This is a genomic window from Sphingomonas sp. 22176, from assembly GCF_052045505.1.
Lineage (GTDB): Bacteria > Pseudomonadota > Alphaproteobacteria > Sphingomonadales > Sphingomonadaceae > Sphingomonas.
Genome location: NZ_JBQEPL010000001.1, coordinates 168,332 through 395,017, shown reverse-complemented (window position 1 = coordinate 395,017; position 226,686 = coordinate 168,332). Strand labels below are relative to the sequence as shown.

General features: G+C 68.0%; 195 protein-coding genes and 1 tRNA gene (2 of these 196 only partly in view). 110 read left to right on the top strand and 86 right to left on the bottom strand.

Going from position 1 to position 226,686, the window contains the following annotated elements:
• The 4 genes in view from ACTJKY_RS01805 to ACTJKY_RS01790 are tightly spaced (at most 14 nt apart) and all read right to left on the bottom strand, a layout consistent with a single transcriptional unit that may run on beyond the window.
• A protein-coding gene (locus ACTJKY_RS01805) for a YciI-like protein (protein ID WP_440843789.1) crosses the window boundary here: on the bottom strand, positions 1–299 show its 5' portion. Its footprint begins 31 nt before the window's first position; the window shows 299 of its 330 coding nt (coding positions 1–299); its start codon is at positions 297–299; its stop codon lies off the left edge, out of view.
• Between the two features lie 2 nt (positions 300–301).
• Positions 302–1,627 (bottom strand): dihydrolipoamide acetyltransferase family protein, encoded by a 1,326-nt coding sequence (locus ACTJKY_RS01800; protein WP_440843788.1) that lies wholly within the window; start codon positions 1,625–1,627, stop codon positions 302–304.
• A gap of 5 nt (positions 1,628–1,632) precedes the next feature.
• A complete protein-coding gene (locus ACTJKY_RS01795; protein WP_440845202.1) occupies positions 1,633–2,637 on the bottom strand; it encodes an alpha-ketoacid dehydrogenase subunit beta in 1,005 nt (334 codons plus the stop codon).
• Positions 2,638–2,651: 14 nt separating this feature from the next.
• Positions 2,652–3,923: a 3-methyl-2-oxobutanoate dehydrogenase (2-methylpropanoyl-transferring) subunit alpha gene (locus ACTJKY_RS01790; protein WP_440843787.1), complete on the bottom strand. Its 1,272-nt coding sequence runs from the start codon at positions 3,921–3,923 to the stop codon at positions 2,652–2,654.
• A gap of 247 nt (positions 3,924–4,170) precedes the next feature.
• Here ACTJKY_RS01790 and ACTJKY_RS01785 point away from each other — a divergent pair, with 247 nt between their 5' ends.
• The 3 genes from ACTJKY_RS01785 (at position 4,171) to ACTJKY_RS01775 (ending at position 10,302) form a co-directional block, all read left to right on the top strand.
• The gene (locus ACTJKY_RS01785) at positions 4,171–4,884 is read left to right on the top strand and encodes an ImuA family protein (protein WP_440845201.1); all 714 of its coding nucleotides are present in this window, start codon (positions 4,171–4,173) and stop codon (positions 4,882–4,884) included.
• A gap of 211 nt (positions 4,885–5,095) precedes the next feature.
• Entirely contained in the window at positions 5,096–7,000 is a 1,905-nt protein-coding gene (locus tag ACTJKY_RS01780; protein ID WP_440843786.1) for a DUF6504 family protein, read from the top strand.
• A gap of 5 nt (positions 7,001–7,005) precedes the next feature.
• Complete coding sequence (locus ACTJKY_RS01775; RefSeq protein ID WP_440843785.1) at positions 7,006–10,302, top strand: error-prone DNA polymerase; 3,297 nt, start codon at positions 7,006–7,008, stop codon at positions 10,300–10,302.
• A gap of 42 nt (positions 10,303–10,344) precedes the next feature.
• Here ACTJKY_RS01775 and ACTJKY_RS01770 read toward each other — a convergent pair whose 3' ends face one another.
• Positions 10,345–11,352: a fumarylacetoacetate hydrolase family protein gene (locus tag ACTJKY_RS01770; protein WP_440843784.1), complete on the bottom strand. Its 1,008-nt coding sequence runs from the start codon at positions 11,350–11,352 to the stop codon at positions 10,345–10,347.
• A 106-nt stretch (positions 11,353–11,458) separates the two neighbouring features.
• Here ACTJKY_RS01770 and ACTJKY_RS01765 point away from each other — a divergent pair, with 106 nt between their 5' ends.
• Both ACTJKY_RS01765 and ACTJKY_RS01760 read left to right on the top strand, forming a co-directional pair.
• Complete coding sequence (locus ACTJKY_RS01765; protein ID WP_440843783.1) at positions 11,459–14,839, top strand: PAS domain-containing protein; 3,381 nt, start codon at positions 11,459–11,461, stop codon at positions 14,837–14,839.
• A gap of 142 nt (positions 14,840–14,981) precedes the next feature.
• Entirely contained in the window at positions 14,982–16,271 is a 1,290-nt protein-coding gene (locus ACTJKY_RS01760) for an adenylosuccinate synthase (RefSeq protein ID WP_440843782.1), read from the top strand.
• Between the two features lie 106 nt (positions 16,272–16,377).
• Here the strand turns inward: ACTJKY_RS01760 and ACTJKY_RS01755 are convergent, their stop codons facing one another.
• The 4 genes from ACTJKY_RS01755 to ACTJKY_RS01740 form a co-directional block, all read right to left on the bottom strand.
• Positions 16,378–16,704, bottom strand: coding sequence for a hypothetical protein (locus ACTJKY_RS01755; protein WP_440843781.1), 327 nt, complete (start codon positions 16,702–16,704; stop codon positions 16,378–16,380).
• A 124-nt stretch (positions 16,705–16,828) separates the two neighbouring features.
• Complete coding sequence (gene aroC / locus ACTJKY_RS01750) at positions 16,829–17,899, bottom strand: chorismate synthase (protein ID WP_440843779.1); 1,071 nt, start codon at positions 17,897–17,899, stop codon at positions 16,829–16,831.
• A gap of 70 nt (positions 17,900–17,969) precedes the next feature.
• The gene (locus tag ACTJKY_RS01745) at positions 17,970–19,163 is read right to left on the bottom strand and encodes an acetyl-CoA C-acyltransferase (RefSeq protein WP_440843778.1); all 1,194 of its coding nucleotides are present in this window, start codon (positions 19,161–19,163) and stop codon (positions 17,970–17,972) included.
• A gap of 65 nt (positions 19,164–19,228) precedes the next feature.
• Complete coding sequence (locus tag ACTJKY_RS01740) at positions 19,229–20,005, bottom strand: crotonase/enoyl-CoA hydratase family protein (RefSeq protein WP_440843777.1); 777 nt, start codon at positions 20,003–20,005, stop codon at positions 19,229–19,231.
• A gap of 81 nt (positions 20,006–20,086) precedes the next feature.
• Between ACTJKY_RS01740 and ACTJKY_RS01735 the strand changes: the two genes are divergently transcribed.
• Both ACTJKY_RS01735 and ACTJKY_RS01730 read left to right on the top strand, forming a co-directional pair.
• The gene (locus ACTJKY_RS01735) at positions 20,087–20,539 is read left to right on the top strand and encodes a PaaI family thioesterase (protein WP_294252915.1); all 453 of its coding nucleotides are present in this window, start codon (positions 20,087–20,089) and stop codon (positions 20,537–20,539) included.
• Entirely contained in the window at positions 20,536–20,913 is a 378-nt protein-coding gene (locus ACTJKY_RS01730) for a PaaI family thioesterase (RefSeq protein WP_440843776.1), read from the top strand. Before ACTJKY_RS01735 ends, ACTJKY_RS01730 begins: the two co-directional genes overlap by 4 nt.
• Positions 20,914–21,069: 156 nt before the next feature.
• Here the strand turns inward: ACTJKY_RS01730 and ACTJKY_RS01725 are convergent, their stop codons facing one another.
• Positions 21,070–22,350: a PQQ-dependent sugar dehydrogenase gene (locus tag ACTJKY_RS01725; protein WP_440843775.1), complete on the bottom strand. Its 1,281-nt coding sequence runs from the start codon at positions 22,348–22,350 to the stop codon at positions 21,070–21,072.
• Between the two features lie 219 nt (positions 22,351–22,569).
• Here ACTJKY_RS01725 and rimP point away from each other — a divergent pair, with 219 nt between their 5' ends.
• From rimP to rbfA, 6 genes are all read left to right on the top strand, one after another.
• A complete protein-coding gene (gene rimP / locus ACTJKY_RS01720; protein ID WP_141987940.1) occupies positions 22,570–23,124 on the top strand; it encodes a ribosome maturation protein RimP in 555 nt (184 codons plus the stop codon).
• A 6-nt stretch (positions 23,125–23,130) separates the two neighbouring features.
• Positions 23,131–24,750: a transcription termination factor NusA gene (gene nusA, locus ACTJKY_RS01715; protein ID WP_440843773.1), complete on the top strand. Its 1,620-nt coding sequence runs from the start codon at positions 23,131–23,133 to the stop codon at positions 24,748–24,750.
• Between the two features lie 57 nt (positions 24,751–24,807).
• Positions 24,808–25,512 carry a DUF448 domain-containing protein gene (locus tag ACTJKY_RS01710; RefSeq protein WP_440843772.1) on the top strand — a complete coding sequence of 235 codons (705 nt, stop codon included), beginning with the start codon at positions 24,808–24,810 and terminating at the stop codon, positions 25,510–25,512.
• A gap of 4 nt (positions 25,513–25,516) precedes the next feature.
• The gene (infB, locus tag ACTJKY_RS01705; RefSeq protein WP_440843771.1) at positions 25,517–28,423 is read left to right on the top strand and encodes a translation initiation factor IF-2; all 2,907 of its coding nucleotides are present in this window, start codon (positions 25,517–25,519) and stop codon (positions 28,421–28,423) included.
• Between the two features lie 27 nt (positions 28,424–28,450).
• A complete protein-coding gene (locus tag ACTJKY_RS01700) occupies positions 28,451–28,627 on the top strand; it encodes a hypothetical protein (protein WP_440843770.1) in 177 nt (58 codons plus the stop codon).
• Between the two features lie 145 nt (positions 28,628–28,772).
• Positions 28,773–29,168: a 30S ribosome-binding factor RbfA gene (gene rbfA / locus ACTJKY_RS01695; RefSeq protein WP_440843768.1), complete on the top strand. Its 396-nt coding sequence runs from the start codon at positions 28,773–28,775 to the stop codon at positions 29,166–29,168.
• Here the strand turns inward: rbfA and ACTJKY_RS01690 are convergent.
• Positions 29,165–29,620 carry a hypothetical protein gene (locus ACTJKY_RS01690; protein ID WP_440843766.1) on the bottom strand — a complete coding sequence of 152 codons (456 nt, stop codon included), beginning with the start codon at positions 29,618–29,620 and terminating at the stop codon, positions 29,165–29,167. The genes rbfA and ACTJKY_RS01690 overlap by 4 nt on opposite strands.
• A 105-nt stretch (positions 29,621–29,725) precedes the next feature.
• Here ACTJKY_RS01690 and ACTJKY_RS01685 point away from each other — a divergent pair, with 105 nt between their 5' ends.
• Positions 29,726–30,310, top strand: coding sequence for a thymidine kinase (locus ACTJKY_RS01685; protein WP_440843765.1), 585 nt, complete (start codon positions 29,726–29,728; stop codon positions 30,308–30,310).
• Positions 30,311–30,392: 82 nt separating this feature from the next.
• Here the strand turns inward: ACTJKY_RS01685 and ACTJKY_RS01680 are convergent, their stop codons facing one another.
• Positions 30,393–32,666 (bottom strand): TonB-dependent receptor, encoded by a 2,274-nt coding sequence (locus ACTJKY_RS01680; RefSeq protein ID WP_440843763.1) that lies wholly within the window; start codon positions 32,664–32,666, stop codon positions 30,393–30,395.
• Between the two features lie 210 nt (positions 32,667–32,876).
• On the opposite strand from ACTJKY_RS01680, the gene truB reads away from it, so the two are divergent.
• The 6 genes from truB to ACTJKY_RS01650 all read left to right on the top strand — a co-directional run bounded on the left by truB (position 32,877) and on the right by ACTJKY_RS01650 (position 37,823).
• Entirely contained in the window at positions 32,877–33,779 is a 903-nt protein-coding gene (gene truB / locus ACTJKY_RS01675; protein WP_440843762.1) for a tRNA pseudouridine(55) synthase TruB, read from the top strand.
• 22 nt (positions 33,780–33,801) lie between these two features.
• Positions 33,802–34,071, top strand: a complete 270-nt coding sequence (gene rpsO, locus ACTJKY_RS01670) for a 30S ribosomal protein S15 (protein ID WP_010544825.1) — start codon at positions 33,802–33,804, stop codon at positions 34,069–34,071.
• Between the two features lie 182 nt (positions 34,072–34,253).
• Positions 34,254–36,620, top strand: coding sequence for a polyribonucleotide nucleotidyltransferase (gene pnp / locus ACTJKY_RS01665; protein ID WP_440843761.1), 2,367 nt, complete (start codon positions 34,254–34,256; stop codon positions 36,618–36,620).
• 157 nt (positions 36,621–36,777) lie between these two features.
• Positions 36,778–37,215 carry a hemerythrin domain-containing protein gene (locus ACTJKY_RS01660; RefSeq protein ID WP_440843760.1) on the top strand — a complete coding sequence of 146 codons (438 nt, stop codon included), beginning with the start codon at positions 36,778–36,780 and terminating at the stop codon, positions 37,213–37,215.
• Positions 37,216–37,219: 4 nt separating this feature from the next.
• Complete coding sequence (locus ACTJKY_RS01655; RefSeq protein ID WP_440843759.1) at positions 37,220–37,510, top strand: hypothetical protein; 291 nt, start codon at positions 37,220–37,222, stop codon at positions 37,508–37,510.
• A gap of 43 nt (positions 37,511–37,553) precedes the next feature.
• The gene (locus tag ACTJKY_RS01650; protein ID WP_440843758.1) at positions 37,554–37,823 is read left to right on the top strand and encodes a hypothetical protein; all 270 of its coding nucleotides are present in this window, start codon (positions 37,554–37,556) and stop codon (positions 37,821–37,823) included.
• A gap of 79 nt (positions 37,824–37,902) precedes the next feature.
• On the opposite strand, the gene smc is transcribed toward ACTJKY_RS01650, so the two are convergent.
• Genes smc through ACTJKY_RS01630 form a run of 4 tightly spaced genes read right to left on the bottom strand, consistent with a single transcriptional unit; the run spans position 37,903 to position 43,346 of the window.
• Positions 37,903–41,310, bottom strand: a complete 3,408-nt coding sequence (smc, locus tag ACTJKY_RS01645; RefSeq protein ID WP_440843756.1) for a chromosome segregation protein SMC — start codon at positions 41,308–41,310, stop codon at positions 37,903–37,905.
• Positions 41,311–41,320: 10 nt separating this feature from the next.
• Positions 41,321–42,088 (bottom strand): thioredoxin domain-containing protein, encoded by a 768-nt coding sequence (locus ACTJKY_RS01640; protein ID WP_440843755.1) that lies wholly within the window; start codon positions 42,086–42,088, stop codon positions 41,321–41,323.
• 24 nt (positions 42,089–42,112) lie between these two features.
• Positions 42,113–42,808, bottom strand: a complete 696-nt coding sequence (locus tag ACTJKY_RS01635) for a DsbA family protein (RefSeq protein ID WP_440843754.1) — start codon at positions 42,806–42,808, stop codon at positions 42,113–42,115.
• A 1-nt stretch (position 42,809) separates the two neighbouring features.
• Positions 42,810–43,346 (bottom strand): DUF721 domain-containing protein, encoded by a 537-nt coding sequence (locus tag ACTJKY_RS01630; protein WP_440843752.1) that lies wholly within the window; start codon positions 43,344–43,346, stop codon positions 42,810–42,812.
• Between the two features lie 28 nt (positions 43,347–43,374).
• Here ACTJKY_RS01630 and ACTJKY_RS01625 point away from each other — a divergent pair, with 28 nt between their 5' ends.
• The 3 genes from ACTJKY_RS01625 to nudC are packed head-to-tail and all read left to right on the top strand — an operon-like array spanning position 43,375 to position 46,552.
• A complete protein-coding gene (locus ACTJKY_RS01625) occupies positions 43,375–44,418 on the top strand; it encodes an A/G-specific adenine glycosylase (RefSeq protein ID WP_440843750.1) in 1,044 nt (347 codons plus the stop codon).
• The gene (locus tag ACTJKY_RS01620; protein WP_440843749.1) at positions 44,415–45,686 is read left to right on the top strand and encodes a serine hydrolase domain-containing protein; all 1,272 of its coding nucleotides are present in this window, start codon (positions 44,415–44,417) and stop codon (positions 45,684–45,686) included. Before ACTJKY_RS01625 ends, ACTJKY_RS01620 begins: the two co-directional genes overlap by 4 nt.
• Positions 45,683–46,552, top strand: a complete 870-nt coding sequence (gene nudC / locus ACTJKY_RS01615; RefSeq protein ID WP_440843748.1) for an NAD(+) diphosphatase — start codon at positions 45,683–45,685, stop codon at positions 46,550–46,552. The genes ACTJKY_RS01620 and nudC overlap by 4 nt, the downstream gene beginning before the upstream one ends.
• Before the next feature lie 156 nt (positions 46,553–46,708).
• Here the strand turns inward: nudC and ACTJKY_RS01610 are convergent, their stop codons facing one another.
• A complete protein-coding gene (locus ACTJKY_RS01610) occupies positions 46,709–47,599 on the bottom strand; it encodes a prephenate dehydratase (protein WP_440843747.1) in 891 nt (296 codons plus the stop codon).
• A gap of 102 nt (positions 47,600–47,701) precedes the next feature.
• On the opposite strand from ACTJKY_RS01610, the gene ACTJKY_RS01605 reads away from it, so the two are divergent.
• Positions 47,702–48,379: a c-type cytochrome gene (locus tag ACTJKY_RS01605; protein WP_440843746.1), complete on the top strand. Its 678-nt coding sequence runs from the start codon at positions 47,702–47,704 to the stop codon at positions 48,377–48,379.
• A gap of 156 nt (positions 48,380–48,535) precedes the next feature.
• Here ACTJKY_RS01605 and prsR read toward each other — a convergent pair whose 3' ends face one another.
• Genes prsR through ACTJKY_RS01590 form a run of 3 tightly spaced genes read right to left on the bottom strand, consistent with a single transcriptional unit; the run spans position 48,536 to position 53,315 of the window.
• The gene (prsR, locus tag ACTJKY_RS01600; RefSeq protein ID WP_440843745.1) at positions 48,536–49,888 is read right to left on the bottom strand and encodes a PEP-CTERM-box response regulator transcription factor; all 1,353 of its coding nucleotides are present in this window, start codon (positions 49,886–49,888) and stop codon (positions 48,536–48,538) included.
• Positions 49,885–51,927 carry an XrtA/PEP-CTERM system histidine kinase PrsK gene (prsK, locus tag ACTJKY_RS01595; protein WP_440843744.1) on the bottom strand — a complete coding sequence of 681 codons (2,043 nt, stop codon included), beginning with the start codon at positions 51,925–51,927 and terminating at the stop codon, positions 49,885–49,887. The genes prsR and prsK overlap by 4 nt, the downstream gene beginning before the upstream one ends.
• A complete protein-coding gene (locus tag ACTJKY_RS01590) occupies positions 51,927–53,315 on the bottom strand; it encodes a TIGR03013 family XrtA/PEP-CTERM system glycosyltransferase (protein ID WP_440843743.1) in 1,389 nt (462 codons plus the stop codon). The genes prsK and ACTJKY_RS01590 overlap by 1 nt, the downstream gene beginning before the upstream one ends.
• A 158-nt stretch (positions 53,316–53,473) precedes the next feature.
• On the opposite strand from ACTJKY_RS01590, the gene ACTJKY_RS01585 reads away from it, so the two are divergent.
• Entirely contained in the window at positions 53,474–54,532 is a 1,059-nt protein-coding gene (locus ACTJKY_RS01585) for a mannose-1-phosphate guanylyltransferase/mannose-6-phosphate isomerase (protein ID WP_440843742.1), read from the top strand.
• A 53-nt stretch (positions 54,533–54,585) separates the two neighbouring features.
• Here ACTJKY_RS01585 and ACTJKY_RS01580 read toward each other — a convergent pair whose 3' ends face one another.
• Together ACTJKY_RS01580 and ACTJKY_RS01575 are read right to left on the bottom strand one after the other, a co-directional pair.
• Positions 54,586–55,080, bottom strand: a complete 495-nt coding sequence (locus tag ACTJKY_RS01580; protein ID WP_440843741.1) for a PEPxxWA-CTERM sorting domain-containing protein — start codon at positions 55,078–55,080, stop codon at positions 54,586–54,588.
• A 155-nt stretch (positions 55,081–55,235) separates the two neighbouring features.
• A complete protein-coding gene (locus tag ACTJKY_RS01575; RefSeq protein WP_440843740.1) occupies positions 55,236–55,871 on the bottom strand; it encodes a trimeric intracellular cation channel family protein in 636 nt (211 codons plus the stop codon).
• 81 nt (positions 55,872–55,952) lie between these two features.
• Here ACTJKY_RS01575 and ACTJKY_RS01570 point away from each other — a divergent pair, with 81 nt between their 5' ends.
• Positions 55,953–56,624, top strand: a complete 672-nt coding sequence (locus ACTJKY_RS01570) for a YoaK family protein (RefSeq protein WP_440843739.1) — start codon at positions 55,953–55,955, stop codon at positions 56,622–56,624.
• On the opposite strand, the gene ACTJKY_RS01565 is transcribed toward ACTJKY_RS01570, so the two are convergent.
• The 3 genes from ACTJKY_RS01565 to ACTJKY_RS01555 form a co-directional block, all read right to left on the bottom strand.
• On the bottom strand, positions 56,608–56,925 hold the full coding sequence (locus tag ACTJKY_RS01565; RefSeq protein ID WP_440843737.1) for a winged helix-turn-helix domain-containing protein: 318 nt from the start codon (positions 56,923–56,925) through the stop codon (positions 56,608–56,610). The two genes, ACTJKY_RS01570 and ACTJKY_RS01565, sit on opposite strands and share 17 nt — an antisense overlap.
• Complete coding sequence (locus ACTJKY_RS01560) at positions 56,922–57,365, bottom strand: hypothetical protein (RefSeq protein ID WP_440843736.1); 444 nt, start codon at positions 57,363–57,365, stop codon at positions 56,922–56,924. The genes ACTJKY_RS01565 and ACTJKY_RS01560 overlap by 4 nt, the downstream gene beginning before the upstream one ends.
• Positions 57,366–57,445: 80 nt before the next feature.
• Complete coding sequence (locus ACTJKY_RS01555; protein ID WP_440843735.1) at positions 57,446–58,291, bottom strand: oxygenase MpaB family protein; 846 nt, start codon at positions 58,289–58,291, stop codon at positions 57,446–57,448.
• A 72-nt stretch (positions 58,292–58,363) separates the two neighbouring features.
• On the opposite strand from ACTJKY_RS01555, the gene ppc reads away from it, so the two are divergent.
• The 4 genes from ppc (at position 58,364) to ACTJKY_RS01535 (ending at position 66,051) form a co-directional block, all read left to right on the top strand.
• Positions 58,364–61,030 (top strand): phosphoenolpyruvate carboxylase, encoded by a 2,667-nt coding sequence (gene ppc, locus ACTJKY_RS01550; protein ID WP_440843734.1) that lies wholly within the window; start codon positions 58,364–58,366, stop codon positions 61,028–61,030.
• A gap of 111 nt (positions 61,031–61,141) precedes the next feature.
• Positions 61,142–62,818 carry a hypothetical protein gene (locus ACTJKY_RS01545; protein WP_440843733.1) on the top strand — a complete coding sequence of 559 codons (1,677 nt, stop codon included), beginning with the start codon at positions 61,142–61,144 and terminating at the stop codon, positions 62,816–62,818.
• Positions 62,815–64,356: a hypothetical protein gene (locus ACTJKY_RS01540; protein WP_440843732.1), complete on the top strand. Its 1,542-nt coding sequence runs from the start codon at positions 62,815–62,817 to the stop codon at positions 64,354–64,356. The genes ACTJKY_RS01545 and ACTJKY_RS01540 overlap by 4 nt, the downstream gene beginning before the upstream one ends.
• 9 nt (positions 64,357–64,365) lie before the next feature.
• On the top strand, positions 64,366–66,051 hold the full coding sequence (locus ACTJKY_RS01535) for a hypothetical protein (RefSeq protein WP_440843731.1): 1,686 nt from the start codon (positions 64,366–64,368) through the stop codon (positions 66,049–66,051).
• Between the two features lie 5 nt (positions 66,052–66,056).
• Here ACTJKY_RS01535 and ACTJKY_RS01530 read toward each other — a convergent pair whose 3' ends face one another.
• The 3 genes from ACTJKY_RS01530 to ACTJKY_RS01520 form a co-directional block, all read right to left on the bottom strand.
• Positions 66,057–67,196, bottom strand: a complete 1,140-nt coding sequence (locus ACTJKY_RS01530; RefSeq protein WP_440843730.1) for a GNAT family N-acetyltransferase — start codon at positions 67,194–67,196, stop codon at positions 66,057–66,059.
• 209 nt (positions 67,197–67,405) lie between these two features.
• The gene (locus tag ACTJKY_RS01525; protein WP_440843729.1) at positions 67,406–67,861 is read right to left on the bottom strand and encodes a hypothetical protein; all 456 of its coding nucleotides are present in this window, start codon (positions 67,859–67,861) and stop codon (positions 67,406–67,408) included.
• Positions 67,858–68,505: a histidine phosphatase family protein gene (locus ACTJKY_RS01520; RefSeq protein WP_440843728.1), complete on the bottom strand. Its 648-nt coding sequence runs from the start codon at positions 68,503–68,505 to the stop codon at positions 67,858–67,860. The genes ACTJKY_RS01525 and ACTJKY_RS01520 overlap by 4 nt, the downstream gene beginning before the upstream one ends.
• Positions 68,506–68,764: 259 nt before the next feature.
• On the opposite strand from ACTJKY_RS01520, the gene ACTJKY_RS01515 reads away from it, so the two are divergent.
• The 3 genes from ACTJKY_RS01515 (at position 68,765) to ACTJKY_RS01505 (ending at position 71,672) form a co-directional block, all read left to right on the top strand.
• A complete protein-coding gene (locus tag ACTJKY_RS01515) occupies positions 68,765–69,379 on the top strand; it encodes an outer membrane protein (protein WP_440843727.1) in 615 nt (204 codons plus the stop codon).
• Between the two features lie 148 nt (positions 69,380–69,527).
• Positions 69,528–70,640, top strand: coding sequence for a DNA polymerase III subunit beta (gene dnaN / locus ACTJKY_RS01510; protein ID WP_440843726.1), 1,113 nt, complete (start codon positions 69,528–69,530; stop codon positions 70,638–70,640).
• A gap of 267 nt (positions 70,641–70,907) precedes the next feature.
• Positions 70,908–71,672, top strand: a complete 765-nt coding sequence (locus tag ACTJKY_RS01505) for a Coq4 family protein (protein WP_440843725.1) — start codon at positions 70,908–70,910, stop codon at positions 71,670–71,672.
• Here ACTJKY_RS01505 and ACTJKY_RS01500 read toward each other — a convergent pair.
• From ACTJKY_RS01500 to ACTJKY_RS01490, 3 genes are all read right to left on the bottom strand, one after another.
• Entirely contained in the window at positions 71,669–71,959 is a 291-nt protein-coding gene (locus tag ACTJKY_RS01500) for a hypothetical protein (protein WP_440843723.1), read from the bottom strand. The genes ACTJKY_RS01505 and ACTJKY_RS01500 overlap by 4 nt on opposite strands.
• A 92-nt stretch (positions 71,960–72,051) precedes the next feature.
• The gene (locus tag ACTJKY_RS01495; RefSeq protein WP_440843722.1) at positions 72,052–72,405 is read right to left on the bottom strand and encodes a hypothetical protein; all 354 of its coding nucleotides are present in this window, start codon (positions 72,403–72,405) and stop codon (positions 72,052–72,054) included.
• Entirely contained in the window at positions 72,405–73,211 is an 807-nt protein-coding gene (locus tag ACTJKY_RS01490; protein ID WP_440843721.1) for a hypothetical protein, read from the bottom strand. The genes ACTJKY_RS01495 and ACTJKY_RS01490 overlap by 1 nt, the downstream gene beginning before the upstream one ends.
• 75 nt (positions 73,212–73,286) lie before the next feature.
• Here ACTJKY_RS01490 and recF point away from each other — a divergent pair, with 75 nt between their 5' ends.
• Positions 73,287–74,354, top strand: coding sequence for a DNA replication/repair protein RecF (gene recF, locus ACTJKY_RS01485; RefSeq protein WP_440843720.1), 1,068 nt, complete (start codon positions 73,287–73,289; stop codon positions 74,352–74,354).
• A gap of 3 nt (positions 74,355–74,357) precedes the next feature.
• Here the strand turns inward: recF and ACTJKY_RS01480 are convergent, their stop codons facing one another.
• Positions 74,358–75,761 carry a M20/M25/M40 family metallo-hydrolase gene (locus ACTJKY_RS01480; protein ID WP_440843719.1) on the bottom strand — a complete coding sequence of 468 codons (1,404 nt, stop codon included), beginning with the start codon at positions 75,759–75,761 and terminating at the stop codon, positions 74,358–74,360.
• A 96-nt stretch (positions 75,762–75,857) separates the two neighbouring features.
• Here ACTJKY_RS01480 and ACTJKY_RS01475 point away from each other — a divergent pair, with 96 nt between their 5' ends.
• From ACTJKY_RS01475 to ACTJKY_RS01465, 3 genes are read left to right on the top strand one after another with little or no spacing between them, the layout of a single operon-like run.
• Positions 75,858–78,269, top strand: coding sequence for a ligase-associated DNA damage response DEXH box helicase (locus tag ACTJKY_RS01475; RefSeq protein ID WP_440843718.1), 2,412 nt, complete (start codon positions 75,858–75,860; stop codon positions 78,267–78,269).
• Positions 78,270–78,322: 53 nt separating this feature from the next.
• Positions 78,323–79,327 (top strand): retroviral-like aspartic protease family protein, encoded by a 1,005-nt coding sequence (locus ACTJKY_RS01470; RefSeq protein ID WP_440843717.1) that lies wholly within the window; start codon positions 78,323–78,325, stop codon positions 79,325–79,327.
• 32 nt (positions 79,328–79,359) lie between these two features.
• Positions 79,360–80,793, top strand: coding sequence for a mannitol dehydrogenase family protein (locus ACTJKY_RS01465; RefSeq protein ID WP_440843716.1), 1,434 nt, complete (start codon positions 79,360–79,362; stop codon positions 80,791–80,793).
• A gap of 184 nt (positions 80,794–80,977) precedes the next feature.
• Here the strand turns inward: ACTJKY_RS01465 and ACTJKY_RS01460 are convergent, their stop codons facing one another.
• The 6 genes from ACTJKY_RS01460 to hflK form a co-directional block, all read right to left on the bottom strand.
• Positions 80,978–82,924: an OPT family oligopeptide transporter gene (locus ACTJKY_RS01460; protein WP_440843715.1), complete on the bottom strand. Its 1,947-nt coding sequence runs from the start codon at positions 82,922–82,924 to the stop codon at positions 80,978–80,980.
• An 88-nt stretch (positions 82,925–83,012) separates the two neighbouring features.
• Positions 83,013–83,477 (bottom strand): phosphatase PAP2 family protein, encoded by a 465-nt coding sequence (locus ACTJKY_RS01455; RefSeq protein ID WP_440843713.1) that lies wholly within the window; start codon positions 83,475–83,477, stop codon positions 83,013–83,015.
• Between the two features lie 215 nt (positions 83,478–83,692).
• The gene (locus ACTJKY_RS01450) at positions 83,693–85,288 is read right to left on the bottom strand and encodes a helicase HerA-like domain-containing protein (protein ID WP_440843712.1); all 1,596 of its coding nucleotides are present in this window, start codon (positions 85,286–85,288) and stop codon (positions 83,693–83,695) included.
• Positions 85,289–85,357: 69 nt separating this feature from the next.
• Positions 85,358–86,875 carry a Do family serine endopeptidase gene (locus ACTJKY_RS01445; RefSeq protein WP_440843711.1) on the bottom strand — a complete coding sequence of 506 codons (1,518 nt, stop codon included), beginning with the start codon at positions 86,873–86,875 and terminating at the stop codon, positions 85,358–85,360.
• A gap of 96 nt (positions 86,876–86,971) precedes the next feature.
• Entirely contained in the window at positions 86,972–87,820 is an 849-nt protein-coding gene (hflC, locus tag ACTJKY_RS01440; protein WP_440843710.1) for a protease modulator HflC, read from the bottom strand.
• On the bottom strand, positions 87,820–88,902 hold the full coding sequence (gene hflK / locus ACTJKY_RS01435) for a protease modulator HflK (RefSeq protein ID WP_440843709.1): 1,083 nt from the start codon (positions 88,900–88,902) through the stop codon (positions 87,820–87,822). The genes hflC and hflK overlap by 1 nt, the downstream gene beginning before the upstream one ends.
• 70 nt (positions 88,903–88,972) lie before the next feature.
• On the opposite strand from hflK, the gene ACTJKY_RS01430 reads away from it, so the two are divergent.
• Both ACTJKY_RS01430 and ACTJKY_RS01425 read left to right on the top strand, forming a co-directional pair.
• Positions 88,973–89,929, top strand: coding sequence for a P-loop NTPase (locus ACTJKY_RS01430; RefSeq protein ID WP_440843708.1), 957 nt, complete (start codon positions 88,973–88,975; stop codon positions 89,927–89,929).
• 3 nt (positions 89,930–89,932) lie between these two features.
• A complete protein-coding gene (locus ACTJKY_RS01425; RefSeq protein WP_440843707.1) occupies positions 89,933–90,367 on the top strand; it encodes a CoA-binding protein in 435 nt (144 codons plus the stop codon).
• Here ACTJKY_RS01425 and ACTJKY_RS01420 read toward each other — a convergent pair whose 3' ends face one another.
• From ACTJKY_RS01420 to ACTJKY_RS01405, 4 genes are all read right to left on the bottom strand, one after another.
• Positions 90,368–91,492 carry an aminotransferase class V-fold PLP-dependent enzyme gene (locus ACTJKY_RS01420; RefSeq protein ID WP_440843705.1) on the bottom strand — a complete coding sequence of 375 codons (1,125 nt, stop codon included), beginning with the start codon at positions 91,490–91,492 and terminating at the stop codon, positions 90,368–90,370.
• Positions 91,489–92,253 carry a tryptophan 2,3-dioxygenase gene (locus ACTJKY_RS01415; protein WP_440843704.1) on the bottom strand — a complete coding sequence of 255 codons (765 nt, stop codon included), beginning with the start codon at positions 92,251–92,253 and terminating at the stop codon, positions 91,489–91,491. The genes ACTJKY_RS01420 and ACTJKY_RS01415 overlap by 4 nt, the downstream gene beginning before the upstream one ends.
• Positions 92,254–92,368: 115 nt before the next feature.
• Positions 92,369–92,983, bottom strand: a complete 615-nt coding sequence (locus tag ACTJKY_RS01410; RefSeq protein WP_440843703.1) for a hypothetical protein — start codon at positions 92,981–92,983, stop codon at positions 92,369–92,371.
• A 5-nt stretch (positions 92,984–92,988) separates the two neighbouring features.
• Positions 92,989–93,258 (bottom strand): MafI family immunity protein, encoded by a 270-nt coding sequence (locus ACTJKY_RS01405; protein ID WP_440843702.1) that lies wholly within the window; start codon positions 93,256–93,258, stop codon positions 92,989–92,991.
• 280 nt (positions 93,259–93,538) lie between these two features.
• Between ACTJKY_RS01405 and acnA the strand changes: the two genes are divergently transcribed.
• The 4 genes from acnA to ACTJKY_RS01385 all read left to right on the top strand — a co-directional run bounded on the left by acnA (position 93,539) and on the right by ACTJKY_RS01385 (position 100,640).
• Complete coding sequence (acnA, locus tag ACTJKY_RS01400; protein ID WP_440843701.1) at positions 93,539–96,211, top strand: aconitate hydratase AcnA; 2,673 nt, start codon at positions 93,539–93,541, stop codon at positions 96,209–96,211.
• A 239-nt stretch (positions 96,212–96,450) separates the two neighbouring features.
• Entirely contained in the window at positions 96,451–97,635 is a 1,185-nt protein-coding gene (locus tag ACTJKY_RS01395; RefSeq protein ID WP_440843700.1) for an NF038122 family metalloprotease, read from the top strand.
• A 441-nt stretch (positions 97,636–98,076) separates the two neighbouring features.
• A complete protein-coding gene (locus ACTJKY_RS01390; protein WP_440843699.1) occupies positions 98,077–99,210 on the top strand; it encodes an NF038122 family metalloprotease in 1,134 nt (377 codons plus the stop codon).
• Between the two features lie 176 nt (positions 99,211–99,386).
• Positions 99,387–100,640, top strand: coding sequence for an NF038122 family metalloprotease (locus ACTJKY_RS01385; protein WP_440843698.1), 1,254 nt, complete (start codon positions 99,387–99,389; stop codon positions 100,638–100,640).
• Between the two features lie 41 nt (positions 100,641–100,681).
• Here the strand turns inward: ACTJKY_RS01385 and ACTJKY_RS01380 are convergent, their stop codons facing one another.
• The 5 genes from ACTJKY_RS01380 to ACTJKY_RS01360 all read right to left on the bottom strand — a co-directional run bounded on the left by ACTJKY_RS01380 (position 100,682) and on the right by ACTJKY_RS01360 (position 105,961).
• Entirely contained in the window at positions 100,682–101,158 is a 477-nt protein-coding gene (locus ACTJKY_RS01380; protein WP_440843697.1) for an FKBP-type peptidyl-prolyl cis-trans isomerase, read from the bottom strand.
• On the bottom strand, positions 101,158–102,024 hold the full coding sequence (locus ACTJKY_RS01375) for an S-methyl-5'-thioadenosine phosphorylase (protein ID WP_440843696.1): 867 nt from the start codon (positions 102,022–102,024) through the stop codon (positions 101,158–101,160). The genes ACTJKY_RS01380 and ACTJKY_RS01375 overlap by 1 nt, the downstream gene beginning before the upstream one ends.
• Positions 102,021–103,439 (bottom strand): amino acid permease, encoded by a 1,419-nt coding sequence (locus ACTJKY_RS01370; protein ID WP_440843695.1) that lies wholly within the window; start codon positions 103,437–103,439, stop codon positions 102,021–102,023. The genes ACTJKY_RS01375 and ACTJKY_RS01370 overlap by 4 nt, the downstream gene beginning before the upstream one ends.
• Positions 103,440–103,509: 70 nt before the next feature.
• Complete coding sequence (locus tag ACTJKY_RS01365; protein ID WP_440843694.1) at positions 103,510–104,334, bottom strand: glutaminyl-peptide cyclotransferase; 825 nt, start codon at positions 104,332–104,334, stop codon at positions 103,510–103,512.
• Positions 104,335–104,395: 61 nt separating this feature from the next.
• Positions 104,396–105,961, bottom strand: a complete 1,566-nt coding sequence (locus ACTJKY_RS01360; RefSeq protein ID WP_440843693.1) for an ArnT family glycosyltransferase — start codon at positions 105,959–105,961, stop codon at positions 104,396–104,398.
• Between the two features lie 197 nt (positions 105,962–106,158).
• Between ACTJKY_RS01360 and ACTJKY_RS01355 the strand changes: the two genes are divergently transcribed.
• The 5 genes from ACTJKY_RS01355 to ACTJKY_RS01335 all read left to right on the top strand — a co-directional run bounded on the left by ACTJKY_RS01355 (position 106,159) and on the right by ACTJKY_RS01335 (position 111,659).
• Entirely contained in the window at positions 106,159–107,022 is an 864-nt protein-coding gene (locus ACTJKY_RS01355) for a glycosyltransferase family 2 protein (RefSeq protein WP_440843691.1), read from the top strand.
• A complete protein-coding gene (locus tag ACTJKY_RS01350; protein ID WP_440843689.1) occupies positions 106,997–107,800 on the top strand; it encodes a ChbG/HpnK family deacetylase in 804 nt (267 codons plus the stop codon). The genes ACTJKY_RS01355 and ACTJKY_RS01350 overlap by 26 nt, the downstream gene beginning before the upstream one ends.
• A 23-nt stretch (positions 107,801–107,823) precedes the next feature.
• Complete coding sequence (locus tag ACTJKY_RS01345) at positions 107,824–108,381, top strand: RNA polymerase sigma factor (protein WP_440843687.1); 558 nt, start codon at positions 107,824–107,826, stop codon at positions 108,379–108,381.
• Positions 108,371–109,318: a FecR family protein gene (locus ACTJKY_RS01340; protein ID WP_440843685.1), complete on the top strand. Its 948-nt coding sequence runs from the start codon at positions 108,371–108,373 to the stop codon at positions 109,316–109,318. Before ACTJKY_RS01345 ends, ACTJKY_RS01340 begins: the two co-directional genes overlap by 11 nt.
• A gap of 97 nt (positions 109,319–109,415) precedes the next feature.
• Positions 109,416–111,659, top strand: a complete 2,244-nt coding sequence (locus ACTJKY_RS01335) for a TonB-dependent receptor domain-containing protein (protein WP_440843684.1) — start codon at positions 109,416–109,418, stop codon at positions 111,657–111,659.
• Here the strand turns inward: ACTJKY_RS01335 and ACTJKY_RS01330 are convergent.
• Positions 111,643–113,013, bottom strand: a complete 1,371-nt coding sequence (locus ACTJKY_RS01330; protein WP_440843683.1) for a sensor histidine kinase — start codon at positions 113,011–113,013, stop codon at positions 111,643–111,645. The two genes, ACTJKY_RS01335 and ACTJKY_RS01330, sit on opposite strands and share 17 nt — an antisense overlap.
• Before the next feature lie 35 nt (positions 113,014–113,048).
• Positions 113,049–113,714 (bottom strand): response regulator transcription factor, encoded by a 666-nt coding sequence (locus ACTJKY_RS01325; protein WP_440843682.1) that lies wholly within the window; start codon positions 113,712–113,714, stop codon positions 113,049–113,051.
• A 136-nt stretch (positions 113,715–113,850) separates the two neighbouring features.
• Between ACTJKY_RS01325 and ACTJKY_RS01320 the strand changes: the two genes are divergently transcribed.
• Genes ACTJKY_RS01320 through ACTJKY_RS01310 form a run of 3 tightly spaced genes read left to right on the top strand, consistent with a single transcriptional unit; the run spans position 113,851 to position 119,671 of the window.
• Positions 113,851–115,071 carry an efflux RND transporter periplasmic adaptor subunit gene (locus ACTJKY_RS01320; RefSeq protein WP_440843681.1) on the top strand — a complete coding sequence of 407 codons (1,221 nt, stop codon included), beginning with the start codon at positions 113,851–113,853 and terminating at the stop codon, positions 115,069–115,071.
• Positions 115,068–118,238 (top strand): efflux RND transporter permease subunit, encoded by a 3,171-nt coding sequence (locus ACTJKY_RS01315; protein WP_440843680.1) that lies wholly within the window; start codon positions 115,068–115,070, stop codon positions 118,236–118,238. Before ACTJKY_RS01320 ends, ACTJKY_RS01315 begins: the two co-directional genes overlap by 4 nt.
• On the top strand, positions 118,238–119,671 hold the full coding sequence (locus ACTJKY_RS01310) for an efflux transporter outer membrane subunit (RefSeq protein ID WP_440843678.1): 1,434 nt from the start codon (positions 118,238–118,240) through the stop codon (positions 119,669–119,671). Before ACTJKY_RS01315 ends, ACTJKY_RS01310 begins: the two co-directional genes overlap by 1 nt.
• Position 119,672: 1 nt before the next feature.
• Here ACTJKY_RS01310 and ACTJKY_RS01305 read toward each other — a convergent pair whose 3' ends face one another.
• Positions 119,673–123,095 carry a glycosyl hydrolase 2 galactose-binding domain-containing protein gene (locus ACTJKY_RS01305; protein WP_440843677.1) on the bottom strand — a complete coding sequence of 1,141 codons (3,423 nt, stop codon included), beginning with the start codon at positions 123,093–123,095 and terminating at the stop codon, positions 119,673–119,675.
• A 179-nt stretch (positions 123,096–123,274) separates the two neighbouring features.
• Here ACTJKY_RS01305 and ACTJKY_RS01300 point away from each other — a divergent pair, with 179 nt between their 5' ends.
• The 5 genes from ACTJKY_RS01300 to ACTJKY_RS01280 all read left to right on the top strand — a co-directional run bounded on the left by ACTJKY_RS01300 (position 123,275) and on the right by ACTJKY_RS01280 (position 129,519).
• Entirely contained in the window at positions 123,275–124,447 is a 1,173-nt protein-coding gene (locus tag ACTJKY_RS01300) for an ROK family protein (RefSeq protein ID WP_440843676.1), read from the top strand.
• A gap of 183 nt (positions 124,448–124,630) precedes the next feature.
• Positions 124,631–125,524 (top strand): ROK family protein, encoded by an 894-nt coding sequence (locus tag ACTJKY_RS01295; RefSeq protein ID WP_440843675.1) that lies wholly within the window; start codon positions 124,631–124,633, stop codon positions 125,522–125,524.
• Between the two features lie 85 nt (positions 125,525–125,609).
• Positions 125,610–128,063 (top strand): glycoside hydrolase family 3 N-terminal domain-containing protein, encoded by a 2,454-nt coding sequence (locus tag ACTJKY_RS01290; protein WP_440843674.1) that lies wholly within the window; start codon positions 125,610–125,612, stop codon positions 128,061–128,063.
• Positions 128,060–129,097, top strand: coding sequence for an aldose epimerase family protein (locus tag ACTJKY_RS01285; RefSeq protein WP_440843673.1), 1,038 nt, complete (start codon positions 128,060–128,062; stop codon positions 129,095–129,097). Before ACTJKY_RS01290 ends, ACTJKY_RS01285 begins: the two co-directional genes overlap by 4 nt.
• A 68-nt stretch (positions 129,098–129,165) precedes the next feature.
• Entirely contained in the window at positions 129,166–129,519 is a 354-nt protein-coding gene (locus ACTJKY_RS01280; RefSeq protein WP_440843672.1) for a hypothetical protein, read from the top strand.
• Positions 129,520–129,529: 10 nt separating this feature from the next.
• On the opposite strand, the gene ACTJKY_RS01275 is transcribed toward ACTJKY_RS01280, so the two are convergent.
• The 4 genes from ACTJKY_RS01275 to ACTJKY_RS01260 all read right to left on the bottom strand — a co-directional run bounded on the left by ACTJKY_RS01275 (position 129,530) and on the right by ACTJKY_RS01260 (position 132,291).
• A complete protein-coding gene (locus ACTJKY_RS01275) occupies positions 129,530–129,682 on the bottom strand; it encodes a hypothetical protein (protein ID WP_440843671.1) in 153 nt (50 codons plus the stop codon).
• A 160-nt stretch (positions 129,683–129,842) separates the two neighbouring features.
• The gene (locus ACTJKY_RS01270; RefSeq protein ID WP_440843670.1) at positions 129,843–130,658 is read right to left on the bottom strand and encodes a hypothetical protein; all 816 of its coding nucleotides are present in this window, start codon (positions 130,656–130,658) and stop codon (positions 129,843–129,845) included.
• Between the two features lie 150 nt (positions 130,659–130,808).
• Complete coding sequence (gene dapD, locus ACTJKY_RS01265) at positions 130,809–131,627, bottom strand: 2,3,4,5-tetrahydropyridine-2,6-dicarboxylate N-succinyltransferase (protein ID WP_440843669.1); 819 nt, start codon at positions 131,625–131,627, stop codon at positions 130,809–130,811.
• Position 131,628: 1 nt separating this feature from the next.
• Positions 131,629–132,291: a pyrimidine 5'-nucleotidase gene (locus tag ACTJKY_RS01260; RefSeq protein WP_440843668.1), complete on the bottom strand. Its 663-nt coding sequence runs from the start codon at positions 132,289–132,291 to the stop codon at positions 131,629–131,631.
• Positions 132,292–132,462: 171 nt separating this feature from the next.
• Here ACTJKY_RS01260 and ACTJKY_RS01255 point away from each other — a divergent pair, with 171 nt between their 5' ends.
• The 3 genes from ACTJKY_RS01255 to ACTJKY_RS01245 all read left to right on the top strand — a co-directional run bounded on the left by ACTJKY_RS01255 (position 132,463) and on the right by ACTJKY_RS01245 (position 137,408).
• Positions 132,463–134,832 carry a S8 family peptidase gene (locus tag ACTJKY_RS01255; protein WP_440843667.1) on the top strand — a complete coding sequence of 790 codons (2,370 nt, stop codon included), beginning with the start codon at positions 132,463–132,465 and terminating at the stop codon, positions 134,830–134,832.
• A 57-nt stretch (positions 134,833–134,889) separates the two neighbouring features.
• Positions 134,890–135,753 carry an aldose 1-epimerase family protein gene (locus ACTJKY_RS01250; protein WP_440843666.1) on the top strand — a complete coding sequence of 288 codons (864 nt, stop codon included), beginning with the start codon at positions 134,890–134,892 and terminating at the stop codon, positions 135,751–135,753.
• Positions 135,754–135,839: 86 nt separating this feature from the next.
• Positions 135,840–137,408: a peptide chain release factor 3 gene (locus tag ACTJKY_RS01245; protein ID WP_440843664.1), complete on the top strand. Its 1,569-nt coding sequence runs from the start codon at positions 135,840–135,842 to the stop codon at positions 137,406–137,408.
• Here the strand turns inward: ACTJKY_RS01245 and ACTJKY_RS01240 are convergent, their stop codons facing one another.
• The 3 genes from ACTJKY_RS01240 to ACTJKY_RS01230 all read right to left on the bottom strand — a co-directional run bounded on the left by ACTJKY_RS01240 (position 137,409) and on the right by ACTJKY_RS01230 (position 141,476).
• Positions 137,409–137,648, bottom strand: a complete 240-nt coding sequence (locus ACTJKY_RS01240) for a hypothetical protein (RefSeq protein ID WP_440843663.1) — start codon at positions 137,646–137,648, stop codon at positions 137,409–137,411.
• 44 nt (positions 137,649–137,692) lie between these two features.
• Positions 137,693–138,946, bottom strand: a complete 1,254-nt coding sequence (locus tag ACTJKY_RS01235) for a spinster family MFS transporter (RefSeq protein ID WP_440843661.1) — start codon at positions 138,944–138,946, stop codon at positions 137,693–137,695.
• 196 nt (positions 138,947–139,142) lie between these two features.
• Positions 139,143–141,476, bottom strand: coding sequence for a TonB-dependent receptor (locus ACTJKY_RS01230; RefSeq protein ID WP_440843660.1), 2,334 nt, complete (start codon positions 141,474–141,476; stop codon positions 139,143–139,145).
• 113 nt (positions 141,477–141,589) lie between these two features.
• On the opposite strand from ACTJKY_RS01230, the gene ACTJKY_RS01225 reads away from it, so the two are divergent.
• Both ACTJKY_RS01225 and ACTJKY_RS01220 read left to right on the top strand, forming a co-directional pair.
• The gene (locus ACTJKY_RS01225) at positions 141,590–142,240 is read left to right on the top strand and encodes a TetR/AcrR family transcriptional regulator (RefSeq protein ID WP_440843659.1); all 651 of its coding nucleotides are present in this window, start codon (positions 141,590–141,592) and stop codon (positions 142,238–142,240) included.
• 39 nt (positions 142,241–142,279) lie between these two features.
• Positions 142,280–142,759, top strand: a complete 480-nt coding sequence (locus ACTJKY_RS01220) for a hypothetical protein (RefSeq protein ID WP_440843658.1) — start codon at positions 142,280–142,282, stop codon at positions 142,757–142,759.
• Here the strand turns inward: ACTJKY_RS01220 and ACTJKY_RS01215 are convergent.
• Together ACTJKY_RS01215 and ACTJKY_RS01210 are read right to left on the bottom strand one after the other, a co-directional pair.
• Positions 142,734–143,261, bottom strand: coding sequence for a YceD family protein (locus tag ACTJKY_RS01215; RefSeq protein ID WP_440843657.1), 528 nt, complete (start codon positions 143,259–143,261; stop codon positions 142,734–142,736). The genes ACTJKY_RS01220 and ACTJKY_RS01215 overlap by 26 nt on opposite strands.
• Positions 143,249–143,770 carry a ubiquinol-cytochrome C chaperone family protein gene (locus tag ACTJKY_RS01210; RefSeq protein ID WP_440843656.1) on the bottom strand — a complete coding sequence of 174 codons (522 nt, stop codon included), beginning with the start codon at positions 143,768–143,770 and terminating at the stop codon, positions 143,249–143,251. Before ACTJKY_RS01210 ends, ACTJKY_RS01215 begins: the two co-directional genes overlap by 13 nt.
• Positions 143,771–143,886: 116 nt before the next feature.
• Here ACTJKY_RS01210 and ACTJKY_RS01205 point away from each other — a divergent pair, with 116 nt between their 5' ends.
• The 7 genes from ACTJKY_RS01205 to ACTJKY_RS01175 all read left to right on the top strand — a co-directional run bounded on the left by ACTJKY_RS01205 (position 143,887) and on the right by ACTJKY_RS01175 (position 151,174).
• Positions 143,887–144,369 (top strand): outer membrane protein assembly factor BamE, encoded by a 483-nt coding sequence (locus tag ACTJKY_RS01205; RefSeq protein WP_440843655.1) that lies wholly within the window; start codon positions 143,887–143,889, stop codon positions 144,367–144,369.
• 111 nt (positions 144,370–144,480) lie between these two features.
• Positions 144,481–145,002, top strand: coding sequence for an RcnB family protein (locus ACTJKY_RS01200; protein ID WP_440843654.1), 522 nt, complete (start codon positions 144,481–144,483; stop codon positions 145,000–145,002).
• A 268-nt stretch (positions 145,003–145,270) separates the two neighbouring features.
• The gene (locus ACTJKY_RS01195) at positions 145,271–146,662 is read left to right on the top strand and encodes a glycosyl transferase family protein (RefSeq protein ID WP_440843653.1); all 1,392 of its coding nucleotides are present in this window, start codon (positions 145,271–145,273) and stop codon (positions 146,660–146,662) included.
• Positions 146,663–147,081: 419 nt separating this feature from the next.
• Positions 147,082–147,687 (top strand): hypothetical protein, encoded by a 606-nt coding sequence (locus tag ACTJKY_RS01190; protein WP_440843652.1) that lies wholly within the window; start codon positions 147,082–147,084, stop codon positions 147,685–147,687.
• Positions 147,688–147,757: 70 nt separating this feature from the next.
• Entirely contained in the window at positions 147,758–148,672 is a 915-nt protein-coding gene (locus ACTJKY_RS01185; RefSeq protein ID WP_440843651.1) for a sulfite exporter TauE/SafE family protein, read from the top strand.
• 38 nt (positions 148,673–148,710) lie between these two features.
• Positions 148,711–149,433 carry a TIGR02186 family protein gene (locus ACTJKY_RS01180; protein ID WP_440845199.1) on the top strand — a complete coding sequence of 241 codons (723 nt, stop codon included), beginning with the start codon at positions 148,711–148,713 and terminating at the stop codon, positions 149,431–149,433.
• A 64-nt stretch (positions 149,434–149,497) separates the two neighbouring features.
• Positions 149,498–151,174 (top strand): ATP-binding protein, encoded by a 1,677-nt coding sequence (locus ACTJKY_RS01175; protein WP_440843650.1) that lies wholly within the window; start codon positions 149,498–149,500, stop codon positions 151,172–151,174.
• Positions 151,175–151,177: 3 nt separating this feature from the next.
• Here the strand turns inward: ACTJKY_RS01175 and ACTJKY_RS01170 are convergent, their stop codons facing one another.
• A complete protein-coding gene (locus ACTJKY_RS01170) occupies positions 151,178–152,656 on the bottom strand; it encodes a M23 family metallopeptidase (protein ID WP_440843649.1) in 1,479 nt (492 codons plus the stop codon).
• A gap of 235 nt (positions 152,657–152,891) precedes the next feature.
• Between ACTJKY_RS01170 and ACTJKY_RS01165 the strand changes: the two genes are divergently transcribed.
• The 6 genes from ACTJKY_RS01165 (at position 152,892) to ACTJKY_RS01140 (ending at position 159,792) form a co-directional block, all read left to right on the top strand.
• Positions 152,892–155,369: a helicase-related protein gene (locus ACTJKY_RS01165; RefSeq protein WP_440843648.1), complete on the top strand. Its 2,478-nt coding sequence runs from the start codon at positions 152,892–152,894 to the stop codon at positions 155,367–155,369.
• On the top strand, positions 155,362–155,673 hold the full coding sequence (locus tag ACTJKY_RS01160) for an RNA-binding S4 domain-containing protein (protein WP_440843646.1): 312 nt from the start codon (positions 155,362–155,364) through the stop codon (positions 155,671–155,673). Before ACTJKY_RS01165 ends, ACTJKY_RS01160 begins: the two co-directional genes overlap by 8 nt.
• Positions 155,674–155,739: 66 nt before the next feature.
• Positions 155,740–156,078: a ferredoxin FdxA gene (gene fdxA / locus ACTJKY_RS01155; RefSeq protein WP_440843645.1), complete on the top strand. Its 339-nt coding sequence runs from the start codon at positions 155,740–155,742 to the stop codon at positions 156,076–156,078.
• A gap of 254 nt (positions 156,079–156,332) precedes the next feature.
• Positions 156,333–156,866 (top strand): CarD family transcriptional regulator, encoded by a 534-nt coding sequence (locus ACTJKY_RS01150; protein WP_066722729.1) that lies wholly within the window; start codon positions 156,333–156,335, stop codon positions 156,864–156,866.
• Between the two features lie 115 nt (positions 156,867–156,981).
• Positions 156,982–157,707, top strand: a complete 726-nt coding sequence (locus tag ACTJKY_RS01145; RefSeq protein ID WP_440843644.1) for a head GIN domain-containing protein — start codon at positions 156,982–156,984, stop codon at positions 157,705–157,707.
• Between the two features lie 237 nt (positions 157,708–157,944).
• Positions 157,945–159,792 carry a methyl-accepting chemotaxis protein gene (locus tag ACTJKY_RS01140; RefSeq protein ID WP_440843642.1) on the top strand — a complete coding sequence of 616 codons (1,848 nt, stop codon included), beginning with the start codon at positions 157,945–157,947 and terminating at the stop codon, positions 159,790–159,792.
• A gap of 24 nt (positions 159,793–159,816) precedes the next feature.
• Here ACTJKY_RS01140 and pdeM read toward each other — a convergent pair whose 3' ends face one another.
• Positions 159,817–160,479: a ligase-associated DNA damage response endonuclease PdeM gene (pdeM, locus tag ACTJKY_RS01135; RefSeq protein WP_440843641.1), complete on the bottom strand. Its 663-nt coding sequence runs from the start codon at positions 160,477–160,479 to the stop codon at positions 159,817–159,819.
• Between the two features lie 41 nt (positions 160,480–160,520).
• Positions 160,521–161,927, bottom strand: a complete 1,407-nt coding sequence (locus tag ACTJKY_RS01130) for a M20/M25/M40 family metallo-hydrolase (protein WP_440843640.1) — start codon at positions 161,925–161,927, stop codon at positions 160,521–160,523.
• Between the two features lie 129 nt (positions 161,928–162,056).
• Here ACTJKY_RS01130 and ACTJKY_RS01125 point away from each other — a divergent pair, with 129 nt between their 5' ends.
• From ACTJKY_RS01125 to ACTJKY_RS01115, 3 genes are read left to right on the top strand one after another with little or no spacing between them, the layout of a single operon-like run.
• Entirely contained in the window at positions 162,057–163,643 is a 1,587-nt protein-coding gene (locus ACTJKY_RS01125) for a toll/interleukin-1 receptor domain-containing protein (RefSeq protein WP_440843638.1), read from the top strand.
• The gene (locus ACTJKY_RS01120; RefSeq protein WP_440843636.1) at positions 163,640–164,257 is read left to right on the top strand and encodes a nucleotide synthetase; all 618 of its coding nucleotides are present in this window, start codon (positions 163,640–163,642) and stop codon (positions 164,255–164,257) included. Before ACTJKY_RS01125 ends, ACTJKY_RS01120 begins: the two co-directional genes overlap by 4 nt.
• Before the next feature lie 55 nt (positions 164,258–164,312).
• Positions 164,313–165,887 (top strand): tetratricopeptide repeat-containing protein, encoded by a 1,575-nt coding sequence (locus ACTJKY_RS01115; RefSeq protein ID WP_440843634.1) that lies wholly within the window; start codon positions 164,313–164,315, stop codon positions 165,885–165,887.
• Here ACTJKY_RS01115 and ACTJKY_RS01110 read toward each other — a convergent pair.
• Positions 165,877–166,578 carry a Crp/Fnr family transcriptional regulator gene (locus ACTJKY_RS01110; RefSeq protein ID WP_440843633.1) on the bottom strand — a complete coding sequence of 234 codons (702 nt, stop codon included), beginning with the start codon at positions 166,576–166,578 and terminating at the stop codon, positions 165,877–165,879. The two genes, ACTJKY_RS01115 and ACTJKY_RS01110, sit on opposite strands and share 11 nt — an antisense overlap.
• Before the next feature lie 84 nt (positions 166,579–166,662).
• Positions 166,663–169,281, bottom strand: a complete 2,619-nt coding sequence (locus tag ACTJKY_RS01105) for a DUF4118 domain-containing protein (protein ID WP_440843632.1) — start codon at positions 169,279–169,281, stop codon at positions 166,663–166,665.
• 253 nt (positions 169,282–169,534) lie between these two features.
• On the opposite strand from ACTJKY_RS01105, the gene kdpF reads away from it, so the two are divergent.
• The 12 genes from kdpF (at position 169,535) to ACTJKY_RS01045 (ending at position 189,415) form a co-directional block, all read left to right on the top strand.
• On the top strand, positions 169,535–169,624 hold the full coding sequence (gene kdpF / locus ACTJKY_RS01100) for a K(+)-transporting ATPase subunit F (RefSeq protein ID WP_093295902.1): 90 nt from the start codon (positions 169,535–169,537) through the stop codon (positions 169,622–169,624).
• A 10-nt stretch (positions 169,625–169,634) separates the two neighbouring features.
• The gene (kdpA, locus tag ACTJKY_RS01095; RefSeq protein ID WP_440843631.1) at positions 169,635–171,338 is read left to right on the top strand and encodes a potassium-transporting ATPase subunit KdpA; all 1,704 of its coding nucleotides are present in this window, start codon (positions 169,635–169,637) and stop codon (positions 171,336–171,338) included.
• Between the two features lie 12 nt (positions 171,339–171,350).
• Positions 171,351–173,369 carry a potassium-transporting ATPase subunit KdpB gene (gene kdpB, locus ACTJKY_RS01090; RefSeq protein ID WP_440843629.1) on the top strand — a complete coding sequence of 673 codons (2,019 nt, stop codon included), beginning with the start codon at positions 171,351–171,353 and terminating at the stop codon, positions 173,367–173,369.
• A 14-nt stretch (positions 173,370–173,383) separates the two neighbouring features.
• A complete protein-coding gene (locus ACTJKY_RS01085) occupies positions 173,384–174,211 on the top strand; it encodes a transporter (RefSeq protein ID WP_440843628.1) in 828 nt (275 codons plus the stop codon).
• Between the two features lie 13 nt (positions 174,212–174,224).
• On the top strand, positions 174,225–174,797 hold the full coding sequence (gene kdpC / locus ACTJKY_RS01080) for a potassium-transporting ATPase subunit KdpC (protein ID WP_440843626.1): 573 nt from the start codon (positions 174,225–174,227) through the stop codon (positions 174,795–174,797).
• An 8-nt stretch (positions 174,798–174,805) separates the two neighbouring features.
• Positions 174,806–175,492: a response regulator gene (locus tag ACTJKY_RS01075; protein ID WP_440843625.1), complete on the top strand. Its 687-nt coding sequence runs from the start codon at positions 174,806–174,808 to the stop codon at positions 175,490–175,492.
• Between the two features lie 282 nt (positions 175,493–175,774).
• Positions 175,775–178,774: a TonB-dependent receptor gene (locus tag ACTJKY_RS01070; protein WP_440843623.1), complete on the top strand. Its 3,000-nt coding sequence runs from the start codon at positions 175,775–175,777 to the stop codon at positions 178,772–178,774.
• An 86-nt stretch (positions 178,775–178,860) separates the two neighbouring features.
• Entirely contained in the window at positions 178,861–179,919 is a 1,059-nt protein-coding gene (locus ACTJKY_RS01065; protein WP_440843621.1) for a glycoside hydrolase family 43 protein, read from the top strand.
• Between the two features lie 26 nt (positions 179,920–179,945).
• Positions 179,946–182,282, top strand: coding sequence for a GH92 family glycosyl hydrolase (locus tag ACTJKY_RS01060; RefSeq protein ID WP_440843619.1), 2,337 nt, complete (start codon positions 179,946–179,948; stop codon positions 182,280–182,282).
• 17 nt (positions 182,283–182,299) lie between these two features.
• Entirely contained in the window at positions 182,300–183,736 is a 1,437-nt protein-coding gene (locus tag ACTJKY_RS01055) for a glycoside hydrolase family 125 protein (protein WP_440843617.1), read from the top strand.
• 28 nt (positions 183,737–183,764) lie between these two features.
• Positions 183,765–186,086 (top strand): GH92 family glycosyl hydrolase, encoded by a 2,322-nt coding sequence (locus ACTJKY_RS01050; RefSeq protein ID WP_440843616.1) that lies wholly within the window; start codon positions 183,765–183,767, stop codon positions 186,084–186,086.
• A 317-nt stretch (positions 186,087–186,403) separates the two neighbouring features.
• Positions 186,404–189,415, top strand: coding sequence for a TonB-dependent receptor plug domain-containing protein (locus ACTJKY_RS01045; protein ID WP_440843614.1), 3,012 nt, complete (start codon positions 186,404–186,406; stop codon positions 189,413–189,415).
• 155 nt (positions 189,416–189,570) lie between these two features.
• On the opposite strand, the gene ACTJKY_RS01040 is transcribed toward ACTJKY_RS01045, so the two are convergent.
• The 11 genes from ACTJKY_RS01040 to ACTJKY_RS00990 form a co-directional block, all read right to left on the bottom strand.
• The gene (locus tag ACTJKY_RS01040; RefSeq protein WP_440843613.1) at positions 189,571–190,161 is read right to left on the bottom strand and encodes a DUF6683 family protein; all 591 of its coding nucleotides are present in this window, start codon (positions 190,159–190,161) and stop codon (positions 189,571–189,573) included.
• A 70-nt stretch (positions 190,162–190,231) separates the two neighbouring features.
• On the bottom strand, positions 190,232–191,065 hold the full coding sequence (locus ACTJKY_RS01035) for a DUF6683 family protein (protein ID WP_440843611.1): 834 nt from the start codon (positions 191,063–191,065) through the stop codon (positions 190,232–190,234).
• An 18-nt stretch (positions 191,066–191,083) separates the two neighbouring features.
• A complete protein-coding gene (locus ACTJKY_RS01030) occupies positions 191,084–191,884 on the bottom strand; it encodes a DUF6683 family protein (RefSeq protein WP_440845198.1) in 801 nt (266 codons plus the stop codon).
• 146 nt (positions 191,885–192,030) lie between these two features.
• Positions 192,031–192,663, bottom strand: coding sequence for a hypothetical protein (locus ACTJKY_RS01025; protein ID WP_440843610.1), 633 nt, complete (start codon positions 192,661–192,663; stop codon positions 192,031–192,033).
• Positions 192,664–192,815: 152 nt separating this feature from the next.
• Positions 192,816–193,196, bottom strand: a complete 381-nt coding sequence (locus tag ACTJKY_RS01020) for a helix-turn-helix domain-containing protein (protein ID WP_440843609.1) — start codon at positions 193,194–193,196, stop codon at positions 192,816–192,818.
• The gene (gene sctT, locus ACTJKY_RS01015; protein WP_440843607.1) at positions 193,193–194,020 is read right to left on the bottom strand and encodes a type III secretion system export apparatus subunit SctT; all 828 of its coding nucleotides are present in this window, start codon (positions 194,018–194,020) and stop codon (positions 193,193–193,195) included. The genes ACTJKY_RS01020 and sctT overlap by 4 nt, the downstream gene beginning before the upstream one ends.
• Positions 194,017–194,283: a type III secretion system export apparatus subunit SctS gene (gene sctS, locus ACTJKY_RS01010; protein WP_019368943.1), complete on the bottom strand. Its 267-nt coding sequence runs from the start codon at positions 194,281–194,283 to the stop codon at positions 194,017–194,019. Before sctS ends, sctT begins: the two co-directional genes overlap by 4 nt.
• Positions 194,284–194,295: 12 nt before the next feature.
• The gene (gene sctR / locus ACTJKY_RS01005) at positions 194,296–194,994 is read right to left on the bottom strand and encodes a type III secretion system export apparatus subunit SctR (protein ID WP_121075921.1); all 699 of its coding nucleotides are present in this window, start codon (positions 194,992–194,994) and stop codon (positions 194,296–194,298) included.
• On the bottom strand, positions 194,991–195,908 hold the full coding sequence (locus ACTJKY_RS01000; RefSeq protein WP_440843605.1) for a FliM/FliN family flagellar motor C-terminal domain-containing protein: 918 nt from the start codon (positions 195,906–195,908) through the stop codon (positions 194,991–194,993). Before ACTJKY_RS01000 ends, sctR begins: the two co-directional genes overlap by 4 nt.
• Positions 195,908–196,228, bottom strand: a complete 321-nt coding sequence (gene fliO, locus ACTJKY_RS00995; protein WP_440843603.1) for a flagellar biosynthetic protein FliO — start codon at positions 196,226–196,228, stop codon at positions 195,908–195,910. The genes ACTJKY_RS01000 and fliO overlap by 1 nt, the downstream gene beginning before the upstream one ends.
• A 24-nt stretch (positions 196,229–196,252) precedes the next feature.
• Positions 196,253–197,410, bottom strand: a complete 1,158-nt coding sequence (locus ACTJKY_RS00990) for an EscU/YscU/HrcU family type III secretion system export apparatus switch protein (RefSeq protein WP_440843601.1) — start codon at positions 197,408–197,410, stop codon at positions 196,253–196,255.
• A gap of 525 nt (positions 197,411–197,935) precedes the next feature.
• Here ACTJKY_RS00990 and ACTJKY_RS00985 point away from each other — a divergent pair.
• From ACTJKY_RS00985 to ACTJKY_RS00930, 12 genes are all read left to right on the top strand, one after another.
• Complete coding sequence (locus ACTJKY_RS00985) at positions 197,936–198,727, top strand: lytic transglycosylase domain-containing protein (RefSeq protein WP_440843600.1); 792 nt, start codon at positions 197,936–197,938, stop codon at positions 198,725–198,727.
• 2 nt (positions 198,728–198,729) lie between these two features.
• Positions 198,730–200,691: an FHIPEP family type III secretion protein gene (locus tag ACTJKY_RS00980; protein ID WP_440843599.1), complete on the top strand. Its 1,962-nt coding sequence runs from the start codon at positions 198,730–198,732 to the stop codon at positions 200,689–200,691.
• Entirely contained in the window at positions 200,688–202,526 is a 1,839-nt protein-coding gene (sctC, locus tag ACTJKY_RS00975; protein ID WP_440843597.1) for a type III secretion system outer membrane ring subunit SctC, read from the top strand. The genes ACTJKY_RS00980 and sctC overlap by 4 nt, the downstream gene beginning before the upstream one ends.
• Entirely contained in the window at positions 202,523–203,743 is a 1,221-nt protein-coding gene (locus ACTJKY_RS00970; RefSeq protein WP_440843595.1) for a hypothetical protein, read from the top strand. Before sctC ends, ACTJKY_RS00970 begins: the two co-directional genes overlap by 4 nt.
• Entirely contained in the window at positions 203,740–204,048 is a 309-nt protein-coding gene (locus ACTJKY_RS00965; RefSeq protein ID WP_093295479.1) for a hypothetical protein, read from the top strand. The genes ACTJKY_RS00970 and ACTJKY_RS00965 overlap by 4 nt, the downstream gene beginning before the upstream one ends.
• Positions 204,049–204,050: 2 nt before the next feature.
• On the top strand, positions 204,051–204,473 hold the full coding sequence (locus ACTJKY_RS00960) for a hypothetical protein (protein WP_084581885.1): 423 nt from the start codon (positions 204,051–204,053) through the stop codon (positions 204,471–204,473).
• Positions 204,470–205,234 (top strand): type III secretion system inner membrane ring lipoprotein SctJ, encoded by a 765-nt coding sequence (gene sctJ / locus ACTJKY_RS00955; RefSeq protein WP_440843593.1) that lies wholly within the window; start codon positions 204,470–204,472, stop codon positions 205,232–205,234. Before ACTJKY_RS00960 ends, sctJ begins: the two co-directional genes overlap by 4 nt.
• 8 nt (positions 205,235–205,242) lie before the next feature.
• Complete coding sequence (locus tag ACTJKY_RS00950) at positions 205,243–205,707, top strand: hypothetical protein (RefSeq protein WP_440843591.1); 465 nt, start codon at positions 205,243–205,245, stop codon at positions 205,705–205,707.
• Positions 205,704–206,291 carry a FliH/SctL family protein gene (locus ACTJKY_RS00945; protein ID WP_440843589.1) on the top strand — a complete coding sequence of 196 codons (588 nt, stop codon included), beginning with the start codon at positions 205,704–205,706 and terminating at the stop codon, positions 206,289–206,291. The genes ACTJKY_RS00950 and ACTJKY_RS00945 overlap by 4 nt, the downstream gene beginning before the upstream one ends.
• Positions 206,288–207,607 carry a FliI/YscN family ATPase gene (locus ACTJKY_RS00940; RefSeq protein ID WP_440843588.1) on the top strand — a complete coding sequence of 440 codons (1,320 nt, stop codon included), beginning with the start codon at positions 206,288–206,290 and terminating at the stop codon, positions 207,605–207,607. Before ACTJKY_RS00945 ends, ACTJKY_RS00940 begins: the two co-directional genes overlap by 4 nt.
• Entirely contained in the window at positions 207,597–208,052 is a 456-nt protein-coding gene (locus ACTJKY_RS00935) for a hypothetical protein (RefSeq protein WP_440843586.1), read from the top strand. Before ACTJKY_RS00940 ends, ACTJKY_RS00935 begins: the two co-directional genes overlap by 11 nt.
• A 158-nt stretch (positions 208,053–208,210) precedes the next feature.
• Entirely contained in the window at positions 208,211–208,603 is a 393-nt protein-coding gene (locus ACTJKY_RS00930; protein WP_440843584.1) for a hypothetical protein, read from the top strand.
• Between the two features lie 11 nt (positions 208,604–208,614).
• Here the strand turns inward: ACTJKY_RS00930 and ACTJKY_RS00925 are convergent, their stop codons facing one another.
• Complete coding sequence (locus ACTJKY_RS00925) at positions 208,615–209,085, bottom strand: hypothetical protein (protein ID WP_440843582.1); 471 nt, start codon at positions 209,083–209,085, stop codon at positions 208,615–208,617.
• Between the two features lie 359 nt (positions 209,086–209,444).
• Here ACTJKY_RS00925 and ACTJKY_RS00920 point away from each other — a divergent pair, with 359 nt between their 5' ends.
• On the top strand, positions 209,445–210,161 hold the full coding sequence (locus tag ACTJKY_RS00920) for a GAF domain-containing protein (protein WP_440843581.1): 717 nt from the start codon (positions 209,445–209,447) through the stop codon (positions 210,159–210,161).
• Positions 210,162–210,208: 47 nt separating this feature from the next.
• Here the strand turns inward: ACTJKY_RS00920 and ACTJKY_RS00915 are convergent, their stop codons facing one another.
• Complete coding sequence (locus tag ACTJKY_RS00915; protein WP_440843579.1) at positions 210,209–211,129, bottom strand: ankyrin repeat domain-containing protein; 921 nt, start codon at positions 211,127–211,129, stop codon at positions 210,209–210,211.
• A 34-nt stretch (positions 211,130–211,163) separates the two neighbouring features.
• Positions 211,164–212,087, bottom strand: a complete 924-nt coding sequence (locus ACTJKY_RS00910; RefSeq protein ID WP_440843577.1) for an Mbeg1-like protein — start codon at positions 212,085–212,087, stop codon at positions 211,164–211,166.
• Positions 212,088–212,266: 179 nt separating this feature from the next.
• On the opposite strand from ACTJKY_RS00910, the gene ACTJKY_RS00905 reads away from it, so the two are divergent.
• Positions 212,267–213,118, top strand: coding sequence for a DUF1521 domain-containing protein (locus ACTJKY_RS00905; protein WP_440843576.1), 852 nt, complete (start codon positions 212,267–212,269; stop codon positions 213,116–213,118).
• A 155-nt stretch (positions 213,119–213,273) separates the two neighbouring features.
• Here ACTJKY_RS00905 and ACTJKY_RS00900 read toward each other — a convergent pair.
• From ACTJKY_RS00900 to ACTJKY_RS00885, 4 genes are all read right to left on the bottom strand, one after another.
• Positions 213,274–213,350 (bottom strand) — tRNA-Arg (locus tag ACTJKY_RS00900).
• Positions 213,351–213,420: 70 nt separating this feature from the next.
• Complete coding sequence (gene nth, locus ACTJKY_RS00895) at positions 213,421–214,086, bottom strand: endonuclease III (RefSeq protein ID WP_440843574.1); 666 nt, start codon at positions 214,084–214,086, stop codon at positions 213,421–213,423.
• Positions 214,083–214,811 carry a 4-hydroxy-tetrahydrodipicolinate reductase gene (dapB, locus tag ACTJKY_RS00890; RefSeq protein WP_440843572.1) on the bottom strand — a complete coding sequence of 243 codons (729 nt, stop codon included), beginning with the start codon at positions 214,809–214,811 and terminating at the stop codon, positions 214,083–214,085. Before dapB ends, nth begins: the two co-directional genes overlap by 4 nt.
• A 41-nt stretch (positions 214,812–214,852) precedes the next feature.
• A complete protein-coding gene (locus tag ACTJKY_RS00885) occupies positions 214,853–215,224 on the bottom strand; it encodes a hypothetical protein (protein WP_440843570.1) in 372 nt (123 codons plus the stop codon).
• Positions 215,225–215,300: 76 nt separating this feature from the next.
• On the opposite strand from ACTJKY_RS00885, the gene ACTJKY_RS00880 reads away from it, so the two are divergent.
• The 4 genes from ACTJKY_RS00880 (at position 215,301) to ACTJKY_RS00865 (ending at position 219,409) form a co-directional block, all read left to right on the top strand.
• Positions 215,301–216,005, top strand: coding sequence for an NAD-dependent deacylase (locus tag ACTJKY_RS00880; protein WP_440843568.1), 705 nt, complete (start codon positions 215,301–215,303; stop codon positions 216,003–216,005).
• A gap of 95 nt (positions 216,006–216,100) precedes the next feature.
• Positions 216,101–216,895 carry an SDR family oxidoreductase gene (locus tag ACTJKY_RS00875; RefSeq protein WP_440843567.1) on the top strand — a complete coding sequence of 265 codons (795 nt, stop codon included), beginning with the start codon at positions 216,101–216,103 and terminating at the stop codon, positions 216,893–216,895.
• 65 nt (positions 216,896–216,960) lie between these two features.
• The gene (locus ACTJKY_RS00870; RefSeq protein WP_440843565.1) at positions 216,961–217,434 is read left to right on the top strand and encodes a YbjN domain-containing protein; all 474 of its coding nucleotides are present in this window, start codon (positions 216,961–216,963) and stop codon (positions 217,432–217,434) included.
• 100 nt (positions 217,435–217,534) lie between these two features.
• Complete coding sequence (locus ACTJKY_RS00865; protein WP_440843564.1) at positions 217,535–219,409, top strand: ABC-F family ATP-binding cassette domain-containing protein; 1,875 nt, start codon at positions 217,535–217,537, stop codon at positions 219,407–219,409.
• A 51-nt stretch (positions 219,410–219,460) separates the two neighbouring features.
• Here ACTJKY_RS00865 and ACTJKY_RS00860 read toward each other — a convergent pair whose 3' ends face one another.
• Together ACTJKY_RS00860 and ACTJKY_RS00855 are read right to left on the bottom strand one after the other, a co-directional pair.
• On the bottom strand, positions 219,461–220,474 hold the full coding sequence (locus ACTJKY_RS00860; protein ID WP_440843562.1) for a YXWGXW repeat-containing protein: 1,014 nt from the start codon (positions 220,472–220,474) through the stop codon (positions 219,461–219,463).
• A 92-nt stretch (positions 220,475–220,566) separates the two neighbouring features.
• On the bottom strand, positions 220,567–221,892 hold the full coding sequence (locus ACTJKY_RS00855) for a glycoside hydrolase family 28 protein (protein ID WP_440843560.1): 1,326 nt from the start codon (positions 221,890–221,892) through the stop codon (positions 220,567–220,569).
• A 147-nt stretch (positions 221,893–222,039) separates the two neighbouring features.
• Between ACTJKY_RS00855 and ACTJKY_RS00850 the strand changes: the two genes are divergently transcribed.
• The 3 genes from ACTJKY_RS00850 to alr are packed head-to-tail and all read left to right on the top strand — an operon-like array spanning position 222,040 to position 225,301.
• On the top strand, positions 222,040–222,618 hold the full coding sequence (locus ACTJKY_RS00850; protein WP_440843558.1) for a 2OG-Fe(II) oxygenase: 579 nt from the start codon (positions 222,040–222,042) through the stop codon (positions 222,616–222,618).
• A 60-nt stretch (positions 222,619–222,678) separates the two neighbouring features.
• Positions 222,679–224,265: an MFS transporter gene (locus ACTJKY_RS00845; protein ID WP_440843557.1), complete on the top strand. Its 1,587-nt coding sequence runs from the start codon at positions 222,679–222,681 to the stop codon at positions 224,263–224,265.
• A 10-nt stretch (positions 224,266–224,275) separates the two neighbouring features.
• The gene (gene alr, locus ACTJKY_RS00840) at positions 224,276–225,301 is read left to right on the top strand and encodes an alanine racemase (protein WP_440843556.1); all 1,026 of its coding nucleotides are present in this window, start codon (positions 224,276–224,278) and stop codon (positions 225,299–225,301) included.
• Here the strand turns inward: alr and ACTJKY_RS00835 are convergent, their stop codons facing one another.
• Positions 225,302–226,285 (bottom strand): 2OG-Fe(II) oxygenase, encoded by a 984-nt coding sequence (locus tag ACTJKY_RS00835; protein WP_440843555.1) that lies wholly within the window; start codon positions 226,283–226,285, stop codon positions 225,302–225,304.
• Between the two features lie 82 nt (positions 226,286–226,367).
• On the bottom strand, positions 226,368–226,686 hold the 3' portion of the coding sequence (locus ACTJKY_RS00830) for a TonB-dependent receptor domain-containing protein (RefSeq protein ID WP_440843554.1). It continues 2,879 nt past the right edge of the window; the window shows 319 of its 3,198 coding nt (coding positions 2,880–3,198); the start codon falls outside the window, past its right edge; the stop codon is at positions 226,368–226,370.

The window sequence follows — 226,686 nt, the reverse complement described above, 5'->3', positions numbered from 1 at the left end:
CCGGCGGGGCGGATCGGCGTCGCCGCTTCCGCCCCCACCACCGTGGCCCAGGGGACCACGTCCCAGTACGTGACGAGACCGTTCGTCACATAAGGATCCCGCGCGGCAAAGCTGCGCGCGGCCTCCGCATCGGCGAACAGCAGCAGCGCGCTCTCCGGCGGATCGCCCACCGCCCCGCCGAGGATCAACGTGCCGGCATCCGCCGCCGCCCAGGCAAGCGCCAGATGCGTCTCCCGGAGCGCACCCCGGCGCGCCAGATAATCGGGCGCCAGGGTGTAGCGGAGCAGGACGTGCGCCATGCTCAGTCGGCGAACAGCAGGACCGGCGTCTCGAGCAGCTTCTTGACCGCCTGGATGAAGCTCGCCGCGTCCCAGCCGTCGACGACGCGGTGGTCGCAGCTGATCGACAGGTTCATCAGCTTGGCGCGGACGATCTCGTCGCCGTGGAAGACCGGGCGTTCGACGATCTTGTTCGGGCCGATGATCGCCACTTCGGGCCGGTTGATCACCGGCGTCGTCGCGATGCCGCCGAGCGGGCCGAGCGAGGTGACGGTGAGGGTGGAGCCGCTCAGCTCTTCCGACTTGGCCTTGCCGGTGCGCGCAGCGTCGGCGAGGCGGGTGATCTCGCTCGCCAGCTGCCAGACATTCTTGTCCTGCGCGTCGCGGATCACCGGTACCATTAGCCCGGCATCGGTCTGCGTCGCCATGCCGAGATGGACGCGGCCATGGCGCATGACCACCCCGGCTTCGTCGTCATAGCGGGCGTTGAGCATCGGGAAGTCGGGCAGGGTGCGGCAGAGTGCTACGATCAGCAACGGCAGCAGGGTCAGCTTGGGGCGCTGGCCGCGATTGTCGTTGAGGTCGGCGCGCATCGCTTCCAGCGCGGTGACGTCGATCTCGTCGACATAGGTGAAGTGCGGGATGGCGCGCTTCGACGCGGCCATGTTCTCGGCGATGCGGCGGCGCATGCCGATCACCTTCACCGGCTGGTCCTCGCGGGCGCGGCTGGCGTGCGGCGCGTGATAGCCCTGTGCGCTGCCATAGCGGAGGAACGCGTCGAGATCGGCGTGGCGGAGGCGGTCGCCCTCGGCCGGCTTCACCTGCGCGAGGTCGATGCCGAGGTCGGCGGCGCGGGCGCGCACGGCGGGGGAGGCGAGGACCTTGATTTCCTGCGCTCCCCCTCCCGCGTGCGGGAGGGGGCTGGGGGGTGGGCCCCCGGCATCCACAGGAGCATCGCTGGTGGAGAGCGAGGGCCCACCCCCGGCCCCTCCCGCAGGCGGGAGGGGAGCGCTGGCTTCAGCGCTCACAGCTTCCTCGACCCCAGGATTCTCGGCCTCGACCTGCTCCTCGACGGTGGTCTCCGCCTCGGCCGCAGCCTCACCCTCACCCTCAACCTCGATCACCATCAGCGCCGAGCCGATCGGCACCTGGTCGCCCACCTCACCGGCGAGCTCGACCACCACGCCGAAGACGGGCGATTCCATCTCCACCGTGGCCTTGTCGGTCATCATGTCGGCGACCTGCTGGTCTTCCTCGACGCGGTCGCCGATCTTCACATGCCAGGCGACGATCTCGGCCTCGGCAATGCCTTCGCCGATGTCCGGCAGACGAAAGGTAAAACGAGCCATGGGCGTCAGTCCTTGAGGAGTTTGTTGAGTGCCTCGCGGATCCGCACCGGACCCGGGAAATAGGCCCATTCGAGGCTGTGGGGATAAGGCGTGTCGAAGCCGGTCACGCGGGCGATCGGCGCTTCGAGATGGTAGAAGCAGCGCTCCTGCACCAGCGCCGACAATTCCGCACCAAAGCCGGAGGTGCGCGTCGCCTCATGAACGATCATGCAGCGGCCGGTCTTCTTGACCGAGGCCTCGATCGCTTCGATGTCGAGCGGCACCAGCGTGCGCAGGTCGATGATTTCGGCATCGACACCCAGTTCCTCGATCGTCGCGGCGACAACGTGGACCATCGTGCCGTAGCAGAGGATCGTCACCGCCTCGCCTTCGCGGACCGTGGCGGCCTTGCCGAGTTCGACGCGGTAATAGCCCTCGGGCACTTCGCTCGCGGGATGCGCGGTCCAGTTCTTGGCCGGGCGATCATAATGGCCGTCGAACGGGCCGTTATAGATGCGCTTGGGCTCGAGGAAGAGGACGGGGTCGTTGTCCTCGATCGCGGCGATCAGCAGGCCCTTGGCATCATAGGGGGTCGACGGGATCACCGTCTTGATGCCCGAGACATGGGTGAAGATGCCCTCGGGCGACTGGCTGTGCGTCTGGCCGCCGAAGATGCCGCCGCCATAGGGCGAGCGCACCGTGATCGGCGCGGTGAAGTCGCCGTTCGAGCGATAGCGCAGCCGCGCCGCCTCGGAGACCAGCTGGTCGAGCGCCGGGTAGATGTAATCGGCGAACTGGATCTCGGGCACGGGGCGCAGGCCATAGGCGCCCATGCCGATCGCCACGCCGATGATGCCAATCTCGGTGATCGGCGTGTCGAAGGCGCGGGTCTTGCCATATTTGGCCTGTAGCCCGGCGGTTGCGCGGAACACGCCGCCGAAATAGCCGACATCCTCGCCCATCACGACGACCTGGTCGTCGCGCTCCATCATCACGTCCATGGCGGAGTTGATCGCCTGGATCATGTTCATGCGGGGGGTGTCGCTCATATGCCTGCCGCCTTGCGCTCGGCGATCATCTGGTCGCTCTGTTCCTTCAGGTGCCAGGGGATGGTCTCGAACACGCCCTCGAACATCGTCTCGAACGGCTGGTGCATGCCATGGCCGAGGATGCCGTTCTTCTCGGCTTCCTTCTGCGCGCGCTTCACCGTCTCGGCGAGTTCGAGGTCCATCGCCGCATGGCGTTCCTCGTCCCATTCGCCGAGGCCGATCAGATGGTCCTTCAGCCGTCGGATCGGATCGCCGAGCGGCCAGGCATTGGGCTCGCCGGCCGAGCGGTAGGCGCTGGGATCGTCGGAGGTGGAGTGGCCCTCGGCGCGATAAGTGAAATGCTCGATCAGCGTCGGTCCCTGGTTGGTCCGCGCGCGCTCGGCCGCCCATTGGGTGGCGGCATAGATTGCCAGCGCATCATTGCCGTCGACCCGCAGTCCGGCGATGCCATAGCCGATCGCGCGCGCCGCGAAGGTGGTCGCCTCGGCACCGGCAAAGCCCGAAAAGCTCGAGATCGCCCATTGGTTGTTGACGACGTTGAAGATCACCGGCGCGCGGTAAACGGTCGCGAAGGTCAGCGCCGAGTGGAAGTCGCCTTCCGCGGTCGAGCCCTCGCCGCACCAGGTGGCGGCGATGCGGGTGTCGCCGCGCGCCGCGCTCGCCATCGCCCAGCCCACCGCCTGCGGATATTGGGTGGCGAGGTTGCCGGAGATCGAGAAGAAGCCGGTTTCCTTCGACGAATACATGATCGGCAGCTGCCGGCCCTGCAGCGGATCGCCTCGGTTCGAGTAGATCTGGTTCATCATCTCGACCAGCGGATAGCCGCGGGTGATGAGGATGCCCTGCTGGCGATAGCTGGGGAAGCACATGTCGTCGCCGGCCATCGCCAGCGCGGCCGAGACGGACACCGCCTCCTCGCCGGTCGACTTCATGTAGAAGCTGGTCTTGCCCTGGCGCTGGGCGCGGAACATGCGCTCGTCGAACGCGCGGGTGAGCGCCATGCTGCGCAGCATTTTGCGCTTGGCCTCCGCGTCGAGCCGAGGATCCCAGGGGCCGACGGCGTTGCCGGCGTCGTCGAGGACGCGGACCAGGCCATAGGCGAGTTCGTGGAATCGATCGGCCGGTTCGGCGGTGTCCGGGCGGCGCGCGGCGCCGGCGGGGGGCACGACAAGATCGCTGAAATCGGCCTCGTCGCCGGGGCGAAAGCGCGGCTCGGGCACATGCAGCGATAGCGGCGGCAGGTTGGCGCGCGGGGCGTCCACCGTCATGGTCTCTCCATCAGATACGGCCCGTGTCGTCACGGACAACGCACGAACTCGAATTGCGCAAGGCTGTTATAAAATTTCAACGCGTCTGTCGAGATGGGACAGCAGGGCTGGCCTAAAAATTTGGGACAGCGAGCCCGATTGACTCGCACGCCAATTAGAACAAAATAGGAACGAACGAGTCGGACCTTCATCAACCCCCGAGCGAGTCGCCGTGCCCGATCCTGCCACTCTCGACCAGTTGCGCGCAATGCTCAGCGCACTCGACGGCACCGGGTTCCGTCGGCGCCCGGTACTGCCGTTCGGGCTGGAGCGGCTCGATTCGAAGCTGGCCGACGGGGGTCTGCGGCTCGATGCGCTGCACGAGATTGCGGGCGCCACGCCGGACCTGACCGACGATTGCGCCGCCACCACCTTCATCGGTGGGATCGCCGCGCGCTGCTGGGGGCCGGTGCTGTGGGTGGTGCGGCGGCGCGACCTGTTCGCGCCTGGCCTCGCGCAGGTCGGGCTCGATCCCAAGCGCGTCATCTATGTCGAGGCGCGGGACGACGACGAACTGCTCGCGATCATGGAGGAAGGGCTGCGCCATCGCGGGCTCGGTGCGGTGATCGGCGAAGTGAAGCGGCTCGCCATGCCGGCGACGCGGCGGCTGCAGCTGGTGGCCGAGGGGGGGCGCACGATCGCCCTGCTGCTCAAGCGCCATGCCCGCGAGGGGAGCGATCCGCTGGGCGCACCGTCCGCCGCGGTGACGCGCTGGCGGATCGGCTGCGCGCCCTCGGCGCCGCTGCCGGTAGAGGGCGTCGGGCGGCCGCGCTGGGAGCTGTCGCTGGCGCGGCAACGTGGGGGGGAATCGTTCCAACTCTTGGTGGAGGCCTGCGATGCAACGGGTCGCTGCGCTCTTCCTGCCCCACTGGTCGCTCGACCGCGTGCGGCGGGCCGAGCGACACGCGCTGCCGCCGCCTGAGCGGGGCTGGGCGCACGCCAAGGACGAGGCTGCTCCTGTCTCCCTCCCGCCTACGGGATGTGCTGACGGTAAGATGGCGGATTCCGCTACCACCTGCGCTCCCCTTCCGCTTGCGGGGGGGGACGGGGGAGGGGCTGATCTCAGTATAGTACATCCTCTCCACGTCAGTCCCTCCCCCATCCCCTCCCGCGAGCGGGAGGGGAGCGAAGACTTGGAGGGGCTCGCCCAGGCACAAGCGCTCGCCGCCGCCGAGCAGGAAGCCGCCTGTTCCGTCCAGCGCGGCGGCGGCTGGCGGCCGGGCGCGCGCTGGGCGCGGGCCGCGCGCGACGCCGCCATCGCCGCACTTCCGCCGCACCAGCGGCCGCCGATGCGCGAGCTCGGCCGGCGCAGCGAGGCGGCGGACCATGCCTTCAAGCGGATGCGCCCCGACGAAGGCGGCGCGATGGCGGGCGGCGCGGTGCGGCTGCCGCTGGTGGCGCGTGCGGCTGCGCCGGCACCGCTTCCCCAGCCGTCATCCCGGCGAAAGCCGGGATCCATTCGGCTGGCGGATTCGGCTTCTTCTCCAGCGGAGAAGGCAATGGACCCCGGCTTTCGCCGGGATGAAGAGAGGCGGGCGGATACCCCTCGCGTCCTCTCCCGCCGCACCGGCAGCCGCAGCGAAGTCGCCGCCGCCTGTCCTGCAGCGTTCGCCGCGGGCATCCGCATCGGCATGGCGCTCACCCAGGCCCGCGCGCTGGTGCCCGAGCTGCGCGTCGACCCCGCCGACCCGGAAGGCGACCGCGCCGATCTCGAACGGCTGGCGCACAGCCTCGCCCGCCGCTGGTCGCCCAGCGTTACCCTTGCCGGCGACGACCTGCTGTTCCTCGACCTGACCGGCGTCGCGCATCTCCATGGCGGCGAGGTGCGGATGCTGCGCCGGTTGCACGCGCTGCTCGCCCGGCTGGGCTTTGCCGCGAAGATCGCCGTCGCCGACACTCCCGGTGCCGCCTGGGCGTTCGCACGCTTCCGCCCCGAGACGCTGCTCCTTTGCCCGCCCGGCGAGCATGCCGCCTGGCTCGCGCCCTTGCCCGTCGAGGCGCTGCGGCTGGAGAATGACGCGCTCGACCTGCTCCACCGGCTCGGCGTCGACAGCATCGGCCAGCTCGCGGCGCTCCCCCGCGCGCCGCTGGTCCGCCGTTTCGGTACCGTCATCGCCGCGCGGCTCGACCAGGCGCTGGGCCGTATTCCGGAACCGGTCACCCCGGTCACCCCGCCCGAGCCGATCGCTGTCACCCAGCGTTTCGCCGAGCCGATCGCCACCCCCGAGGCGATCGCCCACTGGCTGGGCGACCTTGTCCATCGCCTCGCCGAAGCACTGGCGGAAGCGGGGCAGGGCGCGCGCCGCATCGGGCTGGTCGCCGACCGGGTGGACGGCGTACCCCAGCGGATCGGCATCGGCCTTGCCCGCGCCAGCCGCGATCCGGCGCATCTGCTTCGCCTGCTCGCCAGCCGGATCGACCAGATCGAGCCCGGCTATGGCCTCGACGCGATGACGCTGCATTTGCTGCGCAGCGAACCCCTGGGCGCGCTGCCGGTCGACGAGCGGCTGGATGCCGAGACAGTGCCCGATCTCGCCCCGCTGATCGACACGCTGGCGACGCGGATCGGCATGGCGCGGCTGTGGCGGATGCGGGCCGTAGAAAGCGACGTGCCCGAACGCTCGGCCGCCGCACTCCCGCCGCTCGACCCGCCCGAGCGCGAGGCGCCGCCGATGAAGGCCGACGATGTCCGCCAACTGGATCGGGGCGCCCCGCTGCCGCCCTGGCATCCCGACTGGCCGCGCCCGATCCGCCTGCTCCGCCGGCCCGAGCGGCTCGACCATGTCGTCGCGGCCCTCCCCGACCAGCCGCCGCGTCGCTTCACCTGGCGGGGCGAGCGGCACGAAGTGGTCCGCGCCGACGGGCCCGAGCGCATCCATGGCGAATGGTGGAAGCGCGCCGCCGAGACGCACGCCACGCGCGACTATTTCCGCGTCGAGGATGAGCGCGGCCGCCGCTACTGGCTGTTCCGCCAGGGCGACGGCGAGCGCCAAGTGACCGGCGATCTCAGCTGGTACCTCCACGGCCTGTTCGGGTAACGCCCATGTACAGCGAACTCCAGGTCACCAGCCATTATTCCTTCCTGCGCGGCGCCTCTGCCCCCTCCGAGCTGTTCGAGGCCGCGGCGGCGTACGGCATGCCCGCGCTCGGCATCACCGATCACAACAGCGTCGGCGGAATCGTCCGCGGGCTGGTCGCGGCGGAAGAGACCGGCGTGCGGCTGGTCACCGGCTGCGGGCTGGACCTGACCGATGGCAGCGGCGTGCTGGTCTGGCCGGAGGATCTCGCCGCATGGTCGCGGCTCACCCGGCTGCTCAGCATCGGCAAGGCGCGGGCGGATGCGCAGCATGGCGAGAAGGGGCAGTGCTTCCTCCACTGGGAGGATGTCGCGGGCCATGCCGACGGCCTCGTCGCCGCGCTGGTGCCCGGCATGGCAGATAGTGGCGACCCGGCGGCACTGCGCTGGATGGCGGATGTGTTCGGGGATCGCGGCCATGTCGCGCTCACCCGCCATCGCCGCCCGCAGGAGGCGGTGCGGCTGCATGGGCTGGCAGAGGCTGCCGCCGCGCATGGCCTGACCCCGCTCGCTACCGGCGACGTGCTCTACCATCATCCCGACCGGCGGATGCTGCACGACGTGATGACCGCGATCCGCCACACCACCACGGTCGACGATCTCGGTTTCCGCCGCGCCCGCAGCGCCGACCGGCACCTCAAGCCGCCGCACGAAATGGCGCGCCGCTTTGCCGCCTGGCCCGAGGCGCTGCAGGCGGTGGAGGCCGTGGTCGAGCGCTGCGCCTTCAATCCGCGCGAACTCGGCACGCTCTATCGCTATCCGGACGAAGTGGTGATGTCGGACCGCAGCCCGCAGGAGGCGCTGGCCAAGCTCGCCCGCGACGTGCTCGCGGCCAAGTTCCCGGCAGGGCCGCCGTCCGCTTATGCCGAACTGCTGGAGAAGGAGCTGCGGCTGGTCGAGAAGTTCGGCTACGCGCCCTATTTCCTCACCGTCCATTCGATCGTCCGCTTCGCCCGCGCGCAGGAGATCCTGTGCCAGGGGCGGGGGAGCGCGGCCAATTCGCTGATCTGCTTCCTGCTCGGCGTCACCTCGATCGACCCGGTCTATCACAAGCTGCTGTTCGAACGCTTCCTCTCGGAGGATCGCAACGAGCCCCCCGATATCGATGTCGATTTCGAGCATGAGCGGCGCGAGGAAGTGATCCAGTGGATCTACGAGACCTATGGCGCGCGCCATGCAGCACTCACCGCGGTGGTCAGCCGCTATCGTACCAGGGGGGCGGTGCGCGAGGTGGGGAAGGCGCTGGGGCTGTCCGAGGACGTGACCGCCGGACTGGCGGGGCAGGTGTGGGGCTGGTCGAACGAGGGCGTGAGCGAGGCCGATGCCGCCGCGCTCAACCTCGATGCCAGCGAGCCGCGGCTGGCGCTGACGCTCGACCTCGCCCGCCAGCTGATCGGCACCCCGCGCCACCGCTCGCAGCATCCCGGCGGCTTCGTGCTGGCCCAGGCGAACCTGGACGAGATCGTGCCGATCGAGCCCGCGGCGATGGTCGACCGGCGCGTGATCGAATGGGAGAAGGACGATATCGAGACGCTCGGCCTGATGAAGGTCGACATTCTCGGGCTCGGCATGCTCGGCTGCATGCGGCGCGCGTTCGATCTGCTCGAGCAGCACAAGGGGGTGAAGCTTACCCTGGCGTCGGATGCGATGCAGGAGGATGATCCCGCCACCTTCGCGATGATCCAGAAGGCCGACACGCTCGGCACCTTCCAGATCGAGAGCCGGGCGCAGATGTCGATGCTGCCGCGGCTGAAGCCCAAGGTGTTCTACGATCTCGTCATCCAGGTCGCGATCGTGCGGCCGGGACCGATTCAGGGCGACATGGTCCACCCCTATCTGCGCCGGCGCGAGGGCAAGGAGAAGGTCGAATATCCGAGCGACGAGCTGAAGGACGTGCTCGACAAGACCTTCGGCGTGCCGCTGTTCCAGGAACAGGCGATGAAGGTGGCCATCGTCGGCGCGGGGTTCGAGCCCGCCGAGGCCGATGCGCTGCGCCGCGCGATGGCGACGTTCAAGTCGACCGGCGGCGTCACCCATTTCAAGGAGAAGATGATCAGCGGGATGCTCAAGAAGGGCTATACCCAGGACTTCGCCGAGCGCACCTTCAAGCAGATCGAGGGCTTCGGCAGCTACGGCTTTCCCGAGAGCCACGCGGCCAGCTTCGCCAAGATCGCCTATGCGTCGAGCTGGATGAAGTGCCACCACCCGGACATCTTCTGCGCGGCGCTGCTCAACGCCCAGCCGATGGGATTTTATGCCCCGGCGCAGATCGTCCGCGATGCCCGCGAGCACGGCGTCGAGGTGCGCGCGGTGTGCGTCAACGACAGCGACTGGGATACGCGGGTGCTGGCATCTTCCTCTTCCCACGCCGGGGAAAAATTATTGCCTCTACGTCTCGGCATGCGCGTCGTGCAGGGGCTGTCGGCGCGCGATGCGGACGCGATCCTCGCCGCGCGTGCCGAGCGGCGCTTCACCTCGATCGAGGACGTCTGGCGCCGTGCCCGTGTCTCTCCCGCCGCGCTGGAGAAGCTCGCGCGCGCCGATGGCTTCCGCGCCCTCGGGCAGGATCGCCGCCAGGCGCTCTGGGCGATCAAGGCGCTCGATCAGGCACCGCTGCCGCTGTTCGCCGGGATCGAGGGGCCGATCCAGGCCGCCGAGCCGGCGGTGACGCTCGCGCCCCTCACCGCGGGGCGTGAAGTGGTCGAGGACTACCGCGCCACCCAGCTGAGCCTGCGCGCGCACCCGCTCCATTTCCTCCGCGGCACGCTCGCCGCGCGCCGCATCCGGCCCTGCGGCGACCTCAAGACGCTCAAGGACGGCACGCGGGTGGAGGTGGCGGGCATCGTGCTCGTCCGCCAGAAGCCGGGCAGCGCCAAGAGCATCTTCCTGACGCTGGAGGACGAGACCGGCATCGCCAATGCGATCGTCTGGCCGGCGCGCTTCGCGCTCTATCGCCCGATCATCCTCGCCGCGCCGATGATCGCGGTGCGCGGCCGTCTCCAGCGCGAGGGCGAGGTGCTGCACCTGATCGCCGAGACGATTACCGACCTGACCGAACTGCTGCGCAGCGTCGGCGCAATCGACCTGCCGCGGATGACGATGCCGGGCGACGGCGCGACGCATGGCGGCACGATCGATTCGCGGGATAGCAAGGTCACCCGTGCCACCGACCCCGCCCACGCTTATCCGAAGCAGCGCACGCCCGAGAGCTGGCCGTCGCGGCGCGAGGACATCATCCCCATCAAGTCGCACGATTTCCACTGACGGCGGGCGCGGCGTCCTCGCTGAACGCCGCGCGCGCGCAGATCAGCCCACCACCACCGTCTGCTCGATCGTGCCGAAGATCGGATGGTGCTTGTCGTCCTCCGCCCAGATCCGGATCGTGTCGCCGGCCTTGAGGAACGGGGTCTCGGCGCTCCCACGCAGGATCGTCTCGACGGTGCGCACCTCGGCCAGGCAGCAATAGCCCTTGCCCCCTTCGCCGATCGGCTTGCCGGGGCCGCCATCGGCGTCGCGGTTGGACACGGTGCCCGATCCGACGATCGTGCCCGCACCCAGCGCGCGGGTCTTCGCCGCATGCGCGATCAGCGTGCCGAAGTCGAAGGTCATGTCCTCGCCCGCATCGACCCGGCCGAAGGGCTTGCCGTTGAGGTCGACCATCAGCGTGCGGTGGAGCTTGCCGACCTGCCACCAGTCGCCCAGTGCGTCCGGCGTCACGAACACCGGCGAGAAGGCGCTGGCCGGCTTGGACTGGAAGAAGCCGAAGCCCTTGGCGAGTTCGCCGGGGATCAGGTTGCGCAAGCTGACGTCGTTGGTGAGCCCCACCAGTCGTACCGCCGCCAGTGCTTCCTCGCGGCTCGCACCCAGCGGCACGTCGCCGGTGACCACCACCACTTCGGCCTCGAGGTCGCAGCCCCAGCTCTCGTCCTTGAGCGGAATCGAATCGCGCGGGCCCAGGAACCCGTCGGATCCCCCTTGGTACATCAACGGATCCTGCCAGAAGCTCTCGGGCAGCTCGGCACCGCGCGCCTGCCGCACCAGCGCGACATGGTTCACATAGGCCGAGCCGTCCGCCCATTGATACGCCCGGGGCAGCGGGGCCGATGCCTGGCGCTCGTGAAAGCGCATCATCGGGATGGTCTCATGCTCGAGGTCGGTGGCGAGGTTGCGCAGATCGCCTTCCACCCGCTCCCAATCGTCGAGCGCTGCCTGCAGCGTCGGGGCGATGTGGCTGGCATCCGCGCACCAGGCGAGATCGTTCGAAACGACGACGAGCGTGCCGTCGCGGCCCTGCTTGAGGCTGGCTAGTTTCATTTGACACCATCTCCTTCGGCGGTCGCTTTAGTGCAACCTCGCGGAACACGGAACCGTAACCCGTTGCTACGTATTTTGCCCAGTCGCATTGACTTCGGGCTGGGCCATGATCAACGAATTGCACATGGCCGCGCCGCTTCGCTTTCTGGACCATGGTGGCGACATGGCCGAACGAATCCGGTCGTTCGATTGGGCCGGTCACCCCTTTGGCCCGCCGGAGACCTGGTGCGAGCCGCTGCGCTTCACCGTCGACATGATGCTGGCCTCGCGCTTTCCCAAGGCGCTCTACTGGGGCCCTGACTTCCGGCTGCTCTACAACGATGCCTGGGCGCCGATCGCGGCCGATCGCCATCCCTGGGCGCTGGGGCGTGCCGGTGGCGAGGTATGGGCCGAAATCTGGGACGTGATCAGGCCGCAGATGGAAGAGGTGGTCGCCACCGGCCGCGGCTTCGCGGTCTACGACCAGCTGCTGCGTATGGCGCGGGACGGCGTGCCGCGCGACACCTGGTGGAACTACAGCTTCACGCCGATCCGCGATGCCGAAGGGCGCGTGCTTGGCATCCTCAACCAGGGCAACGAGACGACGCGGGTGGTGCTTGCCGAGCGCGCCAAGCAGGCCGAAATCGAGCGGCTGCGCGACTATTTCGAGCAGGCGCCCGGTGCGGTGGCGCTGCTGGACGGCCCGGAACATCGCTTCGTTCTTGCCAATCCGGCCTATCTCGAACTGGTCGGTCGTGAAGCAGTGGTGGGGCGCTCGGTCGCGGAGGCGCTGCCCGAGGTGATCGAGCAGGGCTATGTCGAGGTGCTCGACCAGGTGTATCGCAGCGGGGCGCCCTATCGGGCGCTCGGTCGCGACGTGCTGTTGCAGCGTCGATCGGATACTGCGCCCGAACGCCGCGTGCTCGATTTCGCGTTCCAGCCGATCAAGGACTCGCTCGGCGCCTGTACGGGCATCTTCATTTCCGCCGCCGACATCACCGAGCGGGCGGTGGCCGAAGAGGCGCTGCGGCGGAGCGAGGAGCGGCTGCAACTCGCGCTCAACGCCTCGACCGGGATCGGCACCTGGGACTGGACGGCGGAAAGCGGCCGGGTGACCGGCGACGAGCGCTTCGCCGCGCTCTTCGGCATCGATCCCGAGCGGGTCGCGAACGGCGGTGCGTTCGATACGGTGCTCAATCTCCTCCACCCGGATGATCGCCTCCGCATTGCGCTGGAAGTGCGCCAATCGATTGCTGATCGCGCGCCGCTGAAGCTCGAGTTCCGCGTGGTCCGCCCCGATGGAGAGGTGCGCTGGCTGCTCACCCAGGGACGCTGCACGTTCGATGCCGAGGGGCGGCCGGTGCGTTTCCCCGGCGTCAGCTTCGACATCACCGATCGCAAGCTGGCCGAGGAAGCCGCGCAGGAGGCGGCCGAGGAGCTGCGTTCCGCCACCGAGTCGCAATCCTTTCTGCACGGACTCGCCGAACGCCAGCGCGCGCTCGACACCCCCGATGCGATCATGGAACTGACCGCCGCCGAACTCGGCGCGAAGCTGGGGCTCGCCCGCGTCGGCTTCTACCGGGTCACCGGCGAGGTGATCCATCTGGGACCGTGCTGGACCGACGGCAGCCTGCCGAAGTTCGCCGGCCAATGGCGGCTGGATGCGGTCGCGCCGCTGGTCGAGCGCTACCGCCAGGGCCGCACCGTCACCTTCGACGACAGCCGCACGGAATTTCCTCATACCGAACTTAGCAAGCTGTCACCCTCGGCGATCGGCGTGCCGTTGCTGCGCGGCGGGCAGTGGGTGGCCACCTTCTATGCCAATGGCGCGGGGCCGCGGACATGGCTGCCCGAGGAGATCGCCTTCGTCGAGATGGTGGTCGAAACCACCTGGGATTCGGTCGAGCGCGCCGATGCGGTGCTGGCGCTGCGCGAAAGCGAGGCACAGTTCCGCGCGATCACCAATTCGATCGATCACATGGTCTGGTCCGCCGATGCCGAAGGGGGCGTCGATTTCTACAACGACCGCTGGTACGATTATACCGGCGTCGAGCGCGGGAGCACCGACGGCCACGCCTGGGGCCGGGTGCTCCACCCCGGCGACCAGCGGCGCGCGGCGGCGGTTTGGGAGCATAGCGTCCGCACCGGCGAGCTCTACCGGATCGAATATCGCATGCGGCATCATAGTGGCATCTATCGCTGGGCGCTCGGCCGCGCGCAGCCGCTGCTCGACGAGACCGGCCGCATCGTCCGCTGGTTTGGCACCAGCACCGACATCCAGGACATCGTCGATGCGCGCGAAGTGCTCGCCCGCTCGCGCGAGGAGCTGGAAGCCGCCGTGCGCGAGCGGACCGAGCGGCTGATGGCGGCCGAAGCGCAGCTCCGCCAGGCGCAGAAGATGGAGGCGGTGGGCCAGCTGACCGGCGGTATCGCGCATGACTTCAACAACATGCTCGCGGTGGTGATCGGCGCGCTCGATTTGATGGAGCGCCGCGTCGCCCAAGGGCGCACCGATATCGACCGCTATCTGATCGCCGCGCGCGACGGAGCGAGCCGCGCCGCCGCGCTCACCCAGCGGCTGCTCGCCTTTTCGCGCCGCCAGCCGCTCGCGCCGACCGCACTCGACGTGAACGACATGCTGGGCGGCATGATCGAGCTGCTGGTGCGCACGCTGGGCGAGAGCGTGGTGATCGAGACCCAGTTTGCCCGCCGGCTGGATCCGGTGGTGGCGGATCGCAACCAGCTCGAGAACGTCGTGCTCAACCTGGCCGTGAACGGCCGCGATGCGATGCCCGAGGGTGGCACGCTGACGATCGAGACCGAGCAGGTGGCAATCGACGCCGACGAGGCCGTCCGCTGCGAAATCGCTGCGGGCGATTTCGTCGAGATCCGTATCCGCGATTCGGGTGTGGGCATGCCGGCCGAGATCGCGGCGCGGGCCTTCGATCCGTTCTTCACCACCAAGGGTGTCGGCAAGGGTACCGGGCTGGGGCTCAGCCAGGTGTTCGGATTCGTCCGCCAGTCGGGCGGCCATGTCACGATCGAGAGCGAACCGGGGCAGGGCACCTGCGTGCGGGTGCTGCTGCCGGCGCAACCGGAGGCGGTGCCGACTCCTGCCGCGAGCAGCATCGAGCGCGAACTGCCCCGCGGCAACCTTAGCGAAGTGATCCTCGTCGTGGAGGACGAGGATCGGGTCCGCACCTATTCGGTCGAGGCGCTGCGCGAGCTCGGCTACGGCGTGGTCTTCGCCCGTGACGGGATCGAGGCGCTGCGGCTGCTCGAACGCGGGCAGAAGGTCTCGTTGCTGTTCAGCGACGTGGTGATGCCCGAGATGAGTGGCCGCGAGCTGGCGATCCGGGTACGCGAGCGGATGCCCGCGCTGAAGGTATTGCTCACCAGCGGCTATGCGCCGGATGCGCCGATGGCGAGCAGCGACGAAAACATCCTGCCCAAGCCGTTCGACATCGCCGCGCTGGCCACCGCGATCCGCGCCGCGCTGGACGGGTGACGGCAGGAAAGGCTTGACCTTACCGGCCGGGTTCGCCATTCGCGCCGCGGCTTCGGGCGACGCGTCCGGTTGACCAGTCCCTGCCGCCGAGTCCTGTCGAAGGGCGGCCAGGGTCCGCCCGGCAGGCGGAGGACGTGTATTCATGGCAAATGTGGCAGTGATCGGCGCTCAGTGGGGCGACGAAGGCAAGGGCAAGATCGTCGACTGGCTCGCCGAGCGCGCCGACGTGGTCGTCCGCTTCCAGGGCGGGCACAATGCCGGCCACACGCTGGTGATCGGCGAGAAGGTCTACAAGCTCTCGCTGCTGCCCTCGGGCATCGTCCGCGGCACGCCCAGCGTGATCGGCAATGGCGTGGTGCTCGATCCCTGGGCGCTCAAGGCCGAAGTCGAGAAGCTGCGCGACCAGGGCGTCGACGTGACTCCGGATACCCTCAAGATCGCCGATACCTGCCCGCTGATCCTGCCCTTCCACCGCGATCTCGACGCGCTGCGCGAAGACGCCAGCGGCGCCGGCAAGATCGGTACCACCCGCCGCGGCATCGGCCCGGCCTATGAGGACAAGGTCGGCCGCCGCGCCATCCGGGTGTGTGATCTCGCCAATCTCGATGCGATCGGGCCGCAGGTCGATCGCCTGGCGGCGCACCACGATGCGCTGCGCGCCGGCTTCGGCCAGCCGCCGATCGATCGGGAAGGCCTGCTCGAGGAACTGCGCGGCATCGCCGGCTTCGTGCTGCCCTTCGTCCAGCCGGTGTGGAAGATGCTCAACGAGGCGCGCTCGCGCGGCCGTCGCATCCTGTTCGAAGGCGCGCAAGGCGTGCTGCTCGACATCGACCATGGCACCTATCCGTTCGTCACCTCGTCCAACACCGTATCGGGCACCGCGGCGAGCGGCAGCGGCATGGGCCCGGGTGCCGTGGGCTTCGTGCTCGGCATCGCCAAGGCCTATACCACCCGCGTCGGATCGGGCCCGTTCCCGAGCGAGCTGGACAATGACGTGGGCGAGCGGCTCGGCACGCGCGGCCATGAGTTCGGCACCGTCACCGGCCGCAAGCGCCGCTGCGGCTGGCTCGATGCGGTGCTGCTGCGCCAGTCGGTTGCGGTCTCGGGCATCACCGGCATCGCGCTGACCAAGCTCGACGTACTGGACGGGTTCGACGAAATCCAGGTCTGCACCGGCTATCGCCTGAACGGCGAGGTGCTCGACTATTATCCCGCCAGCGCCCCCGACCAGGCGGCGGTGGAGCCGATCTACGAGACGATGGAAGGCTGGTCCGAATCCACCTTTGGCGCGCGCAGCTGGGCCGAACTGCCGGCGCAGGCCATCAAGTACATCCGCCGCGTGGAAGAGCTGATTCAGTGCCCGGTCGCGCTGGTCTCGACCAGCCCGGAGCGCGAGGACACGATCCTCGTTCGCGACCCCTTCGCCGACTGACGCGAAAGCGCCCGGTCCTCGGGGGGAGGGCCGGGCGCTTCGTTGCTCAAGGCGAGGGGCTGAAAGGGGGAAAGACCCCGCGCCGAGCTACGCTCGTCAGCGCAATTTAGCGCGGACGCTTGCGCTTCGGCTTGTCGCCGGTCTGGTCACCCGTGGTGGTGCCGGTCGTGCTTGCGCTCGGGTCCGTGGGCGAGGTCGTGGTGGTGGACGAATCCGGGCTGTTCGTCGTGCCGGCGCCCGTGGTGCCGCCCGGCGTCGTCGTGGTGGACGGGTTCATCGACGGATCGGTCGGCGAGGTCGTCGTCTGGCCCGGCGTGGTGCTCTGGTCCATGGTCGAACCACCCGGCGTCGTCTGGCCCGGCGTGGTCTGCTGGGCAAATGCGGCCGGGGCTGCGATCAGCGAAGCGGCGGCGAGAATGGTCTTGATGTACATTACACGGCATCCTTCTGTTGTTCATGCCAACGGAAGAATAACCATCCTGTACGCCGGAAGTCTCACCAGCTGATTTCAGTTAATCGATTAAAACCAACAGGACGGGGACGAGTCGAGCGGAAGGTCAGCCGACCTGTGCCCGATGCAGCAATTTCTGGTCTGCCAGCACCAGCGCTACCATTGCTTCGACGACGGGTACGCCGCGGATGCCGACGCAGGGATCGTGACGACCCTTGGTACGGATCTCGCTGGCTTCGCCCTCGCGGGTGACGGTCTCGACCGGGATCAGGATCGAGCTGGTCGGCTTGAACGCGACGCGCATCCGCACCGGCTGGCCCGTGGCGATGCCGCCCGCGATGCCGCCGGCATGGTTGGCGAGGAAGGCGACGCCGCCATCATTGCCGGGGCGCATCGCATCGGCATTCTCTTCGCCGCGCAGCGCTGCCGCGGCAAAGCCGTCGCCGATCTCGAAGCCCTTCACCGCGTTGATCGACATGCACGCCGCCGCCAGTTCGCTGTCGAGCTTGGCATAGAGCGGTGCGCCCCAGCCGGCGGGCACGCCGGTCGCCTCGCACGCCACGACGGCGCCGAGCGAGGAACCGTCCTTGCGCGCCGCGTCAACCAAGGCTTCCCAGCGCTGTGCGGCGTCTGGATCGGGGCAGAAGAACGGGTTGTTGCCGATCTCGGTTGCGTCGAACTTCGCATAGTCGATCGTGTCGCCGCCGATCGCCTCGACCCAGGCGGTGATCGTCACCTCCGGGATCACCAGCCGCGCGACCGCACCGGCTGCTACGCGGGCTGCCGTCTCGCGCGCCGAGGAACGGCCGCCGCCGCGATAGTCGCGGAAGCCGTATTTCTGGTCATAGGCATAGTCGGCATGCCCCGGGCGATAGGCCTTGGCGACCTCCGAATAGTCCTTGGAGCGCTGGTCGACATTGTCGATGTGGAGCGCGATCGGCGTGCCCGTCGTGCGGCCCTCGAACACGCCGGAAAGGATGCGGACCTGGTCCGGCTCCTGCCGCTGGGTGGTGAAGCGCGACTGGCCGGGGCGGCGGCGATCGAGGAAGGGCTGGAGGTCGCCCTCGCTGAGCGTCAGCCCCGGCGGGCAGCCATCCACCACGGCGCCGAGCGCGGGACCATGGCTCTCGCCCCAAGTGGTGAAGCGGAATACGCGACCGAAGCTGTTGAACGACATCGGCGCACGCCCTCCGTCTGGGTTGAAACCGCGGGCCGTTTCGCAGGTGTCGCGCGCGGCTGCAACCCGTTCAGACGATCTCGAACAACCCTGCCGCGCCCATGCCGCCCGCCGTGCACATCGAGACCACGACGTAGCGCACACCGCGCCGACGCCCCTCGATCAGCGCATGGCCGACCAGCCGGCTGCCCGTCATGCCGAAGGGATGGCCGATCGCGATCGCGCCGCCGCTGACGTTGAGCCTCTCCGGATCGATGCCCATCGTGTCGCGGCAATAGAGGCACTGGCTGGCGAACGCCTCGTTGATCTCCCAAAGACCGATATCCTCGACCTTCAAGCCGGCGCGGGCGAGCAGCTTGGGCACGGCGAAGACGGGGCCGATCCCCATTTCCTCGGGTTCGCAGCCCGCGACCTGGAAGCCGCGATAGATGCCGAGGATCGCGCAGCCTTCCGCTTCGGCGGTCTTGCGGTCCATCAGGATCTGCGCGGCGGCCCCGTCGGAGAGCTGGCTGGCATTGCCGGCGGTGACGTGGCGCCCCTCGGCCACGAACGCGCCGTCCTTCCATACCGGCTTGAGGCCGGCGAGCACCTCCGCGGTGGTGCCGGGGCGGATACCTTCGTCCTGGGTGACCGTGACGGTCTCGCTGCCGGTGCGATTGCCCGCCTTGTCGAGCACGGCCTTGGTGACGGTGATGGGGGCGATCTCGGCCTCGAAGGCGCCGCGGGTGAGCGCGTCGGCGGCGCGCTGCTGGCTGGTGGCGGCAAAGGCGTCCTGCGCTTCCCGCGAAATGCCATAGCGTTCGGCGACGATCTCCGCAGTCTCGATCATCGGGATATAGGCGGCGGGCACCCGATCCGTGACCGAGCGGTTCGCATAGCGCGGCGCGTTGGCCATGGTGAGGCTGACCGAATCCATGCCGCCGGCCAGCGCCACGTCGATCTCGTCGGTCATGATCGAGCGGGCGGCGAGTGCGATGGCGGTGAGGCCCGATCCGCATTTCCGGTCGAGGCTGAACGCCGGCACGCTGTGGGGGATGCCCGCGGCGAACAGCGCCATGCGCGCCATGTTGGCGCCTTGCGTGCCCCATGGGTTGCCCATGCCGTAGAACACATCGTCGATCCGCGCGGGATCGATGCCGGCGCGTTCCACCGCCGCGTTCATCACATGCGCGGCGAGCACCGGCGCTTCGGTATCGTTGAAATAGCCCCGGCCCGCCTTGCCGATGCCGGTGCGGGCGGTGGAGACGATCGCGGCTTCGCGCATGGCACCCTCTCGTTGTTTCGAGTTTCGGGTACGCTTCCGCCATCAAGCGGCGGATTGCAACCGCCTCAGTCGCGGAACTGAGGGCTGCGCTTCTGCATATTGGCCATCACCGCCTCGATCTGGTTGGGCGAGCGCAGCAGCGCCGCCTGCTCCACGCTCTCCGCCACCAGCACCGCGGCAGCATCGCCCTCCTGGTTGGCGAGCCGCTTGGCGGCGCGGATCGCGTCCGGACTGCGACCGGCAATGGTGCGGGCAAGCGCGAGCGCCTCGGCATGGGGGTCCTCGGCCAGCCGGGTGACGAAACCGAAGCTCTGCGCCTCGGCCGCGTCAAACTCGCGGGCGGTGTAGGTGAGTTCGCGCAGCACGTCGTCGCGGACTGTGTCGCGCCAGAGCACGAAGCCGGCCATGTCGGGCACGATGCCCCATTTGAGTTCCATCACCGACAGCCGCGCGTCGGGCGCGGCGATCCGGATGTCCGCGCCGCTCGCGATCTGCAGCCCGCCGCCGAACGCCACGCCGTGGACCGCCGCGATTACCGGCACCGGCAGCGTCCGCCAGCCCCAGGCGACCTGCTGGAAGCTGTTGGCCAGCCCATGGCTGCGCGCGGCGAGATCGGTGCCCGCGCCGGCGCTGGCCATGCTCGCCATGTCGAGCCCGGCGCAGAAGGCGCGCCCCTCGCCGGACAGCACCACGGCGCGCAGGCCGGGTGTTTTGCCGAGCGTGTCGATTGCGGTCAGGATGCCGTCGAACATGGCGGGATCGAGCGCGTTCATCTTGTCCGGTCGGGCGAGCCGCACATCGGCCACGCCCTGCTCGATCGTCCAGGTCACGCGCTCGCTCATTCCGTCATCCTCTCTCGTGCTGGTCGCGATAGTGGGGCGAAGCATTTGCGCGGGCAAGATGCGCTCGCTAGAAAAGCCGGTATGTCCCAGTCCAGCGATCCCGCGGCGCCGCCCCGGTTCGATCCGCGCGCCTTCTTCGCGCTCCGCTTTCCCAACCATGGCAGCCGCCTGGGCGTGGCGCATCGCGACCATGGCGAGGACTGGTCCGAGCTGGAACTGCCCTGGCGCGCCGATCTGGTGGGGCAGGAGGAAACCGGCGTGCTCGCCTCGGGGCCGATCCTCGCGCTGATGGACATGGCGAGCAGCGTCGCGGTGTGGCTCAAGGTGGGCAAGTTCCTGCCGCATGCGACGCTCGACCTGCGAATCGATTATCTGCGGCCTGCGCGCACGGGCCAGACGGTGATCGGGCGCTGCGAGTGCTACCGGCTCACCCGCTCGATCGCGTTCGTGCGCGGCCAGGCGCATGACGGTGATCCGGCCGATCCGCTGGCGCATGTCGCGGGGACCTTCATGGCAGCGGAGGGTTACTGGTGAAGCTACCTCCGTATGCCGAGTTGCTAGGGCTGACGGTCGAGCCGGGGGCGGACGCGCCGGTGCTGGTGATGCCCTTCTCGGGCGACGTGGTCGGGCGACCGGGCTTCCTGCACGGCGGCGCGATCGGCGGGCTGCTGGAGATGGCGGCAGTCAGTGCGCTGCTCCAGGCGCTGGCGGCGGAAGGCGGGGCTAAGGTGAAGCCGGTCAACGTCACCGTCGATTACATGCGCGGCGGTCGCGAGAAGGAGACGCGCGCCAAGGGCACGGTGACCCGGCTGGGCAACCGGGTGGCGAATGTCAGCGCGGTGGCGTGGCAGGACGAGGAAGACCGGCCGATCGCCGCCGCGCGGATGAACTTCCTGATCGTGCGGTAATGCAAATCCTCCCCTGCAAGGGGAGGGGGACCGCCGCCGAAGGCGGTGGTGGAGGGGTGTCCCCGCCGCAATGGAAGTCTGCCCTTCCAGCGTCGACACCCCTCCGTCAGGCCTGCGGCCTGCCACCTCCCCTTGCAGGGGAGGATCGGCGTGGCCTCACTTCTTCGGGCTGACCCGCATCAGCCAGCCGCCATCCCCCTTGGCGCCGTCCTGCAGCAGCCACAGCGAGCCGTCCGGCCCCTGGGCGACATCGCGGATGCGCATGCCCATGTCCCACTGGTCTGCCTTGCGGGCATTGGTGCCGTCGAGCGCGATGCGGATCAGTGCCTGGCCGGACATCGCCCCCATCAGCAGCGACCCCTTCCACTGCGGGAACTCGCTGCCGGTGTAATAGATCAGCCCCGACGGCGAGATCGAGGGCACCCAGTAGAGCTTGGGCAGCTCATAGCCGTCGCCCGCCTTGGGCTTGGGGATCGGCTTGTTGTTGTAATTCTCGCCGAACGAGACGTTGGGCCAGCCATAGTTGCGGCCCTTGACGATCAGGTTGAGTTCGTCGCCGCCCTGGGGACCCATCTCATGCTCCCAAAGATTGCCCGAGGCATCGAAGACGAGGCCGTACGGATTGCGGTGGCCGCTGCTCCAGATCGAAGCGGGGGCGGGGTTAGGGCCGTCGAAGGCGAAGGGATGGCCCTTGGCGGTCTTGGCGGCTTCGGTGTCCTCGGGCGGATCGATGACCTGCACGCTGGTCGCGCCGACCTTGCCGGCATCCGGATTGTCCGAGGCCGGCTTGCCGTCGAGCGTCAGGTGCAGGATCTTGCCGATCGCCTGGTTGGGGTCCTGCGCGGGCGTGAAGCGCTGGCGCTCGCCCGAGGACAGGAACAGCGACTTGCCGTCCGGCGCGAAGGCAATGACCGCGCCGAACTGGCCGCCGTCGCCATCCGCGCCGCTGCGGAACAGCACCTCCACATTGTCGAGTCGCGGCGCCATCGCCTTGCCGCGGGTGAGCTTGGCGCGAGCGAGCGCCAATGCGCTGCCGTTCGCGCGCGGTTCCGAATAGGTGAAGTAGATCGTGTTGCTGCTGGCGAAGTCCGGCGCGGGTGCCACGTCGAGCAGGCCGCCCTGGCCGCCGGCGGCGACCTTGGGCACGCCGCTCACCGCCTGCGCCTTCTGGTTGACCTCCCAATATTGCAGCTGCCCGGCCTTCTCGGTCACCAGCGCGGCGCCGTCGGGCAGGAAGGCAAGCGCAAAGGGCGAATCGAAATCGGCGACCCGCGTCGCGGCGAACGGCACGCCGGCGGGCAGCGGGGCGGGGGTGCCGCTCGGCACCGGCAACGGTGTCGGCGTGGCGGGGGTGCCGGTCGGCTGCTGGGCATTGGAGCCGGGCGACGAGCAGGCGGCGGCGAACAAGACGGGGATCAGCAGCAGCGATCGGGGCATGGGAAATCCTCTCCGGCGATGGTTCGGCCACGAACGCAGCCGGTTTTGCAACGTGTTGCAACGACTTTCGTCCGCGAAAAGATGCAAGGTGCGAGGCGCCCCCCTTGCTCCGTGCCATACGATTGCGTATATCGCGGATGCTTTCTCGGACATCGTCAAACATGATCGAGGTCGGCGCCACCAGGCACCGGCACCGAAGCTGCTTGATTTCAACCGGAGATGTGTGTGGCGAATCTCGCCGAACTGGCCAAGATGATCGAAACCGAAGCGCAGGCGCTGGGCTTTGCCCTGGTGCGCGTGAAGCTGTTCGGCGGCCAGAGCGATCCCACGCTGCAGATCATGGCCGAACGCCCGGATACGCGCCAGCTGACGATCGACGATTGCGCCGATCTGTCGCGACGCATCTCGGACCTGCTCGACCGGTTGGAAGCCGAGGGCCGCGATCCGATCGACCATGCCTATCGCCTGGAAGTCAGCTCGCCCGGCATCGACCGGCCGCTCACCCGGCTGCAGGATTTCGCCGACTGGCAGGGTCATGAGGCCCGCATCACGCTCGCCGAGAAGCTCGACGGGCGCAAGCAGTTCAAGGGCGATCTCGCCGGCATCGATGCGGACGCAGGCACCATCACGATCGTGACGCAGGACGAGACGCACCATGTGCTGCCGTTCGCCGCGATCGAGGATGCCAAGCTGACGATGACCGATCGCCTGATCGCCGCCACCGCGCCGCTCTCCGCCGAGGGCGCCGACAAGATTATCGAAGTAGAAGGATAAGCCCGGATGGCCACCGCCATTTCTGCCAACAAGGCCGAGCTGCTCGCGATCGCCGATTCGGTCGCGAAGGAAAAGCTGATCGACAAGGCCATCGTCATCGAGGCGATGGAAGACGCGATCCAGCGCGCCGCGAAGAACCGCTACGGCGTCGAGAACGACATTCGCGCGAAGCTCGATCCGGTCTCGGGCGATCTCCGCCTGTGGCGCGTCGTCGAAGTGGTCGAGCAGGTCGACGACTATTTCAAGCAGGTCGACCTGAAGGGCGCCGAGAAGCTCCAGAAGGGCGCGAAGGTCGGGGACTTCATCGTCGATCCGCTGCCCCCGATCGAGTTTGGCCGCATCCAGGCGCAGGCCTCGAAGCAGATCATCTTCCAGAAGGTCCGCGACGCCGAGCGCGAGCGCCAGTATGACGAGTTCAAGGACCGGGTGAACGAGATCATCACCGGGGTGGTGAAGCGGGTCGAGTTCGGCCATGTCGTCGTCGACCTGGGCCGCGCCGAAGGCGTGATCCGCCGCGACCAGCAGATCCCGCGCGAAGTGGTGCGGGTCGGTGATCGCGTCCGCTCGGTGGTGCTCAACGTCCGCCGCGAGAATCGCGGGCCGCAGATCTTCCTGAGCCGGGCGCACCCCGAGTTCATGAAGAAGCTGTTCGCGCAGGAAGTGCCCGAAATCTACGACGGCATCATCGAGATCAAGGCCGCCGCCCGCGACCCGGGCAGCCGCGCCAAGATCGGCGTGATCAGCCATGACGGCTCGATCGATCCGGTCGGCGCCTGCGTCGGCATGAAGGGCAGCCGCGTGCAGGCCGTCGTGCAGGAAATGCAGGGCGAGAAGATCGACATCATCCCCTGGTCGCCCGACACCGCCACCTTCGTCGTCAACGCGCTGCAGCCGGCCAATGTCAGCCGCGTCGTGATCGACGAGGAAGAGGATCGCATCGAAGTGGTCGTCCCCGACGATCAGCTGAGCCTCGCCATCGGCCGTCGCGGCCAGAATGTGCGCCTGGCCTCGCAGCTGACCGGCAAGGCGATCGACATCCTCACCGAGGCGGATGCGAGCGAGAAGCGCCAGAAGGAATTCGTCGAGCGTTCGGAGATGTTCCAGAACGAGCTCGACGTCGACGAGACGCTGGCCCAGCTGCTGGTCGCCGAAGGCTTCGGCGCGCTGGAAGAAGTCGCCTATGTCGAGATCGAGGAGCTGGCGACCATCGAGGGCTTCGACGAGGACCTCGCGCAGGAACTCCAGAACCGCGCCCAGGAAGCGCTGGAGCGCCGCGAGGAAGCCAATCGCGAGGCGCGTCGCGCGCTGGGTGTCGACGACGACCTCACCACTATGCCGTACCTCACCGAAGCGATGCTGGTCACGCTCGGCAAGGCGGGCATCAAGACGCTCGACGACCTCGCCGATCTGGCGACCGACGAGCTGGTCGAGAAGAAGCGGGCCGAACCGCGTCGCCGCGGCGACGACACCCCGCGCAAGGAGCCCAAGGGCGGCATCCTCGCGGAGTATGGCCTGAGCGACGAACAGGGCAACGAGATCATCATGGCGGCCCGCGCCCATTGGTTCGCCGATGAAGAACCTGCGCAGGCAGGCGAGGAGGACGCAATTGCGGACTCCGAACAATGATACGCGCCGACTGACATTGGCACTGGTCATCCCCCCTCTCGGCAACGGGAGGGGACGATGACCGACGCGGTCCGTACCTGCATCCTGTCGCGCGAGGAATCGCCGCGGGAAGGTCTGATCCGACTCGTGCTTTCGCCCGAGGGCGAAGTGCTGCCCGACATTCGTGCCAAGGCCCCCGGCCGCGGTGCCTGGATCTCCGTCGACAAGGCGGGGCTCACGGCGTCGCGCGAAAAGGGCAAGCTGAAGGGGGCGCTGTCGCGCAGCTTCCGCACCGGCGAGATTCGCATTCCCGACGATCTGGAAGACCGGATCACCGCCCAGCTGCAGCGTGCCGCGCTGGATCGGCTCGGGCTGGAGGCGAAGGCCGGCTATGTGGTGATCGGCGCCGAGCGCATCGAAAAGTCTGCGCGCAGCGGCCGACTCCACATGCTGCTGCACGCCGCCGACGCGCGCGACGATGGCAGCCGCAAGCTTGCGCAGGCGTGGCGCGTTGGCTCGGATCGGGAAGGTTCTTCCCTCAAGGGCTTAACATTGCCGGTGTCGCGCACCATATTGTCCTTGGCGTTAGGCCGCGAAAATGTGGTACACGCCGGACTCATCGACGCCCGGGCGGCGCAACGGACGAGCGAAGCGCTCGATCGCTGGCTGCACTTTATCGGACCCGAACCTGATCCCGTGTCTTGCGATTCCGAATCGCAAGGCGCATCGGCTTTGCCGTCCGCCGTGCCATTGACGACGAACACTATCGAGGAACTTGAGTAGCCGCATGAGCGACACCGAAAACGACAAGCCGAAACTGGGCATGCGCGCACCGCTGGGTCTGAAGCGCACGGTGGAAACCGGCAAGGTGAAGCAGAGCTTCAGCCATGGCCGTTCCAACACCGTGGTCGTGGAGGTCAAGCGTCGCCGTGTCCTCGGCCCGCAGGGTGCGCCGATCGACGAGTCGACGCCGGCCACTGCCGCCGCGCCCGAGGCTCCGGCTGCTCAGGCTCCGCGTGCCGCTGCCGCGCAGCAGGCGCCCCGCCCGGCTGCCCAGCCGCCGCGCAAGCCGATGGACAACCTGTCGCCGCAGGAGCGCCAGGCCAAGCTGCTGCGCGAGGCCGAGGAACAGCGCATGCAGGCGCTGGAAGAGGGACGTCGTCGCGACGATCGCCTCCGTGCCGAAGCGCAGGAAGAAGAGCGTCGCCGCATCGAAGAGCGTGCGCGTGCCCAGTCCGAGGCGGCTGCCGCCCCGGCCCCTGCGCCCGAGCCGACGCCGGCCCCTGCGCCCGCACCGGAACCGAAGCCGGAAGTCGTAGCGGAGGCTCCGGCCGCCGCGCCTGCTCCGACTCCGGAGCCGACGCCTGCACCGGCGCCCGCAGCTGCTCCGGCAGCGCCGCAGGCCGCTGCCCCGCAGCAGCCGGCGACGCCCAAGCCGGCCCAGCCGCAGGCCGCAGCGCCTAAGCCGGCCGCACCGGCACAGCCGCCGCGTCGTCCGGTCCCGCAGGGTCCGATAACGCTGCAGCTCGACGCGTCGCTGCCCGCGCCGCGCCGCTTCACGCCGGTCGTGCGTCCGGAAATTCCCAAGCCGCAGCCCAAGCCCGAGCCGCAGCAGGCAGCCCCTGCTGCGACCCAGCAGACTTCGCAGCAGCAGCCCGCGCAGAACCAGAACCAGCAGCGTCCCGCTGCCGGCGCCGGTGCCGCGCGTCCGGCCCCGTCGGGTCCCGGCGCCGCGCCGCGCCGTCCGGGTGCCGATCCGGCCAAGCCGTCGCGCGACCGCAAGGGCGACGATCGCCGCCAGTCGGGCAAGCTCACCGTCACGCGCGCCCTGGGCGGCGACGATGGTGCGCGTGCGCGCAGCCTCGCGGCGCTGAAGCGCGCCCGTGAGAAGGAGCATCGCCGCTCTTATGGCGGCCCGCGCGAGCCGCAGATCAAGCAGGTCCGCGACGTTGTGGTGCCGGACGCCATCACCGTGCAGGAACTCGCCAACCGCATGGCCGAAAAGGGTGCGGACCTGGTGAAGGCCCTGTTCAAGATGGGCATGATGGTCACGGTCAATCAGTCGATCGACCAGGATACCGCCGAACTGCTCGTCACCGATTTCGGGCACAACGTGCAGCGCGTCAGCGAAAGCGACGTCGACATCCAGGTCGATACCGAGCTGGATCCCGAGGACAAGCTGCAGCCGCGTCCGCCGGTCGTCACGATCATGGGTCACGTCGATCACGGCAAGACCTCGCTGCTCGACGCGCTGCGCGGCACCGATGTGGTGCGCGGCGAAGCCGGCGGCATCACCCAGCATATCGGCGCCTATCAGGTCACCCTGAAGGACAAGTCGAAGATCACCTTCCTCGACACGCCGGGCCACGAAGCCTTCACCGAAATGCGTGCACGCGGTGCCAATGTCACCGACATCGTGGTGCTGGTGGTGGCCGCGAACGACGGGCTGATGCCGCAGACGATCGAGGCGATCAACCATACCAAGGCGGCCGGCGTGCCGATGATCGTGGCGATCAACAAGGTCGACCTCGACAGCGCCAATCCGCAGAAGGTGCGCGAGCGTCTGCTCGAGCATGAAGTGATCGTCGAAGAGATGGGCGGCGACGTCCAGAACGTCGAAGTCTCGGCACTGAAGAAGATCGGCCTCGACGCGCTGATCGAGAAGATCCAGCTCCAGGCCGAACTGCTCGAACTGCGCGCCAACCCCGATCGCGAGGCCGAAGGCACCGTGATCGAGGCCAAGCTCGACAAGGGCCGCGGCCCGGTCGCGACGGTGCTCGTCAGCCGCGGTACGCTGCGCGTGGGCGACGTGTTCGTCGTCGGCGCGGAGAGCGGCAAGGTTCGTGCGATGATCGACGACAAGGGTCGCCAGATCAAGGAAGCCGGGCCGGCGATGCCGGTCGAGGTGCTCGGCCTGTCGGGCGTGCCGATGGCGGGTGATCCGCTGCAGGTCGTCGAAAACGAGGCGCGTGCCCGCGAAGTGGCCGAATATCGCCAGGGTGTGGCGCTGCAGAAGCGCACCACCAATGCCCCCGCCAGCCTGGAGAGCATGTTCTCCGCGCTGAAGGAGAAGCAGGCGATGGAATATCCGCTGGTCATCAAGGCGGATACCCAGGGCACGGTCGAGGCGATCGTCGCGGCGGTCAACAAGATCTCCACCGATCTCATCCGCGCACGCGTGCTGCACTCGGGCGTTGGCGGCATCACCGAAAGCGACGTTACGCTGGCGGGTGCCTCGGGCGCGCCGATCATCGGCTTCAACGTCCGTCCGAACGCCAAGGCGCGCGAGATCGCCGAGCGCAACAAGGTCGCGTTCAAATATTACGACGTGATTTACGACCTGACCGACGAGATCCGCGCCGGCATGGCCGGGCAGCTCGGGCCGGAAGCGTTCGAAACCGTGGTGGGCCGCGCCGAGATCAAGGAAGTGTTCTCGGCTGGCAAGCACGGCAAGGCCGCTGGTCTGCTGGTCGTCGATGGTGCCATCCGCAAGGCGCTCAAGGCACGCATCACGCGCAACGACGTCATCATCTACCAGGGCGAGATTGCCTCGCTGCGCCGGTTCAAGGATGACGTTCCGGAAGTGCGCGCGGGTCTGGAGTGCGGTGTGACGTTCACGCAGAACTTCGTGGACATCAAGGCCGGCGACTATCTCGAAACCTACGAAGTCGAGCTGCGCGAACGTACGCTGTAATGGGGTGGAGCTGCCGATGGGCGCCTTTTGTTCCTCGGCAGCCAAGCCTGTGATTACGCTTCCTTTTCGGCTGCCCCTGCGGCCGAAAAGGAGGTGATCTATTTGCAGGTAAACAATGTAGCGGTTCTGGTTTTGGGCTCCGCGACGTTCGTCGTCGCACTGCTCGGGCTGGTGGTGAAGCTGATTGAGCTAAGCCGCAAGTAATCCAGTGGGGGCTCCCGGTGCTGGAACGCCGGGGGCCCAAAATGTTTTGAGCCCGGGCGCTGGAACACCCGGGCTCAGGAAGTGACTTGTTGCAAGTCCACAAAGTAGCCTGTTCTACATAACGAAAACCGGTCAGAATCACAAGATGCGCCAGAACGACACCGATGAAACCCGCTCCGTCCGCGTACTGCGCGTGGGCGAACAGGTGCGCCATATTCTCAGCGAGATCCTCCAGCGCGGCGACGTGCATGACGAGGTGCTGGCGAAGCACCTGGTCTCGGTGACCGAGGTGCGTATGTCCCCGGATCTGCGGCATGCCACGGTCTTCGTGAAGCCGCTGCTCGGCAAGGACGAAGACGCGGTGCTCAAGGCGCTGCGCACCAACACCGCCTTCCTCCAGCGCGAGGTCGCGCGCCGGGTGAAGATGAAATACGCCGCAAAGCTCAAGTTCCTGGCGGACGAGAGCTTCGACGAGGGCAGCCATATCGACAAGCTGCTCCGCGACCCCAAGGTCGCGCAGGACCTGGGCGAAAGCTCCTAGGTCCGACCGCGCTTCGCCGAGGCTAGCGCACTGGCCCACAAGGTCGCGGCGGCCAGCAGACCGGTGGCCAGCGGGGCGGCATCGGGCGGCAGCAGCCAGCCCATGGCGCCCACCAGCACCAACGCCGCCCCCGACCAATAATAGATCCGCGCCGGTATCCCGCGCGCCAGCGGCAGAAAATGCAGCCCGACGATGATCGCCATCGTCGGCAGCAGCCGTTCGGCCATATGCAGATTGATCAGGACATTCGCGGCCAGGAAAATCGCCACGCCCTCGGCGCTGCTCCAGATCGCCACCAGCCGGCCGACACGCGATCGATCGGCGTCTTCGGTCGCATCCGACGCATGCCGCGTTCCCAGCAGGATCGCCGCGCTGATCGCAACCGCCGGCACGCCCCACCACAGCCGCAGGTGTGAGAAATACAGCGCCCCCACGCACCAGAGGACCGCCATGACATTCAGAATCCAAAGCCCCGTACGCATCGTCGCCCCCGCCTGCGGTTTCGACGATGCTAACCGATGGACCGGAGGGGGGATAGCCGACATAGGATAGCCGGCATGGCCAAGCTCTATTTCTACTATGCCTCGATGAACGCGGGCAAATCGACCACGCTGCTACAGGCCGATTTCAACTATCGCGAGCGCGGCATGCGCACCTTGCTGTTCACCGCCGGCGTGCATGATCGCGGCGGCCACGGGGTGATCGATTCGCGCCTCGGCATCCACGCCGATGCTATCCCGTTCGACGCCACCACGGACCTGCGCACGATCGTCCAGGATGCCCATTTCGCCGCGCCGCTGGCGTGCGTGCTGGTGGACGAGGCGCAGTTCCTCTCGGCCGCGCAGGTGCGCCAATTGGCGGCCGTGTGCGACGAGGATGAGGTGCCGGTGCTCTGCTACGGGCTGCGCACCGATTTCCGCGGCGTGCTGTTCGACGGTGCGGCAGCGCTGCTGGCGATCGCGGACTCGCTGGTCGAGATCAAGTCGGTCTGCGAATGCGGGCGCAAGGCGACGATGAACCTGCGCGTCGATGCCGAGGGCAAGGCCGTGCGCGAGGGCGCGCAGCGCGAGATCGGCGGCAATGACCGCTATGTCGCGCTCTGCCGCCGCCATTTCGTCGAGCGGCGCGGCGCCATCGGCTGAAACGGAAAAGGGCGCCGCGAGGATCTCCCCGCGACGCCCTTCCCGCTATGAAGCGCGCGGGGATCGCTCCCCGAGCCTCCGATCAGAAGTGGAACCGGATCTCGCCGCCGATGATGCGCGGCTCGTTGATCATGCCGGTCAGGTTGTTGAAGTCGATCGCGCTTTGCGCCCGGATCTGGTTGAGGATGTTGCGGGCGAACGCCGCCACCTCATAGCCTTCCGGCGCGCGATAGCCGATGCGCAGACCGCCTTCGAGCAGCGACCGCCCGCGGAACTCCTTCGCCTCGTAGAGGAAGTAGTTGATCTCGCTGCGATAGGCCCAGTCAGTATAGGCATAGACCTCGCCACCGTTCGCCAGCGGCACGCCGTAGCGCGCGGTGGCGTTCAGCACCCAGCGCGGGGCCTGGGGCAGCGGGTTGCCGTCGATCAGCGCGACCTTCTGGCCGCCGATCGTCGTCGTCGGATTGGTGACGGTGCACATGCCCGAACCGCACACGCCCACCGCGAGATTCGGATCGCGGATCTGGGTGAAGTTGTAGCTGCCGCTGGCGGTCAGATCGAGGCCGCGGACCGGGCGATAGCCGAGCTCGGCCTCGACGCCATAGCCGTTGACGTGATCGGCCGAGAGCAGCCGCGTCGAGTTGTTGGTGCCGCCCACGGCGGTCAGCTGCAGGTGGTCCGTGCGGAACCAGTAGCCGGTCAGCGCGAAGTTCACGCCCTGAGAAGGGAAGGAACCCTTGATGCCTGCTTCACCCGACTTGGTGAACTGCTTCCCCGCGGTGGTCGGCACAGACTCGAACGTCACGCGGTCCTGGATCGCCGGGCCGAGATAACCGGTGGCGAAGCGCGCATAGACATTGACGTCGGGCGTCAGCGCATAGGTGGCGCTGGCGTCCCAGGTCACCGCCTCGCCCTTCACCTTGGTCTGAACCGGCAGCGTCAGGCCGGCGGTCAGGTCGGGCGAAAAGCCGGTGATCACGTCGTTCTTGCGGTCATGCGAATAGCGCACGCCGGCGCGCAGGGTCAGCGCGTCGGTTGCCTTGTACTCGCCCGATGCGAACACGCCGAAATTCTCGTTGATGTTCACATGGCCGATATTCTGGGTTTGCGCACCGCCGCCCGGGGCATAGGCATATTCGCTGTAGTTCAGGTTCTGGTCGAAATAATAGAGACCCGCCTGGCCACGGAACGCACCGAACTGGTCGGTTGCGAAGCGCAGTTCCTGGCTGAACTCCTTGGGGCTGGTGATGCCGCCGGTGTTCGACGGGAACAGCGCGTTGTTCAGGCCCAGCGGCGGGAAGGTATAATTGTCGCCACCGTCGACGTCGCCGGTGCTCTGCACCTTGGCGCGCTCATAGGCGGTGATCGAGTAGAGCGTGCCCAGCCCCTCGAAATGATAGTCGAGCTGCAGGTTGCTGCCCCACTGCTCCAGCCACTGGCTGGTATAGCCGTCGAGCTTGACGTGCTTGGGGTCGAAGCCCGGCGAGAAATTGTTCGAGCCCTGCTGGAACAGGCCGGCGCGGAACACGCGCGGCGAGCCTTCGAGGTCGCGGCCATGAACGTTGATCAGCGCGTTGAAGTCGCCGCTGGTATAAGCGAGCTGCACGCGACCGGCGCGATCGGTATAGCCTTCCAGCTTGTGGTTGGCGACGCTGACCGCGCTGGTGGTATCGTTCACGACCCAGTTGTCGCGGTGCTGCACCAAGCCCGAGACGCGGAGCGCGAAGCCGTTGCCCAGCGGCGCGTTGAGCGCGAGATCGGCGTTGATCGTGTTGTAGGTCGCCCAGCTGACGCTGCCCTGCGCCTCATATTTGTCGGTCGGGCGCTGCGATTCGAGCTTTACCACGCCGGCCGGCGTGTTGCGGCCGAACAGCGTGCCCTGCGGACCGCGCAGCACTTCCACGCGGGCAAGGTCGAACACCGGGAACGACTTCAGCATCGGGTTCTCGAGCGCGACATTGTCGTACACCACGGAGACCGGCTGCGCCGCGTTGGGATCGAAATCGGTGTTGCCCAGGCCGCGGATGTAGAAGCGCGGGAAGGTGCGGCCGAACGAGCTTTCGATCTGCAGGCTGGGTGTGCGCGAGGCGAGGAAGCGGATGTCGAGACCCGAGGAGTTGAGCACATCGAGCTTCTCGCCGCTGATCGCGGTGACGGCGACGGGAACGTCCTTGGCGGCTTCGGTGCGGCGCTGCGCGGTTACGACAATGTCGCCGCTCTGCTGGGGGGCAGCGTCGTCGGGCTGGGCGCCCTGCACCGGTGCCGGCGTCTCGTGGGCGGTGGCCGCGAAGGCCGACGGCGTCGTAAGGGCGGCGCTGCCGAGCAGCAGAACGCGAAGAAGCGTGGCGTTGGTCATGGCGGAATCGAGTCCCCGTAAAAAGATGGCTCGTCCTCTCCAGTGCGGAGTCGCGATCATTTCTTGTCGATGTCGCTGATTTTTCGCGCGCCTGTAGCGGAACCGTCATCTCCAGCAAGCGTTTCGGGCCATGCCCGAGCGGTTTGCTTGCGGGTGTTGCAATAATGTCGTGATTTGCGTGGGACCGCGAGGCCACCTATGGCCGCGCCGATGCACGGCTGGATACTCCTCGACAAACCCCTAGGGCTAGGCTCGACGCAAGGCGTGAGCGCGGTGAAGCGCGCGCTGCGGGAGGGCGGCTATGCCAAGGTGAAGGTGGGCCATGGCGGCACGCTCGATCCGCTGGCCACCGGCGTGCTGCCGATCGCGCTGGGCGAGGCGACCAAGCTGGCGGGCCGCATGCTCGACAGCGACAAGGTGTACGACTTCACGATCCAGTTCGGGGTGGAGACGGATACGCTCGATGCCGAGGGGAAGGGCATCGCGGAATCGGAGATCCGCCCGACATTGGCGCAGCTGGAGGCGGTGCTGCCGCGCTTCACCGGGCCGATCGAGCAGGTGCCCCCGGCCTATTCGGCGCTCAAGGTGGACGGGGAACGCGCATACGACCTCGCCCGCGCCGGGGAAGAGGTGGTATTGAAGAGCCGCGCGGTGACGATCCACGCTCTATCGATTGTGGGCGCTCCTGCCCGGGCGGGGGAGGATACGCTCCGCGACATCACCCTCCGCGCCCATGTCTCCAAGGGCACGTACATCCGCAGCCTCGCCCGCGACATTGCGTGCGCCCTTGGAACGGTCGGTCACGTCACCTATCTCCGACGGATCAAGGCCGGTCCGTTCACGCTCGATCAGGCGATTTCGCTGGACTCTTTGGCCGCTGCCGCTAAGGAGCGTCGCCTTGAAGACATTTGCCTGCCGCTGAGGGCGGGGCTGGACGACATCCCGGCTCACTCCCTCACCCCCGATCAGGCAGGGCTGCTCCGCCAGGGGCGGGTCTTGGTCGGGATTGCCGTTCATGATGGCCTCCATTTCGCGCTGCTCGGGGATGTCCCTGTAGCGCTGGTGGAAGCCGAGGCCGGAAGCATCCGGGTCGTGCGCGGCTTCAACCTGTAGCTTAGATGTCGAAGGAAACGCCATGTCGATCACGCAGGAGCGCAAGGAAGCGCTCGTCAAGGAACACGCTCGCAACGAGGGTGACACCGGCAGCCCCGAAGTGCAGGTCGCGATTCTCTCGGAGCGCATCGCCAACCTCACCGAGCACTTCAAGACCCACGCGAAGGACAACCACTCGCGCCGCGGTCTGCTGATGCTGGTCAACAAGCGCCGCAGCCTGCTGGACTATCTGAAGAAGAAGGACCAGGCGCGCTACGCAGATCTCATCGCGAAGCTCGGTCTTCGCAAGTAACACGGAAAGGCGACCTTCGGGTCGCCTTTTTGTCATTCCGGTGCGATACTGCATCGGCGATCCCCGGCGAATGGCGCCAGGATCGAAACGGGGGATCCGGCAATACGGTCGGTCCCACGAGCCACATACGGCTCACGCATAGGCCCCCCGCGTGATTGGCACCGGGGAGTGAAGGAAACGACATGTTCGACAAGAAGACTGTATCGATCGAGTGGGGCGGCAAGACGCTGACTCTCGAAACGGGCAAGGTTGCCCGTCAGGCCGACGGCGCGGTGATCGCGACCCTCGGCGAGACCGTGGTGCTGTGCGCAGTCACCGCCGCGAAGAGCGTGAAGGAAGGCCAGGACTTCTTCCCGCTGACCGTCCACTACCAGGAAAAATTCTCGGCCGCCGGTCGCATCCCGGGTGGCTTCTTCAAGCGTGAGCGCGGCGCCACCGAAAAGGAGACGCTCGTCTCCCGCCTCATCGACCGCCCGATCCGCCCGCTGTTCCCGGAAGGGTTCTACAACGAGATCAACGCCATCGCTCAGGTGCTGAGCTATGACGGCGAGAACGAGCCCGACATCCTCTCGATCGTCGCCGCTTCGGCCGCGCTGACGCTCTCGGGCGTGCCCTTCATGGGCCCGATCGGCGCCGCGCGCGTCGGTTATGTCAACGGCGAGTACATCCTGAACCCGACCGACGCGCAGGTTGCCGAGGGCGAGCTCGATCTCGTCGTCGCCGCCACCTATGACGCGGTGATGATGGTCGAATCCGAAGCCAAGGAGCTTTCGGAAGAGATCATGCTCGGCGCCGTGCTGTTCGCGCACGACGCCTGCCGCGAAATCGTCAAGGCGATCGTGAAGCTCGCCGAGCAGGCCGCCAAGGAGCCTTGGGAAATGGCGTCGTCGAACGACAACGCCAAGATCAAGGACAAGCTGAAGAAGCTGATCGGCAAGGACATTGCCGCCGCCTACAAGCTGACCGACAAGTCGGCCCGTTCGAACGCCCTCAACGAGGCGCGTGCCAAGGCCAAGGCGCAGTTCACCGAGGACGGCCTGAGCCCGCAGGAAGTCATGGCCGGCATCAAGCTGACCAAGAAGCTGGAAGCCGAGATCGTCCGCACCGCCATCCTCAAGGAAGGCAAGCGCATCGACGGCCGCACCACCACGCAGATCCGCCCGATCGAGGCGGAGACGCACTTCCTGCCGCGTTCGCACGGCTCCGCGCTGTTCACTCGCGGCGAGACCCAGACCATCGCCACCTGCACCCTCGGCACCAAGGACGCCGAGCAGATGATCGATGGCCTGAACGGCCTCAGCTACCAGAACTTCATGCTGCACTATAACTTCCCGCCCTATTCGGTCGGCGAAGTCGGCCGCTTCGGTGCGCCGGGCCGTCGTGAGATCGGCCATGGCAAGCTGGCGTGGCGCGCACTGCACCCGGTGCTGCCGTCGAAGGAAGACTTCCCCTACACGATCCGCCTGACCAGCGACATCACCGAGTCGAACGGCTCGTCGTCGATGGCGTCGGTGTGCGGCGGCAGCCTCGCGATGATGGACGCCGGCGTGCCGATCAAGCGTCCGGTCTCGGGCATCGCCATGGGCCTGATCCTCGAGGGCAAGGACTATGCGATCCTGTCCGACATCCTGGGTGACGAAGATCACCTGGGCGACATGGACTTCAAGGTCGCCGGCACGTCCGAGGGCATCACCACGATGCAGATGGACATCAAGATCGCCGGCATCACCAAGGAGATCTTCGAGGCGGCGCTCAACCAGGCGAAGGCCGGTCGCGCGCACATCCTGGGCGAGATGAACAAGGCGCTGGGCGAAGTCCGCGCCGAGCTCTCCGCGCACGCACCGCGCATCGAGACCTTCACGATCGACAAGTCGAAGATCCGTGAAGTGATTGGCACCGGCGGCAAGGTGATCCGCGAGATCGTTGCCACCACCGGCGCCAAGGTCGACATCGACGACGAGGGCGTGATCAAGGTCAGCTCGTCGGATCCGGCGCAGATCGAAGCCGCGATCAAGTGGATCAAGGGCCTCGTCGAGGAAGCCGAAGTCGGCAAGATCTACAACGGCAAGGTCGTCAACCTCGTCGATTTCGGTGCGTTCGTGAACTTCATGGGCGGCAAGGACGGTCTCGTCCACGTCTCGGAGATCAAGAACGAGCGCGTCGAGAAGGTCTCGGACGTCCTGAGCGAAGGCCAGGAAGTCAAGGTCAAGGTCCTCGAGATCGATCCGCGCGGCAAGGTTCGCCTGTCGATGCGCGTCGTCGACCAGGAAACCGGCGCCGAGCTGGAAGACTCGCGCCCCGCACGCGAAGCCCGCGAACCGCGCGGCGACCGTGGGGATCGCGGTGACCGTGGCGGCGACCGTGGCGATCGTGGCGGCGACCGCCGTCGCGAGGGCGGCCGTGGCGGCGAGCGCGGTGGCGAGCGCGGCGAGCGTGGCCCCCGCCGCGACCGTGGCGACAAGCCGCGCGGCGAGCGCAGCGAAGGTGGCAAGGACGAAGGCGGCGAGAATATCGGCCTGCCCGCGTTCCTGACCGGCGATCGCGACTGATCGCACGCATTACGCGTAAGAAATGAGAGGGGTCTGGCGTTGCCGGGCCCCTTTTTTCATTAACCCATTCCTTCGTTCCACTTTGCGCGAAATCGCGCTATGCAAGCGGCGGGGGGATCGAACGGAGCAGACGACGTTTAAGGGTGAGGGCCGACCGATGATGGCAACGACGACGATCGCCGAATTGCGGCACGATCATGAGATGATCGACATTCTCGCACGGCGCCTGTCCGGCCTCCTCGAAAGCGACGCGACCCCGGTCGAGCTTTCCACCGCGCTCGATCACCTGCTCCACTGCGTCGCCGAGCATCTCGCCCGCGAAGACACCACCATCTACACGCTCACCCTCTCGGCCCAGCCGGGCATTTCGCGTACCAAGGTCGACCAGGTCCGCGAGGATTTCGAGCGCCTCAAGGCCAACTGGCAGGATTACCTGCTGTTCTGGACCCCCGAGCAGATCGCCGCCGACCGCCAGGGCTTCGCCGACGCCAGCCGCGCGATGCTGCCCCGCCTGCGCAACCGGGTAAAGCTGGAGGAAAGCCTGCTGGTCGCCGCGGCGCTGCAGGGGGAGCCGATGGTACCGACGAGGCGCTGACCCCATGAGCAGGCAGCCGGGCTACAATTCGCTGATGCACGAGGTTTGTGTGGAGGGAGGCTGGTGCGGTGCGATTGTTCAGGGTGAGCCTTCCCATGTCGATGATTTCATTCCTGCGGCGGGACCTGTGACCGCCGAACAGTTCGTCGAATGGCTGTTTCGGGCCGAGGGCGTCGATCCATCATCCGATCCTGCCAAGTGGGGGGAACACTGGGAGGGGCTGCGCGGGGCGTTCGTACGTCATCTAGGCGCGGATCTGGTCGAAGCCTCGGCGCTCAAATGTAATGTCGGCTGACGCCCCAATTGCGGACATTCGTTGGTCCTTCTAAACAGGCATCATGAACGCACCAGCAAGACTGCGGATGGTCCGAGTGGTCCTGCTCTGGGCATGGGATCCTATTGGCGTACGGGGCATCCCCAAAGCCGTGGGCGAGTATGACAACTACGCACCAGCGGTCCTCGAAATGCTGGAAACTGGCGCATCCGATCGACAAATTGCGGATTACCTGACCAGCGTTGTTCGCGATCGAATGGAGCTTCGGCCCAATCCGAAAGCTGATGAGGACATCGCAGCGATGTTGCGCGAGCTCTACGCCCTCGAGAGCTAAGGCCGTACGACCGCTTTCCACCAAATTCGGTCCTCCCGCGAGGCGCCTTATACAGGCGCATAACGGATGTCGCCTTCCCCTACTCCGCCGCCAGCAGGCTCGTCGCGCCGCCGAGATCCACCGAGACCAGCCGGCTGACCCCGCGTTCGACCATCGTCACGCCGAACAGCCGGTGCATCCGCGCCATGGTCGCGGCATTGTGGGTGACGATCAGGTAGCGCGTCGCGGTTTCGCGGGTCATCGCTTCCAGCAGGTCGCAGAAGCGATCCACATTGGCGTCGTCGAGCGGCGCGTCGACTTCGTCGAGCACGCAGATCGGCGAGGGCTTGGTGAGGAACAGCGCGAAGATCAGCGCGACCGCGGTCAGCGCCTGCTCGCCGCCCGAGAGCAAGGTGAGCGACTGCAGCTTCTTGCCTGGCGGCTGCGCCAGGATCTCCAGCCCAGCCTCCAGCGGATCGTCCGAATCGATCAGCGCGAGATGCGCCTGGCCGCCGTTGAACAGCGTGGTGAACAGCCGGCGGAAATGCTGGTCGACCGCCTCGAACGCGGCAAGCAGCCGCTGCCGCCCCTCGCGGTTGAGCGTGCCGATCGAGCCGCGCAGCCGGTTGACTGCCTGGAGCAACTCGTCGCGCTCCTTGGCGTTGGTGCCGAACGCGGCCTCGATCTCGGCCAGTTCGGTCTCGGCGACGAGGTTGACGGGACCGAGCCGCTCGCGATCGGTGCTGAGCTTCTCCATCGCGGCAGATTCGTCCTGGGGGCCGCGCACGCTGTCGGCCTCGAAGTGCAGCCGCGCCGGGAGCAACGGCGGCGGGCATTCGAAGCGCTCGCCGGAGAGGCGGCCCATCTCCACCCGGCGCACATCCTGGTTCTCGGCGCGCGCGGCGGCCCCGGCACGGCGCTCACGCGCTTCGGAAAGCAACTCGCTTGCTTCGCGCAGTGCCGCCTCGGCGCTGCGCAGCCTGCCGTCCGCCGCGCGCTCGGCAACCTGCGCGGCGGCGGATTCCTGCTGCATCCACGCATCGGCGGCCTCGGCTTCGGTGAGCTGCGCGGCGATCTGGGCGGGACGGCCGGCGATCGCCTCGCGCTCCTGCGCCAGCGTGGCGGCGCGCGCGTCCATTTCGGCGGAGCGGCGGGTGGCATCGGCAGCGCGCGCAGACCAGCTCTTGGTCTCGGCTGCTGCGGCGGCAAGCCGCTCGCGGGCCTGGGCGAGATCACGGTCGAGGCTGGCGCGTTCGGTGCGGGCGCTCGCCACTGCGGCGCGGGCATGGTCCGCCTTGCGGGACAGGGCTGCGACCTTCGCGCGGGTCTCCGTGCCGTCCGGCAGCGCAGCCTTGGTTGCCTCTGCGCGGGCGAACTCGCCGGTGGCTTCCTCCGCTTCGGCGGCGATGCGGGCGCGGCGGGTTTCGAGGTCGGCGCGCTGCGTCTCCAGCCGTTCGATCTGGTTGGCGGCGCGATCCTCGGCGCGCATCGCCTCGCGCGCGGCGAGATCGGCGTGGTCGAGCCGCTTGCGGTTCTCGGCGGCGCTGCGCCGGGCCTCGGCGATGCTCGCCTCGATCCGGCTGAGTTCGCCCGCCGCGGCTTCCAGCGCCGCCTGCGCCGCCGGCCGCGCCTGTTCCAGCGCGGCGAGCCGGTTGACTCGCTCCAGCCGCTCGGCCGCCGCCGCGCCGCCCGAGCGGGCGCGATAGCCGTCCCAGCGGCGCAGCACGCCCTGCAGCGTCACCAGCCTCTGGCCGACCGCGAGCGGCTGGCCGCCATCCGTCTCACACACCAGCACCTGCGCCAGCCGCCGGGCGAGTTCGGCCGGGGCGGTGACGTGCTCGGCCAGCGGAGTCGTGCCCGCTGGCGGGGTAGGATCGGTCGGCAGCGCGTCGGCGCCGCCCCAATGGCGCTCGGCGCCGGCATCGAGCCCGGCTTCAAGATCGTCCCCCAGCGCGGCCGCGAGCGCGCGCTCATAGCCGGCGGCGACGGTCACCCGGTCGAGCAGCCGGTCCTTGCCCGAAGGCTTGGTCGCCTTGGCAAGCGCCGTCGCCTCGCTGTCGATCTGGGCGAGCTCGGCATGCGCGGCCGCGCGCGCCGCCTGGGCGCCGTTGCGCGCTTCGATCGCGGCGCGCTCCTCGGCATCGGCGCGGGTTAGCGCGTCGCGGGCAGCCTCGGCCTGGCGCTGCGCTTCGGCGCGCGCCGCGCTCGCCCGCTGCCGCTCGGCGTGGAGCGGCGCGGCGTCGCCGAGAGCGCGCGCTTCGGCCTCGATCCGCGCCTGGTCACGCTGGCTGCGCTCCACCCGGACGCGCGCGGCGGAAAGTGCGGCATCGGCGACGCGCACTTCGGCGGCTTCGCTCGCCTGCTGCGCCAGCGCCTGCGACAGCGCGACTTCGGCATCACGGGCGGCGCGTTCGGTATCGGCAAGTGCTGCGTCGAGCAGGGGCACGCGCGCGGCGGTCTTGGCGATCCGCGCCTCCAGCGTCGCATGTTCGGTGGTCAGCCGTTCGATCGCCTCCGCGGCGTCGCGGGCGAGCGACGCTTCGCGCGCGCGATCGCTCTCGAGTCGCCGGCTCGCCTCGGCCAGTTCGGCGATCCGCCGCTCGACGCCGTGGCGGGCGCTCCGCAGCGTCTGGAGCCGGTGCTGGGCGTCGCTGGCGGCGTCGCGCAGCCGCAGCGACTCGGCGCGCAGCGTGCCGACCGCCTCCGCCGCGGCCATTTGCGCCGCCTCCGCCTCGGCCTGCGCCGCGGTGCGCTCGGCGACCAGCGACTCGGCCTCGGCGGCTTCCTTGCGTGCGACATCGGCGGCCATCGCCGCGTCGCGCCAGCGGGCGAAAATCATCCGCGCCTCGGCGACGCGGATGCGGTCGGAAAGTTCGCGATAGCGCTCGGCCTGGCGCGCCTGGCGCTTGAGCGCGGCGGCGCGCTGCTCCTGCTCGCCGATCAGCTCGTCGAGCCTTGTGAGATTGGTCTCGGTCGCGCGCAGCTTCTGCTCGGCGTCGCGGCGGCGGACATGGAGTCCGGCGATCCCGGCGGCTTCCTCCAGCATCGCGCGCCGTTCGCCCGGCTTGGCGGCGATGATCGCGCCGATCCGGCCCTGGCTGACCAAAGCGGGCGAATGCGCGCCCGTCGCGGCGTCTGCGAATGCGAGCGCCACGTCCTTGGCGCGGACGTCGCGGCCGTTGATGCGATAGGCGGATCCGGCGCCGCGCTCGATGCGGCGGATGATCTCCAGCTCGTCCTGCTGTTCGGGCAGGTCCGCGACCACCGCCACTTCGGCGAAGTCGCGCTGCGGCCGCGTGGCGGTGCCGGCGAAGATCACGTCTTCCATGCCGGCGCCGCGCATCGATTTGGCGCTGGTTTCGCCCATCACCCAGCGCAGCGCTTCGAGCAGGTTGGACTTGCCGCAGCCATTGGGGCCGACGATCCCCGTCAGCCCCGGTTCGATCCGCAGATCGGCCGGGTCGACGAAGCTCTTGAAGCCCGTCAGCCGCAGCCGTTTTATCTGCATGGCTGGTCGATCAGCGTGCGCCGGCCTTCTGGAGCAGCGGCTCCAGGCCGGCCCAGTCGTTCACGTCGGTCTTCTGGCCGTTGATGAAGAAGCTCGGGGTCGAGTTCACGCCGTACACATTGGCACCGTCGGCATTGACCTTGGCGATCGTCTCGATCTGCTTCTGGTCGGCGAGGCACGCCTTGGCCTGGGCCTCCGGCAGGCCGCGCTGCTTCATGAAGTCGACCATGCCCAGCGCCTGGGCGAAGCCGGCCGCGGCCTGGGGCGGCGGCATCTGCTGGATCTGGTCGAGCACCTGCGGGTTGGTCTGCTGGAGCGCCATGATCTTCTTCTCGAACTCTTCCTGGCCGGCATAGATCTGGTCCAGCGTCGAGAAGAAGGCGTCCGTCGGCACGCACTGGTTGAGCAGCGCGAGCGCGAGGTCGGGCGCGCCGTGGATCAGGAAGTCGCGATATTCATAGCTGACCTTGCCGGTCTTGATGTACTTTTCGCGCAAGGGGCCGACGCCGGTGGTGCCGAACTGGGCGCAGAACGGGCACATGCGCGAGCCATATTCGACCAGCTTGATCGGGGCGTTCGGGTTGCCCTGGCGGAAGCCGTTGTCCTTGGTCTTCTCGACCACGTCGGTCCACTGCTTGCCGGCGGGGGCAGCCGCGCCCGCGACGGGCGCCGAGGCCTGGACGGGCGCGCTGCTGTTGCCGCCGGTGCCGCCGGCCTTGTTGCCGCCGTTGCAGGCGGCGAGCGCCAGGATGGGTAGAAGCGCGAGGGCGAAACGCATGGAAGTCTCCGGGTTACGAAAGGGTCAGGCGCCGGCGGCGCGCAGTTCGGGCTCGAGATAGGGCCAGCTAAAGGCGCGGAGCTTGCGGCCGTTGATGAAGAAGCTGGGCGTGCCGTCCACCTTGTACAGGTTCGCGCCGTCCGCCTGGGTCTTGGCGATGCGCGCGATCGCCTTGGGATCGGCGAGGCACTGGCGCGCCCTGGCCTCGGGCAGGCCTTGGGTCTTGAGGAAGGCGATCATGCCCATGGCCTCGGCGAAGCGCGTTGCCATCTGCGGCGGCGGGAGCTTCTGCCAGGCCTCCAGCGTGGCGGGGGTCTTTTCCAGCGCGATCAGCTTGTCTTCGAACCTGGGCTGGTTGGCATAGATCGCGTCCAGCACCGGGAAGAAGCGCTGGGTGCCCACGCACTGGTTGAGCAGCGCCAGTGCCAGGTCCGGCGCGCCGTGGACCAGATAGTCGCGATACTCATAGCTGACCTTGCCGGTGGCGATGAACTGGTCGCGCAGCGGCTTCATGCCCTCGGTGGCGAAGCGGCCGCAGGTCGGGCAGGTGCGCGAGCCATATTCGACCAGCTTTACGGCGGCGTTGGGATTGCCCTGGCGATAGCCGCCCTCGGGTGTCGCCACCACGGTGGCGAGCCAGTTGGGCTGCGGGGCGGGCGCGGCGCCGAGTGCGAACAGCGGCACCAGGGCGAGCATCAGGGTGAGGAGTCGCTGCATCATCTCAATCGATCCGGCCGAACACCGGGGTTTCGTCCTGCGCCGCGACTCCTGCTGCGAGCGATTCGAGCACCGCACGCAGTTCCGGATCGGCGATGCCGCGCAGGCTGTCGCCCATCGCTTCCGACAGCGGCTTGAGGCTGGGCGGCGGCGCGGGCTTGGGCTTGGGCGCACGCAGGTCGCCGTGGCGGATCGTCAGCTTGGCGACGGCGGGATAGCCGAAGAAGCGATTGACCCGCTCGATGATCTCGGGCGCGATATGCTGCATCATCGGCGCGAAGGCACCGGAGACGGTGAGCGCCAGCACGCCCTCCTCGCGTTTGCCGCGCGGGAAGCGAATCGATTCGGGGGAGGAAACGCGGGCATAGCGCTCGCCGACGATCTCGCCCCAGCGGCTGACAACGGCGGACTGGACGAAGCCGAACTTGCGGAACGCGGCGCCGCCCACGTCCGGCAGCAGCTCGGACACCGCACGGACGCGGTTCGAGCGTTGCGGCACGGGGCGCGGCTGGCGGGTGGTGGCACGGGGGGGCTTCGTCATATCGGGTCCCCCATGCCATAGGCGGGGCGTGCCCGACAACGCTCCTGAATCGATCGCCCCCGCCCTGCTCGCCTGGTACGACGCCAATGCCCGCCGCCTGCCCTGGCGTGCGCCGCCCGGCACCGATGCGACCGCGCCCTACCGGGTATGGCTTTCCGAGGTGATGCTGCAGCAGACGCAGGTCGCCACGGTGATCCCCTATTTCGAGAAGTTCACCAGCCGCTGGCCGAGCTTCGACGCGATGGCGGCGGCGGAAGATGCCGACGTGATGGCCGCCTGGGCAGGGCTCGGCTATTACGCCCGGGCCCGCAACATGCTGGCTTGCGCCCGCGACGTCGCGCGGCTGGGGGCGCTACCCGACACCGAGGCGGGACTGCGCGCGCTGCCCGGCATCGGCGACTATACCGCGGCGGCCATTGCCGCGATCGCGTTCGGGCGGCGGGCGGTGGTGGTCGATGCCAATGTCGAGCGCGTGGTGACGCGGCTGTTTGCGCTCGCCGATCCGCTGCCAGGGTCGCGACCCGCCATCCGGCGGCTGACCGACACGATCACGCCCGATTCCCGCGCCGGCGATTTCGCCCAGGCGATGATGGATCTCGGCAGCGGCATCTGCACCGTCCGCGCACCGAAATGCCTGCTCTGCCCGATCGCGTTTGGCTGCACGGCGCGGGCGGAAGGGAACCCCGAAAGCTACCCGGTCAAGGCCAAGAAGGCGCCCAAGCCGCAACGCCACGGCACGATGTTCTGGCTGGAGCGCGACGATGCGGTGCTGCTCGTCCGGCGACCCGACAAGGGCCTGCTCGGCGGCATGCGCGCGCTGCCCACCGGGCCTTGGGGCGAGTCGCCGCCGGGCGTGGTCGAGGCGCCAGCTGCCACCCACTGGCGAATGTTGAACGAAACCGTCCGTCACGGTTTCACCCATTTCAACCTCGAGGTGGCGCTTGCGACTGCAACAATCCCTCGCCATGCAAGCGCACCCCCCGGCGAATGGTGGCCGATCGCCGACATCGAGTCGGCCGGTCTGCCCACCGTCTTCGCCAAGGCGGCCAAAGCGATACGGAGACTGCGATGACGGCCAAGCGCGTATTCGGACTTTTCGGGGCGGCACTATTGCTCCAGGCGCCTGTGGTGCAGGCCCAGACGGCCCCCAGCCAGGTCCAGAGCTTCGCGCGCCAGACCGTCGCCTCGGGCAAGGTGCCCGGCATCGTCATCACCTATGCCAAGGGCCAGGCGCCCGCGACGATCGTGGCGGAGGGCCGCATGTCCGACGAGCCGACCGCGCCCAAGGTCAATGGTGACACGCTGTGGCGGGTCTATTCGATGACCAAGCCGATCACCGGCATCGCCGCGATGATCCTGATCGAGGAAGGCAAGCTCAAGCTCGACCAGCCGATCAGCGACTTCATCCCCGCGTTCAAGGACATGAAGGTGCTGGTCGATCCCGCCAAGGACCTGACCAGCCGCCCGGCGACCAAGCCGATCACGGTGCGCAACCTGCTCACCCACACGGCGGGACTCGGCTACAACATCATCACCAAGGGGCCGCTGCTCAACGAGTATAACCGGCTCGGCATCAACCCGGCGCAGGTGAGCGACTCGTTCGAGGCGACCGCGCGGCCGGTGCGCCCGGCGACGCTGGAAGAATTCGCCAACCGCACCGCGACGCTGCCGCTGATCGCCGAGCCCGGCGCCAAGTTCAGCTATTCGATCGGGCTCGACGTGCTCGGCCGGGTGATTGAGGTGGCGAGCGGGATGCCGTTCGATACGTTCGTGAACACCCGCATCCTCGCCCCCCTCAAGATGACGTCGAGCTACTGGACGGTGCCGGCGGGCGAGGCGGGGCGTCTCGCCACCGAATATGCGATCGCGGGCGGCAACCGCCTGCCGATCGATCCGGGCGCGACCTCGGTCTATCTCAAGAAGCCGAGCTTCCCTTATGGCGGCGCAGGGCTGGCGATGTCGGCGCGCGACTATGATCGCTTCCTCCACATGCTGCAGAATGGCGGCACGCTCGACGGCGTGCGGATCCTCAAGCCCGAGACGGCGGCGCTCGCCATGTCCGATCTGCTGCCGGCGGGCGTCGACAAGACCAACCTGGCGGTGATGGCGCGCGATACCGGCGTGCCGATGGGCTTCGGCGCGGGCGGATCGGTGTTCCTCGCCGACCAGCCGGGTGGTGCGGGCAAGGGCACCTATGGCTGGTCGGGTGCCGCCGGCACCTTCGCCTGGGTGGACCCCAAGAACCAGGTCCGCGCGACGATGATGGTCAACATCCTGCTCGCCGAACTCGGCCTCAAGGTGCCGGTGCGCGCGGCCGTCTACGCCGATCTCAACAAGTGATCGCGCCCGGCTTTACCGGCGGCACGCTGGACCGCGACGACCGCGTCCGCCACGAGCCCGAACTGCTGGCAGCGGCGCTCGCCGATCCGCGCGCGCGGTTGCTGGTGATGGACGGGCTGGTGCCGACGCTGGACGGGGAAGGGCGGCTGGTCTGGACCGGGCTCGACGCCGCGACCCAGCCTTTGCTGTTCCTGGGCTTCCTCGACGGCGAGCCGCGCTTCGTGCAGACGCTGGCGCCCGGCACGCCGCTGCCGCCGGGCCGGCCGCCCGAGCTGTCGGCGATCCTCGACGCCTTCCGCCCCGAGGATGCGGCCAACTATGCCGCCGCGCGCAGCCTGATCGACTGGCACGCGCGTAACGGCTTCTGCTCGCGCTGCGGCACCCCGACCGACATCTTCCGCGCGGGCTGGGGCCGGCTTTGCTCCAATTGCGGGACCGAGCATTATCCGCGCGTCGATCCTGTGGTGATCATGCTCGCCGAGCATGGCGACCGGGTGCTGCTCGGCCGCCAGCCGAGCTGGCCACCGGGGCGCTATTCGGCGCTCGCCGGCTTCCTCGAGGTGGGCGAGAGCATCGAGGACGCGGTGCGGCGCGAGACGCTGGAGGAATCGGGCGTGCATGTCGGCAAGGTCCGCTATGTCGCCAGCCAGCCCTGGCCGTTTCCGTCGCAGCTGATGATCGCGTGCGTCGGCGAGGCGCTCGACGAGGAGATCGCGATCGACGCGCACGAGCTGGAACATGCCGGCTGGTTCGATCGTGCCCAGGTGCGGCAGGCGCTGGCGCGCGATCCGGAGGCGCCGTTCGTCGCGCCGCCGGGCTACGCGATTGCGTACACGCTGCTCAAGGCCTGGGCCGAGGGGGAGTAGGCGCATCCCAATCCTCCCCTGCAAGGGGAGGTGGCGCGCGGAGCGCGACGGAGGGGTGTAACCGCTGTGATGGCGGGACTCTGCTCCGGCCGGGACACCCCTCCACCACCGCCTTCGGCGGCGGTCCCCCTCCCCCTCCGGGGGAGGATCTTGATTTTACGGCCGTGCCCGCGCCTGCGGGTAGGTGCCGAGCAGCCGCACCCATTTGGTATGGAAGCCCAGTTCCTCCAGCGCGCGCAGCACCGCCGGGTCCTCGGGGCTGCCGACGATGTCGGCATAGAATTCCGTCGCCGAGAAGCTCGCCTCGCGCTGGTAGCTCTCCAGCTTGGTCATGTTCACCCCGTTGGTCGCGAAGCCGCCCAGCGCCTTGTAGAGCGCGGCGGGGATGTTCTTCACCTCGAAGATCAGCGAGGTCATGAACGGGCCTTCGCCGGTGACCCCCGGCGCGTCGCGCGACAGCACCACGAAGCGGGTCATGTTGTGCGCGGCGTCGGCGATGTCGCTGGCCAGCACGTTGAGCCCGTACAACTCGGCGGCGTGCGCAGGGGCGAGCGCCGCCACCTTGGGATCGGCGAGTTCCGCCACCATCGCCGCCGCGCCCGCGGTATCGGGATAGCCGACCTGCGCGATTCCGTGCGCCTTCAGCCAGTGGCGGCACTGGCCGAGCGCCTGCGGATGGCTCATCGCTTCGCGCACGCCGTCGATGGGGCCGGTGCCCATCAGCGTATGCCGGATCGCGAGGAAATGCTCGCCGATGATCGACAGCCCGGATTCGGGCAGCAGGAAGTGGATATCCGCCACGCGGCCGTGCAGCGAATTCTCGATTGGGATCATCGCGCGGTCGGCGCGGCCTTCTTTCACCGCATCGATCGCGTCGTCGAACGAGAAGCAGGGCAGCGGCAGTGCGTCGGGGAAGGCTTCGCGCACCGCGACGTGCGAATTGGCGCCCGGTGCGCCCTGGAACGCCACCGCGCGCGCCGGTGCCGCTTCGGCTTCGGCGAGCATGCGGGCGACGATCGGGCGGGCGGGGGCGGCGAAATTCTCCATGGAGCGCGGCGCTAGCCTCCGTAGAACTCCGCCGCAAGTGTGCTTGCCTTCGGCGCCGGGCGCGCTCTAAAGATGAACCAAAGCACAGGTGGGAGCGGATGAATGCAAGATCGCTTCAATACGATCGCAGGTTGGGCGCTGGCGGGTGGTATCGCCGCCCTGGGACTTTCGATCGTCAGCGCGAAGTATTTCCACTCCGAAAAGCCTGAACGCCCCGGCTATGTCGTCGAGGCGGTAGAAGATGCCGCCGGCGGCGCCGCGGCGGCCGAGCCGCTGCCGGTGCGCCTCGCCAAGGGCGACGCCGCCAAGGGCGAGAGCGGCTTCAAGCAGTGCGCTTCGTGCCACACCATTACCCAGGGCGGCGCCAACGGCATCGGCCCGAACCTCTATGCCACGCTGGGCGAGCCGATCGGCCAGGGCAAGGGCGGCTTCGCCTTCTCGGACGCGCTGAAGGGCGTCGGCGGGACCTGGGACCTCGACAAGATGGACGCCTGGCTCACCAACCCGCGCAAGTTCGCGCCTGGCACCAAGATGACCTTCGCCGGCATCTCGGACCCGCAGCTGCGCGCCGACGTGATTCTGTACCTCAACAAGCAGGGTTCGAACCTGCCGCTGCCGGCGGCCCCCGCCGCGGGCTCGGCGCCGGACAATGCCGGGGTGCAGAGCAACAGCGCGGCCGAAGGCGCCGACGTGTCGGTAAACGTCCAGCAGGCGACGCCGGCCGAAGGCGCACCGTCCAAGGACCCGCAGGCGGCGGTGCAGGCCGAGAAGAAGAAGTAAGGCTCTCAGCCTCCTACCGCTCTAAATCCCCCTCCCGCTTGCGGGAGGGGTTAGGGGAGGGGGAGTGAGGGTAGCGGGCTAAATCGTCTCAGAAAGGACCTCCACGTCGCATCCTCCCCCATCCCCTCCCGCAAGCGGGAGGGGTGAATAAGGGGATCACCCCTGCAGATCATACGCCTTCAGCAGGTCGTACAGCGTCGGCCGGCTGATCCCCAGCATCCGCGCGGCCGCCGAGACATTGCCGTCGCTCCGCGCCAGCGCATGCCGGATCGCCTGGCGGTCTGCCGCTTCGCGCACCGCGCGCAGGTTGATCGCCGCGGCGTCGCCCGGTGCTAGGTCCAGGTCCTCGGCATGCACCGCCTTTCCCTCGGCCATGATCACCGCGCGCTTGATGCGGTTCTCCAGCTCGCGGACATTGCCCGGCCAGCCCCAGGCGTCGATCGCGGCGAGCGCGTCGGGGGCGAAGCTCTTCTGCCCGGCCTTCATCTGTTCGGCATAGCGCGCGAGGAAGTGCCGCGCGAGCAGCCCGGCATCGCCCGGCCGCTCGGCCAATGACGGAATGCGCACCACAATCTCGGCGAGCCGGTAATAGAGATCTTCGCGGAACCGTCCCTCGGCCACCATCGCGTCCAGATCGCGGTGGGTCGCGCACACGATTCGGGTATCGACCGGGATCGGTTTCCGCCCGCCGATCCGCTCGATCACCCGCTCCTGCAGGAAGCGCAGCAGCTTGACCTGGAGCGGCAGCGGGATGTCGCCGACTTCGTCGAGGAACAAGGTGCCGCCCTGCGCCAGCTCGATCTTGCCCTCGGTGGTCTTCACGGCACCGGTGAAGGCGCCCTTTTCGTGCCCGAACAGCTCGGATTCGAGCAGCGTCTCGGGGATCGCCGCGCAGTTGATCGCGACGAAGCTGCCCCCAGAACGCGGGCTCGCCTCATGCAGGCCGCGCGCCAGCAACTCCTTGCCGGTGCCGCTGGCACCCAGCAGCATCACCGAGACATCGGCGCCTGCCACCCGCTCGATCGTTCGGGTGACCTTGAGCATCTCCGGCGCGGCGGTGAGCATGCCGCCCAGCACCGCCTTGGCCTCGGCCTTTTCGGCGAGACGGCGATTCTCCGTCTCCAGCGCATGGACGTGGAAGGCGCGCGTGACGATCAGCCCCAGCGCGTCGATGTCGATCGGCTTCTGGTAGAAGTCCCAGGCGCCGAGCTCGATCGCGCGGCGCATCGACTCGCGTTCGAAATGGCCCGACGCGACGATGACCTTGGTGGCGGGGGCGAGCTTGAGGATCGCCTCCAGAGTCGCGAAGCCCTCGCTGGTGCCGTCGGGATCGGGCGGCAGGCCCAGATCGAGCGTCACAACCGGCGGCTCCTCGGCGCGCAGCATGGTGATCGCCTCGTCGCGGGTGGTGGCGGCGAGGATCGTATAGCCCTCATAGGCCCAGCGCAGCTGGCGCTGGAGCCCGGCATCGTCTTCCACGATCAGCAGCTTGGGCAGAACCTCGCTCACGCTGCGACCTCCACCGCGGGCGCCGCGCGCAGCACCACGCGGAACCGCGTACCCTGGCCCTCGCGCGAACTGACCTGGATCCGCCCGCCCATGCCCTGTGTCAGTTGCTGCGCCTCGAAGGTGCCGAGGCCGAAGCCGCCGGGCTTGGAGGAGGTGAACGGCTTGAACAGGCGGTTGCGGACGAAGCCGGGCGACATGCCGCAGCCGCGATCGATCACGTCGATGATGGCGTTTTCCTCGTCGGTGGCGAGCGCGAGCGTCACCGGCGCATCGGCCGGGCTTGCCTCGATGGCGTTCTGGATCAGGTGGACGAGCAGCTGTTCGAGCGCGGCGGGCTCGGCGAGCGCCACGGCGGGCTCGGCGCCGGAGACCAGCCGCACCTGCCCGGGCTGCCGCGCGACGAGGAGTTCGAGCAGCGGCAGCAGCGGGGTGGGGCGCGGCGGCTCACTGCGGCCGCGATGGTGCTGGCCCAGCCGGGCGAGCAGCGCGTTCAGCCGGTCGGACGAGTCACGCAATGTCGCGATCATGTCGGCGCGGAAGGCGGGATTGTCGGCATGGCGCTCGGCGTTGCGCGCGGTCAGCGCCAGCTGGCTGACCAGGTTCTTGATGTCGTGGAGCAGGAAGGCGAAGCGGCGGTTGAACTCGTCGAATCGCTGCGCCTCGGCCAGCGCTTCCTGCGCCCGCGCCTCAGCGAGATAGCTCGCCACCTGGCGCCCGGCGGCCTTGAGCAGGTCGAAATCCTCCCAGTCGAGCCGCCGCGCCAGCGCAGGGCGGCCGAGCAGGATCGCGCCGACCAGCGCACCGCGGTGGAGCAGCGGCACCACCACCCAGGCAGCGTCGACGTCGCGCATCCAGCCCGGGGTCGCATCGGCATCGGCAGCATCGGCCAGGGCGAGGCGTACCGCATCGACTTCGATGATCCGTCCGGTGGTCTCCAGATGGGTCGCGAGCGCGGAATCGGCGGTCAGCGGCAGCGTCGCGCGGTCCCAGTGCCAGCCGGCCCCGGCCACCAGCCCGCCGTCCTCGGCGACCAGCAGCAGACCCGAGGGCGAGTCGGTCAGGTCAGCGAGCGCGCGCACGATGCGCTGGTCGAGCGGGGCGGCACCCGGTGCGCCCAGCGTTTCGGTAAAGCGCAGCCATTCGGCGCGATAATCATAGCGGTGGCGAAACAAATGCTTGGCCAGCTTCACCTTCACCCAGCCGCGCAGGCCGGAGTTGGAAACCAGCGCCAGGATCGCAGCGGTGGCGCCGAACACGAAGGCGGTCTGGAGCAGCCGTGCATGGGCGCCGCCCAGCGTCGCCAAGGCACTGGTCGCCAGCGCCAGCAGCACGAAATAGGCGCCGACCGCAACCAGGGTCAGCGACTGGTAGGCGACGGTGCGCGACATCCGTACCCGCCAGTCGCCGCGCCGCTGCAGCCCGAGCCCCATTGCGGCGGCGACGCAGACCAGGGCGGTGCCCTGCGCGACGAGCAGCAGCCCACGCAGCGGGGCGCCGAGATAGGCGAGCGTCAGCACCGCGAACTCGATCAGCCAGAAGCCGCCGAGCGCCGCCACCGTCCAGCGCAGGCCCCCGCCGGCGGTATGGGCGAGCGCCGCGTGGAGCGCCTGCACCATGACCAGCACGCCAACCGCGACGAGCAGGTGGAGCAGCAGCGCCACCGACGCGGCGTCTCCGGCGATCTGCGACGGGCCGGTGGCAACCAGGTCCAGCGCCATTGCCGCGATGGTCACCAGGGCGACCACGCCATAGACCGTGCCGAGTGCGAGCGGCGGCCGCGGCTCGCCGGCGCGGCGGTGCAGCAGCAGCAGGAAGCCAAGCCAGCCGAGCGTGCGCAGCGTCTCGGCAAAGCGTGTCGCGATCTCCTCCGCGCCGATGCCGGCGGTGGCGAGCGCGGCGAGCGCGGTCAGCCCGAGCGCCACCGCCAGCGCCCGGCGCGGCAGCGGGTCACCGCCGGTGCGGAGCGCCGCGAAGGGCAGCAGCGCGAACAACAGCGCCGCCAAGGCATGCAGCCACAGGCTCAGCGCGGCGGTGAGCATCAGCGTGCCCCGCTGGGGAACAGGATGACGCGCGCGGTCTGCAGCAGGATCAGCAGGTCGAGAAAGGGCGAATAGTTCTTGGCGTAGAAAAGGTCATATTCGAGCTTCTGGCGGGAATCGTCGATCGACGCGCCATAGGGATAGTTGATCTGCGCCCAGCCGGTGATGCCCGGCTTCACCATGTGCCGCTCGGCATAATAGGGTAGCGCCTGCTCGAGATCCTCCACGAATTTGGGCCGCTCGGGGCGCGGGCCGACGAAGCTCATCTCGCCCTTCAGCACGCTCCAGCATTGCGGCAGCTCGTCGATGCGGATCTTGCGGATGATCCGGCCGATGCGGGTGATGCGCGGATCATTCTCCTCCGCCCAGACCGCCTCGCCTGGCGCCTCTGCATCCTGGCGCATCGAGCGCAGCTTGAGCACGTCGAACGCCTGGCCGTAGAGGCCGACGCGCTGCTGGCGGTAGAGCGCCGGGCCGCGGCTCTCCAGCTTGATCGCCATGGCAGTGACGATCACCAGCGGGAAGGCAATGAGCAGCAGGATCAGGCTGGCGAGGATGTCGAACAGCCGCTTGAACAGGCCCGACATCCGTCGCCCGGAGGAAAAGCCGTCCGAGAAGATCAGCCAGCTCGGGTTGACGCTGTCGAGATCGACGCGGCCGGTGACGCGTTCGAGAAAGGTCGAGAACTCGCTGACATGGACGCCGGTGGTCTTGATCCGCAGCAGGTCCTTCAGTGGCAGCGCGTTGCGGCGCTCCTCCAGCGCGAGCACCACTTCGCTGGCGTTGAGCAGCACGACATGGTCGGCCAGGTTGTAGATCGCGTCGCGGGCGATCGCCTCGGGGATGACGCGGTTGGCGTCGCTCATCGCGACATAGCCGACGATGGCGAAGCTGGCGCCTGGCGCCCTGGACAGCTGTTTGAGCCGCGCCGCGCGGGGGCCGGCACCGAGCACGACGATGCGCCGCTTGAACGCGGCCCCGCCCAGCGTCTTGCCGAGCAGCACCCGCATCAGCAGCAGCAGCACGAAGGCGGTGACCGCCGCATAGAGCAGGTTGGAGCGCCAGAAGCCGATCGGCGGCACCAGGAAATAGAGAAAGCCGAGGCCCAGCACGCCGAGCGCGATCGAGACGAGCAGCCGTACCAGCGCATGGCGAAGCGACTGCAGCGCCTCCGCGCTGTACGCGCCGAGCGCCAGCAGCGCGGTTTCGAGCACCAGCGCGAAGCTTGCCAGCTGCGGCACCCGCTCGCCGATCGGCCCGACGTCGATGCCGGCCTGGTGCGCGCGCAGCTGCCAGCCCAGCTCGCCCGCCGTGACCAGCAGGATCACATCCAGCAGGCCGAGCAGCAGCACGGTGTTCGGGACATAATGCTTGAACAGGCGGATCATGGCGCCGCCCGGTGTAGCGCAGAAGGGTAAACGAACGGCCAAGCCCGCGCCGTCGCATCAAATTTGCGTCGTATCGCAACCGTTTCAGCGTACCCTTGTTTCACAGGCGCAGACCGCCCAGCTAATTCCACAGCACCGAGCCCAGGGAGCCCTTCCGCATGCCGGATACCAAGCCGATCACGCCTGTCATTCTTTCGGGCGGTTCGGGTACCCGCCTTTGGCCGATGTCGCGGCCCGAACGGCCGAAACAGCTGCTGTCGCTGACGGCCGAGGAGACAATGCTCCAATTGACCGTGGCCCGCGCCTCGGGTGAACGGTTCACCGATCCGATCATCGTTGCCAACACTTTCCATGTCGACCTGGTAGAAGAACAGCTTGCCAGCATCGGCACCGGGATCAAATCGCTGATCCTCGAGCCGATCGGCCGCAACACGGCACCGGCGATTGCACTTGCCGCCATGGCGGCGGGCAGCGGCAGTGAGCCGATCCTGGTCATGCCGTCGGACCATGTGATCTCCGATGTCGACGCCTTCCACGCCGCGATCGATGCGGCGCTGCCGCTGGTCAACGAAGGCTGGCTGGTCACCTTCGGCATTGCCCCCGATGCGCCTGAGACCGGCTATGGCTGGATCAAGATCGGCGAGGAAGAGCTTTCCCCCGGCGTGTTCCGCGTCGATCGCTTCGTCGAGAAGCCGCCGCGCGACCGCGCCGAGGCGATGCTGGAGTCGGGCGACCATGCGTGGAACGGCGGCATCTTCCTGTTCCGCGCCGACATGTATCTCGGCGCGCTCAGCGTGTTCGCCCCCGAAATGCTGGTCGCGGCCCAGCAGTCGATGGACAAGGCCCGGCGCGAGGGCGCGCGGATCTTCCCCGATGCCGAGAGCTTCGCTGCCTGTCCCTCGGACTCAATCGACTATGCAGTGATGGAAAAGGCCCCGCGCGTCGCGGTGGTGCCGGTGGCGATGGGCTGGAGCGACGTCGGCAGCTGGGATGCGCTGCACGCGATCAGCAATCCCGATGCCGGCGGCAACGTGGTGCGCGGCGACGTGGTGGCGATCGAGGCGACCAACTGCCTGGTGCAGAGCGAACCGGGCAAGCGCGTCGCGCTGGTCGGCGTGCAGGATCTGATCGTGGTGGTGTCGGGCGCCGACGTGCTGGTGCTGCCGCGCGGGCGCAGCCAAGAGGTGAAGAAGCTGATCGACGCGATGAAGGACTGACGCTGCGCCCGAACGCGCCGCCGATCGCACGGACCGGCGGCGTCGAACGCGGATCAGCCGCTGAAGCGTACCCGGACGGAGACGTTGCGGCGACGGCGGATCGCCATGCCGAGCCCGCCGAAGCCCGCCAGGAGCAACGCCCAGCTCGCCGGCTCGGGAACGGCGGAGATGGTCAGGCTATAGCCCGGGGCCAGCGCGAACGTCCCCAGCTTGAACGTCGGCGAAGACTCGGACCCGGTATACAGGGTGGCACCGGTCGAGAAGATGCTTGCGCCGATATTGTTGTTGAACAGGCCGAAATTGAAGAAATAGGTTGGGCTGCCAAAGCCCAGGTCGAAAGTCGCGGCCGCGCCGTTGATCGTGCCGGTTGTTCCATCCATGCGGAAAAAATGCCCGTCATCAATATTCGTAGGCGCCGGCGAAGACTGGAGGACGAACTTGATCGTCTGGCTGCCGGTAATCGAAAACCTGTACTGCGCCGCATTCGCCGGGGCGGCAATCACAAATGCTGCAGCACAGCAGGCGCCCAAGAAGAGCGTGCGTTTCATGCAATCCTCCACTAACTATATGTTTTAATGATGTCATACGCAGTACAAGCGTAACGCCCAGAACATATAGCAGATTTGATTGCGACTTGGCAATAATTGCTGCGATAGTTGCCGTCGTTTCGGAGCTACCATCTGTTCACACGATGAAGGTGGCGTCAGCCCTTGCCGCCGCGATAGGCGGGCAGTCCCCACTTCCAGACCATCGCGGCGCCGCGCAGCGCAAAGCCCGCAGTGGCGGACACCAGGCCCGCGGCATAGGGCGGCAGCCCGAGCAGACTGAGCAGCACATAGAGCGAGGCGGTGAGCGCCGCCGCCGTGACATAGAGTTCGGGGCGCATCAGGATCGACGGCTCGCCCGCCAGCACGTCGCGGATGATGCCGCCGACGCACGCCCCCACCACCCCCATCACCGCCGCCGGCACCGGCGGAATGCCATAGCCGAGCGACTTGGCCGCGCCGAACGCCGCATAGGCGGCCAGCCCCAGCGCATCGAGCCAGGCGAAGGTCCGGTCGCTCCACCAATGTTGCGGCGTGAGCCACACGATCGCCGACATGCCGAGGCACAGCGAGGCGACCGAGGCATCGTGCACCCAGAAGACCGGCGCGCCGATCAGCAGGTCGCGCACCGTACCGCCGCCGACGCCGGTGATCAGCGCGAAGAAGGTAGCGGTGACGATGGTCTGCTGGTGCCGGGTCGCGGCCAGCGCACCGGTGGCGGCGAACACCGCGATGCCGAACAGGTCGAGCCAGGGCAGGATGGGACCGATCTGGGCGGCGACCGAACTGTTCATGCCCTCGCTTTGCCGCGCGGGCATCCCCCAAGTCAAACACAGGTCTTGGCGTAGCGCGGCAGGTTGGGGCAGAGAGGACCCATGCAACGTACCGAGTCCCCGCTGATCGCCCTCGCGATCCTCCTGGCGGCGCTCGCCGGCTTCGTCGATGCGCTCGCCTTCACCAGCCTGGGCGGTTTCTTCGCCTCGTTCATGAGCGGCAATACGACGCGGCTCGGCGTGGGCCTGGGCAGCGGCTCTGCCTATGATGCGGCGATCGCCGCGTCGTTGGTGATGAGCTTCGTAGCAGGCGTGATCCTGTCGAGCGTGATCGGCCGCGCTCGTCCGCACCGCCACCAGCCGGTGGTGATGACGGCGGTGACGCTGCTGCTGACGCTCGCCGCCATCGTCGCGACGTTGATGCCCGGGCCGATCGTGCTGCTGCTGCTCGCCGCCGCGATGGGTACCGAGAACGGCGTGTTCCAGCGCGACGGCGAAGTGACGATCGGCCTCACCTACATGACTGGCTCGCTGGTCAAGCTGGGACAGAAGCTGGCGGGTGCGCTGATGGGCGATGCGGATCGCTTCGGCTGGCTGCGCTATCTGGCGCTGTGGCTCGGCTTCGTCAGCGGGGTGGTGATCGGCGCCGAGAGCCAGTTCCGCTGGGGCTGGAACGCGTTGTGGCTGGCGCCGATCTTCTCGGCCGTGCTGACGCTGCTGCTGGCGAGCATGACCCGTCCGCGCGCCCGGCCCGATCTCACGCTGGTGCGCTGACCGGCTCCGCGGGCACCAGCCCGGCCAGCGCCTGGAGCGCCGCGACGTGGCGCTCGAATGCAGCGCGGCCGACGCGGGTCACCGAAGCCCAGGTCCGCTGCCGGCCGTTGGCCGCGGCCTTGCGCAGCTTCACATAGCCGGGCTCGGCCAGCGCCGAGAGGTGCTTCGACAACACCGAGTCGCTGACCTTGGTGAGGTCGCGCAGCGTCGCGAACTCGGCTTCCTGCACGTTGGTCAACAACGCCATGATCTGCAGCCGGGTGGGCGGGTGAATGACCGCGTCGAAGTCGGGCGCACTCACAGACTGCGCTCGAGCTCGCTGCGGAAGACGCGCTGCCAGACGATGCTCATATAGGTCGCGACACCGAACATCACCGCGCCGAGCATCAGCGACGGCCAGATTTCCTGCCTAGCGAAGACAAAATAGACGCTGGCCCCGTAGAGCGCGAGCAGGATCGGCAGGAATGCCGCGATCACCAGGCGGGTGCGGCCGCGGCGATAGCCGTTGATGAACATGCCCAGCCGGCGACGATCCCAGCGCATGACCAGCACCATGCCCAACACGAGCGGGATCATCGCCAGCAACTGATAGGGCGCGGCGGCGGGGGAGACGACGATTCCGGCCTCCAGCGCGGCAAAGGCCAAGTGCCGCGCGGGCGGGCAGTGCGCGACGCGGACAAGCTGGGCGCGGCTGGCGTGGATCTGTGCCAGCGCTTGCTGGGCTTCGGCGACGCTCGACATGACGATTCTCCCTTTCCAATGTGGAAAGGAATACTGCAGGCTTTCCGGCCTGGAAAGCGAGAACTTTCCGGATCGGAAAGTCAGCGGAACGCCCAGCGCAGCGTTTCCGCGACGCCGCGGGTGCCCAGCCGCACGGCGGGTGCGGCAAGCGGCGGGGTGGAGAGGTGGTGCATCTGCCGCGCCCAGCCGGGCAGCAGGTCGATGGCGGCGGCGAAGGTCATCGCCTGGAAGGGCTTGGTCGCGAGGTTCGGCGCCGGCTGTTCGAGCAGCAGCCGCGCCACCTCGCGGGTCCGCGCGTCGTAATGCAGCTCGCCCCGCATCTCGGCGATCAGCGCCTGTGCCTCGGCGCGGCTGTGCGGCACCGGATCGGCACCCAGCGCCTCGGCCACCTGCGCGAACTCGGCGAAATAACGGTCCTGGTCCGCGCGCGACATGCCCGGCTCGGCATAGCGGATCCAGCCGTCGAGAAAGCTCACCGCTTCGGTCACATGCACCCAGGCGAGCAGCCGGGGATCATCGGCGCGATAGGGGGTGCCGTCGGGCAGGGTGCCGCGGATATGCTGGTGGATGGTGCGCACTCGGGCGATCGCTGCCTCAGCCTCGGCGCGCGAGGCGTAGCTGGTCTGGGCGATGAACCGCGCCGTGCCGCGGAGCCGACCGAGCATGTCGTGGCGGAACTTGGAATGGTCCCACACCCCCGCCAGCACGGCCGGATGGAGCATCTGGAGCAGCAGGGCGGCGACCCCGCCGACCATCATCGTGGTCACGTCGCCATGCACCCGCCACAGCACCGAATCGCGCGTGAACAGCGCATCGTCGCTCGGCTGCACCGGCGTTTCGCCGCGCGCGGCATCATTGAACACGGCGCGTACCTGGCCGACCATCGCCCGCCGTACGCTGTGGGTTGCAAATGCAACGAAATCCATCTTGCTAAGCTAGGTACTCTGGTAGCGCGAACAAGTTGACCGACCTCGCTTTGCAGTGCAGCAATCGCGCCCATGGCCACACTCGCGATCACCAACAACCCCGACATCCGCTTCCTCGGACGGCTGCTCGGCGACGTCATTCGTGCCTATGGCGGCGAGGAATTGTTCAAGCGGATCGAATATATCCGCGCGACGTCGGTCGATCGGCATCGCGGCGTGGCAGGGGCGGGGAAGATCGATTCCGGGCTCGACCGGTTGAGCCTGGACGAGACGCTCGATTTCGTCCGCGGCTTCATGCTGTTCTCGATGCTCGCCAACCTGGCCGAGGACCGCCAGGGCGTCGCGACCGAGAAGGACGCCGATGTCGCCGCCGCGCTGGAGCGGCTGGCCAAGGCCGGCATCGGCCGCGAGCCGGTGATGGCGCTGCTCGACCATGCCCTGGTCAGCCCGGTGCTCACCGCGCACCCCACCGAGGTGCGGCGCAAGTCGATGATCGACCACAAGAACCGCATTGCCGAGCTGATGGCGCTGCGCGACCAGGGCGTCGCCGAGACGCCCGACGGCGACCAGGTGGAAGAGGCCATCCTCCGTCAGATCGCGCTGCTCTGGCAGACCCGGGTGCTGCGCCGCGAGAAGCTGGGCGTGCCCGACGAGGTGGAGACCGCGCTCTCCTATTTTCGCGACGTGTTCCTGCCGGTGCTGCCCGCGCTCTACGCCCGCTGGGACCGCGCGCTGGGCGACCGCGCGCCGAGCTTCCTGCGCCCCGGCAGCTGGATCGGCGGCGACCGCGACGGCAACCCCTTCGTCACTGCCGAATCGATGCGCTTCGCCCTCGCCCGCGCGGCGGAGACGGTGCTCGAACATTATCTCGATTCGGTCCATGCGCTGGGCGCCGAACTGTCGATCTCGACCGAGCACACGGAGGTGCCCGAGGCGGTGCTCAAGCTCGCCGAGGCCAGCGGCGATACCGGCAAGAGCCGCAGCGACGAGCCCTATCGCCGCGCGCTGACCGGCATCTACGCCCGCCTCTCCGCGACGCACGAGCAGCTAGTCGGCAAGAAGCCGGGCCGCCCGTCCCCGATCGCCGCGGTGCCCTATGCCCATCCGAATGCCTTCCGCGAGGACCTCGTCGCTATCGCGCATGGCCTTGCCGACGGCGGACCGCTCGCCACCGGCGGCGCGCTCGGCCGACTGATCCGCGCGGTGGAGACCTTCGGCTTCCACCTCGCCACGCTCGACATGCGCCAGAACAGCGCGATCCACGAGCGCGTGGTCGCCGAGCTGCTCCAGTCGGCGGGCGTGTGCGACGACTATGCGGCGCTCGACGAACAGGCCCGCATCGACCTGCTCCGCCGCGAGCTCGCCAATGCCCGGCCGCTGACCAGCCCCTATGCCGTTTATTCGGAGGAGGCCGCCACCGAGCTGGCGATCGTCCGCGAAGCGGCGGCGGCACATGCCCGCTACGGCCGCGACTGCATCCGCCATTACATCGTCTCGATGGCGCAGTCGGTGTCCGATCTGCTCGAAGTCCATGTCCTGCTCAAGGAAGCCGGGCTCTATGTGCCGGGCGAGACGCCGCAGGCGCACATCATGGCGATCCCGCTGTTCGAGACGATCGCCGATCTCGAAGCCGCGCCGCCGATCATGGAAGCCTGGCTGGGCCTGCCCGAAGTCGCCGCCATCGCGGCGTCGCGCGGGCACCAGGAAGTGATGATCGGCTATTCCGATTCGAACAAGGACGGTGGCTATCTCACCTCGACCTGGCAGCTCAGCCGCGGCTCGACCGCGCTCAAGCCGGTATTCGAGGAAGCCGGCATCGCCATGCAGCTGTTCCACGGCCGCGGCGGCGCGGTCGGGCGCGGCGGCGGCTCCAGCTTCTCGGCGATCCTCGCCCAGCCGCCGGGCACCGTGCAGGGCCGCATCCGCATCACCGAACAGGGCGAGGTGATCGCCGCCAAGTACGGCAGCCCTGAAAGCGCGATGACTAACCTCGAGGCGATGACCTCGGCCACGCTGCTCGCCAGCCTGGAGCCCGAACGGCTGGCGCCCGCCGATGCCGATCGCTTCGCCGCGGCGATGGACCAGCTTTCGGACAGCGCCTTCCGCGCCTATCGCGGGCTGGTCTACGAGACGCCGGGCTTCACCACCTTCTTCCGCCAGATGACCCCGATCGCCGAGATCGCCGGTCTCAAGATCGGCTCGCGCCCGGCCAGCCGAAAGAAGAGCGACGCGATCGAGGATCTGCGCGCGATTCCCTGGGTGTTCAGCTGGGCGCAGGCCCGCGTGATGCTGCCCGGCTGGTACGGCGTCGGCGCGGCGCTCGATGCCTTCGAGGACAAGGGGCTGCTGCGCGAAATGGCCACCGCCTGGCCGCTGTTCCGCGCGACGCTCGACAATATGGAGCAGGTGCTCGCCAAGTCCGACATGGGTATCGCCAGCCATTATGCCGCGCTGGTGGAGGATGCCGAGCTGCGCGACGGCATCTTCGGGCGGATCAAGGGCGGCTGGCAGCAGACGCAGGACGGGCTGCTCCAGGTCACCCGCCAGACGCGGCTGCTGGAGAAGCACCCGCTGCTCGACACCTCGATCCGGCTGCGGCTGCCCTATATCGAGCCGCTCAACCTGCTCCAGATCGAGCTGATGAAGCGCCACCGTGCCGGCGAGGAGGATCCGCGGATCGGCGAGGGCATCCTGCTCTCGATCAACGCCATCGCCACCGCGCTGCGCAACAGCGGGTAACCGCCCGGAGCCGGGGCGAAACGCCTGGTTAACCATGGGGGCCTAGCGCTGATGGGCATGGGTCCAGGGCATCTCCGCAACATACGACGCGATTCGCTTCTCGCGATCGGCATGGCGTTGCTGATGGGGATCGCCTGGACGGTGCGCGATCGGGTCGCGCTCGGCGCGCTGCGGCTGCCCGATACCGATGACCTGATGCGCCTCCAGCAGATCCGCGACTGGCTGGGCGGGCAGGCGTTCACCGATCTTGCCCAGCACCGGCTGGGCCCGGCGCCGGGGCTGCAGATGCACTGGTCGCGGCTTGCCGACTTGGTGCCCGCGGCGCTGATCCTGACGCTCACCCCCTTGCTCGGCGTGCATGCGGCGACGGTCGCTGCCGTGGTGGTCTCGCCGCTGCTGCTGTTCGCGGCGATGCTGATTCTCGTTGCCGCGATCGCCCGGCGCCTCGGTCAGTCGGGAATCGTCGCCGTCGTGCTCGGCGCGCTGGCCTTTCCCGCCATTACCTTGTTTCCGCCCGGGCGGATCGATCACCATGCGCTGCAGATCGTGCTCGTGCTTGCGCTGCTCCATGCCTGTGTTGGGCGGGGCACGTTGCGGCAGGGGGCGGTCGCCGGGATGGCGACGGTGTTGTCGCTCGTCGTGGGCATGGAGACGGCGCCGCTGCTCGCCGCTGGCGGCGCCGCCATCGCGCTCCGCTGGCGACTCGACGGTGCCGCCGGTCAGGCGCGGATGGCCGGCTATGCCACCGCGCTGCTGCTGGGGCTGAGCGCCGCGGCAGTCCTCTTCCGGTCGAGCGGCTGGAACGTCGCCGCCTGCGACGGCTTTACCGCGATCCTGTGGCGTGCCGCGATGCTGGTCGCGCTGGCACCCGCGGCGATGGCCGTGGCGGGCTTCGCCACCGTGTCGGTCGCCGCGCGCACCGCGGTATTGATCGCCACTGGTGGGCTCGCGCTGGCAGGTGCGGCCCTCTCCGGGCCGTCATGCCTTCATCCCTATGGGCAGGTGGATCCGCTGCTCGCGCGGCTCTGGCTGGCGCATGTCCACGAAGCGCAGCCGCTCGCCGCGCTACCGCTCGGCAGGGCGGTTGCGGCCGGGGGGATGGCGCTGGTCGGCCTCGCGGCCGGTGTCTGGTTCGCCTGGCGGACGCGGACGGCTTCGGCGTGGGTCGTGCTGGGCTTCCAGGCGGTGGCGGTTGCAGTCACGCTGGTGCAGGTGCGCGGGGCGCCGCTGGCGGCGCTGACGGCAGTGCCCGCGCTCGCCGCGATGATTGGTGCCGCCCGGCCGCGCGGACCGCTCGCGCTGGTCGTGGCCTGGCTCGCGGCCAGCGGAATCGCCTATGCCTCGCTCGGCGATGCGCTGGCACCCGCCGCGTCGGCCGCTGCCGCCTCAAGCTGTACCCCTGCCGCCGCTGCTGCGCGGCTGGCGGCGCTGCCGCCCGGCCTCGTCGCCGCGCCGATCGATTTCGGACCGATGCTGCTCGCCACGACCCGGCACCGGGTGCTGGCCGGACCCTATCACCGCGATACGCAAGGAAATCGTGCCATGTACGACCTGTTCCTCAGCCCCTCCACCCAGGCGGAGTCGCTCGCGCGGCGATGGGGGGTGGACTATATCGCGCTCTGCAAGGACGGCTTTGCCGAAGTCGGCGAGCGTGCCCGCGATCGCCAGCTGCTGGTCGGCAGCCTGAAGGCGGGCCAGGTGCCGCCCTGGCTGCGGCAGATATCGCCTGCGGGATCGAGCACCCGCGTCTACACCCTCACCCAGCCCGCGCGACGCACCACCCAGTGAACGATCCGCGTGCGGGGGAGGTGCGCTGGTGGGAGCAGCGCTGGTTCGCGCTGGCGGCGATCCTGCTCAGCGCGGTGCCGCTGCTGTGGCCCGCGGTGCCGCCGCTCACCGATCTGCCGGGGCATATCGGTCGCTACCATGTCGCTGCCCATCTCGCGGACTCGACGCTGCTCCGGCAGCATTGGGCGTATCGCTGGCGGCTGATCGGCAATCTTGGTGTCGACCTTGCGGTGCTGCCGCTGGTTCCGCTGTTCGGCGCGGCGCTGGCGGCCAAGCTGGTGGTCCTGACCATCCCGCCGCTCACCGTTGCGGGCCTGATCCTAGTATCGCGCGCGGCCGGCGGGCGGCTCGCCCCTGCCGCGCCCTTTGCCTTTCCGCTCGCGTACAGCTTCCCCTTTCAGTTCGGCTTCGTCAATTTCGCGCTGTCGGCGGCGCTCGCGCTGCTGGCGCTGGCGCTGTGGATGCGGATGCGGCGCGTGGTTGCGGCGCGTGCGCTGCTGTTCGTGCCGATCGCCCTGCTGCTGTGGACGGCGCATTGCTTCGGCTGGGCAATGTTCTGCCTGTTGGCCTTCGGCACCGATCTCGCGGCGCTTCGCGAGGACGGCCGCGGCTGGGGCGAGACGATCCTGCGGGCCGGGCTGCGCTGCCTGTCGCTGGCCGGGCCGCTGGTGCCGATGCTCGCCGGCGACGCTTCGGGGGACGGCAGCCTGGGGGCAAGCTGGGAATGGCTGGCCAAGCTGCAATGGCTGGCGTCGCTGCTGCGCGAGCAATGGCAGGGCTATGATCTGGTCTGCGCGGTGCTGCTCCTCGCGCTTGTTTGGCTGGGCGCGCGCAGCACGGCGCTGCGGCTCGATCGGCCGCTCGCCTGGGCTGCGGCGATCGGCGCGATCGCGTGGCTGGCGCTGCCCTATCGCCTACTCGGCGGCGCCTATGTCGACATGCGGATGACGCCCTATGTCGTCGCGCTGCTGATCGTCGCGATCCGAACGCGCACCGCGCGGCTGGCCGGCCCGCTGGCGTTCGCCGGCACGCTGTTCTTCCTGCTGCGCCTCGCGACCACGACCTGGGTGTTCCTCGGCGCCGCGGCGGCGCAGGAGCAGGCGGCGGCGGTGGCGGCGCGGATTCCGCGCGGCGCCGCGGTCCTCGTGGCGGTGCGGGAGCCCTGCAAGACGTGGCGCGTCGCGCGGCTGTCGCACGTCGCGGGGCTGGCGATCGCCCGGCGCGATGTGTTCGAGAACGGCGAATGGACGCTGGCGGGCCAGCAGCTGCTGCGCGACCGCCATCCGCAGGCCGGGGCCTATCGAGCCGATCCCTCGCAGATGATCTACGATGCCGGGTGCAGCGTGGACGCGCCTGGCCTGCCGGCGATGCTGCAACGCTTCGATCGCGGCACCTTCGCCTATCTGTGGACGATCGATCTGCCCACGCCGCGCCTGCCCCCGGACGTGGTGCCGGTCGCCCGTTCCGGGCCCTCGATGCTGTACCGCGTCGCACCTAATCCCGACAAGCGCTTGCCGTACCCGCCGCTCGCGCACTAAAGCGGCGCGATGGATAAAGGGGTTCCGCTGCGCTGGTGGCAGACGCGCTGGTTCGTATTGCTCGCCACGCTGCTGGCGGCCGTGCCGCTGTTATGGCCGGATATCCCGCCGCTCGTCGACTTGCCCGGCCATATGGGCCGCTACCGCGTGCAGCTGGTGTACGATCAGGTGCCGTGGCTGCGGCAATGGTATGATTTCCGCTGGCAACTGATGGGCAATCTGGGCGTGGACCTGCTGGTTTTCCCCATGGCCAAGCTGTTCGGGCTCGAGCTGGGCGTGAAGCTGATCGTCATCGCGATCCCGACGATGACCGTCGCGGGCTTCCTGATGATCGCGCGCGAAGTGCATGGCCGGATCCCGGCGACGGCGCTGTTCGCCTTGCCCTTCGCCTATGCCTTCCCCTTCCACTTCGGCTTCGTCAATTTCGCCCTGTCGATGGCCATGGCGATGCTGGCCTTTGGCTGGTGGCTGCGGCTGGCGCGGCTGGGCAGATACCGGTTCCGCTCGGTGGTGTTCGTGCCGCTCTCGGTGATCATCTGGATCACCCACACCTTCGGCTGGGGCGTGCTGGGCGTGCTCGCCTTCTCGGCCGAGCTGATCCGCCAGCACGATCTGCGGCGCGACCCGGCACTGCCCTGGTACAAGGATCTGGCGGGGGGCTGGCTGGCGCCGGTGTTCTTCGCCGGGCTGCAATGCCTGGTGCTGGCGCTGCCGGCGGTGCTGATGGTGATCTGGCGCGGCGGCGAGCATGTCTCGGGCCAGACCTTCGACTGGTTCAACTGGCGCGCCAAGACCCTGTGGGTCACGCAGATGTTCCGCGATCGCTGGCAGCTGTTCGATATCGCCAGCGTCGGGGTGATCTTCCTGCTGCTGCTCAAGGCGGTGCGCGACCCCAACATCCAATATTCGCGCAACCTCGGCCTTTCCGCGCTACTGTTGCTGCTGGTCTACCTCCTCCTGCCGCGCGTGGTGTTCGGATCGGCCTATGCCGACATGCGGATGGTGCCGTTCATGTTCGCCATCGCAATCCTGGCGATCCGGCCCAAGCCCGGCCTGTCGATGCGCGGCGCGACCCTGGTGGCGGTGCTCGGCCTCGCCTTCTTCCTTGCCCGCATCGGCGCGACGACGGCGAGCTTCTACCTTTACGACAAGGCCTATGACCGCGAGCTCGTGGCGCTGGACCATGTGCCCATCGGCGCCCGGCTGGTGAGCTTCGTCGGCGAGACCTGCTACAACGAATGGGCGATGACCCGGCTGCAGCACGTCCCCGGCCTCGCGCTCGAGCGGCGGCTGGCGTACACCAACGATCAATGGTCGATGGCCGGCGGCCAGCTGATGACGGTGCGCTACCGCGCCGCCAAGCGGTTCGCCCATGATCCGTCGGAGCTGGTGACCAACGTCCAGTGCCCGCGCGAATGGTGGCGCCCGATCGCGCGCAGCCTGGCGCTCTTCCCGCGCGACGCGTTCGACTATGTCTGGCTGGTCCGCCCGCCGGCGTTCGACAAGCGCTACGAGCAGGGGCTGATCCCGGTGTGGCGCGACGGGCCGAGCGTGCTGTACCGGGTGGACCACAGCGTCCCTGGGCCCGGCCTCAATCCCGGCGACCTGCCGATCCCGCGCCCCGAAGCCGTGCTGATCCGCGAAGCCGAGGCGGCGGGCGAACTGCCGGGCAATGGGACCGCGCCGCCGTCGTAACGCCGCTACTCCGCCTTCTTGAACGGCGTAAGCTCTTCCAGATATTCCTGCTCGCGCTCGACCGCCTGCTGCTCGCGCACCAGGAAGTCGGCGACGGCGCGGCGAAAGCCGGGGTCGGGGAGGTAGTGCGCCGACCAGGTGGTCACCGGCACATAACCGCGCGCGAGCTTGTGTTCGCCCTGCGCGCCGGCCTCGACGCGGGGCAGGCCGCGCTGAATCGCCGCGTCGATCGCCTGATAGTAGCAGAGCTCGAAATGGAGGAACGGCACGTCCTCCACACAGCCCCAGTAGCGGCCGTAGAGCGCATCGCCGCCGATCAGGTTGAGCGCGCCGGCGATCGGCCGGCCCCCGCGCTCGGCAAGCATCAGCAGCACCTTGTCGCCCAGCGCCTCGCCCAGCATCGAGAAGAAGGGGCGGGTGAGATAGGGGCGGCCCCATTTGCGACTGCCGGTATCTTGGTAGAAGGCCCAGAAGGCGTCCCAATGCGCTTCGGTGATCTCCGCGCCGGTCAGGTGGCGGATCGTCAGCCCCTCGACCGCGGCGGCGCGTTCCTTGCGGATCGCCTTGCGCTTGCGGCTGGCGAGCGCGCCGAGAAAGTCGTCGAAGCGCGCATAGCCGTCATTCTGCCAGTGGAACTGGGTGCCGGTGCGGATCAGCCAGCCCACTGCCTCGAACAACGGCACCTGGGCTTCGTCGACGAAGGTGGCGTGGGCGGAGGAGAGGCCGTGCTGGTTCACCACCGCCTCGATCGCGGCGATCAGCGCGGGTGCCTGGGCGGGGTCGCGCAGCAACAGGCGGGGGCCGGGGACGGGGGTGAAGGGTACCGCGATCTGCAGCTTGGGGTAATAGCGACCGCCGGCATGCTCCCAGGCATCGGCCCAGCTGTGATCGAACACATATTCGCCCTGGCTGTGGCTCTTGGCATAGGCAGGCGCGATCGCGGCGGGGGTGCCGTCGGGTCCGTCGACGACGATCGGCAGCGGCTGCCAGCCGGTTTGCGCGGTGGCCGAGGCCGAGGCTTCGAGGATCGACAGGAAGGCGTGGCTGAGGAACGGGTTGTCGGGCCCCGCACAGGCATCCCACTGCGCCGCCGGGATCGAGGCGACGCCGTCGGCGAGGCGGGCGGTGACGGATGGGGATCGCACGGGGACAAGATAGTGCGTCGCGCGATGGGTGCTAGTGGTTTTGCGATCGGTTCCCTTGTTCCTCCGCTTCTCGTTCCCCTCCCGCTTGCGGGAGGGGCTAGGGGAGGGACTGAAGTGGAAGACGCGATGATCGGTATCAGCCCCTCCCCCGACCCCTCCCGCAAGCGGAAGGGGAGCGCAGACTTGGACGCGCTTCCCGCCTTATCGGGTCACAAACACGCCAGCGTCGCGGCGTCGATCGCGCTCGCGGCGCCCTGCAGCGCATAGCCGTCCACGAAGGGCGCTCCTCCGGTATCCACGCTCTCCACGCTCAGCGCCCGGCCGTCACGCATCGCGGCGACGATCGCCGAGTCGGTGCGTGCATCGGCGGCCCAGGCGTCGTGGCGGCTGGCGGTGAGCTCGAAGCGGCGCTCGCCCGCGACCAGCATCACCCGCGCATGGTCCGCCCGCGCCCGGCTGAGCCGGACATAGAGCTGGTGTCGCACCCCGCGTCCCGGCCAGCTCGCGATGCTGAGATAGGCCTCGCCCCGTCGGGCGAGGTCGGTCGGCCGCGCAACGGCGAAGCAGCGCGTCGGCGCGGTATCGCGGAACGCGCCCCAGCGTTCGAAAATGCCGATCGTCTCGCGCGGTCCCGCCAGTGCGAGCAGCGCGATGGCGAGCATCATGCCGGCGCCGCGCCGCGGCCGGTGCCGAGATGCACCACCGTCTCCACGCCGCCCTCGATCCGCACGATCGAGCCCTGCGGAAGGTCCGGCGCCACTGGGGCATCGAACTGCGGCAGCACGTCGCGGCCGGTCATCACCCCGCGCAGGATGCGGCTCGACATGCCGTGCATGATCACCAGCCGGTCACCGGGATCCTCGTCGGTATCGGCGAGCCAGCTCGAAACCCGGGCGGCGATCGCATCATACCATTCGCCGCCCTCGGGCGAGCGGGTGTAGAGCCCGTGCTCGGCATCGAGGAAGCTGCCCACCTCGCGCTCCAGATCGGCGTAGTAACGCCCGCTCCAGCTGCCCATGCCGATTTCGACCAGCCGGTCGTCGGTGCGCGTCTGGTGCCAGTCGAGCTCGAGATGCTCGGCGATGATCGCCAGCGTCTGCAGCGCGCGCCCGGCGCTCGACGCCCAGAGCGTCAGCTTGGGCTTGGGGCCCAGCAGCGTGCGCAGCGCCGCGCCCATCGCATCGGCCTGGGCGAAGCCCGCGCGCGTCAGCGGGGTATGGGGATGGTCGCCCTGCATCCGCCGGGCAATGTTGAACACGGTCTCGCCGTGCCGCGCGATGAAGTCGCGGCCTTTCCGGGTGGTGGCCATGTCAAGTCTCTCGGGCGAAACCCCGGGAAACGCAATGCCCCGTTTTGGCCCTGATTCGTTCATGTGCGCGACAGGGCGCGGGGTGCATCCGTCCCTTCGCTCGCGGAGCACGCCGGGAGCGAACGGGAGGAAGATCGAGTCGCGGCGCCCAGGTGGGCCGCCCCTTCCCCTCGATACCGAGCGTCCAGCCGAAGCCCTTGGGCTTGCGGCTGAAGTCAGGCCGTACCCTGTCGGTGCGGCTTCAGTGAGGAGTATCGTTATGCGTACCAAGCTTTCCATCGCCGCCCTGGTCGCCAGCTCGGCTTTCGCTGCACCGGCCTTCGCCCAAGCGCAGGACCAGGGCTTCGCCGGATCGCACGTCGAAGTGATCACCGGCTGGGATCATGTGAACGACAAGTCGTCCTATGACGCGTCGAAGGACGGCGTCACCTTTGGCGGGAACATCGGCTATGACGTCCAGCGCGGCAGCACTGTGTTCGGCGTCGAGGGCGAAGTGACCGGATCGAGCATCAGCGACCGCAGCAGCGACGTGCTGAACCCGGGTGACCGACTGCGCGTGAAGGCGGGCCGCGACCTCTATGTCGGTGGCCGCCTCGGCTTCCTGGCAGGTCCGCGCACGCTGATCTACGCCAAGGCCGGCTACACCAACGCGCAGTTCATCACCGATTACAGCTCGCCCAACACCACGCCGGCGCTCGATCTGCGCCAGCGGGACAATTATGACGGCTGGCGTCTCGGCGCGGGTGCCGAGTTCAAGCTGACGGACAAGGTCTTCGCCAAGGCGGAATATCGCTATTCCAACTATGGCTCGCAGGCCAACGGCGTCGATCCCGAGCGTCACCAGATCATCACGGGCGTGGGCGTCCGCTTCTGATTGGCGAAAAGGCAGTCTGACTGTGGAAAACGGGGTCGGAGCGGCTTGCTCCGGCCCTTTTTCGCGTTAAGGGTACAGCATGGCGCATTGCCACCGGCCGGGTCGCGCCGGGTAGAAAGCAGGGCGACGGCCCGGGGGTTTGAGGTACATGAAGGCGACGATCGAACGCGCAACTCTGTTGAGGGGCCTGAGCCACGTCCAGTCCGTGGTCGAGCGACGCAACACGATTCCGATCCTGTCCAACGTGCTGATCGATGCGCAGATGGGCGGCACGATGCGGCTGATGGCGACCGATCTCGATCTGCAGATCGACGAGACGATCCCCGCCGCGGTCGACCAGGTCGGCGCGACGACGGTGTCGGCGCACACGCTGTTCGACATCGTCCGCAAGCTGCCCGAGGGTTCGCAGGTCGTGCTCACCGCGGCCGAGGGCAAGCTGACGGTGGTGGCCGGCCGCGCCCGCTTCCAGCTCGGCACGCTGCCGCGCGACGATTTCCCGATGATCGCCGAGGGCGAGCTGCCGACCACGTTCGAGCTGCCCGCCGAGACGCTCAAGCAGATCATCGACAAGACCCGATTCGCGATCTCCACCGAGGAGACGCGCTATTATCTGAACGGCATCTTCTTCCACGTGACCGACGATGCCACCCGCATGCTGCGCGCCGCGGCGACCGACGGCCACCGGCTGGCGCGCGTCACCGTGCCCTGCCCGGACGGCGCCGATGCGATGCCGGGCGTGATCGTGCCGCGCAAGTGCGTGGCGGAGCTGCGCAAGCTGCTCGACGAGGTCGACGGCTCGGTGGGCGTGTCGCTCTCGCCGTCGAAGATCCGCTTCGATCTGGGCCAGGCGATCCTCACCTCGAAGCTGATCGACGGCACCTTCCCCGATTACAGCCGCGTGATCCCGACCGCGAACGACAAGCTGCTCAAGCTCGATCCGAAGAGCCTGATGCAGGGCGTCGACCGCGTCTCGACCATCGCGACCGAGAAGACCCGCGCGGTGAAGATGGCGCTGGAGCGCGACAAGGTCGTGCTCTCGGTGACCAGCCCCGAGAATGGGGTCGCCGCCGAGGAAGTTCCCGGCGAATATGCCGCGATGGGTTTCGAGATCGGCTTCAACAGCCGCTACCTGATGGACATTCTCGGCCAGATCGAAGGCGATCTCGTCGAAGTACATCTGGCAGATGCTGCTGCACCGACGCTGATCCGCGAGAATGATTCGTCGCCAGCGCTCTACGTATTGATGCCGATGCGGGTCTGATCCCGCACCGGTTTTTCTTTGCAGCTACGCGGCTTGCCCATGGTTGACGGCCGCTTTCCAGCGCACCCCGCGCTTTCCCCGGCTATGTCGGCGGTTTCTTTGCGACCATAAGCAGGGCCAAGCCCCGAGGGTCGCACTTACGGGACTTGGGTCGGGCGGCGGATCTCCCTGGATCCGTCGTCCGCCTCAGACCAATTGGCCGCGCGCGTTGAAAAAGCTCCGCGCGCCTGCTATTAACAGTCGTGTCAGTTAGAGGGATCGAACTGCATGGCGACCAAGGCTCCGCAACCGTTGCTCAACCCCGGCGTGCCGCTCAAGCGCGAATGGGGCACCGCCTTGTCGGCGCTGCGCAAGCTGCTCGCCAATGGCGACGATACCGAACAGGTCTTCAAGATTATGCGCGCGCTGAACGGCGACGTCAGCCAGCGCAACTATCGCAAGCTGCTCACGATCCCCGGCGGCGGCAAGCTTGCCTATCGCCGGCTGGAGCTGTCGCAGCGGCTCTCCGATCGCAGCTGGATCGACAGCTTCGCCCCCGGCACCTTCGGTGCGGCCTATCGCGACTTCCTCGATTCGACCGGCTATTCGGCCGACGGGCTGGTCCAGGTCAGCATGGTCGAGGGCGGCTTCCAGGGGATCGAGGTCGAACACCCCTATGCCTGGATGGGCCGGCGCGAGCGCGACATCCATGACCTCTGGCACGTGCTGACCGGCTACAAGGCCGACGAGCATCTCGGCGAATTGTGCCTGGTCGCCTTTTCCTATGCGCAGACCGGCGGCACCGGCTGGGGCTTCATCGCGATCGGCGGCGCGCTCAAGAGCATTCGCACCACCGGGCGGCTCGACTGCGTGAAGGCGATTTGGGAAGGCTATCGCCACGGCAAGCGCGCCGGCTGGCTCCACGCCGAGGATTACGAGACGCTGCTCGAGGAGCCGCTGGAGGCGGCGCGGGCGCGGCTGGGGATCGCCGAGCCGAAACAATATCGCATCGCCCAGGCGCGGCTGGCCGAGGCGGGGATCGGAGCGCTTTAGAGGCGGGCGCCCCGCAGCTTCTTTTCCTCGATCTGCTTCTCCTCGATCTCCCGCGCGATCGAGCGCAGCTCCTCGGCACTGGCGAGATCGTCCGGGATGGCGAAGCGGGTCGGGGCGATCGGGGCGAAGTCGATCGCGACGAGCTGAACGGTTTTCGCGTCGCCGATCATCAACGGCGCACCCTTTTCGGCGGCCGCCGCGAGCGCCGCCCGGAAGCGGCCACCCTTGTCCAGGGGAGCCATCAGGTCGAGGAAGCCGATGAACGCCGACTGGAGCGCGCGCTGCACCGACGCCAGCTTCGGCGCGGCGGTGTACGCGGCTTCGATGCTGTCGGATGGATCGCCCTTGCCACGCGGCCAGACGCGCCAGACCTGCCCTTTCAGTCCAAGGATCTCGACATCGCGGAGAGGTTCGAGGTGCGGCGTCGCGGTAACGGGTGCGGGTGGCGTCCGTGTGTTTGTATTGGCGTGGAACAACACGCGGGCGAATTGGAGCACGTCGTCGCGGCGGCCGAGATTTTCATGCCGCCGAACGTGCCGAACGTCACATAGTCCTCGCCCCCGTGGCGGACAAAAAGGACATCGGCCATCTGGACACGCGCATCGCCATTGTCAGCCACTTCCACGATCAGCCGGTCGACACCGGCCTTGTAGGTTGCGGTGACGTCCGCCAGCGCCGGCCATGGGGCCAGCGCCAGCAGGATCGGCAATGCGCGTGCCAGACGCTTGTGCATTACTTCGCGGCCGGAGTCGCTTCCGGTGCCGGAGCAGGTGCGGCAGGCGCAGCAGGCGCACCCTCGGCCGGTGCGGCACCGGCCTTGTCGCCGGCGGCCTTGGCGGCTTCGAGCGCCTTGTTGGCCTGGTCCTCGATCCGCTTGCGGAGCGCGGCGCGATCGAGCACGTTCGGCAGCGCGAACTCGCTGGCGGGGATCGCGCCCGGCTTGACGCTCTGCAGCGTCAGCGCGTCGCCCAGGCGGAGCACGGCGCCCTTGGCGATCACGTCTTCCAGCACCTTCTCGGCCTTGGGCACGGTGGTGAACACGGTGGCCATGCGCGCGCCGGTCAGCTTGGTCTGCATGCTAATCGCGGCCGCGATGTTCTTCAGGCGGCTGTCATCGCTGACGACGATGCGGATCGAATCGCCCTGCGGGTTGCCCTTGGGCTGCACGCTCCAGATCGTGCCCTTCTGGTCGCCGACCTTCTCCTCGCCGACCTGGACCGCTTCATAGTCCGGGTCCTGCGGCAGGGCCTGGGGCTTCATGCCCTTGGCCTTGGCGATGTCCTGCGTCGCGCCGACGAAATCGGCGAAGCTGGCGGCGAACTTGTCGTTGCCGTCGGTGATCACGACATAATCGGTGCCACCCTTGTGGATCAGCGTCTGCGGGCCGGCTTCCACCTTGGCGTCGCCATTGGCGGCGGCCTTGACGGTGATCGTGCCGCGGCCGCCGGCGGCGGCGTAGGTGGCGGTCACGTCCTCGGGTGCCTTGGTGCAGGCCGCAACCAGCGCGAGCGCGGCAATCGTAACAGTCTTGCGGATCATGTGTTTCTATCCCTTCGCCCTGATCTATCGGCCAAGCGGTGTTCGTGGGCAAGGTGCTGCGCTACAGCCGCGATTATGTCCGTCAAGCGTCTCCTGCTCACCGACTTCCGCAACCACGAAGATGCTCTGCTGACCCCGGGGGCGGACTTCGTCGTGCTGAGCGGCGAGAATGGCGCGGGCAAGACCAATATCCTGGAAGCAGTATCGCTGCTCGCCCCCGGCCGGGGCCTGCGCGGTGCGCCGCTCAGTGAGATGGCGCGGCAGGGCGGAGCGGGGGGCTTCGGCATCGCCGCGACACTCGACGAAGCCGAGATCGGCACCGGCACCCGCGCCGATGCGCCCGAGCGGCGGATCGTCCGCGTCAATGGGGCCACCGCCGCGGCGACCAGCCTCGCCCAGTGGCTGGTGGTGCTGTGGCTCACGCCCGCGATGGACCGGCTGTTCCTCGAAGCCCCCGGCGACCGCCGTCGTTTCCTCGACCGGCTGACGCTGGCGCTCAACCCCCGCCACGCCCATGAGGCGACCCGCTACGAGGCGGCGATGCGCGAGCGCAACCGGCTGCTCGCCGACGAACTGCCGCCCGATCCGGCCTGGCTCGATGCGCTGGAGGCACGGATGGCCGAGCATGGCGCGGCGATCGATGCTGCCCGCCGCGATGCCGTAGCCGCGCTGGGTGGCCGCCTCGCCGACCAGCCGGCGGGGCCGTTCGCGCGTGCGGGACTGGCGCTGGAGGGTTGGCAAGGCGACGCGCCTGCCCTCGCCGCCGCTCTGCGCGACGGCCGCCGCCGCGATGCTGCGGCCGGGCGTACGCTCAGCGGCCCGCACCGCGCCGATCTGCAGGTCACGCATCTCGACAAGGCCCAGCCCGCGCATCTCTGCTCGACCGGCGAGCAGAAGGCGCTGCTGCTCGGCATCGTGCTGGCCCATGCCGAACTGGTGGCGGACCGGGTCGGCACGCCGCCGATCCTGCTGCTCGACGAGGTCGCCGCGCATCTCGATCCCGGCCGGCGCGCGGCGCTGTTCGAGCGGCTGGCGGGCCGCGGGCAGGTGTGGATGACCGGCACCGAGCCCGCGCTGTTCGAAGCCGTCCCCGCCACCGCCACCCGCTACCGGGTGGCCGATGGCAGGATCGAGCCCGCCTGAGCCTCATTCCTGCTCGGCGTACGCCTTGACCAGATCGAACAGATAGTCGCGGCCGGTATAGAGCGAGTGGATCTCCACGCGTTCGTTGAGGCCGTGGACGCCGTTGCCGTCGGGATCGCCCCAGCCGCCGGGCACGCCATAGGTCGGGATGCCGACGGCGGCGAGGAAGATGGCGTCGGTCGCGCCCGTCGACATGGTCGGCACCATCGGCACGCCGGGGAAATATTTCGCGACCAGCTTCTCGGCGGGCCCGACCACCTTGGGGTCGAGCGCCGGCGGCTTGGCGATCGGCCGCACCGGCGGGACCATGGTGATCGTCACCTTGGCGTCGCCGATCGCCGCGGTCAGCGCCTTCTGGATCTCCTCGCTGCTGTGCCCGGGGAAGATTCGGCAGTTGATGTTCGCCGCCGCGCGCTGCGGCAGCGCGTTGTTGGCGTGGCCCCCCTCCAGCAGCGTCGCGACGCAGGTGGTGCGCAGCATCGAATGATAGATGCGATCGGTGTCGAGCAGCGTCTCGGCGCCCTTGTCGGCCGGGTTGGCGGCGATCGCCACCATCGCCTTGCCCATCGCGTCGTTCCGCGCTGCGCCCGCCTTGGCGAAATAGGCGCGGGTGGTGTCGGAGAGTTCGAGAGGGAAGTCATAGGCCCGGATCTTCACCAGCGCGTCGGCCAGTTCGTAGATCGCGTTTTCCGGCACCGGGATCGAGCTGTGGCCGCCGGGATTGGTGGTCTCCAGCCGGAAATTCTGCACCGCCTTCTCGCCGACCTGCATGCTCTGGACGAGCACCTTGCCATGCCCGTCCGACTTGCCGCCGCCGCCTTCGTTGAGCGCGAATTCGGCGTCGATCAGATCGCGCCTGTTCTTGGCGAGCCATTCGGCGCCGTTGAACGCCCAGGTCGTCTCCTCGCCGCAGGTGAGCGCCAGCTTCACGGTGCGCTTGGGCTTGTACCCCGCCTGCTGGAAGCGGATCAGCGCATCCGCCCAGATCGCGGCCATCGCCTTGTCGTCGACGCTGCCGCGGGCGTAGTAATAGCCATTCTCCTCGATCAGCTTGAACGGATCGCGCACCCAGTCCTCGCGCTTGGCGGCGACCACGTCGATATGCGCGAGCAGCAGGAGCGGCTTCGCCTTCTTCGACGTGCCCGGATAGACCGCGACCAGCCCGCCGTCCTTTGGATGCTCGGGCGTCGAGAACAGCGTGAGCTGATCGTCCTTGAACCCGGCCGCCTTCAGCCGCGCGGCGATCTGCTCGGCCGCCTGGGTGCAACTGCCGACATTCACCACGGTGTTGGTCTCGACCAGTTCCTTGTAGAGTTCGAAGAACTTGGCCTGATCGGGCCGCGTCTGCGCAGCGGCGGGTGCGGCGATTGCGGCTGCAAGCGCAGCGGTGGCGAGAAGCATCTTCATCCGGTTTTCCCCATTTGCCCTGCGCGCAATGGAGCATGGGAAGGGCGGGAAGGGAAGCGCCTCCACAGACGCTTCCACGCTCCCTACATAGGGTCCGTGCCCGCCGATCTCCCCGCACCTCTGGCCGACTGGTTCACCGCGCGCGGATGGGCGCCGCGGCGGCACCAAAGCGACATGCTCACGGCCGCACGGGCGGGGCGGCATGCGCTGCTCGTCGCGCCCACCGGGGCGGGCAAGACGCTATCGGGCTTCCTGCCGACGCTGGCCGAGCTGATCGAGGCGCCGGCCGAGGGGCTGCACACGCTCTACATCTCGCCGCTCAAGGCGCTGGCGGTGGACGTGCAGCGCAACCTGCTGACACCCATCGAACAGATGGGCCTGCCGATCCGGGTCGAGACGCGCACCGGCGACACGCCGCACGAGAAGAAGGTCCGCCAGCGCGCCCGCCCGCCCCAGGTGCTGATGACCACCCCGGAGTCGCTCAGCCTGCTGCTCTCCTATGAGGACAGCCTGACGATGTTCGCCGGGCTGAAGACGGTGGTGATCGACGAGATTCACGCCTTCGCCACCGGCAAGCGTGGCGACCTGCTCGCGCTGGCGCTCGCCCGGCTGGAGAGGCTGGCGCCGGGCTTCCGCCGCGTCGGGCTCTCCGCCACCGTTGCCGATCCCGACGGCTACCGCGCCTGGCTCGCGCCCTATGGCGACATCGATGCAGTCACGTTGGTGCAGGGCGAGAAGGGAGCGGATCCCGATATCGCCATCCTGCTGCCCGAAGGCCGCGTGCCCTGGGCGGGGCATTCGGGCATCTACGCCATCCCGCAGGTGATGGCGGAGATCGAGACGCACAAGACGACGATCGTCTTCTGCAATACCCGGGGGCTGGCCGAGCTGGTCTTCCAGCAGCTGTGGAAGGTCAACGAACTCAAGCTGCCGATCGGCGTGCATCACGGCAGCCTCAGCTTGGAGGCGCGGCAGAAGGCCGAACAGGCGATGGCCGATGGGCGGCTGCGCGCGCTGGTCGCCACCGCCAGCCTCGACCTCGGGGTGGACTGGGGCGATGTCGATTGCGTGATCCAGATGGGCGCACCCAAGGGTTCGTCGCGCCTGCTCCAGCGGATCGGCCGCGCCAACCACCGGCTCGACGAGGCGAGCGAGGCGGTGTTGATCCCCGGCAACCGCTTCGAATATCTGGAAGCGCGCGCGGCACTCGATGCGGTCGAGGCGGGCGAGCTCGATCCCGACATCTTCCGCCCCGGCGCGCTCGACGTGCTCGCCCAGCATGTCATGGGCTGCGCCTGCGCGGCGCCCTTCCAGGCGGCCGACATGCTGCAGGAGGTCCGTGCAGCATTGCCCTATTCGGCGCTGACCGAGGAGGTGTTCGATCGCGTCCTGAACTTCATTGCCGATGGCGGCTATTCGCTGCGGGCTTATGACAAGTTCAAGCGGCTGACCCAGGGCAAGGACGGGGTCTGGCGGGTCACCCAGCCCAATTTTATTGCGCAGCATCGGCTCAACGCGGGCATCATCGTCGAATCGCCGATGCTCGAAGTGCGGTTCAAGAACGGCAAGCGGCTGGGCAAGGTCGAGGAGGGGTTCGCCGCCTCGCTCTCGCCCGGCGACACCTTCTTCTTCGGCGGCCTGGCGCTGGAAGTGGAGCGGGTGGAGGCGACCGATCTGATCGTCCGCGCCACTGCCAAGCAGGCGCGGGTGCCGAGCTATATGGGCGCGCGGCTGGCAATCACCGCCAACCTCGCCGACCGGGTGCGGACCTTCCTGTTCGATCGCAGCCAGTGGGTGCGCTTCCCGGCCGACGTGCGCGAATGGCTGGAGACGCAGGACCGCCGCTCGACGCTCCCGGCGCCGGGCCAGCTGCTGGTCGAGACCTTCCCGCACGAAGGCCGCCACCACCTCGTCATCTACAGCTTCGAAGGTTGGAACGCGCACCAGTCGCTCGGCATGCTGGTCACGCGGCGCATGGAGGCGTTGGGACTCAAGCCGCTGGGCTTCGTCGCCAACGATTATGCGCTGGCGGTGTACGGGTTGGAGAAGATCCTCGATCCGCGCCCGCTCTTCTCGCCGGACATCCTGGAGCATGAGTTCGTCGACTGGGTGCAGGGCTCCGCCTTGCTCAAGCGCGCCTTCCGCGAAGTGGCGATCATCGGCGGGCTGGTCGAGCGCCAGCATCCCGGCAAGAAGAAGACCGGGCGGCAGGTCACCTTCTCCACCGACCTGATCTACGACGTGCTGCGCAAGTATGAGCCCGATCACCTGCTGCTCCGCGCCGCCTGGGAAGATGCGCGCGCCAAGATGACCGATGTCGGCCGCCTCGCCCGGCTGCTCGACGAAGCGGGCGAGCGGATGCTGCATGTCGATCTGGAGCGGGTCAGCCCGATGGCAGTCCCGGTGCTGATCATGATCGGCCGCGAATCAGTCGCGCAGGGCACCACCGAAGATGCGCTGCTCGAAGAGGCGGAAGCCATTGCTGCCGAGGCGATGCGGCTCGACTGACCCCGTTCTTTTGCGGGATTGCTGCGCAACATGAACAGGCGTATTTTCCCTATATGTTCGGAGTCTCGTCCTCGCTGGTCCTTTGGGCCCTGCCGCTCGGCTTGCTGGCAAGCGGGCCTGTCGCCGTCCGGACGGACCCGGAGACCGCCCCCGCCGCCGGCCAGCCCGACGCGATCCAGCTCGCGCTCGGCGAGACCAATGCGCGGCTTACCGTGCCGGTCGCGATCACCCAGCAGGGCCCGTACAACTTCATCATCGATACCGGCGCCGAGCGTACGGTGGTGTCGCATGAGCTGGCGACGCGACTGGGGCTCGCAGCGGGCGCGTCGGTGCACGTGACGTCGATGACCGGGCGCAGCCTGGCCACCACGGTCATCGTACCCGATCTCAAGATCGAATCGATCGGCACCGCGCACCATATCGTCGCGCCTGCGTTCGATGCCGCCAATATCGGTGCGGCGGGGCTGCTCGGCATCGACACGTTGCGCGATCATGAGGTGACGATCGACTTCGACACCGCGACCATGGCGGTGCGCCCCAGCGTCAAGCGCAAGCGGAACGAGAAGCATGATCCGGACGAGATCGTCGTCTCCGCCAAGGACCAGTTCGGCCAGCTGATCGTCACCGACGCCTATTATGGCAACGCCCGGGTGCAGGTGGTGCTCGATACCGGCTCGCAGGTGACGATGGGCAACGAGGCACTCCGCCGGAAGGTCGGCAAGAGCCTCGGCGTGCTGCAGACGATCGAGCTGACCAGCGTCGATGGCGGCAAGACGCTGGCGCAATATGGCCATGTGCCCGACATGCGGGTGAGCAACGTCGCGTTCGATGCGCTGCCGGTCGCCTTTGCCGAGGCCGAGCCGTTCAAGCGCTTCGGGCTTACCAAGCGGCCGGCTATCATGCTCGGCATGGATGCGATGCGCAGCTTCCGCCGGGTCGAGATCGACTTTCCGAACCGGCAGGTGCGCTTCTTCCTGCCGCGCGGGCTTCGCGACAAGCGCGCCAATTTCGAAGCGCCGCTGCTGCCGCCGGGCCTGCGCAATCCCGCACGCGATTGACTTTACCGGCCGGGTCTGATTGGCCTGACCATATGACCACGCTTTCGCGCGCGACGCTCGCCGGGCTTCCTGCCGGCACCCTCCGCCCCGGCCACGACCTGGCCGCGATCCGCACTGGCATCGTCCATTTCGGGCCCGGCGCCTTCCACCGTGCCCACCAGGCTGCGTTCATCGACAAGGTGCTCGATAGCGACCCGCGCTGGGGCATCGCCGCGGTATCGCTGCGCAGCAGGACGACGACGGATGCGCTCAAGGCGCAGGACGGGCTATATACGCTGGCGGTGATCGACCGCGAGCCCTCTACCCGCATCATCGCCGCCCATTCGGACGCGATCGGCCCGGGCGAAGGCGCCCGCCTCCGCGCGCTGCTCGCCAGCCCCGAGGTGCGGATCGCGACCAGCACGGTTACCGAAAAGGGCTATTGCCTGGGCGGCGACGGCACGCTCGACATGACTCATCCCGACATCGTCCATGATCGCGCGCGTCCGGAAGAACCGGCAAGCGTGATCGGCTGGATCGTCACGGGTCTCGCCGATCGCCGTGCGGCGGGCGTGGCCCCCTTCGCGATGCTCTGCTGCGACAACATGACCGGCAATGGCGGCAAGCTCCGGGCCGCCTGCGTGGCGCTGGCGCGCGAATGGGATGCGGACCTCGCCGACTGGATCGCCGCGGAGGTGGCGTTCCCGGATTCGATGGTTGACTCGATCACGCCGGCGAGCGACGCGGCCTTCCTCGCCACGGTGGCGGGCGATCTCGGCGTCGAGGACAAGGCGGCGGTGCAGCGTGAATCCTTCACCCAGTGGGTGTTGCAGCGCTTCGACATGGCCGACGGGCCCGACCTCGCCGCCGCGGGCGTGACGCTGACGAGCGACGTGCGCGGCTATGAGCAGGCCAAGCTGCGCATCCTGAACGGCAGCCATTCGAGCCTTGCCTATATCGGCCTGCTGCTCGGCCATGAGACGGTGTTCGAGGCGATGTCCGACGCGGCGCTGGGTGATTTCGTCACTCGGCTGGCGCATCAGAACATCGCGGCGTCGCTGGGGCCGGTCGATGGGCTGGACGTGCCCGGCTATGTCGATGCGGTGCTCGATCGCTTCCGCAACCCGGCGATCCGGCATCTACTCGCGCAGATCGCCTGGGATGGCTCGCAGAAGCTGCCGTACCGGTTGCTGGATACCACGGCGGCGGCGCTGGATGCGGGGCGTCCGGTCGAGCGGCTGGCGGTGCCGGTCGCGGCGTGGATCGCGTTCCTGGGTAACAAGGCCAAGGCGGGGGAGACGATCACCGACCCGCTGGCGGAGGTGCTTGCTGCGGCGGCGACCGATGCCGCACCGGTAGAGGCGGTGCTGGCATTGCGGCAGGTCTTCCCGGCTCGGCTGGCGGAGGATCCGCGCTATCGCGAGGCGCTGGGTGCGGCGTTCGAAGCGGTCCAGGCCGGCAAGCTGGGCGCGTTGCTGAAGGGCTGATCTCCCTTCTTCTTCTAAATCCCCCTCCCGCTTGCGGGAGGGGTTAGGGGAGGGTGTGTGAGGGAAGCAAGCGAGCGGCTGGGGCGCTTTCCCATCGCCGCTTCTTCACCGTCCGCCCTTGCCTGCCGCTCTCACCCTCCCCCTCCCCCTGCCCCTCCCGCAAGCGGGAGGGGGGAAGAAGGGGCTACCGCGCCTGCCTCCTCGTGTAGAGGTACAGCCCCGCGGTAATCGCCAAAAACAGCGCCGTGCCGCCCGCCAGCGCCACGCCCGCGAACCCAGGCCCGACCAGCGCCAGCGGAGACTCGCTGCCCGTTTCGTAGACGATGCCCGCGTAGAGCACCCCGAACAGGCTGTCGCCGACGATCATCCCGGTCGCCATCAGCACGCCCATTCGCTTGACGAACTCGGGATCGCGGGCGCGTTCGGCGGCGCGGTCGTAGAACCAGCCGATCACCGCGCCGACCACCACGGTCAGGGTCACGCCCATGGGCAGATAGATGCCGAGCCCCACCGCCAGCGGCGGCAGCCGCAGCTTGGTGGTGCGCGCCAGCACCTCGTCGACCAGGATCACGCCCGCACCGATCAGCGCGCCCACGCCGATCAGGTCCCAGCGCAGGTCGCCGCCCAGCACGCCCTTGGCGAGCGACGAGATCAGCGCGGCCTGCGGAGCGGGCAGCGCATCGGCGCTGGCACCCGCGACGCCGGCAAAGCCGAACGAGGCGTTGAGCACGCTCAGCACCGGCGGAATGACGAGGCTGCCGAAGATCACGCCGAAGATCAGCGCCACCTGCTGCTTCCACGGCGTCGCGCCGACCAGCTGGCCGGTCTTGAGGTCCTGGAGATTGTCGTTGGAGATGGTCGCGACGCCGAACACGATGCCGGTGACGATCAGCGCATAGGCGATCAGCGCCTGCGTCGTGCCGGGATCGAGATTGCGGCCATACAGCCCGACGAGCATCAGCGCGGCGGCGACGACGGAAAGGATGCCGATCCCCGATACCGGGCTGTTCGACGCGCCGATCAGGCCCGCCATATAGCCGCATACCGAGGCGATCACGAGTCCGACGACCAGCACGAACACCAGCGAGCCCCCCACCAGCAGCCCCGCCGAGGCGGAGAGCGGTCCGGCCGCCAGCACGCTCCACAGCAGCCAGCCGATCGGCAGCAGCATGCCGAGCGTCACCACCGCGACGATGGTGATCGGCAGGTCGCGCTCGCCGATCGGCACGTCTGCACCGCTCCGCGCGGCGGCCGAGGCGGCGAGCGAGGAACGGATGCCGCCGATCACCGGTCCGATGATCTTGAGCAGAGTCCAGATCGCCGCCATGCCGATCGTGCCGGCGCCGAGGAAGCGGACGTCGCTGCGGAACACCGCATTCGCCACCGCCTCCGCCGTGCCGGGCATGCCGGCGCTGAGGATCGGCAGCGCGATCCACCAACCGATCGCGACGCCGACCAGGATGGCGATGCCGACGGTGAGGCCGATCAGGTGCCCCGCGCCGATCAGCGCGAACTGGAGCCCGCCGATGATGCCGGTCGAGCCCGCGCCTGCCTTGAAGAACACCGCGCCTTCCTCGGCCGCCAGCTTCATCCTTGTGACGAGCGCGAAGCCCGCCGCGGCCACCGCGTTGACCACGATCACCCTCAGCCCGCGCGCGCTTTCCTCGGCGCCCTCGCGGCTGCCGGCGCCGACCTGCAGCACCTCGGCGGCGGCACGGCCTTCGGGATAGGGGAGGTCGGGGGAGTCGACGACCAGCGCACGGCGGAGCGGCACCGAGAACATCACGCCGAGGATACCGCCGAACATCGTGATCGCGGCGGTTTCGACATAGGGGAAGCCGTTCCACCAGCCGATCATCACCAGGCCCGGCAGCACGAAGATGATCGCGGCCAGCGTCCCCGCCGCGCTGGCGACGGTCTGGACGATGTTGTTCTCGAGGATCGTCGAGCCGGGGAAGAAGCGCAGGATCGCCATCGAGATCACCGCAGCGGGGATCGAGGTGGCGAAGGTGAGGCCGATCTTCAGGCCGAGATAGACGTTGGCGGCAGTGAACAACAACGTGATCGCGCCGCCGAGCAGCACGCCGCGCAGCGTGAGTTCAAGCGGCGCGCGGGCAGGGGGTATGGCCATGCGCTAGAGGCTCCAGAGTGGCAGCCCGGGCATGCCGGGCCAGCAAAAATCCCATCGTGCCATCCTGTGCCCGGTTTGGACAGGATGTTTAGGATGTAACGGGACCGCGGACCGCCGTGAACAGGGCCGCGCGAGTCCGGAATGGTCGCGCAGAGCAGTTGGTAAGCCGGAGCGCCGCGAGGGCAATGAGGCTACCGCCGAGCACATCCACCACATAATGGCCGCCAATGGGAATCGCGGCCGACCACATCAGGAGGTTCAGCGGTAGCGACACGATGCGCAGCAGGCGGAACGGCCAAAGCGCCCAGGCGAAGAGCACGGCCATGCTGGCGTGAAAGCTCGGGAAGCTGATGATACCACCGAGATCGGCGAGATCGATAGCGTGTATCTGGTGCGCGTGCAGGGCGCTGATCAACCTGCCGTAATGTCGCGCATTTTCCGGCACTGGTGCGTAGCCGTAGAAATCGAAAGCCGCCGCCGCCGGCATGAGGAAGAAGACCGGCAAGCAAAGCAGGATCGCCAGAAGGACGCGGTCGATCGAGCCCTCGGTCACCGAAAGTCCGGTCGCCCAAAAGGCTAGAACGCAGCACAGAAAGGATGCGGCGACGCTCCGCCACAATATTCTACGCATCCCGACGCTCCCCCCTTGCCCCAGCCCAAGGCGGCAACAGGAGCTTAACGCCGCGTCAAGGCCAGTGGATTTTCTGCAGCTATTCCATAATGCTGGAGCTGCCCGCTAAGACTGGCATAGGCATCGGCGGGCAGCGATCAGCCGCGGAACAGCCCGCCCAGCACGCCGCGCACCACCTGGCCGAGCACGCCGCCGCCCTTGGTGCCGAACACCGCCTTGCTGACTTCGTTGGCCACCGCGCGCCCTGCCGCCGACGAGGCGGAGCGGGTGGCGGAACGGATCGCGCGGTTGAGCGGGTTGTTCGCCGCCTCGCGCTCGGCCGCGATGCGGGCGCGTTCCTCTTCCTTGGCGCGGCGCGCGTCTTCCTTGGCCTGCGCCGCGGCGGTCTTTTCGTCAGCGTCTCGCGCCTGGGCTTCGGCTGCGGCGGCGCTGGCCTCGGCGCGTTTGGCGGCGAGCAGCTCCTCGGCGGATTCGCGGTCGATCGCAGTGTCGTACTTGGCGCCGACGGCGTCGGTTTCCACCAGGATCTTGCGCTCGTCCGCCGCCAGCGGCCCGACCCGCGAGGCCGGCGGGCGGACCAGCGTGCGTGCCACGGGGGCCGGCGATCCATCGGCTTGGAGCAGCGAGACCAGCGCCTCCCCCACCGCCAGCTCGGTGATCGCGGTTGCCACGTCGAGGCCCGGGCTCGCCCGGAAGGTCTCGGCGGCGGCGCGGATCGCCTTCTGGTCGCGCGGCGTGAAGGCACGCAGCGCGTGCTGGACGCGGTTGCCGAGCTGGGCGGCGACATCCTCGGGGATGTCGATCGGGTTCTGCGTGACGAAATAGACGCCGACGCCCTTCGATCGGATCAGCCGCACCACCTGCTCGATCTTCTCGAGCAGCGCCTTGGGCGCGTCGTCGAACAGCAGATGCGCCTCGTCGAAGAAAAAGACGAGCACCGGCTTGTCGGGGTCGCCGATCTCGGGAAGCGTCTCGAACAGCTCGGAGAGCATCCAGAGCAGGAAGCTGGCATAGAGGCGCGGGCTCGCCATCAGCTTGTCGGCGGCTAGGATGTTGATCACGCCGCGCCCGCTATCGTCGTGCGCCAGGAAATCCTGCATGCTGAGCGCCGGCTCGCCGAAGAAATGGCCGCCCCCCTGGGAGCGCAGCTGGAGCAGCTGGCGCTGGATCGCGCCGACGCTCTGCTTCGAGACATTGCCGTAGGTGGTCGAGAGTTCGTCGGCCCGCTCGGCGCAATGGGCGAGCATCGCCTGCAGGTCGTCGAGGTCGAGCAGCAGCAGGCCGTCGGCATCGGCGACGTGGAAGGCGATGGTCAGCACGCCTTCCTGCACTTCGTTGAGGTCCATCAGTCGCGCGAGCAGCAGCGGGCCCATTTCGGAAACGGTGGCGCGGATGGGATGGCCCTGCTCGCCGAACAGGTCCCACAGCTGCACCGGCATCGCCTGGTACTTCCAGCCGCTATCGCCGATTTGCTGCGCCCGCGCGGCAAAGGCGGCATGCGACTTGGCGAGCGGCGACCCGGCCATGCCGAGCCCGCCCAGATCGCCCTTCACGTCGGCCACGAACACCGGCACCCCGGCGGCGGAGAAGCCCTCCGCCAGGCCCTGCAACGTCACCGTCTTGCCGGTGCCGGTCGCACCCGCGATCAGCCCGTGGCGATTGGCCCGGCGCAGGTTCAGCTCGATCCGCGTATCCCCGGCTGCACCAACGAAAAGGCCCGTCTCTTCCGCCATTTTCTGCTCCTCTTGTGGGGAGCCGGCATAGGGAAGAAACGGGCCTTGGTCAGCCGTTTTTGCGGCGGATCAGTTTCCGGCGAGACCGACCGGGATGTAGTTGCCGATGTTCTTGCGCTGGACGTAGAGCACCACCTGCTTGCGGCCCGCAGCCTTGGCGGCGGCAGCGGCCTTGGTCAGGTCTGCGACGGATCGTACCGGCTGCTGGTTGATCGAGACGATCACGTCGCCGCGCTGCAGGCCCTTGCCGGCCGCATCGCTGCTCGGGCTCACACCCAGGATCACCACACCGCCGATCGAGGGATCGACGCCGATCGAGCGGGCGATCTGCGGGGTCAGCGGCGTCACGCCGATGCCGAGCAGGGCGGTGGGGGCGGTGGCGGCGCTGCTGCCGTCATCGCCATCGTCGCCGTCGGTGCCGTCCTGGTCGTTCGGATCGAACTGGGCGAGCTGCTCTTCGGGCGGGCGGGTGCCAACGGTCACGTTGACGGTCTGGCGCTTGCCGTCGCGGATCAGCTCGACCGGGATGCGCGTGCCGGGCGTAACGTTGCTGACGAGGTAGGACAGCGTCTGATCGGGGGTCACGTCCTTGCCGTTGACCTTGACGATCACGTCGCCCTGCTTGATCCCTGCCTTCTCTGCCGGCTGGCCCGGCTCGACGCGGGCGACCAGCGTGCCGCGGTCCGACGGCAGGCCGAAGCCGGCGGCCAGATCCTTGGTCAGGTCCTGCATCGCGATGCCGAGATAGCCGCGCGTGATCGTCTGGCCCTTTATCAGCTTGTCGATGATCGGCTTGGCTTCCTCCGCCGGAATCGCGAAGCCGATGCCGACATTGCCGCCGGTGGGCGACAGGATCTGCGAGTTGATGCCGATCACGTTGCCGTTGAGGTCGAACATCGGGCCGCCCGAATTGCCGCGATTGATCGACGCATCGGTCTGGATGAAGCGGTCATAGGCGCCGGTGCCGGTGACGCGGTGCGTCGCCGAGATGATGCCGGCGGTGACGGTGCCGCCCAGGCCGAACGGGTTGCCGATCGCCAGGATCCAGTCGCCGACACGGGCGCGCGCCGAATCGCCGAATTTGACGAAGGGCAGGTTCGCGCCGTCGATCTTGAGCACCGCGAGGTCCGACTGCGCGTCATGGCCGATCAGCTTGGCCTTGAAGTCGCGGCCGTCGGCCAGCGTGACGGTGATCGATTCGACCACGGCGCCCTGAGCACCGGCCGAGATCACATGGTTGTTGGTGACGACATAGCCGTCGGCGGAGATGACGAAGCCGGAGCCCAGCGACTGTGCCTCGCGGGTCACCGCCTGGCCCTGGCCTTGGCCGAACATCTCGAACGGCGTGCCGGCGAACGGATTGGCGTTCACCTTCACGCGCTGCGTGGTCGAAATGTTGACGACCGCCGGCTGGAGGCGGGCAACGAGGTCGGCGAAGCTCATCGGCGCGCCGGCCTTGGGGGCCATCGCCTGGATGGTGCCGGGCTCGTTCTGCGCGGTCTGCGCGCCGGCCGGCTGGTTGAGCGAGAGCGCGGTGGCAGCGCCACCCAGCAGGATCGCGGTAGTCAAGGCGTAGGCGTAACGCACGGGGTCATTTCCTCTCGAAAGGAATGGTATTCGTCTCAAATCGCGCTTCTAGCCAACAAGGCTGAACCTGATTTGAATATGAACGAGCGGACAGACTCATCGTTGCCCGGTAAACTCCCGGAGATACTCGTTGTTGGGCGACAGGATGATCTGGCTCTCGCCCTTGGCATCCGGGCTCAGGAAGGTGGTCCGGTACGACTGCATCGCGCGGTAGAAATCGTAAAATTTCGGATCCTTGTTGAACGCCGCCGCATAGATCTGCGCCGCCTGCGCCTGGGCGTTGGCGCGGATGATCTGCGCGTCCTTCAACCCTTGCGCCTTGATCGTCTCCGCCTCCTGGCGGCGCGCGGTCGCCATGCGGGTCAGCGCGCTGGTCAGCGGCGAGCCCGAGGGTAGCTCGGTCTGCTTGATCCGCACGTCGATGATCTGCACGCCGTACTGGCTGGCGAGTCGCTGGAGCGAGGTCTGGACATTGTCCATCACCTGGCCGCGCTCGGGGCTGAGCAGCGTGCTCGACCGGCGCTTGCCCAGCTCGTTGCGGAGCGACGAGCGCAGCAGCGGCTGGAGCTGCTCGCGGAGGCGGTCCTCGGTGCCCACCGTCACCACCATCCGCAGCGGATCGGTGACGCGGTAACGGGCATAGGCGTCGATCTCGAGCCGCAGCTGGTCGGTCGACAGCACGGGCTCGTCGGGCAGGTCGACGTCGAGGATCCGCTTGTCGACCCAGACGAGGCGGTCGACGAACGGGATGCGGAACACCGGGCCGGCATTGGTGCGGCCGAAGCCCTCACCATCCTTGTAGGCGTTGACCGTGCGGTACGGCTTCTCCAGCCGCAGCACGACGACCTGCTTGGTCTCCGGCACGATCGCCACGGTGCTCATCAGCACGATCAGCACCACGATCACCGCGACGACGAGCGCGATCGGATTGCGGGCCCAGGCCATCACTTGGCGGCTCCCTTGTCCTGCGCATCGGCGGGCGCATTGCCCCGGCGGAGTGCCGGCAGCGGCAGATAGCTGTTCACGCCCGGTGCCTCGACGATCGTCTTGTTGGTGTTGGCCAGCACGGCCTCCATGGTCTCGTAATAAAGCCGGCGCTTGGTCACTTCGGGGGCCAGCTTGTACTGTTCGTAGATCTTGTCGAACTCGGCCGCCTCGCCCTGCGACGCGGCGATCACGCGCTGGGCATAGGCATTGGCGTTGTTGCGGTTCGATTCGGCTTCCTGCTGCGCGGCGGTGACGGCCTTGAAGTCGTCGTCCACCTGCGCGGGGGCGGCGGCCTTCTGGATCGCGACGCCCTGGATGCGGATGCCCGCGCCATATTCGTCGAGGATCTTCTGCATCGCGACCTGGGCCTCGGCCTCGATCTTTGAGCGGCCCTCGCCGATCGCCTCGTTGAGCGTGGTGTTGGCGATCACCGCGCGCATCGCGCTCTCGGCGGTCGCGCGCACCGTCTCGCGCGGATCGGCGATCTGGAACACATAGGCCGAGGCGCTCCGCACGTCCCAGCGGACCGAATAGGCGAGATCGACGATGTTCTGGTCGCCCGTCAGCATCAGGTTTTCGCCGCTGTTGGGGAAATTCTCGGTGCGGATGTTGCCGACATCGACCACGTCGACCAGCTGGAAAGGGGCGGGCAAAGTGAACTGGATGCCGGGGTCGAGCGTGCCCGAATAGCGGCCGAGGAAGGTGACGACGCCCTTCTCGCGCGGCCCGATCGGGTGGATCGAGGTGTAGAGCACCCACACCGCCAACAGCCCGGCGAGGATCAGCAGCCAGAGCCGCGCACCGGTCGGCACGCCGGGAAGGCCACCGCCGCCGCCGCCGCTCCGCGCGCGCCGCCACAGCTCGTCGAGCGCGCTGGGCGAGCCGGTGCGCGAACGCCGGCCCTCGGGCGGGACGGACCACGGGTTGCGCGGCCCCCCGCCATTGCCGTCATCCTTGTCCGAGCCGCCGCCCCATGGGCTTTTCGGCGCCTCGTTGTGGAAGGTGCCGGACAGCGCGTCACGGCCAGAACTATTCACCATGCGACCTTTATAAGCAGGGCGACGCGGATTTACAGTGGCGTCGGACGATTGTGTACCTATGTGCCGCGGGATGACTGACCCGCAGGACCTTTCCGCCGCCCTTGCCCCTGTCTCCGCCGGCCGCGCCACGGTGCGCCTGGAAGGCGGCCGCGCCAATATCGTGCTCGACGTGACCGGCCTTTCGCCCGAGACCCGCGACGCGCTCGAAGCCGAAGTGCGCAGCGCCGCCGCGGCGCTGCCGGGCGTTGCCGAAGTGCGCATTCTCCTCACCAGCGAGCGCCGCACGCGCCGGATTCTCGCGGTCGCCAGCGGCAAGGGCGGGGTGGGCAAGTCGACCGTCGCCGCCAATCTCGCCATCGCGCTGGCGCGGCGCGGGCTCAAGGTCGGGCTGGTCGACGCCGACATTTACGGCCCCTCCCAGCCCAAGTTGCTGGGCGTCGAGGGCGTGAAGCCGCAGGCGCGTGACAAAGTATTGCTGCCGATCGAAACGCCGTTCGGGCTCAAGATGCTGTCGATGGGCGGGCTCGTCGCCGAGGGGCAGGCGATCGCCTGGCGCGGGCCGATGGCGGGCGGGGCGCTGGGCCAGATGGTCGACGCCGATTGGGGCGATACCGAGCTGCTCGTGCTCGACCTGCCGCCGGGCACCGGCGACGTGCAGCTGACGATGATCCAGAAGCACAAGCCGGCGGGGGCGGTGATCGTCTCCACCCCACAGGACCTGGCGCTGATCGACGCCACCCGCGCGATCGACCTGTTCAACAAGGCCGGGGTGCCGATCGTCGGCCTCGTGGAGAACATGGCCGGCTATTGCTGCCCGCATTGCGGCGGCGTCTCCGATCCGTTCGGCAGCGGCGGGGCGGAGAAGGCGGCGGGCGCGCTGGGTATCCCGTTCCTCGCCCGCATTCCGCTGGCGATGGAAATTCGCTCCGCTTCGGATGCAGGCACGCCCCCCGCCGCTGGGGATACGGAGTCTTCCGGATCCTTTGTAACGCTCGCCGATTCGGTCTATGAATGGCTAAAGAGGTGATGCATGCCGCTGACGCGTGACGAAGACATCCGCACCCTGCTCGAGGAAACGCGCACCATTGCGATGGTCGGCGCGTCCGATCGTCCGAATAGACCCAGCAATGGCGTGATGGTGCTGCTCCAGCGGCACGGTTATCGCGTGATCCCGGTCAATCCGCAGATTACCGGCGAGCATATCCATGGCGAGTTCGTCTTTCGCGAATTGAGCCAGATCGGCGTGCCGATCGACATGGTCGATATCTTCCGCAAGTCCGTACATGCGGGCGAGGTGGTGGACGCCGCGATCGCCGCGGGCGCCAAGTCGGTATGGATGCAGCTCGATGTGGTGGACGAAGCCGCAGCTGCGCGTGCCGAGGCGGCCGGGCTCAAGGTGGTGATGAACCGCTGCCCGGCCATCGAGATCCGCCGTCTCGGCCTGGCACCACTCGCCGCTGCCTGATCAGAGCACGGCGAGCGCCTCGCGCAGCCGTGCCACGTCGCGCGCATCCTGGTAGAGGCCCAGCCCGATCCGCAGCACGTCGCCGCGCACGTCGGTGACGATCTCGTCCGCCAGCAGGGCTTTCTGCCAGTCCGCCGCGTTCGGGCTGCGCAATGCGACGAAGCGGGCCTGGGGTGCATCCGGTGCGGCGGGGTTGATCCGCTCGGCGTCGAGGGGGAAGTCCGCCAGCAGCTGTGCCCGTAGCGGCGCGACATGGGCGTTGATCGCTGCCGTCGTCAGCCCCTCGCGCGCCAGCATCTCACGCACCGCGACGAAGCGGTAGAGCCCCGACGGATCGAAGGTCGCGCCGAGGAAGCGGCGGGCGTCCGGTGCATAGCCGATCTGGCCGGGCGGCAGGGCGAGGTCCTCGAACTCGGCATACCAGCCGGTGATCTCCGGCCGCGGCCCGAATCCCGGCGGCGCGTGGAGGAAGCCGACGCCTTCGCCCGCCATCGCGTACTTGTACCCGCCCGCGACGTAGAACACCCGGTCCGCCACCGCCGACAGGTCGGTCTCCACCGCCATGAAGCCGTGATAGCCGTCGATCAGCACCCACGGCCCTTCGGGCCGCGCCAGCGCCGCGAGATCGGCAATGCCATCGAAGATATGGCCGGTGCCGAACTGGACATGGCTCGCCACGATCAGGTCGAAGCCGCCCGCCTGCGCCGTCGCGACGATCTCGCCCATCGGTACCCGCGTAACCACTGCCGTGCCCGCCTCTTCCCAGCGCAGCGACTGGCGGCGGAAGCTGTGGAACTCGCCGTCGGTGGCGAGGATGCGCAGCGGCCGGCGCGGGGCCATCGCCGAGACGATCCGCAGCAGCAGCTCGTGGGTGTTCGACGCGAAGACGACAGTCGACGGATCGGGAAGCTGCAGCTCGGCGGCGACATGGGCCTGCGCGGCGGGCCAGATTGCGTCCATCACCCGGCCCCATTTGCGGTCGGCGAGCCGCGCGGCATCGTCCCACGCCGCCTGCTGGCCGAGCCACGAGGCATCGGGCCACAGGTGATGGCTGTGCGCGGCGAAGTGCAGCCGGTCGGGCGCGGCGGCCAGCGACCGCTGGAACAGGTGCTTGAAGCTGCTCACAGGTCGGTCCGCAGCGACCAGAGCTCGGGGAAGGCGCGCTTGGCGAGCGTCGACTCGAGATAGGACACGCCCGGCGTCCCGCCGGTGCCCATCTTGCCGCCGATTACCCGGCTGACGGTGAGCACGTGCTTGTGCCGCCAGGTGGCCAGCGCGTCGTCGATATCGACCAGCTTCTCGGCGAGCTGGTACAGATCCCAGTAGCGATTGGTGTCGCGATAGACCTGGCCCCAGGCGGCGCGGACGTCGTCGTTCGGCTGATAGGGCGTCGGCCAGTCGCGGTGCAGCACGGCATCGGGCAGCGCGAAGCCGGCGGCGGCGAGCGCGGCATTGGCATCGTCCCACAGGCTCGGCAGCGCGGCGGCCTCGGTGGTCAGCGGCCCCGGCACCCCGCCGCCGCGCAGCCCCAGCATCGTCTCGACCGCGCGGAACTGGTCCGACTGGAAGCCCGAGCTCCCGCCGAGCACCGAGCGGAAGCGGGTATAGTCGCTGGGCGTCATCGTCGCGAGCACGTCCCAGCTCATCGTCATCACCGCCTGGATCCGGCTCACCCGCGCCAAGCCCTTATACGCCTCGATCAGCTTGCCCTCGCGGACCAGCCCCTTGGCGAGGTGCAGCTCGGCGAGGATCTGCTTCAGCCACAGCTCCTTGGTCTGGTGGATGATGATGAACAGCAGCTCGTCATGCCGGTCCGAGAGCGGGTGCTGGGCGGCGAGCAACTGGTCGAGGGCGAGATAGCGCCCATAGGTCATGCCTTCGGTCATGCCCGCGACGCTAGCAGCGGGGCGGGAAACGGCAATGGGGGAGGGAGGCGACAACGTGCGGCTGCTTTGTCTTAGAGCCACGGAGCTAGTCATATTTTAGTCGACGCGGTCTGGCTTAGTCCGTGGTCGAGCCCGCTATGATCGTGAGTTGCCGTAGCGTGGGCACATATATGCTGAACAGGAAGACTCCCCACCATTCCATCCCATCGGTGAAATAATCTGAAACCTCCGGTAGGTGGGGGCTGCTCCAATCCATCATAACACTTTGCTCATCGATGGGAAGAATGAAGTCTCTGATCTCCTCGAACAACATCTGAATCTCGCCTGGCTTTCCATCGAGTCCCCACACAAAGCTATATGCGAACTGTCCTCCTGATCCCACCTCAGGGATTGGAGTGCTGCCGGAAACGATATTTAGATCGTCCAGACTAGTAAATGTTGGGTTATGTATCGTTGATCCGTCAGCAGTCCTGTGGGTCCCCGCTTTCAGCAACATCCCGCTTTCTGGATCGTACCATTCTCCAAAAAATCCTGTGCGTCCAACTGGCCTCCAACCCAAGGCTCGTAGCCTTGATTCGTCAAAAGTGCGGAAACGCCTTAGCGTCTGCGGAATTGCTGCTAGAGTGTCCTGCTCTGTGTCGTCCACATCCCCGAACACCGCGAAGTCTAGCACGCCACCCATCTTCTTGTAACGATCCAAAGCGGGGGGCATATTTCTAAGAAGCATCATGCGTTTCAACCCCGATCGCAAATCATGTCCGTCAGCGCGCTTTGCGTTATTGGACTCAATGGTGTGTTCAAAAGCTGAGAAATTTCGTTCAGCTCGCTATACTCGGTTGAGCTTATCTTTTCTGCGTACTCGTATATGTACGTATAAAGCGTCTCGAACGCGAGCGGCAGTTCGTTGAAGTCTATGTACTCCAATGCGAAATCAAGTCGCCAGGGTTCTATCCTGTCGCTGAAGCGCCGGCCAAGCGCTCGTACTCGGTGGGAGATATCATCCATCCCTGACATCATAGTGCATAACGGTCGCCGCGTGGGTCGCGGGAATACCAATCTTAGGTTCCAGCGCCTCGGCGGCTGGGAAGTCGTTGCCCGGCAAGGTTACCGCTACCACCACCCATCCCCCTACCAACGTCCCCTTTCCCTCCCCGCTGCACCGCGCTAAGGCCCCTCGCGAATCTTCGCATTCGCAGCACCCCCGACGGTGCGCCCGCGCAGCCTATAATGGGCTGCGTCCACCGAGCGCCCGGCGGACCTAATTAGGGAAAGGACCCCGCGCCTCATGACCGCCATCGGCAACGATACGCTCGGCACGCGTGACTCGCTCACCGTCTCCGGCAAGACCTACAGCTTCTACTCGCTCCCCAAGGCGGCGGCGAAGCTCGGCGACATCAGCCGCCTGCCCTTCTCGATGAAGGTGCTGCTGGAGAACATGCTCCGCTTCGACGACGGCGTGACCGTCACGCCGGAAGATGCCCAGGCGATCGTCGACTGGCAGCAGAACCCCAAGGCCCCCAGCCGTGAAATCCAGTATCGCCCCGCGCGCGTGCTGATGCAGGACTTCACCGGCGTGCCCTGTGTGGTCGACCTCGCCGCGATGCGCGACGCGATCACCAAGCTCGGCGGCGACGCGGCCAAGATCAACCCGCTGGTGCCGGTGCACCTCGTGATCGACCACTCGGTGATGGTCGACGAGTTCGGCACGCCCCAGGCATTCGACGATAACGTCAAGCTCGAATATGAGCGCAATGCCGAGCGCTACGAGTTCCTCAAGTGGGGCTCCAAGGCCCTCAACAACTTCTCGGTGGTCCCGCCGGGCACCGGCATCTGCCACCAGGTGAATCTGGAATATATCGCCCAGTCGATCTGGTCGTCGCAGGCGCCGGACGGCGAGACGATCGCCTATCCGGACACGCTGGTCGGTACCGACAGCCACACGACGATGGTCAACGGCCTCGGCGTGCTCGGCTGGGGCGTGGGCGGCATCGAGGCGGAAGCCGCGATGCTCGGCCAGCCGGTGTCGATGCTGATCCCCGAAGTCGTCGGCTTCAAGCTCACCGGCGCGCTGCCCGAGGGCATCACCGCGACCGACCTGGTGCTCACCGTCACCCAGATGCTGCGCGCCAAGGGCGTCGTCGGCCGCTTCGTCGAGTTCTATGGCCCCGGCCTGCATTCGATGACGCTCGCCGATCGTGCGACCATCGCCAACATGGCGCCGGAATATGGCGCGACCTGCGGCTTCTTCCCGATCGACGACAAGACGCTCGATTACATGCGCCTCACCGGCCGTCCGGACGAGACCGTCGCGCTGGTCGAGGCCTATGCCAAGGCGCAGGGCATGTGGCACGACGTCAGCGGCCCCGAGCCGATCTTCACCGACACGCTCGAGCTCGACATGTCGACGGTGCGCCCGTCGCTCGCCGGCCCGAAGCGCCCGCAGGACCGCGTCAGCCTCGACAGCGTCGACGAAGTGTTCAACGGCGACCTGACCAAGGTGTACAAGAAGGAGCAGCCCGCGCGCGTTGGCGTCGAGGGTCGCGACCATGACATCGGCGACGGCGACGTCGTGATCGCTGCGATCACCAGCTGCACCAACACCTCGAACCCGTCGGTGCTGATCGCCGCCGGCCTCGTCGCCCGCAAGGCGCGCGCGCTGGGCCTCACCCGCAAGCCGTGGGTGAAGACCTCGCTGGCCCCGGGCTCGCAGGTGGTCACCGATTACCTCAACAAGGCCGGCCTTACCGAGGATCTCGACGCGATCGGCTTCAACCTCGTCGGCTATGGCTGCACCACCTGCATCGGCAATTCGGGTCCGCTCGCGGAGCCGATTTCGGCCGCGATCAACGGCAACGACATCGTCGCCGCCTCGGTGCTGTCGGGCAACCGCAACTTCGAGGGCCGCGTCTCGCCGGACGTCCGCGCCAACTTCCTCGCCTCGCCGCCGCTGGTCGTCGCCTATGCGCTGAAGGGCACGGTGACCGAGGACATGTACGAGACGCCGATCGGCCAGGGCACCAACGGCCCGGTCTTCCTCAAGGACATCTGGCCCTCGAACGAGGAAATCCAAGGCCTGATCACGGCGAACATCGATGACGAGATGTTCCGCTCGCGCTATGGCAACGTCTATCTGGGCGACAGCCACTGGCAGGGCATCAGCGTCACCGTTTCGGATACCTATGCCTGGCCGACCGGCTCGACCTATATCCACAACCCGCCGTACTTCGAGGGCATGTCGATGACCCCGGCGCCGGTGCAGGACATCGTCGACGCCAAGCCGCTGGCGATCCTGGGTGATTCGATCACCACCGATCACATCTCGCCCGCCGGCAGCATCAAGGCAGATTCGCCCGCCGGTGCGTTCCTCCAGGAACACCAGGTGTCGAAGAAGGACTTCAACAGCTACGGCGCGCGCCGCGGCAACGATGAAGTCATGGTCCGCGGCACCTTCGCCAACATCCGCATCAAGAACGAGATGGTGCCGGGCGTCGAGGGCGGCATGACCAAGTATGCCGGCGAGGTGATGCCGATCTACGACGCCGCGATGCGCCACAAGGCGGACGGCACCGCGCTCGTCATCGTCGCGGGCAAGGAATATGGCACCGGCTCGTCGCGTGACTGGGCGGCGAAGGGCACCAACCTGCTCGGCGTGCGTGCGGTGATCACCGAGAGCTTCGAGCGTATCCATCGCTCGAACCTGGTCGGCATGGGCGTGCTGCCGCTGCAGTTCGCCGAAGGCGTGACCCGCGAGACGCTGAAGCTGGACGGCTCGGAAACCTTCTCCATCACCGGCGTCGCGGGTCTCCGCCCGCGCCAGGATGTGGAAGTGAAGCTGACGCGTGCGGACGGCTCGTCGGAAACCTTCCTCACCCGTTGCCGGATCGATACCGTCAACGAGCTGGAATATTTCCTCAACGGCGGAATCCTGCACTACGTGCTGCGCAAGCTCGCGGCCTGATCCGACGCTGCAAGCAAATAGCCGGCGTCCTCCGCAGGGAGGGCGCCGGTTTTTTGTGCCCGGCATAAGCATTCACATATGTGAAGATATCCGATGATCTAGCGTCACAAGATTTCAGCCGAACAATAAATTGTAACATTTCTTGCTTGACCGAGTGCCGCCGCCTCCATCACTTTGGTTAACGATCGGTAAACCGAGATTCGGTGCGATCGAAGTCATCGACCAAAATGGGGGTTCGGATGAAGACGACGAAGATGAAGGCGCTGCTGGCGACTGCCGCAGCTTTAGGCTTGGCGATTAGTGCGGCGGCACCTGCGGCGGCACAGACCAAGATCGTGCTCAACGACATTGGCGGCGTGAAGGGCTCGCCGGCAGAACTCGGCTTCAAGATCGCCGCGAGCTATTGGGAAAGCGTCCTCACCAGCAACGTGACGCTGCACTTCGACGTCGGCTTCGCGCATCTCGGCGAAAACATCCTGGGCGGCACCAACAGCAACCTGCTCACCAACGTCTCGACGAGCAGCTATTACGGCGCGCTCGCCGCCAACGCCTCGTCGCCGCTCGACGCGACCGCGCTTGCGCACCTCGCGCCGCTGAGCGGCACCGGCAGCGTCTCGGCAATCGTGCCCGCCTATGCCAAGCCCGCGACCCTCGACGGCGTCGCCACTAGCGGGACGCGCCTGACGCCGGACGGCAAGGCGATCAGCAACACCATGGCGCTCAGCACCGCCAATGCGCAGGCGCTCGGTGCCGCGGCCGCCAGCACGGACGCGGTCATCCGCTTCTCGAGCGACTTCGCCTTCGACTTCAACCCGACTGACGGCATCAAGGCCGGCGCCGCCGACTTCATCGGCGTCGCCATCCACGAAATGGGCCATGCGCTGGGCTTCCTCAGCGGCGCGGACGATTTCGACTATTCGGCCGGCACCGGCTTCAAGACCGACAATTACTGGTGGGCCTATGCGGCGGACTTCTTCCGCTACAGCGGCGACGGCAAGCTGAACTGGGCATTCGACCAGGATTCCTACTTCTCAATCGACGGCGGCAAGACCGTCTTCCAGGGCAAGGACTATTTCTCGACCGGCGAGAATAACGGCGATGGCTGGCAGGCCTCACACTGGAAGGCCAACAACACCTGCAGCAACTATGTCGGCGTGATGAACCCGTACACCTGCGGCGGCCAGATGGACGCGATCACCTCGGCCGATCTCGCGCTGATGGACGCGATCGGCTGGAACGTGAACGTCGATGTCTTGGCGAACGGCGGCTACAAGTTCACCACCAATGACGTGGCCAAGGCCTGGATCGCCGCTGGCGGTTCGGTGCCCGAACCGGAAAGCTGGACGATGCTGATCCTCGGCTTCGGCGCGATCGGCGGCGCGATGCGCTATCGCAATCGCTCGCGGCAGGTTCGCTTCGCCTGATCCCAGCCTAGAGCAGTCACCGCGGCCTCGCTTCCCAGGAAGCGGGGCCGTTTTGCGTCTCGTGGACATGCAGACGAGGGAATGATCGGATCGGTCGTTGCCGCGGCGTCGCGCATGCAGCGGCTGTGTGGTGCCACATTTCCCGGCGAAAAGAAAAGCGTGTGGGGAACTAACGATATCTCGAAAACGGCATGATTCTAAATAGTATCCAAATAATCTGAAGGTGCAGTGCGAAGCTGCGCCGGACCATGCTGTTGATGCGACAGGAGAACATTTCTGCATTTCCCTTGACCCGTGAATATGCCCCCACAACAAGGTTAACAATGGAAGCGCCGCGACTCGGCGCGATCCATTTTTTGCGACGAACGGGGGGTTCGGGAGATGATGACGAAGACAAAAACGCTGCTGGCGACAGCAGTGGCCGTCGGACTTGCATGCAGTATGGCGCAGCCCGCGGCGGCACGCGCAAAGATCGTGCTCAACGACATCGGCGGCGTGAAGGGCACGCCGGCGGAACTCGGCTTCAAGATCGCGGCGAGCTATTGGGAAAGCGTTCTCACCAACAATGTCACGCTGCATTTCAATGTCGGCTTCGATCATCTTGGGGCCAACATTCTCGGTGGGGCCACTAGCCAGCTGATCAGCACCTCGATCGGCGGCTATTATGACGCCCTGATCAAGAAGGCCGCCACGCCGCTCGACGCGAGCGTTCTCGCGCACCTCTCGCCGCTGAGCAGCCAGGGCAGCGTTTCGGCGCTGGTGCCCGGCTACGGCAATTCGACCAGCCTCACCGGTGTCGCTACTACGGGTACGCGAACCGCGCCGGACGGCAAGGCGATCAGCAGCAACCTGTTCCTCACCACGGCCAATGCGCAGGCGCTCGGCATGGGCGGTTCCTCGGTGGATGCGTCCATCCAGTTCTCGAGCGACTATGCGTTCGACTTCAACCCGATCAACGGCATCAAGGCGGGCGAGTCCGACTTCATCGGCATCGCCATCCACGAAATCGGCCATGCGCTGGGTTTCGAGAGCGGGGTGGACCGGCTGGATTATTTTGCCGGCTGGTCGCGGTTCCGGGTCGACGATTACACCTGGGCCTATGCCGCCGACCTGTTCCGGTACAGCGGTACCGATCAGCTGAACTGGGGCTTCAATCAGCCGTCCTATTTCTCGATAGACGGCGGTGCCACGTTCTTCCAGGGCAAGGATTATTTCTCGACGGGCGAGTATTATGGCGACGGCTGGCAGGCCTCGCATTGGAAGGCCGACAACATGTGCGGCACCTATGTCGGGGTGATGAACCCCTATACATGCCCTGGGCAGACGGACGTGGTCACCGCGGCGGACCTCGCGCTGATGGATGCCATCGGCTGGAACGTGAACGTCGATGTGCTGGCTAACGGTGGCTACAAGTTCAGCACGAAGGACGTCGCGCAGGCCTGGGTCGCCGCGGGAGGCGCGGTGCCGGATCCCGTTCCGGAGCCGGAAAGCTGGACGATGCTGATCCTCGGCTTCGGCGCGATCGGTAGCGCGATGCGCTATCGCACCCATAGGCGAGACGTTCGTTTCAGCTGAAACTATCGCGGTACCGCATTGAACGGCCCCGCTTTCCCGGAAGCGGGGCCGTTTGTAACGGCGCGGGACATGGGCCGATCCGTCCGTTTTGCACCTAGCTTCGCTTTCTCGTCCCCACCGCCCCGGGCAAGTTACGCGCCAGAAAAGCCGCGCTGGGACGGCGGGGAGAGGCTCCGATGCACGTGGGGAAGATACGGCTGCTCGCCGGCGGCGTGGCAGCGCTGCTGGCGTTCGCGGCGCCGGCCAGGGCACAGACCCATATCGTCCTGCACGATGTGGGCGGTGTCACGGGATCGCCGGCCGACACGGCATTCAGGATCGCGGCGAGCTATTGGGAATCGGTTCTTACCAACAACGCCACGATCAACATCAATGTCGGTTTCCAGGCGCTCGATCCGGACGATCTGGGGGGCACGAGCTTCCGCTATTTCGACGGCATCACCATCGCCAGCTACCAGCATGCGCTGGCGGTCACTGGCAACAGCGCGCTCGATGCGCAGGCCGTCAGTCACTTCCAGCCGCTGAGCAGTGCGGGCACGCCCTCGGTGCTGATCCCCGCCTATGACGATCCGGCCCATCATGACGGGATTGCCACGTCGGGCAGCCGGAATCCTCCCAATGGCAGCGCCATCGGCAGCACGGTCGCGCTCACCAGCGCCAATCTGAAGGCGATGGTGAACAATGTGAGCGGCACGGATGCGGAGATCATCTTCTCCAGCGCCCAGCCGTTCGACTTCGATCCCTCCGACGGGATCAGCGCGGGCAGCTACGACTTTATCGGCACCGCCATTCACGAGATCGGGCATGCGCTGGGCTTTACCAGTGGCGTCGACACCTTCGACACCGCGGCGGGCCCGACCTGGCATATCAACGATGCCACCGTCGCCTATGGCCTGGACCTGTTCCGCTATTCGGCGCCGGGCCAACTCAACTGGCAATTCAACGTGCCCGCCTATTTCTCGATCGATGGCGGCGCGACGGCGTTCGGTGGCAACGCCTATTTCTCGACGGGGGAGTATTATGGCGATGGCTGGCAGGCCTCGCACTGGAAGGTCGTGGGAGGTTGCACCGGCTTTATCGGGATGATGAATCCCTATTCGTGCGACGGCGTCAACGACGTGGTGACGGCTGCCGACTTGGCGGTATTCGACGCGATCGGCTGGAACCTGAACGTCAACGTGCTGACAAACCCCAACTATCAAATGTCGACAGCGCAGATCTATCAGGCGTACAATGCAGCACACCAGTTCGCCTCGTTTGCGCCCGTGCCGGAGCCGGAGGCATGGGCGATGCTCATCGCCGGCTTTGGCTTCGCGGGGATGGCACGACGGTTCTCTACTTCCAAACTCCGCAAGTGGCTTCTGGTTCCGGGTATCCCGCTCGCTTTTCTCGTACCGATCATCGCCGGGGTGCTGATGGGCGGCTTTTGAGCGGCAACCGGCGCAACGGGCCCTGCGGGGCCCGTCGTCGTTCAGCCGCCGATGCCGAGCAACTCGATCTTGAACAGCAGCGTGGCGCCGCCCGGGATCGGTCCCTTGCCCTGGAAGCCATAGCCGAGTTCGGCCGGCACCGCGATTTCGATGGTGTCGCCCACGCCCATCAGCGGCACCGCGATCTGCCACGCCCGGATCAGCCGATCGAGCGGGAAGCGCGCGGGCGGGCCGCCATAGGAGCTGTCGAACTCGGTGCCGTCGACGAAGGTGCCGGCATAATGCAGCGTCACCATGTCGCTGACCGACGGGTGCTGGCCCGAGCCGTCGCCCTTCACCCGCCGCCAGCGCAAGCCGCCTTCGAGCACGCGCCAGCCCTGCGCCGATCCGCGGCTGGCCAGTGCGAGCGACTGGGCGCTCTGCCAGCGAAGGTCCTGCGAGCGATCGGCGGGCGCTTCCTGCGCCATGGCGGGGACGGCGAACAGCAGCGCCGTGGCGGCGAGCAGTGCGCGCGCCATCAGCCGAACACCCGGCCGGCGACGGCGTCGAGCTTCGCCAGCAGCTGCGGATCGCGTGCCGAGGGGGCGGTGATCAGCGCCATGTCGAGGCAGGTATCGATCGGCGAGGGCGTGCGCTCCTCGGGCAGGTTGCGCAGCAGGTGCATCACCAGCTTGCGCGCCTTCTCGGCATTGTTCGAGAGCTGGGCGATCACCTGCGCCACGTCGACCGCTTCCTCGCCTTCGCGCCAGCAGTCATAGTCGGTAACCATGCCGACCAGCGCATAGGGAAGCTCCGCCTCGCGGGCGAGCTTGGCCTCGGGCATCGCGGTCATGCCGATGATGTCGCAGCCCCAGCTGCGATACAGGTTGCTCTCGGCGCGAGTCGAGAATTGCGGGCCTTCCATCGCCAGATAGGTGCCGCCGACATGGGTAGTCGCCCCCGCCGCCTGCGCCGCCTCGGCCGCCAGCGCGGAGAGACGCGGGCAGACCGGATCGGCCACCGACACATGCGCGACCATCCCTTCGCCGAAGAAGCTTGAGGGACGGCCCTTGGTGCGATCGATGAACTGGTCGGCGATGGTGAAGGTACCCGGTGCGCGCTCCTCCGCCAGCGAGCCGACCGAGGAGACGGCCAGCACGTCGGTGACGCCCAGCCGCTTCAGCACGTCGATATTGGCGCGGACGTTGAGGTCCGAGGGGCTGATGCGGTGGCCGCGGCCATGGCGGGGCAGGAACACCACTTTCACATGGCCGACATGGCCGACGAAACAGGCGTCCGAGGGTTTACCCCAGGGGCTCGCCACCTCCACCCATTCGCCGCTCTCGATGCCCTCGACATCGTAGAGGCCCGAACCGCCGATGATTCCGATCGTCCAACCGCTCATGCGCCACCCTTTGCTGCGTTGCGGCGGGCATAGGCGAAATAGACGACGAGACCCAAGAGGTTCCAGCAGCCGAACCAGAGTTGCGTCTTGGTCGGCAGGCTGAGGAACAGGTAGAAGCAGCCGAAGATCGCGCCGAGGCCGACGACCCAGGCTCCGGGGGTACGGAACGGGCGGACGAGATCGGGTGCGCGGCGGCGGAGCACCAGCAGGCACAGGCCGACCGCGGCAAAGGCGGTGAGCGTGCCGGCATTGGCGAGCGCCGCGATTTCGTCGATCGGCAGGAAGGCGGCGAAGATGCTGACGATGGCGGCGGTGAACAGCGTGATCCTCACCGGCGATCCGCGCCGCGAGACCTTGGCGAGGCTCTTGGGCAGCAGCCCGTCGCGCGCCATCACGAAGAAGATACGACTCTGGCCGAACAGGAAGCCGAGGATCACGGTGGGCAGCGCAACGATCGCGCTCAGCGCTAGGAACTTGGCGACGCCGGGCTGGCCAATCTCGCGCAGGATCAGCGCCAGCGGCTCGGGGCTGTCGGCGAAGCGGGTATAGTGGAGCGCCCCCACCGCGGTCAGTGCCACGATCATGTAGATGGCGACGCAGGCGATCATCGATCCGACGATGCCGATCGCAAGGTCGCGGCCGGGGTTCTTGGCTTCCTCGGCTGCGGTGGAGATCGCGTCGAAGCCGTAGAACGCGAAGAAGATTATCGCCGCGGCGGCCATCATGCCGCGCTCCACCCCGCCGCTGGCGTGCTTGGCATAGCCGAACGGCGCGAATGGATCGAAATTGGCGGAATCGAAATAGGGCAGTGCGACCGCGACGAACACGGCGAGCGCGATCAGCTTCACCACGACCAGAATCGCGTTGAGCGTCGCGCTTTCGCGAGTGCCGAGGATCAGCAGACCGGCGACCAGCCACACGACGAACAGCGCCGGCACGTTAACGCCCCAATGTGCCACCTGCCCGGCGACTATCTGCGGGCCATGGGTGAGCTCGGGCGGTACACCCAGGCCGAGCAGGAAGGGCGTCGCATAGCCTGACCAGCCGACCGCGACCGTGGCCACCACCAGCGTATATTCGGCGAGCAGGCTCCAGCCGACCACCCAGGCGACGATCTCGCCGAGGGCCACATAGCTGTAGGTATAGGCGCTGCCGGAGGTTGGAATACTCGTCGCCAGTTCGGCATAGGCGAGCGCGGCGCAGGCACAGATCGCCCCCGCCACGACGAAGGACAGGATCACGGCGGGCCCGGCCCGGTCTGCGCCGACGCCGATCAGGGTCAGAATCCCCGTGCCGACGATCGCGCCGACCCCCAGCGCCACCAGATGATACCAGCTCAGCGTGCGCGCGAGCTGATGTCCGTGCGGCTGGTCCTCCGCGGCGATGATGGGTTTCAGACGGAACAGACTGGCCATGGATCCTCCCCTTTGTTCTTGGCCCGCCGGTGATAGCGGGGCGGGGGTAGGGGGCAAGCCCGTGGCGCGCTTACTGCTGGCTGCAGCTCGTCAGTTTCGCCGCCTCGGACGACTTTGCGACCGCATCGCCTTCCTTCACCTGGTAGAGCTGCGGCCAGCGCTTGCCGGTGACGAACAGCCGCTTGGTGCTCGCATCATAGGCGATGCCGTTCGCGACATTGTCGGTGCCGCGGTCCTTGGGGCCGAGGTCGCTCACGTCGAGAAAACCGGTTACCTTGCCGCTGACGGGGTCGATCTTGGCGATCAGGTTGGTCTGCCAGATGTTCGTATAGATCTGCCCGTCGACCCATTCGAGCTCGTTGAGATTGGCGACCGGGCAGCCATTGGCGGTCACCCGCAGCGTCGAGGTGACCTGCATCGTGTTGGGATCGAGGAAGCGCAGCACCGGCGTGCCGTCGCTCATGATGATGCCCTTGTCGTTGCGGGTCAGGCTCCAGCCCTCGCCGGTATAGGAGAAGGTGCCGCGCGGCTCGAACTTGTCGAGGCCGTAGATGAAGCCGGTCTTGTCCTGCCAGGTGAGCTGGAACAGCTTGTCGCCCCAGGCGACGATGCCCTCGCCGAAATAGGGGGCGGGAAGCGAGGTTTCCTGCTCGACCTTGCCGGTGGCGGGATCAACCTTGCGGATCACCGATTCGCCGATCTGGCCGGTGCTTTCGTACATCGCGCCGTGATCGAAGAAGAGACCTTCGGTGAACGATCCGGTGTCGTGCGGCAGCGTCGCGACGGCGACGGCGCGGACCACGGGAATGCCGCTCGGCTTGATCCGGGTGAAGGCGAAGGCGGCGCCTCCGACCAGCACGATCGCGGCCAAGACCACCAACAGGATGCGCTTCATCGGAACCTCTTCGCTTCTACGTGCGCCCACCCAAGCCGAAGCCGGGGCGCCGTGTAAACCCCTAGCGCGCCAGATCGCGGCGGACATAGATGAGGAGATGGCTCTCTTCGCGCGGCGCGCTGCTTTCCAGGCGATAGTCGCGGGCGAGAAACGGGGCCATTACCGCCAGGCTCTGGGCGTTCCAGGGCGCGAGCGGCGGGTCCATCGTCACCACCACCGGCGGGCGCTGCGCCATGATGCGGCGGACCTCGGCAGCCTCGTCGATCCCGGTGGCACCTTGTTCTGCCGCGTAGGCGAGGGTCGAGGGAAAGGCTGTCGGCACGCAGGCATGGCCGAGCAGGTACAGCACCGAATCGCCGGCGAAGTCATAGGGGCAGCCCTGGCCGGCATGCGCGGCGATGATCGGTGCGGCGGCGCGGGCGGTGGCGCGGTCGTCGGGCTCGATCTGCCAATGGACCACGAACAGGATCGCTGCGGCCAGGGCGCCCGCTCCGAGCACGACGCGGGATCGCCCCAGCGCAGGCGCCGCGAGGATCGCCAAAGGCACCAGCAGCGGCAAGGCGTAATGATCGAAGAACGCCCCGATCGTCGCGAAGCCGACCAGCGCCGCCGCGAGCCAGCCGAACGCGACCCGCCACTCGGAACGATGCTCCGCCGGCTGCCATCGCCAGTTGAGTGCCGCGCAGACGAGGAACGGCGAAAGCTGCGCGATCGTGCCGGCCAGCCGCGCGACGATCTTGGCGGTGGGATAGCTGCGGCGCAGCGCCACCGACGCGAAATTGGAGAACCAGAAGCTTGAGAATGCCGCAGGCCCCTGGGCGTGATACCAGGCAATCGCACCCAGCGTCGGCGCGAGACCGAGCAGCGCCCATAGCGTGCCCGCGCCGAGCAGCAGCGGCAGCTTGCCCCCAGCGCGGTGCAGATACCAGAGATGCGCCAGCCCGAAGAGCGCGCCTTCCACGACGGGCGTATATTTGGTCTGGATCGCCAGCCCCGCGAGCGTGCAGGCGGCGGCGCCCTGCAGGATGATATCCCGGCGGCCGCGCGCATCGGCAAGGGCGGGCAGCCGCAGCGTCAGCCAGCCCGCCGCGGCCATGAACAGATTGTAGAAGACCGGCGACTGGCCGCCGCGCCCGCTGAGATAGCCAAGCCACAGCAGATAGGCGCAACCCGCTGCCGCGGCGCCGATGGCGCGCGCACCCAGCCGCCGCGCGGACAATGCGATGAATCCGGCGGTCAGTGCCGCGAAAACCGTGGCGGTCAGCTGGTAGGCGAGGATGCCGTCGCCCGGCAGCAGCCGGATGCCCGCGAACAGCAGGAACAGCCCTAGCGGCTTGCGGTCCCAGAAATCGACATAGGGCAGCGCGCCGTGCAGCATGCGGTCGCCGACCAACAGATAATATTGCTCGTCGACATGGATCACCGGGTTGCCGAAATCGTGCAGCCGCAGCGCGATTGCCACCACCGTAAACAGCAGCAATGTCGTGAGAATGTGATGCCCCGCGCGTGAGGGGCGGGCGATGCGAACGGGCGTCCAATGCTCCACGAGGGCGACCCGATACTCGGCGCGAAGGTCGCCGTCTTGCGCGAAATTTTCGCAGGTGCCGGTGCGGAAGCACCCGCGCATGTCGTCGCGTGGCACAGGGGTTAACGGCATCGAAATTTTTATGAGAAGCCAGTGTGGATCGGCCGTGAAGGCGTCGTCTTTCGATCGGGTGGGGAGGAACTGGCCACGCCGGGAACCAGCCGACAGCAAGCACTTGGCTGTCGTGCTTCCGGCGCCGGTGCTCTGCGCCCATTCGAATCGATGGGATGTTGGCCGCGATGTTTCTGGATCTTTCGAAAAACCCGTTCGACCACGCGCCGCAAGGCCCTGATCATCAATGGACGGTGCTGGTTCCGTTCTTCAACGAGCGCGATTATCTGCCGGCGACGATCGAAAGCCTTGCGCATCAGACGACCCGCTTCACGCTGGTTCTGGTCGACAATGGCTCGACCGATGGCTCCGCCGACGTGGCCGAGGCATTCTGCCGCGCCTACAAGCTCGATTATCTGCTGATCACCGAACGCGTGCCGGGCAAGGTTGCGGCGCTGCGCGCCGGGCTGGCCTGGGTGCGGACCCGCTGGATGGCGACGTGCGACGCCGATACGGTCTACCCGCCGCACTATCTGGAAGCGGCGGAGGCGATCCTGTCGCGCCCCGGCCATGTCGTCGCCGGCGCCTATTTCATCGCGCCCGAGATCAGCGACGCGGCGCGCGTCACCGAGGCGGTGCGGTTCCTCGCTGCCGCGCGGCTGCTGCCCGGGCAATGCCATGCCGGCGGTGCAGGCCAGGCATTTTGCACGCGCAGCCTGCGCGCGGCCGGTGGCTTCGATGCCGCGCGCTGGAACTTCGTGCTCGAAGACCATGAAGTAATCCACCGGGTGATGCGCCAGGGCCGCATGGGCTATTCGGCGGAGCTGTGGTGCACGCCCTCCCCGCGTGAGCGCGACCGCGATTCGATCCGGTGGACGCTGTTCGAGCGGCTGCTCTACTCGGCCGCGGCGCCGGTCGCGGGCGATTGGTTTTTCTACACGTTTCTCGCACGCCGGCTGCAGCGCCGGCGCCTGCTGAGCAATCGCATCCGCGAACGCCAGTATCAGCATCTTGAAGGACCGGTGCTTGTCGCGTCTCATTCTCTGCTCTGACGATTTCGCCTATTCCCCGGCGATCAGCGCCGCCATCGTCAACCTCGCCCAGGCCGGCAAGATCAACGCGATCAGCTGCATGGCGGTAATGTCCGGTTGGGCGGAGGATTCGCGCCTGCTGGCGGACGTGCCGGCGCATGTCGAGATCGGGCTGCACCTGACGCTGACGGGGGAGGTGCCGCGCACCGCGATGCCCCGTTTCGCGCAGGGCGGCCACATGCCGGCGATCGACCCGCTGAGCCGCATGGCGGGGCGTTGGAGGGTGCCGCTGGACGAAGTGGCGATGGAGATTTCCGCCCAGTTCGATGCGTTCTTTGCGGCGATGCGCCGCCCGCCCGATTTCGTCGACGGGCACCAGCACGCCCATGCCCTGCCGGGCATCCGCGATCTGGTGCTGGCGGAGACGGCGGCCCGCGCGCCCGGTGCCTGGGTGCGCGATTGTACCGACAACCCGCTGGCGATCCTGCACCGCCCTTTCTCGGGCAAGGCGATCGGCAGCGCCTGGCACAGCCGGGGCCTGCGCAAGGCGGCCGCGGCGCTGGGGCTGCGTACCAATCGCGGCTTTGCCGGCCATTATGATTTCCGCGGCGACTATGCCGCGCTGTTCCCGCGCTTCCTGCGCCGCCCCGGCGCGATGCACCTGGTGATGTGCCACCCCGGGGCCGGGGAGCGCGCTGGCGACAGTATTGCCGCAGCACGCATTGTCGAGGCCAAGGTCTTGCACCGGCTGCCAATCGCCGACATGGCTGGTGCCGAGGGGCTGGCCTTTCCTGCCTGACCCTCGCCGGGGATCGGACGGGCGTGGGTGACGAGGGGCTGAGGGCGGTGTTTCTGGTACAGCGGCCGGTGCTGCTGCGCCTGCTCACTGCGCGGCTGGGCAACCGCGACGATGCCGAAGACGCGCTGCAGGACATGTGGCTCCGGATCGATCAGCTGGCCGAGCAGCCGATCGCCCAGCCCGCGGCGTTCCTCTTCCGGGTCGCCGCCAATCTCGCTACCGATCGGCGCATTGCCGCAGGCCGTCGCGGCAGCCGCGATGCAGGGTGGATGGAGACCCAGCCCGATGCCGGCGAGATGCCCGATGCCGAGCGCACATTGGTTGCGCGCAGCGACTGGCAGGCGGTGGAGGAAACCATCGCCGAGATGCCGGAGCGGATGGCGACGGCGCTTCGGCTGTTCCGGCTGGAGCAGCGGCCGCAGCGTGCGATCGCCGAGCAGCTGGGCATCACGGTGAGTGGCGTCGAAAAACTCCTGCAGCGTGCCTACAAGAAAATTCAGGAGCGGCTGGATTTTGATGGTGCGGGTTCGGGCGGGGCGCATCGTCTCGATAGTGAAAGGGGTTCCGACCGTGCAGGTTGAGACGGCAGACGCGATCGAGACGGCGATTGCCTGGCAGCTGCGGCTGGCGGAAGCGGACGAGGCCGTCTGGACGGCGTTCGTCGGCTGGCTCGAGGAAAGTCCCGCGCATGCGGCGGCCTATGATCGGGTTGCCGCGGCCGACCGGCTGATCGCCGACGCCCGCTTCCCCGAACCCGCCCTCGTTGCGGAGAACGACAATCTGCCGGCCCGCCGGCGCTGGCTCTGGTGGACTGCCGGTGCCGCGGCCGCGGCGGCCGTCGCGCTTGCCGTGGTGCCGACGATCCAGCCGCGCGCCCAGACCTATCAGGTCGCCACCCGCGACGGTGAGCGGCAGACCGTGGCGCTCGGCGACGGCACCCGCATCGAGCTGAGCGGCGGCAGCCAGCTGACGCTCGATCGCGCCAATCCGCGCGTGGCGTCGCTCGATCGCGGCGAGGCCCTGTTCCATGTCCGCCACGATGCGGCGGCCGCGTTCACGCTCAAGGTGGGCGGTGTCGCGGTGCAGGACCTGGGAACGGTGTTCAATGTCCGCCATCTCGACGGCCGGATGGACGTCGCCGTTTCGGAAGGATCGGTCGCGTTTCGGCCCGGCAGCGCGGCGGTAACGCTGCGGGCGGGCGATGCGCTGTCCGCGCGCGACGACGGCGGCGACGTGGCACGCACCCGCATCGCCCCCGCGCTGGTCGGCGGCTGGCGTACCGGCCGCCTCAGCTTCGCCGGCGAGCCCTTGCACGAGGTTGCAGGGGCGCTGAAACGCCTTTACGGCACCGATATCGCCCTGCGGGGCACGCTGTCGGAAAGGCCGGTTACCGGTGTCGTTCATTTCTCGGGCGTCGCCGAACGCGATGTACCGCGCCTTGCCGAATTGATCGGGGCGACGTGGCGTCGTGACGGGGGGCAGTGGATTCTGGCGGCCAAGGGGCAAAGCGCCCCTTAGTCTCGCGCTCGCCCTTGCGCTGCCGGCCGCGCCGGCGCTCGCCCAACGCCGTACGATCACCGTTCCTGCCGCGACGCTGGATGTCGCCATCGGGCAATTGGCCCGCCAGACAGGCGAGGACATCGTCAGCACCGATCCCGGACTCCGTACCATCCGCACGCCAGCGGTGCATGGCGCACCGACGGTGGACGCGGCGCTGCGCCAGCTGTTGCAGGGCACCGGCTATCGGGCGCGGCGGCTCCCCGGCGGCGGGTATCGGATCGAGCGCATGGCCGCGCCGCCCGCGCGGAAGCCACTACCGCCACCGGCGCCTAGCGCGCCTCCTCCCGCGGTGCAGGATCCCGACATCGTCGTCACCGCCAGCAAGCAGCGGATCACGTTGCTGCGGTATCCGGGCAGTCTCACCCAGATCGCCGATCGCACCGCATTGCCGGGGACTGCCACCGGCACGCTGAGCGATGCCGCGCACCAGGTGCCTATCCTGCAGAGCACCCAATTGGGCGCGGGGCGCAACAAGGTGTTCATTCGCGGCATCGCCGACAGCAGCTTCAACGGCAGTACTCAGGCGCCCACCAGCGTCTATCTCGACGACGTCCAGCTCAACTATTCGGGGCCGGAGCCGGGGCTGCGGCTGTACGACATGGCGAGCGTGGAAGTGCTCGAAGGACCGCAGGGCACGCTCTATGGCTCGGGGGCGATCGGCGGCGTGATCCGGCTGAGCTCGAACCCCGTGAACTTGCACGATGTCGCCACCGCGGCCACCGTCGGTGTCACCGCCACCGGCGGCGCGGAGCCCGGCTTTGACCTGGCCGGCATGCTCAACCTGCCGTTGCTGCAGGACATGGCGGGGGTGCGGCTGGTGGGGTACCATATCCGCGACGGCGGCTATCTGCGCGACGTTGGTCGCCAGCTGGGGGACGTCAATCGCAGCGACACCAGCGGCTTGCGCGTCGCCGCCCGTGTCGCGCCCGGGGACGGGTGGCAGGTCGAGGCGAGCGGGGCAGGGCAGTGGATCGACGCCGCCGACGGCCAATATGCCGAGCGGATCGAAGGCGCGCTGGCACGGCGGACCCTGCTAGCCCAGCCCTTCGACAACCGGCTGCTGTTTGGGCGGCTGGTGGTCAGCAAGGATTGGGACAATGGCCTGCGCTTCGTATCGGCGAGCGGGATCACGGGCTATGACACGCGCGAGACCTTCGATGCGACGCCCCGAAGCGCGCAGGGCGCGGTGCTCGGGCCGGAGACGATCTACCGCGCCAATCACGACAAACAGCTGCTCAGCCAGGAGGCGCGGCTGTCCCGATCGATGGCGAACGGCAACAGCTGGGTCGCCGGTTTCACGGTCGTCAGCGACCGCGACGTGCTGACCCGTAGCGTCGCCCAGGCCGGGCGGGACATCAGCATCGTCGGCGTCACCAATGTCACCAACGCGGTGTCCGGGTTCGGCGAAGCGACGGTTGCGCTCACCCCCAGCCTGTCGGTGACCTTAGGGGGGCGCTATTCGAGTGCGCGGACCGACGGCAATCCATCGGCCCAGGCGCGGCCGTCCAGCTTCGTGAAGGGGCGGATGACGCGGCGTCTCGATCCAACCTTCGCCGCGTCGTGGCGCCTCGCGTCGGATCTGGCGCTGTTTGCGCGGTTCCAGACCGGCTACCGCACCGGCGGCCTCGCGGTGGCGCCCGGTATCGGGCGAGTCACCGATTACAAGTCCGATGCCATCACGGTGGTGGAGACGGGGGTGCGCAAGCTTCGGCGCGGGGCGACCGGCCTCGCCGCATCGGGCAGCATCTCCGCCGCGTGGTGGAAGAATGTGCAGGCGGACCTGATCACCCAGCGCGGCCAGCCCTACACCGCCAATATCGGCAACGCGAATATCGTCGCGGTGGAGGGCAATCTCGATTGGGTGCCGGTACGGGGGCTGCATGTGCTCGGCGCGTTCCTGTTCACCGACAATTATGTCCAGGGGCCGATCGCGAACCTGTCCAGGCGCAACAACCGGCGCCTGCCCGAAACGCCGCCCTTTGCTGCGCATGCCGGCCTATCCTACGCTTGGGAGAGCGCTCGCGCGCAGCCGCGGATCGGGGTCGCGGCCGATTACACCGGCCGTTCGCTGCTCGGCACCGGCGACTTTCTCGATGTGAGCCAGGGCCGGTACTGGACCGCCGACGCGTTCGCCGCGATGCGCATCGGCAAGGCCGAGCTGAGCGTCACGCTCAACAACCTCACCGATCGCCGCGCGAACCAGTTCGCCTTCGGCAACCCGTTCAGCCTCAGCCTGCGCGACCAGCTGACCCCGCTGCGGCCGCGCAACGTGCGGATCGGGATCACGACGGGCTGGTGATCGCCGTTTCCGCGGGGGCAAGCGGAAAGCGGAGCGATACCCGCGTCCCTTCGCCGGGTCGGCTCTGCACGGTCAGCCGGCCCTGATGGACTTCCATGATCCGGCGGACGATCGACAAGCCGAGCCCGGCCCCGTCGGAGCGCTGATGATCGGCCCGCCAATAGCGTTTGGTGGCGTCCTGTGGATCGGAAGCCGCGATGCCGGGCCCGTCGTCATGCACCATCAGCACACCGTCCGGGGCGACCAGCACCTCGATCATGGTGCCGGCGGGGGTGTGGCGGCTGGCGTTGGTGATCAGATTGGCAAGTGCCAGCCCCGCCAGCACCGGGTTGCCGCGCACGCGGACCGGCGCGAGCGGCGCATCGAGCGCGATCGTGTCCCCCGCCGCGAGGATCTGCGGCGCGTGCAGGCCAATGGTTTCCTGCGCCAGGACGCGCGCGTCGAACGTCTCGAACTTGTCGTCGGCCATCACTTCCAGCGTGGCGAGATCCTGCAGCTGGGCAACGACATGGCCAAGCCGATCGACCGAATCGCGCAGTCGCGCCCGCAGCAGGGGATCCTCGACGCTTTCCAGCTCGACGCGGTGCACGGTCAATGGCGTGCGCAGCTCATGGGCGACATTGGCGACGAACTCGGACTGGTTGCGAAAGCTGGCCTGCAGCCGCGTCAGCAGATCGTTGGTGGCATGGGCCAGCGGCGCCACCTCCAGCGGCAGCCCGGCTTCCTCGATGCGCACGTCGAGGTTGTGCGGGCCGATCGCCTCGGCCTGTTGCGAAGCGTCGCGCACCGCGAAGAACAGCCGGGCGATCAGGGCGCTGTTGATCAGCGGCAGCAGCAGCAGGATCGAGATGAGCACCGGATCGTAGCGGCGGATGAAACCATGGACCACGTCGTCGAGGATCGCGCCCGGGCCGGTGCGGTCCTGCGTCACGATCACCCAGATGCGGCGTGCCCCCACCCGCACCGGCTGGCTGACACCGACGAACGCGCCGGCGCGGAAGGCGGCCTGTTCGGCCGCGCGCGGCGCTTCGCGCCAGGGCACGAGATCGGCATAGGGGCTTTCGGCAAGCGTACGGCCCGCCCCGTCCGCCACGACGAAGGCGCGCCCGTCATAGGGCGAGGCGTAGAGATGGACCAGCACGGGATCCAGCCGGACCACCGGGCCCGCGGCGGCGCCGGTGATGCCGCGGGCGATCGCGCGGGCCTGCTCGGCGAGGATACGCTGTTCGTAGCGATGCGCCTCGGTGCGCAGGAACGAGGTGAGCAGCATCGGCAGCGCGACCGCTGCGATGGCGATGGCGCCCAATTCCAGCAACAGGATTCGGGCGATCAGCGAGCGCGGCCAGAACTTCATCGTGCGAGCCTACTGCAACCCCGCCGCGCCCGCCATCAGGCGGCGACGTCGCGCATCATGTAGCCGACGCCGCGGATCGTCTCGATGCGGAGTGTCGCGCCCGCGGCCTCCAGCTTGCGCCGCAAGCGATAGGCCTGCACCTCGAGCGCGTTGGAGCCCACCGGCTCGGTCAGACCATATAGCTGGTCCTCGGCGAACTGCTTGCTCACCACCTGGCCGAAGCGGCGGAGCAGCAGCGCGGCGAACTGGCGTTCGCGGGCAGTGAGGATGACGGGCGCCTCGTCCACCGTCAGGTCGCCGGACACGGTGTCGAAGCGGACATTGCCGAAGCGCAGTTCCGCCCCGGCCAGTGCGCCCTGGCGCCGCAGTACCGCGTGTAGGCGGGCGGTCAGCTCGTCGACGTCGAACGGCTTGACGACATAATCATCCGCCCCCGCATTCAGCCCGGCGATCCGCGCATCCAGCGCGCTGCGGGCAGACACGGCGATCACCGGGATCGGATCATTGTGCGCGCGCAGGCTGCGAACGAGCGCCAGGCCATCCCCGTCCGGCAGCCCCAGGTCGAGCAACAGCGCGGCATAGCGCGCCGCTTCCAGCATCTGCCGCCCGTCGGCGAGGTTCGATGCCACGTCACTCTGCACGCCCCGCCGCTTCAGCGCTTCGGTCAGCGCGGTCGCGAGCGGCTGGTCGTCTTCGATCATCAGCACGCGCACGATTTCACAGCCCCGTAAGTTTCCTGTCAGCCCACACCCCTAATGGCGCGCTGCAGCATCGACCGCAACGCATGTGTGTCTGCTATATTGCACCCGTAAGGGGATTTTCGTGACTGGACATAGTGTGGAAAGCAATACCCTTCCCGAAGCCCGTCGGCTGACGCGGCGGTCGCAAGGAGTGGTGGTCGCGGCGATCGTCCTTGTCGTCGTAGCGCTGCTTGTGCTGGCGACGCTGGTCGAGGCGATGCTCACGCCCAAGCCGGTACAGGAAGCGCCGCTGCCGCCGGGAGCTTTCCGTCCGACCCCGCAGCAGCTGGCGCAGATGCAGTTCGCCACCGTCCAGGGCGGCGCCAATGTCGAGCTGGTGCGCGCCAGCGGTTCGATCCAGGCGGACGGCGACCACAGCACGCCGATCGTGCTCCCCTTCTCGGGCCAGGTGCTCCAGGTGCTGGTCGAGCCCGGCCAGCGCGTGACGCGCGGCCAGCCGCTGCTCCGCATCGCCTCGCCCGAGCTGATCGATGCGCGCAACACCCTGCTCGCGGCAAGCGCCCAGCGCGCCAGCGCGGCCGAGGCGCTGCGCATCGCCCAGGGCAACGTCACCCGCCAGAAGGCGATCACCGAGACCGCCGGCGGCGCGATGAAGGATTATCTCCAGGCCCAGGCCGATTTCGTCGCCGCCCAGTCCGCCGCGCGCCAGGCCGAGTCGGCCCAGCGTGCCGCACAGGATCGGCTGGCGCTGTTCGGCAAGACCGAGGGTGTCGGCACCTCCGCCTATACCGTGTACCGCGCGCCGGTTTCCGGCATCATCGCCGATCGCAACGTCGCGCCGGGCCAGTTCCTGAGCAGCGGCAACGCGACGCCGGTGATGACGATCACCGATCCCGCCCGCGTCTGGCTGGTCGCCCAGCTCGCCGAGAGCGAGGCGGCGAGCATCCGCGTCGGCGACCAGGTGGTGGTCACCACCCCGGCACTGCCCGGCCGCGAATTCACCGCGACGGTCGACAATGTCGCCGCCGGCCTTGATCCGACGACGCACCGCCTGCCGGTGCGCGCGACGATCGCCAATCCCGGCGGCGAGCTGAAGCCCCAGATGTTCGCCGCGTTCACGATCCGCCGCCCGGTCGATACCGGCAAGGGCGTGCTGGTGCCCGCGGTGGCGGTGATCCATGAGGGCGACACCGCCCGCGTGTGGGTGAAGGCCAAGGACGGCCTGATCTATGGCCGGCCGGTGCAGATCGGCGAGAGCGACGGCGGGCTGACCCGCGTGCTGAGCGGCCTGAACCCGGGCGACCGCATCGTCGCCAAGGGCGCGCTGTTCGTCAACGAGGCGGGTCTCGGCGAATGAACCGCCTCGTCGAAATGGCGCTGCGCCAGCGGATGCTGGTGCTCACCCTGCTGATCGGCATGATCGCGGCGGGCGTGATCGGCTTCATGAACCTCAACATCGAGGCCTATCCCGATCCGGTGCCGCCGATGGTGGAACTGGTGACGCAGAGCGACGGCATCTCCGCCGAGGAGATGGAGCGCAACGTCACCACCCCGATCGAAGTGGCGATCGCAGGCCTGCCGCACCTCACCGCGGTGCGCTCGATCTCGCTGTTCGGCCTGTCCGACGTGCGGATCCAGTTCAGCTATGACGTGACGCACGAACAGGCCCAGCAGATGGTGCTCGGCCGCCTGTCGCAGCTGGGCAACCTGCCCAACAACGCGCAGCCTTTGATCTCCCCCACCAGCCCGATTGGCGAGATCTATCGCTACCGCCTCACCGGCCCGAGCGGCTATTCGGTGATGGACCTCAAGACCATCCAGGATTGGGTGCTTCAGCGCCGCTTCAAGCGCATCCCGGGCGTGATCGACGTGACCGGCTGGGGCGGCAAGCTGCGTTCCTACGAAGTCCAGCTCGATCGCGACAAGCTGACCGCGCACGGCATCACCGTGCCGCAGGTGCTGAGCGCGATCGGCAAGAGCGATTCGAACGTCGGCGGCCAGACGGTCAATTTCGGCGAGCAGGCGGCGATCGTTCGCGGCGTCGGCCTGATCCAGTCGGTCGATGCGATCAACAATGTCCTGGTCGGCACCGCCGGCACCACGCCGGTGCTGCTGCGCGACGTCGGCACCGTGAAGATCGGCAACCTGCCGCGCCTGGGCGTGGCCGGCGAGGGCGCGGACGACGATATCGTCATGGGCATCGTGCTGATGCAGCGCGGCGCCCAGTCGCTGCCGACGATCAACCGGGTCAAGGCGGAGATCGAGGACATCAATTCCAGCGGCGTGCTGCCGCCGGGGGTGAAGATCGAGCGCATCTATGATCGCTCGGACCTGATCGGCGTCACCACCAAGACGGTGATGCACAATCTGCTCGAAGGCGTGCTGCTGATCTTCATTCTGCAGTGGCTGTTCCTGGGCGACCTGCGCAGCGCGCTGATCGTCGCGATCACCATCCCCTTCGCGCTCTCGGTCGCGGTGCTGATCCTGGTGATCCAGGGCGAATCGGCCAACCTGCTGTCGCTCGGCGCACTCGACTTCGGCCTCGTCGTCGATGCGGCGGTGATCATGGTGGAGGCGATCTACCGAAGGCTGGCGGACCGATCCCAGGCGATCTCCGACGGGCGGATCCATGCGACCTCGGCCAACCGCTTCTCGGCGATTCTCCATGCTTCCAGCGATGTGAGCCGCGGCATCTTCTTCGCCGCCGCGATCATCATCGCCAGCTTCCTGCCGCTGTTCACGCTCACCGGCGTGGAAGGCCATATCTTCGGCCCGATGGCCAAGACCTATGCCTATGCCATCGCCGGCGGCTTGCTGGCGGCGTTCACCGTCTCGCCGGTGCTCTCCGCGCTGCTGCTGCCGGACAAGCTGAAGGAAGTGGATACCTGGGTGGTGCGGCAGATCCGCCGCGTCCTCGAGCCCGCCATTGCCTTCTCCATGGCCAATCGCGTGCTGACCTTCGGGCTGGCCGGGCTGCTGGTGCTCGGTTCCTTCGCGACGATCCGCGTGCTCGGCGTCGAGTTCCTGCCGCACCTCGAGGAAGGCAATCTCTACATCCGCGCCAGCCTGCCGGCGTCGATCTCGCTGGAAGCCGGCGAGGATGCGGTGAACGGCATCCGCAAGATCATCGCCAGCTATCCCGAGGTCGACCGTGTCGTCTCGACGCATGGCCGCCCGGACGACGGCACCGATCCCACCGGCTTCTTCAACGCGGAGTTCTACACGCCGCTCAAGCCCTTCGACAGCTGGCCGAGCGGGGTGACCAAGGAGAAGCTCACCGCCGAACTGCAGGCCAAGCTGCAGGCGAAATATCCGGGCGTCGAGTTCGAATTCTCGCAATACATCCAGGATAACGTCGAAGAGGCGTCGTCGGGGGTGAAGAGCTCCAACTCGCTCAAAATCTATGGCAGCGACCTCGAGACGCTCGAATCGATCGCCAACCAGATCAAGGCGCAGATGGCGCAGGTGAAGGGCGTCGCCGATCTCGGCATCTCCGATTCGCTCGGCCAGCCGACGGTGCGCATCGACGTCGATCGCGCCGCCGCCGCCCGCTACGGGCTGACGCCGGACGACATCAATTCCACCGTTGCCGCGGCAGTGGGTGGCCAGTCGAGCGGGGACCTGTACGAGAAGTCGACCGACCGGCACTTCCCGATCGTCGTCCGGCTTGATGCCGCGCAGCGCGACGATATCGAATCGATCCGCCGCATCCAGATCGGCGCGCCCTCGCCGACCGGCAACGGCATCATCCAGGTGCCGCTGTCCGAAGTGGCGAGCGTCAAGCTCACCTCGGGTGCGTCGTTCATCTATCGCGAGCACCAGGAACGCTATGTCCCGATCAAGTTCAGCGTGCGCGGGCGCGATCTGGGCAGCACGATCGGCGAGGCGCAGGCGCGGATCGCCAAGCATGTGCAGCTGCCGCCGGGCTATCATCTCGAATGGGCGGGCGAGCTCGGCAACCTGACCAACGCCGTCAACCGGCTGGAGGTGGTGGTGCCGATCAGCCTGGTGCTGATCCTGGTGCTGCTGTTCGCGAACTTCGGCTCGATCCGCGATACGCTGCTGGCGTTCAGCGTCATCCCGATGGCGATGGTGGGCGGCGTGCTCGCGCTGGCGCTGACGGGGACGGCGTTCAGCATTTCCGCCGCGATCGGCTTCGTTGCCTTGTTCGGCATCGCGGTGATGGATGGCATCCTCGTGGTCAGCACGTTCAACCAGAACGTCAACGAGGACATGGATCACACGGCCGCGATGGCGGCGACGGTGAAGCATTCGCTGCGCCCGGTGATCATGACCTGCCTCGCCGCCGCGATCGGCCTGCTGCCCGCCGCAATGTCCACGGGCATCGGCAGCCAGGTGCAGAAGCCGCTGGCGCTGGTGGTGGTGGGCGGCATGACGCTCGCGCCGCTGCTGATCCTGCTGGTGTTGCCGCCGCTGATCCTGAAGTTCTCGCGCCACCAGGGCGCGCATGGCCACACCGTCCGTCGCCACCATGTCGACGGCACCCCGGCGGAGGAGGCATGATGCGCCGCACTTCCATGATCGCGCTCGTCCTGCTCGCCGGCTGCACGGTGGGCCCGCACGACCTGAGCAACCCGGTGCCGACGCCGCCTGCCCAGGCGCCCGGCACGATCGCGCCGACGAGCGGCGCGGCGCAGCAGCTGGTTGCCGGCGCGGCGGTGGTGCCGAACTGGTGGCAGGGCTTCGGCAGCGCCCGGCTCGACGCGCTGGTCGCGCAGGCGCTGGCGCACAACAACGACCTCGCCGCGGCCGAGGCCAATCTGCGCCAGGCGCAGGAACTGACCAAGGCCGCGTCCGGCAGCACTGGGCCGCAGGTGGATGCGAGCTACCAGGCGCAGCGCACGCGGATCTCCAAGGCGCTGTCCGGCCCGCTCGCCGACCAGAACGACTATCTCTACACGCTGCACACCGCGCAGCTGAGCGTCGCCTATCCGCTCGACCTGTTCGGCGCCGGCCGCAACAAGGTGCGCTCGGCACGGGCGGCGGCCGAAGTCGCCGCGCACCGGCTGCACGCGGCGCAGGCCACCGCGGTCGCCAATCTGGTGCTGGCGGTGATCCAGCACGCCGCGTTGCAGGCGCAGATCGAGGCGACGCAATCGGCGATCCGCGACAATCGTGATCTGGTCGATTTGCTGGAAAAGCGCCGCAAGCTCGGCGATATCGGCGAGGCCGATGTCGGCGCGCAGCAGACCGCGCTCGCCACGATCGAGGCGACGCTGCCGCCGTTGCTCCGCCAGGCGCAGCACCAGGCCGGGCTGATCGCGACGCTGACCGGCCAGGCGCCGGGCACCGCGGGCGACCTGCCCACGCTGGCCGAGCTGCAGCTGCCCGCCAGCCTGCCGCTCGCGCTGCCGGCCGACATCGTCGCGAGCCGCCCGGACGTGCGCGCTGCGGATGCGCAGGTGCGCGGTGCCGCAGCGGACGTCGGATCGGCGATCGCGGCGCGGCTGCCCTCGATCACGCTCAGCGGCAATGCGGGCGGATCGGCGACCAAGTTCCTCGACATGTTCCAGGACGGCAATCCGTTCTTCTCGATCGTCGGCGGCATCACCCAGCCGATCTTCCATGCCGGCCAGCTGAAGCACCAGCAGCGTGCCGCCGAAGCGGCACTGGAGGAGGCGAAGGCACAGTATCGCGCGACGGCGCTGCAGGCGTTCCTCGACGTCGACGATGCGATCGCCGGGCTGCGCACCGACGCGGAGGCGCTGGATGCGGCCGCACGCGCCGATGCGGCGGCAAGCCGGACGCTGGCGATGACGCGGCGGCAGGTGGAGCTGGGTGCGCTCGGCACGCTGCAACTGCTCAACGCCGCGTCGGCCGCCTCGCAGGCGTCGGTGCAGCTGGTCCAGGCCAAGAGCGCGCGGCTGGCCGACAGCGTGGCGCTGTACCTGGCCTCGGGCAGCACGCCGGCGGATCTTCAGTCCGCCGGCCGCTGAGTTACTTCCCCGTCGCCGCGACGTTGGCCGCGTTGACGTTCCAGCCGCGCACCGAAAGGTGGGCGGGGGCGGCGACGCTCGCCGGATAGCGCACGCTGAGCACGCGGTGCTGGCCGGGGAGCAGCGAGACATAATTGTCGCTGTAGAAGGCCGGCAGGATACGCTTGCCCTCGGCATCGACCAGGGTGAGCTTGGCGTTCAGCACCGGCACCGTGCCCTTGTTCGCGACGGTGACGGCGATCACCTTGTCCTCGCCCTCCACCTTGGGCGTGCTTGCCTGTACGTCCAGCGGCACCGAGGCGAGGCTTTCCAGCGCGCGGTAGGCGGTGTCGTCGCGGCCGCGCCAGTAGAAATTGCGCGAGAGCTGGGTGCCCTTGGCATCGGTCAGCGTCAGCTCGACGAGCAGCATCGGACTGGCCGCATAGAGCCGGTCGAGCGGCACGTCGTCCAGCGTGGTGACGCGGTTGGCCTTGGCATCCACCTTGTCGGTGCGGGCGAAGAGCTGGACATTGTCGAGGCTGACCACCCGCGTCTTGGCGGTGAGCCCGCGCTGGTCGTCGCGCGTGGTGTTGAGCACCACCAGCTGATTGTCCGGCAGGTTGAGCTGGATGTGCACCGGCTCCGCCGCGCTCTTGGCGCCGTAATAGGAGGCCTGGGTGTCATAGTCCCAGCTGTAGATCTGCCAGGTGTTGGACGGCCAGGCGGGGTGCGTCATCCACAACAGGCGGCCGCTGTTCTTGGTCCAGAGATGGCCGAGGAACCCCTCGAACATCGCCTTGTGCGTTTCGAGGTTCATCATCTGCGCCTTGCGCTCGAAATCCTCGAAGCTCAGCGGCTCGCCGAACATCGCGGTCAGCGCGCCCATGAAGGTCTTGGTGTCGCCGTTCCCGCCGAAATGCCAGTCGTGATAGGCGAGCGTGTCCGACAGCGGCCAGCGATCCTTGGCGGGCATCGTCGCCGAAACCGATTCCAGCGTGGAGAGCGACGGCGTGCCGGTCTCGACCGAGAAGCCGGTGGCGAGATCGGTGAAATAGCCCTCCGGCTTGCGATAGTTGTACGGCCCCGAGCCCTGCAGATTCACCTCGTTCGAGCTGCCGGTGTACCAGCGGGTGCCGTCCAGCTCGCGGATCAGCGTGTCGAGCCCCTCGTTGAGCGTCGGATAGGGCACGCCCTCGTTGCGGCCGAACCACACGACGATCGAGGGGTGGTTGCGATAGCGCGCCACCACGTCGCGGGCATTGGCCAGGAACAGCGCCGCATCGTCCGGCTCGACCTGGAAATTCTGGGTCGACTGCCAGAAATCGTTGAGCACCATCATGCCGTTCTCGTCGGCGAGCTGGTAGAACTCTTCCTCGTCGTTGTTGCCCATCCAGTTGCGGATGATGTTCATGTGCGCTTCGCGCTGGAGGCGGAAATAGGGGGCGAGCCGCTCGCGACTGACCTGCTTCATCGCATCGTCCATGCCCCAGTTGCCGCCGCGCGCGGCGATCTTCACGCCGTTGACGCGGAGCGCGAGGTGCGGTTCGGGCAGCGTCTCGTCGGGAATGGCGGTGACCGCCTTGGAGGTTTCCCCCGCCAGCGTAAGCGATTCGGCCCAGCCGGTGGGGCTGCGCTTGAGCGCCTCGTGGCGGACGTCGATCAGCTGCTGGCCGGCAAGGCCGCCATCGGTGGTCTGCACGTTGACGCGGCGCAACTGGCCGAGATGGTCGAACAGCGAGAGGTCGTAGCTCACCTCGCGGATGCCGAAGCGCAGCGCCTTGCTGTCGCTCGGCTGGCCGCCGGCGGCGAGGTCGATCTTCAGATCGTGCAGCGCGGGATCGCCATAGCCGTTTGGCCACCACAGCTTGGGGTCGCGCACGGTCAGCTGGCGGAATTCCGCGGGCGTGAAGCGGATCTCGCCCCGGCCCGGCTGCGCGGTGACGGTCTTTTCCACCGTCACGTCGTCGAACGCGGCGCGGATCGTCACCGACTGGGCGGCGCTGCCACGATTTTCGAACGGCACGGTGATGTACACATCGGCGCTGTCGGTGCGCGGCAGCGGCAGGTCGGTCACGACATGGGGGTCGCCGATCTTGACGTCGCCGGTCGCGACCAGCTCGACCGGACGCCAGATGCCGGTGTTGCGATCGCGGATGCCGGGGATCCAGTCCCAGCCCTCGGTCGCGACGAAGGTCGGGCCGTCGATGGCGAGCTGGCCGCCATTCTCGCCGACGCCGGCCTTGATCGACTGTTCGTGCGGGATGCCGGGATGCGGCGGCGGCGACACGCGCACGGCGATCACATTCTCGCCGGCGGCCGGCACGATCTCGAACTGGCCGCGGATGAAGGCGCCGCGCGTCTCCCCCTGGCGCTGGCCGTTGACCCACACTTCGGAGGCATAGTTGATGCCGCCGAACACGAGCGTCAGCCGCTTGCCGGCCGCTTCCGCGGGCACGGTGAAGCTGGTGCGGTACCAATAGTCCTGCCGCGCCAGGCTCTCGGGGATCTTGAGGTTGTTCAGCCCGTAATAGGGATCGGGATAGACGCCGCGATCCACCAGCGTGGTCAGCACCGTGCCGGGGACGGTCGCGGCATACCAGGTGCCTTCGGGCTTGCCGGGCCTGGACAGCGTCCCACCATCGGCCGGCACGCCGGGCGCTGCCGCAAGCTGCCAGCCGTTGATCTGCCAGTGCAAGGGGCCGAGGGGGGCAAGGCTCGGCAGCGCCGGTACCGGCTTCGCCACCGCGGGCGTATAGGCGGTGTCGCTCTGCGGCAGCGTCCAGGGATCCTGCTGGCGCGTCATGCCGATATTGGCGGTCTTCTGCAGGTTCCATCCCACCCCGACCTGCCACATCTGGACCAGCTCGAAGGCGGGCGGGGCGGCGGCCTCGCCCTGCACCTCGGTGGCGCCAAGCGCGACGCCGCGTAGCTGCGCCTGCACCAGCGATCCGCCGAAATGCGGCTGGCCCGGGGTGACCGGCGCGAGCGCGATGTGCGAGGCGACCGCGGAACCGTTGAGCGCGCCTTCGCCGACCTGCTTGCCGTCGAGATAGAGCCGCACCCGGCCGCCCTCGATCACCGCGGCAACATAGGCCCAGCGGCCGGCGGCGAGTTTGGGGGTGCTGTTCACCGCGGTGCCGCTGCCGAAGAAGTGTAGCGCGCCATTGCGCAGGCCGAGGCAGCGGCAGTCGCCTGCCGGGTCGCCGAACGCGATCAGCGTCACCACACCCTGCGGCACGACATCGGGCTTCACCCAGGCCGAGAGCGTCACCGGCGCGCCCGAGCGGAGCAGCGCATCGGCACCGCTCAGCGGTCGGTCGATCCCGATGCCGCCGGCGAGGAAGCTGGCATTATAGGGCCCAGCATTGTCCGGCTCGGCCGCCTGAACGGCTGTCATCGCGACTAACGCGGTGCCGGCCAGCATCGCACGGGTGAAACTGCGCATCGGTTGTATTTCCCCAAAACTGGACCAGGCACGCCATGTCGGCGTCCCGGTTTTATTCACCAAATTTCGCAATTCAACCGGCGAGAATGGTTCGACGCTTGCACCCTGACCGTAAATCGACTGATATCGCAACCAAGATGAGTAACGGCCGCCCTCCAATCCGCCTTTCCGGAACCAATTTGGAACGCGCCGCGGACCATAACCAGCGGGTGACGCTCCATGCCATCCGCGCCAACGGGTCGCTGACCCGCGTCGATCTGGCGCGGATTACCGGGCTTACCGCAGCGGCGATCGCCAACATCACCAAGCGGCTGCTCGCCGACGGACTGATCCAGGAGGCCGGGCGGCGCTTCGGCGGCCGCGGCCAGCCCCCGACCAATCTGATCATCAATCCCCAGGCCTGTTATTCGCTGGGGCTCAACATCGATCGCGATCACGTCACGCTGGTACTGGTCGACTTTCTCGGCGAGACGGTCGCCCGCGCTGCGCGCGAGATCGACTTCGCGCTGCCCGAGCAGGTCGCCGAATTCTACCGCGCCGAGGTGGAGGTGCTGCTCGCCTCGGCCGGCGTCGATCCCGCGCGGATCGTCGGCCTGGGCGTGGCAACGCCGGACGATCTCGGGCTGATCGACCTGCCCGGCAAGCCCGACGCCTATCGCCAATGGGAGCATGCCGATCTGGCCGAGCTGCTCGCCTGGCCGCTCGATGTTCCCGTTTTCGTCGAGAACGATGCCGCTGCCGCCGCGATGGGCGAGCTCCAGCTGGGGCTCGGCCTGCAGCATTCGAGCTTCTTCTACATCCTGATCTCCTCGGCACTGGGCGGCGGCCTGGTGATCGACAGCAACTATTTCCGCGGCGCCACCGGCCGCAGCGGCGAGCTCGGCTTCCTCACGCACCGTGACCCGGACGGGGTGGTGCGGCAGATCCAGGCGCATGTCTCGCTTTCGGGCCTGGCCGCGCCGCTCGAGGCGGCAGGCTACTCGGTGCAGGACATGCTGACCTGCGACGGCGGGGACGCAACGCTCGAAGCGGTGGTCGATGCCTGGATCGAAGAGGCCGCGCGACTGCTGGTCGGCCCGCTGCTCGCAGTGAACTGCCTGATCAATCCGGAGACGGTGCTGATCGGTGGACGCCTGCCGCGTCGCCATGTCGACCGGCTGGCCGAGCGCGCCAATGCGCTGCTCGCCGAGCAGGGCGGCGATGCGCCTGCGCTGGCGCCGATCGCCCGCGCGCAGCTTTCCGCCGACGCACCGGCCGTGGGGGCGGCGATCCTGCCGTTCAGCTATTTCCTGCTGCCGAAGAGCAGCGCGCTTTGGAAAGACACCGCTGACAGCGTTGCTGCCACGGCCTAACCCTTCATTAAATCAACCGAATAACTTTAATCTTGTGCCCGGCGGCCGTGCGGGGCAGAGGAAAAGCCGCGCGCAGGGCGCGATGGTTCAGGAACAGACCGGCGTGCTGCCGGCCCGCTGGGGAGGAATGTCGGTGGCGATCGATCGCATGGGAAACCAGCCAGCTTGGGGCTTCCGCCGCTGATGTCGACCACGACCCTTCCCGTTGCCGGCATCGAGCTCGGCGGCACCAAGTGCATCCTCACCCTCGCGCATGGCCCCGATCACATCGTCGCGCAGGAAACCGTGCCGACCGAGGCGCCCGAGAAGACGCTTGCCGCGCTGGAGGCGGTGCTCGCCGGCTGGTGGGGGACGCGCGGCTTTGCCGCACTCGGCATCGCCAGCTTCGGGCCGGTGTGCCTCGATCCCGCCCACGCGCAGTTCGGCCATATCCTCACCACCTCCAAGCCGAACTGGAGCGGCACCGACGTGGCCCGCCGCCTCGCAGCACCCTTTGCGGTGCCGATGGCGTTCGACACCGACGTCAACGGTGCGGCGCTGGCCGAGATGCGCTGGGGCGCGGGGCAGGGGCTGACCGACTTCGCCTATGTCACCGTCGGCACCGGGGTCGGCGTCGGGTTGGTGATCAACGGCAAGCCGACCCGCGGCATCGGGCATTGCGAGATGGGCCATATCCGCGTGCCGCGCCTGCCTACCGACACCGCGCCGAGCGGCTGCCCCTTCCATGACGATTGCATCGAGGGCCTCGCCTCGGGCACCGGCATCCGCGCGGCGCTGGGCGATCAGCCGGTCGACAGCGTTGGCGAGGACCATCCGGTATGGGACCGCGTCGCCTCGGCGATCGCGTTGCTCTGCCACACCATGGTCGCGACCGCCGGGCCGCAGCGGATCGCGATCGGCGGGGGCGTGATGCAGCGCCAGCCGCATCTGCTCGCCCGGATCGACCCGCTGCTCCGCGAGAGCATCGCCGGTTATCTGACCGTGCCGCCGGCGCCCTATATCGTCTCCCCCGCGCTGGGCGACCAGGCCGGGCCGATGGGGCCGATCGCGATGGCGCTGCAGGCACAGGGCAACTAACCCTCGGCAAAGTTTGGCCGGCGCATGGACTTGGGCGCCGGTCCTGCGGTATCGCCTCCCCCAACAACCCAGGGGAGAGAGATCCATGCCCGCAGGCCTGAAGCTGCTATTGGCCACCACCATCCTCGCCGCCGCGCCCGCAATCGCGCAGCAGGCGCCGACAGCGTTGTCCGGTGTCGCCCATCCTGACAAATGGCCGGCGGCCAAGAGCCAGGGCCTGATCGATCCCGCCACCGAAAAGTTCGTCACCGATCTGCTGGCGAAGATGACGCTGGAGGAGAAGGTCGGCCAGATGATCCAGGCCGATATCGGCAGCATCAAGCCCGAGGATCTGGCGGTCTATCCGCTGGGCTCGATCCTCGCGGGCGGCAGCTCGCCGCCGATCGGCGCGCCCGACCGCAGCCCCCGCGGGCCGTGGCTGGCGACCGCGCAGGCGTTCCAGAAGGCCGCGCTCGCCCGCAAGGGCAGTCATGTCGCCATCCCGATCATGTTCGGCATCGACGCAGTCCACGGCAACAACAATGTCGTCGGCGCGACACTCTTCCCGCACAATGTCGGCCTGGGCGCGATGCGCGACCCGGCGCTGATGGAGAAGATCGGCCGCGCGACCGCCGAGGAAACGAGCTCGGTTGGCATCGACTGGGCGTTCGGGCCGACGCTCGCCGTACCGCAGGACGAGCGCTGGGGCCGCGCGTACGAGGGCTATTCGGAAGAACCCGAGGTCGTGCGCAGCTATGCCGGGGCGATGATCCGCGGCCTGCAGGGCGCGCCCGGCACCAAGGACCGGCTCCAGAAGGGCTATGTCGCGGCTTCGGCCAAGCATTTCCTCGGCGACGGCGGCACCTTTGGCGGGCAGGACCAGGGCGACACGCGTGTCTCCGAGGACGAGCTGATCCGCATCCACAATGCCGGCTATCCGGGCGCGATCGATGCCGGCACGATGACCGTGATGGCCTCGTTCAGCAGCTGGAACGGCGTGAAAATGCACGGCAACAAGTCGCTGCTCACCGATGTGCTGAAGGGCAAGATGGGCTTTGACGGTTTCGTCGTCGGCGATTGGAACGGCCATGCCCAGGTGCCGGGCTGCACCCCTACCGATTGCGCCGCGACGTTCAATGCCGGGCTCGACATGGCGATGGCGCCGGACAGCTGGAAGGGGCTGTACGAATCGACCATCGCGCATGTGAAGGACGGCACGATCCCGATGGCGCGGGTGGACGATGCGGTGCGCCGGATCCTGCGCGTGAAGGTGCAGATGGGCCTGTTCAACGCCGCCCGCCCCTATGAGAGCAAGCCCGAGCTGGTCGGCGCCGCCGAGCATCGCGCGATCGCGCGGCAGGCCGTCGCGGAGTCACTCGTGCTGCTGAAGAACAGCGGCGTGCTGCCGGTGAAGGCGAGCGCCAATGTGCTGGTCGCGGGGCCGGGTGCCGATTCGATGGCGCAGCAGTCGGGCGGCTGGACGCTCAGCTGGCAGGGCGACGGCAACCCGAACAGCATGTTCCCGAACGGGGAGACGATCTTCGCGGGCATCCAGGCGGCGGTGAAGGCCGGCGGCGGCACCGCGACGCTTTCGGCGGACGGCAGCTTCACGGCCAAGCCCGATGTCGCCATCGTGGTGTTCGGCGAGGAGCCCTATGCCGAGATGCGCGGCGACGTCCGCACGCTGGAATTCCAGCCGGGCGACAAGCAGGCGCTGGCGCTGCTCAAGAAGCTGAAGGCCGCGGGCGTGCCGGTCGTCTCGGTGTTCCTGTCGGGCCGCCCGCTCTGGGTGAACCCCGAGCTCAACGCCTCGGATGCGTTCGTCGCCGCCTGGCTGCCGGGCAGCGAAGGTGCGGGCGTGGCCGACGTGCTGATCGGCGACAAGGCAGGCAAGCCGCGCCGCGACTTCACCGGCAAACTCTCGTTCAGTTGGCCCAAGACCGCGGGGCAGTTCACGCTCAACCGCGGCGAGCCGGGCTATGACCCGCTCTTCGCGTTCGGCTATGGCCTGAGCTACGCCAAGCCCGGCAATGTCGGTGCGCTGAGCGAAGTCTCGGGCGTCGATGCGTCGCTGGCCAACACCAGCATTTTCTTCGCCAAGGGGGTCGCGCCGGCGCCCTTCTCCTTCGCGACCGACAGCAAGATCACCCGCAAGACCGTCGACGGCCCGGCGACCCAGGAAGGCGCGCAGCAGCTGACCTGGCCTGCGGGTCCGGCGACGCTGCGCATCGGCGGGAGCGATCTCGACCTTAGCCGCGAGACCAATGGCGACCTGTCGCTGCGGCTGGTCTACCGCGTCGATGCTGGCCCGACCGGTCCGGTGCGGCTGTCGATGGAAGGCGGCAAGAACACGGGAACGATCGACGCGACCAGCCTGTTCACCGGCAAGCGCGGCTGGCAGACGGTCAACGTGCTGCTGAAATGCTATCAGAAGAACGGAGTCGACGTGACCAAGGTGAACGCACCGATCGTGCTCCAGGCGAACGGGCCCTTCACGCTCTCGCTGGCCGAGGCGAAGATCGTGTCCGATCCCGCCAACTCGGTTTGCCCGGGCCAATGAGCGGGATCGAGGTCGTCACGATTGCGCGCGGGGCATTCCGCGCGCAGTTCCTCACTTTGGGTGCGACGCTCCACCGGCTGGAGGTGCCCGATCGGCAGGGCCGGTCGGACAATGTCGTGCTCGGCTATGCCGACCTCGAGGACTATCGCCGCCAGCCGCCGCGCTATTACGGCGCGGTGGCGGGGCGCTATGCCAACCGCATCGCCGGTGGCCGCTTTACGCTGGACGGCGAGACCTTCCAGCTGACCACCAACGAGAATGGCAACAGCCTCCATTCGGGGCCGGACGGGTTCGACCAGCAGCTCTGGACGGTCGAAGCGCGTAGCGACGATGCCGTCACCTTTCGCCTCGACACGCCGCATGGCTGGAACGGCTTCCCCGGCGATCTGGTTGCGCGGGTGGAATATGCGCTGGAGGAGGACGGGCTGGCGGTGCGCTTCACCGCCACGGCGGACCGGGCGACGATCGTCAACCTGACGCAGCACGCCTATTTCAATCTCGCTGGCGAAGGCAGCGGGGCGACCGTGCTCGATCATCTGCTGCAGATCCCGGCGGGCGCGATCACCCCGGTGAACGACGCGCTGATCCCGACGGGGGCGTTGGCGCCGGTGGAGGGCGGCCCCTTCGACTTCCGCAGCCCCAAGCCGATCGGTCGCGACATCGATGCGGCGGATGCGCAGCTCGCGCTGGGGCAGGGCTACGATCATAATTTCGTGCTGGATGGTCCGGCCGGGTTCGAGCGCCGGATCGCGACGCTGTTCGATCCGGGCTCCGGCCGCGTGCTGGAGGTGCATTCGACCGAGCCGGGCGTGCAGTTCTACTCGGGCAATTATCTTGCGGACGGCGCGCCGGGGACCGGCGGTGGTGTCTATCCGAAGCGCGGCGGGTTGTGCCTGGAGCCGCAGAAGTTTCCCGACAGCCCCAACCAGCCGGGGTTCCCCTCGGCGCGGATCGAGGCGGGGGAGACGTATCGCCACAGCATGGCGTTCCGGTTTCGCACGGCTGGGGATGTGGACGCGGCGTTCCAACTTTGAGCCCTTCCTACTGGGGGGCTTAAGGAAGTCAGGTTGTTCGCGCCGCCCGTCCCAGATACACGACCGCCATGGCAAAAGCAGAGCGCCTCGAACGGCTGGACCATCGTCGCATCGAACTCGAGGCCGAGTATCGCGCCGCGCTGATCGAGGCGCTGGAGCGCACCGCCGCGGGCAAATGGGGGCTGTTCGACCACCAGAAGGACCGGCATGCCCGCGCCGCAACCCGGCCGACGCTCGATCATCTGGCCGAACTGGGCGAGGAGATCGACGACGCGCGCGATCGGCTCGGCCTGCCGCCCTTCGCGCTTCAGCAGGAATTTCTTGCCGCGCGCGGCCCGGTCGGGCCCTCGGCGGTCGGCGAGCCCAAGCAGGCACAGGCCTGGCTGGCGCGTCTCGCGGCGGAGGACCCCGCGTCGAGCTGAAGCCAGCGCGTTACTCGGTTTCTTCGAGCGCGGCCTCGGCGGCGGCGCGCGCTTCCTCTTCCTTCTTCTTGCCCTGGTCGTAGTGCCACTTGATGGCGAAGAACATGCCCGTGCCGAACACGGCGAGCTTGAACGTGCCCAGCAGAATCGGAACCCAAATCATCGTAACCACCTGATCTGCGCCGTGCGGTCATCGGCCGCGACGGCTAGCGCGCCGACGCTCTCGCACAAATCAGCGCCAAACAAAACCCATACGAAGTGCCTTATGCATCCGTACAATCGCGGATCTAGGGTGCCCGGGTGCCTGCCGCAACGCCAGCGCCTCAGTCGGCGTCGCCCCCGTCGCCCCCGCCCGCACGCTGCGAATAGGTGATGCGGATCCGCACCCAGCTGCCGATCATGAGCCGGCTGTTGACTCGCGGTGCCTTCACCCGGAACTGGAACGCCGCCTGGCGTACCGCACCGGCATAGCCCGAGCCGCGCGGGAATTCGCCGAGTTCCTGGCAATCGGTCACCTGGTAGCGCTCGATCGTCCGGCAGGCGACTTCGCCCCAACCCTCCCGGCCCAGCGCGCGCTGCGGCAGATAGGGGGAGAGCTGGGCGTTGGTCGGACGCCGATACCAGTCGGCGGCGTAGAGCGTCTCGCCGTGCGGGCCGGTGCCGGCACGGGGGGTATCGTCGGCGCCGCTGCCGCCGCCGGCATCGGCGCTCTGGGTGTTGCCCTGGTCCCCCGCCTGCGCGGCGGGTGCCTTGGCGATATCGGTCGCGGCATAGTCGCGCCGGCTCATCACGATGAAGCTCGGTGGGCCGCTGGATACCGGCGGCACGACGGGCGGCGGGGGCAGGTCCGCGGTAGGGGGCGTCGGCTGCTCCGCCGCCGCCTTTTCACCCGCGCGCTTGTGGGCCTTTTCGGGTGCCTTGGCCGCGTCCTTCTCGGCCGGGGCCTGCTCGCCTTCCGAGGCCTCGATCCCGAACACGACCGTCTTGGGTTTTTGCTTCGGCTCGATGTGCGGCGCCATCCACAGCAGCAGGAGCGCGATCAGCAGCTCGATCGCCAGCGCCAGCAGAATGGCGACGGTGCGCCCGCGCAGCGAGACGCGCAACCGGCGCACGGACGAGGCGGAAGAGGTGGATAGCATGGCGCGCGGGACACTCAGGACAAGGCGACGCCGGGGATTCGAGCTCCACCCCGGCGGTCGCTATACGCCGTGGCGGACGCGGCGGGATTGGGGCGAAAGCGTGTCGGCATTCCGCATTCCCGCCGCGATGTGTAACGACCCTCGTAACAATCAGTCGCGCAGCAGCTCGTTGATACCCGTCTTGCTGCGGGTCTGTGCGTCGACGGTCTTGACGATCACCGCGCAGTAGAGGCCGGGCTTGCCGTTCTCGGCGGGCAGGGTGCCGGGCACCACCACCGCATAGGGCGGCACTTCGCCGCGATAGACCTGGCCGGTCGCGCGATCGACGACCTTCGTCGAGGCGCCGAGATAGACCCCCATCGACAGCACCGCGCCTTCGCCGACGCGCACGCCCTCGGCCACTTCCGAACGCGCGCCGATGAACGCGCCGTCACCGATGATCACCGGATCGGCCTGCAGCGGCTCGAGCACGCCGCCGATGCCGACGCCGCCCGAGAGATGGACGTTCTTGCCGATCTGCGCGCAGCTGCCCACCGTCGTCCAGGTATCGACCATGGTGCCTTCACCGACATAGGCGCCGATGTTGACGAAGCTCGGCATCAGCACCGCGCCCTTGGCGATGTGCGCGCCGTGGCGGACGATGCTGCCCGGCACCGCGCGGAAGCCGGCGTCGCGGAACGCGCCCTCGCCCCAGCCGGTGAACTTCGACGGCACCTTGTCGAACCAGGCGGTGCCTTCGGGGCCGGGGACGACGACATTGTCGTTGAGGCGGAAGCTGAGCAGCACGGCCTTCTTGAGCCACTGGTTGACCTGCCAGCCGCCGTCCACCCGCTCGGCGACGCGGGCTTCGCCGCGATCGAGCAGGTTCAGCGCTTCGGCGACGGCTTCCCGCACCGCGCCTTCGGTGGCGAAGCTCAGGTTCGCGCGGTCTTCCCAGGCGGCGTCGATCGTCGCGGCGAGATCGGTCATGTCAGCTCTCCAAGATGCTGTGGAGCCAGGCTCCGAGATCGGTGATGGTATAGTCGATGAAGCTGCGGTCGGCGTCCGGCGCCTGTTCCGAGCCATTGTCGATCCAGACGGTGGTCATGCCGATCGCCTTGGCGGGCCCCAGGTTGCGCGCCATGTCCTCGACGAACAGGCAGGCATGGGGGTCGAGGCCATAAGCGTCGCACAGGCCCCGATAGGCGGCGGGCTCCGGCTTGGGGCGGTAGCTGGTGGCGTGGATGTCGTGGATCGCCTCGAACGTTTCACCAAGGCCCAGCCGGTCGAGCACCTTCTGCGCATAGGGCGCATCGCCGTTGGTGAAGATCAGCTTGCGGCCGGGCAAGCGGGCCAGCGCCTCGACCAGCGCCTCGTTCGCCTCCAGCACGCTCATGTCGACATCGTGGACATAGTCCAGATAGTCGTGCGGATCGGTGCCGTGTTCCTGGATCAGGCCGTACAGCGTGGCGCCGTGCGCGTGGAAATAGGCTTTCTGCACCTTGTGCGCCTCTTCCGGCGAGCAATGGAGCAGGCGCTGAACATATTCGCCGATCCGCGCATCGATCATCGCGAACAGGTTGGCGCTCGCGGGATAGAGCGTGTTGTCCAGATCGAAGATCCAGGTGCGGACGTGCGAGAGCGAGGCGAGCATCGCCGGCGCGTGTAGGAGGTGCCCTCCGCCGCCGCAAGCGCCGAGCGCGCCGCGCCCCGCAGGGACTCCTATGGCGCCCAGGTAAACGCAAAAAAAACCAATCGGCGGGTAGGTGATGATCCTCCTGATACGAAGGTTTTCGGTATGCGAGTGGCGTTACGCGTAGGTTGGATGCACACGGCGGCGATCGGCGGCCTCGTGGCGCTCGGCGCGTGCAGCGGCGGCGGCGGTGTCGCAAGCGCGCCCGCGCCGACCCCCGCGCCGGCGCAGATCCCGGCACCCGCGCCTTCTCCCACGCCCAGCCCGACTCCGGTGCCCACCCCGACACCCACCCCGGTGCCGAGCCCGACGCCGACCCCTACCCCGACGCCGACCCCGACACCGGCCACCAACTACGACACCACCGAATATCGTGCGACGGTCGGCGCCGTTTCGATGAACGCGCTGGTCGCCTACAAGAGCGGCGCAATCGGCACCAGTATCAAGGTCGGCGTGATCGACTCGGGCATCGACGTGCAGAGCGCCGAATTCGGCGACTGTTCGGGCGGGTTGGGTACCGGCACCTGCCGCATTCTCGCCAGTTCCAGCGATCCTGGCGGTAACGGGACGGTGGACGATGTCGGCGGGCACGGCACCGCGGTTGCGTTCACCATCGCCGGGCGGCGCAACGATGCGGGCACGCAAGGCGTGGCGTTCAACGCACAGCTTGTCGTCGAGCGTGCTGACCAGCCGGGTAGCTGCAACGGCACCGATACTACCACCTGCAAATTCTCCGACACTGCGATCGCTCAGGGGCTGGACCGCGCCCGGCAGGCGGGCGCGCGCGTCGTCAACATCTCGCTCGGCGGCGATTCGGCTTCGTCGACGCTGGCCTCGGCGATCGACCGCGCGACCGCGGCCGGCGTAATCGTGGTCATCGCGGCGGGGAACGACGGCGCCGCGAATCCGGACGCCTTCACCAGCGCGGCGATGAACCAGGCGATCGCGCGTGGCCTGGTGATCATCGCCGGATCGGTGAATTCCAGCGACGTGATTTCCAGCTTCTCCAACCGCGCCGGAACCTCGGCCCCCGTCTATCTGGCCGCGGTCGGGGAGGGCGTCCGTGCGCCGGATGCGAAGAATACCGCTTATATCTGGTCCGGCACGTCCTTCTCGGCACCGCAGATCACCGGGGCGATCGCGCTGCTTGCCCAGGCTTTCCCCAATTTGACGGGCCAGCAGATCGTCGACCTGCTCTACGCGACGGCGCGCGACGTGGGCGATCCGGGCGTGGACGCGATCTATGGGCGCGGCGTGCTCGATCTCACCCGCGCCTTCCAGCCGGTCGGCGCCATGTCGGTGGCGGGCACCAGCGCAGTGATCTCGCCGACGGTCAATGGCACGCTGAGCGGGCCGATGGGCGATGCCAGCCAGGGCGCGCTCGGCATGGCGGCGCTCGATTCCTTCGGTCGCGCCTATGCGACGACGATCACCAACAGCTTCCAGCGGCAGAGCCTGTCGCGCAACCTGCCGGCGCTGATGGCGGCGCGGGATCGCAGCTTCTCGGTGGGCGACGACCAGATGCGCGTAGCGGTGTCGCTCGTGCCCGCGGGCGATTCGGTGCAGATCGAACGGCTCGGCATCACCAGCCGCGACGCGGGCGTGGCGCGGATGCTGGCGACGACGGTGAGCGGCCGGCTGGGCTCCAAGGTGCAGTTCGCCTTCGGCGCCTCGCAGACCGGCAACGTGCTGACCGCGCAGCTGGCGGGCCGCGCCGACCCCGCCTTCCTGATCGCGCGCGATCCGCTGAGCAATGCCGGCTTCGATACCGATGTCGGGGGATCGGCGGCGGTGCGCCAGGCGATCGGCCCCTGGGGGCTGACGGTCGCCAGCGAAGTCGGCAATGTGCTCAGCCAGCGGGCGGGCGATGCGGCGGCCTTGCAGGCACGCTGGCTGCGCTTCGGCTATGACCGCAGCACGGTCGCGCTGGATCGCCGCTTCGGCGGGCTCAACGCCAGTCTCGGCCTGACCCGCTTGTCGGAAAACAACACGGTGCTGGGCGCGCGATTCAGCGCGGGCCTGGGTGCGGCGCGGGCGAGCAGCTTGTTCGCCGATCTGGGCGTGCGCTGGGATCTCGGCCTGGGGCTGAGCCTCGGCGGATCGCTCCGCCAGGGCTGGACCAACGTGCACCTGCGCGAAGGCATCCAGGGTTCCGGCCTTATCCGCACCGATGCCTGGGCGGCGGACATCGGCAAGGATGGGCTGTTCGGCAGCGACTCGATCGGCTTGCGCGTCGCCCAGCCGTTGCGCGTGGCCCGCGGTGGCATCGGCCTCACCCTGCCGCAGGGCTGGGACTATGGTACGCTCAGCGTGACCAGCTGGAGCAGCGAGCGGATCAACCTCGCGCCGGTGGGCCGCGAAATCGACTATGAGCTTCGCTATCACTGGCGCTTCGCCGACGGCGATGTGAGCAGCAACCTGTTCCTACGCCGCCAGCCGGGCAACATCGCCGCGATGCCGAGCGACCTGGGTGGCGCGGTGCGGCTGAACTGGGGCTTCTGACGGCTTTCCCTGGCAGCGGCGCGCCTGTAGGGCGGGCAGGCTGCCAGGAGAGACGTGATGATCGAGATCACCAGCGCGCGGCTAACCGCCGCGATCAACCCGCACGGGGCCGAGCTCTCGTCGCTGCGCGACCCCGCCGGGCGCGAGCTGATGACGGATGGCGATCCCGCCTTCTGGTCCGGTCACGCGCCGCTGCTGTTCCCGATCGTCGGGCGGCTGGTCGGCGACCGCTATCGGCTGGACGGCAAGGACTATAGCCTGCCGCAGCATGGCTTCGCCCGGCGCCGCGACTTCGCGCTGGTGGAGCAGGGCGCCGATCGCGTGACGTTCCGGCTGGAAGACGATGCCGGGACCCGCGCGGTCTATCCCTTCGCCTTCACCCTCGATGCGACCTATCGCTTGGAAGACACCACGCTGTGGGTCGAGATCGCGGTGACCAACCGCGACACGCGCGACATGCCTGCCAGCTTCGGATTCCATCCGGCGTTCGCCTGGCCGCTGCCTTATGGGCATTCGCGGGCCGATCACCGCATCCTGTTCGACGAGCCGGAATTCTCGTCGCTCCGCTACATCGGCGAGGGCGGCATCGCGCCAGACCGCCGGACCAGCCCGGTGGAGGGCCAAAAGCTGCCGCTTTCCGACGCGCTGTTCACCGCCGACGCGCTGATCTGGGACCAGCTCGCCAGCCGGGGGCTGCTCTATGGTGCGGAAGAGGGCCCGCAGCTGCGCATCCGCTTCCCGGATACCGGCCTGCTCGGCATCTGGACCAAGCCGGGGGCGCGCTTCGTCTGCGTCGAGCCCTGGTGGGGCATCGCCGATCCGGCGGGCTTCGACGGCGAGATCTGGGACAAGCCCGGCATCCAGCGGCTCGCGCCCGGCGAGACGCGGCGCTTCGCCATGGATGTGACGCTGGTCGACTGAGGGACATCCACGCCCACTCGCTGCTGGATAAAAACCCCGCCACCGACTAAGGCGTCGCGATTCTCCCTCCCGTTCGAAGTACCCGCATGTCCCCCTCCGATCGTCGTACGTTCGCCATCATCTCGCACCCGGACGCGGGCAAGACCACGCTTACCGAAAAGCTGCTGCTGTTCGGCGGCGCGATCCATCTTGCCGGCGAAGTGAAGGCGCGGGGGCAGGCGCGGCGTGCGCGTTCGGACTGGATGAAGATCGAGCAGCAGCGCGGCATCTCGGTCACCAGCTCGGTGATGACCTTCGAGCGGCAGGGCGTGACCTTCAACCTGCTCGACACGCCGGGCCACGAGGACTTCTCGGAAGACACCTACCGCACACTGACCGCCGTCGACTCCGCGGTGATGGTGATCGACGTCGCCAAGGGCATCGAGAGCCAGACGCGCAAGCTGTTCGAGGTCTGCCGGCTGCGCAACGTGCCGATCATCACCTTCGTCAACAAGGTCGACCGCGAGGGACGCGAAGTGTTCGCGACGCTGGACGAAGTGGCGGAGTTGCTCCAGCTCGACGTGGTGCCGATGACCTGGCCGGTAGGCATGGGCGGCACCTTCGAGGGCATTTTCGACCTCGCCAACAACCGCCTGCTGCTCCCCGAAGGCGACAGCCGCGAATTCCAGGGCAAGGTGATCCAGACCAGCGGCGTGAACGATCCGCAGCTCGACGCGATCGTCTCGCCCGCCAATCTCGCCAAGCTGCGCGAGGATGTCGAGCTGGCGCAGGCCGGCTATGCGACGTTCGACGGCGAGGCCTTTCGCAACGGCGACATGACGCCCGTCTATTTCGGCTCGGCGCTGAAGGAGTTCGGCGTGGATTCGCTGATCGCCGCGATCGCCGAGTTCGCCCCGCCGCCGCACGCGCTGCCCGCCGAGCCCGAGCCGGTGGAGCCGACCCGCGACGAGGTGACCGGCTTCGTGTTCAAGGTCCAGGCCAATATGGACCCCAACCACCGCGACCGCATCGCGTTCATGCGGCTGGTCTCGGGCACCTTCAAGCGCGGCATGAAGCTGACGCCGACCGGGCACGGCAAGCCGATCGCGATCCACTCGCCGATCCTGTTCTTCGCCCGCGAGCGTGAACTCGCAGACGAGGCGTTTCCGGGCGACATCATCGGCATCCCCAACCACGGCACGCTGCGCGTGGGCGATACGCTGTCCGAGCGGGCGGGGGTGCGCTTCACCGGGCTTCCCAACTTCGCGCCGGAAATCCTGCGCCGCGTGCAGCTGAAGGACCCGACCAAGACCAAGCAGCTGCGCAAGGCGCTCGACGATCTGTCGGAAGAGGGCGTGATCCAGGTCTTCTATCCGGAGATCGGATCGAACTGGATCATCGGCGTGGTCGGCCAGCTGCAGCTCGACGTGCTGCTCAGCCGGCTGGATGCGGAATATAAGGTGGGCGCGGTGCTCGAGCCTTCGCCCTATGACACCGCGCGCTGGATCTCGTCGGACGATGCCGCCGCGCTCAAGGAATTCCTCGACCTCAACCGCGGCGCACTCGCCAAGGATCGCGACGGCAACCCTGTCTTCCTGGCCAAGTCGGCCTGGGAAGTCGGGTATATTGCCGAGCGCTACAGCAAGGTGAAGTTCGCGGCGACGCGCGAGCGGTAATCAGGCCGCTGCGCGCTGCGGCTCGCGGCTGCGTTCGCCCAGCCCGCTGGCGATCCAGTCGCGGATGCGCTCGGCGCGGCCGCGATCGGCTTCGAACTTGGCGAGCAGTTCCTGGGCGCCCTCGGTGGGGCTGCCGGCGGCGCGCATCATCGCGAGCACTTCCTGCTGGGCGGCAATGTGGCGCTCCGCGAGCACCACATTCTTCTCGGCTTTGGCGAGGTCGGTCGGGGTATAGCTCATATGGTTATTATAGAAGTAAGGATGCGGCAGCGGGAATCGCGCCGCTATTCGACCCAGTCCGCCGCCAGCCGGCGGCTCGCCAGCGCCATCAGAATGCCGGCGACGAGGTAGAGGCCAAGGCCCGCCGCGATCGCGTAGCGCAGGCCGTCTGCCGCCCCGTAGGCCGGCGTCAGCTGCTTGGAGAGCAGGCCGATCACCCAACTGCCCAGGCCAAGCCCGATCAGGTTGTTGATCAGCAGGAACGAGGCCGAGGCGGTGGCGCGCATCTGCGGCGGCACGAGGTGCTGGACGGCGGTGAGGACGGGCCCCAGCCAGACATAGACCAGCGCCTGCGGCACCAGGAACAGCAGGAACGCCGCCTGCCAGCTCTGCGCCAGCACGCCTGCGACGAACAACGGCAGGCCGAGGACGTAGCAGATCGCCGGAGCGAGCGCGTACCACTTGCGATCACGGCGCCCGAGTCGGTCGCCCAGCCAGCCGCCCAGCAGGATGCCCGCCACGCCGCCGGTGAGCGCGAGGCCGCCGAAGAACTGGCCGACCTGCGCGAGGTCGAGCTGGAAGCTGCGCAGGATCAGGCTCGGCAGCCAGAATGCCACGCCGTATCCGCACATCGACCCCGCCGCCGCGCCGAAGGCAAGCAGCCAGAAGCTCGGCTTGGTTGCGAGGATGCCGAAGACGCGGGAGAGCGGCACCTGGTCTTTGGCCGGGGTCACGCGCGGGGGATCACGAACGAGCAGCTTGAACGGTACCGCGATCGCCAGCCCGAGCAGCCCGACGACGAGGAAGGCGGTCCGCCACTCCACCGTCTGGGCGATATAGCCGCCGAGCAATGCGCCGCCCGCCGAGCCGAGCGGAATGCCGAGCGAATAGATCGACAGCGCGCGCGACCGGCGCTCGGCCGGATAGGCGTCTGCGATCAGCGCATAGCTCGGCGCGACCCCGCCCGCCTCGCCCACGCCGACGCCCAGGCGGAAGAGGAACATGCTCGTGAAATGCTGCGCCGTGCCGCACAGCGCGGTGAAGGCGCTCCACACGCCCAGCGAGACGGCGATCACCCAGCTGCGGCTGGTGCGGTCCGCCAGCATCGCCAGCGGGATGGCGAGGGTGGAATAGAGCAGCGCGAAGGCGAAACCGCCCAGCATGCCGAGCTGCCCATCGTCGAGCCCCAGGTCCGCCTTCACAGGCTGGGCAAGGATCGAGAGGATCTGCCGGTCTAGGAAGTTGAAGATATAGACCAGCAGCAGCATCGCGAGGACGAGGCCGCGTGGGGCGGCGGGGCGGGTTGGGTGTGGGGGCATGGTGGGTCCTTTGTGCGCGGCCGGTTCTGAAAGCGCCAGCGCGTTTGCTGCCGAGCACCCTCACCCTTCCGCGGCTTCGCCGCTCCTTCCCTCTCCCTTGGAAGGGAGAGGGGTTGTAGCGCCCTCTCCCTTCCAAGGGAGAGGGAGGGGACCCGCCGCCGTAGGCGGTGGGGAGGGTGAGGGTGATGGCGCGCCCCTAGAACTTCACCGTCCCCGTCACGAACACCTGGCGCGGATTGCCGTAATAGCCGGTCAGCACGCCCTCGGTCCCCAGCGTCGGCATATAGGCCCCGGCCGGCGTGCGCAGGAAGTCGCCCGTGTCCGGGTTCTGCGCGAGGAAGTTGTAGCCGGAGACGATGTAGCGCTTGTCGAACAGGTTGCGGCCATGCACCCCGATCGAGAACCTCTTGTCGATGTCCCAGTTCACATTCGCGTCGAACAGCGTGAAGCCGGGCTGGTCCAGCATCGGCGTGCGCAGCTCGAACTGCTGCGAGGCGCTGCGATAGGAGGCGGTGAAGCTCGCCGCCACCTGGCCGTCGTTGCCCACCGGCACCGAATAGCCGATCGTGCCGCTCGCGGTCCAATCGGGGGTGTTCTGGATGCGACGGCGATTGGCGACGTCGATCCCGCGCGAGTCGATGAAGCGGAGGTAGCGCGCATCGAGATAGCCGACCGACCAGTTGAGGTTGAGCGTGCCGCCGCGGGCACCGAGATCGCGCGCGGCGATCAAATTACCCTCGAACTCGACGCCCCGCATTCGCGCCTTGCCGGCATTCGTGGTGATGCCGATGAAGGTCTGCTGGCCGTTGATCGTGGTGCCGATCGAACCCGGCACCTGCACGTCGGTGTAATCGGCGTGGAACGCGGCGAGCGCAAAGGTCAGCCGCCGATCGAACAGCGCCGCCTTGTAGCCCAGCTCATAGCTGGTGACGTTCTCGGGGTCGAACGACATGAAGTCATAGATCTGGGCGGGTGTGCAGGCCGCGCCGCTCGGCGTCTTGCACGCGCTGGTCTGCCCGCGCGGATCGAAGCCGCCGCCCTTGAAGCCCTTCGACCAGCTTGCGTAGAGCGTATGGTCCCGGCTCGGCTTGAAGCTGATTGAGGCGCGGGGCGTGAACTTCTTGAAGTCGGCGCTGCCGCGGAAGTCCGAGGTAGTGAGGGCAAGGACGCCGGTGCCACCGAAATAGGGCGAGCCGCCGCCAAGATAGGTCTGGCGCAGCACGCGCGACTGGCGCTGGTCCCAGGTATAGCGCCCGCCGGCCGAGATGCTGAACATCGGGGTGAGATCGTAGGTGAAGTCGCCGAACACCGCAACGGTATCGGTGTTCACGTCGCCGAAGGTCAGCGCGGTCACGCCGCCGGGCAGGCGCACGTCGAACACGGTGCGCGCCTTGGCATCGAGATAATAGACGCCGAGCAGGCCCGAGAGGCCGCCGGTATCCACCAGCAGCTGTGCTTCCTGGCTGAACTGCTTGTTGTTGTAGAAGGCCGGTACGTCGACCTGCACCGCCGGCAGCGCGTCGAAGTCGATCGGCGTGGCGCTGTCGTCCTTGCGATACGCGGTGATCGAGCGGAAGGTCAGCCAGTCGGCCGGGCGGAGTTCGGCCAGCCCGGTGACACCCCAGGCCTTCACGTCCTGGCGCGGCGTGACCAGACCGCCCTGCGAATCGAACTTGTCGACCAGCACCGGCGTGCCGCTGACGATGCCGGGGATCAGCCGGTGGCCGCCGCGGCTGTTGCTCTTGTCATGGGTATAGTCGCCGGAGACGCGGAAGAAGGCGCTGGTGCTCGGTTCGTACTCGACCGTGCCGCGGGCGGCCCACAGGTCCTTGTTGTAATTGTCCTGGCCCGTGGTGAGGTTGGTGCCGAAGCCGCCGCGGCTCAGCCGCGCGCCGGCCGCGCCGATCTTGAGCCCGGTGTCGCCGATCGGTGCGCTGCCGCTCACCACCAGATCGGCCTGGTTGTACGAGCCATAGCTGCCGCGCAGCTGAAGAGTCGGGTCGGTGCCGATCCGCTTGGTGACGTATTTTACCGCGCCGCCGATCGTGTTGCGGCCATACAGCGTGCCCTGCGGCCCGCGCAGCACTTCGATCCGCTCGACGTCGTAGATGTCGAGCACCGCCGCCTGCGGGCGGTTCAGATACACGTCGTCGAGATAGAGCCCCACGCCCGCCTCGAACCCGGCGACCGGGTCCTGCTGGCCGACGCCGCGGATGAAGGCGGACAGCGTGTTGTTGGTGCCCCGCGATACCTCGAGCGAGACGTTCGGCGCCGACTGGGCGATGTCGGTAATGTCGAGCGCGCCCTGGGCATTGAGCTGCGCGCCGCTGATCGCGGTGACGGCGATCGGCACGTCGATCAGGCTTTCGGCGCGGCGGCGGGCAGTGACGATGATCTCGCCATCCTGCTGTTGCTGCGCGATTTCGGTGGTCTGGCCGGCGGCTTCGCTGTCCTGGGCGAAGGCGGGCGTTGCGGCGAGCAGTGCGGCGCTCGCGAGCAGGACGATACGAACGGAATCGTGCCGTGACATGGTAATCCTCCCCTGGTGCAACCCATCTTTGAACGCGGGTTGTAAGCCGTTGCCGGACGCTATACTGAAACCTGAACCGGGTTTCAACTTGGGATTGAAAGGGGAGGCGGAGCATGGCGGGCGATCGTGGCATTGCAGCCACTTCCGGAGTTGGAGCGGGCGAAGCGGCCAGCGACGCCAAGGTGCCGCGCACCGAACGCGGCCGCCGCACGCTGCGCGCGATCCTCGATGCGGCAGCGGCGGAGTTCGGCGAGAAGGGCTTTCACGACGGCTCGATCAGCGGGATCACCCGGCGGGCCGGTGTCGCGCTGGGTAGCTTCTACACCTATTTCGATTCGAAGGACGCGGTGTTCCGCGCGCTGGTCCGCGACATGAGCGATCAGGTGCGCGAGCATGTCGGCCCGGCGCTGCGCGGCGCGCGCGACCAGATCGATGCCGAGCGCGCCGCGCTGCTCGCCTTCATCCGCTTCGCGCGCACGCACAAGGAGATCTACCGGATCGTCGACGAGGCCGAGTTCGTCGATCCCGCCAGTTTCCGCCACCATTATGCGAGCACCGCCGATCGCATCGCCGCCCGCCTGCGCGCCGCCGCCGAGCGCGGCGAAGTGCGCGACGATGTCGGCGAGATCCACGCCTGGGCGATCATGGGGATGAACGTGTTCCTCGGCCTGCGCTACAGCGTGTGGGACGAGGGCACCCCGCCCGAGGCGATCGCCGACGTGGTGGCGCAGCTGCTGGCACGGGGGATCGGCACCGGCCGCTAGGGGCTTGCAACGCCAAGTCGCGCCGCTAGCGTGTCCTATATGAACAATACACAAGCTTCCGGGCGGTTTGCTTTCCGTCTGGCCGGCATCGGCCTGGCGTTCGGCGCAGCGACCCACCTCGCCGCCTATGCCGCCGGTCCGGTATGGATGGCCTGGCTTGGCGCGCCGCCGGTCGTGCTTGCCTCGCGCGCCGCGGGGACGTGGCTCGCGCCGGTGGGGACGATGCTGATCGCGGGGCTGCTGCTGGGGCTGGCCGCCCTGTGCCGAGTGCCGCCACGCGGGCGGCTGCACCGCGCGGCGCTGGCGGGGATTGCCGGCCTGTTCGTCCTTCGCGGGCTGCTGGTGCTGCCCTATTGGGCGGGGCTGCGCGACCTGCGCACGCCGATCGGCCGCTTCGTGATCCTTGGCGATTCGTTCGCCGCCGGCTCGCTCCTTGTGCTGGCGATCGGCCTGCTGCTGGCGGGCGGGCTGGCCGCCACCCGCCGACAGCCCCTTACTTCTTCGCGAGCAGATCCTTGAGCCCGGCCAGGGCCTTGGTCGGGCCGGCTTCCTCCTCGCTCTTCACCCCCGCCTCGCGCAGCACCTCGGCGGCGCGCGGGCTGCGCGGATAGGGATCGAGTTCGAGCGCCATCGTCTCGGCCGCGGCTTCGCCGAGGTCGATCGTGCCGCCCGAATAGAAAACGGTGTCGCACTCGTCCTCGCTCAGCTCCACCTCGTCCTCGCCGGTGGTGGTCGCTTCGGGGACGAAGCGGATCGCGAAATCCTGCTCGACCTTGGCGGGCAACGGGTCGCCGGTGACGACGCAGGCTTGCGTGAGCCGTGCGGAGAGGTGGCCGCGGGCGACCACGCCCTGCGCATCGCGGCGCAGATGGTAGACGGCCTCCAGCTTCTCGATGGTCTTGAGACCGAAGCGGGTGCTGAGCGCGGCGCGCTCGTCCTCGTTCGCGGTGATCTGGACGTCGCTTTCGCCGGCGCCGATCTGGTCGAGCCGGTGGGGGCGGGGAAATTCTACATCGGCCATTCGGGAAGCTCTCCTGCGATTACCCGCGCCAGCGGCAGTGCTGCCAGCGTATCGCGAAAGGCGCGCAGCTGCGCCTCGACATGGGTGAGGGCGGCGGGCGCGGGGGCCTCGCCGCGATAGAGGTTGCGGACCAGTGCCGGGCCGAGGTCGCCCTCGGCCAGCCCGCTGCGATAGGCGCCGAGCCGGCCGCCGAGCATGCCCATCATCCGGCCGACATGCTTGCCGACGATGATGTCGCCAATGCCGATCTCGCGCAGCTGGCCGTCCATATCGTCGATGAAGCATTCGGCGAGCGCGGTGCTGACGGGAATGCCGGCAGGCTCCGCCTCCAGCCGCAGCAGCACCATGCACAGCACCGCGGCGATCATGTCGAACCGGCCGTCGACCGTGTCCGGCACCGCGCCGTCGGTGTACCAGTGCGGCGCACGGCCGCGCGCGACGACCCCCGCATAGAGCTGCGGGGCGGTGCCGCGATCGGGCTTGCCGAAGAGCCGCTGGAGCATTCGCATCGCCGTTGTTCGTGCCTTCCTTGGGTGCGACCTTGTTTGGCCGCATTTTGCCGCATATTGAGGCCTTCGGCCCGCGATGCAATCCGGGGGCCGCTCGTGTTTGCCTGGAGATCCTGATGTCGCTTCCCGTTCGCACGCTCGGCACCGCCGCGTTGTTGGTCGTGCTCGGCACCACCGCCTGTACGCCGGTGCGGACGCATCAGGGCTATGTCGTCGATCACGATCTGGTCGCCTCGGTGCAGCCGGGCATAGATACCCGCGACTCGGTGATGCAGACGCTGGGTCATCCGAGCTTCACCAGCCAGTTCAACGAAGGCGAATGGTTCTACGTCTCGCGCGACAGCAGCAACTTCGCCTTCCGCAACCCGAAGGTGAAGAGCCAGACGACGCTGCGCATCCGCTTCGATCAGGCCGGTAACGTGAAGTCGATCGACCAGACCGGCGTCGAGCTCGACGCGTCGATCAGTCCGTACGGCAAGACCACGCCGACGCTGGGCCGTCATCGCAGCTTCTTCTCCGATCTGTTCGGCAATATCGGCACCGTCGGCGCGCCGGGTGCGGGTGGTGGTCCCGGCGGCGGTGGCAATACCGGCCCGTAATTGCTTGCTCCCGACTGACCGGATCGTTCTCGCAACGTTCAGCCGTGCTTCTACATAGATCGTCCCAAGCCGGCCTTCGGACCGGCGGGTATGATCAGGATGGAGAAGCATATGAAGAAGCTCGTTCCCATCGCCCTGCTGACGGCGATCGCGGCGCCCGCGCTGCTGGTGCCGGCGAGCGCAATGGCGCAGTCGCGCGCCGAGCTGCGTGACGACCGCCGCGACATTCGCGACGCCGAGCACGACCTGCGCCGCGCGCAATGGTCGGGCGATCCGCGCCGCATCCACGAGGAACGTCGCGACCTGCGCGACGCGCACCGAGAATATCGCGAGGATCTGCGCGACCGCGACCGCCGCTGGGCCGAGAATGACTGGCGCACCTGGCGCGACCGCAACCGCGGCCTCTATGCCCGTGGCGAATGGCGGGCGCCGTTCCGCTATTATCGCTTCCAGCCGGGCGCGCGGATCGGCACGGTCTATTACGGCCCGCGCTACGTGATCGGCGATCCCTGGCGGTATCACCTGCCCCGCCCTGCTTTCGGCCAGCAATGGGTGCGCCACTATAACGACGTGCTGCTCGTCGATACGCGGCGTGGCGCCGTGATCCGGGTGGTCCCCGGCTTCTACTGGTAACAAAAAAAGGGCCGCATCGATCCTGTCGATGCGGCCGTTTCAGGTTGCGGGTTATCCAAGGGATCTGTTGCGCCAGCATAACGGCGCACGGGCATTAGAGTTCCCAAGAAAAATATCGCCGGAATGGTGCAATCCTTCGGGCAAAATCGCCTGCGCCACGGCGGTATTACGACGTTCCCGTGCTGGTTCCTGAAACGTTCGGGTTGCCCTAACTGCATTTCCTCGCAAACATGCCGGTGTCCGATTCGGATGCATCGCCCGGGGGGGAATGCTGATGGCACTGAGTATCCTCGACGCTGTCACGCGCGAGCTCACCTTATTCGCAGCGATCTTTCTCGCGATCGGCGGAATAGATGATCTCGTCGTCGATCTGCTTTTTCTCTACAATTGTATCGGAAAACGCAGGGGGAGTGGGGCCTCTATTTTTGAAAGCCCCATGGTGGCGGCCGACCATCGTTTCGCTATCTTCGTACCCGCCTGGGACGAGTCGGCGGTCATCGCACCGATGCTGCGCTCGATGATCAACCGATGGAGGGACGGCCCTTACCGCATCTATGTCGGCACCTACCCCAACGATCCGCCCACCATCGCGGCGGTGCTCTCGCTGCGGGCGGACGATTCGCGCGTTCGGCTGGTGATCGGAGCACGTCCGGGCCCGACGACCAAGGCCGATTGCCTGAACACGCTCTGGGCAGCGCTGGAGCGGGACGAGGTCGCCGAGGGGGAAGCGTTCACCGCGGTGGTGCTGCATGACGCGGAAGACGTGGTGCACGCGCAGGAGCTCGCCGTCTATGCCGGTTGGATCGGCACCCATGGCGCCGTTCAGCTGCCGGTCGCGCCGCTCTGCCAGCCGGGATCGCGACTGGTCTCGGGCCATTATCTCGACGAATTCGCCCAATCGCATGGCGCGACGTTGCTGGTGCGGCAGATGCTGGGCGCGAGCTTGCCGCTTGCCGGGGTGGGGTGCGCGATTCGCTGCGACGTGTTGCGCCGGATTGCCGCGGTGCGCGGCATGCCGTTCGACGCGACGAGCCTGACCGAGGATTACGAGCTCGGCCTCAGCCTGCGTGCGCTCGGCACGCGCTGCGCCTTCGTGCGCGTCCCCGAACGTCCGGGTGGGACCCCGGTGGCCATCCGCGCCTATTTTCCGGCTACGGTGTCGGCGGCGGTGCGGCAAAAGGCACGGTGGATGGCCGGCATCGCACTGGCCGGCTGGGATCGGACGGGGTGGGGACGGCCATTGGACCTCGGGGACCATTGGATGCGGATGCGCGATCGCCGGGTGGCGCTGGCGATGCCGGTGCTCGCCATCGCCTATGCCGCGCTGGTCTGCTGGGGGCTGTCTTCGCTCTGCCACGCGTTGAGCGGTAGCCGGTCGCCCGCCCAGGACGGTCTGCTCGGGCAGCTGGTGGCGCTCAATCTGCTGCTGCTCGGCTGGCGCGTGGCGATGCGGACGGCGCTCGTCACGCGTCTCCACGGCTGGCGAGAGGCGCGCTGGGCCGTGCCGCGGATGGTGGTCGGCAACTATATCGGGCTGCTCGCGGCGCGGCGGGCGTTGTGGATCTATGTCGGCCTGCTCGCCGGTGCGCCGCTGCGCTGGGACAAAACCGCGCACCAGTTCCCCAGCGTTTCCTTCGATCCGCAATCGGCCGCTGCATGAACCGGGCGGGCCGCGGCAGACCGCTGCGGTTCGTCGGTCTGGTCGGGCTGGGCTGGATCGGGCTGCGATGCGTGCAATTATGGCCGCCAGCGGCGAACCCGGTTTCGATTCTTCCCCCGCGGCTGACGGGCAGCCCGGTGCTGGCGGCGCGCTTCGTGGCTCGGCCGATCCCGCACCAGCCCGATCCGGCCGTGCCGCACCGCGTGTCGAAGCCACGGGCGCCACCGCATCTCGCCGTCCGGCCCCTTGAGGGCGCGCGGCCCGGCTGGCCGATCCGCGCGCCCGACGCTGCCACACCGCCGCCGCCCGGAACCGAGGGGGCCGGCGCGGCATCGGCGCCGGGGGTGGTGGTCGCGCAAGCCTTTCCTGGACAGCGACTGGATCCTCCCGGGCCCCCGCCGCGACGGTGGAGCGGGAGCATGTGGCTGGCGCTACGACCCGGCCAGGGCATCGGCGCGGCGCCGGCGGCGGGGCAACTGGGCGGCAGCCAATATGGCGTGCGGGTGGTCCGCGCGCTGGATCGGCGGGGCAGGGTCGCGGCGGTTGGACGCCTTGCCGGACCCTTGCGCGGGCGGGGCGCGGAAGCCGCGTTCGGGTTCGAGTGGCGGCCGGCGCGCATGCCCTTGCGGATTGCCGTCGAAGAGCGCTTTGGCCTGGACGGCATCCATGGCGGGCCGGGTCTCGGTGCGGTGGCCGGCCTCACCCGCGAGCTCGCGGGCTTCCGGCTCGAAGCCTATGGCCAGGCCGGCGCGATCCTCCGCGCGCGGGTGGAGCCTTACGCAGACGGCGCGCTGCGGCTCGCGCGCACCGTTGCCGCTGGACGTAGGACGACGCTGGCGGCCGGCATCGGCAGCTGGGGTGCCGCGCAGCGCGGCGTGCAGCGGCTCGATATCGGACCGACATTGGTCACCAGCGTGCCGATCGGAGCGCTGCAGGCGCACATCGCGCTGGATTGGCGGCAGCGGATCGCCGGCAATGCCCGGCCAGGCTCCGGCATCGCACTCACCTTGGGCAGCGATTTCTAAGCCGAACGCCTCGCCGATCCCACCTTCTCCCTTTCGCAAGCCGGCACAAACCGGCTAGGCCTAGGGCCGCATGGATCTGTACCTTCCCATCGCCAATCTGTCGGTCAACGCGCTCGTGATCGTGGCGCTGGGGCTGGGCGTGGGGCTGCTCTCGGGCATGTTCGGCGTGGGCGGCGGATTTCTCACCACGCCGCTGCTGATCTTCTACGGCATCCCGCCCACCGTCGCGGCGGCCTCGGCGGCGAGCCAGGTGACCGGCGCCAGCGTCTCCGGCGTGTTCGCGCATTTCCGCCGCAACGGCGTCGACGTGCAGATGGGGGCGGTGCTCGTCGCCGGCGGCATCCTCGGCAGCCTGCTCGGCGGCTGGCTGTTCAAATTGCTGCAGGCGAGCGGCCAGATCGACGTGGTGATCGGCGTGCTCTACGTCCTCCTGCTCGGATCGATCGGCGGGCTGATGGCGAAGGAATCGGTCGGCGCGATCCGGGTATCGCGCGGCGCGCGGCCGCCCCGGGCGCGCAAGCGGCGACACCATCCGCTGGTTGCCTCGCTGCCCTTCCGCTGGCGCTTCTACGCCTCGGGCCTCTACATCTCGCCGCTGGCGCCGCTGCTGCTCGGCGTGTTCACCGGCGTGTTGACGATGCTGCTGGGGGTGGGCGGCGGCTTCATCCTGGTGCCGGCGATGCTCTACATCCTCGGCATGGGCACGCAGACGGTGGTCGGCACCTCGCTGTTCCAGACGCTGTTCACCACCGCGGTGGCGACGATGGTGCATGCGACGACGACCAAGGCGGTCGACATCGTGCTGGCGATCCTGCTGCTGCTCGGCTCGGTGGTCGGCGCGCAGCTCGGCGCGCGCTTCGCCGCCAAGGCCAAACCCGAATATCTCCGGCTGCTGCTCGCGGTGATCGTGCTGCTGGTTGCGGCGCGGATGCTGGCGGGTCTCGCCTGGCGCCCGGACGAGATCTATTCGGTGACGGCGGCGTGAGACGGGCGGGGGCGCTGGCGCTGCTCGCCCCCCTTCTGATGGGGCAGGCCAAGCCCGAGCTGGTGCCCGACGTATCCCAGCGCGACATCGAGATCGCCTACAGCTTCACCGGCGCCGAGCTGCTGCTGTTCGGCGCGATCCTCTATCCCGGCGGCCGTGCACCGGACGCGGGCGAGCGGCCCGCCGACATCGTCGTGGTGATCAAGGGGCCGACCGAATCGGTGGTGGTCCGCGAAAAGTCGAAGGTCGCGGGCATATGGGTCAATGCCGCGCAGATGCGCTATCGCTCGGCGCCGAGCTTCTACGCCATGGCCTCATCGGGGCCGATCCGCCAACTGGTCGACGAGCGGACGCGGGCGATCTACGAACTGGGGCTGGATAGCCTGCAGCTCTCCCCCGCCTCGGGCGCCACCCCGCAGATCCAGCAGCGCTTCGACAGCGGCTTCGTCGACCTCAAGCGGCGGACGGGGCTGTTCTACGAAGCGCCCGGTGCGGTGGAGATCACCGGCGGCGTGCTGTATCGGGCGCGGCTCACCATTCCTGCGCGGGTGCCGGTGGGGCGCTTCACCGCCGAAACCTTCTTGATCCGCGACGGCAGGGTGCTGGCGGCGGCGGTGCGGCCGATCGAGATCCGCAAATCGGGCTTCGAGCGCTTCGTCGCGACCAGCGCCGATCGCAACGCCATCGCCTATGGCCTCGTGGCGGTGGGCGTCGCGTTTCTGTTCGGCTGGGGGGCGGGGGCGCTCTGGCGCCGCTTCTGAGCGCACACACCCAAAATTTACCTCGTCCTGCGCATGCTGCCCCCGCCTTTTTGGGGGATGCACGATGGAAGGCCAGTTTCGCGTTGGTGGGTTCGAAGGAGAAGCGACGGGCGGCGGCGGCTTTTCCGCGGCGCGCATGCCTGGTGCCGCACGCGCGATCGGCGCGGTATTCGAGATCGCCGGCGCATCGAGCCAGGTGCTGCTCGATCTTGCCGAACTCGACGCGCTTGCCGGCAGCGGCGATGCCGCGCTCGCCAATGCCGGCCAGGTCGGCGCGCAGGTCAAGATCCGCGTCGGCAGTGCCTGGCTGATCGCCAGCATCCGCACCGCGCGGCTCGATCCCTCGGGTGCGCGCGTCGCGGCGGCGATCGATTTCCTCGGCGAGGGCGACGAGGAGAAGCTGACCGGCAAGCTCTACCGCTTCCGCCGCGGCGTCACCCGCTACCCGACGCCCGGTGCCGAGGTCTTCCCGGTCACCACCGCCGATCTCCGCCAGATCTACGCCGCCGACGAGCGCCCGCATATCGAGATCGGCACCGTTTACCCGACCAGGGACATCCGCGCCGCGCTCTATGTAGATGCGCTGCTCGGCAAGCATTTCGCGCTGCTCGGCTCGACCGGTACCGGCAAGTCGACGTCCGCAGCCCTTATTCTCCACCGCATCTGCGAGCTGGCGCCGCGGGGCCATGTCGTGATGATCGATCCGCACGGCGAATATGGCAGCGCCTTCCAGCACAACGGCGCGCTGTTCGACGTGTCGAACCTCCAGCTCCCCTATTGGCTGATGAACTTCGAGGAACATTGCGAGGTGTTCCTCACCAGCGAGGGCAGCGACCGGCAGGTGGATGCCGACATCCTCGCCAAGTGCCTGCTCGCCGCGCGCTCGAAGAATCGGATCGGGCAGGAGATCGGCAAGCTCACCGTCGATGCGCCGGTGCCCTATCTGCTCTCGGACCTGACCAACGCGCTCACGCTCGAAATGGGCAAGATGGACAAGGCGACCGACACGGCGCCCTATCTCCGCCTCAAGAGCAAGATCGACGAGGTGAAGGGCGACCCCCGCTACGCCTTCATGTTCTCCGGCATGCTGGTGGCGGACACGATGGCGGCGTTCCTGTCGCGCATCTTCCGCCTGCCCGGCGACGGCAAGCCGATCTCGATCATCGACGTGTCGGGCGTGCCCAACGAGATCACGAGCGTCGTCGTCGCGGTGCTCAGCCGGATGGTGTTCGATTATGCGATCTGGTCGCGTGGCGAAGCAAAGCGGCCGGTGCTGCTCGTCTGCGAGGAGGCGCACCGCTATGTGCCCAACGAACGCAATGCCGATGGCTCGTCGGTGGGGCGGATCCTCAGCCGCATCGCCAAGGAAGGGCGCAAATATGGCGTGTCGCTGGGGCTGATCACCCAACGCCCATCGGATTTGGCCGAGGGCGTGCTCTCGCAGTGCGGCACCATCCTCTCGATGCGGCTCAACAACGAGCGCGACCAGGCCTTCGTCCGCGCGGCGATGCCGGAAGGCGCGCGGGGGTTCCTCGACGCGATCCCGGCGCTGCGCAACCGCGAATGCATCGCGGTGGGTGAGGGCGTCGCGACCCCGGTGCGGCTGCTGTTCGACGATCTGGAGCCCGCCAAACGCCCGGCCTCGGACGATCCGCTCTTCTCCGAGCTGTGGCGCGAAGTCGGCGGCGAAGAGGCGATGCTGGAGCGGACGATCCGCCGCTGGCGCTCGCAGGGGCGGTAACGCCTACTCGGCTTCTTCCTTCTGCGCACCATGGCCGACCGGGACCGCCATCAGGCCGTGCAGCCTGGCGCGGAACGCACCGAGCGCACCGCCTGCAAGGCGCCGTACCGACGTGAAAGACACCGCGCGCGGATTGACCGCCACGCCGTTGCGGGTCGTCTCGAAATGGAGGTGCGGGCCGGTCGACAGGCCCGAATTGCCGCTGCGGCCGATCTGCTGGCCCTTGCGCACCGACTGGCCGGGGTGGACCATCACCTTGCTCAGATGCGCATAGCCGGTGGCGAAGCCGCCGCCATGATCGATGCGCACGAGGTTGCCATAGCCCGAGGCGCCGCCCGCCACGCGCACCACCCCGTCGACTGCGGCAAAGACCGGCGAGCCATAAGGCGCGGCGATGTCGATGCCCTTGTGCATCCGGGTGAAGCCGAGGATCGGATGCATCCGCATGCCGAAGGCCGAGGAGAAGCGGCCGTTGACCGGCATCGTCATCATGCCGGTCTTGCTGCCGGTGCCGCTGGCATCGAACCATTCGGTCTTGCCGTCGCTCTCCCAGGGGGCGAGCTGGACGCCGTTGGCGCAGCCGGTGACGCCGGCATACATCAGCTGGCCGTACTGGACCTCGCCGGTCGCGGCACGTGCCTGGCCGAGGATCAGGTCGAACTTGCAGGACGATCCCAGCTTGGACACCGAGACCCGGCTGGCGAGCGTGCGCAGGAAGGTCTCGACCGCCTTGGCCGGGGCGCCGGCAGCGCGGGCGGAGCGGTAGAGGCTCGACCCGATCAGCCCCTGCACGCGCAGCGGCGTATGGTCGATCGCAATCGGGATGGACTTGATGGCGAGCGCGGCCCCGGTGCGGACCACCTCGATCCGGCGATCGAACGCGGCGCGGAAGGCCAGCTTTTCGAGCGGGCGCGGCTGCGACGTGTCCGTGCGGCGGCCCAGCGTCATTTCCAGCACGGTGTTGCGCTGGATCTGGCCGAGCGGCATCGCGCCGGAAACGAGGCTGGCAACGATGCCCGCATCCGCCTCGCCCACGCCCGAGCGCTGCAGCACGCCGCGCAGCATCGTCCCGCTGGCGAGCCGCGCTTCATGCTCGATGACCGGGCGTTCGGGCGTGTCGGTGAGCGGCTTGACCAGGCTGGTCGCGGCGACATGGACGCCGGTGCGCGATCCCTTGGCAAGCGGCGCGATCGCTTGCGCCTGCTGCGCCTGCTCCGCCTCGCCGGTCAGCGGCGCGGGGAGGATGCCCGCGATCGGCCGGTCGAAGCCCGGCGACAGCATCCAGGTGGCGGCACACAGCGCAGCGCAGGTCGCGGCGCCGCGGAACCAGGTCGGAGAGCCGATGTCCGCCCCGAGGTCGGGCACCAGATCCAGCGTCGCCAGCCGCTTGCCGATCCGCGTGGGGACGACGGCCGGTATCGCGCGCGCCAGGCCACCGCCGCCGCCGGCAAGGCCCGAGCCATGATCGTCGCGAAAGAACAAGCCGTGCTGCCCCTAAGACCCGATTGCGCGCGGCAAGAAGCGGCGCGTCCATCAAATCACTCTGGAATCACGGTCTTAAAGTCAAATTAAGTTAGCCGCCCGGTGATGCCGCACGCGCTCACCCGTGCAGCGGCTGCGGCGAAACGGCCGGATCGGGCGCAACCGTCACGAAGTCGTGGAAAAGCGGCGGCAAGGAGTTGCCTAATGCCGCGCGGGCGCCGATCTTGGATTCGACATGAGCCAGTTCGCCCGTTCGCCCGTCACGGCAGTGCTGGGGCCCACCAACACCGGCAAGACCCACCTCGCCGTCGAGCGGATGTGCGGCCATGCCAGCGGCATGATCGGCTTCCCGCTACGGCTGCTGGCGCGCGAGGTGTATGATCGGGTCGTCCGGATGAAGGGCCCGACCGAAGTCGCGCTGATCACCGGCGAGGAAAAAATCCTGCCGCCGAAGGCGCGCTGGTTCTGCTGCACGGCCGAGAGCATGCCGCTGGAGCGCGAGACGGCGTTCGTGGCGCTCGACGAGGCGCAGCTCGGCGCCGATCCGGAGCGCGGCCACGTCTTCACCGATCGGCTGCTGCGCGCTCGCGGCCGCGAGGAGACGATGATCCTCGGCTCGGACAGCCTGCGGCCGATGCTCAAGGCGCTGGTGCCGGAGGCGGAGATCGTCGGCCGTCCGCGCTTCTCGACGCTCAGCTATGCCGGCGCCAAGAAGCTTTCCCGTCTGCCGCGCCGCTCGGCGATCGTCGCCTTCTCGGCTGAGGAAGTCTATGCCGTGGCCGAGGCGCTGCGGCGCTTACGCGGCGGTGCTGCGGTGGTGATGGGCGCGCTCAGCCCCCGTACTCGCAATGCGCAAGTCGCGATGTTCCAGGCCGGCGAGGTCGATTATCTCGTCGCCACCGACGCGATCGGTATGGGGCTCAACATGGACGTCCACCATGTCGCCTTCGCCTCGCTCCACAAGTTCGACGGGCGGCGCCAGCGCCGGCTGACCATCGCCGAGATGGCGCAGATCGCCGGCCGCGCCGGGCGTCACCAGAAGGACGGCACCTTCGGTGCGCTCCACGCGGAAGGGCCGAGCGCGTTCACGCCCGAGGAGGTGCTGGCGATCGAGGGGCACCAGGTGCCCAGGCTCGAGCATCTCTACTGGCGCGACGGCGAGCCCGATTTCGCCAGTATCGACGCGCTGATCGGCAGCCTGGAGCGCAAGCCCGACGCCGAGGTGTTGCGTGCTGCCCCCCAGGCGACCGATCTCGCCGTGCTCAAGCGGCTGGCCGAGGAAAGCTGGGTCCGCGACCGCGTCCGGCACCCGCGCATGGTCGCGCGGTTGTGGGCGGCGTGCGGGCTGCCCGATTTTCGCAAGCTCGGCGTCGATCCGCATGCGCGCTTCGTAGGGCGGCTTTTCGGACACCTCTCCGAGGGCCGCGGGCATGTGCCGCACCAATGGTTCGCCGACGAGATCCAGCGGCTCGACAATATGGGCGGCGATGTCGAGACGCTCGCCGGCCGCATCGCCGCGGCGCGCAGCTGGGCCTATATCGCGCATCGTGCCGATTGGCTGGAGCAACCCGCCCACTGGGCCGAGCGCACCCGCGCCATCGAGGAGAAGCTCTCCGATGCGCTCCACGCCAGCCTCACCCAGCGTTTCGTCGACAAACGCACGACGGTGCTGCTCCGCCAGATCGGCGCCGATGCCTCGAACCTGCCGGTGACGATCGGGGCCGAGGGCGAAGTGAGCGTGGAGGAGCATCCGCTCGGCACGCTGCAGGGCTTCCGCTTCACCGTCGCCGCCGAGGCGCGGGCGGGCGACAAACGCATGCTGCTCGCCGCTGCAGAGAAAAGACTGGCGGGCGAGTATCGTCGGCGCGGTTGGGCACTGGCAGAGGCGCCCGATGCGGAGCTTGCGCAGGTCGGTACCGCGCTCCACTGGCGCGGGCACGACGTCGCGCTGCTCAAGCCCGGCGCGAATCTGGTGCGGCCGCGCGTGCAGCTGGATCGCGCGCTCGATGTGCTCGATCCGCAGGCGAAGGCTGCCGTGCAGGCGCGGCTGGAGCGCTGGTTTGCCGAGCGGGTCGCGGCCGATCTGCCGGTGCTCGCCAAGCTGGATGCGATCACCCGCGAAGAAGCGGCTGGGGCACCGTTGCGTGCGCTGGCCAATGCGCTGTTGGAGCAGGGCGGGCTGCTGCCGCGCCGTGCAGCCGGGTCAATGCTCGAAGCACTGGACGGGCCTGCCCGACATCGGCTGCGCAAGATAGGCATGACGATCGGTACGCTCGATGTGTTCGCGCCCTCGCTGCTCAAGCCGCGTGCCGCGGCCCGGCGCCGCGCGCTGATGGGGCTGGAGCAGGGGCCGCCCGATGCCGCCGTGGTGCTGCCGCGCGACGCCAAGGGGGCCGATCTCGTCCACGGCTTCCGCCCGTTCGGTGCGCAGGCGGTGCGTGTCGACCTGGTCGAGCGCATTGCGCGTGCGGCGCACGAGGCGCGCCAGGGTCGCAAGCCCTTCGCCCCCGATCCGGCGCTCGCCACCTCGATCGGCCTCAAACCCGAGACGATCGCCCGGCTGATGGCGCAGATGGGTTTCCGTACCGCACGCGGCGATGCCGATGCACCGCAGCGCTGGATCTGGCAGGGCCTTACCCCGCTCGCCAAACCCAAGCCGGTGGCGGTGCCCGGCAATGCCTTCGCGGCGCTGGCGGCGCTCCGCAATGGCTGAGCCTTCGGGGCACGGACCCGCGATGCGGCTGGATCGCTTCCTCTGGTATGCGCGGATCGTGAAGACGCGCAGCGCGGCGCAGGCGTTGTGCGAAAAGGGGCTGCTGCGGATCGACGGCCGCCGGGTGGAGCGTTCCGCCGCTTCGGTGCGGGTGGGGTCGATTCTCGCCTTCCCGATCCAGGGCAGGGTGCGCGTGCTGCGCGTGGAGGCGCTGCCGATCCGGCGCGGGCCGCCGGGCGAGGCGCGGCTATGCTACGAGGATCTCGTCACCGATCGGGACGTTCAGCCCCTGTACCCTGATTGACGTGCGCGCCCTGCGCGCATAGCAGGGCCCCGCATTGATCGTTCGCAACCAAGGACCGTTTCCCAAATGACCTATGTCGTCACCGACGCATGCATCCGGTGCAAGTACATGGACTGTGTCGAGGTCTGTCCGGTCGACTGTTTCTACGAGGGCGAGAACATGCTCGTCATCAACCCCAGCGAATGCATCGATTGCGGCGTGTGCGAGCCGGAATGCCCGGCCGAGGCGATCCTGCCCGATACCGAGAACGGCCTGGAAAAGTGGCTGGAGCTCAACCGCACCTATTCCGAGCAGTGGCCGAACATCACCACCAAGGGTGAAGCGCCGGCCGATGCCGATGCGATGAAGGCCGAGACCGACAAGTTCGACAAATATTTCTCGGCAAATCCCGGCACCGGCGACTGACCCCCGGCGGGCAGTGCCCGCCGCGACGGCCCCGAAATGGAGCATGGCGCAGGGATTTATGCGCCGTGCGCGTGACCTTTCACTGGTAATTTTATTACGAGCGTGTTAAATAGCGCGGGACGAAGGCAGAAAGACTCGCTTTCGCCCGGAGACGCTAGCGTATGCCCCGTGTTCCCTCGTCCGCCGCGCCAAGCGCGCCTGGATGGGTTCCACAATCCAACCGGGGCCGGTAATTCACGAAAGGTTCCTCGCACATGGCTGCCAAGGCGCTGTCCTTCGATGTCGGCGATTATGTCGTTTACCCCAAGCACGGCGTGGGCCGTGTGATCGAGCTGCAAAAGCAGGAAATTGCTGGAATGCAGCTCGAGCTTTACGTCCTGCGTTTCGAAAAAGAGAAGATGACGCTCCGCGTGCCGACCAACAAGGCCGAGAGCGTGGGCATGCGCAAGCTTTCCAGCGACAAGACGCTTCGCGAAGCGCTCGATACGCTGAAGGGCAAGCCCAAGGTCAAGCGTACCATGTGGTCGCGCCGCGCCCAGGAATATGAAGCCAAGATCAACTCGGGCGACCTCGTGTCGATCGCCGAAGTGGTCCGCGACCTGTTCCGTGCCGACGATCAGCCCGAGCAGAGCTATTCCGAGCGCCAGATCTTCGAAGGCGCGGCCAGCCGCCTCGCCCGCGAACTGGCGGCGATGGAAGAGATCGACGAGCCGGCGGCGCTGGAGAAGATCCTGGATATCCTGCGCAAGGCCGCAGCGATCCACAACAAGGACAAGGTTCCCGCCTGACGGCGAGGACCCGAAGGGTCGGATCAAAAGGGGGCGGAGCCACGGGCTCGCGCCCCCTTTTCGTTACGCCCGGATCGTGTATTATGGCTACAACACACGATCCGGGAGGTTTTTCATGCGTCCGTTGCTCGCCCTCGTCCTGCTCCCGCTCGCCGCGGCGTGCCATACCAGCTGGAGCGACAACAAGGGTACGCCCGCCGAAGCCAGCGGCACCGGCACGACCCGCAGCTTCGCCGCACGGGATTTCACCGGCGTCGCGCTGAAGGGTTCGGACGATGTCGACGTGCGAACCGGCGCAGACTTTTCGGTCCAGGCGGAGGGCGACCCGGCGGTGCTCGATCAGCTCGACATCCGTCTCGACGGCAAGACGCTCAATATCGGCCGCAAGAATCGCGCCGGCATCCTATGGGACAAGGGCGGCGCGCCCAAGATCCACGTTGTCCTGCCACGACTGGCAAACGCCACCGTGGCCGGTTCGGGCACGATGCGGGTGACCCGGGCGGAGGGAGCGTTCGAGGCGGTAGTCGCAGGCTCGGGCGACCTCGACATCGCTGCGCTTGCGACGACCAAGGCCTCGCTCTCGGTCGCAGGGTCCGGCAACATGACGGTGGCCGGCCGTACGGATGATCTGGACGTATCCGTTGCCGGTTCGGGTGACCTGCGCGGGCAGCAGCTTACCGCCAAGCGCGCCGACGTGTCCGTCGCGGGTTCGGGCAATGTGCGAGCTAACGTCGCCGGACCTGCCTCGGTCTCGATGGTCGGCTCGGGCGATGTCGAACTGCGGGGCGGGGCGCAGTGCAAGGTGAGCAAGATCGGCTCGGGCGAGGCGAAGTGCTCGTAAACGGACCGGGTGGCAGGGCGGCCGGGTAGCGCGACCGCCCTCTCCACAACTGCGAGTCCCTTTGCTTTTCCACCGCACGTCTGGCCTGCAAGACACAGGTTGCGATGCGCCAAATCTGCATGATTCCAAGGGCAAATCCCGCGTCCTCGCCAAGTCGGCTCTATAAAGTTGGCTTGGGATAGATGGACATGAGCAGCTGCTCAGCGCTGGGGGTTCGCGGTGATTGCCTTTTCGAATTTGAAGATTCAGCTGAAGATTCTGCTGCTCTTGGCGGCGCTGGCGGTGGTGACCTTGGGTGTCGCCTGGATCGGCGGTCGGAACGTGATGACGGCCGACAGCAGCTATAGCAACATCGTCGACAACCAGCTGCCGGATACGGTCAAGCTCGTCCGCACCTCGCGGTTGGCGACGGCGATGATCTACGACGGCTACAAGACCATGTCCTATGACGGCGGGTCTGCTGCGGCACGTGCCGCCGCCGACGACGAGAAGGACGTCTACACCAAGGCGGCCGACATCCTCGACGCGGTGGTGAAAAAGGAACCCGATCAGGCCGCCGCGCTGACCCCGATCCGCGCACAGCTCGATGCGCTGCATGCAAAGCTGCAGAAAGCCATCGCGCTGGGTCTTCGGAACGACGACGCCGCCGCACAGCGCGAGCTTGCCAGCTCAGACGACGTGGCGACGCAGATCATCAGCACGCTCGTCAAGATCAACGATCGTCGGGTGGTGGATGCCCAGCACATTTCGAACGGGCTCAGCGCCGGCTCAGAGTCGCTGCAGACCATGCTGCTGCTGTCCGCCGTGGCCGCCATCGTTGTCGCCATGGGTATCGCCGCCTGGGTATCGAAGGCGCAGATCGTCAGCCCGCTGGCGCGGCTGCAGGATGCGATGCGGGCGCTGGCCGCCGGCAATCACGCAGCCGAGGTGCCGGGCATCGATCGTGGCGACGAGGTCGGCGCGATGGCCAAATCGGTGCTCGTGTTCAAGCAAGTGGCAGTCGAGCAGGCTGCGAGCGCCAAGGCCAAGGCGATCAGCGATGCCGCGCAGCAGCTGGTCGTCGAGACGCTCGAGGAGCGCCTCAAGCGTCTGGCGGATGGCGACCTCACCGCATCGATCGACACGCCGTTCGCGCCCGAATATGCCGTGGTCCGCGACAACTTCAACGCCGCCATCGCCGCGCTGCGCGAGCTGATCGCATCGGTGATCGAAAGCGCCGAGACGATTTCCACCGGTTCGGCCGAGATCGCCCAGGCCGGCGAGGATCTCGCGCGTCGCACCGAGGGGGCGGCGGCCAGCCTGGAAGAGACGTCGGCGGCCGTTACCGAGATGAACCAGCGCATCAAGAACACCGCGACCGCTGCCGTGCAGACGGTGGAGCGGGCGAATGGCGCCATCGGCGTGGTGGATTCGGGCCGCAGTGTTGCCGACGAGGCGATGCAGGCGATGACTCGGGTTTCCGAAAGCGCCAAGGGCATCGACAATGTGATCGAGGGCCTGGACAAGATCGCCTTCCAGACCCGCGTGCTTGCAATGAACGCGGCCGTCGAGGCGGGGCGGGCCGGCGAGGCCGGCCGCGGCTTCGCAGTGGTTGCGGATCTCGTCTCGGCGCTGGCGATGCGGGCGGAAGAGGAGGCCGGCCGCGCCCGCGATCAGCTTACCGCCACCCAGGCCGATGTTACCGAGGCGGCGGAAATGGTTCGTCGTGTCGACCAGGCGCTCGGCGCGATCGTCGGCGATGTGAACGAGGTGCACGGGCTGCTCGAGACGATGGCCACCGACAACCAGGCGCAGGCGTCGACCGTGAGTCAGGTGGCCACCGCCATCGGCAGCATCGATCAGATGACCCAGCAGAACGCCGCGATGGTGGAGCAGACCTCCGCCGCTGCCCGCAATCTCGCTTCGGAGGTCGGCTCGCTCAAGGCACAGGCGATGCGCTTCAACACCGGCGGCCGACGTCCGGCATCGCCCAGCCCGGCCGTGCGCCGCGAAAGCGCCGCGGCGGCGCCGCGTCCCCCGCGGGCCAAGTCTGTCGCCGAAGTGCGCAGCAGCACGGTCGACGCATCGGACTGGGCGAGCTTCTGACCGCCCGCTAGCAAGGGACGGAGCTCAGGCTGCCAGCGGGAACCGCAGCAGCTTGCGCTCCGTCGCCACCAGCGCCTCGGCGCCGGGGCCCACGGCGCGGACGATCTCCGGATGTCCCGCGTCTAGCCCGCCGGTAAGCGCACCAAAGGCGGGCAGGATCAGCTTGGTGCCGGTCGCCACGAAGCAACGCCGGGCGACATGGCGCCCGCGCACGGTGAGGCGCAGCTTGGGGTGGAAGTGGCCGGATAGTTCCGGCCGCGGCTCGCCGGCCTCGGCTTCGTGGCGCAGCACCAGGCCATCGACCTCGGCCTCCTCGTGCACCACCCCGCCGCAATGATCGACCAGCACCGAGTCATGGTTGCCGGTGATCCAGTGCCAGGCGAGGCCGCCGGTCAGCGCCGTCAGCATCGCGCGGGCCTGCGCGGGCAGCCGCTCGCAGCCTTCGACGTCGTGGAAACTGTCGCCCAGGCACCAGAGCTCGATCGGCGCCACCCGCTCGAGCAACGCGGTAAGCGCCGATAGCGTCGCCAGCGTGTCATAGGGCGGCAGCATCTGGCCGCCGAGCGCGAACCAGCTCGCCTTCTCGAAATGCAAGTCGGCGACGAGCAGCGCCCGCCGTGCCGGCCAGTAGAGCGCGCCTTCAGGCAGCGCGCGAAAGTCATGGCCGGCGAACGAAAGGGGAACCATGGGTCTGCTATCCCGCTTCCGTTCGCCGGCGTCAATGCTGATCAGGCGGCGACCGTCGCGCGCTCGACTGCGGCCGTCTCGCCGAGAGCCCCCAGGATGCGCACCCAGGAGCGGATGCCCTTGTGGAAGCTCTTCAGCTCGTACTTCTCGTTGGGCGAGTGGATATTGTCATCGGGCAGCGCGAAGCCGACCATCACGCTGTCCATACCCAGGATCGAGCGGATCGAGTTGACCACCGGGATCGAGCCGCCGCAGCCGAGCAGCGCGGACTTGCCCCATTCGGCATCGAGCGCACCCTGCGTCGCCGCGAGCGGACCGCTGTCGCTCGCCAGGCTGATCGCGAAGCTGCCGGGGCCGCGGGTGACGAACTCGGCCGAGCAATCCTCGGGCAGGCGGGTGCGGACATGGGTCTGGAAGGCCTCCCACACCTGGTCCGGATCCTGGGTGCCGACCAGCCGGAAGCTCACCTTGGCGTGCGCTTCGGCGGGGATCACCGTCTTGAAGCCCTCGCCGGTATAGCCGCCCCACATGCCGTTGATCTCGGCGGTCGGGCGCGACCAGACCTGCTCGAGCACGGTCCTGCCCGCCTCGCCCGCGGGCACGCGCAGGCCGATCTCGCCGAGGAATTCGCCCGCATCGAAGCCGAGCTTGTTCCAGCTCTCCAGCACGGTCGGATCGGTATCCGGCACGCCGTCATAGAAGCCGTCGAGCGTAACCCGGCCGTCTGCGTCCTTCATCTCGCCGAGGATGCCCGCGAGCAGCTGGAGCGGGTTGCGCGCCGCACCGCCGTACAGGCCCGAGTGGAGGTCGCGCGAGGGGCCGCGCACCGTCACCTGGCCCGCGGCCATGCCGCGCAGGCCGATGGTGATGCCGGGGGTGTCGCGGTCCCACATCAGCGTGTCGCAGATCAGCGCGAAGTCGGCCTTCAGCTCTTCGGCATGAGCGTGGAGGAAGGGCTCCAGGCTCGTCGAGCCCGATTCTTCCTCGCCCTCGAACAGGATGGTGACGCGGCAGGGCAGGCGGCCCTCCGCTTCCTTCCATGCACGACAAGCCTCGACGAAGGTGCGCAGCTGGCCCTTGTCGTCCGAGGCGCCGCGGCCGACGATGGTCTTGGAGCCGTCGGCGCGGGTGTCGATCCACGGATCGAACGGGTCGCGCGTCCAGAGTTCGATCGGATCCACCGGCTGGACGTCGTAATGGCCGTAGAACAGCACGTGCGGCCCGTCGCCGTCATGGTGCGCGACAACCATCGGATGCCCCGGCGTATCGGCGACGCGCGCCGCGAAGCCGAGGTCCGCCAGCTCGGCGGCGAGCTGTTCGGCGGCGCGGCGGCAGTCGGCGGCATAGGCCGGATCGGTGGAGATGGAGGGCACGCGCATCAGCGCGGCGAGGCGCTCGATGCTGGAATCGAGCTGCGCATCGGCGATCGCAAGGACGGAGTCGGTCATGGAGCTGCAGCTATGCCTCGCCGCGCCCGCCCGCAACCCCGGCAGAGGTACAGCCTGTCTCGGAAGCGTGCCGAAAGGGTTGCCGCTCCCCGGACGCTCTGAGATAAACGCGGCCGGGGAAGGGACCGCGTGACAACGACAGGGATCGAGGCGAACGCGCGCTACGGCGCCTTCATCAGCTACAATCACGCCGATCGGGCCCGCGCGCGCTGGCTGCACCGCGCGCTGGAGCGCTATCGCATTCCCGCCAAGCTGGTCGGGCGCGAGGCGGCGTTCGGGCCGGTGCCGCGGCGGCTGGGGCGCATCTTCCGCGATCTCGACGAACTTTCCGCCGCCAGCGACCTGAGCGCCGAGGTGCGCGCGGCGCTGGCCGACTCCGCCTGCCTGATCGTCGTCTGCACCCCAGCGGGGGCCGCCTCGCAATGGGTGGCGCGCGAGATCGCGCTGTTCCGCGAACTCCATCCCGATCGCCCGGTGCTTGCCGCGCTGTTCGCCGGTGAACCGGCCGAGGCGCTGCCGCTGCCGCTGCGACGCACCGCCGAGGGTGCGGAGACCGAGCCGCTCGCCGCCGATTTCCGCGCGGGCAAGGATGGCAAGCGGCTGGCGCTGCTCAAGCTGGTCGCCGGCGCGGTGGGGGTGCCGCTCGACGCGCTGGTGCAGCGCGATGCGCAGGCGCGGGTGCGGCGCGTGACGGCCGTCACGGCGCTCGCGATTCTTTTGCTGCTAGCCATGGCCGGATTGACGATCCTGGCCGTGCGGGCCCGCGGGGAGGCGGAGGCTCGACGTGCCCAGGCGGAGGGGCTGGTGGAATTCATGCTGACCGATTTGCGGGGCCGGCTGAAAGAGGTCGGCCGGCTCGACGTGCTTCGGGAAGCCAATGCGCGCGCGCTGCGCTATTATGGCGAGCAGGATCTGGGGACGCTGCCCCCCGACGTCCTCGCCCGCCGCGCCCGCGCGATCATGACGATGGGCGAGGATGCGATGGAGGCCAAGGAGACCGCCCGCGCCCGCGCCGCCTTCCTCCAGGCCAACCGCATCACCCACGCGCTGATCGATCGCGAGCCGGATCAGTACGATATCGTGTTCGCGCATGCGCAGAGCGAGTTTTACCTTGGCCTGCTGCACTTCAAGGCTGGAGAACTGGCGGCGACGGAGCCGCATTTTGAGGCGTATGCCGCGCTGGCCCATCGGCTAATAGCACTTAATCCCGCCGATCCGCGCAGTGGGGAAGAAGCCTCTTACGCGGCCGGGAATCTATGTTCGCTGCGGATGGAGCAACGGGTAGCGGATAGGGTGGTCGCGCTCTGCAGCGAGGCTCTTCGCGTAACGGAGGCCTTGGCCCGGCATGAGCCAAATTCGGAGCAGCGCTGGCGCGATGTCGCCAATCGGCAGGGGTGGCTGGCCGATGCGTATGTCGTTGTCGGCAATGTGGATGCAGTGCTTGAGCTTCGGCGCCAGCAGATCGCGCTGCTTAACCGTCTTTTGGAGCAGGACCCGCAGAATGCCCGCAACCGGCGTATGCTGGTTTGGGCGGAACGAGCGCTCGCCGGCGTGCAGTATCGTCGCGGCGACATCGAGACGGCTCGACGCGGTATGCGTAAAGCCGTCGCAGACCTCCGTACAATGACGGAATTGGATACCAAAAATCAAGAACTCGCAGCTAGGTTGAAGGAGATGCAGGACGAGCTCCGAAAAATGGAAGGGAAAAATAAATGAACGGTCAATTTCCTCTGTCGATGCTCCCGCCATCTTCCATAAAGCTGATCAAGCGGTACCAGATTTTTGCTAGCAGCGCGGGCGGAAATCCGCTGAGTAATTTGAATTTTCTTATCGAAGGATATGAGGATGTTGATGAATTTGGCAACGGAAAGGAAGTGACTGCTACGGACGATTTTACCAAAATCGTCCGCGACTTCGTCGTCGCCCCGCCGAACATCAAGCCTGTCCTCGCCGGCCCGACGACTCCCCCTCCAACGCCGCTCGACATTGTCGTCCGTGAGCCTTGCTGCGTCATTTTCAAGCTGATCGGCAATTTTTGGGAATATACGCCCAACAGCTTGTATGTAAGCACCAAGCATGAATATCCGGATGGCAAGTATCGCCGTGCCTTCCCGCTGCTCGATAACAACGGCAGGATCGCTGCCGTCGGGTTTTTCGTCGAGTATGTCACCGATCCGCAGCACCGTAAGACGTGCGAAGGACTCAATCTTTACGTAGACTTTTTGCAAGGAGGAATGCGCATGCCGACGATCATCGATCCGGACGTCGAGAACCAGGGCAATCATCCGCCGAAGGATCCGAAGCCGCAGGAGCCCGGCGACAACGATTGAACGAGGCTTCGCTGCAACGCTTTAGGGGAGTATGCCGGGTAGGATGACATCGAGTGTGCTAGCGATAACGGCCCAGGCGCGTGCCGGTGCGCTCGATCTCGCCTGGCGGATGTTTCGCGACGCGGGCTATGACCGCGTCGCGGACGATCCCGCCGTGCTCAGCCTGCGCGGCAGGCTCCTCAAGGACGAGGCGCTGCTGCTCGCCGGCGAGGCCCGGCGGCAGCACGCCCGCGAAGCCGCCGCCGCCTATAGCGCGGCGGCGCAGCTGGCGCCGGCCCCCTATCCGCTGATCAACGCGGCGACGCTCGCGCTGATCGCCGGCGACATGGCGGGCAGCCGGGCGCTCGCCGCCGATGTGCAGGAACTGCTCCAGGCCGGCGTTCCCGACGAAACCCCCTATTGGCTCGGCGCGACCGAGGCCGAGGCGCTGCTGCTTAGCGGCGACCGCGACGCCGCCGAGACCGCGCTCGCCCGCGCGATCGGCGCGGCGCCGCTCGCCTGGGAGGACCATGCCTCGACGCTGCGCCAGTTCGGCGTGATCCTTGCCGAGCAGGGCGTGTCGGCGGCATGGCTCGATGCCTATCGCCCGCCGCGCAGCCTCCATTTCGCCGGCCATATGCGGCTGCCCGAGGACGTGGCGGCGCTTTCCGATTCGATCGATGCGCTGCTGGCGCAGGAGCGGGTGGGCTTCGGCTATGGCGCGCTCGCCGCCGGCGCCGACCTGCTGATCGCCGAGCGGCTGATCGCGCGCGGCGCCGAGCTCCATGTGGTGCTGCCCGGCGACGTCGCGGCGTTCGTCGATCGCTCGGTGCGCCCGCATGGCGAAGGCTGGGTGACCCGCTTCGAGGCGGCGCTGGCCGAGGCCGCCAGCGTCCAGGAAATGGGCGAGGCGAGCCCGGGGGCGTTCATGCCTTCGGTCCGACTCGCCGATCTCGTCGCGATGGGCCGCGCGGCGATGCATGCCGGGTTGCTCCAGTCCGAAGCGGTGCAGCTGCTGCTCGGCCCCGCCTCGGTCGACGAGGTCGGGCAAAGCGCGCATGCCGGCGGGCTGTGGCGCAAGGCCGGGCGGCGCCAGCATCTGCTGCCGCTGCGCGCGCCCTCGGGTCCGCAGGGCGCCGATCGCACCGCGCCGCAGGTGATCTCGGTGCTTGCGGTCGACCTGCTCGGCGGCGAGGGCGAGGATTTCCTGGTGCTCGACCGCGACGTGGCGGGGCGCCTGCCGGCGCTGCGTCAGGCACTGTGCCACACACCGACGCTCGCCATCCGCTGGACCTCGCGGCGGCTGCTGATCGCGTTCGAGGGCACCAGCCAGGCCTATGCCGCCGCGGTGCGGCTGTCGGCGACGCTGGGCGCGAGCGGGCCGTTCCGCCAGGCGCTGCATATCGGGCTGGCCACCTCGATCGACGATCCGGTGACCGGCGCGCCGGTGCTGCTGGGCGGCGCCTTCGATCTTGCCGAACGCCTGCTGGGGGTGACCACCGCCGGCGCCACCTTCGCCAGCGAAGCCTTCGCCGCCAGCCTCGCCGCGTGCGAGGCGGATGCGGGGCGCGCCGAGCTGGTGGGCGAGATGGCGCTTGTCGGCCAGGCGCCGACGACGGTCTACGCGCTCAAGCCGCGGTTCAGACGATAAGCGCTTCGAGGCGGGCGGGGGCGACGATCTCCAGCCCGTCCTCGTGCCGCTGGACGATGCCGCGCCTCTCGAGCGCGGAGACGGCGCGGGAGACGGTCTCGCGCGCGGTCTGCACGCGCAACGCCAGGTCGGACAGCACCGGCAGCGGGCGGATCCAGCGCCCGTCCTGCTCGCGGGCTAGTCGCAGAAGCTCGGCATGGACGCGGCCGTTTGCGGAAAGCGTCAGCCGTGCGGAGACGAGCTGGCTGAGCGCGCCGAACTGGCGCACCATCGCGCGGGCCAGCACGATGCCGACACAGGCATGGCGCTCGGCGAACGCATAGAAGTCGGCGGTGGCGAAGCTGGCGATCTGGGTGGCCATGGTGGCGGTGCAGTCGCTCGCCTGCTCGCGGCCGGGATCGACGCCGCCGAAGATGTCTCCGGGGTGATGTTCGGCGATCTGGAGCACGCGGCCGTCCAGCGTCACCATCGCGGCGCGGACATGGCCTTCGAGCAGTACCAGCACGCGGCCCAGCATCTCGCCCTGATGGACGACGGTGGCACCTTGCGGGCAGCGACGGAGCATCGCCGCCCCGGCCAGTTCGGCCGCGACCGCTTCGCTGCACGCGAAGAGTTGGGCGAACCGCGTCGCCAGGTCGATCTCGCTTGCCCCCACGCCCTGCGTTTCGATGTAAAACTGTGTTGCCACCATGTTGGCTGCAGCGCGGCATGGCAAGTCCGATCCGGAGGCACGGCGTCGGATTTGGATGTTTTATCCCATAATCATGCCGCCGATTCACACCGGCTGGAGATCGACCGCGAACAGCGCCCCGCCGCCTTCGGCATCCATCGCCCGGATCGGCGCGGACATCGCTCCGGCAAAGCCCTTGGCGATGGCGAGCCCCAGCCCGCTGCCGCCCGCCCGATCGCTGCCGGTGCCGCGCGCGAAGGTCTCGAAGATCGTCGCTTCCTCGCCGGGGGGCAGGCCCGGGCCATGGTCGCGGACGCCCAACCGCACCGCATCGGGGCGACGCTCGCCGAGGATCTCGATCGGGCCGCCGCCGCCATGCACCGCGGCGTTGGAGAGCAGGTTGAGCAGGATGTGGTGGAGCAGCCGCGGATCGGCGCGGACCAGCGGCAGATCGGGCGGCACGCGCAGCACCAGTTCGCGCCCGGCGAGTACGTCGCGCAGGTCATAGACGGCGGCGGCGGCGGCGTCGGTGAGGTCGATCGGCTCGAGGCTCAGCGCGATGGCGCCGGCATCGATGCGCACCATGTCGATCAAATTGTCTAGGAAGCGCCGCAGCCGGGCGACTTCGGCGCGGGCGATGGCGGTGGCGGGCTCGTCGGGATGGGCATGGGCGAGCGCATCCACCGCGGCTGCGACCGAAGTGAGCGGGGTGCGCAGATCGTGGCCGATCGAGGAGAGCAGGGCGGCGCGCAGCCGATCGCGCTCGCGCAGCACCGAGACTTCGCGCACGTCCTGCTCCAGCCGCAGCCGCTCATGCGCCAAGGCCGCCTGGCCCAGCAACGTGGAGAGCAGCACCGCGCGGTCGGCGGTAATCGGCTCGCGGCCGTCGGGCGCGGCAAGGCCGATCACCGCGAGCACGCCCAGGCTGGTGCGCAAGGGGTGGAACTGCCAGTCGGCGGCGATCAGCGTGCCGGTACCGACCCCGCCCGCCTCGCCGCTGCTCCACGCCCATTCGGCGGCGGCATGATCGACCGCGCCCATCGGCGGCGCATCCTCCGGGCAGCTGGCGATCCGGGTCAGCGCGCCGTCGCGCCGGATCAGCAGCAGCACCGACACGTCGAGCAGGCGGGCGATCTCTTCGCAGACGACGCGGCTGGTGGACTCGGTATCCGAGGCGCGGGCGAGTGCCTGGCCGAAGGCGGCGACGGCGGCATTCTCCTGTGCGCTGCGCGTGCCCAGCGTCGCCCGCGTCCGCAGCCGTCCGGTGAGGTTGGCGGTGAACAGCGCGATGCCGGTCAGCACGAAGAAGGTGAGCACGCTTTGCGGCTCGCCGATGGTGAAGGTGTAGAGCGGCGGCAGGAAGAAGAAGTTGTAGGCGAGCCCGCCGATCATCGCGGTCGACACGCCCGGCCCGAAGCCCGAGCGGAAGGCGATCAGGATAACCGGCAGCAGGAAGAGAAGGTCGGTGCCGCCCGCGCCGATCAGCGGCAGGGTCAGCCGACCGAGGATCACCGTCAATGCCACGGCGAGGACGCCGAGCAGATGCTCCTGCCAGCGGCCGAGCGCGGGCAGGGCGGGGGCGCGGCGCTCGCGGACCCGCTCCTCGGTCGAGGGCAGGACATGCACGGCCACGCCCTGGCTGGCGCGCAGCATCGATTCCACCACCGAGCCGTGGCGCAGCTCGAACCACCAGCTCCGGCGCGAGCGGCCGATCACCAGTTGCGTCGCGCGCATACCGGAGAGGTGGGTCCGCAGCCCGTCGATCACGGTGGCGGCGGGCACGGTGGCGACGGTCGCGCCAAGGCTGCTCGCGAGCTGCAGCGTCTCGGCGACGCGGCGGCGCTGCTCGGGGCGGAAGCGTTCGGCGCGCGGGGTCTCGATGAACACGACCTGCCACGGCGCCTTCAATGCGTCGGAAAGCCGCTTGCCCGCGCGGACCAGCCCGTCGCCGCCGGGGAGTTCGCTCACCGCCACCAGCACGCGTTCTCCGGCGGCAAAGGTGCCGGGCATGGCCAGCGCATCGAGATGATCGAGCATCGCCCGGTCGACGCTGAGCGCCGCGCGGCGCAGCGCCATTTCGCGGAGGGCCGAGAGGTTCGCCTTGGAGAAGAAGTGCGCGAGCGCGCGGCTGGCCTCGGCGGGGACGTAGACCTTGCCCTCCTTCAGCCGGTCGATCAGCTCGTCCGGCGGCAGGTCGACCAGTTCGATCTCGGCATCGTCGAAGATCGCGTCGGGCACCGTCTCGCGCACGCGCACCCGGGTGACGCTCGCCACCACGTCGTTGAGGCTTTCGACATGCTGGACGTTGAGCGTGGTGTAGACATGGATGCCGGCGTCGCGCAGCTCTTCCACGTCCTGCCAGCGCTTGGGGTGGCGGCAGCCGGGGGCGTTGGTGTGGGCGAGCTCGTCGACCAGCACCAGCGTGGGGCGGCGGGCGAGGATCGCGTCGAGATCCATTTCCTCCAGCCGGTGGCTCTGATGCTCGACGGCCTTGCGAGGCAGCACCTCGAAGGGCCCGACCAGCGCCTCGGTTTCGGCGCGGCCATGCGTCTCGACCACGCCAATGACCACGTCCTTCCCGTCGCGCAGCCGCTCGGCGCCTTCGCGCAGCATCTCGAAGGTCTTGCCCACGCCCGGGGCGGCGCCGAGAAAGATCTTCAGCCGCCCGCGCGCCTCGCGCCGGGCTTCGCGCAGCAGCGCATCGGGATTGGGGCGGTCGTTCATCGCCGCCCTTGCTAGTGCGGCCGCCCGCGCTGCGCCACGCCCCAACGCCCAACTATATGGAATCTTAATGCCCGGCCCCGGCATTCGCCGTCGAAGCTTAACGGCCACCAGACCTAGATCGCGTGCCACACCGCCACCCGGCGGCATGAAGCAAGGGGCAACCCCATGTCCGACATTTTCTGGCTCGCCGCGCTCGGCGGGCTTTTCCTGCTGACGCTGGTCTTCGTCCAGCTGTGCGTGAAGGCCTGAGCGCATGGGCCTGCACCTGATGCTCGCCGGCGCGACCGCGCTCGCGCTTCTCCTCTATCTGGTCGCGGTGCTGCTGCGGCCCGAGCGTTTCTGAGGAGGGCCGCATGACACTCCAAGGCTGGGCGTTCATCGCCCTGTTCGTCGCCATCCTGGCGGCCGCCGCCAAGCCGATGGGCCTGTGGCTCTTCGCACTCTACGAAGGACGCCGCACGCCGTTGCACCGCGTGCTCGGCCCCGTCGAGCGCGGCATCTACCGCATCGGCGGCATCGATCCGAATGCCGAGCAGGGATGGCGTAGCTATGCGCTGCACCTGATCCTGTTCAACCTGGCGCTCGCGGTGCTGACCTATGCGGTGCTGCGGCTGCAGGCGGTGCTGCCGTGGAACCCGCGCGGGCTCGCCGGCATGGGTGCGGACGGCGCGTTCAACACCGCGATCAGCTTCGCCACCAATACCAACTGGCAGGGCTATGCGGGCGAATCGACGCTCTCCAACCTGTCGCAGGCGCTAGGGCTAACGCTGCACAACTTCACCTCCGCCGCGACCGGCATCGCCATCGCCTTCGCGCTGTTCCGCGGCTTCGCCCGCAAGGAAGCGCGCGGCATCGGCAATTTCTGGGCCGATTTTACCCGCATTGTCCTGTACCTGCTGCTGCCGATCTGCCTCGTTTACGCGCTGTTCCTGGTGGCGAGCGGCGTTCCGCAGACGCTGGCCAGCAGCGTCGACGCGACCACGCTGGAAGGCGCGCGCCAGACGATCGTGCTCGGCCCCGTCGCCAGCCAGGAAGCGATCAAGATGCTCGGCACCAATGGTGGCGGCTTCTTCAACGCCAACTCCGCGCATCCGTTCGAGAACCCGACCGCGATCACCAACCTGGTGCAGATGCTGTCGATCTTCCTGGTCGGCGTCGGCCTCACCTGGACCTTCGGCAAGGCGGTGGGTGACACCCGCCAGGGCTGGGCGATCCTCGCTGCGATGGCGGTGCTGTTCCTCGGCGGCGTAGCGGTGACCTATGCGGCGGAGTCTGCCGGCAACCCGGCACTGCACGCGATCCATGTCGCCGGCGCGAACATGGAGGGCAAGGAGACGCGCTTCGGCGTCGTCGCCAGTTCGCTGTTCGCGGTCGTCACCACGGCAGCCTCGTGCGGCGCGGTCAATGCGATGCATGACAGCTTCACCGCGCTGGGCGGGCTGATCCCGCTGTTCAACATCCAGCTCGGCGAGATCGTCGTCGGCGGCGTGGGTGCCGGTATCTACGGCTTCCTGCTGTTCGCCATCCTCTCGGTGTTCGTCGCCGGGCTGATGGTGGGGCGCACCCCCGAATATGTCGGCAAGAAGATCGAGGCGCGCGAAGTGAAGCTGGCGGTGCTCGCCGTCGCCGTGCTGCCGCTGTGCATCCTGGGCGGCGCGGCGCTCGCCTCGGTGCTGCCGGCGGGGCTGGCGGGGATCGCCAACAACGGCCCGCATGGCTTCTCGGAGATCCTCTACGCCTTCACCTCCGCGACCGGCAACAACGGCTCGGCCTTTGCCGGCCTCTCGGCGAACACGCCCTTCTACAACGCCATGCTGGGCATCGCGATGTGGCTCGGCCGCTTCTTCGTGATCGTGCCGGTGCTGGCGATCGCCGGCAGCCTTGCCGCCAAGAAGCAGGTGGCGGGTGGCGTCGGCGCCTTCCCGACCACCGGCGTGCTGTGGGTGGGGCTGCTCGTCGGCATCATCCTGATCCTGGGCGGGCTCACCTTCCTGCCGAGCCTGGCGCTGGGGCCGATCGCCGATCACGTCACCCTGCTCCGCGGCCAGCTCTTCTGAGGACGACAAGCAATGTCTGCACCCAAGTCCATCTTCGCGGCCGAGCTGATCGGCCCGGCCATCGGGGACGCGTTCCGCAAGCTTTCCCCGCGCGAGCTGATCCGCAACCCGATCCTGTTCACTACTGCGGTGGCCGCGCTGCTGCTCACCGTCCTGCTGGCGATCGGCGGCGAGCCGCTGCCGGTGGGGTTCCAGGTCCAGCTGATCGTCTGGCTGTGGCTCACCGTGCTGTTCGGCACCTTTGCCGAAGCCCTGGCCGAGGGCCGCGGCCGCGCCCAGGCCGCGTCGCTGCGCGCCACCAAGTCCGAGCTCGAGGCCAAGAAGCTCACCGGCGTCGGCGAGACCTGGCGCAAGGTCGAGGCGCACCTCCTCCAGCGCGATGACCTGGTCCTGGTCGAGACCGGTGACCTGATCCCGGCCGACGGTGAAGTCGTCGAGGGCGTCGCCTCGGTCAACGAGGCCGCGATCACCGGCGAAAGCGCGCCGGTGATCCGCGAGGCCGGCGGCGACCGCTCGGCCGTCACTGCCGGCACCCGCGTCATCTCCGACAAGATCATCCTTCGCGTGACCCAGGATCCCGGCAAGGGCTTCCTCGACCGGATGATCGCGCTGGTCGAAGGCGCCGAGCGGCAAAAGACCCCGAACGAGATCGCGCTGACCATCCTGCTCGTCGGCCTGACGATCATCTTCCTGATCGCGGTGGGCACGATCCCGGCCTTCGCAACCTATGCCGGCGGGGCGATCCCGGTGGCGGTGCTGGCGGCGCTGCTGATCACGCTGATCCCGACGACCATCGCCGCGCTCCTCTCCGCGATCGGCATCGCGGGCATGGACCGGCTGGTGCGCTTCAACGTGCTCGCCAAGTCCGGCCGCGCGGTGGAGGCTGCAGGCGACGTCGACGTGCTGCTGCTCGACAAGACCGGCACGATCACCATCGGCGACCGCCAGGCGAGCGCCTTCCATCCGCTGACCGGCGTTGAAGAACGTGCGCTGGCCGAAGCCGCGCTGACCGCCAGCCTTGCGGACGAGACGCCCGAGGGCCGCTCGATCGTCACGCTGGGCCGCGAGAAATTCGCGTTCGACGCGAAGCTCGATGCTGACGCCGAAGTGATCCCCTTCACCGCGCAGACGCGCAGTTCGGGCGTGCGCCAGGGCGACACGGTGATCCTGAAGGGCGCGGTGGATTCCATTCTCAAGATGGACCCGGACGCGGCGGGTGCTGCCGAACTCAAGCGCATCACCGACGGCATCGCGCGCGGCGGCATGACGCCGCTTGCGGTGGTCCGGAACGGACGTCTGCTCGGCGCGGTGGCGCTGAAGGACGTAGTCAAGGCGGGGGTGCGCGAGCGCTTTGCCGAGCTGCGCCGGATGGGCATCCGTACGGTGATGATCACCGGCGATAACCCGCTCACCGCCGCTGCCATTGCTGCCGAAGCCGGCGTGGACGACTTCCTTGCGGAGGCCACCCCCGAGGACAAGCTCGCGCTGATCCGCCAGGAACAGCAGGGCGGCAAGCTCGTCGCGATGTGCGGTGACGGCACCAACGACGCGCCCGCGCTCGCCCAGGCGGACGTCGGCGTGGCGATGAACACCGGCACCCAGGCGGCGCGCGAGGCGGGCAACATGGTCGATCTCGACAGCGATCCGACCAAGCTCATCGAGATCGTCGGCCTCGGCAAGCAGCTGCTGATGACCCGCGGCGCGCTCACCACCTTCTCGATCGCCAACGATGTCGCCAAATATTTCGCGATCATCCCGGCGATGTTCGTCGCGCTCTATCCCGGCCTTGGCGTGCTCAACGTGATGGGCCTGTCGAGCCCGACCAGCGCGATCCTCTCGGCGGTGATCTTCAACGCGATCATCATCCCGTTCCTGGTGCCGCTGGCGCTCAGGGGCGTGACCTACAAGCCGATGGGGGCCGGGCAACTGCTCGCCCGCAACCTCGCCATCTACGGCCTGGGCGGCCTCATCGCGCCATTCATCGGCATCAAGCTCATCGACCTGGCCGTCGCCGGCCTTCACCTCGCCTGAGGATATGCATCAACATGTTCCGTACGTTTCTTTCGTTCGCGTCGCTAACCGTCGTTGCTGCTCCGGCCTTCGCGCAGGACAGCGTGCCTGCCGCGCCGGCGGCGACGGCATCGGCAGCGCCGGCGCTGTGCACCGATCGCCCGACCAAGTCGAACTTCGCCTGCACCGTGCCGCAGGGGATGGTCCAGCTGGAGACCGATCTCGGCAACTGGACCCGCACCGATGCGGGTGACACCCGCGTCGACACGATCCTCTACACCAACCCGACGCTGAAAGTCGGCCTGACCGGCTCGACCGACATCGAGGCGAGCATCGCGCCCTATGCGACCGTCCGCACCCGCACCGCGGAGGGCACCCAGACGCTGCGCGGCGTCGGCGACCTCACGCTGCGGCTGAAGCAGCGGCTCACCGATCCGGCGGGGCAGGTGCAGATCGCGCTGCTGCCCTTCGTGAAGATCCCCACGGCGAAGACGGGCATCGGCAATGGCGAGACCGAGGGCGGCGTCGCGGTGCCGGTCAACATCGCGCTGCCCAAGGGCTTTACGCTGACCTTCGGCCCTGAAGGCGACGTGCTCGCCGACAGCGACGGGCATGGCCATCATGCCCAGCTGGTCGGCACCGCCAATCTCGGCAAGGCGGTTACGTCAAAGTTCACGCTGATCGGCGAGTTCTGGGTTGCCCGGAACTTCGATCCGGCGGCCTATGTCACCCAGACCTCGGCCGATGTCGCCGCCAGCTATCTGCTGCGGCCGACGCTGCAGCTCGATCTCGGCGCCAATTTCGGCCTGAACCAGGCCACCCCCGATGCCCAGGTCTATCTGGGCGTCTCCACCCGCTTCTGAGGAGGATATCGCCATGCGTTCCGATCTCGTTTCCGGCCTCCGCCCCACGCTCCTGTTCACCCTGATCTTCGCCGCGCTGCTGGGGATCGTCTATCCGCTGGTGGTGACCGGCGCCGGGCAGCTGCTCTTCCCGACCCAGGCCAATGGCTCGCTGGTGCGCGACGATGCGGGCAAGCTGCGCGGCTCGATGCTGCTGGGACAGAGCTTTGCCGGGCCCCGCTATTTCCAGGGTCGCCCGTCGGCCGCCGGCAATGGCTACGACCCACTCGCCTCGGGCGGTTCGAACCTCGGCCCGGCATCAAAGAAGCTGGTCGATCGGGTGACCGCCGACCAGAAGCGCCTCGGCGCCGATGCGCCCGCCGATCTGCTACTCGCCTCGGGCTCGGGCCTCGATCCGGAGATCAGCCCGGAGGCTGCCCGTTTCCAGGTCGCGCGCGTCGCCCAGGCCCGAGGGATCGGGCCGGATCGCGTCGCGCAGCTGGTCGACGCCAACGTGCAGGGCCCGCTGCTCGGAATCATCGGCGAGCCGCGCGTCAACGTGCTTGCGCTCAATCTCGCGCTCGACCGGCAGGGCGGCGCTCGCTAAGCGAAGCCATGGCGAGTGCAACCAAGGTCCTGATCGTCGAGGACGACAGCCATATCCGGCGGCTGCTGCGCGGGGCCCTTATCCGCGCAGAGCACCAGGTGATCGAGGCGGCGACGGCGCGCGAGGCGATCGCCGCCTTCGGCATCGACAAGCCCGATGCGGTGCTGCTCGATCTCGGCCTGCCCGATCGCGACGGCATCGAGCTGATCCAGCAGGCCAAGGCGGGCGGGGCGGCGGTGATCGTCGTCTCGGCGCGTACCGACACCAGCGAGAAGGTCGCCGCGCTCGATCTCGGCGCGGACGACTATTGCACCAAGCCGTTCGACACCGAGGAACTGCTCGCCCGCCTGCGTACCGCGCTCCGCCACCGGATCGCCGGATCGGCCGAGCGCGAGCATCTGGTGGTGGGCAGCGTGGAGATCGACTTGCTCCATCGCCGCGTGCGCAAGGATGGGGAGGCGGTGCATCTGGCGCCCAAGGAATATGGCGTGCTGGCACTGCTCGCGGCGCATCCCGATCGGGTGATCGCGCACGGCCAGCTGCTCCGCGACGTATGGGGGCCGGCGCATGTCCAGCAGCTCGACTATCTGCGCATCGTCGTGCGCAACCTGCGCCAGAAGCTGGAAGCCGACCCCAGCCGCCCGCAGTTGATCCTCAACGAACCCGGTGTCGGCTACCGGCTGGTGGCGGCGTAGCGCTCCTTGTCGTCCTCCCCGTCAGGCGGAGGATAAGTGCTCCCATCGGAATGTTCTTCCCGCGTCTTCCCCGCCTCATGCGCAAATGACAACGTTTGCGCAAAGAACGAAGTTTGTCGTGCCTATTGCTGAAAAGTCACAGCAACCGGACTGCATTTAATTGACAATTTGTTTTTCTATTGCGAAACCCTCCGCAAGAACCGCGAACTCAGCTTCTGACAGCGCGGTCACAAACAACCGATTGAGCCTTGGGGGCCGTCGGGTGGAAAAGGGAGAAGGATCGTGTCCTACGGGAATCTGTTTCGTGCGCCTGCGTCCGCACGCCAGCGGCTGCTGGCACAGCTGATGCTGGGCACCAGCCTGTGTGCCGCGCTGCCGGGGCTGGCATTCGCCCAGGCCGCGACGACGCAGCCGCAGGCCGGCAACACCTCCGCGCCGCAGAACGCTGCGCCCGGCGACAGCGAGGGCGACATCGTCGTCACCGGCTACCGCGCCTCGATCGAGACCAGCCTGGCGCAGAAGCGCGACGCCAATGCGTTCGTCGACGTGATCACTGCCGAGGATGTCGGCAAGTTTCCCGACAAGAACGTCGCCGACGCGCTGCAGCGCGTGCCCGGCGTGGTGATCGAGCGCGACGGCGGCGAAGGCAGCCGGGTGAGCATCCGCGGCCTCAGCTCCGACCTGACGCTGACCGAGCTCAACGGCAACTTCATCGCCTCCGCGGACTCCGGCGATCCCTCGCGCAGCTTCAACTATCTGCTGCTGCCGGCGAACCTGATCGGCAGCGTCGAGGTGTTCAAATCCTCCGAGGCCCGGCTCGACGAGGGCGGCGTCGGCGGCGTGATCATCAACCACACGCGGCGCCCGTTCGACCTCAAGCCTTGGTCGGGCAACGTCCAGGTCGAGGGCACCTATTCGGACGTCACCAAGAAGGTCGAGCCCAGCGTCTCGGGGCTGCTGTCCTGGCACAATGAAGCCAAGACCTTCGGCCTGTTGCTCGGTGCCACCTACCAGGAGCGCACCAACCGCACGCTGAGCGCCGCCACCGAGAGCTGGCACTGGTGGACGGACGCGAACAACACCAAGCAGGCGACCGACGTCAACGGCAAGACCTTCGCCAATGACGACGCCATCTCCTACTGGAACGACGGCGTGACCACCCAGGGTGGCACGCACTATAACGGCTATTGGGCGCCGCAGTCGGTCGACGAGACCGTGCTGATCGAGAAGCGCAAGCGGCTGGGCATCCAGGCGACCGCACAGTGGCAGCCGTTCGAGGGCTTCAACCTCACCGCCAATTATTTCCGCTTCCAGCTCAACGGCGACAACGTCTCCAACCTCATCAAGATTCCCGAATGGGGCTATGGTGACTTCTTCACTGGCGGCAAGTTCGACAAGAGCGGCACGATCCTCACCTCGGCGACCTTCCAGGTGCCGCCGGACGGTACCGCCTGCCGCACCGGGACCTCGGCCTGCACGATGGAAACCCCGGCGATGCAGAGCTATTATGCGCGCCAGAAGACCGTCTCGAATACCTACGACCTGCACGGCGACTATACCCATGATCGCCTGACGGTGTCGTTCGCCGGCGGCAAGACCCGCGCGACCGGCGGCCCCTCCTTCCAGTTCTACGCCCAGGCCAAGCCGCGGCTGGTGGTCGGCGACGGCCTCGCCAATCGCGTCAACGGCAACATGCTGAGCCAGTGGAGCTTCACCGACAAGTCGGTGGCGATGCAGTTCTCGCCCGAACTGCAGCAGAACCTGATGAAGGGCATCTCGCAGGTCGATCTCGGCTCGACCGGCTCTGGCTATACCAACAGCGCGATCGAGCAGAAATATGCTCAGATTGACCTGACCCGCCGCTTCGACAGCTTCATCGACTCGATCCAGGTCGGCGCCAAGTGGCGCGAGGGCAAGGTCGAGCGGCAGACCGGGCGCTTCGAATGGTATTCGGATGCAGCAAACACGCTGCGCTACCAGGATACCGCGGGCGCGGCGGTAACCCAGCCGGCCTTCTTCCAAAGCCAGCCGATCGGCAACATCGCCGGCGGCTTCTCGACGAGCGTCTTCCCGGCGTTCAACATGGACAATTATCTCGCCTATCTGAACAAGACCTATAACGGCCCGGTCCGCGTGCCCGAGCCCGAGAACCGCTACGACATCAAGGAGCGGATCTGGGCCGGCTATGCCCAGGCGAACTTCAAGATGAACAATGTGCGCGGCAATCTCGGCCTGCGCGTGGTGAGCACCAAGCAGTCGGGCGTCTCGACCGACGTGATCTATTACGAGAATGACTATTGCCAGAACACCAACGGCAACCCGTTCGTGCCGCCGCCGGTCGGCCCGGACGGCAACTGCCTGGTGCTGCCGCAGTCCCAGCGCGAAGTGAAGGTGTTCAGCCCGAACGACGAGTCCAAGCGTTACACGGACTTCCTGCCGAGCTTCAACATCTCGTGGGAGGTGACCCCCAACCTCCTGCTCCGCGGCGCGGCATCGAAGGTGATCGCGCGGCCCGGCTATGGCGACCTCGCCGGTGCGCGCTCGCTGACCTTCAATTCCGACGCGTTCGTCTACGACCGCAAGCAGTTCGGCGCGCTGCCCGGCTGGTTCGGCAGCGGCGGTAATTTCAACCTGAAGCCGTTCAAGGCCTGGCAGTATGACGTTGGCGTGGAATGGTATTTCCACCGCGGCTCGGTGCTGGGCGGCACGCTGTTCCGCAAGGATGTGTCGGACTTCATCGTGCCGCTGGTGCTCGACGTGCAGAGCACCGTCGCGGGCAACACCGTGACCGTGCAGCAATATTCGACCCAGGCGAACGGCTCCAACGCCGTGTCGCAGGGTGTCGAGCTCTATGCCCAGCACACCTTGCCCTTCGGTCTCGGCGCGCAGGTGAACTTCACCTATAACGACACCTCGGTCGCCGAGATCACGCTGGACGGCAAGAAGGTGGGCGATTCCCCGCTGGTCGGCAGCTCGAAGACGCAGATCAACGGCTCGATCTTCTACGAGAACAGCAAGCTGCTGCTGCGCGCCTCGTACAATCGTCGCGGTACGCGGGTCGGCGGCATCCAGTCGGGCCTGAACGTCTATTCGGACCCGTATGAGCAGGTCGACCTCAACGCCTCGTACAGCTTCTTCGAGAACCTGCAGCTGACCGCCTCGGTGATCAACCTCACCAAGTCGGAGGAGCGCGCGCACCTGGGCAACGACACCGACGCGCGGTTCATCAGCAACCAATATACCGGGCGCCGCGCCTATCTGGGCCTCGCTTACAAGTTCTGATCACCCCCCCTCTGGCGGGGCGGCCCTGTGTCGCCCCGCCACCTTTTTTCCGCTTTTCACGCTGCGGATCGGCCAAGGAGAGGCTCATGCGATCGAAGCTCCGCCGGGCGCTCGCCCTTCTTGCCCTGATGGCGCCGCTCGCCGCCTCCGCGTCCAACCCGATCGTGCGCGGCTGGTATGCCGATCCCGAGATCCGGGTGTTCGACGGGCAATATTGGATCTACCCCACCTATTCAGCCGATGACGGCGCGCCCGACCGAACGCGACATTTCACGCCCGCGCAAAAAGAGGCGCGAACGCGCAAAACCGTGCGGCCCTCCTACGCCTATCAGACCTTCTTCAACGCCTTCTCCTCGCCCGATCTCGTCCACTGGACCAAGCACAGCCACGTCCTCGACGTGACGCGGATTTCCTGGGCGGCCTATGCGATCTGGGCGCCCTCGGTGATCGAGGCGCAGGGGCGCTACTACATGTTCTTCTCCGCCAACGACATCCAGAGCGACAAGGAAGAAGGCGGCATCGGCCTCGCCGTCAGCGACAAGCCCGGCGGCCCCTTTCGCGACGCCCTCGGCAAGCCGCTGATCGGCGGATTCCATAACGGCGCGCAGCCGATCGACCCGTTCGTGTTCCGCGATACCGACGGGCAGGTCTATCTCTATTATGGCGGCTGGCGGCACTGCAACGTGGTGCGGCTGAGCAAGGACCTCCGCCGCGTGCTGCCCTATCCCGACGGTTCGACCTGGAAGGAGATCACGCCGCCGGGCTATGTCGAGGGCTCCTTCGTCATCCAGCGCAAGGGGGTCTATTATCTGATGTGGTCCGAAGGCGAATGGACGGGATCGGACTACCGCGTCGCCTATGCGACCGGGCCCAGCCCTGTCGGTCCGTTCACCCCGCGCGGCACGATCCTGCAGGAAGATCCCAGGATCGCGCGCGGGGCGGGGCACCATTCGGTGGTCAACGTGCCCGGCACCGATCGCTGGTACATCGCCTATCACCGCCGCCCGCTGGCGGATCAGCAGGGCGAGCACCGCGAACTCGCCATCGATCGCATGACCTTCAATCCGGACGGCTCGATCCAGCCGGTCACGCTGACCAACCTAGGCGTGGCGCCCGAGCCGCTTCGCCGTACCCGCCGCAAATGACGACGCGCCCAGCCAAAGGAACCCTCGTGCCCCTTTTCTCCGCCAAGCCGCTCCGCGCCGCCGCCTTCGCGCTCCTCGCCAGCGTCGCCACGCTGCCCGCCGCCGCGCAGCAATCCGATCGCAGCGAGGCGCTGGTCGATCTGGTCAACCCGCTGATGGGCACCGACTCCACCTATGAGCTGTCCTACGGCAACACCTATCCGGCGGTGGCCGTGCCCTGGGGCATGAACTTCTGGACCCCGGTTACCGGCAAGCCCGGCAGCGGCTGGGGCTATATGTACCATGACAACAAGATCAACGGCATCAAGCAGACCCACCAGCCCAGCCCGTGGATGAACGACTATGCCGCCTTCTCGCTGATGGCGGAGACCGGTCCGGTGCGGATTCGCGAGGCCGAGCGCGCCTCCTGGTACAGCCACAAGGCCGAGGAGAGCCACCCGTACAGCTACCGCGTCTACCTCGCCGATTATGACGTGACCGCGGAAGTGGCGCCCACCGCGCGCGCCGCGCAGTTCCGCTTCACCTTCCCCAAGGCCGACGACGCGCACATCGTGCTCGACGCGTTCGCCGGCGGATCGAGCGTCACCATCGATCGCGCGCGGCGGCGAATCAGCGGCTGGGTGCGCAACAACCATGGCGGCGTGCCGGGCAATTTCCGCAACTATTTCGTCGCCGAGTTCGATCATGACTTTGCCGTCAGCCGCAGCTGGGACGACAATTGGCAGCTGACCGCCGACGCGCAGCGCGAGGGCAACCATGTCGGCGCGGTGGTGAGCTTCGCCACCCGCGCGGGCGAGCAGGTGCACGTCAAGGTAGCCTCGTCGTTCATCAGCCCCGAACAGGCCGAGCGCAACCTCGCTAGCGAGATCGGCAGCGACGGTTTCGAGCAGACCAAGGCCAAGGCCAAGGCGGCATGGGAAAAGGAGCTCGGCCGCGTCCGCGTGACCGATCCCAATCTCGACAATCGCCGCACCTTCTATTCGGCGCTCTACCGCATGCTGCAATTCCCGCGCATGTTCTACGAGATCGATGCGCAGGGCCGGCAGGTGCACTACAGCCCCTATGACGGGCAGGTGCATCCGGGGCCGATGTATACCGACAACGGCTTCTGGGACACGTGGCGCGCGGTCTTCCCCTGGTTCGCGCTGATGTACCGCGAACGCGACGGCGAGATCATGCAGGGACTGGTCAACACCTACAAGGAAGGCGGCTGGCTGCCTGAATGGGCGAGCCCGGGCTATCGCGACGTGATGATCGGCTCCAACTCGGCGAACCTGATCGCAGATGCCTATCTCAACGGCGTGCGCGGTTTCGATATCGAGCCGCTCTACGAGGCGATGGTCAAGAACGCGACGACCAGCCAGGGCCGCCCCAAGGACAAGAACGGCAATGTCGTCGGCGCGGTCGGGCGCGAGGGCGTCGAATATTATAACCAGCTCGGCTATGTGCCCTATGACGTCGGCATCAACGAGAATGCCGCGCGCACGCTCGAATATGCCACTGCCGATTTCTCGCTGTCGCGCCTCGCCGCGGCGCTGGGCAAGAAGGACGATGCGCGCCTCTATGCCGAGCGCGCGCAGAACTTCCGCAAGCTCTACGATCCCGAGAGCGGCTGGATGCGCGGCCGCAACAAGGACGGCTCGTGGGAGACGCCCTTCAATCCGTACAAATGGGGCGACGCCTTCACCGAGGGCAATGCGCTGCATTACAGCTGGTCGGTGATGCAGGACGTCCAGGGCCTGATCGACCTGATGGGCGGCGACGCCAAGTTCGTCGACCGGCTGGACTCGGTGTTCGCCACCGCGCCGATCTTCGACGACAGCTATTATGGCCAGGTGATCCACGAGATCCGCGAGATGCAGATCGTCGACATGGGGCAGTATGCCCATGGCAACCAGCCGATCCAGCACATGATCTATCTGTACGACTGGGCCGGTGCGCCGTGGAAGACGCAGGCTCATGTCCGCGACGTGATGCGCAAGCTCTATGCCGCGACCCCGGACGGCTATCCGGGGGACGAGGATAACGGCCAGACGTCGGCCTGGTATGTCTTCTCCGCGCTCGGCTTCTATCCGGTGACGCCGACGGTCGGCCAATATGCGGTCGGCAGCCCGCTGTTCCGCAACGTCCGGCTCACCATGCCGGGCGGCAAGGTGCTGACGATCGAGACGACCAACAACAGCGCCGAGAATGTCTACATCCAGTCCGCCACGCTGAACGGCCGCGCCTACACCAAGCCGTGGCTGTCGCGCGAGGCGCTGCAGGCGGGGGGCACGCTGCGCTTCGTGATGGGGCCGACGCCGAACAAGGCCTGGGGCGCACGCAAGGCCGATGCGCCCTTCTCGATGAGCGCGCCCAAGTGAGCGCGGGGGAGACCAAGATGCAGTTCGATCGACGTTCGCTGATGGCCGGCGCGGCAGCGCTGGGTGCCGCCGCCGCGCTGCCGGGCGCCGCGCGCGCGGCTTCGGGCTTTGTCAGCAAGCGCCCGCCGCTGGCCAAGCGCCGCTTCGTCAGCAAGGCGGTGGAAGCGGAGATCGCGCGGGTGAAGGCGCGCATCGCTGATCCCGAACTCGCCTGGCTGTTCGAGAATTGCTACCCGAACACGCTCGACACCACGGTGGAGATCGGCACGCTCGATGGTCGGCCGGATACCTTCATCATCACCGGCGACATCAATGCGATGTGGCTGCGCGACAGCTCGGCGCAGGCGCAGACCTATGTCCATCTCGCCGGGCAGGATCCGGCGCTGCGCCAGCTGTTCGTCGGGCTGATCCAGCGCCAGGCGCGCTGCATCCTGGTCGATCCCTACGCCAATGCGTTCGAGAAGGACCCCAAGGCCAAGTCGAGCCTCGAATGGTCGCAGGTCGACGTCACCGACATGAAGCCGGGCGTTGCCGAGCGAAAATGGGAGGTCGATTCGCTCTGCTACACGATGCGGATCGCCCATACCTATTGGACGCACACCCGCGACAGGACGCCGTTCGACGATCTCTGGTCGCAGGGCGCCAAGCTGGCGGTCGCCACCTTCCGCGTGCAGCAGCGCAAGGACGGTCCGGGGCCGTACCACTTCCAGCGCCAGGCGGTGGCGCCGACCGACAGCGTGCCGATGGGCGGCTATGGCGCACCGACGCGCAAGATCGGGCTGATTCACTCGATGTTCCGCCCCTCGGACGATGCCTGCGTCTATCCGTTCCTGATCCCGTCGAACCTCTTCGCGGTCTCGGCGCTGCGCAAGGTCGCGCAGCTGCACCGCGAGACGCGCGGCGACGAGGTGGCGGCGAAGGATGCCGAGGCGCTCGCCGACGAGGTCGAGAAGGCACTGCACGAACACGCGCTGGTGCCGGACGGCAAGGGCGGCAAGGTCTGGGCCTATGAGATCGACGGTTTCGGCAACTGGATCTTCATGGACGACGCCAATGTCCCCAGCCTGTCCGGCCTCGCGCTGATCGGCGCCGCCCGCCGCGACGATCCCCTGTTCCGCCGCACCGCCGACCTCGCCTGGAGCGATCGCAACCCCTACTTCTTCGAGGGCAAGGCCGCGAAGGGGATCGGCGGGCCGCATATCGGGCTCGACATGATCTGGCCGATGTCGATCATCACCCACGCGCTGAACAGCGACGACGATGCCGTGATCGCCCAGTGCCTCACCTGGCTGAAGACCACGCATGGCGGCACCGGCTTCATGCACGAGAGCTTCAACAAGGACGATCCCGCCAAGTTCACCCGCGCCTGGTTCGCCTGGACCAACGGGCTGTTCGGCGACCTGATCCTCGATCTCGAGCGCCGCCGACCCGCGCTGCTCGCCCGCACCTACTGATCCCTTTGCTTCCATGGAGCCGATGCCGATGACCGTCGCCACACGCCGCCAACTCCTGCTGGGCAGCGGCACCGCCGCGATCGCCGCCGCGCTGCCGCGCACCGCCTGGTCCGCCGCCTTCGAGGCCGCGCGGCCCGATCTGTTCATCGGCACCGGTGGCCACGGCCACACCTTCCCTGGGCCGGCGCTGCCCTTCGGCATGGTCCAGCTGGGGCCCGATACCGACAACAGCCGCTGGGACGCCTGTTCGGGCTACCACAAGGACGATGCCACGCTCCTGGGCTTCTCTCATACGCATCTGTCGGGCACCGGCATCGGCGACATGCTCGACGTGCTGGTGGTGCCGAGCCGCGGGCCGCTCAAGCTGACGCCGGGCACCTTGGAAAAGCCCGAGGGCAGCTATCGCCAGCGCTATTCGGACGAGCATGCCGAGCCCGGTTACTACCGCGTCCGGCTGGAATCGGGCGTGCTCGCAGAACTGACCGTCACCGAGCGCACCGGCCAGCATCGCTACACCTTCCCCAAGGGCGAGGGGCATATCCTGATCGATTTCGCCCATGCGATCATCGACAGCTGGGACAAGGGCACGCTGGTTGAGGATGCCTCGCTGGCGCTCTCGCCGGACGGGCTGCTTACCGGCAGCCGCAAGGTCAATCGCTGGGCCAAGGGGCGGCACATCCACTTCGCACTGCACCTGTCGCGCAAGCCGAGCCGCGTGCAGTTCTTCGGCGATGACGATGCGCCCGCGCCCGCAGGTGCGACCGGCGTTACCGGCAAGCGGCTCAAGGTCGCCTTCTTCTTCGACGATGCGGGTGCCGCGCCGATCGAGATTAAGACCGGCATCTCGGCGGTCGACGTCGCCGGCGCCAAGGCGGCGCTCGCGGCCGAGGCGCCCGGCTGGGCGTTCGACGCCACCCGCGCGGCGGCGGCGCGGACCTGGACGCGCGAGTTGGACAGCATTCGCGTCGAGGGCGGCACGCCTGCGCACCGCACCATCATGGCAAGCGCGCTCTACCATGCCTCGCTCTCGCCGACGCTCTTCACCGATCGAGACGGCCGCTATGTCGGGCTCGACCGGCAGGTCCACCAGACGACCGGCGACGCGCCCGCCTACAGCACCTATTCGCTGTGGGACACCTATCGCGCGCTGCACCCGTTGCTCACGCTGATCCGACCGGACATGGCGGCGCGCTTCACCCAGGATCTCGTCCGCCAGACGCAGCAGAGCCCCTATGGCCCGCCGGTCTGGCCGCTCCAGGGCGTCGAGACCGCGTGCATGATCGGCTGGCACGCCGTGTCGGTGCTGGCGGAAGCCCGCAACAAGGGCATCCAGGCCGACTATGCCGCCGCCTGGCCGAAGATCCGCGCGCGCGCCTTCGATCGCAATTTCCCGGACATCGACAGCACGCTCGGCCGCGGCTTCTATTACGATCTCGGCTATGTGCCCGCCGACAAGATCTGGGAGTCGGTCAGCCGCACCCAGGAATATGCCTATGACGATTGGGCGATGGCGGTGCTCGCCGAAGCGGCCGGGGCGCATGACGACGCGGCGGCGCTGCGCAAGCGCGCGCAGAACTATCGCAACGTGATCAGCACCGAGATCGGCTTTGCGCGGCCCCGCTTCGCCGACGGCAGCTGGTGGAAGGACTATGATCCGATCCAACTCGGCCACAACCCCGACAAGCAGCGCGACTATACCGAGGCCAATGGCTGGCAGGCGACCTTCCTCAACCAGCACGACGTCTACGGCCTGATCGATCTGTTCGGCGGCGATGCCAAGTTCGTGGCCAAGCTCGACGCGCTGTTCACCGCGCCGTCGACGCTGCCCAAGAACGCGCCGCCGGACATCTCCGGCTTTGTCGGCCAATATGCGCATGGCAACGAGCCCAACCAGCACGTCGCCTATCTCTATGCCTATGCCGGCGCGCCGTGGAAGACGCAGGCGATGGTCCGGCGCCTGTGCAACGAGATGTACAAGGCCGATCCGGACGGCGTGATCGGCAACGATGACTGCGGCCAGACCAGCGCCTGGTTCATCCTCAGCGCGCTCGGCTTCTATCCGGTGGATCCGGTGAGCGGCGTCTATGTGTTCGGCGCGCCGCTGTTCGATCGTGCCGAGATGCAGCTGGGCGGCGGGCGAACGCTGCGCATCCGCGCGATCGGCAATGCGGCGGACCGGCCTTATGTCCAATCAGTAACCTGGAACGGCAAGCCCTGGTCCCGCAACTGGATCGGTCACGCCGATCTGGCACAAGGCGGCGAACTGGTCTTCACCATGGGTGCCAACCCGTCCCGCTTCGGCACCGCCAAGGCAGATCGACCACCCTCCTATGGCCGTCTGGCACGGTGACGATCGTACGGGGCGCTCATGAGGGCGCCCCGTAATCGTTTGCATGGAAACCAGATTGTAACCTTTCGGCAACGCTTTGCGAAATATCGCAATCAAATTGCTTTTTTAGGTAACCTGGTTGTTGCCCAGATGAAACCAGCATGACACCTTCTTGGAACCAAGCCCGGTAAGGCCGCTTGGGGCCCTAGACGCGAACACCGCGCAGCCGCGCTCCCCGGAGCATGGCGGTCCCCGTCGGCCGGATGTCTCCGGGGCCTTGGTCAGCAAGAGGGGACTTGTTCATGATGTTACGGGGAGTTTGGGCCAGCAGTTGTTGCGTGGCTGCGCTGATGGCGGTGCCTGCCGCCGCACAGACCAATGACAATCCGCCGGTCTCGATCGGCGATCCGGTCGCCTCGGCCAAGCTGGCCGACGCACCGGACCAGGATGCCGCCGGCGGCCCGATCGTCGTCACCGGCACGCGCATCGTCCGGCTCAACAACCGCTCGGCCGCGCCGATCGTCACCACCACCGCTGCCGAGATCGCCGCGCAGGGTGCGACCACGATCGAGGAAGTGACCAACCGCCTGCCGCAGGTGCAGGTCAACTCCGAGCAGAATTTCAGCGACTCCGAAGGCCGCCAGCGCATCAAGCTGCGCAGCCTGGGCTATGAGCGCACGCTGATGCTGATCGATGGCATGCGCATCGGCCTGCCCAACTCGGTCGACGTCGGCATCATCCCGAACGCGCTGGTCGATCGCATCGACGTGCTCACCGGCGGCGCCTCGTCGGTCTACGGCTCCGACGCGGTCGCGGGCGTGGTCAACTTCGTGATGAAGAAGAACTTCACCGGCATCCGCATCGACGGCAACTACAGCTTCTTCAACCACGACAACCGCAGCAGCCCCGTCACCGACGCGGCGGAGCGCGCCGGCTTCAGCGCGCCGCTGGGCATGAAGAACGACGGCGGCCGCGCCGATGTCAGCATCGCCGCCGGCACCAACCTGTTCGACGGCAAGGTCAACATCTCGGCCTTCGCCGACTATCGCCAGTCGAGCCTGGTCCGTCTGCGCGACCGCTCGAACGCGGTGTGCGAAGTGGTCACCAGCAGCCGTACCTCGCCGCTCGCCTGTTCGCGCGCCAGCTACACGCCCGCCGGCACGATCATCCCGCAGGCGGGGCCGAACGCTGGTACGCAGTACGTCAATAATCCGAACGGCAACGGCACCTTCATCCCGATCAACAGCGGGCCCGCCGGCAGCTCGGCCAACCCGTATGACGACTGGGCGTTCCAGCGGCCGTTCCACCGCGTCAACGCGGGCGGCTTCCTGACCGCGCAGCTGAGCGATCACATCGAACTGTACAGCAACGTGCTGTGGTATCGCGACAAGTCGTACAACACCCAGCTCAACCGCAACTATTCCTACACCGCGTTCGGCAGCACGCCGTACCAGGTGAATTGCGACAACCCGTTCCTCTCCGCTTCGCAGGGGCAGACGCTGTGCGGTGCGAATGCGGGTGTGGCCGGACAATATGCACCGCTCGACGTGCGCTATCGCTTCGATTCGCAGCCGCTCGTCCGCCAGGAGTTCATCAACGCCGGCTACCGCGTCACCGCAGGCGTCCGCGGTCGGGTGCTGGACAATGTCTGGTCCTATGACGTCGCCGGCATGCTGTCGCGCGCGCAGCTCGACACGATCGACCAGCCATTCGCGAGCTACGACAAGGTCAATCGCTCGCTCGACGTGACCAACGTCAACGGCCGCCCGACCTGCCGCTCGGTGGTCAATGGTACCGATCCGGCCTGCGTGCCGTTCAACGCCTTCGCACCGTTCAACAACGATGCAGCGCTCAATAACTATCTGTTCGGCGGCGCGACCGGCGGCATCGCCAAGCGCATTCCCCGCCTACTGCAATTTGTCGGCACGGTGAGCGGCGACCTGGGCAAGTATGGCATCACCTCGCCGCTCGCCGAACAGGGCGTGGCGATCGCGATCGGTGCCGAATATCGCGACGAGATGGATCGCACCGATTACAACGCGATCTTCATCGAGAACAACGGCGGCACCAACACCCGCGCCACCCAGAACATCCTGGAAGGTAATATCGAAATCCAGGCGCCGCTCGTCGAGCGCCAGTCCTGGACTCACCTGCTGCAGCTGAACGGCGGCTACCGCCTGTCCAAGTACAACCGCCTGGATGACAAGTTCGGCACGTGGAAGATCGAGGGCATCTGGGCGCCCGTCGAGGACATCACCTTCCGCGCCTCGATCAACAAGTCGCAGGCGGCGCCGGGCGTGGGCGCGGCGGCGAATGCGTCCAACATCTTCTGGAACACGGGCTTCTATTCCGATCCGTGCGCCCCGCAGATCAATGCGTCGAACCCGAACGGCCCGCGCGTCGCGCCGTCCTGGACGCCGCAGCAGTGCGCCCGTACCGGCCTGCCGACCAACCTCTACAACAGCGCGACGCTGATCTGCCCGAACGATGCTTGCACCGTTCGCGAAGGCGGCTTCTCGCTGCGGCCGGAAACGGCGTACAGCAAGACGTTCGGCGTGGTGCTCCGTCCGCGCTTCGTGCCGGGCCTCACCGTCTCGGTCGATCGCTGGCTGATCGACCTCCAGGACCAGCTCGAGTTCTTCAATCCGCTCGACTGGCTCAACGGCTGCCTCACCACCGGCAATGAATATTATTGCCGTGGCATCAAGCGCAACGCCGACGGCACGCTGTCGAGCGCGCCGGCGACCAGCCCGGCCACCGGCTGGGTCTCGCGTGGTTCGACCAACGGCTACAAGTCCAAGTCGCACGGCTGGGACTTCCAGGGCCAGTATAATGTCGGCCTCGGCAAGGTCGGCTCGCTCGACATGAGCTTCAACGGCACGCTGATGACCCTGGTCGGCAGCCAGGGCGCCCCGGACATCACGCCGCGTGACTGCACCGGCTATTTCGGCAGCGGTTGCGGCGAGAGCATGCCGACCTGGGCGCACCAGTTCCGCACCACCTGGACGGCGCCTGGTCGCGTCGCCAGCGTGTCGCTCAACTGGCGTCACCGCAGCGGCATGCCGATGACGGCCTATGCGCCTGCCAGCACCGGCATCCCGGCACTGCCGGAAGGCGACAAGCGCGACCAGTTCCCGGGCATCAAGGCCTATGACTGGTTCGACCTCGCGCTGACCTTCGACATCAACAAGCGCATGACCTTCCGCCTCGCGGCGAACAACATCTTCGATCGCGACCCGCCGATCGTGCCGGACAGCCGCAGCCGCATCGGCCTGCTGCGCGGCAACACGATCATGGGCTACGACCTGCTGGGCCGCCAGCTGGTCGCAGGCGTTTCGCTGCGCCTGTAACGCCGGCACTGCAATCCCCCGGAGCCCTCGGCTCCGGGGGATTGTAGCAGACACAAAGGCCGCAGCATGTTCCCGGAATGCGGGAGAGAATGCGCTTCGGCTACAGGGCGACCCGTTCGATCGGCGTGCGCTGCGCACCCCTCCGATCGAAGCGATCAGCTAGCCGGGACGAAGCCCTGCGACGTCAGGGCGATCGCCTCCAGATCGAGACCCATGCCCTTTGCACCTTTGCGCACCGCGTCGCCGATCTGGCGCAGCCGCGCGGGGTTGCCCTTGGATTGCTCCACCGCGCCGTCAATCAGCGCGCTCTGCACCCAAAGCGCTTCCGCGAGCTCCTGCTTCTGCGCGTCCGAAGCGCGCGCTATATCGCCTGTGGCGATGACGGCGTTCGCCGCCTGCTGGCGGACGGTGCCGAGGACGGCGCGGATTGGCGTATCGTTGTTGCCATGCGCGGCCTGCCAGGCCGTGACCCACCAGAGCGCATAGGCATCGGCGACATTGTCGATGTGCAGGCCCTGCGACGCGCCTTGGTCGCGATGTAGTGCAGCGACGCTGCGTCGGCGGGAACCGCGTTGCGAGTTTCTGGTAGATGCGGCGTACGCGGAAGCGCGCGGCGTTGACGCGCTTCGTCTTGCTTCCTGCGGTCGTTCAGAAACATGCCCAAGGGGTCTGTCCTGCCTACGGACGGGACCAGGACGCTCCAGCTCCAACCGTCGACGATCTGCGCGGCGGCGTTGTTCACCCATCCCGTCGCCAAGACCAGAAATCCCGCTCCTAGGATCTTCTTCATGCTGGGTTCCTGCTCCGCACGACGCATCAGCCGCGGCGTTGGCGCAGCATCAGGAACCCGCCGACGCCCATGCCGCCGGCGGCCAGCGCTAGGGCGCCATATGGAGCGGCGCTGCCTCGCTTGGGCATTGTAGAGGGGGCGTCGTTCTGACCGACGCCAACGGGTACGAAGCCCTGGGAAGTCAGGTCGATCGCATCCAGATTGAGGCCCATGCCCTTGGCACCCTGGCGTGCCGCATCGCCGATCGCCCGCAGGCGGGACGGATCGCGCCGAGCCTGTTCGACCGCGCCGTCGAGCAGAGCGCTCTGGATCCAAAGTGCTTCGGCAAGTTCCTGCTTCTGGGCGTCTGATGCGACTGCGATTTCATTCGTGGTGCTCACCGCGTCGGCGGCTTGCCGACGTACTGCCTCAAGCGTGGCGGGACTGGGTGTATCGTTGCTTCCACGCGACGCTTCCCAAGCGGTGACCCACCACATCGCATAGGCGTCCGCGAGGTTGTCGATTCGAAGCCCGTGAGGGGCGACGAGCTTGCCGATCTTCTCGATGAAATCACCCTGCGAGAACAGTTTCTGCAGGTCATCGGCGCCACGCGGATCAACCGCGCGGGTCTTGCTGACGAAGCGGGCGAGATTGGCGGCTCGGCGCGCGGCGGAGGGAGTATAATGCAGAGCGGCTTGCGGGATTGCGGCGCGCGTTCGGGGCTGCGCATCGCGTGCATCGGAGGAGAAGCGATTGGCATGGCTCTGGAGCGCGATCCGCGGCCCTTCGTACAGCATCGGGCTGACCATCTGGACCTGCGCGACGCTCGGCACCGCGATCATCACGAGGCAGAGGGCGATCGCTAATTGAACTGGGCGCATGCGAGCTTCCTTCGAGGTTCAGCCGCGGCGTTGACGGAGCAGGAGCAAGCCGCCGACGCCCATCCCGCCCGCCGCGAGTGCGACTGCGCCAAAGGCGGGGGACGAGCCGCCGTTGCCGGGTGTCTGGTGGAGCGTGTCGTTTCGGCCGACGCCGGCTGGCACGAAGCCGTGCGAGGTTAGGTCGATCGCGTCGAGATTGAGGCCCATGCCCTTGGCGCCCTTGCGCACCGCATCGCCGACCGCGCGAAGGCGGGACGGATCGCGCTTGGCCTGTTCGACCGCACCGTCGACCAGCGCGCTCTGCACCCACAGCGCTTCGGCCAGCTCCTGCTTCTGAGCGTCCGACGCATGCGCAATCTCGCCCGTGGCGGCGACCGCGTTCGCTGCCTGCTGTCGGACGGCGCCGAGGACCGCACGGCTGGGAGTGTCGTTGTTGCCGTGCGCGGCCTGCCACGCAGTGATCCACCAGAGCGCATAGGCATCTGCGACATTGTCGATGTGGAGGCCCTGCGGCGCGACAAGCGCGCCGATCTTCTCGATGAAGTCGCCCTCGGCAAACAGCTTCTGCAGATCGGTGGCGCCCTTCGGGTCTGTGGCACGGGTCTTCTGGACGAAGGCTGCCAGATTGGTGGCACGCCTCGCTTTTGACGGTGCGTATCGCAGTGCTGTCATATCGGACGGCGGCAAATCGCGTTGCATCCGGCGGCCGGTGATGTTCGGTTCGGTCGGGCGCCCGCGATCTGCCTGCGCGCGTGTTTGCTGGTTCAAGACCATGCTCAGGGGATCGGTATGCGTAGCGGTGGAAAGGATGGGAACCATTCCCATTTGCTGCGCCAGCGCCACCTGCGGCAGCGAAACACCGAAGGCGAGTGCGAACACCAATACTAACCGCAATTGCCGTCTCCTGAAATGCATCAAGAGAGCGGAGATTATACTCCGCTCTCTCGACGTCGTTGGGTGGAAAATTACTGCTTGCGAGCCATGCCGCTGAGACCTTCCCCAAGCGTTTTGATGACGGTGCTGGACACGTTCATCATGTACGAAAATTCCTGGGTGGCGACCTGCAGGTCGCTGGAGGACTTGATGGATTTGTTCTGGCCCTGCTTGTCCAGCGACTGTGCGAGGCGGTCCACCTCGTCAACCTTGTTGTCGATGACCTCCGCCATCGAATCGGCGATCACCTGCAGCCAGCTGCGGCCCTTGCCGTTGCTGCCCTGGCTTTCGGCCTTCTCCTTGCCGGACTGCGCTGCCTCGGACAGCATCTGATACATGTTCTGCACGTCCTGCTGGCCGGCGCGCTGCAGTTCGCCCTGCTGCGACGGCGACAGGTCGAAATTCTGGGCGAGGCTCGCCACCGCTTCGGCGATTGTGGCGGGGCCGCCTATAGAGCCGGTCGCCATCGAGAAGCCGTCCTGCACCAGGTTGATCGCGCTCTGCGGCAGGCCGAGCTGCTGGCCGAGCTGCTGCAGCACTTCCTTGCCGATCGCCGTGCCCAGCGTGCGCACTGCGAGCGATGCCCAGCCCGCCGGGCCCATCGCGAGGGAAGCCAGGCTGATCGGATTGACCAAAGACCGCGTAAGACCGCTCAGGAGACCCATGGATCGTTCCTTTCCATCCAGATATCGCGCTCCCCTTGGGAGCCAAGCCGCCGACACCGTGTCGCCGGTACGAGAACAAAGTGCCCCGAATCGGGTCCCAGCGCGCTCCACGATTCGTTTAGGCGCGCTCAACGAATCGTGGAGGGGCGCGGTCATTCGAGCGGCAGGAAGAGCAGTCCTGCCAGGCTGTTGAGCTCGCGAACGCCGTCGAGATCGAGCTTGCGGATCGCGTTGTTCATATGCGTGCGCACGGTGTTTTCGGTCATGTTGAGCAGCGTGCCGATATCGCCGTTCGCCCGGCCCCAGCCAAGGAAGCGGAGCACCGCCGCTTCGTTGCGGGTCAGCGTCTGCAGCCCCGCCAGATGGAGCAGCGGCACCCGCCAGCCGGGCACGGTGAACTCGCCGATCCGGATCTCGCGGGTGGTCGCGCCGCGGCGTTGCTCGGCGGCCCGCAACTCGGCGATGAGCTGGGCGAGCTGTTCGGCATCGCTCTGAGGAGGCGAGGGCGCGCGGAGGGCGGTGGCGCTGGTCATTGGGGCTTGGCCGTTCGCTGGAGGACGCCGCCCGCAATCTCCTCGCGCGTGCCGAGATCGGCGAGGATCGCCTGGGCGAGCAACGGGAGCGTTAGGATGACGACGAAGGTGGCGGCGGCGGCCTTGATCGGCATCGCCATCGAGAAGACGTTGAACGACTGGGCGAAGCGGTTGAGGAAGCCCATCGCCAGATCGATCACGTAGAGCACGGTCAGCACCGGCGCGGCGAACAGAAAGGCGAGCGCGAACAGCCGGCCGAATTCGCCCTCGAAGAACATCAGCGCGCGCGCATCGAGCTGCAGCCCGCCGGGGCCGAGCGGCCAGATCAGGTAGCTGCCCATCACCGTGCCGACGAGCAGCGTGAGGCCGCCCGCGGTGACGAACACCACCTCGGCGAAGCGGCTGAGCAGAATGCCGGTGAGCGAGCTGGTGTTGCCGCTCAGCGGATCGACCAGCTGGCCGATCGTTGCGCCCACCTTGGTGTCGATGATCTCGCCCGCCGCGCCCAGCGCCCAGAGCACGGTGCCGAAGAAGAAGCCGATCGCGCCGCCGGCGGCGGCTTCCTTGAGCAGCATCTTCAGCCAGCCCATCGCGGAGAGATCGTTCGGGCGGAAGTCCGGCTGCATCTGCAGCGCGACCAGCCCGAAGGTGACGATGATGCTGTTGCGCACCGTCCCCGGCATCACCTCGCGCGAGAAGACCGGCACGAACACGAAGGCGAAGGCGAAGCGCGCCGAGGCGACCGCGACGACCAGCAACTGGTCGAGCCAGGGCATCGCCGCGAACAGCGGCACGCCGACGCCGGGGGGCACCGCCTCGATCATCGCCCCACCGCCGCGAGGCCCGAGAAGATCGAATCGGCATAGCTGTACAGCGTGCCCGCCATCAGGCTGGCGGTGACGAAGATGCTGATCACGATCGCGAAGAACTTGAGCGTGTATTGTAGCGTCTGTTCCTGCAGCTGGGTCGCCGCCTGCACGATCGCGACGAGCAGCCCCACCACCGACGCCGCGATGATCGGTGGCGCCGAGAGCAGCAGCACCAGCCACAGCCCCTGCGTGGTGACGGCGACCAGGTCGTCGCTCATGGTCGGGCGCTCTTACGCATAGGACAGCACCAGCCCGTGGCTCAGCTTCACCCAGCCATCGACCAGCACGAACAGCAGGATCTTGAACGGCAGCGAGATGGTGACCGGGGACAGCATCATCATGCCCATCGCCAGCAGGATGTTGGCGATCACCATGTCGATGACGAGGAAGGGCAGGAAGATCAGGAAGCCGATCTGGAAGGCGAGCTTGAGCTCCTTCACCACGAACGCCGGGATGACGATCACGAAGTCGGTGTCGCGCAGGCTGCTCACCTTGCCGGGATCACCGATCCGCTGCTGGGTGCGCAGGAAGAAGGCGCGCTCGCGCGGGTCGCTGTGCTTGACGAGGAATTCGCGCAGCGGCTCCTTGGCGCGATCGGCGGTGGCGAAGATATCGCCGGTGCTCTCGATCGGGTTTTCCGCCTGCGCCGGGGGATCGCCGGGCATGGTGGGGGTGGCCGGTCCCTGGACCGCGGCGGCCGCCTGCATCTTCTCCAGCGTCGGGTACATCACGAACACGCTGAGGATCAGCGCCAGCCCGTTGAGCACGAGGTTGGGCGGCACCTGCTGCAGCCCCAGCGCATTGCGCACTAGGCTCAGCACGACGGCGATCTTGGTGAAGCTGGTCACCATGACGGCGAAGAACGGGGCGAGCGCGATCAGGACGACCGTGATCAGCGCCGAGCCGGGGGTGAACTGGGCGAGGTTCACGCGTCGACCTCCACCGGCTGCTGGACCGAATCTTCGACGAGATCGACGCGGGACTCGATCAGCACCGCGAAGCGATCGCCGAGCTGGACCAGCTCGCCGCGCGCAATCGGGCTGCCGGCGACCAGCAGCTCGACGGCCATCCCCTCGGAAATGGGGCCGAGCGGCAGCGCTACGCCCGGGCGCAGATCGGCAAGCGCCGCGGCGCTGACCCGCTGCTCGGGCAGGCGAAGGGTGAGGGGCACGGCGAAATCGCGGGGGGAGGGGGCAGCGTCGCTGGAATCCATGGGCGCTCCATCGGGATGCGGGGTGAAACTGCCGGCGGCGAGGTCGAGCTGACCCGCCCGGCCGAAATGTGGGGCTTCGAGCGTGGCGCGGGGGCGGGCGCCGACCAGCACCAGATCGCCGGGAGCGAGGTCGCCCGCTTCGGCGATGCCAAGCCGGGGTCCTTGGACCAGCAGGTGGGCGAGCACCGGCAGGCGCGCGGCGAGCGGCGTGAGGCCGTCCGCCTCGGCGCGCCAGTTCGCGGCGTGCGGATGGCCGCAGGGGAGGAGCAGCGCGGCGTCCAGCCCTTCGCGGCTGAGGACGAAATGGAGCGCGTCGTCGTCGGCAACACTGCCGAGATCATCTGGTTCGAGCTGCAGCCCCAGCGCTTGCTCCAGCGCGAGCAGCAGTGGCTCGGCATCGTCCAGCGCGGCGGCGGCCTCGGCGATCCGCTCCGGGTGCAGCACCGCACCGCCGGGGCGGAACAGGCTGCCGTCGGCGCAGCGAAACCAGCTTCCCCGCGGTGGCGCCGCGATGATCTCGACCGCAAACCCGGCATGCTCGAGAAGTCGCGCGACCGCGCCCGCGAGTGCATCGCGCGCCGGATCGACCCTCGGCAGGTCAAGCGCATCGAGGCGGAGCATGGTCGCCATCAGAAGCGCACCGTCGCAGGCGTCGGCTTGGCCGGTGCCTGACCTTCGGGCCAGCGCGCGAGCAGCGTCACCGATCCGGCGGTGACGCCGACCAGCATCGTCTCGCCGCGCGCCTCTAGCAGCACCACCCGCTCGCGCTGGCCGAGCGGCATCGAGCGAAGGAAGCGGATCGGCGTGTCGCTCTCGCCATTGGCGGCGACGCCCAGCTGGCGATCCTGCAGCTTCTTCAGCAGCCAGATCACCCCCCAGGCCATGCCCAGTACCAGGGCAAGCGCCACGACGATGGCGAGGATCGAGGATAGGACGGCTCCGATTCCCATGATGCGTTTCGTTCTCCAGTCGGTTCAGCGAGGGGGCGCGGCGAGGCGCGGGGTGGCGGTATCCATGTCGTGCTGCATCGGGCCGTCGCCGCTCTTCGCCTTGGCGGCCCAGAGGATCACCGCAGCGATCGCATCGAACATGTCCTCGGGCACGATTTCGCCGATTTCCCCGCGTGCCCACAGGCTGCGCGCGGCGGCGACGTTGCGGACGATCGGCACGCGGGCCTCCTCGGCCTCGGCGCGCATCGCGGCGGCGAGCTCACCCATGCCCTTGGCGGCGATCACCGGCACGGGGCAGTGCGTCTCGTCATAGTTGAGCGCGATGGCGATATGGGTGGGGTTCACCAGCAGCGCGGCTGCACCGCGCGTGGCGCCGAGATTGTTCTGGTTCGCCCATTCCTGGTGCATGTCGCGGCGGAGCGCGCGAACCTGCGGATCGCCTTCGCTTTCCTTGTGCTCCTGCTTGATGTCCCGGCGGCTCATCTTCATCTTCTTGATGAAGCTGTGCTTCGAATAGATCCGGTCGGCGACCGCGACGAACAGGAACACCGCGACGACCATCGCCAGCATCTGCAGCGTCAGCGAATAGGTGAGCCCGATCGTGCTCAGCGCGGCACCTTCGCGCGATTCGTCGATCGGTGAGGTGGCTGCGAGGCGAATCAGCTGGCCCGAACTGGACAGTGCGCTCTGATAGACCAAGTAGCCGATCGCGCAGATCAGCCCGGCCTTCACCAGCGTCTTGGCAAGTTCGAACAGGCCGTCCTTGCCGAACATCCGCTTCAGACCTTCGATCGGGTTCAGCTTCTCCAGCCCGAACTTCATCTTCTCGGTCGTCATCATCGGGCCGACCTGGAGGAACTCGGCGAAGGTGCCGATCAGCGCGGCGGGGACCAGCGTGGCGAAGGTGAGGCGCAGCAGCGTCCATGCCGCGTCCCAGCCGATCGCCGGAGCGGTCTGCTCGAACGAACCGGTCGCCGCCTGCGCCACCACGTCGGTGGCGAGGCGCGCGAGCTCGCTCGCGGCATAACCCGAGACCCCGACGAACAGCAGCAGCCAGGCGAGCGTAAGAAGTCCCGTGGCCAAATCCTTGGACTTGGCGACGTCACCCTTCTTGCGCGCATCTTGCAGCCGCTTCGGCGTCGGGAGCTCGCTCTTGTCGGCGCTGTCCTTGCCTTGGCTCATGAAGTTGAACTCTTGCCGCCGGACAGTGCGACCATAGTCGCGAGGCATCCGGACAGGTCGAGCAGGTCGACACATTGTCTGCCCGTGGGGCGGGGCAGCAACATCGTTAAAATCCTGTAACCGGTTCCCGGATGCAACAGGCAAAATCCGTGCCGGATGCCAAACAAATCAGCTAAGCCATTGATATTACACAATGTGCGACGAACTGATTCGCGGCGGGCGGTTGCTCAGCGTCGATTAGTCGTACTGACAGCTATGTAGGTAAATCGTAAAACCGAAAAGGTTCCGCAGCCCGTCGCTTGATACGCTCGTCTCGTCGTTCGTTACACTCTGAAATATTTCTGAATAGCGACTTGAAATTGTAAGAAAATCGCGACAGCCTATAGGTGTTCCTGGACGAGCAGGCCGGGAATTGTGGGGCATCGTGCTGAGACAACTGTTGGCCAGGAGCGCCATCGGCTGGGGAGCGATGCAATGTGTAGAGTAGTTCTTTGCGTGTCCTCGCTGGCCCTATGCGGCGCAGCGATGTTTATTCCGGAAGCGGCATGGTCGCGGGACAAGACCCCGCCGCCACTGCCCTGTGCGCTGACCGCAACGTTGCGGGTGGCGGATGCGGCGTCCTTGGCGGGGATCCAGTCCCTCCAGGGGTGCAGCAACATCGTCGTCGCGCCGGGCACTCCGGACGAAATGCCGAAGGACGTGCGCATCGCGCCGGAGGCCGAGGAAGGTTCCTCGGGCGATCGCGCCGCGTCGTTCCAGCTGGTTTCGGGCAAGAAGCACCGCGAGGCGGAGCCTGCGCCTGCTGCCACGCTGCGGGTCGCGGCGATCGCGCCGCTCCGCCAGGAGCCCGCTTCGCTGACCGCTGCCGCTGCCTCGGACGCGGCGATCCTGTCGATGCGGCCGGTCTCCTATGCCACCCGCTATGACGCGATGATCCAGCGGGTCGCTGCGCGCCGGCGGGTGGACCCGCTGCTGCTCCATGCCGTGATCGACCAGGAATCGCGCTATCGTGCGGATGCGCGCAGCCCGGTGGGTGCGCATGGCCTGATGCAGCTGATGCCGGGCACGGCGCGGATGCTCAACGTGTCGGCGTCCAATGCCGAGGCCAATGTCGATGGCGGCGCGCGGCTGCTGCGCCAGCTCCACGGCCGGTTCAACGATTTCAACCTGACGCTCGCCGCCTACAACGCAGGTGAGGGCGCGGTGCGGCGCTACGGCAACCGCATCCCGCCCTATCGCGAGACCCAGTCCTATGTGGCCGGCGTGATGGGCCGGTACAGCCGCTTGCTCGCCGAACAGGCCGCGCGGAGCCGTTGACCATGGCTCCAGCCCTGATCCTGCGCGGCCTGCGCCGCATGCCCCTGCGCGTGGCCGACATGCTGCTGGTCGGCAGCGTCGTCACCGTCGTGCTGCTGATGATCGTGCCGATGCCGCCGCTGGCGCTCGACGCGTTTATCGCCACCAACATGACGGTGGGCATCCTGCTGCTGCTCAGTTGCATGTACGTCACCAAGCCGCTGGATTTCTCGACCTTCCCCACGGTGCTCCTGCTCTCCACGCTGTTCCGGCTGGCGATCAGCATCTCGACGACGCGGATGATCCTCACGCATGTCGATGGCGGCGAGATCATCCAGCAGTTCGGCCAGATGGTCGCGGGCGGCAATCTCGTGGTCGGGCTGGTGGTGTTCCTGATCATCACCATCGTCCAGTTCATCGTCATTTCGAAGGGCGCGGAGCGCGTTGCAGAAGTCGCCGCGCGGTTCAGCCTAGACGCGATGCCGGGCAAGCAGCTCTCGATCGACAGCGACCTGCGCTCCGGCATCCTCTCCAAGGACGAGGCGCGCGAGAAGCGCCGCACGCTGGAGATGGAGAGCAAGCTCCACGGCAGCCTCGACGGCGCGATGAAGTTCGTGAAGGGCGATGCGATCGCCTCGGTGATCATCGTGCTGGTCAACCTGCTCGGCGGGCTGGCGGTGGGGATGCTCTACCACGGCATGTCGGCCGGCGAGGCGGCGATGACCTTCTCCATTCTGACGATCGGCGACGGGCTGGTCGCGCAGGTGCCGGCGCTGTTCTCGGCGATGGCGGCGGGCCTGCTGGTCACCCGCACCACGGACGAGGAGCGCGACAGCGACCTCGGCCCCGCGATCGCGCGGCAGATCACCGGCAAGCCGCATGTGCTGATGATCGCCGGTGGCCTCGCGATGCTGCTCGGGCTGGTGCCGGGCTTCCCGACGCTGATCTTCTTCACGCTGGCGAGCGCGCTGCTGCTGGGCGGGGCGTTCCTCCACCCGACCTCGGGTGCCTGGCTGCGGGTGCGGCTGGGGCTCGCCTCGGGCGAGACGGCGGTCGCGACCGGCGAGACGCTGATCGCCGCGCAGGCGCTGCCGGTGGTCGATCCGCTGCGCCTCGCCGTCGGCCTGCCGCCGCAGCACCCCGCCTTCGCGGCACTGGCCGACCGGCTGCGCGAAGCCGCAGCGGCGCTCCAGACGCGGACCGGCATCGCCATCCCGGACCTGCGGGTCGTTCCCGATGCCCGGCTGAACGAAGGCGAATGGCTGCTCAGCGCGCACGACGCTCCCCTTGGTGGCGGCGCCAGCGACGCGGGCGCGCTGCCGGATGTGGCGGCGGAGCGGGTGGCGCAGCTGCTCGAACGCAATCTCGGCCTGTTCCTCGGCCTGCAGGAAGTCACCGACCACCTCAACCGGCTCGGCGAGACGCATCCGGAAGTCGTCAAGGAAGCGGTGCGCGCCGTGCCCACCGGCCGGATAGGCGAAGTGCTGCGCCTGCTCGCCGAGGAGAGCGTGCCGCTGCGCAACTTCCGCGACGCGATCGAGGCGATCGGCGAAGTCGGCCAGTACGAACGCGAAGCCATTCCGATGGCGGAGCGGGTGCGCGTCGCGATGCGCCGCCACCTGATCGCGCCGCTGTGCGAGGCCGGGCGGCTGCGCGTGCTGATCGTCGGCGCCGATCTGGAGGAGACCATCCGGCAGACCGTCACCCCCGTCGACGGCCAGATGCGCCTTGCGATCAACCCGCACCAGATGCGCGCGCTGATCGCGCTGCTGTCCACCCAGGTCGCCAGCAGCGGGGCCCGGGCGATCCTCACCGCGCAGGATCTCCGCCGGCCGCTCCGCCTGCTGATCGCGGGCGACCTGTTCGAGGTGCCGGTGATCAGTTTCAACGAGCTCAACCCGGCCGTGCCGCTCGACATCGTCGGCGAGATCAACGCCGCCCCGGAGAGCCTGACCAACCAGATGTCGGACGAGGTTTCCCTATGATCCGCGCTTCGCGCTTTCTTGCCCTGCTTGCCTGCGCCGCGTTGCTCCCCGTCGCCGCGCCCGCCGAGACGCCGCCCATGGGGCAGAAGCGGATCACGCTCACCGCACGCAACCAGCGCGTCGATGTCGCCGTCGTCGATCTGTTCGGCCAGGCCGGCGTCAAGGCCAAGGTGAGCTCGGCGGTTACCGGCAAAATGAACGGCGTGTTCGTCGGCACGCCTCGCCAAGTGTGGACCCAGATCGCCAAGGCGTTCAACCTCGTCGCGTATTACGACGGCGCGGTGGTGCGGGTCTATTCGGCGGCCGAGGTTACCTCGCGCAGCTTCAACGCCGCCGACCCGGAGGCGGTGGTCCGCGATGCGCAGAAGCTGCGGATCCTCGACGATGCCAACCGTGTCTCGGCGGCGAGCAATTCGGTGAGCGCCACCGGCGTGCCGGCGTTCCTTGACCGGGTGGCGCAGCTGGCGGGGACGGCGGGCAATCCGGCGGTGATCCAGGCCTCTGCTACCTCCTCCAACGCACCCATCGTCTCGCCGCTGCTCGGCCCTGCGGCAATGCAGACGGTGACGAGTTCGCCGCTGCAATCCAAGGTGCTGAGCGGCGCGACGACGCGTTCGCCCTATGAGGTGCGGATCTTCTACCTCCGCTATGCGCGCGCCGACGACACGATCCAGAAGAGCTTCGATCGCACCATCACCATCCCCGGCGTCGGATCGATCCTGCGCGGGATGATGGGCGACGGGCGGCCTAGTTCGACCGTTTCGACTAGCGGCAATTTCGATGTCCAGCGCCAGTCGCTGCCCCGGCTCGGCGGGCGCGGCCTCAACGCCGTGCCGCCCGACGAGGCGCAACGCAGCTTCGACCAGCAGGGCACGCCGGGGCTCGACACGGTGGTGGTCCGCGAGGCGGCGGTCCGCGACATCAACGGGCCGCGCGTCGAGGTCGATCCGAGCAACAATGCCGTGCTGATCCGCGACCGGCCCGAATCGATGACGGTCTACGAAGACATCGTCCGCGCGCTCGACGTCGAGCCGCGCGGGGTGGAGATCGAAGCGACGATCCTCGAGCTCGACACCAGCAAGCTCAAGGAACTGGGGCTCGATTTCGGCTTCAAGACCGGCGGCCTCGGCGCGCTGTTCGGCGGCAATGCGACCAACCCCACCAACGACTTCTCCGCCGGCAATGTCGGCGCGGCATACCTCACCGGCGGCCTCGACCTGTTCGCCGCGCGCATCACCGCGCTGGAGAAGACCGGCGCGCTGCGGGTGATCTCGCGGCCGCGGCTGAGCACGCTCAACAACATTCCAGCCGTGTTCAACAACCAGGTGCAATATTACGTCCGCGTCGCCGGCGACCGGCAGGTGGACCTGTTCCCGGTGACCGCGGGCATGGTGATGCGGGTCAACCCGTCGATTCTCTATGACGGCGGCGAGCTGCGCACCCGCATGGCTATCGAGATCCTCGACGGCTCGCCCACCGGCCTGGTGGTCGACGGCATTCCGGCGGTGAAGCAGAGCAGCATCAACACCAGCGCGGTGGTGAAGCAGGGCGAGAGCCTGCTGATCGGCGGCATGACCGTCGAGACCTCGTATGACTATAAGTCGAAGGTGCCGGTGGCCGGTGATATCCCGGTGCTTGGTCAGGCCTTCCGCAAGCGCAAGCAGGGTGACCAGCATTTCGAGCGCATCTTCCTGATCACGCCGCGCGTGGTTTCACGTCGCGAACAGCAGGCGGCGGCGGTGCAGCCTGCGACGGCGACCAACCCGATCCCGATCGAGCAGATCCAGGCCGCCGCCGATCATCATCAGAAGCGCCGCCGGAGGACTCGCCGGTGAACGCGCCCTTCGCCCCGGTAAAGCCCGGCACGATGGTGCTGCGGGTGCTGAACGGCCGCCTGTCGGGCGCCGAGCACCGGCTGCACCGGGGCAAGTTCGTTCGCGTCGGGCATGGGTTCGAGCACGACATCGTGCTGCGCGATCCTTCCGCGCGCGGCGTGTCGCTCGAGCTGGACCTGGGCGAGGGCATGGCCTGCGTCCGCGTGGCGGCGGGGCAGGTAACCCTGCTTGGGCGACCGGTCGCGGCGGGCGAGCAGGCGTCGCTGCCGCCGTTCGTGCCGATGCTCGTTGGTTCGGTCGCCGTCGCGATCGGCGAGCCGGAAGACCCGCGCTGGGACGATGCCATTCGGCTGGCGCCGATGGTGGCGCCAGCCGCCAGCGATGCGCCCGTCCTATCGCCGCAGCGCGCCGCGATCCCCGAGCGGGTCGCGACCCGGCTTTACCCGATGCGCGGGGCGCTGGCGCTGGATCGCACCTGGCCCGCTTATGCGGCTGCCGTGGCGGCGTTGCTGCTGCTCCTGCTGTTTGCGCCGCCCGCTGTCCGTTGGGCGACGCGCCAGCTGCACGACACGGCGGGCGAACAGGCGATGCTCGCCGCCGCCGGCTTTCGGGACCTGAAGATCGAGGAGACGCGCAACGGCACGATCGTGCGCGGGATCGTCAAGGACGACGCCGCGCTCGCGCGGCTGCGGCAGGTTGTCGCCGAGCAGCTCGGCCCGGCGACGCTTGACGTCGAGACGATGGACGGCCTCGCCGCCGCCGCCACCGATCTGCTGCGCGCGCAAGGGGTGGATGCCGAGGCCATTCCCCGCCGCGGCAACGCGCTGATGGTGAAGGCCGAGTTCCTCCCCGCCGATCGCCAGGCCGATCTCGCCCGGCTGATCAAGGAGGACGTGCCCGGCATCACCCGCGTCGACTTCGCGACCGACGGCGCGCGCGGGGATCGCGACCTGCAATATTTCTTCTCGGGCTCGGAATACGGCCTCGCGACCTTCGTCGATGGTGACCCCGGCTACATCACCACCGCCGACGGCACCCGCTGGTTCGCCGGTGCCACGGTGCCGACCGGCCACCGCATTGTCGCCATCGGCAACGGCCGCGCCAGCTTCGAGCGCGACGGCCGGATCGAAGAACTCGTCCTGGGACCCAGCACGCCGCCGTCCCCGGCACCTTCCACCACCCCTGGCGGCGACACCAACGGAGTGACCACCCAATGACCAACCCGATCAACAGCGCCGTCCTCGGCACGATCGCCTCGCTCGGCAACATGGGCACCACCGAGAGCCGCACCGGCAAGGGCAACTGGTTCGAGGCGTTCGGCGAAGCCTGGGGCAAGGCGCTCGACACCCAGGCCGACACCATCACCGCCCAGTCCGACGTGGTGAGCCAGGGCGGCGACAAGCCCTCCGACATCACCCAGCTGACCACCGAATCGATGCGGATGAGCTTCATGGCGAACAGCTCGCACAGCTCAATCGACAGCGTCTCCAAGGCGCTCGAAACCATGGCGCGGAAGAACTGACGATGAGCATCGATGCGATCGGCGCGCTGGTCGCGCCGGCCGGGGGGCAGGGCACGAACGGCGTGTCCCGCGCCTTCGAGTTGCTCGCCCCCGGCGGCCATGGCGGCGGCGCCACCACCCCGCAGTTCGACGCGCGCTTCCAGGCGGCGCTGGAGAAGATGGGCGGGGTGCAGGGCACCGTCGCGGCGGGCCCCATTCCGCCCGCCATGAAGGGCATGTTCAACGCGCTCGATCAGGTCAACGTTCAGGCCCGCGCCGTCTCGCGCTATGCCGAGACGGCCGAGGCCAGCGGCGGTCAGCTGACGCCGGGCGAAATGGTCCAGCTCAACATGAAATGCTCCGAATTCATGTTCCAGGCGCAGCTTACCTCCAACATCGCCAACCGGAGCTCGGACGGCGTGCAGCAGCTGTTCAAGCAGCAATGAGCGGCGGCGCCCCCGCTCGCCGCTGGCAGGCGCGGATCGCCGCGCCGCTGCTGGTGATCGCCGCCTTCGGGCTTGCCGGCTGCAGCCGGCAGGAAGTCTATGGCAAGCTCACCGAACCGGCCGCCAACGAGATGATCGCCGTGCTCAACCAGGCCGGAATCACCGCGACCAAGGTGGCGGGGGAGAAGGACCAGTGGAGCATCGCCGTCGACCAGGCCGATTTCGCCCGCGCGGTGGAGACGCTGCGCGCGCACGGCCTGCCGCACGAGGACTATGACTCGCTCGGCTCGGTGTTCAAGAAGGAGGGCTTCACCTCCACCCCGTTGGAGGAACGGGCGCGGCTGATCTACGGCCTGTCGCAGGAGTTGAGCCGGACGATCAGCGGCATCGACGGCGTGGTGCAGGCGCGGGTGCACCTGACCATGCCCGAGGCCGATCCGCTGTCGCGCGAGGCCAAGCCGTCTGCGGCATCGGTGTTCGTGAAATATCGCACCGGCTTCGACCTGCGCAGCCAGACCGGCGCCATCAAGTCGCTGGTCACCAATTCGATCGAGGGACTTACCTATGACCGCGTCTCGGTGGTGATGGTGCCGGCTCAGACGGCGCCGGTGATGCCGGAGAGCGAGGGCATGGTCTCCATTTCCACGCTGATGCGCGGGGCGATCGGCGTGGTCGCGCTGATCGTGCTGGCGATTGCGGCACGCGGGCTGTGGCGGATGCGCAAGCCCCGGACCAGCCTGCCGGATACGGTGCAGCGGTGAACCGGGACATGCGGACCGCCAAGCTGGCGCTGCTCGCCCGCCATTGCGGGCAGGGGCGGGGGGCGCGCTTTGCGCGGCGGGCGAGCGGGCAGCCTGCGGTGCGCTTCGGCGATCTCGCCAAGCTGCCCGACTGGCTCGACGCGCCCGAAGAGCAGCGCGCGCGCATCGCCGCCGCGGCCGGGCTGCTGCGCCACCGCCGGGCGATCGATGCTGAGCTTTCGGGGCCCCGGCTGGCGGCACTCGCGGCGGCGGTGGGCGAGCCACTGTTCGACGCGGTCTGCGAGGTCGAGGTGCCGGAGATGGTCGGGGCGGAAAAGTTGCCCCCGCCCGAGCGGGTGCTCGCCGCCGGCACGCAGTTGCTGGAGGCCGCCCTGCCGCTCGCCTTGCAGAACCGGTTCCCCGGCGCGCGCGATGATGCCGCGGCGCGCGACCTGTTGGCGCGGGCCCATGCCATTGCGGAGAGCCTTGCATGACCTACCATCTCGTCCATGCCGACGACGCCGCGCTGCTGTTCAGCGAGCGGGGGGTGATCAAGCGCGACGAGCGCCAGTCCTTCAGCGATGCGGTGGCGCTGCTCGACGCAGTGCGGGAGGCGCAGGCGCGCGCGGTGAAGGCTGCGGACGCGGCGCGGGACGAGGCTTATACCAGCGCACTCGCAGGGGCCCGGGCGGAGATCGACGAGTTGCTCGCTCGCGAGATCGCGCAGTTCGCCGCCGCAATCGACGCGCACGAACAAGCACGGCGCAACGAAGTTGCCGAGGCGGCGCTGGCGGCGGTCCATGCCGTGCTGGGTGAGTTGGAAGACGCGACGTTGGTGCCCGCACTGGTCGCTCGGGCGCTCGACCGTCTCCAGCCGCAGGGCGGGGTGACCGTCGCCGTGGCGCCCGACCTGGCCGAGAAGGTTGCAGCACGGTTGGAAGCCCTCCCGGAAGTCAGCATCCTGCCCGACCCGGCACTCGCCGCGCACGACTGCGCGATTCGCACCGATCAGGGCCAGGTGATCGCCAGCCTGTCGGTGCAGCTTGAGACGCTCGCCAAGCGCTGGGGGGTGGCATGAGCGATCCGCTGGCGCTGCTTCGCGCGCTCGATGCGGCGCCGATGTTCGAGCAGCATGGCCGCATCGTCGGGGCGCTCGGCACCACGCTGCGCGTGACCGGAGTGCGCGCGCGGATCGGCGAGAATTGCGAGATCGTCGATGCCGAGACCGGCTTCTCACTCTGGGCCGAGGTGATCGGCCTTGCCGATGGCGGTGCGATCCTGACGCCACTCGGTGATCTGCGCGGCCTGTCGATGCACAGCGATGTGATTCTGCGTAGCGGAGAGGATCGGGTGCCGTACGGCGCCGACATGCTCGGTCGCGTGCTCGATGCGCGGCTGCAGCCCCTCGACGGCATGGGCAGCGTGCGGCGTGGCACCGACCGTCCCATTCATGGCGAAGCGCCCAACCCGATGCACCGCCGCCCGATCGACGCGGCGATGGAGACCGGCATCCGCGTGATCGACGGGCTGATGCCGATTGGGATAGGTCAGCGCGTCGGCATCTTCGCCAGCGCCGGCGTTGGCAAGTCGACCCTACTGGCGAACCTCGCCCGCAACGCCCAGTGCGACGCGATCGTCATCGCGCTGATCGGCGAGCGCGGCCGCGAGGTGCGCGAGTTCATCGAGGAGACGCTCGGCGCCGAGGGGCTCGCTCGCTCGGTGGTGATCGTTGCCACCTCGGATCGCCCGGCGATGGAGCGGGTCCGCGCCGCCCACGTCGCCACCGCTATCGCCGAGGGGCTGCGCGACGAGGGCCGGCATGTGCTGCTGCTGATGGACAGCGTCACCCGCTTCGCCCGCGCGCTGCGCGAGATCGGGCTGGCGGCGGGCGAGCCGGCGGTGCGGCGCGGCTTTCCGCCCTCCGTCTTCGCCGAGCTGCCGCGGCTGTTCGAGCGCAGCGGTACCGCCGCCGAGGGTGCGATCACCGCGCTCTACACCGTGCTGCTGGAGGATGAGGACGGCGATCCGATCGGCGAGGAAGTGCGTTCGCTGCTCGACGGCCATATCGTGCTGTCGCGCAAGCTGGCCTCGCGCGGCCATTATCCGGCGGTCGATGTGCTGGGCAGCCTGTCGCGCCTGTTCCCCCGCCTTGCCAGCGGGGCGCAGCAGCGCGCTGCGCACGGGCTGCGGGCGATGCTTGCCAAGCTCGACGAGATCGAGTTGCTTGTGCAGATCGGCGAATATCAGCCCGGTCGCGACCCGCTGGCCGATCGCGCGCTGGCCGAGCGCCAGGCGATCGCCGCCTATCTACGCCAGTCCGGCAATGAACGCACGTCGCTGGGCGAGAGCATCGCCCGGCTGCGCACCTTCGAGGAGATGAACCATGCCCGCTGACAACCGCGCGCCCGTGCTGGCGCGTATCGCCCAGATGCGCGAGCAGCGCCTGACCCGCGCGCTGATCGAGGCGCGCGAGGCCGCCGAGCAGGCGCAAGCAGCGGCCAGCGCTGCCGAGTCCTCCCGCATGGCAGCAGAACGCGAACGCTCCGATGCCCGCCTGCTGTTCCAGGCAAGCCCGGCCTGCCCGCAGACGCGGCTGTGGCTCGATCAGCGCGTGGCCGAGGAGATCGGCGCGGCGGCCCGCGCCAGCGATCAGCGCGCGCGGCACGAACTTGCGGTCGATGCGCAGGGGGCTGCCGGCCGCGCGCTCGACCAGCACCGCGTCCGCAGCGAAAGCGTCGCGACGCATCACCAGAACCTCCGCCGCGCCGAGCAGCGCCGTGCCGAGGAGCTCATCGACTCCGAGGCTGCAGCCTTTCTCCTGTCGCGAGGCTGGGCATGAACGGTGCCCCTACCAGCGGCTCGGTCCAGAGCAAACCGGTGCCCACCCCGCGGGACGCACCCGCTAAAGGTGAACCGGAAGCTGCGCCCAAGCAGCGCAAGGCGTTTGCCGATGCGCTCTTCCGCCACGCGGGCAAGCGGGCGGCAAAGGATCCCGGTATGGACAAAGCCGATGGGCTGGCGGCGATGATCGCGCCGCGTGACTTCGCCGCGATGGCAATCGCGGCCCGGCCCTCTGCGGCCGGTGCCGTCGATCCGGCGCAGCATGCCCAGCTGGACCGGATCGCCGCCGCCATCGCAGAGGTCAGCAAGACGGCGCAGCCCGAGGTACACCTGTCGCTTCCCCTCGGCAGCTACAAGGTGGAAGGCGCGGTGCTGGGGCATGATCTGGCGGGGCAGGTGAACGTGCTGTTGATCCCCTCGGCCGCGGTGCCCCCGGCCGTTGCGGCGCAGTGGAGCGAGCAGCTCCATGAGCGGCTGCTGCGCCGCGAGGTTCGCGTGGGCAAGGTGGGCGTGCAGGGCAGCGCGGTGCCGATGGCGGCGCGGCGCTGAGGCCGCGTCGCTCAGCGATCGACCCGCGTCGTATCCTCGCGCAGCTGGAAGATGGCGGAATCGATCGTCGCGATGACCTTGTCGCTATCGCTCATCCCCAGCCGGCCGTCGGGATCGAGCAGCGCATAGCCCAGGCCGGACAGCCGATCGAGCACATCGCTGGTCGGGCTCGCCGCGGCCAGTGCCGCGACTTCGCTGGTGAAGTCGTTCAGCGCCCGCGAAAGCCGCCCGGCATCGGCGGGGCTCGCGTTCAGCGTTGCGGCAAGATCGCGTGCGACGCCTTCGGTGTCATAGGCATCCCCGGCCCGCAGCGGCGATCGATCGCCCTGCACAAGGCCCAGCTCCCGCGTCACGATGCCAGCGACGCGGTTGCTGAGCACCGCCATTGCCTGGCCGGCGAGTGCCCTGGGCGTGTTGCCTGCGGCACCCACCGCGCCGATCGCGCTCGCGCGGGAGCCAGTGATTCCGATGGGCTGAGTCATCGCCGAATCTCGTCCGTGGAATGGAACATGGCTGCACGGATAGCCGCTTCGCAGGCCGCGTGCGCTCCACGAATCGCTTAGGCAGGGTTGCGGAGCATCACCGCGTTCGGAGCAGGTGGCGTAACGATGGCCCACCGGCACCCGCCTGAAAGCATCGACCGGGCGGGGGCACGGGCCTTAGTCGCGGTCCTCGGTGCATCTGCAGCTATCCTTGGCTGCGGAATGGTCATCGTCAGCGCATTCTTAACCTGTTCGTCGAAAAGGCTTGCGTCGAAACCGAAGGCGCGATCGAAAGCTGTTGCAGAATTGCGGATCTCGGCGATATCATCTTTGCTTCATAAAGGATGTGCCGCATGAGCTTGAACGGCTTCGACGAAGATGCTCGACGATTGGGCGAGTTGCGGCGTCAGGCACGCGTACTCACCAGTGGCGTGTTCGGCATGCGTGGCGATGCGGAACTCTCCCGGATCGTAGAGCATGCCGCGAAGGCGACGCGTTTTCCGTTCGCAGCCGTCTCCATCGTCGACCGGTCGCGGCTGTGGCTCGCCGTCGCCTATGGCTTCGATCCCCGGGAGTTCACCCGCCCGGACAGTTTTTGTGACGCTGCCATCCAAGTGCCCGGCTTCGCACCGCTCTGCGTCGCCGATGCGTGGCGCGAGCAGCGCTTCAAATTCGCCCCGGCCGTCATCGAGATGAACGTGCGCGCCTATTATGCGGCGCCCCTGCTAACAAGTGACGGCCTGGCGCTGGGCACACTCTGCCTGCTGGACCAGAAGCCACGCACCGTCGGCGCCGATGGACTGGACACGCTGCAGACGCTCGCGGGCGACGCCTCGGCGGTCATCAATCGTGAATCCAATGTAATGGCCTATGCGGAATATGCCATCGCCGAGCTTTCCTCTCGCCTCCGCTTCGCGATGGCAGAACGCGACGAGGAGACGGTGGCGGTGCTCGATGCCGAACTTCGCCGTCTGGAGGCGTCGATGGAGCCGCAGTGGCGCTCGAGCGAGACTGCCGAGGTGGCAGCCGCTGGCCATGCCCGGAGCAACGAAAGCACCAGCTTCACCAGCTATTGATGGCTAGCCATGACAGCTACCGGTGCTGCGGTGGCGCCTGAGAGGCGCTACGGCTTCGCCGCCCGCATCCCTTCCAGCACCGAAGGCGCGACGATCATCCCCGCCTTGGCCATCGCCGGGGTCGGCCAGACGCCGCTCGCCACCCGCCGCTTGACCGTCGCACGGTCCGGCGGGGGCCAGCCGAAATCTGCGTTGCGGGCGCGTTCGACCAGCCTCGCGCGCGCGGCGAGCATCTCGGGGCTGGTGAAGATCACCGGCTGCTCGAGCAGCGCGTGCACAGCCATGCTGCCGTCGTCGGCGACGCTCCACAGCGTGCCGCCCTTCTCGACCAGCAACTCGGCGATCTCGGCCTGTTCGGCGTCCATCGCCAGGCGAACCGGATCAATCCCGAAGCGATCGGCATGGCGCGGATCGGCGCCGTGGCGGAGCAGCGTCATCACCCCGCCGACGTGGCCGAAGGCGATGGCGCTCCGCATCGGGCTTTCGCCGCCCCTGGCCTGCGGATCGGGCGAGGCCCCGGCCGTGAGCAACTGCTCTGCCATCGCCGGGCTGTCCGCCAGGATCGCCAGCGACAGCGCCGCGCCGGGTTTCACGCCATCCTTGGGCATGCCGGCGGCGAACAGCATCGTCACCGCATCCGCATCGCAACGCGCGACGGCGAGGGTGAGCAGGTCGCCATATTGGCCGGCGGGGGGCTGGGGAACCTTGGGATCGTCGACCACCACGGTGCCGATCAGCCGCGGATCGCGCACCAGCATGGCATGCGCATCCTCGACGCGGCCGTCGAAGATCGCTTCGGCCAGCGCGCGGCCCGCCGCGCCGTTGTTCAGATGCGCGAGGACGCGGGTACGGTCGGGCAGCACCACCGAGGCGCGCTTGGTGTAGCAACTGGGCGCGGCGGCCATGCATCCTCCGATCGGGGAAGCCGCCAGCATCAGCGCGGCGAGGATGCGGACGCGGCGGTTCACAAGGGTCTGCTGTAGGGAGAGGGGCGGCCCCGGGTCAATGCGCCCCCAGGCTGCTTTGCACCCAGTCCATCTGGTGCCGGGCGACCGGCGTATCCTGATACCAATGCTGGCCGGCGGGCTGCTTGGCGTCGAGCGGGATCCGCGTGCCGTACGCCTCCGGGGCGTCGGCGAGGATCGCACCGGGGATGCCGCCGAGGATCGCGCCGGCCACCCGGTCGCCGCCGTCCTGGATCGCCGAGAGGATCTCGCCGCGCACGTAGAAGGCGGCGATCTTGGGGGCAGGCGCATCGCCGCGGATCGTGCCTGCCCGGCGGATCGTGGCATCGCTGAGCCCGGCGGCGTTGAAGGTCTGCGCGTCACGCCCGCTCGCCAGCGCTGCTGCCGAGGCGAGGCCACCGCCCAGCGAATGGCCGGTGATCGTCACCTGCTCCTCCAGATGGCGGCCGATCGCCTTCGCGATCAGCAGCGCGCGGGTATATTGGTCCGAGGGCAGGCCGACACCCTGCTGGGCATTGGCCTTCCAGTCGCTGCCGTCGGTGGTGCCGCGGAAGCTGACGACATAATTGGAGCCGCCATCGCCTTCCGTCACATAGACGCGGGCGCGGAAGCTGCTCTGCGGCGAGGTCAGGTCTTCGCCGCGCAGGCCGAGCTGGGCGAGATCGTCGCTGCTCGCGACGCGGTAGCCGGCGGGCGGGGCGGGGATGTCGTTGTAGACGTCCGCCGCCATCGCCGCGAGGTCGATGGTGGAAGGTCCGCCGGTCCGTTCGGCCGAAAGCTGTGGGGCTTCGCTGCGGACGAACTGGACCGGCGGCGCGGGCTGCTGCCAGGCAAGCAGCTCGCGCGGGGGCAGGTGACGGGCCTGGAAATCGTCGTTCGCGGCGCGGTGCCGCGACGTCGCGATCGCCGACGAAGACCCGATGCCGGTGGGTCGCGATAGCTGTTCGGCTGCCGACATCATGTTCCAGGTTCCTGCTCGAAGGCCGTCGATCCCGGATGCCATCGGCGGCAGCGTCCGTCGCTAGACGATTCGTTTAGGCGGCCTACGCGATCCGGCGATGCCGCAGGCGGTCGGGGCATGGGAAGCAGCACCATATACCAACTGGCTCGCACCCGACCGCCTTTCTCAGGAGCATGGACATGACGACGATTTCGACCGCTGCTTCGACTCCCTTCGCCGCGGCGCAGTTGGCGCTGGCCGGCGGCGTGCTCGCCCAGCAGTTCAACCCGCTCGGCGCCAGCGCCTATGCCAGTGCAATGCTGCCGTCGCTGCTCTCGATCCAGCTCGGCACGATGGCGGGCACGGGGCAGTTGCAGCCCGAGGCGGGCTTCACCGCCCAGACCACCGGCCAGGGCACTGCGCGCATCGATCTGGGCGACGGCTACCATCTCGCCATCGACGAGCGGAACAGCGAGATGACGATTGTGAACGACGCGACCGGCCAGAGCACCCGCGTATGGGGCGATCCGCATGTCGACGTGAACGGCAAGCACCAGTTCGACTTCTACGGCACGACCACGTTCGAGCTGGCGAACGGCACCAAAATCACGGTGAATACCGAGCAGGGGAAGAGCAATCCCAACGTCTATTTCGCGAGCCAGGTGGTGGTGACGCGTGGCGCCAATGCCGTGGTGATCGACGGGATCAGCCAGCAGCAGCTGGGCGATCTGTCGGTGAGCGTCTCGTCCAATGGCTATGCGCTCGACGCGGCCAATCGCGACGGCTTCACCGTGCAGGAATCCGCCGGCAGTTGGCAAACCGAGCTTGGCGAGACGGTGACGCAGGCCGATGCGGACCTGACCAGGCCCGGCCAGATCTATGGGCCCGACAGCACCATGCCGAGCCTTTCCGAACTGGGCAGTGCGATGGGCGGCTTCCTGCTGTTCGGCAGCGTGCTGGGGGCTGCCTTCGAGATGAGCGCGTCCTTCCGGTCCGCCAGCGCGAGCAACGATCGCGCACCGTTACTTGCCCATCGAATTCCGATTGCCTGACGCCGCGCGGGAAGCTGGCGGGAGCGTGCCGGGACCAAACCGGCACGCGAGGCGACCTGCGCGATCGGTGCGCCTGACGGCACGGCTCCCGCGCAACGTGATACCGGTAGCTATCGCGGCGGCGGCCATGCTTCTTTGCATGATGGAATAGAAACTGGCGCACCCGACAGGATTCGAACCTGTGGCCTCTGCCTTCGGAGGGCAGCGCTCTATCCAGCTGAGCTACGGGTGCCTAGAAAGCGGCGACTAGCAAAGCCTTTGGCCGAACGCCAGCCCGTTTCGGCACGTCGCCGCGCAAAAGCTCAGGCGGGCGCGGCGGCCTTCTTCGGCTTGGGGGCGGGCGTCTTCGGCTTGAACGCGCAGAGCTCCACCACCGGGCAGCGCCAGCATTCGGGCGTGCGGGCCTTGCAGATGTAGCGGCCGTGCAGGATCAACCAATGGTGCGCGTGCAGCCGGAACGGCTGGGGGACCACCTTCTCCAGCTTCAGCTCCACCGCCAGCGGGGTCTTGCCCGGCGCCAGGCCGGTGCGGTTGCAGACGCGGAACAGATGCGTGTCGACCGCGAAGGTCTCCTGCCCGAAGGCGACGTTCATCACCACATTGGCGGTCTTGCGGCCGACGCCGGGCAGCTGCTCCAGCGCGTCGCGATCGGCGGGGACCGCGCTGCCATGCTCGCGGATCAGCGCCTCCGACAGCGCGATGACGTTCTTGGCCTTGGTGTTGAACAGGCCGATCGTCTTGATGTGCTCTTTCAGCCCCGCCTCGCCGAGCGCCACCATCTTTTCGGGCGTGTCGACCTCAGCGAACAGTGCGCGCGTCGCCTTGTTCACCCCGGCATCGGTCGCCTGGGCGGAGAGCACCACCGCGACGAGCAGCGTATAGGTATTGACCGATTCCAGCTCGGTCTCGGGATGCGGATTGTCCGCCGCCAGCCGCGCGAAGAACTCGACGACCTGCGCCTTCTTCACACGCCGAGCACTTCCGCCATGGTGTAGCGGCCCGCGTCGCGGCCGGGGAGCCAGAGCGCGGCGCGGATCGCGCCCTTGGCGAAAATCGCGCGATCGTCCGCGCGGTGGGTGAGCTCGATCCGCTCGCCGTCGCTGGCGAAGACGACGGTATGGTCGCCGATCACCGAACCGCCGCGCAGGCTCGCCATGCCGATCGTGCCGGCGGCGCGCGGGCCGGTGAGGCCGGCGCGGTCGCTCACCCCGGCTTCGGCGAGGGTGGTGCCCATCGCGCTCGCGGCGGCGGTGCCCAGCATCTGCGCGGTGCCCGAAGGCGCATCGGCCTTGTTGCGATGGTGCATCTCGACGATCTCGATGTCCCAGTCCTGCCCGAGCCGCGCGGCCGCCTCATGGACCAGCCGGGAGAGTAGGCCGATGCCGAGCGAGGTGTTGCCGGTCTGCAGCACCGCGATCTCGGCGGCGGCGGCGTCGATCATCCGGTGGTGGCGCTCGGCAAGGCCGGTGGTGCCGATCACGATCGGGGTGCGCGCGGCGCGGGCGGCGGCGAGGTTCGCCTCGAGCGCGGCCGGCGCCGAGAAATCGACCAGCACATCGGCCTTGCGGGCGAGTTCGGCGGGATCATCGCCCACGTCCGCGCCGCCTGCGAGGCGGGCGCCGAAATCGGGAAGGGCGGCGGCGATCGCCTGGCCCATCCGCCCCATGCTGCCATAGATGCCGATGCTCGTCATGCTGCGGGCTGTTGCACGATCCTGCGCCGGAGTGACAGAGACTATTTTTGCGAGTCGTCCGGCTTTTTCTTCTTGCCCCCCAGCGGAATCCGCAGGCTCACAAAGGCTGCGGGCGCCGAGGTGATGCCGGCATCGTGCTGCTGCGCCTCGGCACGCACCTCGCCGCCGCCGGGCAGGCGGATGCTGGGGTCGAACGCGCGGCGCTGGGTCGGTGCCTCCAGCCTCGGGCCGATGCGGTAGCGGTCCGGCTCGTCGCGCTTGCAGACGACGATCTCGTTGGGATCGGTCGGCACCGGGCAGCGCTGCTGGGTCAGCGGGCGCGAGACGATGCCGGTGCCGTCATCGTCGCCGGCGGGGCCGCGCGCCTGTTGCGGCAGCAGGATCGCGAGGAGGGCAAAAGCGAGCAGGGCCACGGGTTTGTCTCCGATCCTTGAGCCGCCAGAGAAACCAGACTTTGCGGCGCTGGCAAGGCGGGCCTAGGGTCGCGGCATGGCCAGCCTCCGCAATCTCGTGATTCTCACCGGCGCCGGCGTTTCCGCCGAGAGCGGCATCGCCACCTTTCGCGGCCCGGGCGGGCTGTGGGAGGGGCACCGGGTTGAGGATGTCTGCACGCCCGAGGCGCTGGCGCGCGATCCCGAACTGGTCCACCGCTTCTACGATCTGCGGCGCGCCGCGCTGGAGACGGTGCAGCCCAATGCCGCGCACCATGCCTTGGCGCGTCTCGACGCGGCATGGCCGGGCGAACTGCTGATCGTGACGCAGAATGTCGACGACCTGCACGAGCGCGCGGGGGCGACGCGGCTGCTCCACATGCATGGCGAGCTGCGCTCGGCGCTGTGCGCGGCGTGCGGCGTGCGTGAGCGCTGGGAAGAAGCACTGCCGCCCGAAAGCGAATGCCCCAATTGCGGCATGCTCGCGCTGCGGCCCGACATCGTCTTCTTCGGCGAGATGCCCTACGAGATGGAGCGGATCGAGGCGGCGCTGGCGGATGCGGACCTGTTCGTCTCGATCGGCACCTCAGGCGCGGTCTATCCCGCCGCAGGGTTCGTCCAGACCGCGCGGCATTACGGCGCGGCGACGCTGGAGATTAACCTGGAGCCCTCCGGCGGCAGCCACTGGTTCGAGGAGAGCCGGATGGGCCCGGCGGGCACGCTGGTGCCGGCCTGGGTCGACGAATTGCTCGCCACCGCCTGAGCCTGCACAACATCGCGCTGGCATTGCGCTGCATCCTGCGGAAGGATGGGGCCAAGGCGTCGCGACAGGCGCCAGCGATATGGGAGAGGCGGGCAATGCCCCAGCAGGCGATCTTCATTACCGGCGGCGCGTCGGGAATCGGGCGGGCGGTGGCGCTACTGTTCGCGCAGCGCGGCTGGCGCGTGGGGCTGGCGGACGTCAACGCCGCGGGGCTGGCGGAGACGCTGGCGATGCTCCCGGCGGGAAGCGCCACGACGCACCCGCTCGACGTGCGCGATCGTGACCAATGGGTGGCGGCGCTCGCCGACTTCGCCCAGGCGAGCGGCGGGCGGCTGGACGTGCTGTTCAACAACGCCGGGATCGGCACCAGCGGCCCCTTCGCCACCACGGCCCCAGCCGAGCTGGAACGCTGCGTCGCGATCAACCTGGTGGGCGTGGTCCACGGTGCGCATGCCGGCTTCGAGCTGCTCGCCGCGACGCCGGAATCGGCGATGCTGATCACCAGCTCGGCCGCTGGGATCTACGGCACCTCGGGCGCGGCGATCTATTCGGCGACCAAGTTCGCGGTGCGCGGCCTGGCCGAATCGCTCGACGGCGAATGGGCCTCGGCGGGCGTGAAGGTCCGCACGCTGATGCCCTCGTTCATCGACACGCCGCTGCTCGACCAGCCAAGCGGTGGCTCCAACCAGCATATCCGCGAGAATGTGCGGCGCGCCGGGCTGGAGATCACGCCCGTCAGCGAAGTCGCGGAGGCAGCCTGGGCGGCGGTGCATGGGCAGGTGCTCCACACCCGCGTCGGCAAGACCGCGCGCAAGCTGTGGTTCGCCGCGCGCTGGATGCCGGGCGCGCTGCGCAAGCAGGCGCAGCGCAGCCGGCTCGGGCGCCGCTAGGCTTGGCAGGCAGGCCGGGTTCGCGATACGGGCCATCTTCGCGTAACCAATGTAAGGGGAAAACCATGAAGATGGGGGTGTTGATCGGGCTCGGTCTGCTGGCGGCGGTGCCGGCACAGGCGCAGGTGAAGTCGACCGATCCGCAGTCGGTCGTCAAGGCGCTGCAGGATGCGGGCTACAAGGCCGAACTATCCAAGGACAGCGATGGCGATCCGATCATCCGCAGCGGCGCGCAGGGCTATAAATACACACTCTTCTTCATGAGCTGCGACAAGGGCCGCAACTGCGGCGACCTGCAATTCTACGCCGGCTGGACCAACAAGCTTTCGCCCGAGCGCGCCAATGCCTGGACGCAGAAGCATCGCTTTGCCCGCGTCTATTCGGACGACAAGGGCGAGGCGGCGATCGAATATGACCTCAACTTCGAGGACCAGCCGATGACCACCGCGCTGTTCCGCAAGAATCTGGAGCTGTGGGATTCGCTGGTCGGCAGCTTCGTGGATTACATCAACGAACCCGACGCGCCGTCCAAGAAATAGGGCGCTGCGCCGGCAGCAGGGCTAGCGGCGAGGGGGCCGCTAGCCCGATGTCGCGTGCTGCTGGCTCTTTGGCCGCGCATCGGCTAGGCGCTGGCCGATCATGCTCAATCTGACCGACATCACGGTGCGCCTGGGTGGCCGCACGATTATCGACGGCGCCACCGCCAAGCTGCCGCCGCGCGGCCGTATCGGCCTGATCGGCCGCAACGGCGCCGGCAAATCGACGCTGGTGAAGGTGATCGCCAGCCAGCTCGAACCCGATGGCGGCAGCGTCGACATGCCGCGCGGCGCCAAGCTCGGCTATATCGCGCAGGAGGCTCCCGGCGGCACCGCGACGCCGTTCGAGACGGTGCTTGCCGCCGATATCGAGCGCGCCGCGCTGCTCGAGGAAAGCGAGACCAGCCACGATTCCGATCGCATCGGCGAGATCCATGAGCGGCTGATCGCGATCGACGCGCATGCCGCACCGTCGCGCGCCGCACGCATCCTCGTCGGCCTCGGCTTCGACGAGGAGATGCAGCACCGCGAGCTGGAGAGCTTCTCGGGCGGCTGGCGGATGCGCGTGGCGCTGGCCAGCCTGCTTTTCTCGCAGCCCGACCTGCTGCTGCTCGACGAGCCCTCGAACCACCTCGATCTCGAAGCGGTGCTGTGGCTGGAGGACTTCCTGAAGTCGTACCCCGCGACGATCCTGCTGGTCAGCCACGAGCGCGACTTCCTCAACAACGTCGTCGATCACATCCTGCACCTGGAGCGCGGCAAGCTGACGCTGTATCCAGGCGGCTATGATGCGTTCGAGCGCCAGCGCGCCGAGCGCCAGGCCCAGCTCGCCGCCGCGCGCGTCAAGCAGCAGGCCGAGCGCGAGAAGCTGCAGGACTATATCGCCCGCAACTCGGCCCGCGCTTCCACCGCCAAGCAGGCGCAGAGCCGGCAGAAGGCGCTGGCCCGGATGCAGCCGATCGCCGAGCTTGTCGACGATCCGTCGCTGAGCTTCGACTTCCCCAACCCGGACGAGCTGCGCCCACCGCTGATCACGCTCGACATGGCCAGCGTCGGCTATGGCGACACGCCCATCCTCCAGCGGCTCAACCTGCGCATCGATCCCGACGATCGCATCGCGCTGCTCGGCCGCAACGGCAACGGCAAGACCACGCTCGCCCGGCTGCTTGCCGCGCAGTTGACGCCGATGGACGGCGCGATCAACAGCAGCGGCAAGATGAAGGTGGGATACTTCACCCAGTATCAGGTGGAGGAACTCGACCGCGACGATACGCCGCTGCAGCACATGACGCGCAACATGGCCGGGGCGAGCCCCGGCGCGGTGCGCGCGCAGCTCGGCCGCTTCGGCTTTTCGGGCGACAAGGCGACGACCAAGGTCGGCAAGCTTTCGGGCGGCGAGCGCGCGCGGCTGGCACTTGCGCTGATCACCCGCGACGCGCCGCATTTGCTGATCCTCGACGAGCCGACCAACCACTTGGACGTCGACGCGCGCGAGGCGCTGATCCAGGCGCTCAACGGCTATTCGGGCACCGTCGTCGTGGTCAGCCACGATCGCCACATGCTGGAGATGACCGCCGACCGGCTGGTGCTGGTCGACCAGGGCACCGCGAAGGAATTCGACGGCAGCCTCGACGATTACATCGCGTTCGTGCTGTCGAAGGATTCGAGCGGCGGCAAGGGCGGCGCGTCGAAGGCCGATCGCAAGGAAGCCCGCCGCGCCGCCGCCGAGGCCCGCGAAAAGGGCACCGCGCTGCGCAAGGCGGCCAAGACGGCCGAAACCGAACTCGCCCGGCTCCAGGCCGAGCTTTCCGCGCTGGAAAAGGCGATGTTCGATCCGAGCAATGCCGACACCGCGCTGACCAAGCTCACCATGACCGACCTGATGAAGCGCCGCGCCGACGTGGCGGCGAAGATCGAGACGGCCGAAGTGACGTGGATGGAAGCGAGCGAAGCACTCGAGGGGCTGGGCGGCGCCTAAGCCGCGGCGGATCTGCCCCGGCGCACGCAGATCGCGCGCCGGGGTACAGGTTCAGCCATGGTGGTGCCGCGGATCCCCATGCGGGCGCGGCGCGGGCGGTGCCGAGCGATAGGCGACGCGGGGCGGCGCATAGTGCTGCTGCTGCGGCGGCGGCGGTGCCCAATTCCGCTGCTGCGGCGGCGCAAAGGCACGCTGCTGCGGGCCTGGCGCGGGCTGGCGCGCATAGGCAGCGGCGGCGGCCTGTTGCGGATTGCCGCGGAACGGGCGGTCGAAGCGGCTCGTCTGCGATGGCGCCGGATAGGGGCGTGCTCCGAACCCACCCGGTGCAGCGCCCGCCGGGCCGCGACCGGGCATCGGCCGTTCCGGGAAGCGCGACGCGTCCAGCGGCCGGGCGGTGGCCGTCATCGGCGGCCGTCCATGGTTGGCCGAGGCGAAGGCGCTGGGATTGTGCCAGGCCGCGACCAGGTGCGCCTGCTGGTTACCGGTGGGCGCGACGTGGAACTCGTGCGCGGCCGCCAGTTCCTGCCCGCTCGCCCGCGCCTGCAGCCCGCCCGGCCCGCCATTGTAGCTGACCCGGGTGTTCTGGTTCACCGTCACATTGCGCTGATAGATGTTGGTCACGTTGGTGACATGGGTGACGTTCGTCACCGTGCGATTGTAATAGACGTGGCCGCCGTTCCAATAGCCGCCCTGATAGCCGAAGCCGGTATAGCCGAAGCCGTAGGAAACGCCGCCATAGAAGCCGACATGCGGCCCCCAATAGCCCGAATGGAAGATATACAGGCCGTTCGACCAGCCCCACCAGGGCGGCGTCCACAACAGACCCGGCCGCGGTGCGAGCACCCAGGTGCCCGGCACCCAGAAATAGGATTCGGCATAGTCGTCCCAGGCCCAATAGCCGGGCGTCCAGAGATAGTCCGGGCCGGGTAGCGGTGGCTGCGCGTAGACTGGCAGCGGCGGCGGCGCCAGGTTCACGCTGATGCCGATCGCGACCTGCGCCGAGGCCGTGCCCGCACACGGAAAGGCCGAGACCAATAGGATCGCGGCGGACCAGAGTTTCTTCATGGTGGTTGCTCCTGCGTGTCCCCCAGGTTGCTGGCAGGCCTAGGCCGCGCAGAATGAACGCCGACTTGCTGGCTTTGCACCTGCGAAGATTTTCAGGGCTGTGCGACTGGAAAAGGCTGCCAACGGGACGCCGCACAGCCAGGCGTACGCACCGCAGCGGCATTCGCCACACTCTCGGGCACCGGGAACACGCCGTCCGGCCCCGCCGACAGCATTGCGAACGCGACCTGCCACCGGGCCGCGGCGGCGAACTGTACGCCGTCAAGTCGCACCTCGATCGGATGGCGTGCATCGTGCCCGCGCAGCACCAGCGTTCCGGTGTCGCCGCGCACCGCGTGCAGCACGATGTCGCGATAGACGGGGATCAACGGGCCGGTCGCGCCGGCGTCGTAGCGCGTGTCGAAGTCGATCGGTCGGGCGACGGCGCGCAGACACACATCGTCGTAGCGCACGCGCTGCACGAGCCCGCCGCGGCTGGCGTCGCTCTTGATGCGCAGCCCCGAGGTGGTGCCGTCGAAGGTGACGCCGCGGACCAGAATGTCCTGCACCCCGGCATTGGTCTCGCTACCGATCGACAGCCCGTGCCCGGCGTAGAAATGGCTGTCCAGGATCGACACATGGTGGGTAGGCCCCTTGCCGGCCTTGATCGCGATATTGTCGTCGCCGGTGCGGATATAGGTGCGGGCGATCGTCACGTCCTGCGAGGCGCCGGGATCGATGCCGTCGGTGTTGCGGGCATCGGCCGACGTGTCGATGCGGACGCCCCAGAAGGTCGCGCCGCGCACGTCGTTCATCGCGACGTGGAAGTTGGCGGCGTTGCGTAAGGTGATGCGGTAGAAGGTAATGTCGCGTGCGCCGTCGACCAGGATCAGGCGCGGATTGTTCTGCTTGCCGCCGTCGCGCTGGGCACGGCGGGCGAGCTGCCACCAGGTCTCGCCGTCGCGACCGGTCATGGCCGCGCCGCCGCGGCCGTCGATGATCCCGTCCCCGACGATGCCGCCGCCGCGCGTTCCGGCAAAGCGGAGAAAGGGCCGGCAGCCCTTGCCCCGGGCATCGATCCGCCCGCAGGCGCCGTCCTCGTCATAGGCGGCGGGATCGGGGCTGGCGGCGAGCACCGCACCGGCATCGACCCACAGGTACACGCCCGACTTCATCACCAAGGGCCCGCTTTCGAAGCGTGCGGTCGCGGCGCCGGGCACCAGCCGTACCGCTTGCCCTGCGGGGCATTGATCGATCGCAGCCTGCAGGCGCCGGGTGTCGCTGCCGGGCATTGCACCGGCGGCTGCGGTGAGCACCGCGCAGGTCTTGCCCGGCAGGGTCGGTTCGGTAACCGCCCGGCGGTCCTGCGCGTGCGCCGTTTGTGCGCTCGGCAGAAGTGCCACCCAGGCGGCGAGCAGCAGGCATTCGGAGCGGCGCATCCTGTTCGGCCAAGTCGTTTCGCTTGGTTCCCCATACACCCGATCCGGTGCAGGGCACCAGCGTCGCTGCGGTTTCGCCTAACCGTCGATTAACCCTTTTTCGCTAGGCCGTGCAGGCCCTGCCGGGCGTGGTGTAAGGACCGGCCGTTGAACGACATTCGCGTACTCGACAACTTTCTGGGCGACGCGCGGCGCCAGCGCATCTGGGATTATCTCGACCAGTCGGGCTGGGCGCATGGCGCCTATTCCTCGGGCGCGCCGGATGCGCCGCGCTATTTCTACAAGCATTTCGCCGGCTACCAGAAGAGCGCGCAGGAGGATCGCGACCCCAACGCGATCGGCAACGAGCTCCAGGCCGCAGCGCCGCTGATCGCCGAGGTGTGGGAGGATCTGCTGCGCAAGCCGCTCCGCGGCCAGCGGCTGTCGCGCTGCTACGCCAACCGGATGCCGGCGGGCGTCGGCGGCGGGGTCCATCTCGACTCGGACTGCAAAGACCACCTCACCGCGATCTACTATCCGCAGGCCGACTGGAACGCCGACCATGGCGGCGAGACGCTGTTCTTCAACCGCAGCGGCAGTGAAGTGGTGAAGGCCGTGATGCCCAAGCCCGATCGGCTGGTGATCTTCCCCGGCACCATCCCGCACGCCGCACGGCCGATCTACGCGGTCCCGCCCGAGGCCGCGCGGATCACGCTGATGTTCAAGACGCTGGGGCGCCGCGCCTGACACATTGCTCCCTCGTGCGACTCCTGTAGAAGCACAGCGAGACATCGGGGGACAGGGAAGATGGCCGACGAGGGTTGCGAGCCGAGCGCCAGCGAGATGCGGATGGTGATCGGCGCGTCGTCGCTGGGCACCGTGTTCGAATGGTATGATTTCTTCATCTGGGGTACGCTGACCGCCACCGGGGTCCTCGGCCGTACCTTCTTCCCCTCGGGCAACGAGAATCTCGGCACCCTGCTCTCCTGGGCGACCTTCGCGATCGGCTTCGGCTTCCGCCCGCTCGGCGCGGTGCTGTTCGGCTATCTCGGCGACCGGATGGGTCGCAAATATACCTTCCTCGTCACCATCACGGTGATGGGGCTGGCCACCGCGGGCATCGGCCTGATCCCGGGCTATGGCGCGATCGGGGCGACCGCGCCGATCGTCATCCTGGTGCTGCGCGTGGCACAGGGGCTGGCGCTGGGCGGCGAATATGGCGGTGCAGCGATCTTCGTCGCCGAGCATTCGCCGGAGGGGCGCGCCGGCCATTACACCAGCTTCATCCAGGCGAGCGTGGTCGGCGGCTTCATCCTCAGCCTCGCGGTAGTGCTGCTGTTCCGCTTCGCCGCCGCCGGCATCTGGGAAAGCTGGGGCTGGCGGCTGCCCTTCCTGTTCTCGCTGGTGCTGCTCGCCATCTCGTTGTGGATGCGCTTGCGGCTCTCCGAAAGCCCGGTATTCCGCGCGATGAAGGAAGCGGGCGAGACCGCGCGCAACCCCTTCGTCGAGAGCTTCACCTATCCGGGCAACAAGAAGCGCCTGCTCGTCGCCTTGTTCGGCATCGCCGGCGGGCTGACCGTGGTGTGGTACACCGCGATGTTCTCGGTGCTCGCCTTCCTCTCGGGCCCGATGCGGCTCGACCAGACTGCGGCGCAGTTGATTACCGGCGCGGGCGCGGTGATCGGCGTCGGCTTCTTCCTCTATTTCGGCAGGCTTTCGGACCGGGTCGGGCGCAAGCCGCCGATCGTGATCGGCTATGCGCTGACCCTGGTGCTGCTCTTCCCCTGTTTCTACGTGATCGGCAGCGCCGCCAATCCCGGCCTCGCCAAGGCATCACGGCGCGAGCCGGTGATCGTCGCCGGGCCGCACTGCACCTATGATCCCTTCGCCACCACCCAGGCCGACGAATGCTGGCGGATGCTCGACCATCTTTCGCGGCTGGGCGTCAGCTACAAGACCGCCAAGGCGCCTACCGTGGTCGTCACGATCGGCGGCCAGGTCGTCGAGAGCAACGACCCCAAGGCGGTGAAGGCCGCGCTGGAGGATGCCGGCTATCGCTTCGATCGCATTGTGCCGGAGCCGATCGACATCGCGATGATCCTGGTGGCGATGACCGTGCTGATGGCGCTGTGCGGCGCCACCTACGGCCCGGTCGCGGCGCTGCTTAGCGAGATGTTCCCCAGCCGCATCCGCTATTCGTCGATGTCGATCCCCTATCATATCGGCACCGGCTATTTCGGCGGCTTCCTGCCGTTCATCAGCCATTACATCGTCGCGCGCACCGGCAACCCCTATGCCGGGCTGTGGTACACCTTCGCGGTGGTGGTGGTGGCGCTGGTGGTGACCGCGTTCGGCCTGCGCGAGACGGTGGCGCTTCGCACGCCGCGGCGCTAACCGACGGGGGATGACCGACTCCCCCCTTCGCCTCCGCCTCAATGCTGCGGCCCTTACCGCCAACTGGACCCTGCTCGCGCGCCTGAGCGGTGCGGCGGCGTGCGGCGCGGCGGTGAAGGCGAACGGCTATGGGCTGGGCGCGCGCGGCGTGGTGGAGCGACTGGCGCAGGCGGGCTGCCGCGACTTCTTCGTCGCCGCCTGGGGCGAGGCGCGGGCCATTGCCGATCTCGGCGTGGCCGTCTCGGTGCTGCACGGCGTGCGCGCCGAGGATCTCGCCGATCGCCCCGCCAACGCCCGGCCGGTGCTCGCGAGCGCCGAGCAGGTTCGGCGCTGGCGCGAGGCCGGCGGGGGCGTGTGCGACGTGATGGTCGATACCGGCATGAACCGGCTGGGGGTTTCCCCGCAGCAGGTGGCGGACGGGCTGCTCGAAGGCCTCGCGATCGACACGCTGATGAGCCACCTCGTCTCCGCCGACGAGGACGTGTCGCTCAACGCCCGCCAGCGCGACAGCTTCGCCGCGCTTGCCGGGCGGACATCGGCGCGGCGGATGAGCCTGGCCAACAGCGCGGGCATCGCCCTGGGCGCCGACTATCACTTCGACCTCACCCGCCCGGGCATTGCCCTCTATGGCGGCCGCCAGCGCGAGGCCCATGGCGCCATCGCCCAGGTGATCACGCCCGAGGCCCAGATCCTCCAGCGCCGGCAGGTCCGTGCGGGCGAGACGATCGGCTACAACGCGACCTACACCGCGCCGCGTGACATGGAGGTGGCGATCCTCAACCTCGGCTATGCCGACGGCTATCTGCGCTGCTTCTCGAACAAGGGGCGCGCGCATGCGGGAGACGCGGTGTTGCCGGTGGTCGGCCGCGTATCGATGGACCTGACCGCGATCTGCGTCGATGCCGCGCCCGAGCTGGCGGATGGAGACTGGGTGGCGATGGACTATGCGCTACCCGAGACCGCCGCGCTGAGCGGGCTGTCGCAATATGAGCTGCTCACCGGGCTGGGTACGCGGTTCGATCGGGTGTGGGCCTAGTCAGCCCGCGGCGATCGTCCAGGGATCAACGGGCGCCTGCCGGATCCAGCGCGTCGCGATCCATTTCGCGCCGGCGCGAACCGGCTCCCCGGTGTGCACCAGCTGCGGATCGGGCGTCCCATCGGGTAGCAGGGTATCGAACAGGATCGCATCGCCCGCGCGCGGCTGTACGGTAACGCCGATCGCCGGGAAGCATGTCTCGCCGCCGGCAAATCCCTGGTTGAGATAGAGGATCAGCGTCGCCATCCGCTGGTTGGCGGCCCCGGCGATCGTATCGAGGTGGCGGCGATATTGTTGGCCGGGCGCATAGCGCAGCACCGTCAGCGGCTCGCCGTTCTGGACGTCGGTGCCCGTTGCCGCGGCGATCCGCAGGTTGACCGCCCGGACGACCAGATCCTCGCGCGTCGGCCCGATCGCGCCGCCGTCCGAGGTCCGGATCGGGTGCGGCATGGGCTGTCCGCTGCGCGGATCGAGCACGTAGGAAGGCTCGAGCAGCGGCTGCGCCGTCGTGGCGAGGTGGGCGCACTCCTCGGGGGTCAGCAGCTGCGGGAAGCGGCGCAGACGGGGGCTGTCGTGCAAGACCTCTCCGATAGGAGTCGTCTGCGGTGTGCCATCGTCCCGCAGCGCCATCCTGGCGAGCAGGGCACGCTGCGCCGCTGCGACCGGATCGCCTTGTGCGGCGATATCCAGCGCTTGCAGCGCGCGGGGCCAATCGGGCGCCGCTTGGCCGCCATTGCCGTTGGCGAGCAGCGCGATCTCCATCAGCGCCCCGTCGACATGGCCGATCGCCACCGCCTTGGCGAGGCAGGCGCGCGCCTGGTCGAGATCGCGCGCCACGGGGGCACCGATCAGATACCAAACGGCAAGCTGCATCCAGGCTTCGGCGCTGCCCTGCGCACCGGCATCGGCGAGGAGCGCACAGGCCTGCGCGGTCTTGCCGGCACGGGCGAAGGACAAAGCGAGGTCGACAGGGTTGCGGTGCATAGGTGCTTCTATCCCGGCCGAGAGGCCAAAAAAAAGGCCGGAAGGATTGCTCCTCCCGGCCCCGATTGATTGGTTTCCGCGATCAGAAGTTGGCGCGGAAGCCCATGTAGAAGAAACGGCCACGGTTATCGTAGACGCCCGAACCGGTGCCCACGCCGGTGAGGCCGTAGGGCGGGTTCTTGTTCGCAACGTTGTTGATGCCGCCGTAGAAGTTGAAGCTCTTGTTCACCTCCAGCGCAAAGCGGACGTCGTTGTAGACGACCGACGGATACATGCGGATGTCCGCATAGTCCGGGTTCTGCGGCGGTTCGCCATTGACGCTGTTATAGTCTTCCCAGGCGTTCAGGTACATGCCGCTGATGTAACGGAGCGTGTGGCCGATCGTGAACTTCCCGAACGTC

Excerpts from the sequence above, each read along its gene's own strand:
- ACTJKY_RS01800 (WP_440843788.1), bottom strand. The coding sequence starts at position 1,627 with ATGGCTCGTTTTACCTTTCGTCTGCCGGACATCGGCGAAGGCATTGCC.
- ACTJKY_RS01795 (WP_440845202.1), bottom strand. The coding sequence starts at position 2,637 with ATGAACATGATCCAGGCGATCAACTCCGCCATGGACGTGATGATGGAG.
- ACTJKY_RS01790 (WP_440843787.1), bottom strand. The coding sequence starts at position 3,923 with ATGACGGTGGACGCCCCGCGCGCCAACCTGCCGCCGCTATCGCTGCAT.
- ACTJKY_RS01785 (WP_440845201.1), top strand. The coding sequence starts at position 4,171 with ATGCTCAGCGCACTCGACGGCACCGGGTTCCGTCGGCGCCCGGTACTG.
- ACTJKY_RS01775 (WP_440843785.1), top strand. The coding sequence starts at position 7,006 with ATGTACAGCGAACTCCAGGTCACCAGCCATTATTCCTTCCTGCGCGGC.
- ACTJKY_RS01770 (WP_440843784.1), bottom strand. The coding sequence starts at position 11,352 with ATGAAACTAGCCAGCCTCAAGCAGGGCCGCGACGGCACGCTCGTCGTC.
- ACTJKY_RS01765 (WP_440843783.1), top strand. The coding sequence starts at position 11,459 with ATGATCAACGAATTGCACATGGCCGCGCCGCTTCGCTTTCTGGACCAT.
- ACTJKY_RS01760 (WP_440843782.1), top strand. The coding sequence starts at position 14,982 with ATGGCAAATGTGGCAGTGATCGGCGCTCAGTGGGGCGACGAAGGCAAG.
- ACTJKY_RS01755 (WP_440843781.1), bottom strand. The coding sequence starts at position 16,704 with ATGTACATCAAGACCATTCTCGCCGCCGCTTCGCTGATCGCAGCCCCG.
- aroC (WP_440843779.1), bottom strand. The coding sequence starts at position 17,899 with ATGTCGTTCAACAGCTTCGGTCGCGTATTCCGCTTCACCACTTGGGGC.
- ACTJKY_RS01745 (WP_440843778.1), bottom strand. The coding sequence starts at position 19,163 with ATGCGCGAAGCCGCGATCGTCTCCACCGCCCGCACCGGCATCGGCAAG.
- ACTJKY_RS01740 (WP_440843777.1), bottom strand. The coding sequence starts at position 20,005 with ATGAGCGAGCGCGTGACCTGGACGATCGAGCAGGGCGTGGCCGATGTG.
- ACTJKY_RS01735 (WP_294252915.1), top strand. The coding sequence starts at position 20,087 with ATGTCCCAGTCCAGCGATCCCGCGGCGCCGCCCCGGTTCGATCCGCGC.
- ACTJKY_RS01725 (WP_440843775.1), bottom strand. The coding sequence starts at position 22,350 with ATGCCCCGATCGCTGCTGCTGATCCCCGTCTTGTTCGCCGCCGCCTGC.
- rimP (WP_141987940.1), top strand. The coding sequence starts at position 22,570 with ATGTGTGTGGCGAATCTCGCCGAACTGGCCAAGATGATCGAAACCGAA.
- nusA (WP_440843773.1), top strand. The coding sequence starts at position 23,131 with ATGGCCACCGCCATTTCTGCCAACAAGGCCGAGCTGCTCGCGATCGCC.
- ACTJKY_RS01710 (WP_440843772.1), top strand. The coding sequence starts at position 24,808 with ATGACCGACGCGGTCCGTACCTGCATCCTGTCGCGCGAGGAATCGCCG.
- infB (WP_440843771.1), top strand. The coding sequence starts at position 25,517 with ATGAGCGACACCGAAAACGACAAGCCGAAACTGGGCATGCGCGCACCG.
- rbfA (WP_440843768.1), top strand. The coding sequence starts at position 28,773 with ATGCGCCAGAACGACACCGATGAAACCCGCTCCGTCCGCGTACTGCGC.
- ACTJKY_RS01690 (WP_440843766.1), bottom strand. The coding sequence starts at position 29,620 with ATGGCGGTCCTCTGGTGCGTGGGGGCGCTGTATTTCTCACACCTGCGG.
- ACTJKY_RS01685 (WP_440843765.1), top strand. The coding sequence starts at position 29,726 with ATGGCCAAGCTCTATTTCTACTATGCCTCGATGAACGCGGGCAAATCG.
- ACTJKY_RS01680 (WP_440843763.1), bottom strand. The coding sequence starts at position 32,666 with ATGACCAACGCCACGCTTCTTCGCGTTCTGCTGCTCGGCAGCGCCGCC.
- truB (WP_440843762.1), top strand. The coding sequence starts at position 32,877 with ATGCACGGCTGGATACTCCTCGACAAACCCCTAGGGCTAGGCTCGACG.
- rpsO (WP_010544825.1), top strand. The coding sequence starts at position 33,802 with ATGTCGATCACGCAGGAGCGCAAGGAAGCGCTCGTCAAGGAACACGCT.
- pnp (WP_440843761.1), top strand. The coding sequence starts at position 34,254 with ATGTTCGACAAGAAGACTGTATCGATCGAGTGGGGCGGCAAGACGCTG.
- ACTJKY_RS01660 (WP_440843760.1), top strand. The coding sequence starts at position 36,778 with ATGATGGCAACGACGACGATCGCCGAATTGCGGCACGATCATGAGATG.
- ACTJKY_RS01655 (WP_440843759.1), top strand. The coding sequence starts at position 37,220 with ATGAGCAGGCAGCCGGGCTACAATTCGCTGATGCACGAGGTTTGTGTG.
- ACTJKY_RS01650 (WP_440843758.1), top strand. The coding sequence starts at position 37,554 with ATGAACGCACCAGCAAGACTGCGGATGGTCCGAGTGGTCCTGCTCTGG.
- smc (WP_440843756.1), bottom strand. The coding sequence starts at position 41,310 with ATGCAGATAAAACGGCTGCGGCTGACGGGCTTCAAGAGCTTCGTCGAC.
- ACTJKY_RS01640 (WP_440843755.1), bottom strand. The coding sequence starts at position 42,088 with ATGCGTTTCGCCCTCGCGCTTCTACCCATCCTGGCGCTCGCCGCCTGC.
- ACTJKY_RS01635 (WP_440843754.1), bottom strand. The coding sequence starts at position 42,808 with ATGATGCAGCGACTCCTCACCCTGATGCTCGCCCTGGTGCCGCTGTTC.
- ACTJKY_RS01630 (WP_440843752.1), bottom strand. The coding sequence starts at position 43,346 with ATGACGAAGCCCCCCCGTGCCACCACCCGCCAGCCGCGCCCCGTGCCG.
- ACTJKY_RS01620 (WP_440843749.1), top strand. The coding sequence starts at position 44,415 with ATGACGGCCAAGCGCGTATTCGGACTTTTCGGGGCGGCACTATTGCTC.
- ACTJKY_RS01610 (WP_440843747.1), bottom strand. The coding sequence starts at position 47,599 with ATGGAGAATTTCGCCGCCCCCGCCCGCCCGATCGTCGCCCGCATGCTC.
- ACTJKY_RS01605 (WP_440843746.1), top strand. The coding sequence starts at position 47,702 with ATGCAAGATCGCTTCAATACGATCGCAGGTTGGGCGCTGGCGGGTGGT.
- prsK (WP_440843744.1), bottom strand. The coding sequence starts at position 51,927 with ATGCTCACCGCCGCGCTGAGCCTGTGGCTGCATGCCTTGGCGGCGCTG.
- ACTJKY_RS01590 (WP_440843743.1), bottom strand. The coding sequence starts at position 53,315 with ATGATCCGCCTGTTCAAGCATTATGTCCCGAACACCGTGCTGCTGCTC.
- ACTJKY_RS01585 (WP_440843742.1), top strand. The coding sequence starts at position 53,474 with ATGCCGGATACCAAGCCGATCACGCCTGTCATTCTTTCGGGCGGTTCG.
- ACTJKY_RS01580 (WP_440843741.1), bottom strand. The coding sequence starts at position 55,080 with ATGAAACGCACGCTCTTCTTGGGCGCCTGCTGTGCTGCAGCATTTGTG.
- ACTJKY_RS01575 (WP_440843740.1), bottom strand. The coding sequence starts at position 55,871 with ATGAACAGTTCGGTCGCCGCCCAGATCGGTCCCATCCTGCCCTGGCTC.
- ACTJKY_RS01570 (WP_440843739.1), top strand. The coding sequence starts at position 55,953 with ATGCAACGTACCGAGTCCCCGCTGATCGCCCTCGCGATCCTCCTGGCG.
- ACTJKY_RS01560 (WP_440843736.1), bottom strand. The coding sequence starts at position 57,365 with ATGTCGAGCGTCGCCGAAGCCCAGCAAGCGCTGGCACAGATCCACGCC.
- ACTJKY_RS01555 (WP_440843735.1), bottom strand. The coding sequence starts at position 58,291 with ATGGATTTCGTTGCATTTGCAACCCACAGCGTACGGCGGGCGATGGTC.
- ppc (WP_440843734.1), top strand. The coding sequence starts at position 58,364 with ATGGCCACACTCGCGATCACCAACAACCCCGACATCCGCTTCCTCGGA.
- ACTJKY_RS01545 (WP_440843733.1), top strand. The coding sequence starts at position 61,142 with ATGGCGTTGCTGATGGGGATCGCCTGGACGGTGCGCGATCGGGTCGCG.
- ACTJKY_RS01535 (WP_440843731.1), top strand. The coding sequence starts at position 64,366 with ATGGATAAAGGGGTTCCGCTGCGCTGGTGGCAGACGCGCTGGTTCGTA.
- ACTJKY_RS01525 (WP_440843729.1), bottom strand. The coding sequence starts at position 67,861 with ATGATGCTCGCCATCGCGCTGCTCGCACTGGCGGGACCGCGCGAGACG.
- ACTJKY_RS01520 (WP_440843728.1), bottom strand. The coding sequence starts at position 68,505 with ATGGCCACCACCCGGAAAGGCCGCGACTTCATCGCGCGGCACGGCGAG.
- ACTJKY_RS01515 (WP_440843727.1), top strand. The coding sequence starts at position 68,765 with ATGCGTACCAAGCTTTCCATCGCCGCCCTGGTCGCCAGCTCGGCTTTC.
- dnaN (WP_440843726.1), top strand. The coding sequence starts at position 69,528 with ATGAAGGCGACGATCGAACGCGCAACTCTGTTGAGGGGCCTGAGCCAC.
- ACTJKY_RS01505 (WP_440843725.1), top strand. The coding sequence starts at position 70,908 with ATGGCGACCAAGGCTCCGCAACCGTTGCTCAACCCCGGCGTGCCGCTC.
- ACTJKY_RS01495 (WP_440843722.1), bottom strand. The coding sequence starts at position 72,405 with ATGCACAAGCGTCTGGCACGCGCATTGCCGATCCTGCTGGCGCTGGCC.
- ACTJKY_RS01490 (WP_440843721.1), bottom strand. The coding sequence starts at position 73,211 with ATGATCCGCAAGACTGTTACGATTGCCGCGCTCGCGCTGGTTGCGGCC.
- recF (WP_440843720.1), top strand. The coding sequence starts at position 73,287 with ATGTCCGTCAAGCGTCTCCTGCTCACCGACTTCCGCAACCACGAAGAT.
- ACTJKY_RS01480 (WP_440843719.1), bottom strand. The coding sequence starts at position 75,761 with ATGAAGATGCTTCTCGCCACCGCTGCGCTTGCAGCCGCAATCGCCGCA.
- ACTJKY_RS01470 (WP_440843717.1), top strand. The coding sequence starts at position 78,323 with ATGTTCGGAGTCTCGTCCTCGCTGGTCCTTTGGGCCCTGCCGCTCGGC.
- ACTJKY_RS01465 (WP_440843716.1), top strand. The coding sequence starts at position 79,360 with ATGACCACGCTTTCGCGCGCGACGCTCGCCGGGCTTCCTGCCGGCACC.
- ACTJKY_RS01460 (WP_440843715.1), bottom strand. The coding sequence starts at position 82,924 with ATGGCCATACCCCCTGCCCGCGCGCCGCTTGAACTCACGCTGCGCGGC.
- ACTJKY_RS01450 (WP_440843712.1), bottom strand. The coding sequence starts at position 85,288 with ATGGCGGAAGAGACGGGCCTTTTCGTTGGTGCAGCCGGGGATACGCGG.
- hflC (WP_440843710.1), bottom strand. The coding sequence starts at position 87,820 with ATGGCCTGGGCCCGCAATCCGATCGCGCTCGTCGTCGCGGTGATCGTG.
- hflK (WP_440843709.1), bottom strand. The coding sequence starts at position 88,902 with ATGGTGAATAGTTCTGGCCGTGACGCGCTGTCCGGCACCTTCCACAAC.
- ACTJKY_RS01430 (WP_440843708.1), top strand. The coding sequence starts at position 88,973 with ATGACTGACCCGCAGGACCTTTCCGCCGCCCTTGCCCCTGTCTCCGCC.
- ACTJKY_RS01425 (WP_440843707.1), top strand. The coding sequence starts at position 89,933 with ATGCCGCTGACGCGTGACGAAGACATCCGCACCCTGCTCGAGGAAACG.
- ACTJKY_RS01415 (WP_440843704.1), bottom strand. The coding sequence starts at position 92,253 with ATGACCGAAGGCATGACCTATGGGCGCTATCTCGCCCTCGACCAGTTG.
- ACTJKY_RS01410 (WP_440843703.1), bottom strand. The coding sequence starts at position 92,983 with ATGATGCTTCTTAGAAATATGCCCCCCGCTTTGGATCGTTACAAGAAG.
- ACTJKY_RS01405 (WP_440843702.1), bottom strand. The coding sequence starts at position 93,258 with ATGGATGATATCTCCCACCGAGTACGAGCGCTTGGCCGGCGCTTCAGC.
- acnA (WP_440843701.1), top strand. The coding sequence starts at position 93,539 with ATGACCGCCATCGGCAACGATACGCTCGGCACGCGTGACTCGCTCACC.
- ACTJKY_RS01395 (WP_440843700.1), top strand. The coding sequence starts at position 96,451 with ATGAAGACGACGAAGATGAAGGCGCTGCTGGCGACTGCCGCAGCTTTA.
- ACTJKY_RS01390 (WP_440843699.1), top strand. The coding sequence starts at position 98,077 with ATGGCGCAGCCCGCGGCGGCACGCGCAAAGATCGTGCTCAACGACATC.
- ACTJKY_RS01385 (WP_440843698.1), top strand. The coding sequence starts at position 99,387 with ATGCACGTGGGGAAGATACGGCTGCTCGCCGGCGGCGTGGCAGCGCTG.
- ACTJKY_RS01380 (WP_440843697.1), bottom strand. The coding sequence starts at position 101,158 with ATGGCGCGCGCACTGCTCGCCGCCACGGCGCTGCTGTTCGCCGTCCCC.
- ACTJKY_RS01375 (WP_440843696.1), bottom strand. The coding sequence starts at position 102,024 with ATGAGCGGTTGGACGATCGGAATCATCGGCGGTTCGGGCCTCTACGAT.
- ACTJKY_RS01370 (WP_440843695.1), bottom strand. The coding sequence starts at position 103,439 with ATGGCCAGTCTGTTCCGTCTGAAACCCATCATCGCCGCGGAGGACCAG.
- ACTJKY_RS01365 (WP_440843694.1), bottom strand. The coding sequence starts at position 104,334 with ATGAAGCGCATCCTGTTGGTGGTCTTGGCCGCGATCGTGCTGGTCGGA.
- ACTJKY_RS01360 (WP_440843693.1), bottom strand. The coding sequence starts at position 105,961 with ATGCGCGGGTGCTTCCGCACCGGCACCTGCGAAAATTTCGCGCAAGAC.
- ACTJKY_RS01355 (WP_440843691.1), top strand. The coding sequence starts at position 106,159 with ATGTTTCTGGATCTTTCGAAAAACCCGTTCGACCACGCGCCGCAAGGC.
- ACTJKY_RS01330 (WP_440843683.1), bottom strand. The coding sequence starts at position 113,013 with ATGAAGTTCTGGCCGCGCTCGCTGATCGCCCGAATCCTGTTGCTGGAA.
- ACTJKY_RS01325 (WP_440843682.1), bottom strand. The coding sequence starts at position 113,714 with ATGATCGAAGACGACCAGCCGCTCGCGACCGCGCTGACCGAAGCGCTG.
- ACTJKY_RS01315 (WP_440843680.1), top strand. The coding sequence starts at position 115,068 with ATGAACCGCCTCGTCGAAATGGCGCTGCGCCAGCGGATGCTGGTGCTC.
- ACTJKY_RS01310 (WP_440843678.1), top strand. The coding sequence starts at position 118,238 with ATGCGCCGCACTTCCATGATCGCGCTCGTCCTGCTCGCCGGCTGCACG.
- ACTJKY_RS01305 (WP_440843677.1), bottom strand. The coding sequence starts at position 123,095 with ATGCGCAGTTTCACCCGTGCGATGCTGGCCGGCACCGCGTTAGTCGCG.
- ACTJKY_RS01295 (WP_440843675.1), top strand. The coding sequence starts at position 124,631 with ATGTCGACCACGACCCTTCCCGTTGCCGGCATCGAGCTCGGCGGCACC.
- ACTJKY_RS01290 (WP_440843674.1), top strand. The coding sequence starts at position 125,610 with ATGCCCGCAGGCCTGAAGCTGCTATTGGCCACCACCATCCTCGCCGCC.
- ACTJKY_RS01285 (WP_440843673.1), top strand. The coding sequence starts at position 128,060 with ATGAGCGGGATCGAGGTCGTCACGATTGCGCGCGGGGCATTCCGCGCG.
- ACTJKY_RS01280 (WP_440843672.1), top strand. The coding sequence starts at position 129,166 with ATGGCAAAAGCAGAGCGCCTCGAACGGCTGGACCATCGTCGCATCGAA.
- ACTJKY_RS01275 (WP_440843671.1), bottom strand. The coding sequence starts at position 129,682 with ATGATTTGGGTTCCGATTCTGCTGGGCACGTTCAAGCTCGCCGTGTTC.
- ACTJKY_RS01270 (WP_440843670.1), bottom strand. The coding sequence starts at position 130,658 with ATGCTATCCACCTCTTCCGCCTCGTCCGTGCGCCGGTTGCGCGTCTCG.
- dapD (WP_440843669.1), bottom strand. The coding sequence starts at position 131,627 with ATGACCGATCTCGCCGCGACGATCGACGCCGCCTGGGAAGACCGCGCG.
- ACTJKY_RS01260 (WP_440843668.1), bottom strand. The coding sequence starts at position 132,291 with ATGCTCGCCTCGCTCTCGCACGTCCGCACCTGGATCTTCGATCTGGAC.
- ACTJKY_RS01255 (WP_440843667.1), top strand. The coding sequence starts at position 132,463 with ATGCACACGGCGGCGATCGGCGGCCTCGTGGCGCTCGGCGCGTGCAGC.
- ACTJKY_RS01250 (WP_440843666.1), top strand. The coding sequence starts at position 134,890 with ATGATCGAGATCACCAGCGCGCGGCTAACCGCCGCGATCAACCCGCAC.
- ACTJKY_RS01245 (WP_440843664.1), top strand. The coding sequence starts at position 135,840 with ATGTCCCCCTCCGATCGTCGTACGTTCGCCATCATCTCGCACCCGGAC.
- ACTJKY_RS01240 (WP_440843663.1), bottom strand. The coding sequence starts at position 137,648 with ATGAGCTATACCCCGACCGACCTCGCCAAAGCCGAGAAGAATGTGGTG.
- ACTJKY_RS01235 (WP_440843661.1), bottom strand. The coding sequence starts at position 138,946 with ATGCCCCCACACCCAACCCGCCCCGCCGCCCCACGCGGCCTCGTCCTC.
- ACTJKY_RS01230 (WP_440843660.1), bottom strand. The coding sequence starts at position 141,476 with ATGTCACGGCACGATTCCGTTCGTATCGTCCTGCTCGCGAGCGCCGCA.
- ACTJKY_RS01225 (WP_440843659.1), top strand. The coding sequence starts at position 141,590 with ATGGCGGGCGATCGTGGCATTGCAGCCACTTCCGGAGTTGGAGCGGGC.
- ACTJKY_RS01220 (WP_440843658.1), top strand. The coding sequence starts at position 142,280 with ATGAACAATACACAAGCTTCCGGGCGGTTTGCTTTCCGTCTGGCCGGC.
- ACTJKY_RS01215 (WP_440843657.1), bottom strand. The coding sequence starts at position 143,261 with ATGGCCGATGTAGAATTTCCCCGCCCCCACCGGCTCGACCAGATCGGC.
- ACTJKY_RS01210 (WP_440843656.1), bottom strand. The coding sequence starts at position 143,770 with ATGCGAATGCTCCAGCGGCTCTTCGGCAAGCCCGATCGCGGCACCGCC.
- ACTJKY_RS01205 (WP_440843655.1), top strand. The coding sequence starts at position 143,887 with ATGTCGCTTCCCGTTCGCACGCTCGGCACCGCCGCGTTGTTGGTCGTG.
- ACTJKY_RS01200 (WP_440843654.1), top strand. The coding sequence starts at position 144,481 with ATGAAGAAGCTCGTTCCCATCGCCCTGCTGACGGCGATCGCGGCGCCC.
- ACTJKY_RS01195 (WP_440843653.1), top strand. The coding sequence starts at position 145,271 with ATGCTGATGGCACTGAGTATCCTCGACGCTGTCACGCGCGAGCTCACC.
- ACTJKY_RS01190 (WP_440843652.1), top strand. The coding sequence starts at position 147,082 with ATGTGGCTGGCGCTACGACCCGGCCAGGGCATCGGCGCGGCGCCGGCG.
- ACTJKY_RS01185 (WP_440843651.1), top strand. The coding sequence starts at position 147,758 with ATGGATCTGTACCTTCCCATCGCCAATCTGTCGGTCAACGCGCTCGTG.
- ACTJKY_RS01180 (WP_440845199.1), top strand. The coding sequence starts at position 148,711 with ATGGGGCAGGCCAAGCCCGAGCTGGTGCCCGACGTATCCCAGCGCGAC.
- ACTJKY_RS01175 (WP_440843650.1), top strand. The coding sequence starts at position 149,498 with ATGGAAGGCCAGTTTCGCGTTGGTGGGTTCGAAGGAGAAGCGACGGGC.
- ACTJKY_RS01165 (WP_440843648.1), top strand. The coding sequence starts at position 152,892 with ATGAGCCAGTTCGCCCGTTCGCCCGTCACGGCAGTGCTGGGGCCCACC.
- ACTJKY_RS01160 (WP_440843646.1), top strand. The coding sequence starts at position 155,362 with ATGGCTGAGCCTTCGGGGCACGGACCCGCGATGCGGCTGGATCGCTTC.
- fdxA (WP_440843645.1), top strand. The coding sequence starts at position 155,740 with ATGACCTATGTCGTCACCGACGCATGCATCCGGTGCAAGTACATGGAC.
- ACTJKY_RS01150 (WP_066722729.1), top strand. The coding sequence starts at position 156,333 with ATGGCTGCCAAGGCGCTGTCCTTCGATGTCGGCGATTATGTCGTTTAC.
- ACTJKY_RS01145 (WP_440843644.1), top strand. The coding sequence starts at position 156,982 with ATGCGTCCGTTGCTCGCCCTCGTCCTGCTCCCGCTCGCCGCGGCGTGC.
- pdeM (WP_440843641.1), bottom strand. The coding sequence starts at position 160,479 with ATGGTTCCCCTTTCGTTCGCCGGCCATGACTTTCGCGCGCTGCCTGAA.
- ACTJKY_RS01130 (WP_440843640.1), bottom strand. The coding sequence starts at position 161,927 with ATGACCGACTCCGTCCTTGCGATCGCCGATGCGCAGCTCGATTCCAGC.
- ACTJKY_RS01120 (WP_440843636.1), top strand. The coding sequence starts at position 163,640 with ATGAACGGTCAATTTCCTCTGTCGATGCTCCCGCCATCTTCCATAAAG.
- ACTJKY_RS01110 (WP_440843633.1), bottom strand. The coding sequence starts at position 166,578 with ATGGTGGCAACACAGTTTTACATCGAAACGCAGGGCGTGGGGGCAAGC.
- ACTJKY_RS01105 (WP_440843632.1), bottom strand. The coding sequence starts at position 169,281 with ATGAACGACCGCCCCAATCCCGATGCGCTGCTGCGCGAAGCCCGGCGC.
- kdpF (WP_093295902.1), top strand. The coding sequence starts at position 169,535 with ATGGGCCTGCACCTGATGCTCGCCGGCGCGACCGCGCTCGCGCTTCTC.
- kdpA (WP_440843631.1), top strand. The coding sequence starts at position 169,635 with ATGACACTCCAAGGCTGGGCGTTCATCGCCCTGTTCGTCGCCATCCTG.
- kdpB (WP_440843629.1), top strand. The coding sequence starts at position 171,351 with ATGTCTGCACCCAAGTCCATCTTCGCGGCCGAGCTGATCGGCCCGGCC.
- ACTJKY_RS01085 (WP_440843628.1), top strand. The coding sequence starts at position 173,384 with ATGTTCCGTACGTTTCTTTCGTTCGCGTCGCTAACCGTCGTTGCTGCT.
- kdpC (WP_440843626.1), top strand. The coding sequence starts at position 174,225 with ATGCGTTCCGATCTCGTTTCCGGCCTCCGCCCCACGCTCCTGTTCACC.
- ACTJKY_RS01075 (WP_440843625.1), top strand. The coding sequence starts at position 174,806 with ATGGCGAGTGCAACCAAGGTCCTGATCGTCGAGGACGACAGCCATATC.
- ACTJKY_RS01065 (WP_440843621.1), top strand. The coding sequence starts at position 178,861 with ATGCGATCGAAGCTCCGCCGGGCGCTCGCCCTTCTTGCCCTGATGGCG.
- ACTJKY_RS01055 (WP_440843617.1), top strand. The coding sequence starts at position 182,300 with ATGCAGTTCGATCGACGTTCGCTGATGGCCGGCGCGGCAGCGCTGGGT.
- ACTJKY_RS01050 (WP_440843616.1), top strand. The coding sequence starts at position 183,765 with ATGACCGTCGCCACACGCCGCCAACTCCTGCTGGGCAGCGGCACCGCC.
- ACTJKY_RS01040 (WP_440843613.1), bottom strand. The coding sequence starts at position 190,161 with ATGGGTGAACAACGCCGCCGCGCAGATCGTCGACGGTTGGAGCTGGAG.
- ACTJKY_RS01035 (WP_440843611.1), bottom strand. The coding sequence starts at position 191,065 with ATGCGCCCAGTTCAATTAGCGATCGCCCTCTGCCTCGTGATGATCGCG.
- ACTJKY_RS01030 (WP_440845198.1), bottom strand. The coding sequence starts at position 191,884 with ATGGTTCCCATCCTTTCCACCGCTACGCATACCGATCCCCTGAGCATG.
- ACTJKY_RS01025 (WP_440843610.1), bottom strand. The coding sequence starts at position 192,663 with ATGGGTCTCCTGAGCGGTCTTACGCGGTCTTTGGTCAATCCGATCAGC.
- ACTJKY_RS01020 (WP_440843609.1), bottom strand. The coding sequence starts at position 193,196 with ATGACCAGCGCCACCGCCCTCCGCGCGCCCTCGCCTCCTCAGAGCGAT.
- sctT (WP_440843607.1), bottom strand. The coding sequence starts at position 194,020 with ATGATCGAGGCGGTGCCCCCCGGCGTCGGCGTGCCGCTGTTCGCGGCG.
- sctS (WP_019368943.1), bottom strand. The coding sequence starts at position 194,283 with ATGAGCGACGACCTGGTCGCCGTCACCACGCAGGGGCTGTGGCTGGTG.
- ACTJKY_RS01000 (WP_440843605.1), bottom strand. The coding sequence starts at position 195,908 with ATGGCGACCATGCTCCGCCTCGATGCGCTTGACCTGCCGAGGGTCGAT.
- fliO (WP_440843603.1), bottom strand. The coding sequence starts at position 196,228 with ATGGGAATCGGAGCCGTCCTATCCTCGATCCTCGCCATCGTCGTGGCG.
- ACTJKY_RS00990 (WP_440843601.1), bottom strand. The coding sequence starts at position 197,410 with ATGAGCCAAGGCAAGGACAGCGCCGACAAGAGCGAGCTCCCGACGCCG.
- ACTJKY_RS00985 (WP_440843600.1), top strand. The coding sequence starts at position 197,936 with ATGTTTATTCCGGAAGCGGCATGGTCGCGGGACAAGACCCCGCCGCCA.
- ACTJKY_RS00980 (WP_440843599.1), top strand. The coding sequence starts at position 198,730 with ATGGCTCCAGCCCTGATCCTGCGCGGCCTGCGCCGCATGCCCCTGCGC.
- sctC (WP_440843597.1), top strand. The coding sequence starts at position 200,688 with ATGATCCGCGCTTCGCGCTTTCTTGCCCTGCTTGCCTGCGCCGCGTTG.
- ACTJKY_RS00965 (WP_093295479.1), top strand. The coding sequence starts at position 203,740 with ATGACCAACCCGATCAACAGCGCCGTCCTCGGCACGATCGCCTCGCTC.
- ACTJKY_RS00960 (WP_084581885.1), top strand. The coding sequence starts at position 204,051 with ATGAGCATCGATGCGATCGGCGCGCTGGTCGCGCCGGCCGGGGGGCAG.
- sctJ (WP_440843593.1), top strand. The coding sequence starts at position 204,470 with ATGAGCGGCGGCGCCCCCGCTCGCCGCTGGCAGGCGCGGATCGCCGCG.
- ACTJKY_RS00950 (WP_440843591.1), top strand. The coding sequence starts at position 205,243 with ATGCGGACCGCCAAGCTGGCGCTGCTCGCCCGCCATTGCGGGCAGGGG.
- ACTJKY_RS00945 (WP_440843589.1), top strand. The coding sequence starts at position 205,704 with ATGACCTACCATCTCGTCCATGCCGACGACGCCGCGCTGCTGTTCAGC.
- ACTJKY_RS00940 (WP_440843588.1), top strand. The coding sequence starts at position 206,288 with ATGAGCGATCCGCTGGCGCTGCTTCGCGCGCTCGATGCGGCGCCGATG.
- ACTJKY_RS00935 (WP_440843586.1), top strand. The coding sequence starts at position 207,597 with ATGCCCGCTGACAACCGCGCGCCCGTGCTGGCGCGTATCGCCCAGATG.
- ACTJKY_RS00930 (WP_440843584.1), top strand. The coding sequence starts at position 208,211 with ATGGACAAAGCCGATGGGCTGGCGGCGATGATCGCGCCGCGTGACTTC.
- ACTJKY_RS00925 (WP_440843582.1), bottom strand. The coding sequence starts at position 209,085 with ATGACTCAGCCCATCGGAATCACTGGCTCCCGCGCGAGCGCGATCGGC.
- ACTJKY_RS00910 (WP_440843577.1), bottom strand. The coding sequence starts at position 212,087 with ATGATGTCGGCAGCCGAACAGCTATCGCGACCCACCGGCATCGGGTCT.
- ACTJKY_RS00905 (WP_440843576.1), top strand. The coding sequence starts at position 212,267 with ATGACGACGATTTCGACCGCTGCTTCGACTCCCTTCGCCGCGGCGCAG.
- dapB (WP_440843572.1), bottom strand. The coding sequence starts at position 214,811 with ATGACGAGCATCGGCATCTATGGCAGCATGGGGCGGATGGGCCAGGCG.
- ACTJKY_RS00880 (WP_440843568.1), top strand. The coding sequence starts at position 215,301 with ATGGCCAGCCTCCGCAATCTCGTGATTCTCACCGGCGCCGGCGTTTCC.
- ACTJKY_RS00875 (WP_440843567.1), top strand. The coding sequence starts at position 216,101 with ATGCCCCAGCAGGCGATCTTCATTACCGGCGGCGCGTCGGGAATCGGG.
- ACTJKY_RS00870 (WP_440843565.1), top strand. The coding sequence starts at position 216,961 with ATGAAGATGGGGGTGTTGATCGGGCTCGGTCTGCTGGCGGCGGTGCCG.
- ACTJKY_RS00865 (WP_440843564.1), top strand. The coding sequence starts at position 217,535 with ATGCTCAATCTGACCGACATCACGGTGCGCCTGGGTGGCCGCACGATT.
- ACTJKY_RS00860 (WP_440843562.1), bottom strand. The coding sequence starts at position 220,474 with ATGAAGAAACTCTGGTCCGCCGCGATCCTATTGGTCTCGGCCTTTCCG.
- ACTJKY_RS00855 (WP_440843560.1), bottom strand. The coding sequence starts at position 221,892 with ATGCGCCGCTCCGAATGCCTGCTGCTCGCCGCCTGGGTGGCACTTCTG.
- ACTJKY_RS00845 (WP_440843557.1), top strand. The coding sequence starts at position 222,679 with ATGGCCGACGAGGGTTGCGAGCCGAGCGCCAGCGAGATGCGGATGGTG.
- alr (WP_440843556.1), top strand. The coding sequence starts at position 224,276 with ATGACCGACTCCCCCCTTCGCCTCCGCCTCAATGCTGCGGCCCTTACC.
- ACTJKY_RS00835 (WP_440843555.1), bottom strand. The coding sequence starts at position 226,285 with ATGCACCGCAACCCTGTCGACCTCGCTTTGTCCTTCGCCCGTGCCGGC.